We start from the raw sequence: 229,759 nt of genomic DNA on the forward strand, positions 1-229,759 counted from the left end.
GGCGGCTGCGGTCTTGGCCGGAGCCTTCTTGGCGGGAGCCTTGGTGGCAACCGTCTTCTTGGCTGCGGTCTTGGCCGGAGCCTTCTTGGCGGGAGCCTTGGTGGCAACCGTCTTCTTGGCTGCGGTCTTGGCCGGAGCCTTCTTGGCGGGAGCCTTCGCGGCAACCGTCTTCTTGGCTGCGGTCTTGGCCGGAGCCTTCTTGGCCGGAGCCTTCTTGGCTGCGGTCTTCTTGGCAGCAGCCTTCTTGGCTGCAGCCTTGGTGGCCGGTGCTGCTACGCCACGCTTGACTGCCGGGCCGGTGGCCGGAAGCTTCTGTCCACCAGCGATAACAGCCTTGAACTGCGCACCCGGACGGAAAGCCGGAACCGACGTCGGCTTGACCTTGACGGTCTCGCCCGTACGCGGGTTGCGTGCAACACGTGCTGCACGACGACGCTGCTCGAAGACTCCGAAGCCGGTGATGGTCACGCTCTCGCCACGGTGGACGGCGCGGACGATGGTGTCCACGACGTGCTCCACTGCGTCGGTCGCTGTGCGCCTGTCCGAACCCAGCTTTTCAGTCAGAACATCGATGAGCTCTGCCTTGTTCATTGAAATTCCTCCGCTAATTGTGGTCCACCGTCGGACCGACTGAGAACCACGGTAAACCTGATAACGGCAAGAGTCTATGTGCCACGCCAATTCTCATTCAACGTGACTGCGAAATGGTGACCTATTTCTCTTCCCGCGCGGAGTTGCGGATTTCGGTTCAGCCCTGCGAAATTCGGGCTGGAAGGGTAGTCGGTTTCCATGAAGGCCTTGACTTTTCGAACTCGGAAATCGCTTCTACCTGCCGCAATGTCAGTCCGATGTCGTCGAGACCCTCCAGCAGACGCCACCGTGTGTAGTCGTCAATATTGAACGGCACCACCGTAGTTCCGGCGCTCACGGTCCGATTCTCGAGATCTACTGTCAATTCCAGTCCGGGCTGCTCTTCGAGCAACTTCCAGAGCAATTCGACGTCGCTCTGCTCGACCTGTGCCGCTACGAGACCGGCTTTTCCGGCGTTCCCGCGGAAGATGTCGGCGAACCGGGAAGCGATGACGACCCGAAATCCGAAGTCGGAGAGAGCCCACACGGCATGCTCACGCGAAGAGCCCGTGCCGAAATCGGGACCGGCTACGAGGACACTTCCCTTGTCGTACGGAGCCAGATTGAGAATGAAGTTGGGGTCGGTGCGCCAGCCTGCAAACAGCCCGTCCTCGAATCCCGTGCGCGTCACCCGTTTCAGGTACACGGCAGGGATGATCTGATCGGTATCGACATTCGAGCGTCGCAGCGGGACGCCGATACCCTTGTGCGTGGTAAAGGATTCCATCGAAATTCTCCTCGAGATGGTAAGTGGGTCAGACCAGATCGGCCGGTGCCGAGAGCGTTCCGCGGACCGCAGTGGCAGCCGCGACGAGCGGGGAAACCAGATGGGTCCGACCGCCTTTACCCTGTCGGCCTTCGAAATTCCGGTTGGACGTCGATGCCGAACGCTCGCCGGGAGCAAGCTGGTCAGGGTTCATTCCCAAGCACATCGAGCAACCGGCCTGGCGCCATTCGGCCCCTGCCGCCGTGAAGATTTCACCGAGACCTTCACTTTCGGCTTGAGCACGCACCCGCATCGAGCCGGGAACGATGAGCATCCGAACGCCCTCTGCCACATGGCGACCCTCGAGCACCTCGGCCACCGCGCGCAGATCTTCGATGCGTCCGTTGGTGCACGAACCGACGAAGACGGTGTCGACAGCAACATCCCGAAGCGCCATGCCGGCGTCGAGACCCATGTAGGTGAGCGCCTTCTCGGCAGCCTGACGCTCGCTCTCGTCGACGATCAGTTCCGGATCGGGAACACGGTCACCGAGCGGTGCACCCTGTCCCGGATTGGTTCCCCACGTGACAAAAGGCGTCAATGCGCTTGCGTCGATGTGGACCTCGTTGTCGAATTCGGCGCCCTCGTCGGTCTTGAGCAACTCCCACGCGGCGACGGCTTCGTCCCACTCTGCGCCCGACGGTGCATGCGGACGGCCCTTGATGAACTCGTAAGTGATCTCGTCCGGTGCGATCATGCCCGCACGGGCTCCGGCCTCGATCGACATGTTGCAGATGGTCATACGAGCTTCCATCGACAGTTTGCGAATGGCCTCGCCGCGGTACTCCAGGACGTAGCCCTGGCCGCCGCCGGTGCCGATCTTGGCGATGACTGCCAGGATCAAGTCCTTGCTCGTGACGCCAGGAGGCAGCTCGCCGTCGACCGTGATCGCCATGGTCTTGAAGGGGCGCAACGACAATGTCTGCGTCGCCATCACGTGCTCGACCTCGCTGGTGCCGATTCCCATTGCGAGCGCACCGAATGCGCCGTGCGTCGACGTATGACTGTCGCCGCACACCACGGTGGTTCCCGGCTGAGTCAGGCCGAGCTGCGGTCCGACCACATGCACGATGCCCTGATCGAGATCGCCCATGCGGTGCAAGCGAACTCCGAACTCCTCGCAATTTCGGCGCAAGGTGTCGACCTGAGTCTTGGACACGGGATCGGCGATCGGCTTGTCGATGTCGATCGTCGGAACGTTGTGGTCCTCGGTGGCGATCGTCAGGTCGGGACGCCGCAACGGGCGTCCGGCCAAGCGAAGTCCGTCGAATGCCTGCGGGCTCGTCACTTCGTGAACGAGGTGGAGATCGATGTAGATGAGGTCGGGATCCTGCCCCTCCCCTTTCACGACAACGTGGTCGTCCCACACCTTCTCGGCGAGAGTGCGTGCTTTCTGTGCCATGTCTTCCACCTCTGTACGTAGCCTCGCGTCGGCGGACTACGGGCTGGCCCGCCGCGCGTGAAGTAGGTCCCCAGCCCTCGCAGCAGATGCAGGCTGCCCCTAGGAAATGCACTAGCCCTTCTGTAAATGCGCTAGTCCACCAGGAAATGCGCTATCATCCCACTATGCGAGAAACTGGTATCGACCTATGAGACAGCATAGCGGCATCGGCGTCCTGGACAAAGCAATGGGCGTTCTTCATGCAGTAGCTGAGGAACCGTGCAGCCTCACCGAACTCTGTGCACGAACCGGTTTGCCGCGCGCGACCGCCCATAGACTCGCCGTCGGTCTCGAAGTCCATCGACTCCTCACACGCGACTCGGATGGTCAGTGGTGCCCAGGGCCCGGACTCGCCGAACTCGCTGCCACCGCTAATGATCCACTCATTGCTGCGGCCGGACTCATCCTCCCCCGCCTTCGCGAAATCACCGGCGAAAGCGTCCAGCTGTACCGCCGGGAAGGCACCCAACGCATCTGCGTCGCGTCGATGGAACCGCCCACGGGCCTTCGCGACACAGTTCTCGTCGGGGCCAGGCTGCCGATGAATGCCGGTTCCGGCGCCAAGGTCCTTCTCGCATGGGCAGATCCACAAACCCAACGGACCGTTCTCGCCGATGCGTCGTTCGGCGAACGAGTGCTCCTCGAGGTTCGCCGGCGCGGCTGGGCACAGAGTGCAGCCGAACGTGAGCCGGGTGTCGCCAGCGTCGCGGCTCCTGTCCGAGACTCGGCAGGCGCTGTCATTGCCGCGATTTCGGTCTCCGGCCCCATCGATCGGATGGGTAGACGACCGGGAGCCCGCTGGGCGGCGGACCTTCTCGCAGCTGCCGAAGCGCTCCACAAGCGTCTGTAATTCGTGACACAGTAAGGCCTTCAGATCCTCGAGCACGTAGGAGTACGACGCGACCATGGCAGGAAAGCAGCGTAGTCAGATCACGATGACCGAGGCCGAAATTTCGAGCTTCGTCGAAAAGAGCCGTACGGCAACGATGGCGACGTTGAGCGCCGACGGAATGCCTCACCTGATCGCGATGTGGTTCGCGATAGTCGACGGCGAAATCTGGTTCGAAACCAAAGCCAAGTCGCAGAAGGCGGTCAATCTTCGCCGGGACACCCGTATGTCCGTCCTGATCGAAGACGGTCTGACGTACGACACGCTGCGAGGAGTCTCGATGGAGGGCACCGGAGTGATCGTCGAGGATCCGGGGGCTCTCTTTGCCGTGGGAATCAGTGTCTGGGAGCGATACACGGGCCCGTACACGGAGGATCTCCGCCCGGCCGTCGACGCGATGCTCCACAAGCGCGTCGCGGTACGGTTCGTTCCCGATCGAACTCGTTCGTGGGATCACCGCAAGCTCGGGATGCCTGCGATGCCTCTTTCCGGTTCTACTGCACCATCGCCGTAGACCCCGAGATTCGTGAAGCGAAATTCACGAGCTTTCGAATTCGGGCCGGCGTAGTTTCACCAACAGGCCCAACAACAAGGAGTGAGCATATGAGCGATCTCGACAGCAACACCCCGTCAGAACCCGAATCCCAATCGGAGGAAACCAAACGAAAGTTCCGTGAAGCCCTCGAACGGAAGAATCATCAGAACGCCAAATCGACCGACCATCGCGACGGACAGTCCAAGGTCCACAACACGCATGGCCCGGCCGATCACAAGCGAGAGTTCCGCCGTAAGAGCGGATAGCCGATCGCGGACAACAGAGTGAGATGACGATCACCCCCAGTCGAATTCGACTGGGGGTGATCGTTTTTCGCATCGCCGGAAACATTTCCCATACATACGAAAAGACCCTCCGATCAATGATCGGAGGGTCTTTCCCTTGTAGCCCCGACGGGATTCGAACCCGCGCTACCGCCTTGAGAGGGCGGCGTCCTAGGCCGCTAGACGACGGGGCCAGGACACGCTTTTAAACGTGGTATTCAGTCTTGCTCTTGGATGCTCAGCAAGCTTAGCTTGTCTGAGTCCGGCCACAAAATCGACCGGATTTCCGCTGGGGTACCAGGACTCGAACCTAGAATGGCGGTACCAGAAACCGCTGTGTTGCCAATTACACCATACCCCAAGGTCTTGCTCACCAGCCTTGCCCGATCCGCTTCGCTGTTGTGCTCGGCGGCTCGTCTCCGGCCGAAAAGAAGATTACCAGTACCCCTGCCCCAAATACCAAATCGTATGGTCACGGAAGGTTTTTGCTTCATTTTCGGCCGGAAGACAGTCCGATCTAGGCAGTTACCGCTGCCCTACCGGCGCGCAACCGAGCAATCGAGACCTCACGACCGAGCAATTCCATCGACTCGTACAGCGGAGGGCTGATGTGAGAGCCGGTGATCGCGACCCGAACCGGAGCGAAGGCCTTACGCGGTTTGAGCTCCAGATCCTCGATGAGGGCCTTCTTGAGTGCTTCCTCGATACGGGCCGCAGTCCACTCCGAGGTGGCCTCGAGCGCCGCAAGAGACGCGTCCAGAACCGGACCAGCGTCTTCCTTCAGGTTCTTTGCCGCCGCGGCCGGATCGAGAGCAAACGACGCCTCGTCGACGAACAGGAACTTCAGCAGATCCCACGCGTCGGACAGGACGACGATGCGCGTCTGCACGAGGTCCGCCGCAACAGTGAACGTGGCTTCATCGACGTCGGCGCTGATGCGGCCGTGCTCCACCAGGTACGACTTCAGGCGGGCCGCGAAGTCGGCCGGCTGGAGCAAGCGAATGTGCTCGGCATTGATCGCGTCGGCCTTTTTCTGGTCGAAGCGGGCAGGGTTGGAGTTGACCTTCGAAACGTCGAAGGCCGCAACCATCTCGTCGAGTGAGAAGACATCGTGATCGTCGGCAATGCTCCACCCGAGCAGAGCCAAGTAGTTCAGCAGTCCCTCGGGAATGAAGCCCCGATCGCGGTGAATGAAGAGGTTGGACTCGGGATCGCGCTTGGAAAGCTTCTTGTTGCCCTGACCCATCACGAAAGGCAGGTGCCCGAACGACGGTGTGAAATCGGCGACACCGATGCGGATCAAAGCCTCGTACAACGCGAGCTGACGCGGGGTCGAGGAAAGCAGGTCCTCACCGCGCAGTACGTGAGTGATCTTCATCAACGCGTCGTCGACGGGGTTGACCAGCGTGTACAGCGGAATACCGTTCCCGCGAGTCAACGCGAAGTCCGGAACGGTGCCTGCCTTGAACGTGGTCTCGCCGCGAACCAGGTCGTTCCACGTCAGGTCGTGATCGGGCATCCGGAGGCGGACGACCGGCTTGCGACCCTCGGCGACGTAGGCAGCGCGCTGCTCGTCGCTGAGGTCGCGATCGAAGTTGTCGTATCCGAGCTTCGGGTCGCGTCCGGCCGCCTTGTGTCGCGCTTCCACTTCTTCGTTGGTCGAATAGGACTCGTAGGCCTCGCCCGCGGCCAGCAACTTGGCAACGACGTCGAGATGCAGGTCGCGACGCTCGGACTGGCGATACGGTGCGTGCGGCCCACCGACCTCCGGGCCCTCGTCCCAATTGAGCCCCAACCAGCGGAGGGCGTCGAGGATGGCCTGGTAGGACTCTTCACTGTCGCGCTGCGCATCGGTGTCTTCGATACGGAACACGAACGTGCCGCCGTGGTGTCGTGCGAATGCCCAGTTGAACAAGGCGGTGCGCACCAAACCTACGTGCGGGGTTCCGGTGGGTGACGGACAGAAACGGACGCGTACTTCGCTGTTGGTCATGGCTCACTTGGCTCGGCGATGATGGATGGTCGTACTACAGGTTAGTCCCGCAGCGCTTCCTCCATCCCGCCGATCACTTACCCGGCAAGACGTTGATACGTGTCATGTCACCGTCGTAGTAGGCGAGTAGTCGCTTGTCCATGACCTTTCGCCACAGCGGCGGCACCCACGCGCACACGATCATGACCGCGTAACCCGCTGGAAGTTGCGGCGCTTCGGCCGCACTGCGCAGGCTCTGGTACCGCAGACGCGGATTCGCGTGATGGTCACTGTGACGCTGAAGTTGATAGAGGAACAGATTGCTGACGACGTGGTCGCTGTTCCAGCTGTCCTCGGGCGAGCAGCGAACGTACGAGCCGTCAGGCCGCTTCGCACGTAGCAAGCCGTAGTGCTCGAGATAGTTGGCGGTCTCGAGGAACGTGAATCCGGCAATCGCCTGAACGGCCAGCCACGGTGCGATTTCCCACCCGAACACCGCGATCAGGCTGCCGAACAGGACAACACTCATCGCCCACGCGTTCAGGATGTTGTTCCGATAGCTCCACGTCCGTCTGCCTTGACGCTGCAGGCGAGCGCTTTCGATCCGCCATCCCGAGCGCAGGCCGCCGATGACACTGCGCGGCAAGAAGAACCAGAAGTTTTCCTTGTATCGCGAACTGGCCGGATCCTCCGGCGTCGCGACACGGACGTGGTGACCATGGTTGTGCTCGACGTAGAAATGGCCGTAAAAGGACTGTGCCAGCGCTACTTTCGCGAGCCACTTCTCGAGCTTTTCGCTCTTGTGCCCCAATTCATGTGCCGCGTTGATCCCAACACCGGCAACCACGCCGGCAGTCATCGCGAGCGCGAACTTCTCCCCCGCCGCCATCGGCGCGTTCACCCAGCACCAGGCGACGAACACGAGACCGACATATTGGAGGGGAAGGAACAGATACGTGCACCAGCGGTAGAAACGATCCTCTTGCAATTCAGGGATCGCTTCGTCCGGTGGGCTGTTACCGTCCTCGCCCGCCAGTAGATCGATCAGGGGAATGACGATCACGATGAGCCAGGCCCCGATGGCCCAGAAGAGCCCGAGACTGAATTTGTCGACCAGGAACCACGCAGCGAACGGACTGAGGGGCACCAGCAAACCCAGTGGCCACAGGTAGCGCTTCTTGTCTCGCCACACCGGCCGCTGACCGTTCTGCGCTTGCCCTGCCGCTGTCCGGGAGCCTTCCGCGAAGGTCGTCATGTATCACCACGTTTCTGCGCAATCTACTCGATTGCCCCATCGGCTTCTCTCCAGTTATCGGTCACCCTACTGCTCAGCGTTACATTTCAGGGAATTTGGTCTGTTGTGAGCCGCGGCAGCAAACCGTGAGGCGAACTCTCCCAACCTGGCTAAATCAGACATAACGCCAGGAGTATCATGGGCGAAGCTTCGCCTGGCTCATGAAACCCGCAGGTCAGTCCCAGGGCCTGATTACCTCGAACCGGAAGGTAATCCCAATCGGCCATCCGGCGTTAGTTACCATCTTGCAACTTTTCTTTGACAGACACCTCTCGACTCACACCACGACGGAGGCCCCATCCGGTGGGGATGGGGCCTCCGTAGTCACATGACGGAACGAACCGGGTCAGATCAATTCTTGGCGGTCACCGGGTTCGTGAGCGTGCCGATCCCCGAGACCGTGACAGACACGGAATCGCCGTCGACGATCGGGCCGACTCCGGCGGGGGTGCCGGTGAGGATGACGTCGCCGGGCAGGAGGGTCATCACCGCCGAGATCCACTCGATGATCTTCGGAATGTCGTGAAGTAGGAAGGCGGTGCTGCTGTCCTGCTTGACCTGACCGTTCACCTCGGTCTTGATGTCGACGTCGGACGCATCGAGGCTGGTTTCGATCCACGGACCGAGCGGGCAGAAGGTGTCGTGGCCCTTCGCGCGTGTCCATTGCCCGTCGTGACGCTGATGATCTCGCGCCGATACGTCGTTGGCGATCGTGTAGCCAAGGACCACGCTCAACGCCTTCGCCGCGGGTACGTCTTTGCAAGGCTGACCGATGACCACCGCCAGTTCACCCTCGAAATGCACCTCGTTGGACGTCGGAGGCAAGACGATCGGGGCGCCCGGGCCGACGATGGACGTATTGGGCTTGAGGAAGATCACCGGATCAGCCGGCGCCTCGCCGCCCATCTCCGCGATGTGATCTGCATAATTCTTGCCGATACAGATCACCTTGCTGGCGAGAATCGGAGCCAGCAGACGAACATCGGCAAGCGGCCAACTACGGCCGGTAAAGGTGGGGTTCCCGAACGGGTGCTCCGCAATTTCCTTGGCGACGAGGGCATCCTCTTCACCTTCGATACTGACGAACGCAACACCATCGGGACTGGCAATTCGACCAAGACGCATACTGGCCAGTCTATCGGGGTGTCGGAAACGACTGACGCGCGCAAGCCGTAAGGCTTACGCGCGTCAGTCTCGTGAAAGAAATCCTTACAGCGCTGCGGTGATCCGGTCGCCGATCTCCGTCGTGGAGATGGGGCCTTCGCCGCGGGTAGCCAGGTCGGCAGCGACCACAGCCTCGACGCGAGCGGCGTCGTCCTCACGTCCGAGATGGCGAAGAAGTAGTGCGGCCGAGAGGATCGCGGCGGTGGGATCTGCGATTCCCTTGCCGGCGATGTCCGGAGCACTGCCGTGCACGGGCTCGAACATCGACGGGTTGGTACCGGACGCATCGATGTTTCCGCTTGCGGCCAAACCGATTCCACCGGTCACCGCACCGGCCAGGTCGGTGATGATGTCACCGAAGAGGTTGTCCGTCACTATGACGTCGAACCGCGACGGGTCGGTCACCATGTAGATGGTGGCAGCGTCGATGTGGCAGTACGCGGTCTCGACGTCCGGGTACTCGGCCCCGACTGTCTCGATCGCACGCGTCCAGATTGCGCCCGCGTTGGAGAGCACGTTGGTCTTGTGAATCAAGGTGAGGTGCTTGGAACGTGTCTGCGCCAACGCGAATGCATAACGAACAACACGCTCGGCGCCGAACCAGGTGTTGATCGACACCTCGGTCGCGATCTCGTGATCGGTGCCGACGCGAATGGCGCCACCGTTACCGGTGTACGGGCCCTCGGTGCCTTCACGAACCACGACGAAGTCGATCTCCGGCTGGGCGGCCAATGGCGACAGCGCACCCGGGTACAGCTGTGCGGGGCGAAGATTCACGTGATGATCGAGCTGGAAACGCATGTTCAGCAGCAGACCACGCTCGAGGATGCCGGGTGCGACGATCCGCGGATCACCGATGGCGCCCAACAGGATTGCGTCGTGCTGACGGATCTGGTCCAGCTCGTCCGCCGGGAGCAACTCGCCGGTGGCGTTGTAGCGACGGGCACCGAGATCGTATTCGGTGGTTTCCAGATCCGGAACCAACTTGCCGAGCACCTTGAGTGCTTCGGCTGTGACCTCGACACCGATTCCGTCGCCCGGAATGACCGCAAGCTTCATGGAGTCCTCATCTCAGTAGAACTGTGCGCCTTTATTAACCGCGGGCGGTTAATAAAGGCGCACAGCAAAAACAATCAGGAAAGGTCGACCTGGGCGACGCGAGCGTCGAGCTGCGAAACGATAGCCTCGACCTCGGCGTCTCCGACGACGCGATCGACGCGCAAGATGACCGTTGCGCCTTCGCCTTCGGCATCCTGGCTCAGTGCTGCGGCGAGGATGTCCACGCCCGCGTTACCGAGAACGGTGCCGAGGACACCGAGAACGCCCGGGCGATCGCTGTAGTGAACGACGATGTTGTGACCCTCGGCGCGCAGGTCGAAGCTGCGTCCGTTGATGTTGACGATCTTCTCGACCTGCTGCAGACCGGTGAGTGCGCCCGTGACCGACGTGACCGTGCCGTCCGCGGCAACTGCGCGAACCTCGACCGCGCTGCGGTGAGCAAGAGCCTCGGAGTGCTTCTCGACCGATACGGTGACGCCGCGCTGCTCGGCCAGTGCCGGAGCGTTGACGAACGTGACGGCCTCGTCGCTGCTGGCGGAGAACACGCCGCGCAGTGCGGCCAGGCCGAGGATGTCGACGGTTTCGGCAGACAGCTCGCCGGTGGCGACAACCTGCACGGTCTGCACGGCTTCGGGCGACAACGTCGCAGCGAGGAGACCGAGCTTGCGGACCAGCTCGAGCCACGGAGCAACTTCTTCTCCGACGGGGCCGCCGGAGACGTTGACAGCCTCGGGAACGAATTCGCCCGCCAGAGCGAGGAGAACACTCTTCGCCACGTCGATGCCTGCGCGGTCCTGAGCCTCGGACGTCGATGCTCCGAGGTGCGGGGTGACGACGACGTTGTCGAGCTCGAAGAGCTTGGAATCGGTGCACGGCTCGGTGCTGAACACGTCGAGACCGGCGCCGCGGACCTTGCCGGAGACCAGTGCGTCGTAGAGCGCGTCTTCGTCGATCAGACCACCGCGGGCGGCGTTGACGATGATGACGCCGTCCTTGGCCTTGGCGAGACGCTCGGCGTTGATCAGGCCGGCCGTTTCCTTGGTCTTGGGCAGGTGCACGGAGATGAAGTCGGCGCGCTCGACGAGCTCGTCGATGGTGACCAGTTCGATGCCGAGCTGCGCGGCGCGAGCTGCGGGCAAGTAGGGGTCGTACGCGATGATGGTGGTTTCGAACGCGGCGAGACGCTGCGCGAACAGCTGGCCGATGCGGCCGAGTCCGACAACGCCGACGGTCTTGCCGAGGATCTCGACGCCGTTGAACTTGCTTCGCTTCCAGGTGTTCTCACGCAGTGTCTTGTCTGCTGCGGGAATCTGGCGAGCGGTCGACATGAGCAGAGCAACTGCGTGCTCGGCTGCCGAGTGGATGTTGGAGGTCGGTGCATTGACGACCATCACGCCGCGCTCGGTGGCTGCGGGGATCTCGACGTTGTCCAGGCCGACACCGGCGCGGCCGATGATCTTCAGCTTGGTGCCTGCGGCCAGAACCTCGGCGTCGACGGTGGTGGCGGAACGGACGAGAATCGCGTCGGCCTCGGGTACCGCGGCGAGCAGCGCCGGGCGGTCGGGTCCGTCGACCCAACGCACCTCCACACCGTCACCGAGCGCCTCGACTGTGGACGGCGCGAGCTTGTCGGCGATCAGAACAACGGGACGGCCAGGCTGGCTCACGTGCAAACTCCCTGATTAGGTGGGTGTGAAGGTGGTTTAACCACCGATAGTTTAGTGCGCGCTCACTTCGAATCCACAACGCGGTAGGCGATACCACATAGTGGACACTTTCGCGGGCGAATTCTCGATGGAATATGAATCCGGACTCAGCCGGCCCGGAAAACGACTCCGGCCCAATGCCGCGCTGGTTCAACGTAATTGAACCGGCGCGACATCAGGCCAGTGGAGACGTGGAGCGTGAAACTGCGAATTACGCGGTTTCGGTGATCGGACGATCGACCCAGCTCATCAGGTCGCGCAGCTTCTTGCCGGTGACCTCGATGGGGTGCTCGGCGTTGGCCTTGCGCAGGCCTTCGAGCTCGGTGTTGCCGTTCTCGACGTTGGCAACCAGACGACGGGTGAACTCGCCGGACTGGATGTCGGCCAGGATCGCCTTCATGCGCTCCTTGGTGTCGGCGTCGATGACGCGCGGGCCGGAGAGGTATCCACCGAACTCAGCGGTGTCGGACACCGAGTAGTTCATGCGGGCGATGCCACCCTCGTACATGAGGTCGACGATGAGCTTGAGCTCGTGCAGAACCTCGAAGTACGCCATCTCGGGTGCGTAGCCGGCCTCGACCATGACCTCGAAACCGGTCTTGACCAGTTCTTCGGTGCCGCCGCAGAGCACAGCCTGCTCGCCGAAGAGGTCCGTCTCGGTCTCTTCCTTGAACGTGGTCTTGATGACGCCTGCGCGGGTTCCGCCGATGCCCTTGGCGTAGGACAGAGCGAGAGCCTGGCCTTCACCCTTGGGATCCTGGTCGATGGCGATGAGCGCGGGAACGCCCTTGCCGTCGACGAACTGACGACGCACCAGGTGGCCCGGCCCCTTGGGGGCAACCATGCCGACGGTGACGAACTCCGGAGCCTTGATCAGGTCGAAGTGAATGTTCAGGCCGTGACCGAAGAACAGCGCGTCGCCGTCCTTGAGGTTCGGCTCGATGTCGCCCTTGAAAATGCTGGCCTGAGCGGTGTCAGGTGCGAGCACCATGATGACGTCGGCCCACTCGGAAACCTCGGCCGGCGTACCGACTGTCAGGCCCTGCTCCTGCGCCTTTTCGCGGGACTTGGAGCCCTCCTTGAGGCCGATGCGCACATCGACGCCCGAGTCACGCAGGCTCAGCGAATGGGCGTGGCCCTGGCTTCCGTAGCCGATCACAGCAACCTTGCGGCCCTGAATGATCGACAGATCGGCATCGTCGTCGTAGAACATCTCGACTGCCACAGTTCTCAACCTCTCCTTGGATTTTTACGTGTCTAAAAGTACTAGCGGGTGGCCGTGATCGACTTCGGCCCTCGACCGACTGCCACGACCCCGGACTGAACGATCTCCCGGATACCGTACGGATCAAGCATCCGCAGCAGTGCATCCAGCTTGGACCGAGTACCGGTCGCCTCGATGGTGACGGACTCCGGGGAGACGTCGATCACCTTGGCGCGGAACAGGTTCACCGTTTCGATGACCTGCGTGCGCACGCTTGCATCTGCGCGCACCTTGATGAGCACGAGCTCGCGAGCGACGGATGCTTCACCGTCCTGCTCGACGATCTTGATGACGTTGATCAGCTTGTTGAGCTGCTTCGTCACCTGCTCGAGAGGGAACTCGTCGACCGTGACGACGATGGTCATACGTGAGATCTCGGGGATCTCGGTTCCGCCCACCGCAAGGGATTCGATGTTGAATCCGCGGCGGGAGAAAAGTGCGGAGACGCGGGCCAGCACGCCTGGCTTGTCCTCGACGAGAACACTGAGGGTGTGACTGGTGCTCACTTCTGATCCTCCCCTGTGCCCGCGGCGGGTCCGGCTTGCTCGCGTGACATGGCTTCGTGGATGACGGCGGGCTCGGCAACTGCCTCGTCGTCGTCGAACAGCGGCCGGATGCCCCGGGCCGCCATGATTTCGTCGTTGCTCGTTCCGGCAGCGACCATCGGCCACACCTGTGCGTCAGCGGTGACGATGAAGTCGATCACGACAGGCTTGTCGTTGATGGACTGCGCCTCACGGATCGCAGCTTCGACGTCTTCTTCACGCTCGACACGAATTCCGTGGCAGCCCAATGCTTCTGCGAGCTTGACGAAGTCCGGGATGCGGATGGCGCCGTGCGTTCCGAGGTTGGTGTTGGAGTAGCGCTCTTCGTAGAAGAGTGTCTGCCACTGACGCACCATGCCGAGGTTGCCGTTGTTGATGAGGGCAACCTTGATCGGGATACCTTCGAGTGCGCAGGTTGCGAGTTCCTGATTGGTCATCTGGAAGCAGCCGTCGCCGTCGATCGCCCACACCTCGGTGTCGGGCATGCCCATCTTGGCACCCATGGCTGCGGGAACCGCGTACCCCATGGTGCCGAGCCCGCCCGAGTTGAGCCACGTGCGCGGCTTCTCGTAACCGACGAACTGCGCGGCCCACATCTGGTGCTGGCCGACGCCAGCGCAGTAGATGGCATCCGGTCCGGCGAGCTTGCCGACGGTCTGGATGACGTACTCCGGGCTCAGCTGACCGTCGGTGGGACGGTCGTAGCTCAGCGGGTAGGTACGACGGATGTCGTTCAGGTACGCCCACCATTCCGAGAGTTCGAACGTGGTGCCCGTGGCCATGTCGGCACGGATAGCCTCGATGAGTTCGGTGATGACCTCTTTGCAGTCGCCCACGATCGGGACGTCGGCGTAGCGGTTCTTGCCGATCTCTGCCGGATCGATGTCGGCGTGGATGACCTTGGCGTCGGGCGCGAAGGAATTCAGCTGACCGGTGACGCGGTCGTCGAAACGCGCGCCGAGGGTGATCAGGAGATCGCTGCGCTGCAGAGCGGCGACTGCGGCAACGGTGCCGTGCATTCCCGGCATACCGCAGTTGAGGTCGTGGCTGTCCGGGAACGCGCCGCGGGCCATCAGCGTGGTGACAACGGGGATACCGGTCAGCTCTGCCAATTCGAGCAGCTCCGGCGAGGAGTCCGACTTGATGACGCCGCCACCGACGTACAGAACCGGCGACTTCGCGTCGGCGATCAGACGTGCAGCTTCACGAACCTGCTTGCCGTGCGGCTTGGTGACCGGGCGGTAGCCCGGCAGACGCATCTCCGGCGGCCACGAGAACGTGGTCTGCGACTGCAGGATGTCCTTGGGGATATCGACCAGGACGGCGCCGGGGCGACCGCTGGCCGCGAGGTAGAAGGCTTCGGCCATGATGCGCGGGATGTCGATCGCGTCGGTGATCAGGAAGTTGTGCTTGGTGACCGGCATCGTGATGCCTGAGATGTCGGCTTCCTGGAAGCCGTCGGTACCGATCAGCGAGCGCGCCACCTGTCCGGTGATCGCGACGATCGGAACGGAGTCCATCTGCGCGTCGGCCAGTGGCGTGACCAGGTTGGTCGCACCGGGACCCGAGGTAGCCATGCAGACGCCGACCTTGCCGGTCGCCTGGGCGTAACCGGTGGCAGCGTGGCCTGCACCCTGCTCGTGGCGCACGAGCACGTGGCGGACCTTGACCGAATCGAAGAGTGGGTCGTAAACCGGGAGCACGGCACCGCCGGGAATGCCGAATACCGTGTCGACCTCGAGCTCCTCGAGGGCTCGAACCACAGACTGCGCGCCGGTTACCCGCTCAGGCGGGAGCTGGCGACGGTTGGCCGTCTGGGTTGCGGCAGCCGCGGTTGTCGGGCTCGGTGTCCCTGACTTGCGCGGCGTGGGTTGAGGCCGTGCTGTTGGTGCGCTCACTGGGAAATCCTCTGATTCTGGCTCCGGGCAACAAAAAACCCCCGTCAGCATCTGCTGAGCGAGGGTGGCGCGTCGTTATCTGGTGAGTTGAAAAATCGACTCAGGCGACGACGCGCCGGCCGATTACGAGCAACTCATTCTGTTTCACGCACTCGACAGTAGAGGCGCTAGTCGCGAACGGCAAACTTGGTGAGTCGACCGTCCCAGAATCTGAGATACATCGGCTGCAATGCGAAGATGTAGAGGTGTCAACTTCGCAGCAGCCCGTGCCACCGGTTCAATCATCCCACACGCCGAAACCACTTCGGCACGTCATCCGCATTTCGCAGCTCGCTTACATGGCGTGCGCGTTCCTCCTGTTCGCGGTCAGCTTCCCGATCTTCGGGTGGCCCGTCGCCTTCAGCTGGTTGCTGATCCTTCCGATCATCGCCGTCTATCTCGTCGCGCGACTGCGCACCACCGTCAGCCCTGACGGCCTCGAGGTCCGCTCGACGTTCTCCAAGCGCACCCTCGCCTGGGACGACGTCAAGGGTTTCCGCTTCCCGAAGCGCAGCTGGGCGCGCGCGGAACTCACCGACGGAACCGAGGTGACCCTGCCTGCGGTCAGCTTCGTCAGGCTTCCCGAGATCGCGATCGCCAGCGGCGGCCGCATCACTGATCCCTATGCATCGGCGGCAGAAGCCTTCGCCGCCAAGGAAGCCGAAGAGGAAGAAGCAGCTGCAGAAGCGGAAGCAGAATCCGAGGTCGCCGAGAACTCACAGGACCAGCCCGAAGAGAAGCGCCCGTAACACGCGAGTAGCGTTGGAAGGCCCTCGCTTCTATTTGAGTGGACCAGCAACGATCACATAAGGAACACGCCCATGCCCCCGTTGAGGTCACGCACCACCACCATCGGACGTAATGCTGCCGGAGCCCGATCCCTGTGGCGCGCCACAGGAATGACGGATTCCGACTTCGGAAAGCCGATCGTCGCCGTAGCGAACTCGTACACCCAGTTCGTACCCGGACACGTGCATCTCAAGAACGTAGGCGAGATCGTTGCCGAGGCCATCAGTGCGGCCGGCGGCGTCGCTCGTGAGTTCCACACCATCGCAGTCGACGACGGCATCGCAATGGGCCACGGCGGAATGCTGTACTCGCTCCCGAGCCGCGAGATCATCGCCGACTCGGTCGAGTACATGGCAAACGCCCACACGGCCGACGCACTGGTGTGTATCTCCAACTGCGACAAGATCACTCCCGGCATGCTCAACGCCGCGATGCGTCTGAACATCCCGACCGTGTTCGTCTCCGGCGGTCCGATGGAAGCAGGCAAGGCAGTGGTCGTCGGCGGCGTGGCCCAAGCCCCCACCGATCTCATCACGGCGATCTCGGCCTCTGCCAACGATGCCGTGTCCGACGAAGGCCTCGACGAGGTCGAGCGCAGCGCGTGCCCGACATGCGGCTCGTGCTCGGGCATGTTCACCGCCAACTCCATGAACTGCCTGACCGAAGCCCTCGGCCTCGCATTGCCGGGCAACGGCTCCACGCTGGCAACTCACAAGGCTCGTCACGCACTCTTCTCTCGTGCGGGCACCACCGTGGTCGAGGCTGCCCTCAAGTACTACCGCGACGGCGACGAGTCGGTGCTGCCGCGCAACATCGCGACCCCGGCAGCGTTCCGCAACGCAATGGCTCTCGACGTCGCCATGGGCGGTTCCACCAACACCGTCCTGCACACGCTGGCTGCGGCGCAGGAAGGCGAGGTCGACTTCGACCTCGACACCATCGACGCGATCAGCCGCAAGGTGCCGTGCCTGTCCAAGGTCTCCCCCAACTCGGACTACCACATGGAGGACGTCCACCGCGCCGGCGGAATCCCCGCGCTGCTCGGTGAGCTTCGCCGCGGCGGACTCCTCGAAACCGATGTGTCCACCGTGCACACCAAGAGCTTCGACCAGTGGCTCGACGACTGGGACATCCGCTCCGGCAAGGCAACCGACGAGGCAATCGAGCTTTTCCACGCGGCTCCCGGCGGCGTGCGCACCATCGAACCGTTCTCCACGGACAACCGTTGGTCTGCTCTCGACACCGATGCGGCCGGCGGCTGCATCCGCGACGTCGAGAACGCCTACACCGTCGAAGGCGGCTTGGTTGTCCTGCGCGGCAACATCGCACTCGACGGCGCAATCCTCAAGACGGCCGGCATCGACGAGGAACTGTTCTCCTTCCAGGGCCCGGCGCTCGTCGTCGAATCTCAGGAAGAAGCCGTCTCGGTCATCTTGCAGAAGAAGATCAAGGCCGGCGACGTTCTCGTCGTGCGTTACGAAGGCCCCAAGGGTGGCCCCGGTATGCAGGAAATGCTGCACCCCACTGCCTTCCTCAAGGGCGCAGGCCTCGGCAAGGAATGCGCACTGATCACCGACGGTCGTTTCTCGGGCGGAACCTCCGGACTGTCCATCGGTCACATCTCCCCCGAGGCTGCCGCAGGCGGAGTCATCGGACTCGTCCAGAACGGCGATCAGGTCCGCATCGACGTCGCCTCGCGCACGCTCGAGATCCTGGTCGACGACGACGTCCTCGCCGAGCGACGCGCGAAGATGGAGGCCTCCGAGCGCCCGTGGCAGCCGGTCGATCGTCAGCGCACCGTGACGACAGCCCTACGCGCCTACGCCGCTCTGGCAACGTCCGCCGACAAGGGAGCGGTTCGCTACGTTCCGTAAGTTCTGCCACGAACGGACACAAGATCCCCGGCCGCTTTTCGGCCGGGGATCTTTTCTGTCAGCGTGCGAGATGAATCGGGATCAGATTCGCGCCAGTTCCTCCGGAAAATCTTCCTCCGGTGTTGTACGAGCATGCACCACAAACCAATCCGATCATCCCGTCGGTTTGGTACGCATCGTCGGCAGCACCTTCGACAACCACGCCGACACGTAGGAACTTGCGCATAGCGACCTGAGCCGGCGCAGCGTCCAGGGACTTCTTTCACACGAGAACGGATGAAAGGTCAGCGCCCATACGGAATTCCGCGACATCGCACATCCGGTCGAGTTCGGAAGCGTCGAGAGGCGTCGGAGTACCACCACCGAACGCCACTGCGCCGTAGTGGGTTCAGTGGCCTGTCAGCCGTCTTGCGCGGATACACATATACATAATTCTGGTACGGACGTACCGCAACTATGAGACTCATTGACCGCAAGACCGACCGACAGGTACCGAATAGTCGGCCGACACGCGGAACACGAACGGAACGATATGAGCTATCAGACATTTCAGACTGAATCGCGCGTCCGGCTCGTGAGCGAATTCACTTGGACGTAGGGTTCCAGACACCAGCTGATCAATTCAGATACATGAGGGGGGATGACTTCCAGTCAGGTGATCATTTCGGTCAGTTCGAGCGAGCTGACTTGCACACGGCGCTCACCAGTGGTTCCCTCATCAGGTCGCTGAGACGCACATCACAACGACGACAGTCAGCCACCGCCCGCCACCCACAAGGTCGACGGGAAACAACCAAGGAGCAATACATGCCCGGAGTCGGCATATGGCGCACCAAATCCGTCGAGCAATCGATCGCGGACACCGACGAGCCTGAGACAAAGCTCAAGAAGGAACTGACCGCGAAGGACCTCACGGTATTCGGAGTCGCCGTCGTCATCGGCGCAGGCATCTTCACGCTGACTGCTCGAACCGCAGGCAATGTCGCAGGACCCTCGATTTCACTGGCATTCGTTCTCGCTGCGATCGCCTGTGGCCTTGCCGCGCTGTGTTATGCGGAGTTCGCCTCCACCGTTCCAGTCGCAGGCAGCGCATACACGTTCTCCTACGCGACGTTCGGTGAGTTCGCAGCCTGGATCATCGGCTGGGACCTCATCCTCGAGTTTGCTCTCGCCTCCGCCGTCGTCGGCAAGGGTTGGTCGCTGTACCTCGGCAACGTCATCGGGGCGAGCGGCAGCACCACCGCCCACATCGGGTCGATCAGCTTCGACTGGGGCGCACTGCTCATCATCGGCGCGATCACCCTGATTCTCGCGATCGGCACCAAGGTTTCCTCGCGAGTCTCCGCGATCATTACCGCGATCAAGATCGCAGTAGTCCTGCTCGTCATCGTCGTGGGCGCGTTCTACATCAAGAAGGAGAACTACTCTCCCTTCATCCCGCCGTCCGAAGGATCCGAGAGCTCTGCAAGCGGAATCCATCAGACCTTGTTCTCCTGGCTGACCGGTGCAGGCGGAAGTAGCTACGGCGCCTACGGATTGCTCGCCGCAGCCAGCCTCGTGTTCTTTGCCTTCATCGGCTTCGATGTCGTCGCCACCACGGCCGAGGAAACCAAGAACCCGCAGAAGTCGTTGCCACGCGGAATCTTCGGCTCGCTCGCCATCGTCACCGTTCTCTACGTTGCCGTCACACTCGTCCTGACCGGCATGGTCAAGTACACCGAACTCAAGGACGGCAGTCCTCTGGTCGGCGATTCCAGCGCCACCCTCGCAACCGCATTCGAGGCCAACGGAATCGGTTGGGCACAAACCGCCATCAACTTCGGTGGCCTGGCCGGCCTCACGACAGTTGTCATGGTCATGATGCTCGGCCAGACCCGCGTCCTCTTCGCAATGTCCCGTGACGGCCTCATGCCGCGCAGCCTGGCCAAGACCAACGCCAAGGGCATCCCGATGCGCATCACGTTGATCGTCGGTGGCATCGTCGCCGTCCTGGCAGCCTTCTTCCCGATGGGCACGCTCGAAGAGATGGTCAACATCGGAACGCTGTTCGCATTCGTCCTGGTTTGTGTCGGTGTCATCGTCCTACGCCGCACCCGCCCCGACCTGCCGCGCGGATTCCGCGTCCCACTGGTGCCCTTCGTGCCGATCGTCGCCGTGCTCGCCTGCGGTTGGCTGATGCTCAACCTCTCGGTCGAGACCTGGATCCGGTTCCTCGTCTGGATGGCCATCGGTGTGCTCGTGTACTTCGCCTACGGTCACCGCAAGTCGGTCCTCGGTCGCAAGCTCAAGGACGGAACAGCCATCCCGTCCGCGAACGCCGACCCGGTACTCGTCAAGGACTGATCCTTCACAGACGAACCGCCGCTCTCCGATTCGGAGAGCGGCGGTTCGTTTGTTCGACGGCGCGAGTTTCAGATGAGCGGATTGGCACCGTTCAGGAAGATCCAAGTGCAGACGCCGGCAGCGATGCCGAGGATCAAGACCACGAGCGATCCGACGAACGGGCGGGTTGCCCAGCCACGACGACCGTCGAGCGAAATACGGCCGGGACCCGTCAAAATGATGACGCCCGCACAGATTCCGAGCAGCATTTCGTACTCGGTACCGGCCGGGGCGAAGTACTCCAGTCCAGGTGCGCTCGCCTGACGCAGCGCCCACGCATTGATCATCACGGCCAGAACCGATGCTGCCGCAACGGGAGTCAGCAACCCCAGGAGCAGGAGGGCGCCACCTGCGACCTCACCGACGGCGCCGAGGATCGCCATCCACTTCGCCTGCTGGAACCCGGCATCCGCCAGCATCGTCTCGAAACCGCCCAGACCCGGCCCGTTCCAGATACCGGTCAACTTCTGCAGACCGTGCACCAGTGCTGTTCCGCCGACGGCCAAACGCAGTGCAAGCAAACCGAGGTCGAGAGTGCCTCGGCCCCGCGGAGTCTCGGTGGTCCCTGCCACGGCTTCGGCGGTGGGGACGGCGGTGATCGGAGCGTCGTACGCCGTTTCTCGCTCGAGAGCCACTGTCGGCTGATCCGCGCCCGGCGCTCGGTATGTCGGTATCTGTTCGGTCAGCGAGTTGGCGTTCGTGGAACCGAAATCGAGATCGTCGTCGGTCCGCGGCAACGGATTCTTGACGCTCACCGTCGGAAATTGTTCGGTGGGCGAGTCATACGGACTGGACACGTTGCCCGTCGGCTTGTCCGCATCCGACAACTCGCTGGGATCTTTTCGCTCGTCAGTCACGTAGGTGAGCCTATGGCCGATTCACGAACTCGACGGGGAACCTTGGTCCGGCGTGGCGGCATCTGCCGTGGGTTACGTAACGTCTTGGGCATGACTACGGGTAGGCATGCAGCGCTGGGCGCACTGGCTCTGGTGCTCGGGACATCGTTGCTCGCAGGTTGCGCGGACTTCGACGAATCGACTGCCTCGCCGTTCACACCCGAACCGACCAACCAGGCAAGCGCCGAAGTGCAGCCGGAGAACCCACCGCCGTCGACCACGCCGCCGGCGCCGCGGACCGGCCCCCTCGGGCCGTGTCAGGACGCCGACACCGCCGTGATCGCAACCTGTCTCGACACCACCGGCGGCCTCGTCACACTCCCGGACGGAAACTCCGGACTGGTGGCCGAACGGCGAACCGGCCGAATCATGCAGGTAGCCCCCAACACGACACCGGTCGAGGTTGCCAAAATCGACGTCGACGGCAGCGGCGACGGCGGACTGCTCGACATCGCCCTCTCCCCCACATTTGTCGAAGACAACCTGATCTATGCCTACGTCACCACCGGAACCGACAACCGGGTGGTCCGCATTGCTCCCGGTGACACCGCCAAGGAGGTCCTCGGTGGAATCCCACGCGGTGCAAGCGGCAACGGCGGATCACTCGAGTTCGCGGCCCCGGACCAGCTCATGGTCCTGACAGGCGATACCGGCAACCCTGCGGTTGCTCAGGATCCCGGCTCGTTGGCGGGGAAACTGTTGCGAGTCCGATCGTTGACGCCAAACGCTGCGCCGCCTCGCCCGGAAGTTGTTCTGTCCGGAATCGGTAACGGCGGCGGCGTGTGTGTCGATCCAGGCATCGCGACCTGGGTCACCGACCGAACCACTCTCGAAGATCGCCTCCAACGCGTCGGCTCCGACGGCACAGTGACGTCGCCCGCTTGGACCTGGCCCGACCGGCCCGGCGTCGGGGGGTGCATTGCGGCGCAGGGAGTGGTAGCTGTCGCGTTGGGGGCCGGCAAAGCGATCTCCGCATTGGCCGCTGACCCCGGAACGGGAGCGATCACCACCGCGCCGTCGGCAGTGGCGAAAGACACGTACGGCCAACTGGGCGGTTTGGCGCTCGGATCCGACGGTTTGATGTGGGCGAGCACGATCAACAAGACCGCGGGCGAGCCGGGGCCGAACGACGACAAGGTGGTCAAGATCCCGATGCCGAGTGGCAGCGGCGGGATCGACTGAGCCGCGATCGCCGAAGCGCCATGTCTGTTCGGTCACGGATCCCGTGACCGAACATGCACAGATGCGTACTCTTTTGTTAGCGGGGCTAAACACCCCGCATGTGCCAGGAGCGGTTGGCCAACCACGACAAAGGAGTCGGTATGAAGGCAATCCAGTACACGAGAATCGGCGCGGAACCCGAACTCACGGAGATTCCCAAACCCGAGCCCGGTCCAGGTGAAGTGCTCCTGGAAGTCACCGCTGCCGGCGTCTGCCACTCGGACGACTTCATCATGAGCCTGCCCGAAGAGCAGTACACCTACGGCCTTCCGCTCACGCTCGGCCACGAAGGCGCAGGCAAGGTCGCCGCCGTCGGCGAGGGTGTCGAAGGTCTCGACATCGGAACCAATGTCGTCGTCTACGGGCCTTGGGGTTGCGGCAACTGTTGGCACTGCTCACAAGGACTCGAGAACTATTGCTCTCGCGCCCAAGAACTCGGAATCAATCCTCCCGGTCTCGGTGCACCCGGCGCGTTGGCCGAGTTCATGATCGTCGATTCTCCTCGCCACCTTGTCCCGATCGGTGACCTCGACCCGGTCAAGACGGTGCCGCTGACCGACGCCGGTCTGACGCCGTATCACGCGATCAAGCGTTCTCTGCCGAAACTTCGCGGAGGCTCGTTCGCGGTTGTCATTGGTACCGGCGGTCTCGGCCACGTCGCTATTCAGCTCCTCCGTCACCTCTCGGCGGCAACGGTCATCGCTTTGGACGTGAGCGCGGACAAGCTCGAACTGGCAACCAAGGTAGGCGCTCACGAAGTGGTTCTGTCCGACAAGGACGCGGCCGAGAACGTCCGCAAGATCACTGGAAGTCAAGGCGCCGCACTGGTTCTCGACTTCGTCGGCTACCAGCCCACCATCGACACCGCGATGGCTGTCGCCGGCGTCGGATCAGACGTCACGATCGTCGGGATCGGGGACGGCCAGGCCCACGCCAAAGTCGGGTTCTTCCAAAGTCCTTACGAGGCTTCGGTGACAGTTCCGTATTGGGGTGCCCGCAACGAGTTGATCGAATTGATCGACCTCGCCCACGCCGGCATCTTCGACATCGCGGTGGAGACCTTCAGTCTCGACAACGGTGCCGAAGCGTATCGACGACTGGCTGCCGGAACGCTCAGCGGCCGTGCGGTTGTGGTCCCTGGTCTGTAGACCGACAGCGGCAAAACGACAGCGGAAAAACACTGATGCCCGGCCGAATTCGATTCGGCCGGGCATCAGTGTCAGAAATTCAGTGTGCGCTAGCTGCACGCCTCGATGACAAGTTCCTTCACACGAGCCGCGTCTGCCTGTCCTCGGGTGGCCTTCATGACGTCGCCGACGATCTTTCCGGCGGCCTGGACCTTGCCACTGCGGATCTTGTCCGCGATGTCAGGGTTGGCCGCGAGTGCTTCGTCGACGGCTGCCTTGAGCTTGGTTTCGTCACGTTCGACGACCAGCTCCGGGTGGGCCGCGACAACCTGCTCCGGGTCACCCTCGCCGTCGAGGACGTGATCGACGACCTGGCGAGCGACCTTGTTGTTGAGCTTGCCGCTGTCGATGAGAGCTACGACCTGCGCAACCTGCGCCGGGGTGATCGGCAGAGCGCCGAGTTCGACGCCGCGGGTGTTGGCCTGCTGCGACAGGTAGGACAGCCACCAGGAGCGCGCTGCCTCGGGCGAAGCACCGGCCTCGGTGGTCGCAATCACCAGATCGATGGCGCCGGCGTTGACGAGGTCACGCATGACCTCGTCGGAGATTCCCCAGTCCTTCTGGATCCGCGCGCGGCGAATCCAGGGAAGCTCCGGCAAGGTGCCGCGCAGTTCTTCGACCCACTCGGCGCTCGGAGCAACAGGCTCGAGATCCGGTTCCGGGAAGTAGCGGTAATCCTCGGCCGTTTCCTTGCGGCGTCCGGCGGCCGTGGTGCCGTCGGCTTCCTGGAAGTGGCGGGTCTCCTGGATGACCTCGCCGCCGGCGTCGAGAACTGCTGCCTGACGGCGCATTTCGTAGCGAACTGCGACCTCGACGCTCTTGAGGGAGTTGACGTTCTTGGTCTCGGTACGCGTTCCGAGTTCCTTGGCGCCGATCGGCATCAGCGAGATGTTGGCGTCGCAGCGCATCGATCCCTGATCCATCCGCACGTCCGAGACGTCGAGTGATTTGAGCAGATCACGAAGCGCAGTCACGTAGGCGCGGGCAACCTCGGGTGCGCGCTCACCGGCACCGTGGATGGTCTTGGTGACGATCTCCACCAGCGGCACACCCGCACGGTTGTAGTCGAGCAGTGAGTGGCTCGCACCGTGGATACGGCCGGTAGCGCCACCGACGTGGAGGGACTTACCGGTGTCCTCCTCCATGTGTGCGCGCTCGATGTCGACACGCCACGTCGTCCCGTCGTCGAGGATCACGTCGAGGTATCCCTCGGTTGCGATCGGCTCGTCGTACTGGGAAATCTGGTAGTTCTTCGGCTGATCCGGGTAGAAGTAGTTCTTGCGTGCGAATCGGCCCCAAGGCGTGATGGAGCAGTTGAGCGCAAGGCCGATCCGGATCGCGGACTCGACAGCGGCGGCGTTCACCACTGGCAACGAACCGGGCATGCCCAGACAGACCGGGCACACCTGGGTATTGGGTTCGGCACCGAACTCGGTGGGGCACGGGCAGAACATCTTGGTCGCGGTGCCGAGTTCTACGTGCACCTCCATACCCATCACAGGCTCGTACTTGGTCAGTACTTCGTCGTAATCGAGGATGTCGGGCGCATCGACAGCAGTCATGGTGATCAGTTTATGCGTCTGCGGCTCAGCCGAAGAATGCGGCTGCCTCCTCGTAGCGCTCCTTGGGCACCGTCTTGAGTTTGCGGGTCGCCTCGGCGAGCGGAACGAGGTCGATGGACGTTCCGTGCAACGCGACCATCTGACCGAAATCTCCGCGGTGAGCTGCATCGGTGGCATGAACGCCGAAGCGAGTGGCGAGGATGCGGTCGTGCGGCGTCGGGGTGCCACCGCGCTGAATGTGCCCGAGGACGGTGGTGCGAACTTCCTTGCCGATCCGGCGCTCGATCTCGTTTCCGAGCTGCTGCGCGACACCGGTGAAGATCTTGTGGCCGAACTCGTCGATGCCACCTTCGCGCAGAGTCATCGACGCGGGATCGGGCATCGCACCTTCAGCCACGACGCAGATGAAGTGGGAGTCGCCACGCTGGAAGCGCTTCTTGACCATCGCGCACACCTCGTCGACGTCGAACGGCTGTTCCGGAACCAGAGTCAGGTGTGCCCCCGACGCCAGTCCGGCTTGCAGCGCGATCCAGCCCGCGTGCCGGCCCATCACCTCGACGAGCATGACGCGCTGATGCGATTCAGCCGTGGTGTGGAGTCTGTCGATGGCGTCGGTGGCGACAGCCAAGGCGGTGTCGAAACCGAAAGTCACGTCAGTGCAATCGATGTCGTTGTCGATCGTCTTGGGCACACCGATCACGGGTACGCCGCTCTCGGAAAGCCAACTGGCCGCGGTGAGTGTGCCTTCGCCGCCGATCGGGATCAGGACGTCGATCCCGTTGTCGTCGAGGGTCTGCTTGATCTGATCGAGGCCCGCACGGAGTTTGTCGGGGTTCACGCGAGCGGTGCCGAGGATCGTGCCGCCGCGGGTGAGGATGCGGTTGATGCGGTCATCGGAGTCGAGCGGGACCTTGCGGTCCTCGAGCAATCCTCGCCAGCCGTCCCGGAATCCAACCACGGTACTGCCGTAACGACCGGCCGACGTACGTACGACGGCGCGGATGACCGCGTTCAAGCCCGGGCAGTCGCCGCCGCCCGTGAGGATTCCGATTCGCATAGTGCAGCACCTCTCGTGACCGGATTGTGGATCTTGGTGTCCATCTTCCCCCAGTCACCGTATTGCCGCAGGATAGCGGCGTTGCCGAGCCGCAACGCCGCGCCGCACGGGACCCCTAACCCGGCGTGACGAGCCCGCTTTCGTACGCCAACACGACTGCCTGGGCGCGATCGCGCAGATCGAGCTTGGACAGCACCTTCCCGACATGGGTCTTGACGGTCTGCTCGGCGACGAACAGCCGCTCGGCAATCTCGACGTTGGACAATCCGCGGGCGATCAGTTCGAGGACCTCGCGCTCACGCGGGGTCAGCGCATCGAGCGCTGCGGGCCGTGCGCGCGGTGCGGCCCGCCGGCTGGTCACATCGGCAATCAGGCGACGCGTCACCGTCGGCGCCAGCAAGGCCTGCCCTTCGGCGACGACGCGTACCGCCCGAATCAGTTCCTCAGCCGGTGCGTCCTTGAGCATGAACCCGCTCGCTCCGACGCTCAGGGCCTCGTAGACGTAGTCGTCGATGTCGAAAGTGGTGAGCATGAGGACTCGCACCGGCGGTTCCCATCCTGCGGACAGAATCTGGCGGGCAGCGTCGAGTCCGTTCATCTCGGGCATGCGAACATCCATCAACACCACGTCCGGACGCAATCGCGCGACCTCGGCGACGGCGATCTTGCCGTCCGGCGCATCGCCGATCACGCTGATGTCTGGCTGGGCGGAGAGTAGGGCTCCGAACCCTTGTCGAACCATCGCCTGGTCGTCTGCGATGAATACTGTGATGGGCACTCGGACAGCCTAGGCGGGCATCGACGGCAACTCGGCCCGGACCTCGAACCCTCCGTCCTCGCGCCGGTTTGCCAACAGCATGCCGCCCACCGCCGAAGCCCGCTCACGCATTCCGCGTATTCCATTGCCACCAGTGGTTTCCGACGCCGAGTGCTGATTGCCACCCAATGGCGAAGGCCCGTTGTTCACGAGCGCGCTCACCGATTGCGGGCCGAACGCCACGGCGACCTCGATGGGTCCGCCTGGTGAATGCCTGGCCGCATTGGTAATCGACTCCTGAATGATCCGGTAGAGCGCAAGGCCCGTGGATTCCGAGACCGACGCTCGATCTCCGTCGACTCGCCACGACACCGGAAGTCCCGCACGGGTACTGCCGAGCAGCAGTTCGTCCAACTGATCGACGCCCGGTTGCGGGGCCGTCACCACGGAGTCACCGTCGCTGCGCAGCACTCCGAGGAGACCACGAATCTCGTTGAGCGCTGCTCGCCCTGTCTCACTTATCGATTCGAATTCGGTCCGGATCTCGGGAGTGACCGCATCGAGTCGGTACGGCGCACTCTGCGCTTGCACGACCACCATCGACATGTGGTGGGCCACGATGTCGTGCAAGTCCCGGGCGATCCGCGCCTTCTCCTCGAGGATCGTGCGCCGTGTGCGTTCGAGTTCACTGACTTCCTCCTGCTTGGCCAACTGACGGCGCGAGAGAACCAACCAGCGGATCAGCAGGCAGAAGACCACCAGGGCGCTCAGCCCGACGGCCCAACCGGCTCCGTCGCTTCCCGGAGCGTTGCCGAGGAAAAGCAGCACCGTGGCGATCCAGGCGACGCCGACAACCTGAATGGGCGCCCGCAGACTCACCGCGGCGAGCAACGACATCAGCACGATGATGTGGACGACCTGCCACGGGTAGTCGTAACCAGTCGTGTTGTCGAACACCAACGGGATGATCAGTGCCGACACCGCCGACACCGCCCACCCCAATGGAGCGTTGATCCGGATCAGGACAAACGGAAAGGCGGCCAACGCGGCGACGAACGGCATGATCGGTGGCGAAACATGATGCGTCAGTTGCAGTGTCGGCCAGGCAATCGAATAGAGGATCAGAGTGATCACTACGATGACGATGTTCCAGAACTGACCGCGGGCCACGAAACTGGTTGCCCGGCGCACCTTCTCCGAATGTACGACCGCCCCGTCGAGGCCGGACAGCACCGACCCGGCAGTGGTGTATGTCGGCGCGGGCACACCCGGTGCGCCTCTGTTCTTCCTTCGGACCTTGATCACCCGTCAAGCCTATGAAGGCGAACCCGGAAAGTCCTCATACTGCAGAGTGAGATCCCCCTACCTCCGAGGTATCACAGGGGAGGGAATTCTCACCCGATCGCACGTCGGAGAACCCCTCTCCAGAGCGATGACCGCCAGGATTGTCCGTTCATAGCGTGAACGGCATGCGGATCACACGAGTGAAAGACCTCTCTCGAAGCGCCGGCACCTGGGCTGCCCTGGCGCTTGCGGCAACGGCAGCGATCACCGTCACTGCCGGAGCGAGCGGAGCCGAGCCGCCGCGCACCGAGAATTCGAACGCATCCAGGGCGATCGCCACTGTGACTACCGCGGATGCCTCTGATGCTGCGACCACCATCCCGTCGGATTTCGCCGCATTTGCCGGCTACACGCCTACCGTCGTCGACGGATACCTCGCCAACCCCCACGGCGACTGCTCGTCACCGATTCCGCTTCCCGACGAATTCGACTCGGCCTGCAAAGCACACGATCTCGGGTACGACCTACTCCGCTACGCGCATTCGCACGGAACGGAACTGGGGCCGTGGGCCCGCCAGGTCCTCGACGGTCAGCTCGACGAGCGAATGCATGCGGCCTGTGAAGACCGCACGTCCTTTCTCTCACGTGGGTATTGCTTCGCGATGGCCGATGTCGCCGTCACAGCGGTGAACGGAAACTCTTGGCGCCAAAGCTATCTGACTCCGGTCGCGGAATCGGGGTTCGGTTACGGCACGGCCGGAGTTCTGGCAGTTTCCGCCCTCGGCTTCACCCTGATGCGATCGCGGCGCCTCGATCCGTCGAACGAGTTCTCCTTCTCCCCGAAAGCGATTGCAGCATGAGCGTTCTGAATGCGTCACGGACCCCCGTCCTCGCCCGAGTCGGGGCGCTCGCACTCCCCCGGGTGTCCGCGAGCGTCGCCGTGGCAGCGATGTCCGCCGTCTCACTTGCCCCTGGACTGCTGCCGAGATCAGCCGTACTCCAAGGGGTGTTCAGCGGTCTGCTCGTCGCGATCGGACTACTGGCGATGTGGGCGTTCTCCGCGGTAGCCCGTCGGCTCGTCCCCGACCGGGTCAAGGCCCGATTCGACGAACGTCATTGGCGCATCACCGCGTTCGGGTTGTCGACTGCCGGCACCGCAGTTGCGATGTTCGCCGCCGCCGGTTGGCAGAACTCGCTGCGAGCAGCGATGGGCGCACCGCCTGCCGGGCTGATCCACTGGGTGGAGGCGGGGTGCATTGCCTCGCTGACCGCCCTTGCACTCTGGGGCCTCGGGGTCGGACTTTCGAAGGCGCTGCGGTGGATGGGTTTCGCGCGGAGCGTGGGCGCACTGGTCATGGGAGTCCTCGGCGTGCAGTTGGTCGTCGGTCCCGCCGTCTGGAACGGTCTCGCCGATTCGTTCGACAAGTCCAACGCGTACATCGACACCGCTCTGACACAGCCACTTTCGACCTCCGCGACAGGCAGCTCCGAATCGCTCATCTCGTGGACCTCGATGGGCGCGGAGGGACGCAAGTTCGTTGCTGCAGGCGAAGACTCGGTGCGCGTCTACGCCGGTGTGGATTCCGCACCCGATGCCGCATCGCGTGCCGCTCTCGCCGTGAGTGAGCTCGATCGCGTCGGCGGCTTCGCCCGCAACAGCGTCGTGGTGGCCGTTCCGACCGGCTCGGGCTGGATCGACACCCACGCAGTCGACGGTATCGAGCAACGGTTCGGCGGAGACGTCGCGATAGTCGGACAGCAATACTCCGACGCACCCAGTTGGGCGACATTCCTGTTCAGCCGCGACGACGCCGAAGAATCAGCCACCGCCCTGTTCACAGCTGTCGGAAGCCACATTGCCGCGATGCCTGCCGAAGAGCGACCGGACCTGTTCCTCTACGGACAGAGCCTCGGCGCCGTCGGCGGCAGCGCCGCACTGACCGAGGCTCTGTCCGAGAGCAGTGCCACCGTCCCGTGCGACGTGTTGTGGGCCGGTCCCCCGGCCGGCGCGACACGAACGGACGGCGCAACCGTCCTCGCGAACACGTCCGACCCGGTGGTGTGGTGGTCCCCCGCCCTCGCGACGCAGAAGCCGGATCTGAGCCGTGCCGTGCAGGACGGCCCGATCCCGCAGTGGATCCCGGGCGTCACGTTCTTGCAGACCACCGTCGACATGCTCGGTTCGCTCGGTGTACCCGCCGGTCACGGCCACCGCTACGGAACCGATCAGGGGACAGCTTTGGGGACTTGCTCCTGAAACTGCTGTGCGCCTTTATTAACCGCGGGGGGTTAATAAAGGCGCACAGCAAACAGGTCAGACTGCAGTTGCAATCGGGCCGCGAGCAGCTTCGTAGGCGGCACCGACACGGTAGAGGCGCTCGTCAGCCATGGCGGGCGCCATGATCTGCAAGCCCACCGGCAGGTTGTCGTCCGCGGACAGACCCGATGGCACCGACATCGCGCAGTGTCCGGCCAGGTTGGTCGGCAGCGTGCACAGGTCGGAGAGGTACATGGCCAACGGATCGCCGACCTTCTCCCCCAACTTCCACGGCGTGAACGGGCTGGTCGGCGAGACCAGTACGTCTACCTTCTCGTAGGCCTTGTCGAAATCGCGTGCGATGAGGGTACGAACCTTGAGCGCCGAACCGTAGTAGGCGTCGTAGTAGCCCGAGGACAGTGCGTAGGTACCGATCATGATGCGGCGCTTGACCTCCGGGCCGAAACCGGCGGCGCGGGTTGCCGCCATGACCTGGTCGGCACTCATGTTGCCTTCGTCGACGCGCAGTCCGTAGCGCATGGCGTCGAAGCGGGCCAGGTTGGACGAGACCTCACTGGGCAGCACCAGGTAGTACGACGCGAGCGCGTGCTCGAAGCTCGGGCACGAAACCTCGACAACTTCGGCGCCCAAAGCCTTGAGTTGCTCGACAGCAGCGTCGAAGGAAGCGATGACGCCGGGCTGGTAGCTGTCGGAGTGAAGTTCCTTGACCACACCGACCTTGACGCCGCGCAGGTCCCCGGCTGCACCCTCACGTGCCGCAGCGACCACCGGACGCACGGGGGCGTCGATGGACGTGGAGTCACGCGGATCGTGTCCGGCGATGACCTCGTGCAGCAGAGCGGTGTCGAGCACGGTGCGACCACAGGGGCCACCCTGATCGAGCGAGGAGGCGCACGCGACGAGCCCGAAGCGCGAGACAGTTCCGTACGTCGGCTTGGTTCCGACCGTCGCGGTGACCGCAGCGGGCTGACGGATCGAACCGCCGGTGTCGGTGCCGATGGCCAACGGGGCCTGACGGGACGCGAGCGCTGCAGCGCTACCACCACCGGATCCGCCGGGGATGCGGGTGACATCCCACGGGTTACGCGTCGGACCGAATGCGGAGTTCTCCGTGGAGGAGCCCATCGCAAATTCGTCGAGGTTCGTCTTGCCGAGGATCGGGATGCCCGCAGCGCGAAGCTTGCTCGTCAGGGTCGCGTCGTACGGCGAAACCCAGCCTTCGAGAATCTTCGACGCACAGGTGGTCGGCATGTCCGTCGTGGTGAAGATGTCCTTCAACGCAATCGGAACTCCGGCGAGTGCCGAAGCGGGTTCGTTTCCGCCTGCGAGCGAGTTGTCCACTGCTGCGGCGGCTTCGAGAGCCTGTTCACCGGCAACGTGCAGGAAGGCGTGGTACTCGGTGTCGACGGCAGCGATGCGGTCGAGATGCGCCTGCGTGACCTCTACCGAGGACACCTCACGCGAGTGGATCTTGCCGGCCAGCTCAGCGGCGTCCAGCGTGGTCAGATCGGTCATTCGCCCTCTCCAAGGATCTGCGGAACCGCAAAGCGATCCTGTTCGACTGCGGGTGCTCCGGACAATGCCTGCTCGGGGGTCAACCCGGGCACGATCACGTCGGGGCGCGTCACGTTGGTGACGGCATTGGGGTTCGCCATGGGCGGGACGTCGTCGGCCGCAACCTCGGTGACCACCTTGACGTGGTTGAGAATCGAATCCAACTGACCGGCGAACTCGTCGAGTTCGGCATCGGACAGGGCGAGTCTGGACAGCCGCGCGAGGTGCGCGACCTCGTCACGGGAGATGGCAGGCACCGCGGGGCCCCTTTCGGAAGAGGACGTGAACATTGCCGGTCCAGCCTAGTTCCTCGCCGCGACAGACCTGTAAGCACGCCTGCTGTGTCGACCGGTACGCACGCCTACTGTGTCCACCGCCACGTCGAATCCACCTCGTGTTTCGCTCGTGTGACAAGCATGTGCACCCGGTGTGACCCCGCCGCGGCGCCCACCAACGCGTGCTGAGCAAGTGCAAAGATGGGTGTGGCCCGGGTCGACGTGATCCGGGCGAGAACCGATCAGCGAAAGGCACGCACGTGTCGTACCTGCTTCGCGTCCAACTGCCCGACCGACCCGGCAGCCTCGGCGCGCTCGCCGTAGCTCTCGGATCCGTGGGCGCAGACATCCTCTCCCTCGACGTCGTGGAGCGAGGCGACGGTTTTGCCATCGACGACCTCGTGGTCGACGTCGAACCGGGCGCACTGCCCGACACCTTGATCACCGCTGCCGAGCATCTGCCCGACGTGCTGGTCGATTCGATCCGCCCCTACGCCGGGATTCTCGACACCCATCGTGAGCTCGAACTCATCGATTCCGTTGCGACAGCCCGAAACGATCGACTACAGGTCCTCGTCGACGGCGCGCCGCGTGTACTGCGAGTCGGCTGGTGCGTCGTCGCGGACATCGGCAAGCACGGTGCGTACCGCGTCGTCGGTAGCGCCGGCGCGCCGGAAACCCATGCCACCGACATTCCGTGGATGCCACTGGACAAGCCCACCGCCCTCGACGGCGAGGCCGACTGGGTTCCGGACGTCTGGCGAGAGATGAACACCAGCCTCGCTGCCGCACCGCTCGGCTCCGGCAATCGCGTCCTCATGCTCGGTCGTCCCGGAGGACCCGAATTTCGCCCTTCGGAGATAGCCCGCCTCGGCTATCTCGCCGGAATCGTCGCGACAGTGCTGGGCTGACCAGGCTGGGTAATCAGGCCAGACCGCGAACCATGACCGTCAGCTCCATACCGCGAATCGGCTCCCACGCGCGCTCGGGATCGGGGACGAACCCGTTGCGGTCGTAGATGCGACGAGCATCGACCATCTCGGGCTGCGTCGAGATGACCACCGAGTGATCGCCTCGGTCGTAGGCTTCGGCGATCACTGCGCGAACCAATGCGGTTCCGGCGCCCGATCCCCGAGCCTGCGGCGAGACCGCGAGCATGCGGAACTCGAGTTCGCCCTTCTGCGCAACATCCGCGAAGGGCGTGCCGGGTTCGGCGATCGTCAAAGAACCCACGACCTCTTCGCCGAGAACGGCAACCAGCACCCGCCCCTGCTCCACCCGAGTTGCGGTGTCTCGCAGGCGCTCCGCGTACGGCGATCCGCCGGCGACAAATCCGCCACCCACGTACGACTGCACAGTCAGTTCCCCGACGGTCTCGAACTCAGCCGGTAGAACTTCACGAATCTCGATCATGGCGTCACTATCGCACCCAGCACACCAATCTCAGAAATCGGACAAAGTCACTCTGATTCGTCCAAATCGGTGGGAGCAACCGCATCCGGGCCATCTTCGAGCAACCGCCGGAAGCCGTCTTCGTCGAGCACCGGCACACCCAATTCGACTGCCTTGTCATGCTTGGAACCGGGCGCTTCACCGACGACGACAAACGCAGTCTTCTTCGAGACCGACCCAGCCGCCTTACCGCCGCGCACCAAAATCGCTTCCTTCGCCTGATCTCGCGAGTACGTCTCGAGCGAACCGGTGACGACGATCGAGAGACCCTCGAGATTGCGCGGAATCGAGTCGTCTCGCTCGTCCTCCATACGCACTCCGGCCGAAGCCCACTTGTCGACGATCTGCTGGTGCCAGTCGACGGAGAACCACTCCACGACAGCGGCGGCGATTGTGGATCCGACACCGTCGACTGCAGCCAACTCGTCGACCGACGCTTCCCGAATACGTTGCAGCGAACCGAATTCGCCGGCCAACGCCCTCGCGGCAGTGGGGCCGACGTGCCGAATCGACAGTGCCACAAGCACTCTCCACAGCGGCTTGTCCTTGGCCGAATCCAGGTTGGCCAGCAAGCGTTTTCCGTTGGCAGACAGTGCTCCCGCATTGGTGCGGAAGATGGGAACCTCGATCAGTTTCTCGGCGTCGAGTGAAAAGAGATCGCCCTCGTCACCGATGACCTTCGCCTCCAGCAGCCCGGTCGCGGCCTCGTAACCGAGCACCTCGATGTCGAATGCTCCGCGCCCCGAGACGTGGAACACGCGCTCGCGCAACTGCGCCGGGCAGTACTGCTGATTAGGGCATCGCACGTCGACGTCGCCCTCTTTCGCGGGTGCCAACAACGTGCCGCACTCGGGGCAATGCGTCGGCATGACGAACTCGCGCTCGGTACCGTCACGCACGTCTGCCACGGGTCCGAGGACCTCGGGAATCACATCTCCGGCCTTACGCAACACCACGGTGTCGCCGATCAGCACACCCTTGCGCTTGACCTCGGATCCGTTGTGCAGCGTGGCCAAGGACACAGTGGAACCCGCTACCGTGACGGGTTCCATGTACGCGAACGGCGTCACGCGACCCGTGCGGCCGACACTGACCCGGATGTCGAGGAGCTTGGTCGTGACCTCTTCCGGCGGGTACTTGTATGCGATCGCCCACCGCGGTGCGCGAGACGTGGTGCCCAGACGTCGATGCAACGACATCTCGTCGACCTTGACCACCAACCCGTCGATCTCGTGCTCGACGTCGTGGCGATGTTCTCCCCAGTACTTCATCTTTTCGACCACGGCGTCGTCGCCGACCACCCGCGAGGTGTGCGTGGACACCGGCAGCCCCCAGGCGGAGAGGGCCACGTAGGCGTCGTACTGCGAAGCCGGCTCGAAACCTTCCATGCGCCCGAACCCGTGGCAGATCATGCCGAGGCGACGACGCGCGGTGACGGCAGGATTCTTCTGACGCAGGGAGCCCGCCGCAGAGTTGCGCGGATTGGCGAACGGCGCCTTACCCTCCTCCACGAGGGAGGCATTGAGTGCCGCGAAGTCCTCGAGGCGGAAGAACACCTCTCCTCGCACCTCGAGCAAGGTTGGAATCGGGAATTCGTCCGTGGCGGTGAGCCGCTCCGGGATGTCGTTGATCGTCAGGGCATTGAGAGTGACCAACTCGCCCGTACGACCGTCGCCGCGGGTTGCCGCACGCACGAGTTTGCCGTTCTCGTAGACGAGATTGAGCGCGACACCGTCGATTTTCACTTCGCAGAGATAGTGCAGTTCCGGCCCGGTTTCCTGCTCTACCTTGGCGATCCATCCGCGGAGTTCGGACTCGTCGAAGACGTTGTCGAGGCTGAGCATCCGCTCGAGGTGATCGACGGACGTGAAGTCCGTCGCGAATCCGCCGCCGACGAGTTGCGTCGGAGAGTCGGGAGTTCGCAGATCCGGGTACTGCTCTTCGAGAGCATTGAGCTGCCCGAGCAATGTGTCGAATGCACCGTCCGAAATGACGGGCGCGTCACGAACGTAGTAGCGGAACTGATGCTGGCGTACCTCTTCGGCCAGCTCCGTCCACTGCTCGCGCGCCTCGTTGGGCGCTGGCTGCATTGCATCCGCGGTATCAGTCACAGCTAGAAGATTATCGGTTCACACCGACACACCACACGACTCCACGTCAGAACGCAACACATCAGAACGCAACACATCAGAACGCCGACGGATCGTCCACCAATGCCTTGCCGACGTCTGTGCACAGCCGAAGGGCGGCTCGACTCCACTCGAGGCTCGCACCCGCAAGACCACAGCTTGGGGTTACCGCGACCTGGTTCTGCAGGAGTTCACGCGAGAATCCGAGACGATCGATCAGGGTGACGGCGGGCATCGCGCACTCTTTCCACGTCACCGGCTTTTCCGGCGGGGCGGAAGGAACCAGACCGAGCGCCAATTCCTTGCCGGCGTCGAACAACTGGCCGATGCCGTCCAGATCACGTGAGCCGATGAGCGACATGTCGAAGCTCACGCCGAACGCCTGGCTTCGCCTCAGCAGATCCCACGGCATGTCGGCGCCGCAACTGTGGACGATTGTGGGCAATCCGCAACCGCTGATCGTCGAGTCGAGAACGGCGAGCGCCTCGGGTTCCGGCAGAGCCGGAACGCTCTCCATCTTGGTGCGCCCGGGTAGTGAACCGGCCAGCACTGCCGCGATCTGCGGCTCGTCCAATTGGATCACCACTCGGGCACCGGTACGACGAGTGACCTCGGCGGCGTGGCGCGCGAGCCCCTCACCAAGTGATTCGGCGATGTCCCGGAGTGCCCCACGGTCGACGAGAACTCGCGAACCGTTTGCAACCTCGATCTCGGCGCCGAGTGTCAGCGGGCCGGCAGCTTGAAGCTTGATCACGTGGTCTCCGCCGACCAGACGGGCCGATTCCCAGGCTTCCTCGAGTGCGTCGAGATCCTGATTCAGGAAGTCCTCGGCTCGCTTCGCGACGTTGCCCCGCCGAGGCACGACGCGATAGGCGCGGGTCGAGGCGTCGAGGTTGATGTCGACCAGAATCGCGCCTGCTCGGCCGACCATGTCAGCGCCGAGACCGCGGCTCGGCAACTCCACCAGGTGTGGGAAACCGCCCAGTTCACCAAGGATGGTTGCGGCGCTTTCGCGGGCGTCCGTGCCCGGCCAGGATCCGATTCCGGTGACGAGGCCACCGATGGAAACCTGCTGTGTCACAGTGCGTTCGGCTCGGATTCGGTGCCGGAGATGGTGCCACTGCCGAGAACCTGGTCGCCCAGTTCGCTGTCGGGGCGATACAGCACGACGGCCTGGCCCTTCGCGACGCCGGTCAGTGGTTCGCGCAACGAAATGGAGATGCCGCCGCCCGAAGTACCGTCGTCGACGGCCTCGGCGACGGCCTGCGCCAGTCCGCCGTGCGCACGAACCTGCACCATGCACTCGACGGGGCCTTCCGGCGCCTGGCCCGAGGTCCAGATCGCGCGCTGGGCCGAGATGGCCCAGACGTCGAGATTCTTGGCCGAACCGACTCGCACCGTTCCGGTTTCGGGCTCGATCGCGGTCACGTACCGCGGACGGCCGTCACCTGCGGGACCTTCGACGCCGAGCCCCTTGCGCTGTCCGATCGTGAAGCCGTGTACGCCGTCGTGTGCAGCGAGGACCTCACCCGAATCGGCGTCGACGACGCTTCCGGGACGAACGCCGATGCGCGCACCCAGGAATGCTCGGGTATCGCCGGTCGGGATGAAGCAGATGTCATGGCTGTCAGGCTTGTTCGCCACAGCCAGACCGCGCTCGGCGGCTTCCTCGCGGATCTGTTCTTTCGGTGTGTCACCGATCGGGAACATCGCGCGCGAAAGCTGATCAGCCGTCAGCACACCGAGGACATACGACTGATCCTTGTCCGCGTCGACCGCCCGGCGCAGGACGCCGCCTTCGAGGCGCGCGTAGTGACCGGTCGCCACGGCATCGAAGCCGAGAGCGACCGCACGGTCGGCCAGTGCGGTGAACTTGATCTTCTCGTTGCACCGCAGGCACGGATTGGGGGTCTCACCCGCTGCGTACGACGCCACGAAGTCGTCGATCACGTCTTCCTTGAAGCGATCGGCGAAATCCCAGACGTAGAAGGGTATTCCGAGGACGTCGGCAGCGCGCCTGGCGTCGCCGGCATCTTCCTTCGAACAGCATCCACGCGAACCCGTCCGCAATGCACCCGGCGCCGTGGACAGCGCAAGATGAACGCCGACGACGTCATGTCCGGCGGCAACAGCGCGGGCGGCGGCGACAGCGGAGTCGACACCTCCGCTCATGGCTGCGAGTACTCGCATCAGCGATCCCCTCCACGCGAACCGGCACCGGCAAGACCGGCGGCCCGAGCGCGCTCTACTACTTGTGGAAGCGCAGCGATCAGCGCGTCCACATCGGTGACACTCGACGTATGTCCGAGCGAAAATCTCAGTGAGCCACGCGCGACGGGCGATTCGACGCCCATCGCGATCAAGACATGGCTGGCTCTGGCCACACCGGCGGTGCAAGCCGAACCGGTGGAACATTCGATACCGGCTGCGTCGAGCAGCATCAGCAACGAATCGCCCTCGCAGCCGGGGAAGGTGAAGTGCGCGTTACCGGGAAGCCGATCGGATCCGGTCGGGCCGTTGAGCACCGACTCGGGAAGAATCTCCAGGACTCCGTCGATCAAACGGTCACGCAACTGCGCCAATTCCCTTGTGCTGGAATCGAAGTTCTCGACGTTTGCGCGCAGCGCCGCAGCCATCCCGACAACGCCCGCAGTATCCGGAGTGCCCGAACGCAGATCACGTTCGTGTCCGCCGCCGTGAAGGAGCGGCACACACGGAACCTGGCGTCCGAGCAGCAGTGCGCCGACGCCGTGCGGACCACCGAACTTGTGCGCCGCGATGCTCAGCGCGGACAACTTGCTCGCCGCGAAATCGACCGGCAATTGCGCAACGGCCTGAACCGCGTCGCTGTGCATCGGAATCTCGAACTCAGCCGAAATCTCCGCCAACTCCACGATCGGCATGATGGAGCCGACCTCGTTGTTGGCCCACATCACCGTCACGAGTGCTACCTCGTCGGCGTGGACGGAAAGCTCGTCGCGCAAGGTCTGCGGGTCGACGACACCGTTCTCGTCGACCGGCAACCACGTCACGCGCGCGCCCTCGTGCTGCTCGAGCCACTCGACGGCGTCGAGCACCGCATGATGCTCGACGGAGCTGGCCAGGATGCGAGTGCGTCGCGGATCGGCGTCACGGCGAGCCCAGTAGATGCCCTTGACCGCGAGATTGTCGCTCTCGGTTCCGCCGGAGGTGAAGATGACCTCCGAAGGCCGCGCACCCAGGCTGGCAGCGATCGATTCCCGCGACTCCTCGACGCGGCGCCGGGCCGCACGGCCGGAACCGTGCAGCGAGGACGCGTTGCCCACGGTTTTGAAGGTATCGGTCATCGCCTCGATAGCGGCTGCCGACATCGGAGTCGTGGCGGCATGATCGAGGTACACCGGAAATCCGGCGTGGGCACTGTGTGCAGGCAGAGTCATGGCTTGACAAGGATAGCCCAGCACGAGAGTTCGCCCAGCCTCGCTCAGCAGGCTAAGCGGTCATTGCCGGGGAGGTATCGATTTGTCCCACGGCTTGTGTCACGAGTTCCGGTGCGGGGTCGAAGATGTCGTGAGCTGCCAAATCGATGGTTTCGACGCCACGTACGGCTCTCTCGCATCGCTGCGCGAGGTCGACTCGACACTCCCCTGCCTCCTCGAGCGGAGCCAGCCTGACCTTCACCTCGACGTTCTTCTGACGCAGGATCCGACGGATGGACTGACCGATAGTTTCGGTGCCGACAAAGCACGGTCCGGTGCACAGGGAACCGTCGGCGTTCTCGTAGCGGATCGCCATCGGCTGAACCGGGCATTCGGCGTCGACGGCAGCTTGGAACATCGCCGGGCGAAAACCTCCGTACGCCCGCCCGCACCAGGTCGTTCCCTCGGGAAACACCATTACGCGGACACCACGCTGAAGTCGTTCGCGAACGACGTCGACGGTTCCGGGAAGTTCACGCAGTCGGGCGCGATCGATGGGCACTACGCGCATCCGGCGCGCGAGACCACCGAGCACTGCCCAGTCGAGCAGGTCGGCACGGGCGACGAAGTTGGCCGGGGCAACGGCACTCGCGACGAGGACGTCGGTCCACGACACGTGACCGGCGACAACCATCACGCCCGCCGGTTCGGCGCGCCCCAACCGCTGATCGTCGACCGTGAGCTTCATTCCCAGACAACGCAGCAACGCGCGCGAGTATCCGCGTTGCATCTCCGTACGCCAGGTGCGCGGGAGCAGCCAGCCGGCCGAGAGCACCGGCGCAGTCACCAGTGCGGCGCCGACCATGATCCCGCGGGCCATCACGGTGATACTCGACACACCGGGTGCGTCCGTAGGTAGGCACCCGTCGCCGCAGGGGCTCGTCGGCACCCAGTACGGCACCGTCGCGGTCATCAGCCGATCCCCGATTCGTGTGCGGCGGCCGCCGATCGCAGCCGTTCCAGATAGCGCTTGTTGGCGGAGTGAAGGCCTTGCAGCGCAACAAAATCGGCCACACCGAACTCAGGATCGTGAGCAGGTTCCCCGCAGATCATCGCGCCCATCCGCAAGTAGCCACGGAGCAACGGCGGCATCGTCACGCGTTCCGGTGAGGCAATCTCGTCGAGCGTCAGACCGCCGAGGACCACCGAGTTTCGTGGCGTCACCCGCCGCGACTCAGGGCTGGCGTGTTTGTTCATCACGAAGTCACGGACGCCGCGGACATCGGCGCCGGCAATTGAATCGGGGCTCGGCAAGATGGGCACGGAGACGCAGCCCATCACCCACTCGTATCCGGTCAGTTCGAGGTAGTGCAGAATGCCCGACCACATCAGGCTCAGGACGGATCCGGTGCGGTGCGCGGGATCGACGCACGCGCGACCCATTTCGACGATCCTGTTCGCCACCGGATCGAGCGCGGAGATGTCGAATTCGGTTGCGGTGTAATACCCACCTGCCGCCGCAGCGGAATCCGGCGGCAGCATTCGGTAGCAGCCGACGTACTCCTCGGTGATGTTGTCACGAACGAGTAGATGATCACAGAATTCGTCGAAGCCGTCGGCGTCGAGTTCGAAGACCCCGGCCGACGCCGGGAGGGAGAAGCCTGGCTCGGAGGCGAACACTCGGTATCGAAGGCGCTGCGCTGCGACACGATGCTCGCGGTCGGAGGAGACGATCAGGGAATATCTCGGCTGGGCGACCTCACGGCCGAGATTGTCACTCGCGGAGCGAAGGACTGACGTAATTGTCATGCGCAAGGTTTATCGAGCGCGAACGGCGTCTCGGTATCGACGAAGTGACATGCCGATGCAGGCCGGGTGAATAAAGCACTGTGCGCCTTTATCAACCGCGGGGGGTTGATAAAGGCGCACAGCAGTTTGTGCTTTTTAGCCCTTGTGGGACTTCACAGCTTCGGTGAGCTGCGGTGCGACGTTGAACAGGTCGCCCACGATGCCGAAGTCGGCGATCTCGAAGATGGGTGCCTCTTCGTCCTTGTTGACCGCGACGATGGTCTTGGACGTCTGCATGCCGGCGCGGTGCTGGATGGCACCGGAAATGCCGAGCGCGATGTACAGCTGCGGGGAGACCGTCTTACCGGTCTGACCGACCTGGAACTGTCCGGGGTAGTAACCCGAGTCCACAGCGGCACGCGAAGCACCGACTGCAGCACCGAGGGAATCGGCCAGCTCTTCGACGACGGAGAACTTGTCCGCGCTGCCGACGCCACGTCCACCGGAGACGACAACCGACGCCTCGGTGAGCTCGGGGCGGTCGCCGCCGACAATGGGCTCACGCGAGGTGACCTTGACGGCACTCTCGTCCTGAGCCGGAACCTCGACGGTGATCTGCTCGCCTGCGCCGGCCTGCGGAGCAGCCTCGACTGCACCCGGACGAACCGAGTAGACGGGAACGTCGCCGTTGGCCTTGGCTTCGACGGTGAACGCGCCACCGAAGATGGAGTGGACGCCGGTGCCGTCAGCCTTGATCTCGATGACGTCGGTCAGCAGTCCGGAGCCCAGACGTGCGGCCAGACGACCGGCAACCTCTTTGCCCTCGGTGCCGGCTGCGGTGATGACTGCTGCCGGGCTGGTGGACTCGACCAGAGCGGCGAGAACGTCGACCTTGGGGGTGACGAGGTAGCCGTCGATGTCGTCGGACTCGGCGACGTAGATCTTCTCGGCTCCGGCTGCTGCCAGAGCGTCGGCGAGCTTTGCTGCGGTGCCCGCGGGGCCGGCGACAACTGCCGACGGCTCACCGAGTGCGCGTGCAGCGGTGATGAGTTCGGTGCTGACCTTCTTCAGCGCACCCTCTGCGTGCTCTACGAGCACAAGTACTTCTGCCATGACTTAACTCTCCCTGAGTTCTTCTGCTGGATGTCTAGAAGGGCGCGATCAGATGACCTTGTTGCTGACGAGGTAAGCGGCAATCTTGGTGCCACCGTCTCCCTCGTCGGCGATGCGCTCACCAGCGGTACGGGGGGGCTTCGGGGTGGAGGACGTCACGGTGGTGCCGGCGTTGGCAACTCCGACGGTCTCCGGGTCGACTCCGAGGTCGGCCAGCGTGTAAACGAGAACTTCCTTCTTCTTCGCGGCCATGATGCCCTTGAAGGACGGGAAGCGCGGCTCGTTGATCTTCTCGGTGACCGAGACGATCGCGGGCAGCGAAGCCTCGAGGCCGAAGACGCCCTCGTCGGTCTCGCGCTCACCGGTGATCTTGCCGTCGGCGACGACGACCTTGCGCAGCTGCGTGAGCTGCGGGATGCCCAGGTACTCGGCGATGATGGCCGGAACAGCGCCGACGCGGCCGTCGGTGGCCTCGTTGCCGGCGATGATCAGGTCGGCAGGCTCGTCGTTCTCGAAGGTGATCTGTCCGAGAGCAGCAGCGAGCGTCCATGCGGTCTGGATCGCGTCGGAGCCGTGCAGTGCCGGGTCGTTGATGTGGACGGCCTTGTCGGCGCCCATCGACAGAGCCTTGCGGATAGCGTCGGTGGCGCGGTCGGGACCTGCGGACAGCACCGTTACCTCACCGCCCTGAGCTTCCTTGATCAGGAGTGCTTCTTCGACGGAGCGCTCGTTGATCTCGTCGAGGACTGCGTCAGCGGCTTCACGGTCAAGCGTGTAGTCGCCGTCGGTCAGCTTGCGCTCGGACCATGTGTCGGGGACCTGCTTGATCAAAACAACGATATTCGTCATGGGTCTTCGTCGACCTCCTGTGTGTAATTCACCTGATAAATCGTCTGTGGTGCTCGCGCAGTCCGAGCGTCCGAAAAGAGAGTCCGACAGGTCTCCCCACGGGCGAATTTCTCGGCTCACGTCGGCTGTGCGTTAGATTACCCCACGTTAAGTTACCGGTGGGTAACTTAACGTGGAACCTCGTCCACCATAACGGCACGAACAGGAATTGACAGCAGTGATCTGGACCACGGCGAACACGTTCTACTCGGATGGCACTAATCTCGCACGGGTGAGTGAAACGAGTGTCAGCAACCACGAGGACGCACCCCTGCCCTTGACGGGCGAACGAACCGTGCCAGGAATCCCCGAGGAGAACTACTGGTTCCGACGCCACGAAGTGGTGTACCGCGCACTTCTGGAGCGCTGCACGGACCGCCGAGTCCTCGAGGCCGGATCCGGAGAAGGCTACGGCGCCAACATGATTGCGGACATCGCAACGAAGGTTACCGGCCTCGACTACGACATCTCCGCGGTCGAACACGTCCGCGCGCGCTACCCCCGCGTCGAGATGCTCCACGGCAACCTCGCCGAGCTTCCACTGGCCGACAACTCGGTTGACGTCGTCGTCAATTTTCAGGTGATCGAGCACCTGTGGGATCAGGGTCAGTTCCTGCGCGAGTGCTTCCGAGTTCTCGCTCCCGGCGGTGAACTTCTGATCAGTACCCCCAACCGGATCACGTTCTCCCCCGGCCGCGACACGCCGCTCAACCCTTTCCACACTCGTGAGCTCAACGCCGCCGAAATGACCGAATTGCTCGAAGACGCCGGATTCCGCGTTCAGTTGATGACCGGCGTCCACCACGGTTCACGCCTGAAGGAACTCGACGCCAAGCACGGCGGATCATTCATCAACGCGCAGATCGACCGCGCGTTGGCCGGTGAGCCCTGGCCCGAAGATCTCACCCGCGACGTCGAGGGCATCACCGTCGACGACTTCAGCATCAGCGAACCCGACATCGACGACAGCCTCGACCTCGTCGCTATCGCCGTGAAAGACAGCGCTGCGAAGGAAACTGCCGTGAAGGAATCCGGCGAGTGAGTAACGCAACACCCGTCACCGAACCGGGGATGTTCGCCCTGGTTCTGCACTCCCATCTGCCGTGGCTCGCCAACCACGGCAGATGGCCCGTCGGCGAGGAATGGATCTACCAGTCCTGGGCTGCGTCGTACATTCCGCTCGCCGCCGCGCTACGACGACTGGCCGACGAGGGCCGATCGCACCTGCTGACGCTGGGAATCACGCCGGTGCTCGCGGCCCAGTTGGACGATCCCCACTGCCTCGCCGGTATGCATCACTGGCTCGGCAACTGGCAGATCCGTGCACACGAGGCCGCCGGCATGCCGGACGCAGCGCACCGCGAACTCGGAGCGCGCGAACACCGAGCGTCCGCAGCGGCTCTCGAAGATTTCGAGACTCATTGGCAGCACGGCGCCTCACCCGTGTTCCGCGACCTCATCGACCGCGAGGCCTTCGAGCTTCTCGGCGGGCCGCTGGCCCACCCGTTCCAACCGCTGCTCGACCCTCGCTTGCGTGCGTTCTCCCTCCGCGAAGGTCTCGCCGACGCGCATGCCCGGTGGAACCACACTCCGACCGGGATCTGGGGGCCCGAGTGCGGGTACACCCCGGGCATGGAGCGCGGGTACGCCGAAGCGGGCGTCACCCACTTCATGGTCGACGGTCCCGCCTTGCGCGGCGACACGTCCCTCGGTCGCCCGGTTCGAGAATCCGACGTGGTTGCCTTCGGCCGCGACCTGCAGGTCAGCTACCGCGTCTGGTCCCCGAAATCCGGATATCCGGGTCACGCTGCTTACCGCGATTTCCACACCTACGACCACGAGACGGGCCTCAAGCCGTCGCGGGTCACCGGACGGACCGTCGACTCCGCCGACAAGTTGCCGTACGACCCCGAACTCGCCGCCGCCGCCGTCGACAAGCACGTCGCCGACTTCGTCGAAACCGTTCGGGCGCGTCTGCGCAGTGAATCCACCCGCATCGGCCGCGACGCCCTCGTGGTCGCAGCATTCGACACCGAACTGTTCGGGCACTGGTGGCACGAAGGCCCGCAGTGGCTCGAGAAGCTCCTGCGCGCGCTTCCGGAAGCCGGAATTCGCGTCGGCACCCTCGCCGACGCCAAGGAATCGGGATACGTGGGCGAACCCGTTCAGCTCGAGGATTCGTCCTGGGGATCGGGCAAGGACTGGCGCGTATGGGCCGGCGATCAGGTGTCCGACCTCGTGCAACTGAACTCCGAGGTGGTCGATACCGCCCTCACCACCGTGGACAAGTCTCGCGGCCGCGACAACGCACCCGGCCGACCGGAACTGCGAAACCGGGTCAACGATCAGGTCCTTCGCGAGACACTGATGACAGTTTCGAGCGATTGGGCATTCATGGTGAGCAAGGATTCGGCCGCGGGGTACGCCCGCGAACGCGCACACAAGCACGCCCACGCGACCCGGGAAATCTCCGAAGCGCTCGTTTCCGGCCGCGATGCCGTGGCCGAGCGGCTGGCCGAAGGCTGGAATCACGCCGACGGATTGTTCCCGGGGCTGGATGCTCGCCGTCTGCCTGACACAGAACTGGTGAACGGGAGCGCGTCGTGAAGATTCTCATCGTCTCGTGGGAGTACCCACCGGTCGTTGTCGGCGGCCTCGGCCGACACGTCCACCATCTCGCCACCGAGCTTGCGGCTGCAGGCCACGAAGTCGTGGTTCTCTCGCGCCGCCCCTCCGGCACCGATGCGTCGACGCACCCGACGGTCACGCACATCTCCGAAGGCGTACTGGTCGTCGCAGTGGCCGAGGACCCGGCACACTTCGTCTTCGGCGAGGACATGCTCGCGTGGACCCTCGCGATGGGTCACGCGATGGTCCGTGCCGGGATGGCGCTGCACAAGCCAGGAGTGGGCGAGGGCTGGCAACCGGACGTCGTGCACGCACACGACTGGCTGGTCGCACATCCGGCGATCGCCTTGGCCGAATTCTATGACGTCCCACTGGTTTCCACCCTTCACGCCACCGAGGCGGGTCGCCACAGCGGTTGGATCTCCGGACGCATCAACCGCCAGGTCCACTCGGTCGAGTGGTGGCTGGCAAACGAATCCGACTCTCTCATAACCTGTTCGGCGTCCATGCAGGAAGAAGTGACCGAACTCTACGGTCCGACGCTGCCGCCGATCACTGTCATCCGCAACGGAATCGACGTGACCACGTGGAACTTTCGCGAACGTGGCCCGCGGTCAGGGCCGCCGAAACTCCTCTTCGTCGGCCGCCTGGAATACGAGAAGGGTGTGCAGGACGCTATCGCGGCACTCCCCCGAATCCGTCGTAGCCACCCCGGCACGACCCTCGCGATCGCGGGCGAAGGCACCCAGTTCACCTGGCTCTACCAACAGGCGCGCACACATCGCGTCGCGCGGGCAGTGGACTTTCTCGGCAACCTCGATCACACGGAACTGCTCAGCTGGCTGCACGGAGCGGACGCCATCGTCCTGCCGTCGCGCTACGAGCCGTTCGGGATCATCGCCCTCGAAGCGGCGGCAGCCGGCACGCCGCTGATCACGTCCACCGCAGGCGGACTGGGCGAAGCGGTAGTCGACGGGGTGACCGGGATGTCGTTCCAACCGGGTGACATCGCCGGGCTCACCTCGGCGGTCCGCGAGGTTCTCGACGATCCCGCCGGGGCGCAGGAACGGGCAGTGGCCGCCCGGGCACGCCTGACGTCGGACTTCGACTGGCATCAGGTCGCCGAGGAGACTGCTCACGTCTACGCGGGCGCAAAGCGTCGGGTGCGGCAGCCGTTGGCGCGGCCGCAGATTCCCGAGCGGCCGCTCCCTGGTCGCTGAAGAGCTGACCTCAGCGGGTCGGGAGGGGCGCGGTGAAGCGAGAACTCGCATCCCCGAGCAGATGGCCCGGTGGCAACATCCGGCCACACAACACCAGCAACAAGTCCTGCGCCGCTCCGTGAACCTCGGCGCCGGCACCGTACGTCCAGTCTCGGTCGTCGGCGCGCAACCGAGCGCCGTCGAGGTCAGTTCCGAAATACTTCACGGTTTTGGGCGAGAGTCCGCTGAGCACACGAGTGAGCCGGTCTTCGGGCACCACGTAGTCGTCGCCGAGTGCCACGCGAATGTCCTGACCGTGGATCACGTCGTGTGAGAGTGCACCCTCGAAGCCACCGCCCGGCGGCTTCCACGGGTGTGCGACGTTGTCGCGAAGCGAGGCAAGCAGTTGTTGCTCACCGACTTCCGACGCGTCGGCGAGCGCTCGCCGATTCGACATCTTGGTGAAGTTTCCGCGTGACTTGACCATTTCCACGACGAATCGCGGCGCCGAGTATCGGTAGGGCATGGTGATGTGCGCGATCACTTCGCGGACCCGCCACCCGTCGCACAGGGTCGGCGCGTTCCACTGCTCCTCGCTCAGGCCTTCGAGAAATCCCACCAGTTCGCGGCGCTGCGCCACGACCCATTCGGGTGTCTGTTCGCTCATGTCGGCACTCCTTTCACCGGCGCAGACTTTCGGCGCCGATACCGATACAGACCGGTGGCGGCGCCGAAAGTAATCGCTGGTTCTGCCAAAAAGTGAGCTACGACGTCGACGACGCGTCGGCAGCGTCCGCAGCAGCCTTCTTGCGTGCGATGTCCTCGAGTGCCGCGATGTACTTTGCACGATCGGCAGCGCCGGCTTCCCAATCGGACTTGCGGTTCTTGACCGCCTTCGCGGGCGAGCCGACCGCGATGCTGTAGTCCGGGATGTCTCCCTTGACGACGGCGTGCGCCCCGAGGACACAACCGCGTCCGACGCGGGTATTTCGCAGCACGGTGACCTTCGCTGCCACCCAGGTGTCCGGGCCGATACGGACGGGGCCCTTGACGATGCCCTGGTCCTTGATCGGTGTGTTGATGTCGTCCATGCGGTGGTCGAAGTCGCAGATGTAGCACCAGTCGGCTACGAGCGTCGACGCACCGATTTCGATGTCGAGGTAGGTGTTGACGACGTTGTCCTTGCCGAAGACGACCTTGTCGCCGATGCGCAGCGAACCTTCGTGGCAACGGATCGCGTTGCCGTCGCCGATGTGTACCCAGCGCCCGATCTCGAGGCGGGACAGGTCGGGGGTCGAATGGATTTCGACGTTCTTGCCGAGGAACACCATGCCGCGCAGGATCACGTGCGGGTTGGCCATCTTGAACTTGGCGAGACGGTAGTACCGCACCAGATACCAGGGTGTGTACGCCTTGTTCGCCAGAACCCATTTGAGGGAATCGACCGTCAAGAACTTGGCCTGATCGCTGTCGCCTCGGCGTGATCCCCGCCATCGAGTGCGCAACGGTGCGCCCCACATGCTCGTCATGAGTGTTCAGCCTACGTGGGGCCGACTCACCGACCCTCGGGGTGTGCCCCGTCACGTCGCCCCGGTCGGGATAGTCTCTGGTCCGGGCTTGTGCAGTTACCGAGGGCTCTTGATCAAGTGAAGGCAGGGAGATTGTGATGCGGCGGGTCCTACGGTCGTCCGTGATGGTGTCGACGGCGATCGCTGCGGCCCTGATCGCCGGTTGCGGCAGTGACGACGGACGGGTGGACCGGTACGCGTCGGCGGGTTGGCCGGCCATGCATGCCGACGCCCGCAACAGCGACACGAGCCCGGTCACCGGATCACGCGATGTCGAGTTCGCATGGTCACGCCCTCTCGGCGGTCCGGTTGCCGCGTACGCCTCGGTGGCCGCGAACGGCCAGAGCTTCGTCACCGCCCGCACCGAGAACGGCTGCAATCTCTTCTCGTTCCAGATGGATACGGGTCGCAAGAAGTGGTGCGCTCGACTCAACGACGGAGTAGTCGCGTCCACGCCCATCGTCGACACGGCCACCAATGTCTACGTCGGTGAGAGCGGCGCGATGATGTCCTTCACCGAGACTGGTCAATTGCGTTGGCGCACGCTCGTTGTGGGCACTCCTCTCTCGTCGCAGTTCACCGGCGACGGAAACCTGTTGTTCATCACCCAATTGGGTCAGATCAACGTGCTCGACCCGCAGACCGGCGCCAAAGTGGTTCCGTCGTTCGACCTGATCCCGCCGCCGTCGATCGACCAGGGCGCAAATGCAGAACTCATTCCCGACAACAAGGGTTTGAACGAGTGCTTCCTCGGCACGTCCGGCTGCCCGGTGGCCAATACGCCGGCAGTGGACCTGGGCACCGGCAAGTTCTACTTCACCTTCTACGGACCCAGTTCTCGGGCAGCCGATCTGGTCGCCATGAAGTACACGGGCGGCGACAATCCGTCCATCACCCGCGAGTGGTCCACCGACGCGCTTCCCGGTGGAACGGCGTCGAGCCCGGACCTGTCGAAGGACGGCAAGACCGTGTACGCCACCGACAACAACGGATCTCTCTGGGCAGTGAACGCCGAAACCGGTGACACCAGGTGGAGTTACGACATCGGCTTCAACTCGGCCGGTAGTGCCTCGACGTCCGACGACGGTTTGATCATTCCCGCCGGCGGCGACAAGGGCCACCTCCTTGCCGTGCGCGACGAGGGAGATCACGCCGAACTGGCCTGGGAACGTAAAGACCTTCTGCAACTGGGTGTTCCGGCGCAGACCGCCGGCAACACCGGATACACCGTCGTCCGTGAGGGTGAGAACGGACTGAGCCTGATCACCTTCGACACCGAAACCGGTGAGACGGTGGATCAGGACACGTTGCCGGGAGCAGTCGGCTTCACCGTCGGCACCTCGATCGGCCCCAAGGGCGAAGTGTTGACGCCCAGCGCAATCGGTGAGCTGTTCGTCTTCAAGTGAGCTAGCGGGAAGCCTCACAGATGAAGGCCGACGCCGATCGTCCGATCCGCACGATCACGACGCTCAGTGCACGCGAGCCCTTGAGCTTGAGCCGTGGACGCAGCACTGCCGGGTCCACGTCGACTCCTCGCACCAAAATTTCGGCCACACCGCAGTCCCGCTTGGACAGTGTCTGTTTGAGCAGTTTCTCCGAGTACTTGATCTGCTCGAGGATCCGGAATCCGCGAACTCCCTCAGGGACGCTGTCACCGGTCAGATAAGCGATGCGTGGATCGAGCTGCCAGAGGCCGTGTCTGGCCGCGTAGTGGCGCACGAGGCCTGCGCGCACTACCGCTCCGTCCGGGTCGATGATCCACTCCCCCGGAGCTTGCTCCGGAATCACGTCGTCCTCGGCGTCGGTGATCGCCCACCCGCTCCCGTCGGAGCGAAGCACCGAAGCTCGACGCGTGACGCCGGACTCGGCCAGTCCCGTCGACCACAGGCATGCTTCCTTGACGCCGCCGTCGAGCGAGACGACCTCGACTTCCCCGTCCCAGCCCAGATTGTCGAAATCGAGTCCGGGAGCACACTTCACCGCGAGATCACGGCCGGAGTACGCCTCGACGAGGTCCGGTAGCGGCGGCATCAACGCTGCCGGATCGTGAGTGCGGCGACCGCCCGATCGCCGGGCGGGGTCCGCCAGTACGACGGTGTCGCGTGTCGTCGGGCGGAGCGCGTCGGCCCGCAACAACGCTGCGCTCGGCACATTGCGCTGTGCCATCGCCAGGCGAACGGAATCGATGTCGCTGCCGATCACGCGATGCGCAACTCCGGTCAAGGCATGCAGTTCGGCGCCGATTGAGCACGTCACGTCGTGGACGTCGCGCCCGATCAGACGCTGCGCGCGGTGCGCCGCCACAACACCGGGAGTGGCCTGCTGCATCGCGTCGTCCGTGAACAACCACTGATCACTGCCGGGCAGTTTCGAAGCGGCCTTGCGTCGAAGCAGGACGGTGTCCACGAGCGCAGGCATGTGATCACCGAAACGCGTACGCGCCCGGCCGATGTCGGCCAGACGCGTACGCGTGGACAGTTCGAGCTGATCCACCTCGGCCAAGGCAGCTACGCCGGAATCACTTCCGAGATAGTCGACGTCGCCGAGGGTGAAGTCATAACCCAATTCAGTTGCCGGGCTTCACGCCGGTGATCATGACGTTGTAGAAGAATCCGCGAGGAACGACGTGGCGGAGCACCTTCTCGTCGACCCAGCTGAGCGTCTTCCAACCACCGAAAGCGAAACGTCCCCAGCCCCAACCGAGCTTCTCCGGCGGAACAGCTGCTTCGAAGGTACGGACCGGCCATCCGAGAAGCGCCGCGGCGAATTCCTCGGTGGCAGCGTGGACCTGATCGGCTCCCGCGGACTTCGCCATGTTCTCGAGGTCGGTGGGGTCGAACGTGTGGATGTCGACGACTGCTTCGAGCGCTGCTGCGCGAGAGGACTCGTCGAGCTCTTCCTGCGGGCGACGCCAATCTGCCAGGAACGGCAGCTTGGTCACGCGCGTGGTTGCTTCCCACGTCGCGCGGCCGAGCCAGCGGGCGTAGAAGTTACCGACAGTCGTGGGCTCACCGGCGAAGACGAAACGGCCGCCGGGCTTGAGGACACGAAGGACCTCGCGCAGCGACTTCTCGACGTCGGGAATGTGGTGCAGCACGGCGTGGCCGACGACCAGGTCGAAGGTGTTGTCCTCGTACGGAATGGTCTCGGCATCGGCAACACGGCCGTCGACCGGAAGGCCGAGGCTTTCTGCATTGCGCAGTGCGACCTTGACCATGCCGGGCGAGAGGTCGGTGACCGAACCGGTCTTGGCGACTCCACCCTGCATCAGGTTCAGGAGGAAGAATCCGGTGCCGCAACCCAGTTCGAGGGCGCGCTCGTACGGGAGCGGCTGATCGCCCGCGACGGCGTCGAAACGACCACGTGCGTAGTCGATGCAGCGCTCGTCGTACGAGATGGACCACTTGTCGTCGTAGGTTTCGGCTTCCCAGTCGTGGTAGAGCACCTGGGCGAGCTTGGTGTCCTTACGAGCGGCCTCGACCTCTTCGGCCGTGGCGTGCGGCCGCGGCGCGGGGTCGACTACCGAGGTGTCGGTAGCGGCGGGCGGCGTGACGGTTGCGTCGTCATTCGGGCTGGCTGTCATGGCGGCTATCCTACTCGCTGGTAAGAGATGAACAAGTTCTAGTTTAGGGGAGCCTACTCGCCCGTGAACTCGGCCTTGCCCGGACCGTTGGCGATGAACGACTCCATGCCGATCGCCTGATCCTTGGTCGCGAACAATCCGGCGAACAGATGCTGCTCGATCTTGAGCCCGGATTCCAGGTCGGTGTTCAGACCCTCGTCGATGGCTGCCTTGGCAGCAGCCAACGCACGTGACGCTCCCCCGACGAACTGCGAGGCCCACGTGCGAGCGGCGGTGTACACGTCGTCGGGAGCGACGACCTCGTCGACCAAACCGATGGCCAACGCCTCGTCAGCCCCGACGAAACGGCCGGTGAAGACCAGATCCTTGGCCTTGGCCGGTCCGATCAGACGAGCCATGCGCTGCGTTCCGCCACCACCGGGAATGATTCCGAGCAGAATCTCCGGAACTCCGAGCTTGGCGTTGTCTCCGACGATCCGGCGATCGGCCGAGAGTGCAACTTCGAGTCCGCCACCGAGTGCGTATCCGGTGATCGCGGCAACGGTCGGCTTCGGGATGGACGCCACGGCGCCGAGCCCGGCCTGCATGCCACCGATGGCGTCACGGATCTGGCCGTAATCCATCTCGGCCATTTCCTTGACGTCGGCACCTGCTGCGAAGACTTTCTCGCCGCCGTAGACGATGACGGCCTTGACTGCCTTGTCGACGGTCGCAGCATGTGCGGCAGCAGCCAACTCGTCCTGGACCTGACGGTTCAGAGCGTTCATGGGCGGGCGCGCCAGACGGATGGTGCCGATGCCTTCGGAAACCTCGAGAGTCACAAATTCAGCCATGATCGAGAGGTTACTTTGCCGCCTTGACCGACCACGGATGCGGCCCGGCGACGTAGTAACCGTCCTGATTCGGGAACTCGACGCGCAGAGTCTCCTCGTCGGTGATCAACGTAGGCAGGATGACGGGAATCTCCGGCTCGGCTGCGAGTATCTCCGCCACCGAGCTGAACTTGGCCAATTCGGTCAGCTGACTCCACGTCGGCGGCAACAGGATGCTGCCACCCTCCCGCCAATGCGCCAGCGCGTCCCGCGGGCTCTGCCAACGCACCTCGGCGGCCTCGGAGGTGACCCCGTCCGCGATCTGTCCGGTCGGTGACGCTGCGACGAAAAAGCGCGTGTCGTAGCGGCGGGTCTCGCCCACCGGCGTGATCCAGTTCGCCCACGGCCGCAGCAGATCCGTTCGCAGGACCAGGTTCTCCTTCTTCAGGAAATCGCTGAACGACAGCTCGTGCTTTTCGAGAGCAACGCGGTCCTGGGCGTAGCCGGCCGTGTCCGCGACGACGGTGTCCCCGGTCGGTCCGGCGAGCAGAACGCCGCACTCCTCGAACGTTTCCCGCACCGCAGCCAAGACGAGAGCCTTCGCCCGAGCCACATCCGTGCTGAACCGCTCGGCCCACCACTCGACCGACGGTCCGGCCCACTCGACCTCTGCCGTCGCATCGGACTTGTCGACGCCTCCGCCGGGGAAGACCGTCATGCCCCCGGCAAACGCCATCCCCTGTACTCGTTGAAGCAGGAAGATCTCGATCCCGGATTCGGCATCGCGCACCAAGATGACGGTCGACGCATCCTTGGGCTCGGGGACAGCGTTTGCATTCTCGTTAGCCATGCTTCGCGAACCTACGCGATCTGTGATCTGGAACGCATTTCAGGTCCCACTGAAGCTCACGCGCGATGAGCTCCTGACGGCCTTGCGCGGCGCGCGAAGTATCGGCCGTCCGCCTTGTCGAGGCTGATGGACTGGCTGAATGCCGCGCTCAGATTTTCGGCGGTGATGACGTCGTCCAGAAGGCCCTGAGAGACGACCTCACCTTCCTTGAGAAGGAGTGCGTGAGTGAATCCCGGCGGGATCTCCTCGACGTGATGGGTGATCAGAACGGTAGCCGGGGCGTCCGGATCGGCAGCCAGTTCGGCGAGTCTGGCCACAAGTTCCTCACGTCCACCGAGATCGAGCCCGGCGGCGGGCTCGTCCAGGAGAAGAAGTTCGGGATCGGTCATCAAGGCTCGCGCGATGAGGACGCGCTTGCGCTCGCCTTCGGAAAGCGTCCCGTACGTGCGATCCGCCAGGTGCTCGGCGCCGAGGCTTTCGAGCATCTCCACAGCGCGCGAGGTGTCCATGGATTCGTACTCCTCGCGCCACCGACCGAGAACGGCGTAGCCCGCCGACACGACTAGGTCGCTGACCTTCTCGTCGCCGGGCACGCGGTTCGCCAACGACGACGAGGACAAACCGATTCGCGGGCGCAACTCGTTGACGTCGACCTTGCCGAGAACTTCGCCGAGGAGGTGGGCAGAACCACTGGTCGGGAAAGTCTCACCGGCCGCGATGCGCAGCAGCGAGGTCTTGCCGGCACCGTTGGGTCCGAGCACCACCCATCGCTCGTCCAGCTCCACTTTCCAGGTGACGGGCCCCACCAGAGTGGACCCTCCCCGACGGATGAGTACGTTGTCGAAATCGATGAGCAGATCTGGATCAGGTAGCGGCACCCGAACATCTTCCCGCACATTCTCCGGCCGTTCACGGCAGGATCATCTTGCGTGTCGCCTCTCATCGAAACTCGCACCCCGACGCCCGGGTCTCCGTTCCCACTCGGCGCCAACATCGTGGACTCCGGAACCCAGTTCGCGGTCCACGCACCAGCTGCGTCGAGCGTCCAGATCTGCCTGATCGACCAGGACGGAAACGAAGATCGCGTCGAACTCCGGCAACACACGTACGGAATCTGGCACGGGATCATCGCCGGGATCGGTGCGGGGCAGCGATACGGAATTCGGGCAAGCGGCCCGTGGAATCCGCGCGCCGGACTGAGACTGAACCCACACAAGCTGCTCATCGATCCGTGGGCGTGCCGCATCGAGGGGGAACTCGGTGACCACCGTGCCCTCCTGTCGTACGCCGACGATCCTTTCGGCGACCCGTCTACCCTCGACTCGCTCGGCCACGTGCCGCTGTCCGTGGTGACTCCCGGCCTCGTGCCCGCCGGAGCCCGCCTCGAGACGCCGTGGGAGGAAAGCGTGATCTACGAACTGCATGTGGGCGCGTACACCGCCAGTCATCCAGGAGTACCCGCCGCCCACCGCGGAACGTACCTCGGCCTGACGGCACCGGCCGTGATCGATCACCTCGTCTCACTCGGCGTCACCGCCGTGGAACTGCTTCCCGTACAGGCGTTTCTGACCGAACAGAGCGTCCGCGAGCGAGGGATGCGCAACCACTGGGGATACTCGACGGCGTCGTACTTCGCCCCGCATCCCGGATACGCGGCAACTCCGGGCGGCGAAGTCACCGAGTTCCGGATCATGGTCGACGCACTACACGCGGCAGGCATCGAGGTCATCCTCGACGTCGTCTACAACCACACCTGCGAGCAGAGTGTCGACGGAATCAGCGTCAGCTGGCGAGGTTTGGACGGCCCCGGCTACTACCTTCTCGACGGCGACGGCCGCGACATCGACCTGACCGGGTGCGGCAACACGGTCGACGCCTGCTCCCCCATCGCCGTCCGCATGATCACCGACAGCCTCCGCTACTGGGCCACCGAAATGGGTGTCGACGGCTTCCGATTCGATCTCGCGAGCGCGTTGGGTAGGCCGCGCGGCGGCGGCTTCGACCAGCGGGCGTCCATCTTGTCGGCCATCTCCTCCGATCCGGTACTGACCCGGTGCAAGCTCATCGCCGAACCGTGGGATGCCACTGCCGACGGTTACCAGGTCGGAAACTTCGGACTCCAATGGTCGGAATGGAACGACAAGTACCGCAGCACCATTCGCCTGTTCTGGAACGGCGGCTCCAGCGTCCGGAAGGTCGCGTCGCGCCTCGCCGGGTCCGAGGACATCTTTGCCGGCAGCGGCCGTCGCCCATGGGCGTCGATCAACTTCGTCACAGCGCACGACGGGTTCACCGCCGCCGATCTGGTCGCGTACAACCACAAGCACAACGAAGCCAACGGTGAAGACAATCGTGACGGCGCCGATCACAACGATTCGTTCAACCACGGAATCGAAGGCCCGAGCACCGATCCCGAGATTCAGGACGCCAGGGCACGTCATGTACGGGCGCTACTGGCCACGCTCGTGCTGTCGACAGGCACACCGATGCTCACCGCCGGAGACGAGTTCGGCCACAGTCTCGGCGGAAACAACAACGCGTATTGTGTTCCCACACTTGCCTCCCCAGCCGATTCGTGGGCCCTGGACTGGACGGCGGCCGATCAGTCGTTGGTGCAGTTCGTCTCCCGAGCGTTCGGATTACGCCGAGCGGCACCGGCCTTGCGTCAGCCCGAATTCTTCGAAGGCAGAAGAAGACTGGAGCACCCGGACCTCGTCTGGTTCGACGCTGCCGGCGTCGAGTTCGACGACACCGCATGGTACGACGAGAGTCACCGAACGCTGCAGGCCTGGATCGACGGAGCCGACGTTCGGTCTCACACTCGGACCGGGCGCCCACTCGGTGACGACAGTTGGCTCCTGATCCTGCATTCCGGTGGACCGGTTCAGGTCACCGTCGGCACTCCGGAATGGTTCGACGGCACATTGACTGCATCGTTCGATTCGGCGTCACCGACCGGCGAACCCGCCTCCACGGCCGAAGTTCCCGTCGGCACGGAGATCTCATTGACCGGACCCACGGTCTTGGCCTTACGTTCCGTGACACGTCCGCCGGTAACCGCTGCTGTCATGGAATCCGGCAGCACCTTGATCAGTAATTGAATGGTCGGCCCGATCCCGAAGGCGTACAACACTGTTCCGACGCCAACCGTTCCACCGAGGAGCCATCCGGTAGCGAGGACCGCGATTTCGATGCTGGTACGCACGAGCCTGACCGACAAGCCGGTGCGCGCCACCAGTCCTGTCATCAACCCGTCGCGGGGACCCGGCCCCATGCCTGCCCCGATGTAGAGAACGCTGGCCAGTCCGTTGAGGAGGATTCCCGCGACCATGATCGCGGCGCGAACTGGCATGGAATCAAAGACCGGCAAGAAGGCCAGTGAAGTATCCACCGAGATTGCAATGACCACGACATTGGCGACCGTGCCGAACCCTGGCCGCTGACGGATCGGAATCCAGAGCAGCAGTACCACCGCACCGGTAATCGCAGTGATCACGCCGAAACTCAGCGAAACATGCTCGGCCACGCCCTGATGGAACACATCCCAGGGGTCCAGTCCGAGGCCGGCTGTGATCATCATGGCCATCGAGAAGCCGTACAACCACAGACCAACGAACAGCGAGGCGAATCTCCGTATCAACACTCGACCATCTTGAAGGCCACTGGACTGTTCATCCATAGCCAAGTTGTCGATACTGGACTGGTCGGTTAGGTCTCTACGGAACCGCGATGACTGTCATGGAGCCTGGTGCCACTTCCGTGAAGCCCGCATCACGAACCGCCACAGCCTCCGACCGCTTCAATCGGTCTACTGCCTCGGCCCACTGTTTCGGACTTGCGTCGCGTACCGAGCAGCGAAAGTCGTTCTGCGCCCATGCCCAGCACTGTTTCTCGGACATGGCCGCTGCCAACAACATCGAGGCATGCCCTACCTGTGCCGACGCCTTGCCTACCGTCATCTCGAGCTCCGAGTCGATCCACAGCACCGGAAGACCGGGCTCGGGCTGGCCAGGCTCGTCGTGCTCCAGGTCGGTGCCACCGATCTGCAACTTCTTGATTCGCGGGTCCAGTTCTCCGACCGGCCCGGGAACCAGAGCCCGCGCCTGGGCGCCATCCACGTCGACGGTGATTCCCGGTACCTCTTGCGCGGCGAGCCACTGGGCTCCACGCGCTCGGCGAGACACTTTCCGGATCCGGGCACCCACCCACGCCGAATAGTCCTCGTGCCACGGGCCGGGCTCCCCGTCTTCGGTGAACCCGACGCGTTCGTCCAGGCACAGCGCCACTGCCGCCGTTGCGGCAGCCTCGAGCAGTGCAGTGCGCTTCGGCGGGTCTGCCTTCGGGATGTGGAGAATGATCGGCATCGCCAACACCAGTGCCGGATCCGCGGGATCGTCTCGCCCACCGTACCCAGCGGCCAACACCGCGTGGCGCTCGCGCCAGCGAGAATCGGGATCGGAACTGACTGCTGGATCGGAACTCATGGAATCGGTACGCGTCGTACGCCACCGTCGACGGCGTCCGCAGCCTCGACCTCGTCGCGGGTCACACCGAGAATGAACAGCACAGCATCGAGGAAGGGATGCGACAAAGCCGCGTCCGCGACCTCCCGCAACGCGGGCTTGGCGTTGAACGCCACACCCAGTCCCGCGGCGTTGAGCATGTCGATGTCGTTGGCACCGTCACCGACGGCGACAGTCTGTTCCATCGGCACACCGACCTGATCGGCGAACTTGCGCAGCGCAACGGCCTTCGCGGCGCGGTCGACGATTTCACCGATCACACGTCCGGTCAGCTTGCCGTCGACGATCTCGAGGGTGTTGGCGTGCACGAAGTCCAGTTCGAGTTCGTGTGCGAGGCCTTCGATGACCTGGCGGAAACCGCCGGACACCACGCCGCAGTGGAATCCGAGGCGGCGCAGGGTGCGAATCGTGGTGCGCGCCCCCGGCGTCAGTTCGATGCTCTCTGCCACCTCGTCGATGACGGACGCGTCGAGACCGGCGAGTGTCGCCACACGCTGGTGCAGTGATTCGGTGAAGTCGATCTCGCCGCGCATCGCAGCTTCGGTGACGGCGCGGACCTCGTCCTCGACGCCGGCCTTCGCGGCGAGCATCTCGATGACCTCGCCCTGAACGAGCGTCGAGTCCACGTCGAACACGATCAGACGCTTGGCCCGGCGAGCCAGTCCTGCGCGCTCGACTGCGATGTCGACGTTTTCGAGAGCGGCGACCTCGGCGAGTCCGGTACGCAGCTTCGCGTCGCCGTCGACAGTATCGGCTGCGCTGACGCTGAGTTCGAGGCCGGTGACCGGATAGTCGGCGACACCACGGATGGAGTCGATATTGGCGCCCTGCTTCGCGAGTTCGCGTGCTACCGAGCGCATTGCGCGGGCATTGACGGGGCTGCCGAGAACAACGACCGCGTGAGTGGACACTGCAGGTCGACCTGGATCGGCACCGATTTCGATGTCGACGTTCATTCCGACCGTCGCCATCGCCTGTTCGAGCTCTTCCTGAAGGGCTTCGGGATCGTTCGGGCAGGCCACCATGACGCCGAGTGTCAGTCGACCTCGAATCACCACCTGCTCCACGTCGAGCAGACGCACATCGTGCCGCGACAGTGCCGCGAACAGTACCGAGGTGACGCCAGGGCGGTCCGGCCCGGTCACAGTCACCAGAACAGTGGTGTCAGAGGCACCCACCGAAAACTCCGATCGTTTCTTCGTTCGCGTCTTGATCGTCACTATTGTGCCAAGCGAAAGGCCCCACCCGTTACTCGGGCGGGGCCTTCGCTGATTACTTCAGTGTGTTACTTCGCTCAGGAGCGGCTGTCGGTGCCGGGGTCGCCTTCGTCCCCGACTGTGAGCGGCTCGTGACGAGCATCTTCGAGCACGGTGCTGGCGTTCTTCCCACCGTGACCGGGGCCGACGTGCGCTTCTGCGCGCATTCGCTCCACCATGTGCGGGTAGTGCAGCTCGAAGGCCGGACGCTCGCTGCGGATGCGCGGCAACTCGGTGAAGTTGTGACGCGGCGGCGGGCAGGTTGTCGCCCACTCCAGCGAGTTTCCGTAGCCCCACGGATCGTCGACGGTGACCACTTCGCCGTAGCGGTAACTCTTGAAGACGTTCCAGATGAACGGGAGCGTCGAGGCACCGAGTACGAACGCGAAGATCGTGGACACCGAGTTCAGAACCGTGAACCCGTCCGAGGGCAGGTAGTCGGCGTAACGACGCGGCATACCTTCGGCACCGAGCCAGTGCTGGACGAGGAACGTGCCGTGGAAGCCGACGAACGTGGTCCAGAAGTGCCACTTGCCGAGGCGCTCGTCCATCATGCGGCCGGTCATCTTCGGGAACCAGAAGTAGATACCGGCGTACGTGGCGAACACGACCGTACCGAAGACCACGTAGTGGAAGTGGGCGACGACGAAGTAGCTGTCCGTGACGTGGAAGTCGAGCGGCGGGCTCGCGAGGATGACGCCCGACAGACCACCGAAGAGGAAGGTGATCAGGAAGCCGATCGAGAACAGCATCGGCGATTCGAAGGTCAATTGCCCCTTCCACATCGTGCCGATCCAGTTGAAGATCTTCACACCTGTCGGCACGGCGATCAGGAACGTCATGAACGAGAAGTAGGGCAGGAGAACAGCGCCGGTCGCGTACATGTGGTGAGCCCACACTGCGATCGACAGAGCGGCGATGGCCAACGTTGCGTACACCAGGCCGCTGTAGCCGAAGATCGGCTTACGGCTGAAGACCGGGAAGATCTCCGAGACGATGCCGAAGAACGGCAGCGCGATGATGTACACCTCGGGGTGACCGAAGAACCAGAACAGGTGCTGCCACAGCAGCACACCGCCCGTTGCCGGGTCGAAGATGTGTCCACCGAGATGGCGGTCGACGAACAGGCCCATGAATGCAGCGGTCAGCAGCGGGAACGCCAGCAGGATCAGGATGCTGGTGATGAAGATGTTCCAGGTGAAGATCGGCATGCGGAACATGGTCATACCGGGTGCGCGCAGGCAAATCACGGTGGTGACCATGTTGACGCCACCGAGGATGGTGCCGAGGCCGGCGACAGCCAGACCCAAGACCCACAGGTCGGCGCCGACGCCGGGGCTGTGCAGCGCGCTGGTCAGCGGCGTGTATGCCGTCCAACCGAAGTCTGCTGCGCCACCGGGCGTGACGAATCCGGCCGTCGTGATGATCGCGCCGAACAGGTACAGCCAGTAGCTGAACGCGTTCAGACGCGGGAACGCGACGTCGGGTGCACCGATCTGGAGCGGAAGAATGTAGTTCGCGAAGCCGAAGACGATCGGGGTCGCGTACAGCAGCAGCATGATCGTGCCGTGCATGGTGAACAGCTGGTTGAACTGTTCGTTGGAAAGGAACTGCATGCCGGGTACAGCAAGTTCGGCACGCATCATCAGTGCCATGAGGCCACCGATGAGGAAGAAGGCGATGGAAGTCGCCAAGTACATGATTCCGAGCACCTTGGGATCGGTGGTCGTGATCATCTTGAAAATGAATGAGCCCTTGGGTCCCTGCCGCGGCGGGTAAGGCCTGGCCGGCGCTATCGTGGGGACTGGCTGGGGCGCTACGGCAGTCACTGATCCTCCTGAATGTGCCTTTGGTCGCTCCGCAGACTCCGTCAAAGAGCCCTTGGTTGCGCCCGCAGGGTCCGTCGCCCGGGCTGCGGACAACGGCTTCTGGCTTGCGCTCATCGAATCGTAGACCGTGACTCCGAGGCACCGCGACCCGGTCCTACTCTGCGTCGTACTCGAGCATCCGTTTTTCACGGCACCGAACGAACGACCTGCGGTTTATGTTCCCCCGGGAGTCCGAACCCACTTCCGAATCGGCGTGTCGTGCGCGTCGAAGAATTCGGTCGGTGTCCGTTTTCGGCCAACTCCTCCACTGATAAGGTCACCCTCGCCTAACTCACCTCAGGAGTATTCAGTGAAATTCTTTCCCCGCCGCGCCGCGCTGGTAGCCGTCGCAGCCTCGATCGCCTTGGTCGTTCCAGCCTGCTCGAGTAACGACGAGCCCGCTGCAACCACCACCTCGACCGAGTCGGGCGCATTCCCCCGCACCGTCGAGCACTTCCGCGGAAGCACCGAAATCCCGGCCGCACCCCAGCGGATCGTCGCGCTCGACAACAGCTTCACCGACGCCGTCCTTCTCCTCGAATCCCCGCTCGTCGGCTACGTCGACTACCGCGAGCCCGGTCTGCCCGACTACCTCGGATCCTCGCGGGAGGAATTCGCCGCGGACGCCGTCTCGGTCGGCACGGTCAGCAGTGCAAGCCTCGAGAAGATCGCCGCACTGCAGCCGGACCTCATCATCTCCGCCGAGGTCCGCGACGGGAAGAACTACGAACAACTGTCCGCAATCGCACCCACCGTCTTCACTCAGACGACCGGCCCGACGTGGAAGGACAACATCCGCCTGGTCGGTCAAGCGCTGGGCAAGGAGTCACTGGCCGAGGCGAAGATCACCGAGTACGAAACCCGCGCAGCCATCGTCGGCAAGGAAATCAACGAGAAGGCGAACAACCCGGTCATCTCGGTAGTCCGATTCGCCGGTGAACCGACGGCACGCCTCTACCGCACCACCTCGTTCAGCGGCATCGTCCTCCAGGACGCCGGATTGAAGCGCCCGGACAACCAGGGACCTGACCCCGCCGATGCCGGAAACATCATGATGAAGATCAGCCCCGAGCTGATCAACGAAGCCGACGCGGACGTCATCTTCATCAGCACCTGGCAGGACGCCGAGGGCAAGAGCGCCGAAGCTGCGAAGCCGTTCCTCGAGAGCCCGCTGTGGCAGACCCTTCGAGGACGCAAGGTCGACGTGGACGATTCACGTTGGATGTCGCCGGTCAGCATCCAGGGCGCCCACATGATCCTCGACGACCTCTCGGACACGTTCGAGGTGGACAAGCAGAACAGCTGAGTCGAACAGCTAACCTGAACGGCGCCCGCTCACACAGGAAGCCGTCGACTTGTCTGTTCTCTCACGTACGTCCGTTCTCTCACGCACGTCCGCCCGCACGTCCATTCGTCGTGTCTCGATCCTGGGGATCGCCGCCACGATGCTCGTCCTCGGTGGTTGCTCGTCCGACTCGTCGGACGATCCCGCGAGCACCATCGTCCGGACCACTACGTCGATCGCCGGTGCCGGCGTGATGGGCATCGAACGCGACACCGCCACCGCGTGCCCGACGCCGACGCAAGCCGACCCGGGAGCGGGCCCCGGGGTGAAGCGTCGAGTCGTACACACTGCGGGTGAAACCGAGGTTCCTTCCGATCCCCAACGGATCGTGGTCCTCGACAGCGTCTCGATGGACGCCGTGTGCGCCCTCGGTCTGTGGGAGCGGGTAGTGGGCGCCGCGACCGGTGTCGACTCGCCTCAACCGTCGTACCTCGGTTTCGGCATCTCGGAGATTCCGAGCGTCGGCCCCGTGAGCGCACCCGACGTCAACGCCGTGAAGGCCGCCGCGCCGGACTTGATCCTCGGGTCCAGTCCGGCGTCCGACGGTTTGTACGGGCAACTCGACGCCATCGCCCCCACCGTGTTCGCCGGCGCGGATCCCGTGTACTGGAAAGCGCAGTTCGCCCTCGCCGGCCAGGCACTTGGCCGTTCGTCCGCGGCTGCGACGGAGCTGGACCGCTACCAGCAGGACGTCGTGCAACTCGGCGACGCATTGAATGCATCACAGACGCAGGCATCAGTGGTTCGGTTCGGTTCGAAGGACCTGCAGATCGAGGGTCCCGCATCCTTCGCCGGACAGATCCTCAGCGACGTCGGCGTCCGGCGCCCACCGGCGCAGCGATTGACCGATGCGACCACAGCACCGATTCCGGCCGACGATCTCAGCGCCGCCGAAGGTGACTTGATCTACGTACTCTTCGACGGGCCGAACGGCCGTACCTACGGCACCGAGATCATGAAGAGCGACCAGTGGCAGGACCTCGCCGCCGCCACCGACCGGCGTGTGTTCGTCGCTGAAGACGAAATCTGGAACGGAAACGGGATGACTGCCGCCCGTGCCGTATTGGCGGACTTGAAGGGAACCTTGAACGGATATGCGAGCTGACTGGAACGAACCGCTACTCCCACATTCGAGGCGGCTCGCCACAACTGTGACGGTCGGGTTCTGATCATGCCGATCCCGGAATTCATTGTCGCTTTGCGCGAGAAGGTCGGTCATGCGCCGCTCTGGCTGTCCGGCGTGAGCGTCGTGATCCGCGACGACGACGGCCGGGTCCTGCTCACCCGCCGCGCCGACAACGGTCAGTGGGCCGTCGTGTCCGGCGTTCTCGAGCCCGGAGAGGAACCGTCGGCGGCGGCGGTGCGGGAGGCGAAGGAAGAAACCGGCGTCGACGCCGAATTGATTCGGATCACGAGTGTCGATGTCACAGAACCCATTACGTACCCCAATGGTGACGTGACCCAGTACCTCGACGTCTGCTTCCTGGCCAGGTGGACCGGCGGAGATGCACACGTGGCGGACGACGAAAACCTCGAGGTCGCGTGGTTCGCGCCGAGCGAATTGCCTTCGGACATGACGGAAACCTCGCGTCTGCGCCTCGCAAAAGCATTGCTGGACAAGCCGGAAGCGTGGTTTCTGCGCTGACCCACTCCCCCATCGACGACCGAAGCCCGATTCCCGCGTGTGCAGGAGTCGGGCTTCGGTATATAGGTCGCTCTAGAAATCCCGAGCGGGTCGCTCTAGAAATCCCAGTCGTCGTCTTCGGTGTTGACGGCTTTGCCGATGACGTAGGAGCTTCCCGAGCCGGAGAAGAAGTCGTGATTCTCGTCCGCATTCGGTGAAAGTGCCGACAGGATAGCCGGATTGACGTCCGTCTCGTCCTTCGGGAAGAGGCCTTCGTAGCCGAGATTGTTGAGCGCCTTGTTGGCGTTGTAGCGCAGGAACTTCTTGACATCCTCGGTCAGGCCGACGCCGTCGTAGAGGTCCTGCGTGTAGTCGACCTCGTTCTCGTAGAGCTCGAAGAGCAGCTCGAACGTGTAGTTCTTGAGCTCTTCACGCTCGGCCTCGGTGAGCTGTTCGAGGCCCTTCTGGTACTTGTAGCCGATGTAGTACCCGTGCACGGCCTCGTCGCGGATGATGAGGCGGATGAGGTCTGCGGTGTTGGTGAGCTTGGCTCGCGAGGACCAGTACATCGGCAGGTAGAAGCCGGAGTAGAAGAGGAAGCTCTCGAGGAGCGTCGAGGCGACCTTGCGCTTGAGCGGCGACTCGCCGTTGTAGTAGTCGAGAACGATCTGCGCCTTGCGCTGCAGGTTGGGGTTCTCCTCCGACCAGCGGAACGCGTCGTCGATGTCCGGGGTGGAGCACAGCGTCGAGAAGATCGAGCTGTAACTCTTCGCGTGCACCGATTCCATGAAGGCGATGTTGGTGTACACCGCTTCTTCGTGGGGAGTGATCGCGTCCGGGATGAGGCTGACGGCGCCGACCGTTCCCTGGATGGTGTCGAGCAGCGTCAGGCCCGTGAAGACGCGCATGGTGAGCTGCTGCTCCTGCGCGGTCAGCGTTCCCCAGGACGGGATGTCGTTGGAGACCGGCACCTTTTCGGGCAGCCAGAAATTGCTGACGAGGCGATCCCATACCTCGGCGTCCTTCTCGTCCTGGACGCGATTCCAGTTGATGGCGGAAACGCGACTGACCAGCTTGACCATAATTCCTACCTAGCGAGAGAGATACTGCCGAATGTTGGCTTGCCTGAACACTACCCGTTGTGTCGGGTCCGCGATGCCAACACAACAACATGTGTCGCACGCGCCCCTCCACGAGTACAAAAAATGTGATATCAATTAAATATCACTTACCGATGGAAAGCGAGTCCCGCATGACCAGCACACCCACCGTGGCCGAGAAACCGACCGGAGTCGCCACCACAACGATCGCCGAACGCCCAGGCTGGGACCTGTCCGGCAGCTGGATGCTCCTCGGCGGCGTACTTCTCTTCCTGGCCGGAATCGCGCTGTCCGTCGTTGGCGGAGTTCTGGGACTCTTCGCCCTGATTCCGGTCGGTGTGGTGCTGTTCATCGCGTCACTCCCCCTGCTGATGGGCCTGACCTTGGTGCAACCGAATCAAGCCCGAGTCCTTCAACTCCTGGGAAGCTCGTACAGCGGCACCCTGCGCACGCCGGGCCTGCGATGGACAAATCCGCTGACGGTCCGTCGATCGATCTCTACGCGTATCCGAAACCACGAGACCGGTCAGGCGAAAGTGAACGACGCCGACGGAAATCCCATCGAGATCTCGGCGGTGGTCGTCTGGCAAGTTGCCGACACAGCGCTCGCCTCATTCCAGGTGGACGACTACGAGGAGTTCGTCTCGGTGCAGACCGAGGCGGCAGTCCGCCATATCGCCGGCAGCTACCCGTACGACGCCGAAGGCCGAGTCTCGTTGCGCGAGAACGCCGATATCATCACCACCACCTTGTCGGAGGAGGTTCACGCCCGCGTGCGTGCGGCGGGTGTCGAAGTTATCGAGACACGCATCAACAGGCTCTCGTATGCACCCGAGATCGCCAGCGCAATGCTTCGGCGCCAGCAAGCGGGTGCAGTGATCGCCGCCCGCAAGCAAATCGTCGAAGGCGCGGTGTCCATGGTCGACATGGCACTCAAGCAGCTCGAGGAAAAGCACGTCGTCGAACTCGACGAGGAACGCAAGGCCACAATGATCAGTAACCTTCTGGTCGTGCTGTGCGGCGACCGCGACGCACAACCGGTGCTGAACACCGGTTCGCTCTACCAGTAAAGGAAAGGCCACATGGCCACGGATCCAGCTCCGAGATCGGAGCGTAAGAAGATCCTGCTTCGGTTGGACCCAGCGGTGCACGACGCGCTTGCCCGCTGGGCCGCCGACGATCTCCGAAGTACCAACGCCCAGATCGAGTTTCTCCTTCGGCGCGCACTCACCGAGCACGGTCGAATGCCGAAGAATGCCGGCAAGATGCACGGTCCAGGCCGTCCGCCGGCCTGATACCCCTGTGCGCCTTTTCGGTAGTAACCACTACCCGAAAAGGCGCACGGGGCAGAGCCCTTTACAGCATGCAGGAAACGCAGCCCTCGACCTCGGTGCCTTCGAGTGCCATCTGACGCAGACGGATGTAGTACAGCGTCTTGATGCCCTTACGCCACGCGTAGATCTGCGCCTTGTTGATGTCGCGTGTGGTGGCGGTGTCCTTGAAGAACAGCGTCAGCGACAGGCCCTGGTCGACGTGTTGCGTTGCGGCAGCATAGGTGTCGACGATCTTCTCGTACCCGATTTCGTAGGCATCCTGGTAGTACTCCAGGTTGTCGTTGGTCAGGTAGGGCGCCGGGTAGTAGACGCGACCGATCTTGCCTTCCTTGCGGATCTCGATCTTCGACGCCACCGGGTGGATAGAGCTGGTGGAGTAGTTGATGTACGAGATCGAGCCGGTCGGCGGGACGGCCTGAAGGTTCTGGTTGTAGATACCGTGCTTCTGAACCGAAGCCTTCAGCTCACGCCAGTCGTCCTGGGTGGGGATGTGCAGCTTCGCATCGGCGAAGAGTCCGCGAACCTTGTCGGTTGCAGGCTCCCAGACCTGGTCGGTGTACTTGTCGAAGAATTCACCCGAGGCGTACTTCGACTCCGGGAAACCCTTGAAGTACGAGCCGCGCTCGATGGCGATCTTGTTCGACGCACGCAGTGCGTGGAACAGCACGGTGTAGAAGTAGATGTTCGTGAAGTCGATGCCTTCTTCGCTGCCGTAGAAGATCCGCTCACGAGCGAGGTATCCGTGCAGGTTCATCTGACCGAGGCCGATGGCGTGAGAGTCGTTGTTGCCCTGCTCGATCGACGGCACCGAGTAGATGTGTGTCTGGTCGGACACTGCCGTCAATCCGCGGATCGACACTTCGATGGTCTTCGCGAAGTCGGGCGAGTCCATGGTCTTCGCGATGTTCAGCGAACCCAGGTTGCAGGAGATGTCCTTGCCGACCTTCGAGTAGGACAGGTCGTCGTTGAACAGCGAAGGCGTCGAAACCTGCAGGATCTCCGAGCACAGGTTCGAGTGAGTGATCTTGCCTTCGATCGGGTTTGCCCGGTTCACCGTGTCCTCGAACATGATGTAGGGGTAGCCCGATTCGAACTGCAATTCGGCGACGGTCTGGAAGAACTCGCGAGCCTTGATCTTGGACTTGCGAATTCGCTTGTCGTCGACCATCTCGTAGTACTTCTCGGAGACGTTGATGTCGGAGAACGGAACTCCGTAGATGCGCTCGACGTCGTACGGCGAGAACAGGTACATGTCCTCGTTCTTCTTCGCCAGTTCGAAAGTGATGTCCGGGATCACGACGCCGAGAGAGAGCGTCTTGATGCGGATCTTCTCGTCGGCGTTCTCACGCTTGGTGTCGAGGAAGCGGTAGATGTCGGGGTGGTGCGCATGCAGGTACACGGCGCCGGCGCCCTGACGCGCACCCAACTGGTTGGCGTAGGAGAACGAGTCCTCGAGAAGCTTCATGATCGGGATGACACCCGAACTCTGGTTCTCGATCTTCTTGATCGGTGCGCCGTGCTCACGAACATTGGTGAGCAGCAAGGCAACTCCGCCACCACGCTTGGACAGCTGCAGTGCCGAGTTGATGGAGCGACCGATGGACTCCATGTTGTCTTCGATACGAAGCAGGAAGCAGGACACGGGCTCGCCGCGCTGCTTCTTGCCCGAGTTCAGGAACGTCGGGGTGGCGGGCTGGAAGCGTCCGGCGATGATCTCGTCGACGAGTTCGACGGCCAGGTCTTCGTTGCCTGCGGCCAGGGTGAGCGCAACCATGCAGACACGATCTTCGAAACGCTCGAGGTAGCGCTTACCGTCGAAGGTCTTGAGCGTGTAGGAGGTGTAGTACTTGAATGCACCCAGGAACGTCGGGAAGCGGAACTTCTTGGCGTACGCGTGATCGATCAGGAACTTCACGAAAGTACGTGAGTACTGATCGAGAACCTCGGGCTCGTAATAGTTTTCCTCGACGAGGTAGTCCAGCTTCTCGTCGAGGTTGTGGAAGAACACGGTGTTCTGGTTGACATGCTGCAAGAAGTACTGACGGGCTGCAGCGACATCCATCTCGAACTGGATCTCACCGTTGGCGCCGTACAGGTTGAGCATGGCATTGAGTGCGTGGTAGTCGAGACCGTTGGTGGAATCGCCGCCGCGTGCATCACGCTCTACGCTTCCTGCCGCGATCGTGTCAGTGATGGTTGGCGCCACTGCCCGTGCTCCTTCTCTGTTTCGAGATGATTCCAGAACTCCCCCAAGCCTTCTCGTACTCGGTCGACATCCTCGGCAGTGCCCATGAGTTCGAACCGGTACAGAAAAGGAACGTGGCATTTCTGGGAAATGATGTTTCCTGCATAGCAAAAGGACTCACCGAAATTGGTGTTTCCCGCCGCGATCACTGCTCTGATCAACGACCTGTTGTGTGGATTGTTCAAAAAACGAATGACCGGCTTCGGCACATAACTGGTGTCGCGCCCTGTCACGGTGACCCCGCCACCATAGGTGGGCAGAATCAGCACATAGGGCTCGTTTACACGAAATGAGCCGTCACGGTCATGGATAGGTATACGTGTCGCAGGCAGGCCGAGACGTTGAACGAATCGGTGGGTGTTCTCCGACACGCTGGAAAAATAGACCAGCGAAGTCATCGGTTGTCACCATTTTCTTGTACGGTGCCCGGAACTACTCAGATGTGTCGGCGGAGGTGTCCACCGCCGACACTGCGGCGCTTCAAGCAGCGACGGTCAGGGTCTTGATGCGATCGGGACGGAAACCCGACCAGTGATCTTCACCGGCAACCACGATGGGCGCCTGGAGGTACCCGAGAGCCATGACGTAGTCGCGGGCTTCGGCATCCTCGGTGATGTCGATGATGTTGTATTCGAGACCGGCCTTGTCGAGGGCGCGGTAGGTGGCATTGCACTGAACGCAAGCGGGCTTGGTGTAGACGGTGATGCTCATGAGAGTCCCTCTTTCGCTTAGCCAACAAAGGCCGATGTAGTGATGTTCAGCACCGATTCGACCGATTGCCGGAGTCTCGCTCGAGGCGTTCCGCGTTGTGGTCTCTCAGTGCTCAAGACACTACACCTAGTGGCCGACAGAAACACATAACGCGAGATGTTGTGAGTCACATCGTTGAAATTCCCAGGTAGCCCCAGTTCAGCGCACACATCTTCCGGCGCGTCGGCGTGTCGCCCGTCACATTTCGGCCGCAGGCCCGACAGCATCTGAAAACCACTACTCGGACCTACCATGAGCGTCGTGGAAACACCCCCGAAGGACGAAGCTCCGCGCCACCAGGCAACCGTGACGAGAACGCAGCAGGTGACACCTAAGATGCGCAGAATCACCTTCGGCGGTGCGGGCCTGAGCGACTTCGAGACGAGCGGGAGCCCCGACGAACGGGTGCTCGTCAGATTCCCCCTCGACCCCCCTCACGCCCGTAGTTACACGGTCCGGCGCTGGCAGCCCTCGAAGAACGAACTGGAGATCGACTTCGTTCTCCACGGCCACGGCGGAGCTGCGCTCTGGGCCGAGAATGCGCAACCGGGCGAGACCGTCCATCTTTCGACTGCGAGCGGGTGGTTCAAGCCGCCGGCAGAGTGCGACTGGCTGCTACTCGTCGCCGATCACGCCGCACTGCCTGCGATCGGGCGGATCTTGGAAGAAGCACCCGACGGTCTACCGATCCACGTCATTGCACAGGTGCCCGCGCCGAGCGAACAGCAGACGTTCACGACGCGCGCCGCCGCTAACTACCGATGGATCGACGAAGCAGACTCACTGCTCGCCGAATTGGCTGCCATTCCCCTGCCTCCCGGCGAGGGCTACATCTGGTGCGCAGTCGAGGCCGCGACCGCCAGACGCATCCGCGCCCATCTGCGTCGAACATGGGAAATCCCGGCACCCCGCATGCACGTGATGGGTTACTGGCGGAAGGACAAGGCGAACTGGGAGCGTCGGTACGCCGTCGTCGCCGACCGTATCGATGCCGCGATGGGCGAAGCGATGATGGCCGGCAAGGATTTCGAGTCGGTTCGCGACGCCGTCGACGACGCGATGGAACGCGAAGGGCTTTAGCGCATATGGGCGTGACTCGCATACGAGTGAGGGCCATACCTTCCGGCATGGCCCTCACTCGTGAAACGGATTACGCGTTGACGAGCTGCTTGCTGGCGTCGACGAGGTCGGAGACGACCTTGGAGACCTGAGCGAGCACCTCTGCGTTCTCACGCGGGTGCAGCTCACCGAACAGTGCGCCGGTTCCACCGATGCTCAGTGCGGTGTCCTCGACGACCTTGCCGCCGGCGATGCGGACTGCCTTGGTGGTGTCTTCGTGTGCCCACTTGGCGCCGTTACCGCTGGGCGAAGCGCTGATGACTGCGACAGCCTTGTCCTTGACTGCACCGACACCGTACGGACGCGAGATCCAGTCGATGGCGTTCTTCAGAACAGCGGGGATGGTGCCGTTGTATTCGGGGGTGACGAGCAGGAACGCGTCAGCGTCGCTCGCAGCGGCGCGCAGTGCGTCGACAGCGGGAATGGAAGCACCCTCGACGTCGATGTCTTCGTTGTAGAAGGGGACGTCGGCGAGGCCTTCGAAGACCGTCAGCGTTGCACCCTCGGGTGCGGCGGACACAGCCGTCTCGGCAAGCTGGCGATTGACGGATCCGGCGCGCAGGCTGCCGACGAGAACGAGAACATTGGTCTGTGACATAACGAGATTCCTTCGAGAGTGGTGCGGTTGGTGGCTCCGGTTGAAAGTTATATCAACTAAACGGACCGCGGTCCACTTACATTCCCCGGCCCTGTAACCTGATCCCGTGAGCGCAATCCCCCTCCCCCAGATCGGCGCCGTACCCGTCGAGCGCGGTGACGCAGCACGTAACCGCGTACTTCTGCTCGACGCCGCAGCCCTCCTCGTCGCCGAGCGAGGTGTCGACGCGGTCACGATGGATGCCGTCGCGTGCCGGGCCGGTGTGGGCAAGGGCACAGTTTTTCGGCGCTTCGGCAATCGATCGGGACTGATGCAGGCACTGCTCGATCACACCGAGCGAGAACTGCAGCAGGCATTCATGTTCGGCCCCCCACCGTTGGGTCCTGGCGCGCCGCCGATCGAGCGCCTCATCGCGTTCGGACGAGCCCGGATCGCCATGGTGGAAGTACAGGGCGAAGTCCTCCGAGCGGCGGAAAACGCTCCTGAATACCGCTTCGGCGGTCCGGCCCGGGCGCTCGGCATCGCTCACGTCATCGGACTTCTTCGAGGAGCCGGTGTCGAGGGCGACCTCGATCTGCTCGCTTCAGCACTGTTGGCACCGCTCGAAGCGTCGCTTGTCCTTCATCAGGTGCGCGATCTCGGGATGACCACCGAGCGCCTGGCCGCCGGCTGGGAAGACCTTGCCCGGCGCGTTACTCGATGTTGACTCCCCAGATCCGTCCCACCACTTAATGTGAGCCCATGCGCATCGCAGCTGCCGTCATCGGCCTCCTGACCATCGCCGCGGTAAGCGGTTGCTCCGCGTCGTCCGACTCCCCCGAGGACAAGACGGACCCCTCCGGCCGCGTCTTCATCTCGACCTCCGTCGACGGAACACAAATTCCCGGCGGCGGCCCGCTGACTCTCGATTTCAGCCAAGCGGGTCGAGTGTCCGCGAGCGCCGGATGCAACACGGCAAACGGCTCGATCGAGTTCACCGAAGGCAAGCTGACCACCGGCACCATGGCGTCGACCATGATGGGCTGCCCTCCCGGCATCGCCGAATCCGACGCCTGGACAACAACATTGCTGACCTCCGCGCCGACGTGGAGCCTCGACGGCGACACCCTCACCCTGACATCGGACGACGCCACAGTGACTCTGCAGGACAAGAAGATCGTCACGCCGGATCGACCTCTGCAGGGCACGACGTGGACCGTCACGTCACTCATCAGTCCCGATGCGATCAGTACGAGCCTGGCTCTGGAGACGTCAGCTCCCGAACTCACGATTGCCGCAGACGGTTCGGTCAGCGGAACCACCGGATGCAATCGCATGACCGGAAGCGCCCAGGTATCCGACACCACAGTCACGTTCACGCCGATGGCAACCACGCGAATGGCCTGCCCCGAGGAGAACATGGACATCGAGCGTCAGATCCTGGCGGTACTCGACGGTGAAGTGAGCTACACCGTCGACGCCGACACGCTGACCCTGCGCAAGCCCGACAACACCGGATTGATACTGACTGCGCAGGCTTGACCAGACGCTGCAGGCTCGATCAGACGTTGTCGAGCAGCCAGCGCCCCAATTCGCGGGCGCTGGCATCGATCATCGCGGGCCAGTCCAAGGCCGAGTCGTCCGCGTGATCGCTGACATGTTTGACGAGGCGGCAGGTAGCACCCGCAGCCTGCGCGGCGAATGCGATGGCAAACCCCTCCATGTCGACCAGATCGGCTCGCTGAGCGAGAGCGTCCCGGGTCGCAGTGTCGGCGATAAATGCGTCGCCGGTCGCCAACACCGAGTCGTCACCGCCGGCGAGTACCAAACGGTCCGCGACGTCGTGCCCCAGCGCTCGGATCGCGGTGCTGCTGATGTCGTGATTGATGACAACCCCGGGAACATAGAGGCCACCGTGGTGCGCGTGCAGCGCACCGGCGGTCCCGATGTTGACGACCAGCGGCAGATTCTCCCGCTCGTACCGCGCGAGAGCAGAGGCGACTGCTGTTGCAGCACTGACCTTTCCAATCCCCGTGATCAGCAGTTCGTATCCTTGCGGCACGTATGCCGCTTCCGACTTCGTCGCACTGACCACCAGAACGTTGTTCGCACTCATGTGCGCGACCGTACCGCCCCGGATACGGTGGCACTGCACGCGCCTGCTCACATCGCTAGAGTCCATTCATGGCCACACTGCGTGAAAGCATCATCGAAGAACTCGGCACAAAGCCGACAATCGACGCCGCAGCGGAGGTTCGCGCGCGAGTCCAGTTCCTGAAGGACTACGTGCGCTCGACCCCCGCCAAAGGGTTCGTTCTGGGAATCAGCGGCGGTCAGGACAGCACGCTCGCCGGAGCCCTCGCCCAACGCGCGGTCGCTGAACTTCGTGAAGAAGGCCACGAGGCCGAGTTCGTCGCCGTTCGACTCCCCTATGGCGCGCAGGCCGACGAATCCGATGCTCAGATCGCACTCGGCTTCATCAAGCCGGACCGCTCTCTCACGGTCAACGTCAAGCCTGGCGCCGACGCCACAGCCCGTGAGGCCTCCGAGGCGTTGGGGAACGGCGAACTACGCGACTTCGTCCGTGGCAACATCAAGGCGCGCGAACGAATGGTCATTCAATATGCGATTGCCGGTCAGCTCGGCTACTTGGTGATCGGTACCGACCACGCCGCAGAAGCGATTACCGGCTTCTTCACGAAATTCGGTGACGGCGGCGTCGACATCACGCCGCTCACCGGCCTGAGCAAACGTCAGGGCGCTGCGCTACTGCAGGAATTGCGCGCACCCGAGAGCACGTGGCGCAAGGTGCCGACCGCCGACCTCGAGGACGACCGACCCGCGCTGCCCGACGAAGTTGCCCTCGGCGTCACGTACTCACAGATAGACGACTACCTCGAAGGAAAGGACGTTTCCTCCGAGGTAGCCGAAAAGCTCGAGAAGATGTTCGCCAACACTCGTCACAAGCGCACGGTGCCGGTCACACCCCTGGATGACTGGTGGAAGTAACTCTTACCAGCGACTAGCTACCGAACAGGCTGCCGAAGACGTCGCCCAGCGAACCCGTTCCCGAAGCCGGATCCTTCTTCGCGAAGTTGGTGGTGCATCCGTTGAACTGCACCGCATCGACCAGCGTCGAGGTGGCAGCGGAACCGGTCCCGACACTGACGCCGTAGTGGTCGACTACCGCTTTCGGGTTCGCGGCGACGATGTCAGCCAAAGGCACTGACACGCGGTCCGTGGCGCCGTCGATGTTCTGAGTGCTCCACCACACGCCCTTCTGGAGATCCGCGTGAACGCCGCCGTCAGCCGTCGGCGTCGCGTCCGGTCCCGGGACCCACACCAAGGTGGTGAATCCGTTCTCGAACTTTCCGCCGGTGGTTCCGGTGAGGCGGAGCTGGAACGCCGCAGTCGGCGTGGCGGCGCGCTCGGCAAAGCCGATCGCCTTGCTGACTGCGTCGGACAGCTTGATACCGCCGGCCGAATGGTAGGAAACCGAACGATCGCCGGTACCGTCGACGGCCAGCTTCAGTGAACCGTCCTTGTCGAGAACGTTGTCGGCCGAGTACCACGCGGTCTGATCCTTCTCGTCGGTGAACGGGATGCCCCACCCGTTCGGCGTCGCTTCGGTGGACAGGGTCGAGCACGAGGCTTCCGGCGCAGAAGAGCCGAGAGAACCGGTGGACGGAAGCGCAGTAGCAATTGCCGGAGCGGTGAGTGCAGCTGCCCCGAGGAGCGCTACGACGACTCCGACACGGCGCGTGGAATTAATCGACATTGAAATACCTTTCACATATCCCGAGTGGAATTGCGCCAAAATTAACACATGTCGACAATTACCAACAGCGAAGGTATTTCTTTTGTCATCCAAACAGATGACAATTCACCTGGGCAATTAGAAGTGCATTTACTCCCCCAAAAGTAGGAGAAACTAAACAAAACGACCAATGCTGGACAATTGACCAACAATGGAGAAAACGGAGATAGATGCCACTTGAGCTGGAGTGATCAAGATATAAATATTTGGACCGGGAAACCGAAAAAGGACCATACGTCGGCAGCCCACAAATAGCTACGCCTGCAATTCTCGGACTAGCCTCCAGCGAAAGGCGGAAGAATATCGACAGCGCTACCGGAGGCTCGAGAGACGTCGCGGGTCAACTCGTCACCGACGAGGAAAGCCGAGACCGACAGCACTCGCTCCATCTCCGGTCCGTATCGCCCGACCAAAACCGCCACCAACTCGGCAAGTGTGTTGTCGGGCGAAATGGCGACTACCTCGCTACGGCAACCGGATACATCCGCTGCAGCAGCAAAGTAACGAACCGAGATCGAATGCGGATCAGCCACCGATCGCTCCCATACTTCTTTCGGGCGGAACGAAGTCCGCGGCGTCGATGCCGTGCCCTGCCCATTTGTTCCACATCGCACCGCGCCACAAATCCGCAAGTTCGTCGTCACTTGCTCCCGATCTGAGCGCCGCGCGCAGATCAACTTCACGGTCACTGAACAAACATGACCGAATTGTTCCCTCTGCTGTCATTCGCGTCCGATCGCAATCACTGCAGAACGAGCGCGTCACCGAAGCGATGATCCCCACCGTCATTTCATTTCCGTTGACACGCCATTCTTCAGCAGGAGCCGACGGGTCTTCGCGACCGATTGCGGCCAATTCGAAACGGTCACTCAATACCGACAGCAATTCAGCCGCAGTCACCATGTTCTCGCGCGCCCAAGCATGGTCTGCATCGAGAGGCATCTGTTCGATGAACCGCAATTCGACTCCGGCGTCGAGGCACCACTGTAAAAGGTCCGCCGCGCCGTGGAGCGTTTCGCGCATGAGAACGGCATTTACCTTGAGCGGCGCAAGGCCAGCCACCGCGGCCGCTCGGATTCCCGCGAGAACCGAAGGCAACCTGTCTCGCCGCGTCAATTCCGCGAAGTGCGCGCGATCAACCGAATCCAGGGAAACATTGACGCGGGTCAAACCAGCTGCAGCCAGCTTTGCGGCACGATGTTCGAGCCCAACGGCGTTGGTGGTCATGGCAAGTGGAATTCCTGGCACGCGCGCGGCGCACCCAGCGATGATCTTTTCGAGGTCACTACGCATCAGCGGTTCGCCGCCGGTGAACCTCACCTCGCGAATACCGACTCGTTCGACACCGATTCCGACTACTCGAACGATCTCGTCGGCACTCAGAAGGTCTTCCGCAGCGATGGCCGGCAAGCCTTCCTCCGGCATGCAATACGTGCAACGAAGTGAACACTTCTCGGTGATCGAGACTCGCAGATCTCTGGCAACACGCCCGAACCTGTCGACCAGGAGATCCGTCTCGGGACGACCGGCGAGGGAGGCAGCGTCAAACCGCACGGTGGGAATTCCCATCGAGACCACTGTCATCACTTCACCAACTTCCGTATTGCTCCAGTATGACCGAAAGCCGTACTCCGTGTGTCGGACGGACCACACCGCCTAGGATCAAAACATGTCGAGGTTGTCGAGGTTACTGTCATGAGCGCGCGTTCGGTCGAGGAACACGCTGCGCACATCTCCGGATTGCTCACCGGCCTGCACACCCTCTCTCCGTCGGCGGTTCCGACGGCAGAAGCGTTGGGGCGCATAACTTGCTCGGATATCGCATCGCCGGTGGACCTGCCCCTCTTCCGCAACTCACAGATGGACGGATATGCGGTCGATGCTGCTTCTGTGGCCTCGGTTCCGACCACACTGACGGTTCGAGGCGTGATCGCCGCTGGAAGCGGAAAACCACCGAAACACCTTCCAGGATCGGCATTTCGCATCATGACCGGTGCGCCGCTCCCCGAGGGTGCCGACGCCGTCGTTCCCGTCGAGGACACCACGGGCGTCACCGAACACGTGGTCACCATCGAACGGGGCAGGTCTGTAGGCGAATTCGTTCGCGAACGTGGCAGTGACATCACTGCCGGAATGCTACTGGTCACGGCCGGAACACACTTGGAACCTCGCCATATCGCCGCGCTGAGTGCTGTGGGCCTGGCCTCGCTCGACACGTACACGAAGCCACGGGCCGCGATAATTACGACGGGCGCCGAACTGAAAAGTGCCGGAACAACTCTCGAACCCGGCGAGATCTACGATTCCAACGGCCCAGCTTTGGCAACATTGGCCGAAGCCAACGGCGCCGATGTCGTCTCCGTCGCCCGAAGCAGCGACGACCCCGCCGAGTTCCGCGAATTACTCTCGTACGCAACCTCGGTCGCCGATCTGGTTTTCACCTCCGGTGGGGTGTCCATGGGCGACTTCGAGGTGGTGAAGGAAACTCTCACCCCTCTGGGTGCACACTTCGGCCACGTCGCAATGCAACCTGGTGGCCCGCAAGGCACTGCAGTCGTGAACGAAGTGCCGGTCCTGAGTTTCCCGGGCAACCCGGTCAGCACGATGGTCTCGTTCGAGGTCTTCGCCCGCGGCGAACTGCGCCGGGCCGCGGGTCTGCCCGAGATCCCGCGCGAACGGCTGCCACTTACTGCACCGCTGCGTTCGGTGGATGGCAAGCGCCAGTTCCTGCGCGCGCGTAGAACTGCGGACGGTATCGAACTCGTGGCCGGACCCGGCTCGCACCTCGTTGCAGCAATGGCGTGGGCCGACGTCCTGATCGACGTCCCCGCTGCCGTGACCGAACTCGGAGCGGGCGATCTCGTCGATGTCCTCCCGCTCTCGACTTCCTCGTTTTGATTCACTCGATCTGATTCAAAGGACACTCATGACCGAATTGACACACGTCGACAGCGAAGGCCGAGCGCGCATGGTCGACGTCAGCGCCAAGGCCGAGACGATGCGCATCGCCGTCGCTGCCGGTGAACTCGTCACGACCGCCGAGGTAGTTCGCCTCGTCCGCGCCGACGGCATGCCCAAGGCCGATGTCCTCACCACCGCGCGCATTGCCGGAATCGCCGGTGCAAAAAAGACGTCAGAGCTGATCCCGTTGTGTCATCAGCTCGCGCTTTCGTCGGTCAAGGTGGAATTCGGGTTCACCGAAACCTCGATCACCGTCGAAGCGACGGCAAAGACTCGCGGACAGACCGGCGTCGAGATGGAAGCACTCACCGCCGTCGCGGTAGCCGGCCTGACCTTGCACGACATGGTCAAAGCGGTCGATCCCGGAGCCACCATGAACGGTGTTCGCCTGCTCACCAAAGACGGTGGTAAACACGGACATTGGACCCGCGACACTCAGAACTCACAGACATCTCCGGCGCACGCCTTCGCCTCGCCACGGTCCGCAACCGTCCTCGTCGCTTCCACCGGCGGTGCCAACGGAACCAGACCCGACACCACCGGACCGACGATCGCAGCCTGGCTACGCGAGCGGGACTTCGAGGTGCGTGGACCGCTTGTGTACGCCGACGCAGACATCGCGGCAGGCATCGCTGACGCCAAGGAGGGCTCCCCGTCGCTTGTCATCAGCACCGGCGGCACCGGTGCTTCCCCCACGGATGCAACGCCGGAAGCTACCCGGGCAGTCTTGACCCGTGAGTTGCCCGGGGTCGCAGAAGCGATCCGAACCAAGGGCCTCGAGAAGACCCCGCACGCGTCACTGAGCCGTGGTGTGGCAGGTCTCACAGGTACGACGGTCATCGTCAATCTTCCGGGTTCTCCCGGTGGAGTGAAGGACGGTCTCGCCGTCCTCGAACCCATCATCGATCACCTGCTCGCGCAGGTCGCAGGCGGAGGAGCACACGATGAGTGAGCTACTGGCTCGGATCTCCGAGCAACCGATTCACGCAGACACCGTCGACGCCGCCGTTGCCGGTCCGAAGAACGGCGCTGTTGTGGTGTTCACGGGAACGGTGCGCAATCACGATGGAGGTCAAGCAGTTTCAGCGTTGGAGTACCAGGCACACCCGGACGCGGAACGCTTTCTCGAGACGTGCTGCCAAGAGGTTGCAGCCTCGACCGGCCTGCCGGTTGCCGCGATCCATCGCGTCGGCCACCTCGAGATCGGTGACCTCGCACTGGTCGCCGCCGTCGCCGCCCCGCATCGAGCGGAGGCGTTCGCCGCGTGCGCCGAACTGGTGGAGCGCATCAAGCACGAGGTACCGATCTGGAAGCGGCAACACTTCGCAAACGGCGTCTCCGAATGGGTCGGGTTGTAGGTCGAACGCTCCGAGAAGGTAGAGTTGCGATCACTAGGTGCCTGAAATCGGGCATCCAGCGTCGTAGAACGCAAATTTTCTTGCTGAGTGCTCAATGCACCCGCTCTTCTTACGGCGAAGAAGCCTGCCGACCGGCAGCGCCGCCACCACTGTGCTTGATTGTTCGACCGGTTAATTCCCGTGTCGGCATCCGGGCACGAACACGTGCCCGAAAGGCTCTGAATACACTTGTCTGACATCTCTACGCCCGCTACCACCTTCGCAGCCCTCGGTGTGCGCGCACCGCTGGTGAAAGCTCTCGAAGACGGCGGAATCACTTCTCCGTTCCCGATCCAGATCGACACCCTCCCCGACACTCTTTCGGGGCGCGACGTACTGGGCCGCGGAAAGACCGGAAGCGGCAAGACCCTCGCGTTCTCCATCCCCATGGTCTCCCGCCTCGCCGGCGAACTGTCCGGGGGCAAGCGTCGTCCGGGTCGACCGCTCGGCCTGGTGCTCGCACCGACGCGTGAGCTCGCCACCCAGATCACCGCAACCCTCGAACCGTTGGCCGCCGCATACGACTTGCGCGTGACCACCATCTTCGGTGGCGTCTCGCAGCACCGCCAGGTTCAGGCTCTCAAGGCCGGAGTCGACATCGTCGTCGCCTGCCCCGGTCGCCTCGAAGACCTCATGAAGCAGAAATTCGTCAGCCTCGACGCCGTCGAGATCACCGTGCTCGACGAGGCCGACCACATGGCCGACCTCGGCTTCCTGCCCGTCGTCACCCGCATCCTCTCGTCCACCCCGCAGGACGGGCAGCGCCTTCTGTTCTCGGCAACGCTGGACAACGGCGTCGACAAGCTCGTCAAGCGTTTCCTCAAGAACGAGGTCATGCATTCGGTCGACGAGGCCAACTCCCCCGTCGCAGCGATGACGCACCACGTGTTCGACGTCGACGGCGTCGAAGCCAAGAAGGCTCTGGTCGAGAAGCTCGCTTCCGGTACCGGTCGTCGCATCCTGTTCATGCGCACCAAGCACCAGGCACGCAAGTTGGCTCGCCAGCTCACCGAGTCGGGCATCCCATCAGTGGACCTGCACGGCAACCTCTCTCAGGCCGCTCGCGACCGTAACCTGGCGGCATTCTCCGCCGGTGAAGCGCGCGTCCTCGTCGCCACCGACGTCGCAGCGCGCGGCGTCCACGTCGACGACGTCGAGTTGGTCGTCCACGTCGATCCGCCGGCCGAGCACAAGGCGTACCTGCACCGCAGTGGTCGCACCGCTCGCGCAGGCAGCGCCGGCGACGTGGTCACCGTGGTTCTGCCCGAGCAGCGTAAGGATCTCGCGATCCTCATGCGTAAGGCAGCCATCAAGGTGACCCCGGTTCGTTCGACTGCCAACTCCGAGCACGTCGTCAAGTTGGTCGGCGACATCGCACCGCACGTCACGCCGGCTCCGAAGGCTCCGGCCCAGCCGAACGGTGGACGCGGACAGCGTCCCGCCGGCCAGGGTGGACGCGGCGGCGCAGCACGTTCGGGTCAGGCTCGCTCCGGACAGGGCGGTCAGTCACGCGGTGCTCGCACCGGCGGAGTTGCCCGTCAGGAACATGCAGGCGGCGGCGCTCGCCGTCCCCGCACCGGCGGCGGCGCTCGCACCGCAGGCTCCACCGGGGGCCGTCCCGCGCGCTAGGCCACCCGGTACAACTCAATAGGTTTCGTAGTGGACAGCGTCGGCCAATGGCCGGCGCTGTCGCCATCCGAAGCGCTCGAGATCCGGAACCTGTTGAAACTCAGTCACCTTCCCGACGCACAGCCACGCAATGGGGCGTACGGGCGACGGAATGCCCATGAGTTCGGTGAGGTACTTCTCGTCGTAGAACGAAACCCAGCCGATGCCGATCTCCTCGGCCACTGCGGCGAGCCACAAATTCTGAATGGCGAGTACCGCCGAGAACAGTCCGGTGTCGTCGACGGTATGACGGCCGAGGATGTTCGGGCCACCGCGTGACGGGTCGTAAGTGACGACGATGCCGGTACCGCTCTCGGCGATTCCCTCGATCTTGATGGGGTCGAACGTCGATCGGCGATCCTCGGGCAAAGACTGCGCGAACTTCAGCCGGGCATCGGCGACGTGTGCCGCGAAGGTATTGAGCGTCTCCGGATTACGAACGACGACAAAATCCCACGGTTGCGTGTTTCCCACGCTCGGCGCGCGATGGGCGGCGTCGAGAATGCGCATCAGAGTTTCGTCGGGGATGACCTCTCCCGAGAACTCGGCGCGAACGTCTCGCCGTCGCCGAATCGCTTCGTACACGGATACATCTGATTCACTCACGCCCCGACGGTATAGCGGTGCAATCCCAGCATGGCGTCGGGGTGCGGTTCGACCGTTTCCTCGCGCACGCAGGCGCGGAGTGCGCTGCCGACCACTCCCGAATCCATCCCGGTACCGATCACAACCAGTTGCGTGGTTCGAGGTTCGCCCGACTTCCACCGCAGCGGCGTGATCCGAACATGATCACCCACCGATTGGATCTCGAATTTTCCTGTGTAACCCGGAATCTCGAAGTTCACGAATCCTTTGATGCGGTACACCCCCGGCGGTTGATTCTCGAGGAAATGCGTCAGAGCCCTGGCATCGAGTGGCATCTCCGACGTGAAATCAACCGATTCGTAGCGGTGGTGCAGGTGATCGTGGTGACACGAGCCGTCCTCGTGATCGTCGTCGTGCCCCTCGCGCAAGAGCTCGTCGAGGCTCAGTTGATCGCCCGGAGCGGGAGGGGTCACCTCACCGGAATCGAACAGCAGAGCAGGGTCTATCCGTGAATGCGCCGTCTCCACTATCGGCGCTCGCGGATTCAACTCGCGAATTCCGGCCGTGAATCTCTCGCGCTCGCAGACCGGAACGCTGTCGATCTTGTTGACTACCACCAGGTCTGCCAGGCGGACATGTTGATCGAGCTCGGGATGTTCGCGGCGAACGGTGGAGAAATTGGCTCCGTCGACCAGGACCACCAGGCCGCCGTAGACGACAGACGGGTTCTCACTTCCGAGGACGAGTCGAATCATGTTCCGCGGCTCAGCAAGCCCGCTCGCCTCGATGACGATGACGTCGATCCCGGATTGCCGGTGCGCCAACTTGTTCAGCATCTCGTCCATGTCCGAGACGTCGACAGCGCAGCACAAACAGCCGTTACTGAGAGACACCATCGAATCGACCTGACCGGCGACCATCATCGAGTCGATGTTGACGGAGCCGAAGTCGTTGACGATCACGCCGATGCGTACACCGTCGTTGTTGCGCAGAAGATGGTTGAGCAGCGTCGTCTTTCCCGAGCCGAGAAAGCCTGCGACGACTATTACGGGAATCTGCTTCTTCGCCACCACGCAACCTTCCGAAACCACACGTACCGATCAGTGATCGTAGTGGAGTGTGGCTCCGGAAGGTTCACGCTGACAGCAGACTAACACTGTGCAGAGCGGACGGATGTCCGACGTGCCCTCGGTGGTCGGTGACGTCAAGATCGTGCACGCGTTGTATCCACGGGATTCGGCGACCCGGCGGATCTCACTCCAGCCGGCCGCGTCGACAATCGGGGACCGTGAGAGCACGAACCCGGAAAGCCTGAGTGGATCGCCCACCAGTGCCCACGAATAATCGTCGGCGATATACGTGACGATGTAGTTGGGCGGACCGTCCAAACTCTCCTGCGAGGGCACCCCGGGGAAGCTCACATGCAACTGGGCACCCGTTGCTGGATCGGTAACTCGGGCATTCCCGACGATCTCGTTGGCTTGGCCGGTCCACGTCGTACACGTGTTCTTCACGCTCACGTTCGACGAATCGACGATCCCGTAACTCGCCCGGGTGTCCTTCGCGCACGCGAGGTTGAAGGGCTGAGGAATCGCCGCCACCTGGTTCCATTCCCCTACGTAGCGCGCGGCGTCCAGGTTCGCCACCGGCTGCAGAGGTTCCCAGAGTGGGCTCGCCTGCGCGGTTCCCGAAAACAGCGTCGCTGCGGCGCACACTCCCGCAATCGCAATCGCACTTCGCCCCGACCACTTCATGTCATTGCTCCTCGTCTGTACAACGCTCGATCGGCATTGGTTCCTCAAGGTATTCGGAGCTGACGGACTGGAGGATGGGGACGTATGTAAAACTACTTTCGGTTTGTTATGGACCTACTTCACAAACCTTATGTAGTCTTTGCTCAAAGATAGCTGAAAGTCGGACGGAGCTACTGTGATGAAGGTTGTCGACTTAGGTCTCGAGCGCACTCGCTATGCAGTCATCGACGAGACGATCGAGTCGAGGTGGCGCCGAGTCACCTCGATGCAGCACGACGCCGTTGCCGTCGTGACTCCGCGCGACCGGATCACTTTCGCCGAACTCGAACTCCGGACCGATGCATTGGTCCGCGAACTTCGCCTACGTGGGTCACACGGGGCTCGCCCGGTTGCGGTTGATCTCGAACCAACCGCCGAGTCGGTGCCCGCCATCCTCGCTACTCTGATTTCCGGTCGACCTTTGGTCATGATCGACCCACAACTCCCCGAGGCCCGGCGAGCGCACATCATGAGCGCCTCGGGCGCCGTCGCGCTGCAGTCGATCCTCGACGAATCGGCCGCAACCGGCTTCCGTTTCGACAACGCCCTGGAACCATCGAGTTCCGACCCTGCCATGATCGCGTTCACATCAGGGACCAGTGGAGCGCCCAAGGGAGTCGTGTTGAGCCACTCCATGTGCCTGAACAAAGCCGACGAACTTGCCGCAGCAATCGACCTGCGCCCCGACGATCACATCGGAAACCTGTTGCCCGTCAGTTTCGGAGCCGGAATCACGGCCCTGATCATGGGACTGATGAACGGCGTCACGGTCTTCTGCTGGGATCCACGCGTCGACGGAGTTTCGGGAATCGACGACTGGCTGATCGAGAATTCGATCACGACCGCGCACTGCGCGCCGTCATTCCTGCGGGCGTGGTCAAGCCTCGAATCCGATGAAGCACCGGATAATTCGCTCGGATCGCTGCGGGTCGTCGTGACGTACGGGGAAGCAGTTCACGGCGAGGACTACGCGCGCCATCGAAGTCACGGCTTCGCTCGCGCCACGTACGTCAACTGGCTGGCCACCACCGAGACCGGTGTCGTCGCGTACAACGCGTTCCCACCACATTCCGAACTACCCGTCGGAGTGGTACCGGCCGGACGTGCTCGCGACGGCAAGGACGTACAGATCGTCGATGTGAACGGCGTGCCTCTCCCCGACGGAGAGATCGGCGAGATACAGATTGTCTCGAGCGATCTTGCCGATGGATACCACGGTGACCCGGATCGCACTGCGGCACGATTCACGCGCCTCGGCGACGGAGTGAGCATCTACCGGACCGGTGACCGGGGCCGTATCGACGAACGCGGCGAACTACAACTGCGGGGACGCGTCGACGACGCCGTCAAGATTCGGGGCTATTTGGTAGAGCCGATGGAAGTCGAGGCGCATATTCGTCGAATTCCCGGCGTCGCCGATGTTTTCGTGGCTGTCGTCCTCGAGAACGATCGACCGGAGATTGTCGCCTACGTGGTCCTGACCAAAGCCGTGATGGCACGGTCGGGCGCCGAGATGCGGCGTGAATTGGCGACATATCTGCCGGCCTGGATGCTCCCCCGACATTTTGTTCTGATGCCAGCGTTGCCCCGCAACGAAAGAGGAAAGGTCGATCGAACAGCGCTGCCCTCCGTCGAGGTGCGGTCCACTCCACCGACTCTCGCCGGGCCCGCCGAATTGTGGTTGTCCTCGATCTGGGAGTCGATTCTCGGTATCGACTCCATCGACCGTGAGGACGACTTCTTCGAACTCGGTGGCGATTCGCTTGCTTCAACCGAAGTGGTGGCAAAGATTCACGACATGTTCCGGATCCGGATCACAGCGGCGGAGTTCGCGGCCGCCAGCACCGTCAAAGACCTTGCAGCGCTGTTGGATCGGTGCAGAATCGATCCCGATGATCGTGTCTGTCACAACACGATGGTTCCGCTGAAGCTCGAAGGGTCCGGGCGACCGCTGTTCATCATGAACGGAGCGGGGTGCCCATCGACGACGCTGTCCACCTTGTCGAAAGCGCTTCACACCGATCGGCCGGTTTACGCACTTCAGCCACATGGCTTCGAATCTCGCGGACTACCCGACCGGTCAGTGAAAGCAAGCGCCCGCCGTTTCATATTCGAAATCAAGAAGATTCAGCCCACCGGGCCATACCTCCTCGCCGGTTACTCGTACGGCGGCTACGTGGCGCTGGAGATGGCGTCACAGCTGTCCGAGTCCGGTGACACTGTCGAGCACGTCACCGTTCTCGACACCAGAATCTCCACCGAGACTGCCGCACGACTGGCCGGTCGAGCGGGCATCAGCTTGGATCCGTCGATCGTCGATCTCGCACCACAACCATCCACCAATATTCGATGGAAGCCGACCAGGCGCACCGTCGCGGCGATGTGGATCCGCACGCTCTTCGCCGGCATTCTGCAGTACCCACCGGCCACCCAGTGGACGGTGTTCCTCTACATCGGCGGCCAGGCGCTCCGGAAGCATCGGATGCGAACGTGCGCCGCGCCTGTCACGGTGATCCGTGGAGCCACCAACAACCGTGGACGTGAGATCTGGTCACTCATCGCCACGGGCTCCCTCGAATTCGACGACGTCGACGCGTGTCACGAAGACGTCGTCCGTCAACCGTACGTCCGCAAGACTGCGGCGATCATCGACCGAATCTGCGATCGAGCGTGACCAACTGCGGCTCACGTCCAGCTGTAGAAGAGAGAGCGGCGCGACGCGGAACCTTCGAGTCGATGCAGGATCGTTTCGGCCGCATGGACTCCCAAGGGGATCGCGGCCTGACAACTCATCCTCAGTGAGAGATCACCGACTGCGACCGCATCACCCGCACCAAAGATGTTGGGGTGGGACGAGCATTCCAGTCCATCGTCGACCTTCAGACGACCGAGATCGTCGACCGGGAGGCTACTTCGGCGCGCCAGATCGGGGACCCCGAATTCGGTCGCGAGAATCGTGCAATCGGTCTCCACCCGTACACCTCCCGCTAGCTCGCAGGACGAACCGTCGATCCGAGTCACCCGGGATTCGGTGACAATATCAACCCCAAGGTCGGTCAATGTTCTGAGAATTGCCGATCGAGCACGCTCTGACAGATCCGGGGCCAAGATTCCTCCGGTCACCAAAGTGATTCGGCTGCTTCGCTGCTCAGCCAATTCTGCGGCAGTCTCGATTCCGGTGAGACCGCCGCCGACAACGCAGACCGCAGCCTTCTCGTCGAGAGTCGCCAGCCTGGACGAGAGGCGGACCGCGTCCTCGAATTCGGCGACGCCGAACCCGTGCTCGTCCGCTCCGGCGATCGTGCTGGGTAACTGCCTACTTCCGACTGCGTAGACCAAGTAGTCGTAGTCGAGCACGCTGCCGTCGTCGAGGGTGAGCCTGCCGAGCGCCGCCTCGATCGTCGTCACCTCTCCGAAGACTCGGTGTGCCGCACGCGGTAGCGCCCTGTCGAACGAGACCGTCGCGTCGTAGCCAGCCGCAATCATCTGATGGAGCCGCTTCGCTGCCATGACGCCCGCATATCCTGCCCCGATTATCACCACGTGTGCACTCATGGTTCTCCGTTCCGCCAACGGTCCCCATGCTGAGAATGCACGGGATGATCAGGCCTCATCGCGGACGTTATTGAACATTGACGCCCTGGCGTTATGGCGGTCGACACATCTAGGCAGAACTGTGCTGCATGCAATAGAGACTCGAAAAACACAGGGTCGACAACACAACACTGGCTCGAAAACAACAAATGCTCTGCACCGGTTGGTGCAGAGCATTTGTTCGGGTGGAGCTAAGGGGACTCGAACCCCTGACCCCCACACTGCCAGTGTGGTGCGCTACCAGCTGCGCCATAGCCCCGTATTCAATTCACTCTAACAGTCGAACTCGAAGCGGCTTTACTGCTTTCCGCTTGCTGGAAGAAAGTTACACCACTTGACTCCTGGGCAACAAATCGCCTGGTCAGAGCGAAGCGGCCGCTCCTCGTCCGAGCGGCCGCTTCAACTCAGGAGGAGAGCTTGGAAACCCAGTCGCTACTGCCCGTGTCAACGATCTTGCCGTTCGCCACTACCGTGGGCGTCCCGTTCGACCCGACATCCTTGAGCGCCTGGCTGGCGGCTGCAGCATTGGCCGCGGCTGCTTCGACGTTGGTACCGGAAGAGATGCAGGTTGCCACGTCCTCGGATGCGCCCGCATCACGAGCGATCTGGGCGAGGTCGTCGTTGGTGTGATCGCTGCTGCCGCCCTCGGCAGGCTGCGTGTCGGTCGCGAAAAGCTTGTTGTGGAATGCGGAGTACGCGATCGCGTCACCACCCTGAGCGACGCAGAGCAGAGCGGCGCCGGCCCGTGTGGAGTAGTCACCGCTGCCCGACGCCCGGTTGAGGAAGTTCAGCATGTGGTACCGCACGGCGACGTCACCGTTGTCGACGGCGGCCGCGAGAGCCTGGCCACTGAGGTGCTCGAGAGCAGCGCAGGCCGGGCACAGCGGATCCTCGAAGAGATCAATGGTCGTCGCGGCGGAGGGCTTGCCGAGCAGCACCACTCCGTTGTCCTGCACCGTGACGGCAACTTCGGAACTCTGCACGGAGCCGTAGCCGTCGTTCTGGGGCTTGTTCTTGCTGTTCGTCCACAAGACACCGCCGATGACGAGGGCCGCGATCACGAGCACCGCGAGGCCACCGATGATGTAGGTGGAGCGGCTCGAGACCGGTTCCGGCGAGTATTTGTTCTTGCTGCTCTTGGTGCTCACGCTGATGCAGTCCTTCGTGCGTCGAAACGATTTACCGATTGCTTACCTTGCCACTGAAGACTGAGTATCCACTGAGAACGCCGCGCGTGATCCGGGCCCCAATGCGAGCGGCGAACGCGGGAACACGAGCAGCCAGACGGCAAGTGCCAAGAAGCCGAGGTCCCGGAGAATCTCCTTCAAATAGTCCCAAGCGCCGACGTCGGCTGCACCTCCGCCGCCGAAACATCCGCAGTCGATGGACAATCCCCTGGCCCACACCGAAATGATCACCGCAATGAGAACCGTGAGGATGACCACCGAGACCGCAGCGGATACTCGCACCGCCAGCCCGACGAGGATCAGCAGGCCCAGCACTATTTCGACCAGGGGAAGAGCCGTCGCCACCGGACCTACCAGCGACTCGGGCAACAGTTGATAGGCGCGCACCGCGATCTTCGTCTGCACGGGATCAAAGAACTTGAGTCCCCCGGAAATCAGCCAAACGGCCGCCAAACCCAATCGGGCCACAAGACTCACGATGCGAATTGCCACCCGATCGAGAGTACAGAATGCCCGGTCAGTCCAGGTTTGTCCGCGCAGGAGTATCCGTTAGCACCGTCACATCAGTCAGATCTTCGACGACGGATTCGACGGGCTTCGTTCGCGACGGAACGAACAACCAACCCGTCGCCGACACGACTACTACGGCTCCCATCACCGCGAAGGCCGCCGAGTACGACACATGCTGGGCGATCAGTCCGGCACAAATCGGCGCCACTACCCCACCGATGTCGGACATCATCTGGAATACCGCCAGAACGGGTCCGCCTCGGGCCGTCGATCCGACAACATCGGCAACCGCGGCCTGCTGGGCCGGACTCATGAGCCCGGAGCCGACACCGGTCACTGCGGCGATGGCGAAGAACACCACAAGGTTGTCGGTGAATCCCATTGCGATGGTTCCCAGACCGCAGATGAGCAGACCGCTCACGACAAAGGGCTTGCGTCCGAAGCGGTCCGAGAGTCGTCCGGACACGATCAACACCAACGCGTTTCCGACGGCAAAGATCGTGAGAGCGTAGGCCGCTATCGACGGGTCTCGGTCGAGGAACTCCACGACGAACAGAGGGACCATGGCAACGCGAACTCCGAAGATCACCCCGCCGAAGGCGAGGTTCGATCCGAGCGCTGCCCGGTACACCGGCGACTGGAGCCCTTCTGTGAGAGTCATCGACTTCACATCGACAGCCTTGTCCGGTGACGCCAGGTGAGATCCACGCAGGCTCACGAAGACAACGAGCGCGGCGATCACCAGCGCAACTGCGTAGATGATGAACGGCATCCGCAGACCGAACTGCAACAGCGCACCGCCGACCAGCGGGCCGCCGATCGATCCCATGAGAAAGCTTGTCGCGTACAGCCCCGAGACGCGGCCGCGACTGTCCGGCGGTGACATGCGAATGATCAGCCCGAGAGCCGACACCGTGAACATCGTCGACCCGATACCGCCCAACGACCGGAACAGCAGAAGTTGCCAGTACTCCCCGGCGAAAGCGCACGCACCGGTCGAGACCGCGACGATCAAAAGGCCGACGATGTAGACCGGGCGCTCACCGAGTTTCTGTACCAAAGAGCCGCTCATCGGCGCGAACACCAATCGCATGAAAGCGAAAGACGAGATCACGATCGTGGCGGCGGTGACCGATACGTCGAAGCTGCGCGCGAACTGAGGTAGAGCCGGAGCGACCAACCCGAATCCGAGGGCGATGACGAAGCTGGCGGCGACCAGTACCCAAATTTCCTGTGGCAGCTTGGCTGCACGAGTTTTCATGTCGCCCGGAATTCTAGCCGGGCGACACGAGCGGTCCGCGAGCTAGTTCGCCTTCAAGACGCCGGACACCAAGTCCTTGGCCGCTGCCTGAACCTGAGCCAGATGATCGGCGCCCTTCATCGACTCTGCATAAATCTTGTACACGTCCTCCGTGCCGGACGGCCTCGCTGCAAACCACGCGTTCTCTGTCGTCACCTTGAGACCACCGATCGCCGCGCCGTTTCCGGGCGCCGCGGTCAGTGTCGCCGTGATCGGTTCACCCGCCAGTTCGGTCGCACTCACCTGATCGGGAGACAGTTTTGCCAAGACTGCCTTCTGTGCGCGTGTCGCGGGCGCATCGATCCGCGCGTACGCCGGGCTCCCGAACTTTTCGGCCAACGCGTCGTAATGCGCTGACGGAGACTTTCCCGTCACCGCGGTGATTTCCGACGCGAGCAACGCAAGGATGATGCCGTCCTTGTCCGTCGTCCAGACGGAACCGTCGTGGCGGAGGAAGGATGCACCGGCGCTTTCCTCGCCCCCGAATCCCACCGACCCGTCGAGCAGACCGGGAACGAACCACTTGAAACCGACTGGAACCTCGAGCAGTTCGCGGCCCACACTGCTGACCACGCGGTCGATCATCGAGGAACTCACGAGCGTCTTGCCCACCTTGGTGTCTGCGCGCCACCCTGGCCGGTTCGCGAAGAGATACTCGATGGCAACGGCGAGATAGTGATTCGGGTTCATCAACCCGCCGTCGGGTGTGACGATGCCATGGCGGTCGGAGTCTGCATCGTTTCCGGTCGCGATGTCGTAGCGATCCCGAATTCCGATCAGCGACGCCATCGCGTCGGGCGACGAGCAGTCCATGCGGATCTTGCCGTCAGTGTCGAGCGTCATGAATCGCCAGGTCGGATCGACGAGCGGATTCACCACTTCGAGGTCGAGTCGATGAGTTTCGGCAATCGCGCCCCAGTAGTCGACGCTTGCCCCGCCGAGGGGATCTGCACCGATCCTGATTCCGGCATCGCGGATTGCATCGAGGTTGAGGACAGAGGGGAGGTCTTCGACGTAGTACCGGAGGAAGTCGTAGCGTTCGACGCGGTCCAGCGCCTGCGCCGCCGTGACACGCCGTACCCCGGAAAGCCCCTTGCGCAGTAGCTCGTTCGCTCGATCGGCGATAACCGATGTCGCATCCGTATCCGCGGGTCCGCCGTGTGGCGGGTTGTATTTGAAGCCGCCGTCACGCGGCGGATTGTGTGAAGGCGTCACGACGATGCCGTCGGCCTTTGCCTCCGGTCCCGTCGAGTTGTACCGCAAGATCGCGTGGCTGACCGCCGGGGTGGGCGTGTAGGCATCGCGTGAATCGACGAGGACGACGACGTCGTTGGCGACCAGGACCTCCAAGGCCGACAGCCAGGCAGGCTCCGAGAGCGCATGTGTATCGCGGCCGATGAACAGAGGTCCGTCGATGCCCTGCGAGGCGCGGTACTCGACGATCGCCTGGGTTGTCGCCAGGATGTGAGCTTCGTTGAACGCCGCGTCGAGACTGGAACCGCGATGTCCTGAAGTGCCGAAAAGTACCTGCTGCATCGGGTTCTCGGGATCCGGGGTGCGCGTGTAATACGCGGTGACCAGATGAGGAACGTCGATCAGATCCTCTGGCAGAGCCACTTGTCCTGCTCGTTCGTGCGCCACGAATCCCCCTCGGCCCGGTGGTCGACCACTGTGTCGACGCGACTGTGGACAATTGTCTACCCTGGCCGCGTGGCGTGCACGCTCGACGCCGGATCGGTCAATCCGTGATCTGGATTCCCAACCACGCAGCGGACAGTCCGACGATCAAACTGACGACGATGTAGATCAGCGAGAGGGCCGTCTGGCGCCTCTCGACCATCCCGACATTTTCGTTCGCAAAGGTCGAGTAGGTGGACAAGCCACCGCAGAATCCGGTCGCCAGAAGTGCAGCCATCTCGGTGGAAAGAGCTGCCCCGGTGAACAATCCAAGGAGGAAGCAGCCGATCACGTTGGCGGCGAACGTCGCAGCCGGGAATCCCTTGTACGCGGGCACATACCGCGCCAACAGGTACCGGCCACTCGCACCAGCGCCGCCGCCGAGTGCCACCAGGAGAACTGTCATGCCGACGCTCCGTCCCGCGCGCGGATCCAGCGTTCACCGAGCCCTTTGCCCAGTGCAGCGGCGAGGATCGCGGGAATCAGTGTCCCGAGTACATAGAGAATCGATCGCCACGGACTCTCCGTCACGGCGTGAACCGCGAAGGACGAGAAAGTGGTGAAGCCGCCACAGAACCCGGTGCCGAGAAAGAGGTACCCAACCTTGTTGTGGACGAGCAGGGCCGCGAGAACACCGAGAACGAACGAGCCGACGACGTTGATGACCAGCGTCGTCCAGATGTGGGGAAAGAGCTCCCCCAGCCCGTATCGACTCAGTGCCCCCAGTGCTCCGCCGACGGCAACCGCTCCCACCGCACCCGGCAGCTTCAGATCACCCATGCTCTCGCCTCACCCGAAAGAGCCTACGTCCCGGATCGGGCTTTCGGCGGGCGCGGAATGAAGTAACTTGTCCGCTGCTGATACTCGCGATAACCCGGACGCTGTTCCATATGTCGCTCGAGCAACCGCGCACCGGTGGCGAAGACCAGGAAGTACGTCATGGCGATCGGCGAGAGGACAGTCACCACTCCCGGCCACACGGACGCCGAGACGAGGAAGATCCCCCACCAGACGCATGCGTCGCCGAAATAGTTGGGATGCCGCGTCCACGCCCACAAGCCTTGATCCATGATGTGGCCACGGCTACCCGGATCGGATTTGAATTCCTCCATCTGCCGGTCGCCGACCGTCTCGAACGTGACGCCGACAATCCACAGCACGATTCCGAGCACAACAAGAAGCCCGAAGCTACCGTTCGATACTGCTGCGACCTGGATAGGCAGGGAGACGAACCACAACGAAATCCCCTGCGTGAGATAAATCTTGCGGATCGCATACAGCGTTCGATTACCCGTCGCTCGTCCGAGCATTTCTTCGTACCGCGGGTCTTCACCCTTGCCGCGGGATCTGATCGCCATGTGCGTCGCCAACCGCAGACCCCAGATCGCCACCAGCGCAAGCATCAGCAACCGGCGCCAGAGGTCGCCGGTTCCAACTACCGCGGACACGAGCGCGATCAGAACGAAGCCGGCGCCCCACGACACGTCGACAACATTGTGCCGCCCGATCCGTACACCGATGGTGGCTGTCACTGCCATTCCGACGGCGATCGCCAACAGGCTCGTGAGCGTGACCACTCCGAATGCGCCCCAGTCGAATCCGTTCATCGCCGCGACACCCACTGCGGCCGGACCGATTCCATATCCGATCGACCATCACCGTGCGGCCGGACCGACAGAATCTGATCGACGCCCATCCTGCCGTCCCGAAATGCCATTCCTCCGCCGACGAGGTAGAGACGCCACACCCGAGCGACTTCGACACCCACGAGATCCACGACGCGATCCCAGTTCGATTCGAAGGTCTCGATCCACGCGTCGACGGTCCGCACGTAGTGCTCACGCAGGGCGTGCACGTCCCGGACTTCGAGTCCACCCTCCTCGATCATCGCAACAGTGCGACCGACCGGCCGCATGTACATGTCCGGCGCGATGAACGACTCGATGAACGGACCTCCCCCGGGGTGCGCACCGGTGCGTGACATCTGCTGAATCAGCACACGGCCACCGGCAATAACGTTGTCGTGGAGCGCTTTCACGTATGTCGGATAGTTGTCCTCACCGACGTGCTCACCCATCTCGATCGACGCGACCGCATCGAAGGGACCGTCTGGAATCTCACGATAATCTTGGAGCCGGATCTCGACCCAGTCTTCCAAACCGAGTGCGCGGATCTTCGCGTCGACAAAAGCCTTCTGCTCCGCCGAGATCGTGATGCCGACAACCCGAGCGCCGTACTCACGCGCTGCATGCAGGCTCAGCGAGCCCCAACCACAGCCGACATCGAGGAACCGTAGGCCTCGCGCCCGATCGAGACCGACCTTGCGGCACACCAGATCCAGCTTGTCTGTCTGTGAGTCTTCGAGCGTGTATTCCGGCGCATCGGAAGTCCAATAGCCCGAGGAGTACGCCATGTTCTGATCGAGGATCAGTTGGTAGAAATCGTTCGACAAATCGTAGTGGTGCCCGATCGCTTCGCGGTCGCGGGCGAGACTGTGCAAGCGGCCCTTCACCTGAGCCTGCGACGACGGTGGAGCCAAAGGTCTCCCGAAAGCACCGAAGGATCGCGCAGCCTTGACCGCGGCCAGGACGAGAGACGGGGTCGGGGTGATCGACCCGAACCCCCGCTCGGCAGAGACCTTCCACACGTGTGTGAGCGCATCACCGAGATCGCCTTCGACGTCGAGTTCACCGAGAACATATGCCTGCGCCGCTCCCAACTCGCCGGGATTCCAGAGCAAGCGTCGCAGCACATTCGGGCTGTAGAGCGTCACTTTCGGAGCATCTTCCGGACCTGCTGTGCTGCCGTCCCAGGCAGTCAATCTCACCGGAAGTTCGCCGCCGACAAGTGGACTGAGGATGTCCGAGAGACGGCCCGCAACGCCGGTACCTTGTGCCGTTCGATCCATCGTGGCGGTCATCGCTGATTCCTCCGATCGAGAACAATTTGCTGGACGTCGAGATATCCCGAGCGAAACCCCGCCTCGGAGTAGCAGAGATAGAAATGCCACATGCGCGCGAACACTGCGTCGAACCCGAGCGCGGACGCTTCGTCGGTGCGAGCACTGAAACGCTCGTCCCACAGCCGCAACGTCTGCGCGTAGTGATCGCCCATCGACATCCGCTCACGCACCCGAAGGGTTGTCATGCGTTCGGTGACGTCCTCTATCGCCCGCACCGACGGGAGAAATCCGCCGGGGAAGATGTACTTGTGCACCCAGGTGTAGGTGTTGCGGGTCGCGAGCATCCGATCATGCGGCATCGTGATGGCTTGGATCGCCGCGCGCCCACCCGGCGCCAGCAGGGCGTCGATCGTCTGGAAGTAACTTCCCCAGTACTGGTGGCCGACAGCCTCGATCATCTCGACCGACACGACGGCGTCGTACTCCCCCTGCACTTGCCGATAGTCGAGAAGGTCGACCTGAACGCGATCGGCCAGTCCCGCAGCGCTTATCCGCTTCGCCGCCAATTCCTGCTGTTCGACCGACAGTGTCACTGAGCGCACCGTTGCTCCGCGCTCGGCTGCTCGGATCGCCAATTCTCCCCAGCCTGTGCCGATTTCGAGTACTCGCGAACCGGGACCGACACCCGCACCGTCCAGCAGGCGATCGATCTTCCGATGCTGAGCCGCTGCGAACGCGTCCCACGACGGGGTAGCTCCCACCGACAGATCCTCGAAGAGAGCACTGGAATACGTCATGGTGTCGTCGAGGAACAGTTCGAACATCTCGTTCGAGAGGTCGTAGTGCCGGGAGATGTTCGAGCGCGTGTTCTGCGTCGAATTCCGCTCACTGCGAGGCTGCTTCGGAATGTAGAGGCCTCGTAGCCGCTGCAGGAAGTCGGGAATCAGCGTCGCCACCCGGGAGGCGAAGACTTCCAGGACCGCGGTGAGGTCGGAGGCTTCCCAATCGCCCGCCATGTACGACTCGCCGAATCCGATCAACCCACTGTCGCCCACACGAGCAGCGAAGTCGTCTGGACGGTGGATGACCATCAACGGCGAATCCGGACTACCTCCACCGGAGAACTCACCGTTGGGCATCTGAACGCGCAGCGGCAAGCGCGCGACCGCCTTGTGGAACAGAGCGCGGGCAACCGGCGACGCAACCCTCACTTTGAAACCGCTGGGCACCGTGGCAACGCCCGGCCACCGCTCGGATTCGATCGTGTGAGCGGAAGGTTCGGTGCCGAGAGTGGTCGTGGTCATTGCACTGCCTCCTGCGGGTGATGTTGCGGTCGGGGAACGATAGGTAAGCGCCTGGCCCACAGCCGGATTCCTTGAAATCTGATCTGCGCGGCGACTCGGAGCGGAGCCAGCGGGATGGAGAGCGCACTGCGGACGATCTCGCGCGTCGTCGCCGGCACACAACGACCGGACACCGTGGCTACGAATGGCGCCTTGCCGTCACGGGCCAGAACTATCGAGAGCGCGAGCGCGGTGTCGGGTAGCGGTAATCGCATCCGGTACTCGCCGTCCAGATCGTTGAACGGAGACACGTAGAACTCTTTGGACGTGCGAGCCCCGCCGCGTTCGTCGGTTTCGAGCAGGTAGCAATGCCGCTCGCCGTAGGTGTTGTGAACCTCGGCAACGACGCACCGCTGACTGCCGTCGTCGTTCAGACACCAGAACACACTCAGTGGGTTGAACACATGCCCGAGAACACGTGCGTTCGCAAGCATGAGGATGCGGCCGCCGGCGAACTCCAATCCGTTAGTTGCCAGAAAAGACTCGACGTTGGCACGAATCGATCGGGTGGGGTCGCCGAGGTGATCTCCGGCGTCGAACTTCGCCAAGGATCGCAGTGCCTTCGGGAGCTCGGGCAGATCGTCGACGTCGACGAGCCAGCTGTAGCTTCGGTACTCGAACTCGTTGTGCAACGGCTCCGTTCGTACGTGTCGGATGCTCGTATGAACGATGGACGGCGTGATGGGTGCAGTCACGGCCACCGACCTCCGACGCGTTCGGCGGCACGCAGGCCAGACAGTGCACCGTCCTCGTGGAAACCCCATCCGTGGTACGCACCGGCAAACGCGAGCACGTCCGAGTCCAACTCGGGAAGCCGCGCTTGAGCGGCGACGGAGGTGGGTGTGTACTGCGGATGCTCGTAGGTCATCTGATCGATCACCGAGTCCGGGGACACCATTTCGTCTCCCCCCAACGTCACCAGGTAGCGCCGACCGGTCTCCGGCAGCCGCTGCAACCTCGTCATGTCGTAGCTGACCAGAACGTGATCCGGCTTCGCGTTGCATTCAGGGATGTAGTAGTTCCACGACGCGCGCGCATTGGTGTTGCCGGGCAGCACATTTTCGTCGGTGTGAAGTTGGGTGTGGTTGACGGAGTACGGCATTGCGCCGAGGACCTGGGATTCGGCAGGCGTCGGATCCGCCAAAATCTTCAGTGCTTGCTGCGGATGCGTTGCGACCACAACTGCGTCGAAGGTCTGGATCTGGTCGTCGCCGTCACGAATGTCGACGCGATCGTCGAACCGGTGGACGGCGCGAACTGGCGTGTTCAGGCGGATATCCCCGATACTTTTGGCGACGAGACGAACGTATTCGCCCGATCCACCGGTGACTGTTCGCCAGGTCGGCGATCCAGTGACGCTCAGCATTCCGTGGTGATCGAGGAACGAGAACAGGTACCGCGCGGGATACTTCAGCGCCGAGCCGGGATCACACGACCAGACTGCCGACACGAGCGGAGTCATGAAGTGAGCGGTGAAGTAGTCGGAGAACCGGCCGCTGCGCAGAAACACTCCCAGTGTCTGGTCGGGTGCCGACGGATCCGTGTTGTCGAGCAGGGCGCGGGCACGGCGATGGAAGCGCTTGACCTCCATCAACATGGACAGAAAGCTGCCGTTGACAAGGAGCCCCGGCGTCGGGAGAACGCCGCGCAACCCTTGGCCCCCCGAGTACTCGAGCCCGCAACCCCCACACCTGACCGACATACTCATATCGGATTCCTGCGTAGGCACATCGAGTTCTGCGAACAATCGCAACAATGTCGGATAGGTGCGATCGTTGTGGACGATGAACCCCGTGTCGATGGCGAGGCTTCGCCCTTCCGGGTCGGTGACCGAATGGGTGTCCGCGTGCCCGCCGAGCCGTGAATCCGCTTCGTAGAGGGTGACGTCACTGTCCTTACTGAGCACCCACGCCGCTGTCAGACCTGCGACACCACTACCGACGACGGCCACCTTGCGCTTGTCGGAACTCATCGTCGTTCTCCCATCTTTGTTGCGGCTACCCCGCGACTCATTCCTGCGATTGCATCCGCGACGAGGCGATGCCAGGTCGCCGCCCGACGGAGCATGAAGTGGCCTGCGCCGTCGATGCCGATCCATTCAGCGCTCTTACCCGACTTCTGCAGTTCGTCAACTTTCCGACGAGACGCTGCCGAGTCGGTCCACGAGTCGGCCGTGCCGTGGAGCACAACCAGTGGTGTGTCCGAACGCAGATTCACCGACGTTCCATCGGGCCACCACGGCGCCAGCGCAACCACACCGACCACCGCCGGATCGCCACACAGTTCGGCGGCGACCCGTCCGCCCATCGAGTGGCCCAGCAAAATCACCCGAGCTTGTGCATTACGTTTCGTTATCGCGTCGAGTGCGGCTCGAGCGTCAGCGACCGGACTGCGCTCGGCACCGTTCCAACCACGCACCCGATAGCGAGCCTGCACCGCTCTCACACCGGAGCGGCGAAGCTGAGCGGTGAACGGGCGCATCCGAAGGTTGGACAGATGCCAGGCGCGAGCCGGGCGATGGCTCGAGACCTTTCCTCCAGGCAGCACGAGCACCACCAGGTGCTGGTCACCGTCCTGCTGTTGCCGTCGGTTGGGCGTCATGCATGGCATTCGGAGCCGAAAACCATTTGGATGGGGTTCGTAGAATTTCTTTTGTGAATCGTGAAGCACTCGTCGGTGACGTCCTCGACGCCATGGACGCCAACTTGGTTTCCCATGCCTGCCACCTGCATGAACACTTGCCGACTGCATCGGTCACGGTCACTGCGGACGTTGTCGTCGCAGACAGCGGCCTCGCCGACGACACTTTCAACATCATCGCTCGTGCTCGCTTCGCCGTACCTGCCGACGGGCCCGAAGATCGGCGACTGATCGACATCCTCGCCTCGATTCGGGCAACCGGACGTCCGTTCTCCTGGTGGACCGGACCCCGCGATAATCCCTCTGACCTCGGGGCTCGCCTGTCCGCCCTCGGCTGCGTGCGCTCCGAGGAAGAACGAGCGATGACGGCGGACCTTGACGTCGTCCCTCATCCGACGCCTGTCCCAGAACTCTCCGTTCATCGGGTGACTACTCGTACCCAGCTCGCCGACTACGCCGCCGTGATGGCCGCCAACTGGTCGCCGCCCTCAGCCGCAGTAATTGGATTCTTCGAAGACACCGCTGATGCCGCCCTCGATGAGCGTTCGCGGAGTTCGTTTGTCGTGGGGTACGCGAACTCCCAGCCTGTCGCCGGAGCCGAGGTCCACTTTGCCGCCGGCGTCGCCGGCCTGTATGGCGTCGTCACACTCGAAACGGCTCGCCGACGCGGATTCGGCTCGGCGGTCACCCTTGTCGCACTCGACATCGCCCGCGAGCGAGGTGCCCGAACAGCAGTACTTCAGGCGTCCAGCGACGGCGCACAGCTCTATCGAAACCTCGGCTTCAAGGATGTCGGCACCTACACCGAGTACTCGATCGGAAGCAGTTAGACGTCCCCGCGGGGACGCTTTCACCCCGTATCCGTGAAGGTGTCGGCACCCACATCTATCATCGAACGTACATTCGAAATGATGTCGGACGCGAGCCGGGGGGCAACCATGAACGCAGCATTAACCGAGAACGCACCACCGATCGATGAAGATACGCAGGGTTCCAACCGAGACGACGTGGATCAGCTCGGCTCGGAAATCTGCGCCCTCGCCGGCCAGATCGCCGCGGCCACGGCTCGATTCCTTGCCCTCCTGTCGAAATTCGACGAAGACCGCGGATGGACCGGTCCGGGACTGCACTCGTGCGCCCACTGGTTGTCGTGGAAGTGCGGAATGAGCCTGCACACCGGCCGTGAATACGTTCGCGTCGCCAAAGCGCTCCGACCTTTGCCCGAGATGCGGAAGGCCTTCGAGCAAGGCCGCCTGTCCTACTCGAAGGTTCGCGCCCTCACCCGGGTCACCACGCCTTCCAACGAAAAGCAGATGGTTCGGTTCGGATGTGAGGCGCCCGCAGCCCAGATCGATCGTCTCGCCGCAGGTCTGCGTAAAGCAACCGACAACGAATCCGGCAAAACCAAAGCGGTCGAACATCTTCAGGTCCGCTGGCATTGGGACCCGGATACGGGCGAATTTGTCATCAAAGGACGCCTGCCTGCACAGGACGGCGCCCGAATCCTCGCAGCGTTAGCTGTGGCGGAACGTGAACGCACCCGAATCGCCGCCGTCCGCCCCGTCGACGAGAAGGCCGCAAAGAACCCGGTCGGAAATATCGGGCCAGGTCTCGTCGCGATGGCAGAGCTCGCCACCGCCTCAGTCACGGACCGCACGACCAAGGCCGCCGCGAACGAAGTTGTGTTCTTCCACGAAGCGAACACCGTCCGAGTGCCGAGCGGACCCGCATTGCCTCAAAATGCCGCTGAGGAAGTGCTCTGCAACGCCAAGCTTCGCCTGGGTACGACCAAGGAAGGATGCGTTCTGAATCTAGGTCGGCGGACTCGCGTCGTCAGCGCTAAACAAATGTTGGCATTGAACTACCGCGACGGATGCTGCCGCACACCAGGATGCGGACGGACCCGCTTCCTGCACGCACATCACGTGAAATTCTGGGGACGCGGCGGCAATACGGACTTGGACAATTTGATCATGCTTTGCGGTACCTGCCACCGCGCGCTGCACGACGGCAAGTTCACGATCTCTGCACTCGGCGAGCAGAAGTTCGAGTTCCACTACGCCAATGGAGACGTCATCGACCCAGCACCGCCAACAGAGGGGTTCGCCGATGACCTATTGCGCGGAGACGTACCCGACGACGCGATCGTGCCGGCGTGGAGCGGGGAGCCCCTCCACCTCGATCACGCGGTCAGCGTCATCCTCGACGGCTGGGCCGCGTGAGCAAACATTGGTCTAGTCCAATCTGAATCCGTCGTGAACAATCGGACAACCCTCGCATTCAGGTAGTGCAATTGGTCTAGTCCTATCGCAATATCTTGAGCGTGACCAAGAAAATCGCACGCACCTCAGCCGCTATCACACTCCTCCTCGCCGGCGCTGTTGCTGCCGGAACTGCAACTGCTGCAGCAATTCCCGGATCGTCCGACCTCAATCCGTCGGCCGCCGAGAAGACAGTTGTCATCGGCCTTGACGGCACCATGCTCAGCCACATCAAGACCGCCGACGCTCCCCGTCTCCAGAAGCTGATCGCCGAAGGAACCAGCGGAGAATCTTCCATCCTCGGCCACACCACCATCTCCGGACCGTCGTGGTCGACCATCCTGACCGGAGTCTGGGACACCAAGCACGGTGTCAAGGACAACACGTACGCAGGCGCCCGCTTCGACCTCTACCCGAGCGTGTTCACACGGTTGGAAACAGCACAGCCCTCTCTGCTCACCGAGTCGATCTCCACCTGGGGCGGCATCGACAACATCGCATCCAGCGGCACGCCGAAAGCCGACGTTGTCGTCACCACTGCCGATGCAGGTTCCGGAGCGGCCACCGATGCTGCGACCGCTGACGCCGTCGCCCGCGACATCACCGACAAGGGACCTGACCTGATCTTCACCCAACTCGATCAGGTGGACGGCGCGGGGCACAGCGGCGGCACCAACGGCGCTGCGTACGAAGAGTCCATTGCCTCGGTCGACGCTCAGGTGGGCAAGATTGTCGATGCCGTTGATCAACGCGCAGCGAAGACCGGTGAGAAGTGGACGGTTCTGGTCACTGCGGATCACGGCCACAAGCCTGCTGGAGGGCACGGCGGCCAGACGCCGGCGGAAGCAACGACATTCGTCGTTGCACGCGGTGCGGGATACGCGGCCGGCAAGACCACCGACGCGTACACGATCGCCGACATCACGCCGACCATCCTCCAAAGCCTGGGCGTTGCATTGCCTGCCGATCTGGACGGAAAGCCGCTGGCCAAGGAAGCTCCCGGCTTCGTCGGCTCGGTCGACCTGGGATTCTTCGGCTCCTGATCGCAAGAAGTCCCGGGCGCTCAGCAGAGTGCCGCAGCAAGACCGCAAAAAGGTCGGGCCGGAGAGCGTGTGCTTCTCCGTGTGCAGTCCGCTAAGTCTCTACTTGGATCTCCCAGTCTCGCGAACAAGCCAGGATGACGATCCCAGTCACTGTTTGATGTCCCATTCGACTCCGTGACCGAGCCGAACAGTAAAGCCCTCTAGCTGATGCCAGGAACCGGGTCGAGGGCAACCCCGGGCTGACAGACACGCTTCGCTACTTAGGCAGCGAGAGCGTAGTCGCGCTGATTGGAATCGGCGCTTATAGGTTTGCAGCGACGCTTACGGTGGTCTCTTGCCTGCACCGACACGCTTCCCCTAACTCAACACACGCAGTCGAAACCGTTCAGCCCCGTGTGTGCCCCGCGTCTTTCGTGGGGCTATTCACTATAACGCGCCGAAGTTCGGAAGTCATACCAATTAATCGGCGGCACTTTCCGTGTCCTTCGCCGCAGCTGATTCCCTGATAGCTGCGGTCTCACGCTCTGCAGCACCGGTGATGTTGGTGATCATCCCCTGGAAGACAACTCCGTGGAAAGGCAGGATCGAGTACCAGTACGCCCGGCCGGCGAGCCCGCGAGGGAAGAAGACCGCACGCTGATCGAGATGCGAACCCACCGGCCGTCCATCCGCACCCGCCGGACCTTCCGACACTCGCAACTCCAACCATGCTCCGCCCGGGACCTTCATCTCGGCGCGCAACCGGAGCAACTTGCCTCGATCGATTTCTTCGACCCGCCAGAAGTCCAGGGCTTCACCGGTGTTGAGCCGACGTGGATCCCGCCTACCCCGGCGCAGTCCGACCCCGCCGACCGCGCGGTCCATCCACCCCCGGATGGCCCACGCCAAAGGGAATGAATACCAACCATTCTCGCCGCCGATCGACTCGACGACCGACCAGAGGGTTTTCGGATCCGCAGCACAGTCACGTTCGCGGTGGTCTACGTAAACTGCCTCCCCTGCCCAGTCCGGGTCGGACGGAAGAGGATCGGACGGCGCTCCCGCGATCGTCGCACCGGACCACGCCGTCTCCACCTCACCGGTCTCGATCTTGCGAAGCGCCAAACGCACAGCTTCCCGGTACGGTGTGAGGCCACCGGCCGGAGGCGGGATGAAGTCGTCGATGTCGTGGTTGTGCATCACCGCGTCGTTCTGCAGTGATTCGATCAGTGGCATCGCCAAGCCCCGCGGGATCGGCGTGACCAATCCCACCCAGTGACCTGCCAGACGCGGGGTGAGGACGGGCAAGACGAGGATGCGTCGGCGTACCAATCCTGCGACGTCGGCGTAGGTGTTCATCATCTCGCCGTACTGCATGACATCTGGCCCACCGATGTCGAAGGCGCGGTTGACCTCCGGCGTTGTCGCCGCGGCTGCGATCAAATAGTGGAGTACGTCACGCACCGCGATCGGCTGAATGTTGTTGTGCACCCACTTGGGTGTGGTCATCACCGGAAGCCGATTGGTCAAGTGGCGCACCATTTCGAAGGACGCCGAACCCGATCCGATCACCACCCCAGCTTGAAATACAACTGTCGGAACCTCGGAGTCGAGGAGGATCCGACCGACTTCGAGCCGAGACTGCAAGTGAGTCGACAACTCTCGGTCGGACGGATGAAGCCCGCCCAGGTAGACGATCCGGCGCACCCCCGCATCGCGAGCAGCGGCGGCGACGTTCTCCGCGCTTCGCTTGTCGATATCCGAGAACGACCCTCCACCGCCCATGGCGTGAACGAGGTAGTAGACCACGTCGATATCGTCGAAAACACCTGAGAGGGAGGCACTGTCGGTCAGATCCCCACGCTTGATCTCCACCGAATCATGCCAGGGCACATCTCGCAGTTTCTCCGGGCTGCGCACCACCACTCGAACGCGATGGCCCTCTTCGACCAGACGAGGGGCAAGACGTCCGCCGATGTATCCGGTCGCACCCGTGATCAACACTCTCACTGCGTCCATCACCCCACGCTACGCACAATTCAACTGCGAAGCGCGAGTGCAACCTCGAGGTCGTCGTTGGTCAACATCATGTTGATCCCCGCTCCAGCCTTCGCCCCGGCGGCTGCGGCCATGATGACCTGGGCACCCGGGTCGACGACGTTGCCCGCAGCGAACACGCCGGGCACGCTCGTCGCCCCCATCATGTCGACTGTGACGAAATCGCCCATCATCGTCTCAGCGCGCTGCGCGCCGAATGCGCGCAAGATCGCATCGTTGGGGTCCATCGTGAGAGCGCCACCGACAAAGACCGCCGAACGCGCGACCACAGTGCCGTCGGCCAACCGCACGCCCACCAACCGATCATCCTCGACGACGGGACCAGCGATCTCACCCTCGACGATCGAAATATCGCGAGCTGCAAGCTTTTCCCGATCTTCGGAACTCAGTTCGGTGATTCGATGGAGGAAGAGAACTACGTCGTCGGACCACTGGCGAACCATGAGGGCCTGGTGCATCGCAAATTCCGCGCTCTTGGCGATGACACCAAGCGGCTGATCGCGCACGCTGTACCCGTGGCAGTACGGGCAGTGCAACACGTCGCGGCCCCAACGCTCGCCGAAGACTTCGAGTTCGACCGGCAGGCGGTCCGTCAGACCCGTTGCAACGAGGACCTTGCGCACCTGAATCTTGCTGCCGTCAGCCAGTTCTACCGAGAACTTCTCGCCGTCCCGTGTCACGGAGACAACGGTGCCGTCATGGAACTCGCCGCCGAATTTGCGGACCTCACCTCGGCCGATGGTCAACAATTCGGCGGGGTTCATGCCGTCGCGGGAGAGGAATCCGTTCATGTGATCGGCGGCCGCGTTCCGTGGTGATCCGTTGTCGAAGACGATCACGGACCTGCGTGCCTGACCAAGGATGAGTGCGGCGTTCAGCCCTGCCGCGCCGGCTCCGATTACTGCTACGTCGAATGAGTTCTGCGTCATGAATCCAGAATGACAAGAGATCGCGTTCTTGACAAACACTGTTGCCACTTTGGCAAAATAGATCCATGACCGAAACATCGTTCGAAGCCGTTCTAGCCGGCATCGGCCCTCGCCTACGTGCGTTGCGCCAGCAGTCCGACATGACCCTGGCCGACCTGTCGGAGACCACCGACATCAGCGTCAGCACACTCTCGAGACTCGAATCCGGTACTCGCCGAGCCAACTTGGAGTTGCTGCTGCCGATCGCCAAGGCACACGGCGTCCCGTTGGACGACCTGGTGAACAGCAAGATCAAGGACCCCCGCGTTCGAGAAGAACCTCGAACGGTCGGATGCATGACGGTCATTCCGCTGACCAGTCAGCCCGGCAACCTCCAGGCCTACAAGATGATCATCTCCCCCACCGACGACGATCGCGAACCGGGATCCCACGAGGGCTACGAGTGGGTCTACGTTCTGTCCGGGCGCATCCGACTCCAACTCGGCGACCGGGATTTCATCATGGGGGCAGGTGAGGCCGCCGAGTTCGACACCCACATTCCGCACCGCATCAGCGCTGCCGACAGCCGACCTGCGGAGGCGATCAGTCTCTTCGGGAAACAGGGCGAGCGTGTTCACCTACGCGCAGCGCCGGCCGACAGACGCGGCTGAAACACTAGGACTGAAAACGCTGGAACTCGAAAGAATCTAGGCGCCCGCGACGGCAATCATGCCGACTGCCGCCAGCGCCAACAGCATTCCCGCTTGTTGCACGCGGCTTACCCGCTCGCCCAGCATCACCATGGCGAGCAGAACCGTCGCAGCCGGATACAGCGAACCGATCACGCTGACCAGTGAGAGCATTCCGCCTTGGAAGGCGTAGATCATCGTCCCGTTCGCGACGACGTCGAGGACGCTGACGTACACCGCGAGTTTGAGTGGCTCGCCTCGTGGGAGAACGAAGTGACCGGCCGCCAGCGCGACCAACCACACCACGACGGTCGCGGCGCCGCGAGATACGGCCAACGCCCACAGCCCGCTGCCCTCGCCGATCTGGTGAAGTGCGATGAACGAGAGAGCAAATGCGCCACCGCTTCCGACGGTCAGAAGCGCCACTTGCCTGGTGAAGCGGAGAGTGATTCCGCCGGCGACCTCACCCGCGGTGTCGTCAGGCGACTCGCGGCTGACCAGGACGACGGCGACCAGCGCGACGGCAATACCCAGGTACGCGATCAACCCCGGCCGCTCACCGAATGCGAATCCGACGAGGACCGGAATACCCGCCACCAGAACAGCTGTCAGCGGCGAGACCACCGACATGGGGCCAGTTGCCAGCGCGAGATAGAACCACCACACCGCCAGACCACTCGTGACGCCCGCGATCGCGCCCCAGATCAAACCGTTCAGCGTCAGCGTCCCGGAAACGAAAGGTGCTGCGATCAGAACGATGACGAGCGAGAGCGGATACGAGACGATCACCACACGCAGTGCGGCAACTCGTCGTGATGCAACTCCCCCGACGAAGTCGCTGACTCCGTAGGCAACTGCCGCCACGAGGGCAAGCAGGATGGAGGTCAGCGCATGCCCTTGATACGACGACCGAGCTCGCGGGTCACCTCGCGCTCGGCGGTCCGCTTGGCCATGTCCTGGCGCTTGTCGTAGTCCTGCTTACCCTTTGCCAGCGCGAGTTCGACCTTGACCTTGCCGTCGTTGAAGTACATCGACAGCGGAACCAGTGTCTGGTTTCCCTCGCGGGTCTTGCCGACGAGGTGCTCGATCTCACGCTTGTGCAGCAGGAGCTTTCGGGTGCGGCGCGGAGAGTGGTTGTTCCACGTGCCTTGCGTGTACTCCGGAATGTGCAACGAGCGCAACCACACTTCGCCGTTGTCCACGGTGGCGAACGCATCGACGAGCGACGCCTTGCCTTCACGCAGACTCTTGACCTCGGTCCCGACGAGCGCGATACCGGCCTCGTAGGTGTCGATGATCGTGTAGTTGTGGCGTGCTTTGCGATTGGTCGCAATGACCTTGCGGCCCTTTTCCTTCACTGTCCGGGCCTCTCAGTCCGCTGTCTTGCTGTCGAATGGTTCTTGCTGTTCCAGCATAGAAGCTCGTGCAAACCGATTATTCGCGGACGTACAGACGCAGTGTGACGTACGCCGTCACCGCGGCCATTCCGACGCCGGCAAGCACGAGGATCGGCGAGACGAACAGCACGTCACTGTTGGAGATCCGCGCCACGATGTTGGCTTCGTAGACATCGGACAGGACCCCGTCGATGAAGACGTTCTTCGCCGTGAACAGTCCGGCAATGGCGAGCACCGCACCGATCAAGGCCGCCACGACGGCTTCGAGAAGGAACGGAAGCTGGGTGTACCACCGCGTCGCGCCGACCAACCGCATGATGTTGACCTCGGTACGACGCGTGAACGCGGCGATCTGGACCATGTTGGCGATCAGCAGGATGGCCGCGATCGCCTGGACGATCGCGATCGCGAACGCTGCGTTGCGCACTCCACCGAGCACGCTGAACAGTCGGTCCACCAACTCGCGCTGATTGAGCACACTCTCGACGCCGGGCCTCGAACCGAAGGTGTCGTTGATGACGCCGAACCGCTCCGGGTCACTGAGCTTGACCTTGAACGACGCCGGGAAGCTGTCCGGGCTCACCAGCGCTGCCAGCTCGGGCTGGTCCTTGAACACGCGCTCGGTGGCATCCTTCACGGCGTCTTCGCGGTTGAGGTACTGAACCGCGACGACGGACGGAGTCTGCTCGAGTTCCTTGCGCAACGAACTGCAGATCTCCTGCTCGCAACCGGGATCAGCCGAAGAGATGTCGTCGGTCAGGAAGATCTGCACCTCGACGCGTTCGAGGAAGATCTGCTGGGTCTTGCCTGCCATCTGCACGACCAGCAGACCACCGCCGAAGAGACCGAGGGAGATTGCCGTCGTCAAGATCATGGCGATGGTCATCGTGATGTTGCGGCGTAGGCCGGTCAGGACTTCGCTGAAAATAAAGCTGGCGCGCATCGGGGAATCCGATTCCTTTTCGAGAGGCCGGTTGTTTCACGACAACCGGTGGGCGTACGGGACGTGTGGTCGTAGTCGGCGCTACCTGCCGACGCCGTACACACCCCGCGCTTCGTCTCTGGTCACCTTGCCGAGATCGAGTTCGATGACGCGTCGACGCATGGAGTCGACGATGTGGTGATCGTGGGTCGCCATCACGACGGTGGTGCCTGTGCGGTTGATCCGCTCGAGCAGCAGCATGATGTCCTGGCTCGTTTCGGGGTCCAGGTTGCCGGTGGGCTCGTCGGCGAGCAGCACGAGCGGGCGGTTCACGAATGCGCGGGCGATGGCGACGCGCTGCTGCTCACCGCCGGAGAGTTCGGTGGGCAGTCGATCGGCTTTGCCGGCCAGACCGACCATGTCGAGGACCTCGGGCACAGTGCGCGCGATGACGTTGCGGGGCTTGCCGATGACTTCCAACGCAAAGGCGACGTTCTCGGACACCGTCTTCTGCTGAAGCAAGCGGAAGTCCTGGAAAACACAGCCCATGCTCTGGCGAAGCTTCGGCACGCGGCGGGCCGCCAACTTGTTGACGTGGAAATCCGCGACCTCGATGTCACCGGACGTGGGCGACTCCATCTTGAGCAGCAACCGCATGAACGTCGACTTGCCAGAGCCGGAGGGGCCGATGAGGAAGACGAACTCCCCCTTCTCCACCTCCACGCTGACTTTGTCGAGCGCCGGCCTGGTGGAGGCCTTGTAGGACTTCGACACATTCTTCATGCTGATCACAACTAGCCAGTCTAGCCGTTATCTAACGGTGACCTTGGCGCCACGCGCGAGCACCCTCGTCCTTATCCGGTACCGGTGGTCGCAGGTGACTGTGGCACCGACGTCGGTGCCTGCATTGCCGCACCAGGTTGCGGGACGGTCGTCGTCGCAGGAGTCGTCGGCACCGTGGTCGCGGACTGTTCGGCGTTTCCCGGAGCAGGCGCAGGACCAGAAGTCGGCGTCGGAGAACCGGAGCTGCCCGTACTCGATTCCGAGGACGGAGCCTCGGAGGTGGTCGTCTGCTCGGTCGAGGACGGCACGGGGGTCGTCGTCGACGGTTTGACCGATGGAGCGATGTACGGCTCGGTGACGGACGTGTCGACGCTGGGCGGCGGAGTTGCTGCCGTTTCCTCCGGATTGAGGTACGTGTGCAGCAGATACGTGAGGATCCAGGCGACCACGAGAATGAACGTCGAGGTGCGCATCCGGCCACCGAAGATCCGTGACGGAAGCCAGTCCAGGTGAATCAGGCGGTCGAGTCCGCGGCGCGGTTCCTGATCGGTCATTCGCTCGCCTCCTCGGTCCGTGCGGTGTGCAGATCTGGTGACACCGTGATCCCCTGACGTCGCAGTGCTGCGGCGACGCGGACACGAAGTGCTCGCCCGACCTGGAATTGTTTGCCAGGCAGCGTGCGCGCAACCATCCGCACATTGACCTGATCGACCTCGAGGCTTTCGACGCCCATGACAGTGGGCTCGTCGAGCAGCAGTTTCTTGAGTCCACGGTCAGCCATCGCGTCGACTCCGACCTGACGAAGTACCTCGTTGACCCGGGTGAGGTCGGCAGTCGCCGGAACCGGAACGTCGATGACGGCGCGTGCCCAGTCCTTGGACAGGTTGGTCGCTTTCACGATCTGGCCGTTGGGAACGGTGATGACCTCGCCGTCGGAGTTTCTCATCCGCGTCACGCGCAGGGTCACGTCCTCGATGACACCTTCGGCGTCGTCGGAGGAGCCGGTGATTGCAAGCCGGACGGTGTCACCGAAGCCGTACTGGCGTTCGGTGATGATGAAGAAACCGGCAAGAATGTCCTGCACGACGCGCTGTGCACCGAAACCGAGCGCCGCACCGAGAACAGTTGCCGGCGCCACGAGACTGCCGATCGGCAAATTCAGTTGATCGAGAACCTTCAGCGTCGCGATCACGTAGATGAACGTGATGACCACCCAGGTGATGACCTGCGCGACCGAGTGGCGATGCTTGGTCGCCTCGGAGCGAACCAGCGCATCGCCCAACTGATAGTTGGAGTCGATCTGGTCGGTGACCTTGTTGCCGCCCCAACTGACCAACCGGGCGAGAATCATCGCGCCGAGCACGGTCATGAGGACGGACAAACCGGTGGTTTGAAGCCAATCGAGCAGGTTCTGCCCAGGTCGAAGTAAAGTCATCGTGCCTTTCGGTATCCGAACGCTATGCGGACTGGTTCTCGCTCATGCGCCAGCGGATGCCGGCCTCGAGGAACCCGTCGATGTCGCCGTCGAGCACTGCCGACGGGTTGTTGACCTCGTACTCGGTACGCAGGTCCTTGACCATCTGGTACGGATGCAGAACGTAGGAACGCATCTGGTTGCCCCACGAGCTGCCGCTGTCGCCCTTGAGCGCATCCATCTCGGCGCGCTCTTCCTGACGCTTGACCGCGAGCAGCTTTGCCTGCAGGACGCGCATCGCCGACACCTTGTTCTGGAGCTGCGACTTCTCGTTCTGACAGGTGACGACGATTCCCGTCGGGATGTGTGTGAGTCGAACGGCGGAGTCAGTGGTGTTCACGGACTGACCACCCGGACCGGACGAGCGGTAGACGTCGACGCGGATGTCGTTCTCGTTGATCTCGATGTGGTCGGTCGTCTCGACGACCGGCAGTACCTCGACCTCGGCGAACGACGTCTGGCGACGCCCCTGGTTGTCGAACGGGCTGATTCGGACGAGCCGGTGGGTGCCCATCTCGACGGACAGCGTTCCGTAGGTGTACGGGCCCTTGATCGCGAACGTCGCGCTCTTGAGTCCGGCTTCTTCGGCGTACGACGTGTCGTAGACCTCGACGCCGTAGTCGTGCTTCTCCGCCCAGCGGATGTACATACGCATGAGCATCTCGGCCCAGTCGGCGGCGTCGATACCGCCGGCGCCGGAGCGGATGTTGATGAGTGCGTCGCGCTCGTCGTACTCACCCGACAGCATGGTCTTGACTTCCATCGCCGCGATGTCGTCACGCAGGCTCGCCCGCTCGGCGTCGGCATCGGCCACCGCATCGGGGCCTTCGTCTTCTGCCAGTTCGTAGAGGATCGGCATCTCGTCGAGCCGCTCGCGCAGGGCAACGATGCGGCGAAGCTCCGCCTGGGCGTGGGAGAGCTGGCTGGTGACCTGCTGGGCGTGTTCCTGGTCGTTCCACAGACCGGGGTCGGCCGCCTGGTGCTCGAGCTCGTCGATGCGTCGGCGCAGCTCCTCGACGTCCACAACCGATTCGCAGGTGCGAAGGGTGGTGTCGAGGGCGTTCAGGTCTGCAATTACGTCGGGATGCACGGTTCTCAAGGCTACCGGGTGCCGACCTGGGCTCTGCTGTGCGTCACCCTGTCCGCTCCCCCGTGCGTCACCTATTGGGATCACCGCGACTGGAAGCCTTGCCAACCAGGGTCCGAGGGAACCTACTGGAGTGATGACTGTCACCGACGAATACCTGCAGAACAACGCCGCCTACGCCGAGCAGTTCACCGGTCCGCTCCCCCTCCCACCCAGCAAGCACGTTGCCGTTCTCGCCTGCATGGACGCCCGCATCGACGTCTATCGGGTGCTGGGGATCCAGGAAGGTGAATCGCACGTCATCCGCAATGCGGGTGGAGTCGTCACCGACGACGAGATCCGATCCCTCGCCATCAGCCAGCGTCTGCTGGGAACTACCGAGATCATCCTCATCCACCACACCGACTGCGGAATGCTGACGTTCACCGACGACGACTTCAAGCGATCCATCCAGGACGAGATCGGCATCAAACCAAACTGGGCTGCCGAATCGTTCCCCGACATCGACGAGGACGTCCGTCAGTCGTTGAAGCGCATCGAGAACAGTCCGTTCGTCACCGCGACGACCTCCCTACGCGGATTCGTCTTCGACGTCGCCACCGGAAAGCTGAACGAAGTCCTCCCGGTTTGAGCCGGTAGGTTGTGTACCCGTGACCGATCGCGCATCCGACCTCGCACTAGCCCTCCGTATCGCCGACGAGGCTGACGCGATCACTCGCGCCCGCTTCGGTGCGCTCGATCTTCGAGTCGACGACAAGCCGGACCTCACCCCTGTCTCGGACGCCGACCTCGCTGTCGAGCGTGCAGTGCGCGCGACACTCGGTGAGCACCGACCGGAGGATTCCGTACTGGGCGAAGAATTCGGCGGCGACGCAGTCTTCGAGGGCAGGCAGTGGGTGGTCGACCCCATCGACGGGACCAAGAACTTCGTCCGCAACGTACCGGTGTGGGCCACGCTGATCAGCTTGCTCGAGGACGGCGTCCCCGTTATCGGCGTCGTGAGCGCACCCGCCCTGAATCGGCGATGGTGGGCTGCAACAGGTTTGGGCGCACATACGTCCTTCGGGGACAGTGATGCGCGGGCGATCCAGGTATCCGCCGTCGATCGCAGCGAGTCAGCGAGCCTGAGCTTCTCGAGCCTCTCGGGGTGGAAGGACCGCGGAATTCGCGATCAGTTCGTCGAACTCACCGACCACGTATGGCGCGTGCGCGGTTACGGGGACTTCTTCTCTTACTGCCTCGTGGCCGAAGGCGCCGTCGACATTGCTGCCGAACCCGAGGTTTCCCTGTGGGATCTGGCAGCGCTGGACGTATTGGTCCGTGAGGCCGGCGGCGCGTTCACCGATCTGGACGGCGGCGCAGGTCCGCACGGCGGCAGCGCGGTCGCCACCAACGGACTGCTGCACGAAGACGTTCTGGCCCGCCTGCGGTAACCACCCGGATACCAGAACATCCCACCCGCCGCAAGGGTCCGAGGGAGGAGTTCCGACAGGCCCGTCGGCAGGATTCGGCACGACATCTCGGCCCGTTGACTGGAAGTAGTTGATCACGCACTACTTCCAGGAGAACGATGAACCGGATTTCCAGGCGCACGATTCTGTTCGGTCTGGCCGCAGCGCCCCTCGGGCTCGCGGTGGGCTGCGGCGCCGACCCGGCAGCGAAGAGCGCCACGTTGGCGGTGGCCGGAACTTCGCGTCCGCTACCGATTCCGCCGCTTGCCGAATCCACCGTCGACGACGCTGGTGTTCGCCACTTCACACTCCGTGCCGGTGCCGGAACCACCGAGATCGTCGCGGGAAAACTCACCGACACTTGGGGTTTCAACGGATCCATTCTGGGGCCCACCGTCCGCGCCGAGCGCGGAGAATCTGTCGCATTCACGATCGACAACACACTGGCAGAGCCCACGACCGTCCATTGGCACGGCATGCATCTGCCCGCCAGATACGACGGTGGCCCGCACCAGACCATCGAAGCCGGCGGACGCTGTGAACCGGCGTGGACGATCGGCCAGCCGGCGTCGACGCTCTGGTATCACCCACACCCGCACGGATCCACCGAACGGCACGTGCAGCGCGGTCTCGCCGGACTGTTCCTGATCGACGATGCCGACACGCGGGCGCTGGACATCCCCAAAACCTATGGTGTCGACGATGTTCCGCTGATAATCCAGGATCGTCGATTCCTCGCCGACGGCAGCTTCGACGAATCAGATCCGACCGACATCGGCCTGCTCGGCGACACGATCGTCACCAACGGCATCTCCGACGCCTACCTCGACGTCACCACCGGAGTCGTCCGGTTGCGCATCCTGAACGGCTCTTCCGGCCGTCTCTACAACCTGGGGTTCCCCGACGACCGCACGTTCGATCTGATTGCCACCGACGGCGGACTGCTCGAATCACCGATTGCGATCAAGCGGATTCAGCTCAGCCCCGGCGAACGAGCCGAGATCGTGGTTCGCGTCGACCCCGGTGCGACGACCACACTGGTGTCGTTCCCGATCGAGGACGGCGGTGGCGTGAGTTCCTCCGACGCCGAGAACCTCGGCATGAACGACCGCTTCGACATCATCGAGCTGCGGGGGGTTGCCAGCCGTGCGTCACGGTCGACTCTCCCGGCGCAGTTGGCCGTACTGCCGCGTCTCGATCCGTCGAAGGCAAGCGTTTCCCGAACCTTCGATCTGCAGTGGTACATGATCAACGGGCAACGAATGGACATGAACCGCATCGACTTCGAGGCCGAGGTCGGCGCGACCGAGGTGTGGACGATCACCAACAAGGACAACTGGCCACACAATTTCCATGTCCACGACGTACAGTTCCAGATCCTCGACGTCGACGGTCGCACTCCCCCGCCACACTTGCGCGGACTCAAGGACACCGTCTACACACCGCCGGGCGGCAGGGTTCGCGTCGCACTGCAGTGGTCCGAGTACACCGATCCCACGTTCCCGTACATGTTCCACTGCCACCTGCTGATGCACGAGAACCAAGGGATGATGGGCCAATTCCTCGTCCTCGAGCCGGGACAGAAGGCGGCTCCGATGCAGATGGACATGCCGATGGACATGCCGATGCCTGGTTCGCACTCCGGTCACTGAGAGTTCTGCAAGTGGTACACAGCGAGGCGAACCCGATTGTCGCAACCGGTCTTCGACATCAGGTTCGCCACGTGTGTCTTCACCGTGGTCACACCCAGATGCAGCGTGTCCGCGATCTCCTGATTGCTCTTCCCTTCTGCCACCAGTGCGAGGACCTGCGATTCGCGATCGGTCAGCGGAACCCTCTCTGTCACCGCAGTGTCTGCGACACCACCGATCACCGCTCGATCCACAACGCGGCGGAGAAGTTCCGGAGTGAACACCATCTCGCCCTCGGCGATCCGCCGAATGGCGCCGAGCAGCTCGGCGGGTTCGGTGTCCTTGACGAAGAACCCCGAAGCCCCCGCGGCGAGGGCGGGATACAGATGATCGTCGTCGTCGAAGGTGGTCAGCACGAGAATGCGTGCTCTTCGACCGGCCTTGACGATCTGCTGCGTGGCACCGATCCCGTCCAGCCCGGGCATTCTCAAGTCCATCAGAATCACGTCGGGATCCAATTCGGCAGCGAGTGCCACCGCCTCGACGCCGTTCGACGCCTCACCGGCCACGGCCATGTCCTCGGCTGCCGCGCACAGCATCCGCAAACCGGCGCGCACCAGTCGCTGGTCGTCGACGATCAGCACGCTGATCACGAGACACCGCCCGAGACAACCAGTGGAATACTCACGTGCACTTCCCATTTCCCGTCACTGTTCGTGCCGGCGGTCATCTCGCCGCCGACCAACTCCGCGCGCTCCTGCATTCCCACCAGGCCATGACCTGCATTCCGGGGCGATCCCTCGACGTCGTTGACAACCCTGACATGGACCCGGTTGTCATCGCGACCGACCGAGACCGATACCAGCCCCTTCTTGTCGCCATGCTTCATGACGTTGGTCAGTGATTCCTGAATCACCCGCAACAGCGTCAGCCTGCCGATCGCATCGAGATCGGCTGCGCCTGACTCGGCATTCCCCTGCGTGTCGAAGACCGACTGCACCTCGAAACCCGCCGCACGCACACGATCTATCGCCGCCCCGATTTCCGCGTCGACGGCATCCGGCTCGACCAGAGCGACCTCACCGAGCGAAGGATCACGAAGTGCGACCAGAAGCCGACGGATATCGGCCAACGCATCCGACGCCGTCGCACGCACATCCGCGAGGACCTCACGCACGGCCTCATCCTGGGGCGCCAAGACATGTTGAGCCACGCCGATTCTCAGGACGATCGATGCCATGTGGTGTGCAACCAGGTCGTGCAGTTCGCGGGCGAGCGCACTGCGCTCCGCAGCGCGGGTCTGCGCAAGATTGTTCGCGGCCAATTCACGCTGCGAGCGCAGATACAGTCCGAGCAGCAGTGGCAACCCCACGTACGCAAGCACTTTCACAGCCGTGGTGACCGAGAAGATGGCTTCGTGAGATTCGAACCAGATCCCCGCGAGCACCGAACCGCACCATCCTGCTGCCGATACGGCAACCATTTCTCTGCGCTCGGCCCGCATCGTGACGTCGACGACGGCGACAGCCCCGAGATACGGAACAAGTTCGGACAGCCCCCAGGCGTCGGCGACGAACATCGGAACGGCGAGCGCCGAGATGGCCAGGGAAGCGAAGACCGGCCATCGACGGCCGGCGACGAAGGCGAGCGCCGACAGCATCGACAGCATCCAGTAGGTGACGGGAACTCGATACTCCCCCGGATACGTGCTGGCGATCAACAGGCACGGGACCACCACCAACGGCGCGTAGCGCATATATCGCTGTATCCGATCTGGCACCTCTGTCCGGCTCACCCCTCGAGCCTATGACGCGCATCATTTCGCGGTTTCTCGACAACAGACCTTACTGATGAGTAAGATAAAAATCGTCCAACGCCCCAACACCGAGAAACAGCTGGTGATCATGACCAAGCAAGACAGTGTTGCCCCCGACAAGAGCGCTCAGCGCAGCGAATCGGGCGCGCAGCGCGGCGGCGCCAAGGGTGCGCCCCGCGACACGTCCGCCGTCGGCCTGAACCCGATCAAACGCGACGCCATGGGCGCAGCCATGCGTGTGCTTACCAAGATCACCGGTTCGGAACTGGCCGAGAAGTTCAATCTGCGTCAGACCATCGATCGCGTGACCTACGAGGGCACCAAGACGGGCTTCAAAACCCTGGGTGCCGCCACTCGAGGGTTCCAGAAGGTCTCGGGCAACGGTGCACCCAAGCGCCTGCCCGACAACCCGAGCAAGAACGCCGACTACTTCGATCTCACCCCGGACGACGACCAGAAGATGATCGTCGAGACGGTGCGTGAGTTCGCGGCCGAAATCCTGCGTCCCGCGGCCTACGACGCCGACGGCGCGGCTCAGGCCCCCGCCGATCTCTCCAAGCGCGCGGCCGAGCTCGGTATCACGCTGATCAACGTTCCCGAAGAACTCGACGGAGCAGCCGCCGATCGCGGCGCAGTCACCAATTCTCTTGTCGCCGAGGCACTTGCGCACGGAGACATGGGACTTGCACTTCCGATCCTCGCACCGAGCGGTGTTGCAGTTGCACTGACGCAGTGGGGCACCGACGCGCAGCAGAAGACCTACCTTCCGGCCTTCACCGGCGAGCAGGTCCCCGGCGCAGCAGTGGTGGTCAACGAACCACGCGCACTGTTCGATCCGTTTGCCCTGCAGACCAAGGCAGTGCGCTCCCCCAGCGGCTACAAGCTCAACGGCGTCAAGAGCTTGGTGCCCGCCGCGGCTACGTCCGAACTCTTCGTCATCGCCGCGGAACTCGACGGCAAGCCGTCCTTCTTCATCGTCGAATCCGACACCAAGGGACTCGTCGTCGAAGCAGATCCCAGCATGGGTCTGCGCGCCGCCGGCCTGGGTCGCCTGATCCTCACCGACGTCGCTGTGTCGGAGTCCGCGCTGCTCGGCGACGGTGACGCCGAGCTGCGCAAGGCCGAATACGCCGACGCGATTCGCCTGGCTCGCCTCGGTTGGGCGTCCATGGCCGTCGGCACCAGCCAGGCAGTTCTCGACTACGTGATTCCGTACGTCAACGAGCGCGAAGCGTTCGGCGAGCCGATCAGCCACCGCCAGGCGGTTGCCTTCATGGTCGCCAACATCGGCATCGAACTCGACGGACTGCGTCTGGTCACGCTTCGCGGCGCTTCACGCGCCGAGCAGGGCTTGTCCTTCGCTCGCGAATCCGCTCTGGCCCGGAAGCTGGCTTCCGAGAAGGGCATGCAGATCGGCCTCGACGGTGTGCAACTCCTCGGTGGACACGGGTTCACCAAGGAACACCCGGTCGAGCGCTGGTACCGCGACCTCCGTGCCATCGGCGTTGCCGAGGGCATCGTCCTCATCTGACGCCGCTGAACTTCCAGGAGAACCACGATGATCAACCTCGAACTTCCCAAGAAGCTCAAAGCATCAGCGAACCAGGCACATCAGGTCGCGGCGCAGATCTTCCGACCCATTTCACGTAAGTACGATCTCGCTGAGCACGAGTATCCCGTCGAGCTCGACACCATGGCCGCCATGGTCGAAGGCCTCTCCGATTCCGGTGGAGACATCGGCGGTGCCAGCGGCGGACGGTCCGACGCGAGCGCCAAGGGTGGCAACGCCAACGGCGGCAACATGTCTGCGCTCCTCAACTCGCTCGAAACATCTTGGGGCGACGTCGGACTCATGCTCTCGATCCCCTACCAGGGGCTCGGCAACGCCGCGATTGCCGCAGTGTCCACCGACGAACAGCTCGAACGTTTCGGCAAGGTGTGGGCCTCGATGGCCATCACCGAACCGAGCTTCGGTTCCGACTCCGCCGCAGTGACCACCACCGCCGTTCTCGACGGCGACGAGTGGGTTCTCAACGGCGAGAAGATCTTCGTCACCGCCGGTGAGCGTTCGACGCACATCGTCGTGTGGGCGTCGGTCGACAAGTCGAAGGGCCGAGCGGCCATCAAGTCGTTCGTCGTTCCGCGTGACGCACCGGGCCTGAGCGTTGCTCGCCTCGAGCACAAGCTGGGCATCAAGGCCTCCGACACCGCAGTACTCCTGCTCCAGGATTGCCGCATTCCCGCGGACAACATCCTCGGCAGCCCGGAGGTCAACGTCGAGCAGGGCTTTGCCGGCGTCATGCAGACGTTCGACAACACCCGGCCCCTCGTTGCAGCCATGGCCGTCGGCGTCGGACGCGCGGCTCTCGAAGAACTGCGCGGCATCCTGACCGAAGCCGGTGTCGAGATCTCCTACGACACACCGGTCTACAACCAGCATGCAGCTGCAGCCGAGTTCATCCGTTTGGAAGCCGACTGGGAGGCCGCGTACCTGCTGTCTCTGCGCGCGGCGTGGATGGCGGACAACAAGAAGCCGAACTCGCTCGAAGCGTCCATGTCCAAGGCGAAGGCCGGCCGCACCGGCACCGACGTGACGCTCAAGGCAGTCGAGTTGGCCGGAACTTACGGCTACTCGCAGCGCCCGTTGCTCGAGAAGTGGGGCCGCGACTCGAAGATTCTCGACATCTTCGAGGGCACCCAGCAGATCCAGCAGCTGATCGTCGCACGCCGCCTGCTCGGAAAGTCGTCCGCCGAACTGAAGTGACGGTCGACCTGAAGTGACGGTCGCACTGAAGTGACGGTCGCACAGACCCGATCCCGAAACACTCCGCCCCGCCACCTTTCGAGGTGGCGGGGCGGAGTGCTCGGTTGCCATCGTGAAACTTCACCACCGAAACCTGATTGCCCATTAGTGTGTAATCAGTCCTACAACGACGCTCGGAAGAGGTTCACGTATGCCCGGATTGGTCACCAAGGTCACTGACACCATCGGCGCGGCGGGGGTCATGTTCCGAGCCGGACTCGTCCCGTTCCCTCGCCTCGATCGCGGGCTCAAATCCATTGCAGCCGTGGACAAGTACGGACCCTTTGCCGGGCCGGTCCATGCACACGCCGAGAACGGCTACGACGCGGTGGCGATCATCGACGAGCGCGGACCCATCACCTATGCCGAGCTAGAGCGTCAGAGCAACGCGTTGGTCCGGGCGTGGCAGGCCGACGGCATCACGTCCGACTCCGTCATGGGTGCGATGTGCCGTAACCATCGAGGCTTGGTCCTGACCATGCTGGCGGCAGCGAAGAACGGAACGAAGCTCGTTCTCATGAACACGGGCTTCGCTCGGCCCCAACTCGTGGACGTCGCAGCGCGTGAGAAGGTGGTCGCCTTCGTCTACGACGACGAGTTCGCTGACATCGCCGATGCCTTGCCGGACGACGTCGTCGTCTATCGTTCCTGGCCAGAGGGCACGGCCGCGGACGGTTCCACGGCAGCTACTCTCGACGAGGCCATCGCCGGACGCACCACGTCGTCGGTGCCGGCACCCGAGAAGAACGGTGGCTTCGTCCTCCTCACCAGCGGCACAACGGGAACTCCCAAGGGTGCGCCGCGTGGCCACACCTCCCCTCTCGCGTCGGCGCAGTTCCTCGACCGCGTGCCGTTGCGCCGCGGACAGACCATGATGATGGCGGCCCCTGCCTTCCACGGAACCGGCGTTTCGCAGTTCGCTCTCGCGTTGGCGCTCGGCCAGACCGTCGTCATGCATCGAAAGTTCGACCCGGAGAACACGATCAAACTTGTCGCACAATACAAGTGCGACAGTCTGGTCGTGGTCCCGACGATGCTCACTCGCATCATCGACCTCGGTCCCGACGTGCTGTCCAAGTACGACACGTCGAACCTGAAGATCATCTTCTCGGCAGGTTCGTCACTCTCACCCGATCTGTGCAAGCGAGTCACGGCCTCGTTCGGCTACGTCCTCTACAACCTGTACGGATCCACCGAGGTCGCGGTGGCAACAGTCGCGACTCCCGAGGATCTGACCATTGCGCCGGGAACCGCGGGCCGCGCGCCGGTGACCTGTCACGTCGAACTGTTCGACGAGAACAACAAGAAGATCACCACCCCACACACGATCGGCAGAATCTTCGTCGCCAGCGGGCTGAGCTTCGAGGGATACACCGACGGGCGTGACAAGGAACGTATCGACGGACTTCTCTCGACCGGCGACGTCGGACACTTCGACGCCAACGGCCTCCTCTTCGTCGACGGCCGCGACGACGACATGATCGTCTCCGGTGGCGAGAACGTCTACCCGCTCGAAGTCGAGAACCTGCTCGCCGATCGAGAGGACGTCTTGGAAGCGGCAGTCATCGGAGTCGAGGACGCCGACTTCGGGCACCGCCTGCGAGCGTTTGTCGTCGTGGCCCACGGCGCCGACCAGAACTCCGACGAGCTGAAGGATCACGTCCGGTCGAATCTCGCGCGCTACAAGGTTCCCCGCGAGATCGTCTTCATCGACGAACTTCCCCGCAACGCCACCGGAAAGCTGTTGCGCCGCGTCCTGATCGAGATGGAGATCAGCGAAGACTGAGCACAGTCACAAAGCGCTGAGCGTCCGGATCAATTCCGCCTCGTCGACGCGAGTGGAGTGCCCCTCGCGGAGCACGACCTCGCCCGCAACCAACACCGTGTCCACGATCTGACGACTGCCCGTCGTGAGAATGGACGCGCCCGGATCTCGCACCGGGAGGCAACCGAAGTCGCGTTCGAACCGAATCATGGTGAGGTCGGCGGGATCGCCCACGGAGATCCCGCCAGACCTGGCCGGCAGACCGAGTGCTGCGTTCGCACCGCCGGATGCGATGTCGATCATGGCTTCGAAGCCGAGCAGGTCGGCGCGGCCACGCGCGGCTCGCTGCACGTAGGCGCCGGTGCGCAGCGTCTCGAGCATGTCCTGAGTATCGTTGCTGGCTGCGCCGTCCACACCCAACCCCACCGCGATCCCCGCGTCGAGGAAACTCGGGACGGGCGCGATTCCGCTACCGAGGCGCATGTTGCTGACGGGGTTGTACGACACTCCGACGCCGCGCTCCGCCAGCACCTTCTGACCACGGTCGTCGAGTTCGACGCAGTGGACCGCCAGCACCCGGTCCCACAAGAACCCATGGGAATCGAGGTAGTCGACCGCGTTCATGCCCGCGTGTTCGGTACACATCGTGTTGTCGGTCTGCGTCTCGAGCAGGTGAATCGAGACCGTCAGGTCGCGAGCCTGCGCGAACTCACGCACTTCCGACATCCCGTCCGGGGTCAGCGAACGCGGGTTCGGTACCGCGACTGCCACGTCAATGCGGGAACCGGCGACGTCGCGCATCATCTGATCCGTATGTGCGAGAACATCTCCGAGTGGTTGCATGAGCCGCGGATCGAAGCCCCACTTCCTCGTCTTGTCCGCCCGGTCTGCGGTTCCGCGTCCCAGCACCGCACGAATCCCGGTGTCGTGCAACGCCCGGATCACAGCGTCGTGAACCTCGCTGGACGGGTGCGGCCACATGTGTTCGACCAGGGTCGTCGTACCGCTGCGCAATGCCTCCAGCGAGGCTGCGACAGTGGCCGTGTATGCGCGCTCCGGCGTGATCTGAACCGACTCTTCTGCGACCGCGAGTAGCCATTCGAGAAGCGGTGTCCCTTCGGCGATCCCACGCATCAGTGACTGCTGAACGTGAGTATGGGTGTTGACGAACCCAGGGATCAGATACGCCCCCGATCCGTCCACACTTCCAGGTGTGGCGGTGCCGGTCGACTTCTCGATCGATTCGACCACCCCATTCGAGACGACGACGTCGCGGCCGGTCAGCCATTGCCCGCCGCTGTACAACGTCACGTCCCGGATGATCGCGTCGGTCATGTTCTTGGGCGCGGTAGTCATCGCCAGTTCTCCTGAAAGTGTGTGACGGAACGGATACGGATCAACGCGCGAAGTTCGCGCGTACTCGCTGGTCGATGTAGTCCTCGGCAGTGATCGGCGGGTATTTGCCCGCCGGCCCCTCGATGGTCACGTCGCGGTTCGCCTGAGCGAAGAACGCGAGGCTGTAGCGGGCTCCCCGATAGTCGGTGACTCCGGGACTCTTGACCCGGTGGAAGTTCGACGGCAGGACATCATCACTCCATCTCATCAGCATGTCGCCGATGTTGCAGGTGATCGCTTCCTCGGCCGGCACCACCGACGTCCATTCCTGGGTGTCCATCTCCTTGCCCGGGCACAGTTGCAACCCGCCCTGACCGTCACGCTGGAAAAGCAATGTCAGGCAATCGAAATCGGTGTGCGCTCCGGCACGCCACATCCCTTCGACATCTGCGTCGGCGGCAAGGGGGAAGTAGTGGAGCAGTCGCAGTGTGCTCTGGTAGGTGGCCACCGACGGGTCATGTGCCCTGGTGAAGAAGTCTCGTTCGAATCCCAGCTTCTCGGCGAAGCACGACAACAGGTCCATCGCAATGCCCCAGCACTTGGCTTCGAAGTCCAGGATCGTTTCGCGGAATCCACCCAATTCGACTGCAGTGGGCCACAGATCACCCATATGCGGGCGGGTCACCTGGTAGGACTCTTTCTGATCAGGTGTTCCGATGGACGGACGCACCTGCGTCATGCTCTCCCAGCCGGAGTTGAAACCCTTCTTGAGCGGSTACTGCGCTTTGACCTCAGTGGGCAGTGCAAAGAATCGCTCGGCCGCCGCGAAAGCCTCGCGGACCTGGTCCAGATCGATTCCGTGATTGACGATTTGGAAGAATCCGATGTCGGTCGCTGCCGACCACAACTCCACGGCGATCTCGCTGCGCCGGTTCTCGAAATCCGAGAGATCGATTCTTCGGACCTCGCGGTCGGTGGTCTCCGTGCCCAGGCCACCCATGCGGGTCTCGCGGTTGAGTTCTGTCATGTCGTACGTCATTTGCTGTGAGCTCCTTCAGCGGATTCCGATGGACCGATCGGTGAATTTGTCGGTGTAGATCTCTTCAGCAGTCAATGACTGCGGTATCGCCGCACCCCCGGCGTTGAGAATGGGCTTCAGTTCTTCGACGGTGTGAGCGACTCGCGTCATGTCGAACGTGCCGACGGATCCGTCTGCCTCGTTCGCGATCAGGCCTTTCTCTTTCAGGAGCTGGGCACTGAACGCTGCTTCACCCTCGGTGTAGGGAGAGAACGACACGTCCTGCGAGACGACGTCGACAATGGCAGCATTCGCCGTATCCGGCGCAGTGATGTAGTCCGCGGTGGCCTGCTGAATGATCGGAACCAGCTTGCTCAAACACGGCGAGAGTGTCTCGACCTTGTCGGCACGAACGGAAACATTGGACGCGTAGATGTCGAAACCCGAATCTTTCAGCAGGTCATAGGAAACCGGCTTGTCCCACGCCGGCGTCTCCTTCTCGTACGTGTACGGTTCCGAATTCGCGAATCCTTGCTGAGCGATGGTCGGGTCACCGACAAATCGCGAGGGAGCTCCGTCGTAGCTCGTGTCGAGCTGAGACTGCTTCAGTAGTCCTTTCGCCACGAGCCACTGCGGAAAGAGTTGCTCCTTGGAAACGACGACACTCGCGTCGGACTTGCCGATATCGGCAACACTCGTCCAGTCCGAATGAGACTCTTTGTCCCACATGAGGATTGCCGGGCTGTATTTGAGCAATGGCGTGACGGCCACAACGGGCTGACTTGCCGCTGCCGCGATCACCTGATCCCCGTGCACCAAGCCGAGAGTGATGGAATCGTCGACGTACATCTGGGAGCTGACGGATTGGAACCCGATTGCCGGTCCCCCGGCCCGCAAGGTCAGGTCGACTCCGGTGTCCTTCCCTCCGGCGACAAGAGTCCCACTGACGGACTTGTCGTCGGTGTCGACCGAATAGCCGGGACCGAGCATCTCGAAGAGCGCTCCCATATCCGACTGTGGCTGCCATTGGAGTTGAACCACAACGTTTTCCGGACAGAGACCCGCAAGGTTCTGCGCCTCGGCAGCTCGTTCGAGAGATTCGGCTTTCGCCGTCTCAGCCTCACTGGAGCTGCACGCAGTCAATCCGATGGCTGCACACATGGCCAGTGCCGCGCCCGCCGCTCCCACACTTCTGCGATTGGAATGCACCTTGCGATTTGAATACACAGCGTCTCCTTCGTGAAAACAATTGGGATGTGGGCGAACCAAGAAGGGTGATCCGATGAGCACACTCTGCAGCACGTGGATTACATGCAATCGCCTCGTTGTTTCCATCAGGTAACGCGCGCCAGGATTCTCGCTTCACCTGCAATGTCACCTCACATTTACATTCAGCAATCTAAGCGACATACATGCAATTCAAGATAGTTCCTACATCTTGAAGAACTTTTGCATGCATTACCGAACCGGAGGCTCAGATGGAACTCGCGAACACGATGCAGGATGCCGACGCTCGCAAGCTCACCGCGCCGATGCAGATGGTCTTTTCCGATGTCGTCAAGAAGTTCGATACCGGCACTGTCGCGCTGGACGGCATCGATCTGGACGTGGAGCGAGGAGACTTCGTCGCCGTGGTCGGACCCTCAGGCTGTGGCAAGTCGACTTTGTTGCGCATGGCGGCCGGCCTCGAGCGACCGACCAGTGGTGCGGTTGCCCTCGACACCGAATCAGTTGGCTTCATCTTCCAGGAGCCGACTCTCCTCCCCTGGCGAACCGTGCAGGCCAACGTCGAATTATCGGCTGAACTCGGTGGCGGCGACAAAGCAGCGCGAAAGTTGCGCGCCGACGAGGCAATCCGCGCAGTCGGCCTTGCGGACTTTGCGAAACAACTGCCCAATGCGTTGTCAGGCGGAATGAAGATGCGTGTCTCGTTGGCGCGTGCGCTCACCCTCGCACCCGCTGTGATGCTGCTCGACGAACCTTTTGGTGCGCTCGACGAGATGACACGACTGGAGATGCAGGTAGAGCTCCAAAGGCTCTACACCGACAAAGGGTTCACCTCGATGTTCATCACGCACTCGGTATCCGAGGCCGTGTACCTCGCAAACAAGGTGGTCGTCATGACCGCCAGGCCTGGACGAATACATTCGGTCGTGGACATCGATTTCCCGTACCCGCGTAGCCCGGAACTGCGCTACGACGCCCGATACACCGAACACGTCGCCGAGATCTCGGCCAGCCTCCATGGGAGCTCACGATGACCGAAGTCCTTGCAGTACAACAGGGCACCACCGTACGCAATACCGCCGTTCGTACTGATTCTGCGACCACGGCGCAAGCACAGGCACAGTCCGGACGGCCCTCTCGAATGAGAGCGCTCGGCACCTTCCTGCTCTATCCGCTGCTCTCGCTTGCCGGCGCGGTCGCAGCGTGGTCGATCGTCAGCTACCTCGTTCTCTCCCCGGAACGTCGATTTCTCCTTCCGCCGCCGAGTCAAGTACTGACGAAGTCGCTACTCGACTGGAAACACCTCTCTCCCATGCTCGAAGCCCTCGCAGTGACGGCACAGGTTGCGCTGGTCGGCTTCGTCGTCGCGGTGGCAGTCGGCGTCGGAACCGGCGTGCTGATGAGCCAGGCCAAGTGGATCGAGCGGATCGTCTATCCATATGCCGTTGTGCTGCAGGTCATTCCCATCCTCGCCATCGTCCCCCTCATCGGGCTCTGGTTCGGCTACGGCATGACCGCGCGCACCCTGGTTTGCGTTCTCATCGCAGCCTTCCCGATCATCACCAACACACACTTCGGGTTGCAATCGGTCGATCGCGGACTGCACGAACTCTTCACCCTCGGCCGCGCCTCGCGTTGGGATCGACTGGTGAAACTCGAACTGCGAGCGGCAATGCCGGCCATTCTCACCGGCATCCGCACCGCCTCCGGCCTTGTTGTCGTCGGTGCCATCATCGGCGACATGTTCTTCGCCAAAGGACAACCCGGGATCGGGACCCTGCTCGACGTCTACCGAAGCCGCCTTCAGTCCGAGGATCTGATCGCCGCGATCGTGATCGCGTCGGTGTTCGGCGTCCTCGTCTTCTCTGCCTTTGGATTCCTCTCACGTGTGCTCGTCGGTAAGTGGCACACGTCCGGCCGCAAGGACTTTAAATGACCCACGAAATTCCCGCCTTCGAAATCCCTACGATCGATATCAGCCCGTACCTCACCGGCGAGGCATCGGCTGCAAACGCCACCAACAGCACTGCCTGTGCGGAAGTGGCAGCTCAACTCGATCGCGCGTGCCGGGAGGTCGGATTCATACAGATTGTCGGACACAGCATTCCACGATCGGCGACCGACGGACTGGCCGACGCTCTCGACGAGTTCTTTGCTCTCCCACTGACGGTGAAGAACAACTATCGCCGTCCCTCGTCCGAGAACCGTGGCTACTCGCCACCGAAGTCGGAATCACTCAGCATGAGCCTGGGCGTCGCCGCTGCGAACCAGATGAACGATTTCTACGAAGCAATAGTTGTGGGCACAGAGGTGAGCGACTATCCGGGCGTCGACCTACCCGAGTCCAGCTACGCTGCCAACACTTGGCCTGAGGCCGCGCCCGGATTCCGACCGGCAATCGAAGAGTATTTCCGTCATGCCCAGGGCTTGGCACGAATCCTGATGTGCGCCTTTACCGACGCCCTCGGATTGCCGCCCGAGTACTTCGATTCGATGCTCGACCATTCGATCGACGCGATGAAGATGAACAACTACGCACTGCCTGAGGGCGAGATCCGCATCTCCGGCGACATGACGGGAATGGGCGCTCACACCGACTTCGGAATCTTGACCATCCTGTGGGCAGATCAAGTTCCGGGCCTTCAAGTTCTGAGTGCCGATGGCGTATGGCACGACGTCCAACCTGCCGACGGCGCACTCTTGATCAACCTCGGCGACGCAATGGCACGCTGGACGAACGACCGATGGCGCTCGACAGTGCACCGCGTCGACCCACCTATCGTCGATGGTCAGATCATCCGACGTCGCTCTGCCGCATTCTTTTTCGACGGAAACTACGACGCCGTCATCGAAGCACTGCCAGGGACTCTCGAACCGGGCGAGGTGGGATACCCGCCGATCACGATCGCCGAGAACATCGCGGCCAAAGTGGCTGGACTGAAAGGCGCGACGGCGCCCGAGGTCGACAGTCGCAGCGCTGACCGGGTGCGCGCCGCCGGATAGCGCTCCCGGGTACCGTCGATATCGTGCAGGATCGAAGTGAGGACAAGATGACCACCACTGAACGAGCTTTGCTCACCGAGTCCGTGCACGAGACGCTTCGAGAACTGATCTTTTCGGGAGAGCTGGCGCCGGGGACACCACTGAGTGTTCCCGCGCTGGCGAGCAAGCTCAATGTCAGTCGAACGCCGGTCCGCGAGGCCGTGCAGCAGTTGATCTACGAGGGCATCGCGGTCCACACCCGAAATGCGGGTGCAAAAGTCGATTCGCTGGACGCAGAGTCTCTGCGCGCGGTCTTCGAGGTGCGTGAGGTACTCGACGGTCTCGCGGCGTTCAACGCGACGGCCAATGCCACGCATGAAACCGTGTCACAGCTGAACAAGATGGTGCAGGTGCAACGCGAACTTCTCGAGAGCCCGCCGGATCAGCGTCGCGATTCGACGCTGGACCTCGAGTTCCACACCTTGATTCGTGAGACTGCATGCAATCACCCGCTCAGTGAAGCCCTACATCGTCTCGACGGACAGTCACATCTCTACCGTTCGGACATGTGGAGCCTCGAGCTCAATCGGCGGATCGCCGTCACCGAGCACGCTCGTATAGTCGCGGCCATCGAATCGGGTGACGCCTTGGGGGCCAGAACTGCCGCGAGCGCACACGTAGCCGGGCTACTCGTCCGAACAACCCGGACCTGAAGCTTTACCGAAATGACGGGAACAACGTGTCAGGCCAGGTGATGTCGCCGTCGTTCTCGTCCACGAACGTACCGACACAGTCGCGCCCCAAAGCGCTGATCGCTCCCGAGATGACCTCTGGATGCTCGAGCTCGGTGAGATGGTCTGCTCCGGTTCCGGCCCCGGGAACGCCATCGACGTACACCCGGCACTGGCCCCCGTCCAACCGACCGTCCGCCCACTCGCCCGAACTCTGCACCACCGAATAGTAGGCAGATCCAGGAGTGTCCTCACCGGCATTGAGCTTGGCGAGAACTGCGGAGAACATGCAGGTGTCGTAACCGTCGGCAGGGCCTTGTACGCAGCCACCGGGGCTACCGTACTGAGGAGCACCGATGGCAACGAATGAATCCACTACTTCGGAGCCACCGAGGAACTTCGCGTAGTACCGGGAGCTCAGTCCACCCGCACTGTGCGCGATCACCCCGACGGAGTCAGCGCCGGCAGCGTAGGAGCGAATCGAATCGGCAATCAGCTCGGCGTCGGCCGCAATCATCTTGCCGAGAACGCCAGAGCGGTGGTCACCAGCGAAGTAGTCACCGCCATCGCCAAAAGAATCTTCGAGAGTCGCACGTCGCCACCCTACGACGGCTGCGCACAAAAAAGGACCGCCGCACTGGAATCCAGTGCGGCGGTCCTTTTCTAGTAGCGGGGACAGGATTTGAACCTGCGACCTCTGGGTTATGAGCCCAGCGAGCTACCGAGCTGCTCCACCCCGCGATGCATTGACAAAGTTACACGAGCAGATGAACGGAACGCAAATCGCCTGCGCTGGAGCGAAATACACGCCTGAAAGTCAAAGAATCGGGTGACTGGGTTCACAAAATGCCCGTGAGCATCAACACATAACAAGCATGTAACGAACGTACCTCGAAACGGCATCGGAAAGGCTCTACCAGCACAAACACCGAAAATCCTGGATGGGAGAAGACCAGGTGGTCCGGAAAATCGCGAATCGACCCTCGTTCAGCGCTCCCGTACGGTCGGTCCCGGCCCGAATCAACCGGGCGAACGCCGACCCGCCGCTGCTCCACTCTGCCCCGCGGGATCGGAACCCCCGAAACCTTCGAGGGGCAGAGACACGGAGAGACAAGCGCCCGGGAAAGTCAGCATCATCGCCGACCCGCAGGCCCGCCGATGTCAGCAAGCGCGGAGAGGATTTACCCCGACATGACGTACACCAGCATCAGCAAGCGTGCATTCGGCACATTGGCAGTAGCCGGCGCACTTGTCGCAGTGCCCCTCACCATGAGCACCGGCACCGCTTCCGCAGCCACCCACAACTGGGACGGCGTCGCACAGTGCGAGAGCGGTGGCGACTGGAACATCAACACCGGAAACGGCTACTACGGCGGCCTGCAGTTCTCGCAGAGCACCTGGACCGCCAACGGTGGCACCGGCTCGCCCGCCAACGCTTCCAAGGAAGAGCAGATCCGCGTCGCCGAGAACACCCTGCAGAGCCAGGGCCCCGGCGCATGGCCCGTCTGCGGCCAGCGTCTGACCGTCGCAAGCGAGCCGGCAGTCGAAGAGGCTCCCGCCGCAGCACCGGCTCCCGTCGCCGAGGCACCCGCAGTTGCTCCCGCCGTCGAAATCCCGGCCGAGCTCAAGCCCGCCGCACAGCAGGCTTACGACACCGCTCGTGACCTCGCCGGCCAGTACGGATTCGCCGCACAGTTCCAGCAGCTCTCCGATGCCAACGCACCGATCGTTGCAGCACTGCGCTGATTCAGCTCATACAGCTTCACCTGAGCACACAAGCTCTGTTGCGCCGACTTCAATGCCGCCATTGCCGAATTGACCTCGGCCAGCGCCTTCGTGACGTCATCCGAAGAAGCCGGCGGGGCCGGTGCCGTCGGCGTTGTCGGCGTTTCCGGTTGCGCTCCGGTATCCGGATCGGGTGCCGGCTGGGTGACAGTCGCTGCCGAACCTGCGCCCGGCCAAATCTGACTGATCGCCTCGGAGACGGTCGGTGCATAGCCGATCCGAATGCCGTTGGTGTCGCTGAAGCTCACCAGTACACGCGCCAACTGAGGGAACGCGTTCTGCGAGTTTCGCTGCGAGTACAAAGGCTCGACATAGAGGATTCCACCCTCGGCAATCGGCAGAGTCAGCAAGTTTCCGTACTGAATCTTGTTCGACTGCTTGAGCAGTGACACTTCCGAAGCAACACGCGAATCCGACGTCATCGCAGACTGAGCCTGCTGTGGACCCTGAGTCTGCGTATCGGTCGGCAACTGCAGCACCGTGAACTTGCCGTAGTTCTCCTTGTCGTTCGCCACCGAGATGTAGGCCGACAGCAACTCACGACTGAACCCGACCATCGGACTGGTCAGACGGAAATCCGCCTTCGCGGTGTCCTTGTCGCCCACCAGCACGTAGTACGGCGGCTGGTTGGCCGACGTGTCGATCGTCGGATCACTCGGAACCGACCAGAACGCGTTGTTGGTGAAGAACTCACTCGGATCGTCGACGTGGTACTTCGCCAGCATCTCTCGCTGAACCTTGAACATGTCTTCCGGGTAGCGGAAGTGCGCCTGCAGGTCGTCCGAGATTTCGCTCTTCGGCTTCACCGTGTTCGGGAAGACCCCCATCCACGCCTTCAGAACCGGATCCTGCTCGTCGACCTGGTACAGCGTGACCGTGCCGTCGTAGGCGTCGACCGTGGCCTTCACGGAGTTGCGGATGTAGGAGAACTCCTGGCGCGGAATGAGGCGCCCGGTCGTCTGGTCGATACTGTCCTCGACCAACCCGTCGAGCGAACTGCGCTGCGCGTACGGGTAGTCCTGGGCGGTGGTGTAACCGTCGATGATCCACTGCATCTTGCCGTCGACCACTGCCGGGTAGGCAGCGCCGTCGGTCGTCAGCCAAGGCGCGACCTCCTCGACCCTTTCCTTCGGATCACGCTTGAAGATGATCTTGGAGTTCGAGCCGATTGCACTCGAGAACAAGATGTTGCGCTCGGTGTACTTCGCCGCGAAGGCAAGACGGTTGAACCAGTTGCCGATCGAGACACCACCCGAACCGGTGTAGGTGTACTTCGAGGTGTCGGTGTCGTACTCACGAGGTCCCTCGCCGTCGACGGAACCGACAATCGAGTAATCGGCGTCCGACTGGCTGATCACCTCGCCGTAGTACGACCGAGGATTGTCTACCTTGAGGTTCTCGTTCTCGGGCGTGGTCGTCAGGTCGCTGACCGAGTAGATCGGGTAACCACCGGTGTTGTTCTGACTGTCGCCCTGCACGGCCGTGACTTCGTTCGCCTGGGCCGCGACGAAGCCGTTGCCATGCGTGTAGACCGTGTGCTTGTTGATCCAGTCCGTCTGGTTCCCGGAAAGGTTGTTCGGCGACAGCTCACGCGCTGCGACAACGAAGTCGCGCAGCTGGCCGTCCTGTTCGTAGCGGTCGACGTTGAGCGTCTGCGGGAACCCGTAGAAGTTCTTGAGCTGACGCTGAGCGGTGAACGTCGGCGACAGAATGGTCGGATCCAACAGTCGGGTGTTCGCGATCGTGGTCCGGTCGGCCGGAACGTCCTGGGGCTGCTTGGTGCCAACTCCCGGATAGTCGACGTAGTCGACGTTTTCTTCCGTGATCCCGTACGCCTGACGGGTCGCTTCGATGTTTCGTTCGATGTACGTGCTCTCCTTCTGCGCCGCATTGGGCTTGACGGAGAACTGCTCGACGATCATCGGGTAGACCGCACCGACGAGCACCGACGAAAGAACCAAGAGAGCGACTGCCATGGCCGGTATCCGAAGATCCCGCGTGAAGATCGAGGCGAAGAACGCCAACGCACAGATGACCGCGATGGACAACAGAATGAGCTTCGCCGGCAGAACCGCATTGATGTCGGTGAAGCCCGGACCGGTGAACGTCGGTTCCTTACGACTACTCGACATCAACGAGTACCGATCGAACCAGTACGCCACCGCCTTGAGGAGCACGAAGGTGCCGGCGATGACAGCCAGTTGAATACGTGCGGCAGTCGTGAATGTCCCAGCGCGCCCGGCCAACTTGATCCCACCGAAAACGTAGTGGGTGACCAGGTTTGCCACGAAGGCAAGCAGAATCGAGACGAACAACCAATTCAGAACGAAGCGGTAGAACGGCAGATCGAACGTGTAGAAGCCGACGTCCAAGTTGAACTGAGGATCGGTGATGCCGAACGGCTGACCGTTGAGGAACAACTGGATGGTGACCCAGTTGGCCTGCGCGATGAGACCGGAGAGAATGCCGATCGCGACCGGAATGATCACGCCGAACAGACGAAGTCGCGACATGACGGTCGTGCGGTAGCGCGCGATCGGATCATTGGGTCCGGAGACCGGAACGAACACCGGACGTGCGCGGTACGCGAGAAGCATCGCGAGCCACACGATGGCTCCGACGACAATTCCGACCACGAGGAAGAGCACGAATCGCGTCAGCAGAACCTTGGTGAAGACACCGCGGTAGCCGACTTCTCCGAACCACAACCAGTCCGTGTACATGCCGATCAGTCGCGGCCCCACGAGCAGCAAGGCCGCCACTACGACAGCCACCACCAACAAGATTCGACTGCGTCTGGACAGAGAGGGTAAACCTGCGGGGGGCCGCATGCCCACGTGCCACGCTCCAAGATTTGGCGACGCCGTGGCGTCGCAACCGATTGCATCGATCACTGCGGCCACGCCCGAGTGGACTTGGCCGTTTCCGACCACTCTACGTAACAACGGTCACGGGTTGACAACACGGAGAGCAGGGAGCCGGACAGAAGGTGGGAGGATGAACGTGTGAGTGAAGAGAATATGAGCAGATCACCGAGTGCCCTCGCCCGGTGCGTTCATGAAGTTGTCGACCACATCGACGCCGAAGGCTGGGATCAACCGCCGAAGCTGTACGCGTTGGTGCCTACCGAAATGCTCGCCGCGGCCGAACCCGGACTGCTCGACCAACTCGCCGAGGGCGCCGAATACACACCGATCGAACAGGAATCGCTTCCCGAGGACATCATCGGCGGTTCACGGGCACTCGACGAGTTCCTGGCAACGACGCATTGGCCCGAGTCGGTGCAGGGTTGCATCCTGGTTCAGGAGATCGTCGTCCTGCCGCCCGAGGCGGAATCGGATCTCGATCACGCCACGGCGCCGGTATTGACCGATCAGCATGCTGCGGACGAGGTCGCGCGACTGACGGCCAACGCGCATCCCGATAGACGCGAGGCTCGACTGTTCGTCGGCGTGCTCCGTGACGGTCCTTCGCTGTCGCTTCTGCAGATGCGTCCCGACGAGGATGCGGATCCGTACGGCGACCTGGAACTGCTCACCTACGACGGTCTTGCACCTCACCTGGTTCACGCGTTGTACGCGACGCTCGACGAGGTCGAAGAAGACTGAAAGAAGAAGACTGACCGAGTCTGTCTTCGGCAAGGCAGGTTTCAGCAGCGGGGTGCGTCGCCGCCCGTGTTGAGGCTTTCGAGTGAGTCCACTGCGCCGGGCAGGTTGTCGACCTTGACGAGTCGAAGCCCGTCCGGCGCATTCTGTTTCGCCTCGTCACAGTTCTGGGCCGGCACGAGGAAGGTCTCAGCACCGGCTTCGGAGGCGGCGATCAACTTGTACCTGATACCGCCGATCGGACCGACCTCGCCGTCGGAGTCGATGGTGCCCGTTCCGGCCACGAACTTTCCGCCGTTGAGCTCCCCTGGAGTCAGCTTGTCCACCAAGGCCAGTGTGAACATCAGTCCGGCAGAAGGACCGCCGATGTCGGCAAGGTTGAACTGCACGGTGAAGGGAACGTCCGGGACCTCGTTGGGCGTGACGCCGAGGTAACCCGATTCGGGCTTGTTGGGCCGCGCCCCGACGGTGACCGGCACAACGGTCTCCACACCCTCGCGAAGGACGGTGACGTCGATCGCGGTGCCGGGCGCGATCGCACCGACCGTGTCCTGAACGCCGGTGATGGTGGTTACCGGAGTGTCGCCGATCTTGACCAGGACATCGCCTTCTTGCAGGGCACCCGCAGCGGGGCCGTCCGGGGTCACCTTCGAGACAGTGAGTGCCACCGGCTTGCCGAGAAAGTGCAGTGCAGCCAACTCGGCACTGTCCTCGGACTGCTGGAAGTCGGCGGTGTTGGCCTGCTGAATCTCTTCCTTCGACTTCTCAGGCGGATAGATCTCCGAGCGAGGGACGAGTCCGTTGCTGCCACTCGCCCACAGTCCGAACGCTTCGAAGACGTTGAGGCCGTCGCGAACCGACACCGTTGTCATGTTGAGGTTGCCGTCGGTGGGATCGACCTCGGTCCCCTGGATGTCGACGACGGGCTTACCGTCGACGTCGCCGAGGGTGTTGAAGGTGGGGCCAGGGCCGAGTGCGACATAAGGAACAGTGACCATTGTTCCGACGACTCCCAACACGACGATGGGTGCGAGTGCGGCCAAGAGCGTCACTATCCGTCGATTCACCTGATCCAGAGTAAAGCGCGAAGGCGCCGGAGCACCGATCGCACCGCCTGAGCGCCGTGCGTGTTCGCCGTCAGCGTGACTCGGAGGGCGACTCCGACCGCTCGAGCCTTGTACCGTTGAGGTATGAGCAATATGCCGTTCGGCTTCTCCAACTCCGACGACGATCCCGATCGCGACAAGAACGCGGCGGGTGGCAATCCGTTCGGGGGTGGTGACACGCCGTTCGGGTTCGGCGCGGGCGGTGAGGGATTCGATCCGGCTCAGCTCGGCCAGATGCTCACCCAGTTCGGTCAGATGCTGAGCGGGATGGGTTCGTCGATGGGCCAGGGCGGTACTTCCGGTCCGGTGAACTACGACATCGCCAAGAAGCTGGCACGCCAACAGATCGGATCGGTTACACCGATCACCGAGGGCAATGTCAAGGCGATCGCCGACGCCGCACATCTGGCCGAGATGTGGCTGGACGCCGCAACGACGCTTCCGGCCGGAGCGAGCCGCACTCTCGCCTGGACTCCGAACGACTGGCTCGACAACACGATCGACACGTGGAAGCGACTCTGTGATCCGGTGGCCGAGAAGGTGGCGGGCATGTGGGTCCAGGGACTTCCCGCCGAAGCACAGCAGATGGCGGGCCCGATGCTGGGCATGCTCGGCCAGATGGGTGGACTCGCGTTCGGCTCGCAATTGGGCCAGGCGCTCGGCCAACTGTCCACTGAGGTGCTCTCCTCCACCGACATCGGCTTGCCCCTCGGACCAGAGGGCACCGCGGCCCTTCTCCCCGCTGCGGTTCAGGCGTTCAGTGAGGGTCTCGAACAGCCGCATCAGGAAGTTCTGGTGTTCCTCGCCGCGCGGGAAGCAGCTCATCAGCGCCTTTACAGTCACGTTCCGTGGCTGCGACAGCGCGTTCTCGCCACAGTCGAGGAATACGCCCGCGGGATCACGATGGACTTCTCGGCGATGGAAGAATTTGCCAAGGACCTCGACCCGTCCGCTCTCACCGATCCGAGCAAGCTCGAAGCACTGATGCAGCAGGGCACGTTCGAGCCGCAGAACACCCCGGAGCAGAAAGCCGCTCTCGAACGGCTCGAGACTCTGCTCGCGCTGGTCGAGGGTTGGGTGGAGACGGTCGTCACCGCCGCACTCGGCGAGCGACTGCCTGGTGTTGCCGCGATGAGCGAGACGTTGCGGCGTCGCCGTGCCACCGGCGGCCCCGCCGAACAGACCTTTGCGACGCTGGTCGGACTCGAACTTCGTCCTCGCAAGGTCCGTGAAGCGGCCGGGTTGTGGCAGAAGCTCACCGCGGAAGCCGGTATGGACACTCGTGACGGCGTCTGGTCACATCCCGACCTCATGCCCGATTCGAGCGATCTCGACGCACCGGACGGATTTGTCGCCCGGGTCCTCGGCGGCGGCGAAGCCGGCAATTTCGACGACCCGATCGCCCAGCTCGAAGCCGTCGAGGCAAAAGAGCGTGCGGCCGAGGCAGCGATGGACAAGACCCGCGAGGACGACGAAGAGAAATAATTCCTTCTCGACACATTTTCGCAGTTCAGCCATGCTGACGTCCTGTGGATAACTGTCACTGACGCGGACTCGCCGACGGCCCGCCGTGCCAGCATCGAACGATGACCGGTGACACGCAAGACGACACCACACAGAACAGCACGTCACAGCGATCCGCGGGACCCCGATGGGACCCGCGGATCGCTGTTCTGTCGCGCCCGGACGGTCGGCTGCAGCTGGGATGGACACCCGGACGTGCCGTCCTGCTGACGCTGCCTGTCGGGGTCGATGCGCGCGCGGTGAAGTCGATCCTCCGCAAAATGGACGGCTCCAGATCCCGCGCGACCATCCTGTGGGAAGCATCGACGCGCGGGATTTCGACGTCGGTGACGGAGAAGTTGCTCGAGCAACTCACCGATTCCGGATTCGTCCACACTGCCGCCAGGAGGACCGTGTCCGTCCGGATCCACGGTGTCGGTCCACTCTCGGACGCCGTCGAGCGCGCCCTGGTCACCGGCGGGGTAAGCACGCGTCGCTCGCGCGGGTATCGCAACACCGACGTCGTGCGCACGTGGAACGAACAACTGGTGGTCCTGGCCGACGACGTTGTCACTGATCCTCGCCTGGTCAGCGATCTCGTTCGCTGCGGACTCCCCCACCTTTCAGTCCGCATCCGCGACGGCAACGGCGTGATCGGTCCTCTTGTCGTGCCGGGCCAGTCGAGTTGCCTGCGATGCGCCGACATCATCCGATCCGAACTCGACCCTCATTGGCTTCATCTGTCCGCGCAGCTACTCGGCAGCGCCGGCCACGCGGAATCGGCGATGATCCATGCAAGTGTCGCGCTGGCCCTGGCCGAGATCGACTCCGCATTATCCGAGACAGCGGCGACGCATGCGGCGAGTCTGTCGTCGACGCTCGAGATCGCGCTCCGTCCGTATCGGATCACAACCAGGCGCTGGCCTCGGCAAATATCTTGCAGTTGCCAATACCTGGCACCTGTTTCGGGCAAAGGACGCCCCAGTCAGACATGATGGTGTGGTGTCCGAGATCCCACGCAAGAGTTCTGCCCGTACTGCCAAACTCGCGAGCATCCCCCTGGGGATGGCCGGTCGCGCCGCCATGGGCTTCGGACGCAAGCTCGCCGGCGGCGACAAAGGCGAGATCGACGCGCAGTTGAGCGCGAAGGCCGCCGAGCAACTGTTCGCGGTGCTGGGCGAACTCAAGGGCGGCGCGATGAAGCTGGGCCAAGCGCTCAGCGTCATGGAGGCGGCGATTCCGGAGGAATTCGCGGAGCCGTACCGCGAGTCGCTGAACAAGCTCCAGGCCGCCGCCCCACCGCTGCCGACCAAGCAAGTACACAAGATGCTCGATCAGCAACTCGGAACCAAATGGCGCGACCGTTTCCAGTCGTTCGACGACGAACCGACCGCGTCGGCAAGCATTGGGCAGGTTCACCGTGCGGTCTGGGCGGACGGCCGCGACGTGGCCGTGAAAGTTCAGTACCCCGGCGCCGACGAAGCTCTACGCGCCGACCTCAAGACCTTGGGCAGATTTGCCGGTCTCTTCGGTTCTGTCATGCCCGGTGTCGATGTGCGCCCCGTGATCGAGGAGTTCACCGCGCGCACCGAGGAAGAACTCGACTATCGGATCGAGGCGAACAATCAGCGAGCTTTTGCAAAAGAATTCGACGGCGATCCCCAATTCGTGATCCCGCACGTCGTGGCGAGCGCGCCGAAAGTGGTCGTGACCGAATGGATGACGGCAACCCCGTTGACCAGAATCATCGAAAGTGGAACGCCGGAGCAGCGCAATGCTGCCGGTGCACTACTCGCCGAATTCCACTTCGCGTCTCCGGCCCGTGTCGGCTTGCTCCACTGCGACCCGCACCCCGGCAATTTCATGCTTCTCGAGGACGGCCGACTCGGCGTCATCGACTTCGGTGCGGCTGCGCCGTTCCCGAACGGACTGCCACGGGTTCTCGGCACGATGGTGCGCTTGGCTGTCGAGGAACAATTCGACGAATTGACGGAGTTGTTGCGCGCCAACGGTTTCGTGATTCCCGGACGCACGGTAACCGACAAGGAGATCGCGGATTACCTGCGACCCTTCACCGACCCGATCCAGACCGAGTCATTTCACTTCACTCGGTCGTGGCTGCAAAAGGCCGCCGGAACCGCCACTGACTTCAACAGTGCGCAGTTCCGAACGGCCCGTGCACTCAACCTTCCGGCCGAGTATTTGATGATCTTCCGAGTTCTTCTCGGTTCGGTCGGCATATGCGCCCAGTTGGACGCATATGCCCCGTACATGGAAATCCTGACTCGTTGGTTGCCAGGGTTCGCGGAGCCGGTTCTGGACGACACCGGCTCCGCCGAATAGGGCTCTCACGCGCACACGAGTTGCTTGCGTGGGCGCCCCCTCGGTCTCTTGCGCGCTATGACGGCCCCCTGATCGAGGATCTCGCCTCCCCACACCCCCCATGGCTCGGCGCGGTCGAGAGCCGCACTGAGACAACGGGAACGGATGGGGCACTGCGCGCACAGTGCCTTCGCCTGCTCGAGTTCGGCCGGAGCTTCGGCGAACCAGAGATCGGGGTTGGATGCCCGGCACGGCAGGTCGCGGCGGGTGGACGCGACCTCGATGAACGTGACTGCAGCCGAAGTGACGTCGGTGGAAGTTACTGCAGTGGTGGAGTTTTCGGATTCCACGCGGATTGTCTGGGCAGACAACTCGGTCTCCTAGTGCTCGGATGCGAAACTGTGTCGCACGATATGGGTTCGATGGGTGCGAACCTGAGCCGAGTCGGAAACCGGATAAAGAGGGGTATCCAACACAAAGGCCACGGTCCGCAGGGGCTGCGGGTCCGTGGCCGTAAGTGAACGGATGTGTCCTACCGAGAAATACCTCGATGGCTTAAGAACACGGACTCGACAGCTGCTTTCTTTGCTGCTGCTTGAGGGCGCAGGCGGAACGCATGCTGCGCCCATCCCGCTGCACGCGGCAGCATGGGGGCGGCAACAGCGAACTTTGCGCTTGCGCACGCTTCATACGAGATCAAGTTCGTCATTTTTTTGCCACCTCCATTTCGTGTCGGTCCGGATAGTTTCTGCGCACAGGTTGCCCCGTAACACTGAAAACCAGAGTAGAGAATTCGTCGAATCTGCACAACCTATTTTTGACCTGCGGTTATGTAACTCACCGTTGTCGATTCGGATGCATTTCAGATATCGAGTGTTGCCGCACGCAGTTCGCCGCGAATGACAGCTAGTACGTCTTCTCCGAAGTTGTCGAGTTTCTTCGGCCCGATTCCAGGGATCGAAACCAGTCCACGATTGTCCTGTGGTCGTTGTTCGGCAATAGCCATCAGTGTGTTGTCACTGAAGACGACATAGGCCGGAACTTTGAGTTCTCGGGACTTGTCCAGACGCCAGGCCTTGAGGTGCTCGAGCAATTCCAGGTCGACATTGGACGGGCATTTTTCGCAGCGCCCGAGCATTGTCGCCGACGTCCCGATCAACGGTTTGCCGCAGACGCGGCAGCGCGGACGCTTCTTGTTCCCCGACGACGGCGCGGCAACGCGCGAAGCCGGTGAGTCCTCGGGGATGAGCCCGTTGAGGAACCTCGACCGGCGACGGGACTTGCGTCCACCCTCATTGCGAGCCAATGCCCAAGACAGCTGCAGATGCTCGCGGGCGCGGGTAACCCCCACGTACAGAAGCCGACGCTCCTCCTCCACCGCGACGTCGTCGGCGCCCGAATTGGCGTCGCCGAGAACGTGTTGGATCGGCAGGGTGCCGTCGTTGAGGCCGACCAGGAACACCGCATCCCATTCGAGCCCCTTGGCCGCGTGAAGGGAAGCCAACGTCACGCCCTGCACGGTCGGTGGGTGCCGCGCCTCGGCTCGGGCTGTTAGCTCCTGTAGAAGCCCGGTGAGCGACAGTTCGGGTTCGTGGACGAGTTGTTCTTCGGTCAGCGCCACGAGAGCCGAGAGCGACGCCCAGCGCTCGCGGGCTTGCGTGCCCGAAGGTTCTTCGTTGGTCAGACCGAGTGGCGCGAGTACAGCGCGAACCAGTGAAACCAGCGCTTCGCCGTTGTCTGCGCCTTCGGGGAGGTCGTCTCGTCCGGCGGCCTGACGCAGTGCCGCCACTGCCTGACGGACCTCGGTGCGGGTGAAGAAGCCCTCTCCACCACGCACCTGGAACGGAATGCCGAGCTTGGTGAGTGCCTGCTCGTGCGCCTCCGACTGAGCATTGATCCGATACAGAACAGCGATCTCGGCCGCTGGAGTGCCTGCCGCGATCAGCCGTTTGATCGCCCGCGCAACGCCGAGCGCTTCGGCAGGCTCGTCGTCGAACTCCATGAACTCCGGCTCAGGCCCCGGAGCGCGTTGCCCGATCAACTGAAGACGCGTCCCGGCGATCCGTCCGCGCGCTGCACCGATCACGCGGTTCGCCAGCGACACGACCTCAGGGGTGGAGCGGTAGTCCCGTTCGAGCCGGACGACGGTCGCTTCGGGGAATTTCCGCGAGAAATCCAACAGATAGTTCGGGGTGGCGCCGGTGAAGGAGTAGATGGTCTGATTCGCATCGCCCACCACGGTCAGGTCGTCGCGGTCGCCGAGCCAGGCGTCGAGCACCCGCTGTTGCAGCGGGGTGACGTCCTGATACTCGTCGACCACGAAGCAGCGGTACCGCTCGCGGAACTCGTCGGCAACCGTCGAATGCTCTTCGAGCGCAGCCGCGGTGTGAAGTAGGAGATCGTCGAAATCGAGGAGCATTCCGTCCTGGCCACGTGCCTTCAGCTCTTCGTATGCCGCGTAGACCTGCGCAACCTTGGTGGCCTCGACCGGCGCCTCGCGACGAATCTTGGCTATCGCGCGTGGGTAGTCCTCGGGCGCGATCAGTGAGGCCTTGGACCACTCGATTTCGCTGGCGAGGTCGCGCACGCTTTCCGTACTGGTGGACAACCCGACACGAGCGGCGGCACTGCTGACAACCGCGAACTTCCGATCGAGCAGACGCCACGGCGTGTCACCGATCACCTGCGGCCAGAAGTACTTGAGTTGACGAAGAGCGGCGGCGTGGAAGGTGCGAGCCTGTACCTGCGGCCCACTTCCACCAACCCCCAGCTCACGAAGCCGTCCACGCATTTCGCCGGCCGCTCGCGCTGTGAATGTCACGGCAAGCACCTGGCCGGCGGAGACATGGCCGTCGGCAACCAGATGCGCGATCCGGCGGGTAATGGTGCGGGTTTTGCCTGTTCCAGCGCCCGCGAGGACACATACCGGGCCGCGTGGCGCGAGCACGGCGGCCGATTGTTCTGGATCCAGTCCGGTGTCCGCAGGCATGGGGACCATCATGGCAGGACGTTCCGACACGCCATTCGCCGCGCCCGACGGTATGTGGGCAAGAGAACACGGGCCGATACGGAACAACGCTCTCGGTCGTGGTGTTATATCGGCCGTGACTTCTACCGAAAATGCGCCTGCCCTGACCATCTACTCGACCACGTGGTGTGGCTACTGCCGCCGCCTCAAGACGCAGCTCAACGCGTCGGGGATCGAGTACACCGAGATCGACATCGAGAACGATCCGGCAGCAGCCGATTTCGTCGGCAGCGTCAACGGTGGAAATCACGTCGTTCCGACCGTGAAGTACGGCGACGGCAGCGTCGCGACCAACCCGTCGCTCAACCAGGTCAAGCAGGCCCTGGGTCTTTAGAGCCTTTCAGGCAGCTGTCTGACCCAGCACTTATTTGACCCAGCTCTCGAGCATTCCGCGAGCGATGGAGATCGAGCCGGGCAGCAGCAGTGGCGCGTCCGCTTCCGAACCCCAGTCGCCGAGTTCGAGAGCGGCACGCACCTCGTCCTTCGTGAACCAGGTGCCCTCGGCGATCTCGCCGTCCGCGAACAGAAGCGGAGCGGCGGGGTCGCCGATTGCGGCGAAGCCCAACATCACCGAGCGAGGGAACGGCCAAGGCTGGCTCCCGAGGTATCGAACGCTGTGCACGTCGATGCCGACTTCTTCCTTGATCTCGCGGACAACGCACGTTTCGAGCGACTCCCCGGCCTCGACGAATCCCGCGAGAATCGAGAAACGTCGCTGCGGCCAGGTCGGCTGACGAGCGAGTAGAACTCGATCGCCGCCGTCGTGCACCAGGCAGATGACCGCCGGATCCGTTCGGGGAAACTCCTCGTGGCCGGTGGACGTGGAAATGCGTGACCAGCCGGACATGGTGGGTTCACTCGGCGCGCCGTCGATAGCGCTGAATCCGGCACTGTCGTGCCAGTTGAGAATCGCGACGGCACCGGTCAACAATCCGGCGTCCGCGTCGTCGAGTGTTCCGCCGAGCATGCGCAACTCGGACAACGTGCCCGCCAGCAGCGACACCCGCACCGCCCAGACGTGGCGATTCTCCCGAATTCCCAGGAACACTGCACCGCGCACCGGTTCCGGACCCAGTTCGGTTGCCTCGGCGAAGACCAACTGACCTTCCGGCGAGACTTTGACCTGACCCCGTGAATTCACACGGAGGAGCAGCGCGTCCGCCCAACCCGCGGTCAGTGCGGCGGCATCCGACCGCAATTCCTCGGCGCGGCCGACGCTCGAGCGTGAGAGCAGCGGTGTTTCGGTCAGCTGGAAGTCGTTCACGCTCACGACATTACTGCGCGCACGAAGCTCGGCAGCACTCAGTTCGTGACGCGGCGGATGTAGAGCAGGCGATCGTTCTCCTCGACGGCGTCCACCTCGGGCGAACCGACGCGAACCAGACGGCCGTCGCGAACTACCCCGAGCACGATGTCGGAGAGATGACGCGGAGAGCCGCCGACCTCGTCACGTTCGACTGCGCGCTCGGCGATCGCGAATCCGGCTTCCGGGGTCAGAAGGTCTTCGATCATCTCCACGACAGTCGGCGTTGTGGTCGCGATGCCGAGGAGTCGACCTGCCGTCTCCGAGGACACGACCACCGAGTCTGCGCCGGACTGACGCAGAAGATGCGCGTTGTCGGCTTCACGGATGGCTGCGGCGATCTTGGCTTTCGGCGCGATTTCGCGGGCTGTCAGTGTCACGAGCACTGCGGTGTCGTCACGATTCGTGGCCACGATGATCGACGACGCATTCTGCGCACCTGCCAACCGAAGTACGTCCGATTTCGTCGCCGAACCGAACACCGTCACCAGGCCCTTGCTCGCCGCGGAGTCGAGGACTGTCTGATCGGTATCGACGACCACGATCTCCGACGCCGGTACACCGTCACCGAGCATTGCTTCGATTGCCGTCCGCCCCTTGGTCCCGTATCCGACGACGACGGTGTGATTACGCACGTGCTGCCTCCAACGCTGAATTTTGAACGCCTGACGCGAACTCTCGGTCAGAGCTGAAAGTGTGGTTCCGACCAACACGATCAAGAAGAAGATTCGAAGTGGCGTGATCAACAGGACGTTGACCAGGCGCGCCGACGGAGTGAACGGAGTGATATCGCCGTAGCCGGTGGTCGAGAGCGAAACCGTCGCATAGTAGATGCAGTCGAGCAGCGACAGCTCGTTGTCCTGTGCGTCTCGGTATCCGGCGCGATCGATGTAGACGATCAACACGGCGGCGCCGAGAGCACCCAATGCGATGAGAACTCGCTTGTAGATGGCCCGCGCCGGACTGGTCTGTAGCTGGGGAATGCGCAGCACCCCGACAAGGGCGAAGTCAGGCTGATCGGTCAATGCTTCCGACCTGGTCAAACGCGCCCGGAGCTTACCGGCCATACATCGACTCTCTCACTCGAACTTACGAAATACCTACACGGACATCGGCAGGCAGCGTAACCCTCGAAGATCGACTTCGGAACTCGGGCGCCGAATAGCGCGCGGGTCGTGGCGCCGGTAGTGGCAAGAAGGTCCACCGTGAGGCAGGCTGGGCAAATGCCTTTCACCGGTTCGACGTCCACTCCCAGCCAAGCGGCCGCTCTTCGTTTGTCGGCCCTCCTTCTCGGCGCCGGCACCATGCATTTTGCAGCGCCCTCGTTCTTCGACAGCACCGTTCCCCGCCAGCTTCCCGGACAGGCCCGCACCTACACCCAGGTGTCCGGCGTCGCGGAACTGGCGATCGGCGCTGCCTTGGCCGTGCCGAAGACCCGCAAGCTCGGCGCGGGCCTTGCCGCCGCGCTCTTTGTTGCCGTGTTCCCCGCCAACATCCAGATGGCGATCGACTGGTGCCGAAGCCCGAAGACGTCCACACCGCAGAAGATCGGTTCGATCGCACGTCTCCCCCTGCAGGTCCCGCTGGTGACCGAAGCACTCAAGGCTCGTCGAAACGCAAGCTAATCTTGCGCGCCTGCCGTTCGGATGAGGCGAGCGAGAGCCTCACCGTCCGGCAGGTTCTCGGGTGCGATGGTGCGACCCGATCGAACGTAGTGAAACGCCGCCCGCACCTTGTCGGCCGGAAACTGTTCGTTGCGCCCCGCCGAACGAGCTCTGGCTGACATCAATTCGGCCCAGGCCACCCGATACGCGGCCAACTGCATCACAACAGCGTCCTCGTTGGCGGCCGACGGTTCGGCACCGGTCTTCCAGTCGATCACCGTCCATCCGCCGTCGGGATCGGCGAACACAGCGTCGATCCGACCGCGCAAAACCGTTCCGGCAATGGATGTTTCGAAAGGAACTTCCACTTCGATCGGGCTGCGGTTGGCCCACGGGGACCGCAAGAACGCATCCTGAAGTTTCACCAGGTCGGTCTCGGGACCCGCGCCGGTATCCGCGGCGCCGGGTAGCTCGTCGAGATCCAACAGCCGAGTCGCACCGAACCTTCGCTCGATCCAGGCGTGAAAAGCGGTTCCGCGACGAGCCAACGGGTTGGGCGGATACGGCAGCGGACGACGTAGGCGAGCCGCCAGTTCGTCCGGATCTGCCTTGAGGTCGACGAGCTGAGTCACCGAAAGCTGCGCCGGGAGAATCACTTCGGCACGCGCGTTTGCGCGGGCCTCGCGCTCGGCCAGGAGAACGTCGACGTCCGAGGCCCAGTTCTCCGGATCGTCCTCCGGTTCTTCCGCCTCTTCGCTGTCTTGCGGCAGCGATGCGAGTGCGGACAGGACGCTCGCGGCTCCGGCCTCGACGGCGCCGCGCCGCGCACCCAGCGGATCCGGCGGCCACTGCGCCGTACGGGGAGTGGCGGCCAACGGGTTCTCGGTGTCGGGTTCCGGTGCAGGCGCCCATTCCTCCACGACGCCGATCGCACCGCGTGAGTCTTCCTCATCGGCATCGTTGTCGGCCGTGACCATCTGATGCAGCTCGTCCAGGAACTCCGAAGGCCCCTTCGGTTCCGCACCGGATTCCGCCCAGTGATGCGCCGAGATGAACAGCGCCCGTTCGGTTCTGGTCAGCGCGACGTAGAACAACCGCCGGTCCTCGTCCAGTCGACGGTTGGACAAGGCCTTCTTGTGCGCCGTTATCGCGTTCTCGAGGTCCTTGCGGTTGTAGAGCTCCTCGAGGTCGAGCACCGGAACTCCGTCGGCCGAATCCGCGTCGACCGCCCGGTCACCACGCAACGACGGTGGCAGTTCGGCGAGCGCCCCGAGCCACGATCCGGACGCGGTGGACGAGGGGAACACCCCGTCGCTGACATGCGGGATCGCCACTACTTCCCATTCGAGCCCCTTCGCCGAGTGCACGGTCAGGATCTGGACCCGATCCGGCGCCACCTCCACTTCGCCTGGCGTGAGGCCCTTTTCGATCTGTTCGGCTGCCGCGAAGAAAGCCAGCATCCCGGTCAGATTGGCAGTTGGACGCGTCGCGTAGTTGGCGACAACGTCGGCGAATGCGTCGAGATGCTCGCGGCCCGCGGTCCCGACGACGCCGACTCGGGTCCGCGCGCCCGCCTCGATTCCGATCCCGAGCACCCGCTCGACCTCCGCCACCAATTCGGTGAGCGGCTGGCCGATACGTTCGCGCAACGACGCCAACTCTGCCGCTATCGCGTTGATGCGTGTGTACCCGAGAGCCGAATAGCGTTCTGCCGGGCCTGGATCGGAGATCGAGTCGACCAATCCTGCTTGCTCGGCGTTCTCCCCGGGCAGCGCATCGTGGACCGCCGAGGTAAGCGCCTCGGCGTCGGTGACCGCACCCGCCGTTCCGTATCCCGCGGAGATGGCAAGTTCGCGGGAGCGTTGAGAGAGTGCGGCGAGATCCTTCGCGCCGATCTGCCATCGCGCGCCGGTGAGCAGCCGAACGGCAGCGCTTCCTGCAAGCGGATCGGCGACCACCCGGAGCATGGCGATCACGTCCGCAACCTCGGGTGTGTGCAGGAGCCCACCGAGTCCGACCACTTCGACCGGCAGACCTTTGGACCGCAAGGCCTCGGCCAGCGGAGCGGCATCGGCGTTCCTGCGGATCAACACCGCTGCCGTGGGCGTCGGGCGGTCTTCGGCACGTGCCGCCTCGTATTCTCCGGCGATCTTCTCCGCCACCCACTGACGTTCCTGTTCGACGTCGCCCAGCAACGCCAGTCGAACGTCTCCGGCGACGGCTCCCGGCCGCGCACGAAGGGTGCTGACCGCCACACCGCGTCGACGCAACGGTGCCGACGACAGGTTTGCCAGTTCGAGAGCCTCCGGCGGGTTACGCCAACTGGTGAGCAGTTCGAGCGTCGGAGCCGGCTTTCCGTTGGCAAGCGGGAAATCGGTTGCGAACCGTGGCAGGTTGGCCGCCGACGCGCCGCGCCAACCGTAGATCGACTGCATCGGATCGCCGACGGCCGTCAGTGCCAAGCGGCCGTCGGCTCCCCCACCGAACAACGAGGACAACAACACTCGCTGAGCGTGACCAGTGTCCTGGTACTCGTCGAGAAGAACTACCCGAAAGCGCTCACGCTCGGTCTGCCCGACCTCGGGATGCTCGGCGGCGACCCGGGCAGACAGCGACATCTGGCTGCCGAAATCCAATGCGCCTTCACGCCGCAGCGTCTCACCCAGCCGGGCGACGAGAGGCAACAGTTCGATGCGCTTATGTTGCACATCAAGGTAATTCAACAACTCCTTGCTCGGTCCACCCCGCTGTTTCGGGCCGGCGGGCAGAGTGTGAATCAGCTTGTCCAGCTCGGTGTGTGCCTCGAGCAACTGCTCGGGATCGACCAGGTGCTCCGCCAACTGACCGGCAAGGGCCAGAACGGTCTCGGTGATCGAACCCGGATTCTTGTCGGTGTCCAGATCACTGTCCCAGCCGCTCACGACGCGGTGCGCAACCTGCCACAGTTCGGTCTCGGACAACAACGTCGCCGAGGGTTCGATGGGCAACAGCAGTCCATGTTCGGAGAGCAACCGTCCCGCGTAAGCATGGTAGGTACTGACTTCGGGTTCGCCGGCCAGAATCCGGGAACGCACTCCGCCGGTCGGGTCGAGTGCCCGCAGAACGTCCGAACCCGCCAGCCGCGCCAACCGCTTGCGGATTCGCGACGTGAGTTGTTGCGCCGCTTTGCGCGTGAAGGTCAGGCCGAGAACCGCCTCGGGATCGACGAAGCCGTTGGCAACCAGCCACACGACGCGAGCAGCCATCGTCTCGGTCTTTCCGGCACCGGCGCCGGCGACCACCAATGTCGGACCGAGCGGTGCGGCGATCACTGCTGCCTGCTCGGGCGTCGGAGGGTGCTGACCGAGCGCGACCGCCAGGTCGACAGGGTCGATCTTCGGTCGGCGTGCCTTCTGCGTCGCGGCAGCCACTTAGTTACTCACCTGTCGTCCCTCGTCGTGTGCCGGGCAACTCGAACGCACCGGGCAATGTCTACATCCGTCGTTGACCCTGGCCAGGTACTGCGGTCCTTGGGTCGCTGCGGCAGCGTTGTGAATGACGTCTCGCCACATCTCGACGGCTTCGGCCGTCAGCGGCGGCTGAACTCGCTGCGCCGCACCGTCCTTCTTGTTGGACTTGGCCACGAATACCAGGCGTGCACCGCCGGGTTGTGTGGCCGGTTCGCCGGCAATCGCACCTTCGGCCGCTGCGACCTGGTACGCCGCCAACTGCGCATGAGATTGCGCGGCCTCGTTGCTGACGGGGTTTCGCGCAGTCTTGACGTCGACAACCACTGGACGACCTTCGGTGTCGCGCTCGAGCCGGTCGATCCGGCCACGTAGCTTGACCGCAGGCGCTCCTTCTTCGCGCGGTTCGAGGACCCCCTCGACCGCGACCTCGACGCCGACTTCGGTCAGCTCACCGCGAGTTGCGTTCATCCAGGCCGTGAACGTCGCCAGCATCTCCCGAGTTCGATTGAGTTCACGGCGCGAGTACCACTGCGATCCCAGATCGATGGATTCCCAGGCATTTTCGAGTGCCTTCTCGACCTGATCCGGTGGAATCCGGCCGGCCAGTGCCTGCACCAAGGTATGGACCAGCGTACCGGCGATCGCATGAGTGTTGTCTCCGTCGCTGCCACCGTGACGCTCGAACACCCATCGGAGAGGACATGTTTCGAGAAGCTCGATGGTGGACGGGGACAGTGAAACCGGTCCGTCCTCGGGTTGCCACATGGGAGCAGCGGTACTCGGCTCGGCTGTGCCGTACCACTGATCCGGATGCGCGCCTCGTACTCCGGCCGCAGCCAGACGGGCCAACTGGCGAGCAGCCCGAGAATGCTTCTCGGGGTCGAAATGCGCGATGTCGGGATCACACACCACGCTGCGAAGCTGTGCGACCAGTGCAGGCAGCGACAGAACCCGGGTATCCCCGGTCTCGGGTGCAACGACGTCGAGATCGGAGGACGGGTCGTCCGAGTACGCGTCACCACGGATCAATTCGTCCACGAACCGCGAAGGCACCAAGTCGGTGTCCCCCGAAGCCGATTCGACTGCGGTGATCAGCAGACGGCGACGAGCACGGCTACAGGCGACCAGGAACAACCTGCGTTCTTCGGCCAGAAGCGGCGCGGTTCGCGAGAGTCGTTCGGCAGCCGAGTCACTGCCGTCGGAGACTCCGTTGACCAGGTCGATAAGAGCTTCGGTACGCAGTAGCGAGCCGCGTGCCCGCAAACTCGGCCAGAGCCCCTCCTGCACACCCGCCACCGCCACCACCGCCCATTCGCGCCCCGCCGCGGCGTGAGCGCTGACCACGGTGACGGCGTCGGGAGCGATGACCGATCGGCTCCGCGAGTCGGTCGGTATCTCCTGGCTGGTCAGGTAGTCGACAAAACCGGAGAGTTGCGAACGCGGCAGCCGGTCGACGTAGTTGGCAGCCGCGTCGAAGAGTGCGACTACGGCATCGAGGTCTCGATCGGCTTGTGAGCCGATCGGTCCGCCGCGCGCCGACGCGGCCGCCCACCGCCGTTCCAGCCCCGTCGCCTGCCAGGCCGCCCACAGAACTTCTTCGACCCCGAGACCACGCTCGAGAGGCACTCGGGCCTTGCGAAGGACCGACAGCACGCGATTGAGGGCCGCAGCTTCGACGTCTGTCAGCTTGCCCATCAGGCGCTTGGACTGCGCACGATCCTCGTCGATCAGAATGAGCCGCAACAACTCCGAGGAGTCCCGATCACTTCCCGATGCCAACTCGACCCGGCGCAGGCCACGACGCAACCGGCGCAGGGTGACCGGTTCGGCGCCGCCGATGGGACCGGCCATCAGGGCAAGCGCGTCGTCGCCGGTGAACTGATCGCCGCCGAGCGCCCGAAGGACCAGCAGCAGGCCGGACACTCCGTGTTGCCGCGCGAGCGGCAATTCGGTGGCAGCGGTCGTGACGGGCACCCCCGCCGCGAGCAGGGCTCGCCGGAGAGGGGCGAGAGTGCGCGGGACCGACCGCACGATGACGGCCATGTCGGACCACGCAATCCCGTCCAGCAGATGCGCTCGGCGCAAGGTATCTGCGACGACTGCCGCCTCTTTGGCCGTCGTACCGAGAACCCGCACCGACGCCCGTCCCGGATTCTCATCGGTGAGATCGGATGGAACCGCGATGCGATGAGCCAAGTTGCCGGGCAGCCGCGCAGCGATCTTGGCCGCGATCGACGCGACGTCGGCGTTGTTGCGATACGTGACGGGCAGAACGATCTGGCGCTCGTCTCCGCGCTCGGCCAGTCCGAGCAGGAACGCCGAATCCGCACCGCGGAATCCGAAGACGGACTGATCCGGATCACCGGCGATGACCGTGCCCACAGTTCCGGTTCCGATCAACCGAACCAGTTGCGCCGCCTGCGGATCCAGATGTTGTGCGTCGTCGACAAGGAGGTGCCGGATCCGAGCGCGCTCGGAGCGAAGCAATTCGGGATCGGTGGCGAACGCGGTCAAGGCCGCACCGATCAACTCGGCCGCGTCGAGTGCCGGCGCCGTCGCCTCCGGAGCCTCGACACCGACACTGCCGCGCAGCAGCACGCCTTGCTCGTAGGCCTCGGCGAACCGCCCGGCCGCCACCCACTCCGGACGGCCACGCTTCTTGCCGAGCTTGACCAGATCTTCGGGGCCGAGCCCGCGCTCGTTGGCTCGCAGCATCAGATCTCGAAGTTCGACGGCAAATCCGTTCAAACCCAATGCGGGTCGCAGGCGCTCCGGCCACCGGAGGGCGCCGTCTTCGATGTCTCCGCGCAACATCTCTCGGAGCACCGAGTCCTGCTCGGCGCCGGTGATCAGGCGTGGCGGCGCATTGCCGTGTGCTGCGGCTTGAAGCCGGAGAACGGCAAAGGCGTAGGAGTGAACGGTGCGTACCAGCGGCTCACGGGTTGCCTGCGGTCCGCGTTCCTGTTGGTACCCGAGCAACCCAGCGGTGATCTGCTCGCGGACCTGCGTCGCGGCTCGGCGTGACTGGGTGAGCACCAGGACCGATTCAGGATCTTCGCCACCCGAGATCTTCTGCACTGCCAGATCCACGAGAAGGGACGTCTTGCCGGTTCCGGGACTGCCGAGTACCTGCCAGGGATTCCAAGCCGCTGCCGAACCGAATGAAACAGGGCCGAACGCGAGCTGGAACGGATCCTCGGACGGCGGCGCGAAGAGCCGCGTCGTCCCTTCATCCCACGTTCGGGGTATCGGAGACGGCGCAGTTCGGTGCACCAACCGCGCCCGCGGAATGGTGACCTTGCTGCGTGTTGCCGTCTCACTCACCCAGGCATTCCACCAGAGCGCACCGACAACTCACACATCGCCTGCTTCCGGCATGATTGACCTCGTGTCTGCACTCCATACGTATCTCTACGGACCCGTCGGGGCGCCGGAGATCCTTTCGCTGCACGGTCTGACCGGTCACGGCCGCCGTTGGCAGTCGATGGCCGAGAACCAACTGCCCCAAGCGCGCTGGATCTCGCCCGATCTGCGTGGTCACGGACGCTCGACCTGGGCTCCCCCGTGGAACATCGAATCCCACGTGGAGAGCCTGCTCGAGACACTGGACGAACATGCAAACGGACCGGTGGTGATCGTCGCGCATTCGTTCGGCGGAATGCTGGCGCTTCACCTCGCGGCCACCGCGCCGGAACGCGTTCGTGGGCTTGTTCTGCTCGATCCAGCGATCGGCTTGGATCCGACTTTCATGCAGGAAGTGGCCGAACTCACAATCGGCTCACCGGATTACACCGATGCGGCCGAGGCGTACTCCGAGAAGATTCACGGCTCGTGGGGTGAGGTTCCCACCCAGGACCTCGACGTCGAGATGGCCGAGCACCTGATTCAACTGGGCAACGGGCGCGTCAACTGGCGCCTGTCCACGCCCGCGATCGTGACCGGGTGGGGCGAACTCGCTCGCCCGATCGTGCTGCCACCGCCTTCGATGCCGACCGTGCTGGTTCAAGCAATGAAAGTCCAGCCTCCGTACGTCACCGACGAGTTCCGGGCAGCGCTCACCGAGCACCTCGGTGAAAATCTGACCAGCGTCGAATTCGACTGTGACCACATGGTCCCCCACGTGCGGGCCGACGAAGTTGCCGCCCTCGTTCGCAGCATGCTCTGAAGGAACCGACATGGCAGCCACCACCGAAGAGCAGATCGAAGAGGTACGGCGACTCATCGCGTCGATTCCGGCCGGTTTCGTGGCGACGTACGGCGATATCGCTGATGCTGCAGGACTTTCCAGTGCTCGCACGGTCGGTTGGATCATGCGGACGGACTCTGCCGACCTGCCGTGGCATCGGGTTCTCGGCGCCTCCGGCAAACCGTCGGCGCACCTGGCTCATCGTCAGATCGCCAAGCTCGAACTCGAAGGGGTACCGATCAAGGAGGGTCGGATCGACCTGAAGAAGGCACGGTTTCACTTCTGATCCCGTGTCACCGGTCGTCCTCACCCCGGCGATGGGGCAGCATGGAGGCATGACCACCACGCCGCCGACTGCCGCCGTCATTTTGGCGGGTGGTCGCGGGACCAGAATGGGTGGTGTCGACAAACCTGGCCTTCTCGTACACGGTCGCAGACTCCTCGACATCGCGCTTTCAGCAACGTCGCATCTCGACGCCGTCGTCGTGGTCGGCCCGCATCGACCTGAACTTGATCCTGGAATCACCCAAACTCAGGAATCTCCGGCCGGAGCCGGCCCTGTCGAGGCGATCTGGGCCGGGTTGTCTGCGACCCGGTTACCCGATAACGCCGTGGTGGTGGTGCTGGCGTCCGACCTGCCGCACATCGAGGCCGAATCAGTCGACGCCTTGATCGCTGCCACGTCGACGGACAATCCGGTGACGTGTGCCGTGGACGAGAACAACCGAACCCAATTCCTGTTCTCCGCATGGACATTTCGCGAACTCCGGCAACGCCTGTCCACATTGCGGGAGAGTTCGGGGCTGGAGAACCAACCTATGAAAGCGATTGTCACCGAGCCGTTCTCGACACTGAGTGTCGCTGGTACGACCGACTGCGACACACCGGAAGACATCGATCGCGCGCGAAGCCATCCGCGGCTGACGGTCGATCAAGCCCGCGCCGCCGTCAGGAACTCGCTGACAGCATTGCCGCCGCACCGTGCCGATCTCGCCGACAGCCTCGGAGCAACGCTCGCGCAGCCTCTGGTCGCCCTGGGTGATCTTCCCAGGTCAGACGTTTCGGCGATGGACGGGTACGCGGTCTCCGGCGAGGGCCCCTGGCGAATCCGCACCGAGATCCGCATCGCGGGCGCCGACGGACAACTCGAACTCGGCGAAGGTGAAGCGATTCGCATTGCCACGGGAGCACACCTGCCCCTCGGCGCCACCTCGGTAATTCGTGACGAGTATCTGTCCGTCGACGAGCCATCTCGGATGGTACGGAGACTGCCGGATTCGCCGCACCGCAACGACGCTCGACCACGAGGGGAAGATTGGACCACCGGATTCACGATCGCCCCGACAGGTACCGCGGTGACTCCGGCGGTGATCTCCGCAGCTGCCAGCGGTGAAGTGTTCGACGCCCTCGTCCGTGGTCCGGTACGGGCACGCCTGATAGTCACCGGCGACGAGATCCGGCGGACCGGTCCACTGCGTGAAGGTCAGACTCGCGACTCCGTCGGCGGGATTCTCCCCTACCTACTGGAAAGCAACGGCGTACAGTGCGTGGCGAATTCGCACCTGCGAGACACTGCGGACAGTTTCGAGCGGGTGCTCGCAGACGGAGTCGACCAGGAAGCCGATCTACTCGTCGTCATCGGTGCGACGGGAGGCGGCGCTGCCGACGAAATGCGCAGTGCGCTCGATCGACTCGGCGCTCGCACGATCGTCGGGCGAGTCGCCTCGCGCCCCGGCGGATCTCAGATAACGGCCGTCCTGCCCGGTGGTCTGGTGGTTCTCGGCCTCCCCGGCAATCCGTATGCCGCCGTGACCACCCTGTTGACGATGCTGCCCACCGTCGTGGCCGCCTTGACCGGAAGCGACACGCCGCCGCCACTACTCGGCATCATCGAGAACGCCGCTGCGGTGAGTTCCGATGCGGTACGCCTGTTGCCGGTGACACAATCCGAAGACGGTCGCTGGCGCGCCGATCCGTCTGTACGTACCGCGCACCTTGCGGGGTTGATCGAACGCTCGGCGTTTGCACTCGTACCGGCACACTCCGACGACGGCGCCGTCGCCGAATTGGTCGTCCTCCCACGCTGATCGGGTCAGCGGTTTCGGCGCCTGCGCCGGCCGACGTCCGCCAGCACGATCACGCCGACCACGATCGCGAGCACCAGCGAATACACGCCCCACAGCACCAAGAACGGCAGCAGCCAGCCGGCATCAACGGTCTGACCGCGCGGTCCGACGCAGTACAGCGTGAAATTGGTGGACGTACCGTCGCCGTCGGTAAAGGAATCCGAGACGACCATCGCGCTCGATGTCGGTTCTTCACAGAAGATCGGCGCCAAGTGCGCGACCTGGCCGGGCCAGATCACCGAAGACAGCAGTGCGGCAAAGATTCCCACGACCACGATCACCGCTACCGAGATCAGTAACGGAGCGATTCGGCGCCTCACAGCGGCTGCACCAGAAAGGGAGTTCCGTCAGACTCGAAGACCACAAGTACTCGCGAGCGTGGGGATTCCACCATCACGGAGGCGTGTATCGACTCGGTGCGACTGACCGAGATCCCGGAGACTTCGCCGTCGTCGACTCCGCTGCTCGCCAGCGCGTCGTCGACCAACTTCTCGACATTCGCCAATGCCGGCACTTGATCCAGCGTGAACGATCGCGCATCGAGATCGTCGGTGACACTGACTTGCACGGGGATGGGCTCGCCGAGAATGACGCCGTCGAAAGAGAATCTGTCGAGCTGTGACGGCTTCCCGGGGTCACGAACGGTGACGCCGAGCGTCTCGATCGGGCTGATGTCGATGCTGGTCACCGATATCGCGTCGACGCCGTATCTATGTGCGAGGCTGTCGAACCCGCCTCGCACCAACTCCGACGTCATCCCACCGCCACGTTCGCGCATCTGGTTGTCGAAATCCATCCGATCGACGGCACCGATGCATCCGCTCAGACCCGTGGCCGTCAAGGCGATGGCTACCGTCCACAGCGCCGGCCGCACCTGCGAGGACGCCAATTTCATGAGCGGAGCGTACCGCGAGTGTCCGGTTCCATCTCGGTGACCTGCGCGTCGGACGAATTCCTGTCGGCGACTCGTGGGATCATCGCGCCATGAATCGTGTCGACGAAGGATTCGAACCGCCGGACGCATTGGTCGAGTGGTGCCGCTCCCGCACCTTTCCACTGCACGTCCTCGACGACGAAGCGACCGTCGACCTGGATTGGTGGAACGCGCACCTGAAGGACGCCGGCCACACCATCAGCCTGCGCGGGCGTGACCTCGACGGCAAAGTGATCACCGAAGGCCGAGCCATCGTTCAACGCAACGACCTTCGCCCGTCGAGCGACCTCGTTGTCGCCCAGCACGACGGCCTCGGACTGCTCTTTCTCTGCGCGGCCTGGCAAGGCTCGCACGAAAGCAGACGGTTCACGCGGCGGTTCCCCAACGTCTTCAATCCGCATCACCGCGAAGACGAGGATCCGCTGACCCAGATCACAGCCATTCTCGATCACTGTTCGAAAAACAAGTCAATGCCGGTCGTGCGACGCGACACCTGGTCCGGGTGGCCACTCACCCCCGGCGTGGGGGTATCACTCATGGCCGCTTTCATGTGGGCGGTGGGCGTACAGGACGAAGGCCGACGCGCTCAGATGATCGATCAGTACGGCGTCTCGACACTCATCCACGAGGGCTGGCTCGAGGATCCTTCCGTCACGGGCTTCACGACGCGTCGCTACCGCCGGTACTGCGAACTGCTCGACAGTTGGGCCTATGCCGCCGGCACCCAACCCGAGATCGTCGAGATGTGGTTGGTGAAACGGTGGAGTGCGCGGTTGGCCCAAGCACGCAACGACGTCAGCGCCCCCACCCTGTTCTAACTCTCAGAAAGGCCGTGTCTCAGAAAGGCCGTGTCTCAGAAAGGCCAGGCCGGGAGGGTCGGCAGCCCCACCCTCGTCGGCCTCCCGACCAACCAGGCCAAGGTCTCCGCATCCGACAGCGAAGGAACACGTACACCCGGGACCGCTGTCTCCAGTGCGCCCAACTGACGGGCGAGAGTGAATTCCACGAACTCGGCAGGCCAGTCGTGGCAGGTGTAGCCGATGTCGAGGTCCATCAGGTGAATCTCGATCTCGTTCCAGCGCAGGATCGGTAGATCGAATGCCGTCACAGGTTTGCGCCACGGCACCGGCGTGTCCAGTCGATCTGCCTGGATCTCGCACAACGCGTCGACCAGTCTCGTTCCCGAGAAGCGGTAGTCGAGAGCCAACAACTCAGCCGGGCGATCTGCACCTTCCTCGATTGCAGCATTGCGCGCGTCCGGTCCCCCGGGATACATCTCCCCCGATTCGCCGCCCTGCACTCCGGCAACAAATCTGCCCAGCGCGTCGGCGTTGCGCGACATGTGCGTCACGACGTGTCCCCGACTCCACCCGGGGAGCCCGGAGGGCTCCCGCGCCTGCTCTTCGGTCAGTCCGCCGATGAGAGCCTGTGCCTTGACGTCGGATTCACGAACTGCGGCGACCAGGTCGGCATACGTCGGCGTTACGGAGTGAGACGTCATGCAGCGATACTAGTTCCCTTCGCGCACTCTCATACCGATTCACGACAAGGTCCACCACTCCCGGATCGACGCCGAGTGGTTCGGTCACACCATCGGCTCCTGCAGCGTGCAATCTTTCGTGAAACAGTCCGTGTGCGAGGAGGTACGAGGCAACGAACACTCGCTTCGCGCCGCGAACGCGTGCTGCTGCAACAACATCGGCTACCTTCGGTTGCCCGGTCGCGATGTATCCGATGTCCACCCGGATCCCCGCCGCTTCGGCGAGCATCAGCGCGGCACGCTCGACGTCTCGCAGCGCCCGCGCATCGGAGGACCCGGCGGCAGCAAGCACTATCGCGTCGCCTGGACTCCACCCCGCTTCGGTCAAGCGTCGGAGCAGCACGCGCGCAAGCGCCGGATCGGGTCCGAGTGCGGGCGTCACAGTCACAGCCGAGTGCTCACTGATCGCCACTTCGCGTCGAACATCGGTGTGAACGTGGTAGCCGGACGCCAGGAAGGCCGGTACGAGAATCGCTCGCCCCGGAGTGTCCCGGAGGACTTCAGAAGGTGACGGACCGAGCACATCGACGAAGGCAACGCGCGTGCGTCCGACGCGCGTGCCGACGGCTTCGGCAAGGGCGGCAACCATTTCCACGCCACGTGGGCTACGCGTGCCGTGAGCTACCAGTACGAGTACATCGTCATCGCGTTGCATAGTCACCTGGATTCTGTACGTAGTCGCCGGGGTCGAGGGCAAGTCGATAGCCCCGCTTGACCACGGTCTGAACGGCTTTGGGCGCACCGAGGCACGCGCGCAATCGGGCGACGGCGGTCTCGACGGCATGGGTGTCGCCGCCGCCTCCGGGAAGAGAAGCCAGAAGTTCGTCGCGGGAGACGACTCGGCCGGGGCTGGCACCGAGAGTGCGGATCAACGACATCGCAGCCGGCGGCAATTGCTTCACTTCACCGTCCACGACGACGCAACCGCCGCGGATGCTGATTTCGTGTTCGCCGGCTTGAATCTTGTTGGCTCGCTGCGGGAGTTCGTCGACGATGTGTCGCGCGAGCGCCCCGAGACGTGCCCGCGCCGGGGCTGTGGTCGGTACATTCAAGGCTTCGAGCGGCGCCGAGGTGACCGGGCCGACGCACATTGCCGCCACCGGACCCCGCATCGCGTCGAGAATGTCGCCGAGATCCCCGGTCTTGTCGGCGCGCATCAACATCGACGCAACGGCCGGTGCACTGGTGAAGCTGACGGCGTCGATTCCAGCTGAAGCGATGGCGTCGATCATCCGGTCGAGCAGCGTCGGATCCTCCGGCGGTTCCCATCGATAGACAGGGACCGCGATGACCTCGGCGCCCGCGTCGCGCAGCACCTGACAGAAATCGGGAATCGGCTCCCATTCGGTAGTGGCGCCGTGCAGTTGAACGGCGATTCGTTTTCCCGAGACACCTTCTGCAAGAAGATGTTCGAGCACTTCGGCGGAAGACTCGGATGCCGGAGACCATTCTTCACGAAGGTCGGCCGCGCGGATTGCCCCTTTCGCCTTGGGTCCGCGCGCGAGCAGACGAGCCGAGCCCAACGCGGATCCGAGATTTTCCGCCTCACCCCACCCGTCGGCTGCTTCCAGCCAACCCCGGAATCCGATCCCGGTGGTGGCGACAACCACCTCGGGAGGATCCGAGATGATCTGCTGTGTCACCCTTTCGAGCTCGCGGTCGTCGGCGAGAGGGATGATCCGAATCGCCGGAGCGTGAACGACGTCCGCTCCCCGACGAGTCAGCAACGTCGCGAATTCCTCGGCGCGGCGCGAAGCGGTGATACCTACCGTGAATCCAGCCAACGGCATGTCGTCACTCACGAGACTGCATCGGCGACAGTCGAGCGAACGCCCTGCATCTGAAGGCTGTGTACCTGAACGACGCCGGCCCACACGCGAACTCCGTATACCGGCAGCGCGACCGCGGAGTCGTCCAGCGCTCGGCCGTCGACCAGCGAGAACGCCTGCTTGAGCAGCGGCGAGACCACGATCGGTTCACCGTCCCGGTCGCCGACGAGTCCGCGTGACATCACCGCGGCGCGGCCGTACGGATCGAAGTTGCTGACAGCCCGCAGTGTGCCGTCCTCTAGCAGGAACAGCGCCACCTGCTCGCCGCCGCGAAGAAGCACGGCGACCCCGCGTCCAGGGATCAGATGGCTCAGCGGGCAGGCCGACGTCCATTCGAGTCGATCCGAATCCAGCTTGGCGATCTGCGCATCGATGACACTCATCGAAGTCCTCCTGTCGATCCGGCGACAACGTCGCGCGGGTTCTTGTCTACGTTTCTACGGACCCCGTGTTTCCCACGGGTTACGCGACTATTACCGGCGCGTAGGGATGCTCGGCATACCCATCAGGACTGGAACCTTGCGCACTCCGGTCTCGTCGAACACAACCGTCGGGTCGGCTTCTTCCGGTGCATTCACAAATGAGACGAACCTCGACAGCTTCTCCGGATCACCCAGCACACCAGCCCATTCGTCCTGGTAGCCCTCGACGTGCTTGGCCATCAGAGCCTCGAGTTCTTCGCCGATTCCCAGGCTGTCTTCACAAATAACGGCCTTGAGGTGATCGAGTCCGCCTTCGAGTGATTCGACCCACGGCGCCGTGCGCTGGAGGCGATCGGCGGTGCGGATGTAGAACATGAGGTAGCGGTCGATGTACTTGACCAAGGTTGCGTCGTCGAGGCCTCCGGCAAGCAGTTGAGCGTGTTTGGGCGACTGTCCGCCGTTGCCGCCCACATACAGATTCCAACCGTTCTCCGTCGCGATGACGCCGACGTCCTTGCCACGCGCTTCGGCGCATTCACGAGCACATCCCGAGACGCCGAACTTGATCTTGTGCGGCGAACGCAGGCCGCGGTAGCGGTTCTCGAGGTCGACGGCCATTCCCACCGAGTCCTGAACGCCGTAGCGGCACCAGCTCGAACCGACGCAGCTCTTGACCGTCCGCAGGGACTTGCCGTACGCCTGACCCGATTCCATCCCGGCGTCGACGAGACGCTTCCAGATCGCGGGCAACTGTTCGACACGAGCCCCGAACAAGTCGATGCGCTGACCGCCGGTCACCTTCGTGTACAAGCCGAAGTCACGCGCCACCTCACCGATGACGATGAGCTGCTCACCCGTGACCTCGCCGCCAGGCATACGAGGTACCACGGAGTACGTACCGTTCTTCTGGATGTTCGCGAGGAAGTGATCGTTGGTGTCCTGCAACGACGCCTGCTGGCGGTGCAGGATGTGATCAGAGTCCGTCGATGCCAGAATCGAAGCGACTACGGGCTTGCAGATGTCGCAACCGGCGCCCTTGCCGTACTTGGCGATCAGCGCCGAGAAGGTTCTGGTCTGCGTCGACTGGACGATCTGGAACAACTCGGCCCGCGATTGAGCGAAGTGCTCGCACAGTGCCTTCGACATCACGACGCCGGAATCGGCCAGCAGCTGCTTCACAGTGGGAAGGCAACCGCCGCAGGTGGTTCCGGCGCTGGTGCACGCCTTCACCGAAGCAATGTCGCATGCGCCGGCCGCGATTGCACCGCAGATGGCTCCCTTGGTCACCGCGTTGCACGAGCACACCTCGGCGTCGTCGGGCAGCGAGCCTGCACCCGGCTTCTCCCCCGCAGGCGAGATCAATGTCGCCGGGTCACCGGGTAGTTCGCGACCGACCAGCGGGCGCAGCGACGCGTAGGCCGATGCGTCACCGACAAGAATGCCGCCGAGCAGGATCTTCGCGTCATCTGAGACCACGAGCTTCGCGTACGTCCCCTTGGACGCGTCGCTGAGGACAACTTCGAGAGCGCCCGGTGAGGTCGCCATCGCGTCACCGAAACTGGCGACGTCGACGCCCATGAGCTTGAGCTTGGTGGACATGTCGGCGCCCGGGAAATCCGCGGCCCCGCCGAGCAGACGATCGGCCACGATCTCGGCCGTCGTGTAACCGGGAGCAACCAGACCGTAGCAACGGCCTTCCACCGCAGCACATTCGCCGACGGCATAGATGTTCTCGTCCGAAGTCACACAGCCGAGGTCGGTCAGAATGCCGCCGCGCTCCCCCACTGCGATGCCGGCGTCGCGGGCCAGCTGATCACGCGGACGAACTCCGGCGGAGAAGACGAGCAGCGCAGCGTCGATGGTGGAGCCGTCGGAGAGTTCGACCACAATTCCGTTGTCGGCCTGCGAGATTCCCGCCGTCCCGACTCCGGTGTGAACGGTGAGACCGAGTTCGGTGACGAGGCGAGCGAGCAGTGCGCCGCCGCCCTCGTCGACCTGCATCGGCATCAATCGCGCATTGTGTTCGACGACGTGTGCCGTCATTCCCATGAGCGAGAGAGCATTTGCGGCCTCGAGTCCGAGAAGACCGCCGCCCACCACGACGCCGACAGCGCCAGGACCCGCCTTCTCGGCGGCGGCCCGGATACCGTCGAGGTCGTCGAGGGTGCGGTAGACAAAACATCCGTCGCCGTCGTGCCCCGGTACGGGAGGCACGAACGGATACGAACCGGTCGCCATCACCAGAGCGTCGTAGGAGATCGTCTCGCCGGTTGTCGTCGTGACCGTGCGTGCATCTTTGTCGATCGAGAGCGCGCCTTCCCCCACTCGGAGGTCGACCAGGCTGTCACCGACGTAATCGTTACCGGCCAGTGCCAATTCCTTGGGGTCCCACGCTCCGACGTACGAGGACAGCCCGACTCGGTCGTACGCTGCGTACTGCTCGTCGCAGAGTACGGTCACCGACCAGTTGTTCGCTTCGTCGCGCGAACGCAGTGCCTCGACGAATCGGTGTCCGACCATTCCGTGTCCGATGACAACAACCGACTTGCTCATGACGCCTACTTCCTGAGGTACGAGATAGTTCTGAGATTCCGCGGACCGCTCACGCCGTGACTGCGACTTTCGCCTCGTCGACGTCTGTGGTCAGCGTCGACGGCTTGCGCAGGAAGACGAACCAGGTGACTGCGATGCAGGCGATGTAGAAGGCCAGGAACACCCAGAAGGCCATGGTCGCCGACTTCGCGGGGCTGCTGTACGACGCGCGCAGCACCAGGTTGATGCCGACGCCGCCCAAACCGCCTACCGCACCGGCAAATCCGATGAGAGCACCGGAGATACTGCGCGACCACGTTGCCTTCTCGCTTCGATCCATGTGGTCGAAGCTCTGAGCCTTCGCCTCGAAGATCGCCGGGATCATCTTGTAAACGGATCCGTTTCCGATGCCGGAGAGCAGGAACAGGGCGATGAATCCGAGAACGAATGTCACCATGATTCCGGCGCTGGCGACGCCCGCGGTGTTGTCGTCCATCGTTCCGGCCGTCACGAGGATCGATGCAGCGAATGCCATGGCGACAAACGTCCACATGGTGATCTTGCCGCCGCCGATCCGGTCGGCCAGTTTGCCGCCGAGGGGCCGGGCGATCGAACCGAGGAGCGGACCGATGAAGGCGATCTGTGCTGCATGCAGCGCGGCCGCGGCCGGAGTGGCACCGCCGGCGAGGAAGTTGATCTGCAGAACCTGACCGAAGGCGAAGCTGAATCCGATGAAGGAACCGAACGTACCGATGTACAGGAAGCTGATCACCCACGACTCGGAGAACTTGAGTGCCTTGGCCATCGAGCGCAGGTCCGACTTCTGGTTGCCCAGGTTGTCCATGAACAGCGCGGCACCGACGGCAGCGGCCGCAATGAACACGAGATAGACAGCACACACGATCCACGGAGCACGGTTACCGACGGTGGCGATCACCAGCAGACCGATCAGCTGGATCATCGGCACACCGATGTTGCCGCCGCCGGCATTGAGACCGAGCGCCCACCCCTTGAGGCGTTGCGGGTAGAAGGCATTGATGTTGGTCATCGACGACGCGAAGTTGCCGCCGCCGATACCTGCAGTGGCCGCTACCAACATGAACGTGGTGTACGACGCACCCGGGTTCATCATCAGGTAGAGCGTGAGAAGTGTTGGTACGAAGAGGAACAGCGCACTCATGACGGTCCAGTTGCGACCACCGAACCGTGCGGTGGCAACCGTGTATGGAATGCGGAGGACCGACCCGACAAGTGTGGGCACTGCGACGAGGAAGAACTTTCCGGCCGCGTCGATGCCGTAGATATCCGTCGGCATGAACAACACCATCACGGACCAGATCGACCAGATCGAGAAGCCGACGTGTTCGGCTACCACTGACCAGATCAGGTTCCGCTTCGCGATGTCCTTGCCGCCGGATTCCCAGGCGTCGACGTCCTCTGCATCCCAATGCTCGATGTAATGACTCACCAGGGCCTCCTGAATATGTTGGAGACCCAAAGGTAGAAAACGGTTATTGCGCCGGTGCTGCGTGCGATGACCGCGAAGTCAATTGATCCTCACCCGGTAACAAGACCGGGTGTGAGCTAGTTTTTCGCAGGTGCGTGCCAGGAATCCTCGAGCATCCGAGGCTTGCATGCCTGATAGGCGCCCAGGAGCACCACGATCACCGCGACGACGAGCAGGCCGAACGGCGCAGCGTATCCACCGGACACGTCGTGGAAAACGCCGAACAGGAGCGGACCGAGGCAGGCAACGGAGTAGCCGATGCCCTGGGTGAAGCCGGACAGTGCCGAGGAACCGATGTGCGAACGAGTACGCAGGTTGATCAGCGTGAGCGACATCGGGAACGTGCTCGGACCGAGGCCCAGGACGACAACCCACACGACCGGCGCCGCCATCGGGGCAAAGTACAGCCCGCCCATGCCGACCAGGTAGCAGACGGCACACGCAATCACGACAGGGAAGGGATTGGCCATGCGGGCGCACAGGGTCGGCGCACCGAACGCCGCGACGAGCCCGATCACCGAGAACATTCCGACCATCGTTCCGCCGAACGCATCACTGGCTCCGGCGTCACGAAGGATCGAGGGAATCCACGTGAACATCGAATACGTGATCAGTGAGGTCATGCCGAACATGCCGGCCATCCCCCAGGCCACGGGAGAACGCCAGACCTGACCGCGTGGCTGTTCTGCCACTGCCGCAACCGAATCCGATGCATTCTCGACGGACCCGGCTTCGTTCGCGCGAGCCTTGCGCGAGCGAGCGAGGGTGATCAACCACGGCACGGCTGCGGCGAAGCCGAAGGCGGACCACCAGCCGATCGAGAACCTCCACCCGAAGGCGTCGGCAACCGGGACTGCGACGAACGCCGGAACGATGGTGCCGATCTGCACGGCCACGATGTAGACCGAACTCATGGTGGCGAGGCGATCCGAGAAGTACCGCTTGACCAACGGTGGGATCACGACATTGCCGATTCCCATGCCTGCCAGTGCCAGAGCCGAGAGGGCCAGCAACGACCATGTCTGAGACATCATGGCGCGCAACAGCATTCCGACGCCGGCCATGAGCATCGCGACGAGGGCCGTTCGCTCGAGCCCGATACGTTTCGCGATGGCGGGAGTGATGAGACCGAAGATGGCGAACATTGCGGTCGGAACCATGCCGAAGACACCGACGATCGAGGCGGAGAAGCCGATCTCGTCGCGAATCTCGGCCGCCAAGGGCGAGAACGAGGTCACCGCAAGTCGAAGTACGAGCGCAGACATCGCAATCGCAGCGAAGACGAGCACACGGCCTTGTATCAACGAGCGGGTTTCGGTTCTCTCCAGTTGAGCAGTCACCGGGAAATCATAGGATGACCGGACGAACTCGCACAAGCGCGGTAATCTAACGTCACATTCACACCACTTACCCGGACCCGAGGAAACAACCACGTGCAACCCGTTCGACGCGCAAGTCTCATCTCGCAGGTCACCGAACAACTCCGCAACGAGATCCGGAGCGGAACCTGGCCGATCGGTTCCAAAATCCCCACCGAACCGGAACTGTCGGAGCTGACCGGGACCGGTCGCAATACCGTGCGCGAGGCGGTCCAGGCGCTCGTTCACGCCGGAATGCTGGAACGTCGTCAGGGATCGGGCACCTACGTCGTTGCTGTCTCCGACCTCGGTGGCACTCTCGGCAACTACTTTGCCGGCGCCCACCAACGGGATGTACTCGAACTTCGGCGCGCACTCGACATCACCGCGGCCACCCTCGCCGCCGCACGGCGAACCGAAGACGACATCGCCGAACTGACGCGACTACTCGAGCTTCGCACCGCGTCATGGGAGGGTCAGAACATCGACGGTGCCACCACCGCGGACGTCGCCCTGCACCGAGCAATCGTCGCGGCCAGCCACAACGAGGTCTACCTGGAGTTCTACGACTCCCTGCTCCCGGTCATCGAGACCACGATCCAACAGCACATCGATGCAACCGGCGAAGGATTCCACTCGCAGCACGCGAACCTCGTCAACGCTGTCGTCGACGGGAACACCGTGGCGGCCTCGAACGCCGCACGCGATCTGTTCGAGGGCCTGGTCTCGGACTTCGGTACCGGCGCCCCGATCTAGAGCAGCAAGCGCACGATGTCGGAAGTACGGGCCAACCCCGGGAACGCGTCCGCCGTCGAGCGGGGATGCAGAACATGAACTGCCAAGCGGAACATCACCGCACGTAGAAGCATCTGCGGCCACTCGGGAAGGTCTTCCCACCGGCCGACCAGTGCCTCGTCGGCACCGCCCCACGAGATCGCGTCGACCACAGCGACGGCAGCGGCCCACGCAGCCGGTCGCCAATACGGCGTGATGTCGGTGATTCCGGGGGCCATACTGCCCGAGAACAGCACCGTCCCGAACAGATCGCCGTGCACGAGCTGGTCCGGGCTCTGCACCGGCTTCCGCAAAGTAGCGAGCCCGGCAATCAGTTCCAGACTTTTGCGACCGTCAGGAGTGGGCGTCTCGAGTTGCTCGACGCCCTTCGCGATCCTCAGCGGAACCGTTTCCCATGCCGCGCGATCAGCAGCGACGAATACGTCGACCTCGGCCCACGGCGGCACCGGCGGTTGTGCAAGGAAGCGCGGGCGCTCGAGCGAGGCCGTCGCCGCATGCAGTCGGCAGGACATCGAGACCACTTCGTCGTGACGTGGTTCCGGCGATCCGACGATGAATGTGTCGGCGCGCCAGCCCGAGACGACGTAACGACCGTCGGTCGAACGCACCGGTCGAGCCAGCCGAACGCCGTCGACTTCGAGGTTCTCTCGCACCTTCGCCGACCACGCTGCGCGGGCATGATCCGCGACTGCTGAAAGGACGACGTCTCCACACAGCCACCCGCCGTCCCAATCCGCACCGAGTGGGATGGGATCGACTTCACGGAGGCCGAAGGTGGAGCACACGTGCTGGGGAGGTTGGCCTGTGCTCACACCCCAACGCTACCGGTGCGCGGCGCCGCCTCCCGCGAGGCGCGCCTAGTAGACCGGCAGACTCGCATCCACCTGGTTCGCCCAGGCGATCGCGCCGCCTTGAACATGAACTGCGTCGGAGAAACCGGCGTTCTTGAGAAAGGCCAGTGCCTCGGCCGAACGAATGCCGGTTTTGCAGTACAGGACTATCTGCTTGTTCTGCGGCAACGTCGCCAGAGCTTCACCGGAAAGGATGCGGTCCTTCGGGATCAGCACCGCCCCCGGCAGATGCATGATGTCCCATTCAACCGGTTCTCGTACGTCTACCAGCTCGATCGATCGTCCCTCGCCGATCATGGCCTCCAGCTCCGGCGCCGTGATCGTCGAGCCGACAGCAGCAGCGCTCGCCTCTTCGGACACGACACCGCAGAACGCGTCGTAGTCGATCAGGGCGGTGACCGGCACGCGGGTCGGATCACGCTGAAGGCGGATCGTCCGGAACGTCATCGCAAGAGCGTCGTAGATCATCAGGCGCCCGAGAAGCGGTTCGCCGATCCCTGTGATGAGCTTGACCGCCTCGGTCGCCATGATCGAACCGACGGTCGCAGGCAGGACTCCGAGAACACCACCCTCGGCGCACGAGGGGACCATGCCGGGCGGCGGCGCCTCCGGGTAAAGATCGCGATAGTTCAGTCCCGCGCCGTCCGGGGCGTCTTCCCAGAAGACCGAGACCTGCCCTTCGAAGCGGTAGATCGAGCCCCACACGTACGGCTTTCCGGCGATGACGGCGGCATCGTTGACGAGGTACCGCGTCGCGAAGTTGTCCGTACCGTCCAGGATCAGGTCGTACTCCGAAAACAGTTCGACCGCGTTGGAGTTGTCCAGGCGGAATTCGTGCAACCGGACGTCGACGTGCTCGTTGATCTCGAGAATCGACTCCTTCGCGCTGACCGCCTTCGGGCGTCCGACGTCGGAGCGTCCGTGAATCACCTGACGCTGCAGGTTCGACATGTCGACCTCGTCGAACTCGACGATCCCGATGGTGCCCACTCCTGCGGCCGCGAGATAGAGCAGTGCAGGCGAACCCAATCCACCGGCGCCGATGAACAGGACTCGCGCATTCTTGAGCCGCTTCTGGCCGGTCATGCCTACGTTCGGGATGATCAGGTGCCGGCTGTATCTGGCAACTTCCTCCCGGCTCAACTCGGCTGCCGGCTCCACCAGTGGTGGCAATACGACGGGTGTTGCAGACACCGCGAAACACTCCTAGTTCAAGACGAGATCAGGGATTCTCGATCCGGTCACGCTCGGGGGTACGGCCACGGATTGAAGCGGCACGTGAGTCCGTTCATCGGAACGACGCCCTCGGGATCAAGCCTAGCGATGTCGTTGTTCGCGGTTCCGAAGGTCTGCTGCATCATGATCGGTGCGAGTCCGCCTTCGGTCTCGCACGGCTGATGAGCGGCGTATCCGATGGCATGGCCGACCTCGTGATTGATCTGATACTGCCGATACGAACCAATGTCACCCTGGAACGAAATGGCGCCTCGCACCCATCGCGGTTCGTTGAGCAGGACTCGGTCCATGCTCGGGTTGTAGCAGGATCCTTCGAGTTCGATCTCGTATCCGCAGCCTTCACGGATAGTCATCTGCGAGGTCAAGGAGATCCGGAAGTCCGGCTCGCCCGCGTCGACGCGCCGGAACGCGACCTTGGGATCATTGGTCCAACTCTTCGGATTTGCCAGCGTCTGATCGACCATGCGTCCGTACGATTCGTCACCGCCGAAACCGGTCGTGTCGACGCCGTCCTCGATCTCGACCGTGTACGTGAACTCGCGTTCGGTTCCCTGTCCGACCTTGCCCGTCGTACCCGGTACGACGTGCCACGTTCCGCCGCCCGCGACGGTGAACGGGCCACCGTCGGGGAGAGCGCCGGACGGTATCGACGACGCAAAGGTTCCGTCTCCGGCCGGCGGCGCACCGATGACGTCGGTTCCGTCGGTGCTGTGTGCGAGGTCGGCAGTGGCCGACGTCTTGCTCGCGGTGTCTGTGGCGTCCGGACGTACTGCATCGACGATCACGAGGATGGTGAGCACCACGAGAACCGGAATCGCGTAGGCCCGCCAACCGTAGGTCGAGACGAAGCGCCCGAGCTTGCTCTGCTTTCGCGCTGCCCGGTCGGGCCGCGGATTACGCGGGGTTCGGCCCACTTCTCGTTTGGTCGGATCCCATTGGGCACGCAAGGGCTGATGGGAGGAAATGCCGCGATAGTCGCGTTCGCCGTAGGCACGATCATCCGGCACCTCTGGCCGACGTTCGTCGCGGGGCGCTCCAGTTCCGCTACGCATTCGACGTTCCTCACGTTCAGGGTTCTGCGTAGTTCGTCCACGCATGCGCGGTCCCCCTGGGTCAGTCACGTCGTCCAGAATCTCACACACGGCAAGTCACTCGCCCGGGCTGACCGAAACATGCTGGTCCTGGCGTGTCATGGCAACCCGTCCTGTAACGAGAAAGACCGCTGGTCTCGCTCACCGAGGCACGCGCGACTCGCCCGGGCGACACACGGTATCGTTCATTCGGCTACGACCGGTGTGACGGAGGATACTGGCGGGTACGCACACGCGACTCGCGGATCCGCGCGCCGACCGAATTTACTTTTGCTCAGATTGGAAGCGACATGACAGAACTCGCGGATCGGACAGACTCCGATCGCGGTACAACGGCTGGCAAGCCTGCCGGAACACGTCGCAGCACCCGACTCCCCCGCGATGCGCGCCGCCTCCAGCTCCTCGCAGCTGCAAGTGAGGTATTCGTCGCGAACGGGTACCACTCGGCCGGCATGGACGAGATCGCCGAGTGTGCCGGTGTCAGCAAGCCAGTCCTGTACCAACACTTTCCAGGCAAGCTCGAACTGTATGTCGCAGTCCTGCAGAGTTACGTCGACAGCCTCATCTCGGGTGTACGCCAGGCCCTGCGATCGACGACGGACAACAAACAGCGTGTCCGCGCCGCAGTCCAGGCGTTCTTCGACTTCGTCGACAACGACTCGCAGGGCTTCCGCCTCGTGTTCGAGTCCGACATCATGGGCGAACCTCAGGTCCAGACACGCGTCGAACAAGCCACCGAAGCCTGCGTCGACGCCGTGTTCGACCTGGTCAGTCAGGATTCCGGACTCGATCCGTACCGCGCGCGCATTCTTGCCGTCGGTCTGGTCGGTGCCAGCCAGTTCACGGCGCGGTACTGGCTCGAAGCCGCGCGGCCGATCCCCAAGGAAGAGGCCGTGGAAATCACCGTGACACTGGCGTGGGGCGGTCTCTCACACGTGCCGCTGCAGGCCGAAACCAAGTAACCGGAACCCGAACGAGAATGGGCGGGCAGTCTCACGACGAACCGGCTCGCGGCCACCGAGGACAGCCGCGACCAGTGTCTCGACCTCGTCAGGGGTCTGTTCGCTGTTGACGATGAGCTCACGCGGGCTGTCGATTACACCGATCTTGACCTCCACGGTCAACCTCCGAACTGTTCGTGAATTACATCCGTTGTCGACGCAAGGCTAATGCAGCAGCGACCGCCCACGCTCCTCTGCACGCTGTGCCCAGAGCGAACAGGCACCTAGACGAGTCCGAGAATCGCCATCCGCTCGGCGTGCTTTGCCTGCATACCGTCGAACAACGCGACAACTCCGTTGAGGTCACCCGAGGCCGAGATCACCAGCTCCGTGAGGTCCTCACGCTGCGCCAGCACGAACTGCGCCTGCGTGATTGCTTCACCCAGAAGACGGCGTCCCCACAACATCAGCCGGTCCTTGGCGCGGGTGCTGGCCTCCACTGCTGCCTTCACCTCGAGCACCACGAACTCCGAGTGGCCCGTCTGGGACAGCACGTCCTCGACGATCTCGGCGACATCCGCCGGGAGGGAGTGCCCGATCTCGCGGTAGAAATCGGCAGCGATTCCGTCGCCGACGTACGCCTTCACGAGCGATTCCAGCCACGTCGACGGTGTCGTCGACGCGTGATAGTTGTCGAGAGCACGAACGAACGGGTCCATGACGGCAAAGATCTCGTGGCCACGTTCCGTCAGCGCCGTTTCCAGAGTCTCGAAGTGGTCCATCTCGGCGGCGGCCATGCTGGCGAACGCCACCTTGCCTCGCAGGTCCGGTGCCATTTGTGCGTCCTCCGCCAACCGGTAGAACGCCGAAATCTCGCCGTAGGCGAGAACGGAAAACAAATCGATCACGCCGGGGTGATCGGAAGCGACTCGGCCTCCGGTTCCAGCGTCCGTCGAAGCATCAAGATCGTGTGCGCCCATGACTACGAACTGTAGTGCTTCGACGGCCGACGCGACCGCCAAGGACCGCATGTCCGATTCGGTGATCTTCGACATGTCATCGCGAGGGGCGGACAACGTGCAGCTACAATGGTCTTGGGAGTTCGCCAGTTCCCCCGGCTCTTATGGTTAGCCGGGACGGCTGCTTTAGGTCAGCCGACACGACTGTGCTCACGCGGACCCCACCGATAATGTGCGCGCACCTGCATCGACGGTTGTTGCCCGCTTCGCCGAGATCTCCGGACGGTTCGAATTCGTCCGAGTGGAATTCAGTGCTGAGGCGTAGGCATGACCGAAGAAAAAGAGGGCATCGACATCGGCCGATTTACGGCCTGGCCCCTTACCTTGTGCGTGCGTACCGCCACGAGGAAAGGCTAGTCCCCTGAGCAAGATCACTGTCGACCACGAAGACGAAGCAACCGAGAACACCGTTTCCGTCCAGCTCGACGACACCCATGTACCCCCGAGCTTCGCCGAACTCGGTGTCCGCGACGAAATCGTCCGCGCACTGAACGAGATCGGCATCGAGCGCACATTCGCCATCCAGGAACTCACCCTTCCGTTGGCTCTCGCCGGTGACGACCTCATCGGTCAGGCCCGCACCGGAATGGGCAAGACCTTCGGTTTCGGCGTCCCGCTCCTGCATCGCATCGTCACCGCCGAGAACGGCACGGCTGTCCTCGACGGCACGCCTCGCGCTCTGATCATCGTTCCCACCCGCGAGCTGTGCATCCAGGTCGCTCGCGACCTGGAGAACGCCAGCAAGTACCTCCGAGTCGGCGACCGCGGTCTCCAGGTTCTGCCCATCTACGGCGGTCGGCCGTACGAGGCGCAGATCTCGGCACTGCAGAAGGGCGTCGACGTTGTCGTCGGCACCCCGGGTCGCCTGCTCGACCTCGCCAACCAGTCGCACCTGATCCTGGGCAAAGTGGGCGTTCTCGTCCTCGACGAGGCCGACGAAATGCTCGACCTCGGATTCCTCCCCGACATCGAACGCCTCATGGGCATGGTCCCCGACAAGCGTCAGACGATGCTCTTCTCCGCCACGATGCCCGGCCCGATCATCACCCTGGCTCGCACCTTCCTGACGCAGCCGACGCACATCCGCGCCGAGGAAGCCGAATCCTCCGCAGTGCACGACCGCACGAGCCAGCACATCTACCGTGCGCACGCTCTCGACAAGGCCGAGATGGTCGCCCGTGTTCTGCAGGCCGAAGGCCGCGGCGCGACGATGATCTTCACCCGCACCAAGCGCACAGCCCAGAAAGTCGCCGACGATCTCGCCGAGCGCGGCTTCTCCGTCGGTGCCGTCCACGGTGACCTCGGACAGATTGCCCGCGAGAAGGCCCTGAAGGGCTTCCGCAACGGCAAGGTCGACGTGCTGGTCGCCACCGACGTCGCCGCACGCGGCATCGACATCGACGATGTCACCCACGTCATCAACTACCAGTGCCCCGAGGACGAGAAGACCTACGTCCACCGCATCGGTCGCACCGGCCGCGCCGGACGCACCGGTATCGCCGTCACGCTGGTCGACTGGGACGACATTCCTCGCTGGCAGCTCATCGACAAGGCACTGAGCCTCGGAATCCCCGATCCGGTCGAGACGTACTCGAGCTCGCCGCACCTCTACGAAGAGCTGTCGATTCCGGCTGACGCCAAGGGCACTGTTCGCAGGGCCAAGGCCGCCCCTGAGAAGGCTGCAACCGACAAGGCAGCAACGGACAAAGCAGACGCGCCGAAGACGGCCGACGCCGACGGCAACGAAGAGAAGGCCGCGCCTCGTCGCAACCGGACTCGCCGCCGTACCCGCGCCGGTGCTTCGACCGACGCCGCGACGTCCACCACCGCCGGCGCCACCACAGCTCCCCCTTCGGCACCGGCGGCAACCGCTACCGAGAACTCGGACGAAGACGGAGCGGCCAAGCCGCGTCGCCGTCGGCGTCGTCGCCCCGCGGCTTCCGCGACGGCAGGCGCCGCAGAGTAAGCTGCCGATGTGCTGGCTCCCGAAAGGCGTACTCGCTCAGATGTGATCGGTGCGCTGGCAATCGCGCTGGCAGTAATCGTGGCGGTGACCGTGGTGTGGTTGCGCAGTGATGCGCGCGGAACCACCTCGGTCACCGCCGAATCTCCACTCCCACCTCTGTCGACGTCGGTGTTGTTACCCGACATCCTGAAGCAGACGTGGGAATCTCCCAGTGCCGACTCGACGGCACCCATCACCGTCGGAAATGCCGTCGTCACCGCCGACGGTTCCGACGTGATCGGCCGCGACCCGGCAACAGGCGAAGAAGTGTGGCGATACGCGCGCAACATTCCCCTGTGCGGTGCGATCGGTTCGTGGGATCGCGTCGTCAGCGTCTATCAGGACAATCGCGGTTGCTCTCAGGTCACGTCACTGGTCGCCGACACCGGCGCCCGAAAGGACCAGCGCAACAGTGACGCCGATTCCGCGGTCACTTTGTCGGCGGACGGCACCTATCTGATCTCACGCGGCAGTGAGCGAATGGAACTGTGGCGCTCGGACCTCGTCCGAACACTCGAGTACGGCCGGGTCGACGCGAAGGTCAATCCGAACAAGCAACCCCGCACCGGATGCACGCTGCTCGACGCTGCGTCGAGCGCCAACCGAGTCTCGGTACTCGAGCGTTGCCCGGGTGAAGCCTCCAACAGGTTGACTGTGATGAACCCCGCACCGAAGGACGCCCAGGAACCCGAAGAGTACGGATCCTCGATTCTCCTCGACTCCGAAGGCGCCCGCCTGCTGGCCGTGGCCGGCGAGAAGACGGCGGTCTACCTCCCTGCCGCCAACGGAACCGTCTCTCGCATCACCATTTTCGACGGAACCGGCAATCCGATCGTCGACTATCCGATCGAGGGAGCGGTGACCGAAGGGGCCCGCACCCACGCCGACAAAGCTTCGATCACCTGGTGGACCGGCTCGCAGACCGTCAACCTCCGCCTGAGCGATCTGGCTCCGACGTGGATAGTCAACGGAACGTCCGGGCCCGGAAGCATGGTCGCCGGTCAGATGCTCATCCCCGTTCCGGGCGGCATTGCAGCCGTCAGCCCGTCGGACGGAGCGGTGCAGCGCATGATCGCAGTCGACCGCGGTGAGACGACGACGCCGATCGTGCTCGCCAGTGCGGGCGAGACGATTCTGGAACAGCGCGGCGATACCTTGTTCGCGCTGCGCTAGAAGCTCTCGCCTTCCTCAGAGCGCCAGTTCCGGCGCGAAAGTCACGACTTCATTTCCAGCCCAATGCTTTACGAGATTGTCGGCGAGTTCTCGATAGGCATCCGCGCCCTTGTTCTTTCGCCCGGCAAGGACCGTCGCGCCGGAAGCAGAGGCCTCGGCGAACTTGACGGTCCGTGGAATCGGCGGCGCCAGAACGGCGAGGGAGTAGCGGTCACTGACGTCAGCGAGTACGTCGCGACTGTGCGTGGTTCGAGCGTCGTACAGAGTCGGAAGTGCGCCGAGCAGAACAAGATCCGGGTTGGTGATGGCTTGGACTTCACGAACCGTACGCAGCAGCTGTCCGACGCCGCGGTGTGCGAGGGTTTCGCATTGCAGTGGAACCAGAACCGACTGCGCCGCAGTCAATCCGTTGAGTGTGAGCACACCCAACGACGGTGGGCAGTCGATGATGATGACGTCGTAAGAACCCAGGAGCGGAGACAGCGCCCGCTTGAGCGCGAACTCTCGACCGGGTCGCATCAGGAGCAGCGCTTCGGCGCCCGCGAGATCGATGGTGGCCGGCAGGAGATCCATACCGTCGTCCGTTTTCAGCACGGCGTCGACCGCGTCGAGATCACCCGCAAGGACCTCGTTGACCGAACGCTCGAGGCGATCCGGGTTGTGTCCGAGCGAGAACGTCAGGCAGCCCTGCGGGTCGAGATCCACCACCAGAACTCGTTGTCCGAGCGCGGACAAAGCCGCACCGAGAGAAGCGACGGTAGTGGTTTTAGCCACGCCGCCCTTTTGATTCGCCACTGCGAGAACCGTCGTCACACGTAGATCCTTGCGCACTTCGCGCCAGGAGGCGAGCTACACACGCGAGGCAGCCTGCAATGATGGTCGACATGACCTCCCAGTCCGCCCCCTCGTCGATCCCCCTCGGTGCTCGCGTCGTACTCATGCGCCACGGTGAAACCGAGTGGGCACGCACCGGGAAACACACGGGCCGGACCGAGGTTCCGCTGACTCCGCTCGGCGAGATGCAGGCAACCGCGACCGGAAATCGCTTGCGAACCCTCGACCTCCGGAACCCCATGATTCTGACGAGTCCGCGGCTGCGCGCACAGTTGACGGGTGATCTCGCCGGCCTGCCGGAAGAGCGAACCTGGGATGCACTTTCCGAATGGGACTACGGCGACTACGAAGGCCTCACGACGCCCGAGATCCGCGCAACGGTGCCCGATTGGACCGTCTGGACACACCCGTGCCCGGGCGGCGAGCAGACCGATCAGATCCATGCCCGCACCGACATGGTGCTGTCGATGGTGCGTTCGCAGCTACCCGAGCGGGACGTGATCCTGATCGGGCACGGCCACTTCTCACGCGCGCTCATCGCCCGCTGGCTCGAGCTCCCGGTCACCGAAGGAAAGCGTTTCGCGTTGTTCCCGGGCGCTTACACGGTTCTCGGTTACGAGCACGGCGCCAGCCACCTCGTCCATCACAACGTGCCGCCGCTAGTGGAGGCTTGAGGCTTAAGATTCTCCCCATGATCCGACGCGCCACGCCCGCAGACGTCCAGCCGATCACCGACATGATCTACGAGTTGGCGGACTACCAGAAGGCCCTCGACGAGTGCACCGTGAAGGCGGAACAGATCGGCGAGGCATTGTTCGGGCCGGCCGCGACGGCCTTCGCGCACGTCGCTGTGAATTCGGCTGACGACGTCGTCGGCATGGCGCTGTGGTTCCGCAATTTCTCCACGTGGGACGGCGCCCACGGCATCTACCTCGAAGACCTGTACGTCAAGCCCAGCCAGCGCGGATCAGGCCACGGAAAGGCTCTTCTGGCCGCGCTCGCCAAGGAGTGCACCGACAACGACTACACCCGGCTGTCCTGGTCGGTGCTCAACTGGAACACGCCCTCGATCAAGTTCTACGAGTCACTCGGTGCCGACGCGAAGACGGAGTGGACCACGTATCGCCTGACCGGCACCCACCTCGGAGCTCTTGCCGCCGAAGCTGAGTAGGACTGAAGCAGGGTAGGCGTTCCGTCCTACTTGTCCCGCGGCTCTTCGGTCTCGTCCGGGTGTCCCTCTTCCGGCGACACCTCGTCTGCGTACGCTCCGTACTCCGCTGCCATCCATCGAGACGTCGGAGCCGAGAACAGGCAGCCCAGAGCGCCGAGAACGACGACACCCAGAACGATGCCGAGCGGCACCTGATGCGAATCGGTCAGGAGCGACCAGGCGACCGGCAGGAGCAGCAACTGCGCGACGACGGCGATTGCCCGGCCCCACCGGCGACCCGTCAGCAAGGCGATACCGGCTGCCAACACCGCGCCGCCGAGGATCGCGACCCAGGCGGCAAATCCGTATCCGTTGGTGATGCTCTGATCGTGGCCGGTCGCGCCGCGAATCACTGCGACGATCGCGAACCCGGCGGCAACCAGCCCTTGCAGCGTCACGAGGGCACCTGCCCATGTGACTGTCTTGGGCAGGGCGTTCGGACTGGCGGTATTCGGCACGAGGCCAGCCTAGAACACGACACCGGATAGGCTCATGCCCCGTGCGCGCACTGCTGATCGTCAACCCCAATGCCACCTCCACCACCGCTGCCGGTCGTGACCTGTTGGCACACGCCCTCGAGAGTCGGGTGCGACTTACTGTGGCGCACACCACACATCGGGGACACGCTGCCGAATTGGCGCGCGAAGCCCACGAAGACGGCTTCGGCTCGGTGATCGTCCACGGCGGCGACGGAACGGTCAACGAAGTGGTCAACGGACTGCTCGGGTCACCGCATCCCGCGTCGATGAAATCGGTTCCGGTCGGTCCGATCCCGACGATCGCTGTCGTCCCGGGAGGCTCGGCAAACGTTTTCGCGCGCTCACTCGGTATTGCCGCCGACCCGATCGACGCCACAAACCAACTCGTCGATCTACTCTCGGAACGAACGAGACGCCGAATCGGGCTCGCACACTGCGACAACCGTTGGTTCACGTTCAACGCCGGAATGGGCCTCGACGCCGATGTATGCGAGGCCGTCGACGCCAGCCGTAAGAACGGTGACGCCGCCACACCCGCCCGGTATGTCCGAACCGCAATCGCGGCGTTCTTCCGTGCCAAGCGAGCCGAGCCCGCCCTGACAGTCCACCTCCCCGATCAGGATCCCGTCTCCGGAGTCCACTACGCGTTCGTGTCGAACTCGAGCCCGTGGACATATCTGGAAGAGCGTCCCGTACACACCAATCCGGGAACAACCTTCGACAGTGGACTCGGCATCTTCGCTATGACGAGCACCAAAGTCCTACCGTCTCTGCGGGTTGTGCGACAGCTCCTCGCACGCGGCGCAGAACCGAAATCGAAGGTCCTTCTACGCACCGACGACGTCCCGACAATCACCATCGAATCGTCGCGACCGATCGGACTGCAGATGGACGGCGACTACATCGGACTTCGCGAAAAAGTCGAATTCACCTCGGTCCCGGATGCACTGGAAGTGTTCGCACCGATTCCGACGTGAGTCAGGCAACACGTTTGACCTGCAAAAACTCTGATGCCGAATAGTCGAAATCGGGTAAAATGCCGGTGACGCCCAGGTGGCCGTCAGGTGTGTCACAAATTAGTGAGTTGGCCCACGAACCCGTTCAAACCTATTGACATACCGCCAGTTCGTGAAAGCATTCACAAGTAACAGTGCGGAAACATTGATGACGCACACACAAACTCATTGGTACCAAATGGTGTGAATACACACCCAATTAAGGAGCGAAAAAAGATGGACTGGCGCCACAACGCAATCTGTCGCGACGAGGATCCCGAACTGTTCTTCCCGGTGGGAAACAGTGGACCGGCCCTCGCTCAGATCGCTGATGCCAAGGTTGTCTGCAACCGCTGCCCCGTCACCGCCGAGTGCCTGTCCTGGGCTCTCGAGTCCGGCCAGGATGCAGGCGTCTGGGGCGGAATGAGCGAAGACGAGCGTCGCGCACTCAAGCGTCGTAACGCACGTACCCGTGCACGCACTTCCGTCTAGGTAGAACCGAGACGTTCGACTCGCGGCGGAGAACAGCCCCTCCGCACAGTCGAAGACGACAGCCCGACACCACATGGTGTCGGGCTTTTTGTCTGCTCGAATCGCTAACGCTGCTCGAATCAGTAACGCGCAGTGCGTCTACCGAGCGGCACACGCAGAACCGCGTCGGTGCCGCCACCGCTTCCCGGGTGCAGTCCGAGCGAGCCACCGAGTTCGGCGCCCAACAAAGTCCGCACGATCTGGAGTCCGAGCCGATCGGACTTCTCGAGGTCGAAGTTCTCCGGCAGGCCGCGCCCGTTGTCGTGGATGATCACGTCCAACCAGCGCGCAGAACGCTCGGCGCTGAGTGTGACCGTGCCGGTCACTCCCGGATCGAAAGCGTGCTCGATCGCGTTCTGCACCAACTCCGTCAGCACCATGACCAGCGGGGTGGCGCGCTCGGCGGAGAACACTCCGAAACTGCCCTCACGCCGAATCGCCACCGGCACACCCACTCCCGCGACATCGGAGAGCATGGGAACCAACCGGTCGATCACCTCGTCGAGATCCACCTCTTCGTCCACCGACATCGACAAGGTGTCGTGAACGAGGGCGATGGACGTCACGCGCCTCACCGACTCTGTCAACGCCTGTCGCGCTTCGTCGTTGCCGGTTCGCCTGGCCTGTAGACGCAGAAGCGCCGCGACGGTTTGCAGGTTGTTCTTCACTCGATGGTGAATCTCGCGGATGGTTGCGTCCTTGCTCAGGAGAGCGCGATCACGACGCTTGACCTCGGTGACGTCGCGGACGACGACCGCCGCACCGACATGCCGGCCGCCCGGCTTGAGAACCAGGGCTCGCAGCAGAACGGTCGCCCCGCGCGCCTCGATCTCCATACGGCGACCGGGCTTGTCCGCCAACGTATCTCGGATGTATCCCGCAGCTTCCTGAGACTCGAACGGGTCGGTGACCAACGAACGGGTCAACGCCGCGAGGTCTTGGCCCACCAAATCCGAACTCAGACCCATCCGGTGATAGGCCGAGAGCGCGTTCGGGCTGGCATAGACGACGGTGCCTTCGGTATCGAGACGGATGAAGCCGTCGCCCGCACGTGGGCTCGAGTTCGTGTCGGAGCGCGATTCTCGGATCGGGAAGGTTCCGTCGCTGATCATCTGACACAGGTCTTCGGCGCAATCGAGATACGCGAGCTCGAGCGGACTCTGCGCTCGCTGGTGCGACAGGTTGGTGTCGCGGCTCAGAACCGCGATGACTCGCCCGTCCAGACGCACCGGAACGGCTTCCCGACGCGGCGGCATTCCTTCACGCCACGTCTCGTCTTCCCCGCGCACGACGCGGCCCTCGACGAGAGCGCGAAGAACCTGCGGGTGCTCGGACTCGGAAACGACCGTTCCGACCGCGTCCTCCGGAAAAGCCGTCGATGCCGTTGTCGGCCGGCAATGCGCGACGCAGATGACCGTCCCCTCGGATCGGTTCTTCTCCGATTCGGTGCCCACCCACAGGAGAACGTCGGCAAAGGAGAGGTCGGCGAGCAGTTGCCACTCCCCCACGACGCGCTGGAGATGGTCGACCGCCGCACCGGGAAGATCGGTGTGTTCGGCGAGGAGGTCACTGAGAGTGGACATCGTCCGGCTTAGGAGATCACGGCGATCAGATCGCCTTGCTGAATCACGTCGCCGACCTTGACGCCCACCGTCGTCACCGTTCCCGGAACCTCGGCCAGGACGGGAATCTCCATCTTCATGGATTCGAGGATGACCAGGGTGTCGCCGTCCGCAACGACGTCTCCCTCGCTCACGACGACCTGGTAGACCGTCGAAACCATCTCGGCGCGCACGTCTTCTGCCATCGTGAACCTCACTTCTGTCGGAACTGCACTCTGACCACGAAAATACGTCGACGGATCACTCGATCGACCTGCCAATGGAACCACACCGGCATCGGCGTGAAACAATGACGCGAAAGAAACAGAAGGGAGACCAATCATGGGTAAGCGTGGTCGTAAGAAGCGCAGCCGTAAGGGCAACGCCGCTAACCATGGCAAGCGTCCAAACGCCTGACATGTAGCGCAACAAAACGTCCGAGGGGCGGGGAAGCATTGCTTCCCACGATGGTCCGACGCAACTCGACGGTGAGCCGCTGACGCAGGCTTTCCGGCGCGTGGTCTCCACCGCACTTACGGTTGATCAGGCTCTTGACCTTCTCCTCGATCCCGTAGGCCTCGAGGCACGATCCACAATCGTCGATATGACGCTGCAGGCGAGCACGACTTGAATCGTCGCATTCACCGTCGAGCATCAACCAGACGTCGGCGATGACTGCCGAGCAGTCGAGCCTTTCGAATTCGTCCTGCTCACTCATCGTGTGACACCTTCCGTCTCGGTGGCTGCGACTGTGGCTGTGTCGACCGCGCCGTCCCGATTGAATCCCCGGTCTTTTGCGACATCGGCCAAAAGACCACGCAATTGCTTGCGACCACGGTGCAGTCGCGACATCACCGTTCCGATGGGTGTGCCCATGATCTCCGCGATCTCCTTGTACGGGAATCCTTCGACATCGGCGTAGTACACGGCCATACGGAATTCCTCGGGAAGCGACTGCAGCGCCGCCTTGATGTCATCGTCAGGCAACGCGTCGAGCGCCTCCACCTCGGCCGATCGCAGCCCCGTCGAGGTGTGCTCGGCGGTGGCAGCCAACTGCCAGTCGGTGATCTCGTCCGTCGGATACTGCGCGGGTTGGCGCTGCTTCTTGCGGTACGAGTTGATGTAGGTGTTCGTGAGAATCCGGTACAGCCAGGCTTTCAGGTTGGTACCGGCACGGAACGAACGGAAAGCGGTGTACGCCTTGACGTACGTCTCCTGCACGAGATCCTCGGCATCAGCCGGATTCCGCGTCATGCGCAGGGCAGCGCCGTACAACTGGTCGAGCAGCGGGAGCGCGTCGCGCTCGAACCGGGCAATCAACTCATCCGCAGTTTCGGGCGTTTCGGACACAGCGCCGTCGATAGGTTCAGTTACCCCTGACGGTTCGTCCTTGGGCCGGTCGTGTTCCAGCACTCTGATCCCTTCACTAGCCGTAGGGATCAAGGTTACCGCCAACTGAAGATCCGACCCACGGGCCGGTGGTGGCTCACACACAGCCAGCACGGTCGCTCCTTCGCTTCTCGGGACAAGTTTCATCAACTGGTACCAACACGGGAGTCTGCGACTCTGTTCCCGGCCTGGTCGGATGCACCTGTCGGCGATCCACATAGGGTGTTCCTCATGGCCGGAACAGCGACCCCTGCGACCGTACTTCTCGACAAGTCGAAGACACCGCACCGCGTTCACAGCTACGACCACGATCCTCGCGCCGAATCGTTCGGCGACGAGGCGGTCACTGCACTGGCCGAGTTGGTAGGAGTCGAGGCCGCACAGATCTTCAAGACCTTGGTCGTCAAACTCGACACCGGCAAGCTCGCCGTCGCGGTCCTGCCGGTCCCGAACAAGCTCTCGCTCAAAGCCGCAGCCGCTGCCCTCGGTGCAAGCAAAGCCGTCATGGCCGATCGCGCCGAAGCCGAGCGCTCGAGCGGCTACGTCTTCGGCGGTATCTCACCGCTCGGCCAACGCAAGAAACTGCCGACCGTGATCGATGCGTCGGCGCTCGACTGGGACCGCATTCTCTGCAGCGCCGGTCGACGCGGGCTCGAGATCGAGCTGGCTCCGACGGACCTCGCGCAGTTGAGTGGCGCGGTCACGGCGCAAATCACGGCGGGCTGAGTATCCGGTCGCTACGGTCTCACCATGCGACCACACCTGAAAACTCTTGCACTGACCGCTGCAGCGGCGGCTCTCACCGTCTCGCTGACGGCCTGCGGGAGTTCGGACAATGCCGCCAAGGAAGTCACGGTAGTCGGATCAGGGCAGGTCCGCGGGGCGCCGGACATCCTCAATGCCGACATCGGCATCGAGGTGGTTGCCCCGGATGTATCGGGAGCGGTCTCGGAGGCGAATGACAAGGCCCGTCAGATGATCGACGCGATAGTCGCCGCCGGTGTGGCCCCCGAGGACGTGCAGACAAGCGATCTGTCCGTCCAGCCGCAGTACGACGCCAGCGGCGGACCGTTCGTCGGCGGCAACGTGACCGGCTACCGGGCAACCAACTCGGTACGAATCGTCGTACGCGATCTCGACAAGGCCTCTTCTGTCCTGGACGCCGGCATCGCGGCGGGCGGAAACGCGGCACGGCTCGGCAACGTCGCCTTCGCCATCGACGACGACTCTCAGCTTCTGGCCGACGCTCGCACCCGGGCCTTCGAGGACGCGAAGAACCGTGCCGAGCAGTACGCGGATCTGTCCGGTACGTCGCTCGAGAACGTCGTGACCATCACCGAGGCACACGACACGAGCGGCGGTCAGACCATGCGCGCTCCCGACGCCTCGATGTCCGACATGGTTCTCGCCCCGGGAACCCAGCAGGTCTCGTTCGAGGTGACCGTTACCTGGGCTCTCGGCTGACCACTAGAGCAGGCTGATCTGCTCGCCGGCACGGTCGACGTCCGGCTCGATCAACTCGTGCCCGTTGTTCTTGACACTGTTGACCAGCGGCCGGACTCGATCGACGTCGATCCGCTCGAAGAGGTCCGGCACCGGTTCGAGCAGAGCCGAATCGACGGTGTTGTCGGGATCGAGCCACGCCTCCCAGCGGTCACGAGGCAGGGCGAGGGGCATGCGGTCGTGAACCTGCTCGAGGTGACCGAGAGAGTCGACTGTGACGATCGAGCAGCTCAGGACGGGGCTCGCGTTCTCGACCCTCGGGTCCCGCCAGGCAGACCACACGCCCGCCATGAACAGCCGTGATCCGTCGTCGGGGTGCATGTAGTAAGGAATCTTCGCTGCCTTTTTCCCGCCGGTGGCCTCGGTCTGCCACTCGTACCACCCGTCCATGGGGACCAGGCAACGCTTGAACTTGAAGGCGGTCCGAAACGCCGGCTTCTCCGCCAGCGAGTCGGCGCGGGCGTTGAACAGGACCGGGCCTTTGCCCAGTTCCTTGGTCCACGACGGCACCAATCCCCATCGCATCCGCCGAATCCTCTTGGTCGGATCGCTGTCGGGGTTTTCCCGATCGTGGCGTTCGACGACGGTCAACACCTCGGTCGTGGGGGCCACGTTGTAATCGGCTTCGACGGGCGCCGAGTGGTCCGTCTCGTCGAGCGCATCGAGTTCCACCGCCAGGGTGGCCGGGTCCGCTGTGGTCGCATACCTTCCGCACATGACACCCAGGGTGGCACGGTTTCGACCATTCCCCCACCGATGAGAGAAGATGGACCATGTGAGTCTGAGTCTGTGGAGCGCCCCGAGGGCCCAAGCACCCGTCGATGCAGTGGTGACGCTGCCCGGATCCAAGTCCATCACCAATCGAGCTCTGATTCTTGCCGCACTTGCGGATGGCCCGTCCACGATTACCGGTGCACTTCGCAGCCGTGACGCCGACCTGATGATCGCAGCTCTGCGTGACCTCGGCATCGGCGTCGAGGAAGCCGGCGATCCGACCACGCTTCGCATCACCCCTGGGCCCCTGCGCGGCGGCGAGGTCGACTGCGGCCTGGCCGGCACCGTGATGCGCTTCCTGCCGCCGCTCGCCGCGATGGCCGACGGCATCGTCCGCTTCGACGGCGACGAGCAAGCACGCACACGCCCCCTCGGCACCATCTTGGAGGCACTGCGCGGTCTCGGCGCTCGGATCGAGGGTGACGCACTCCCGTTCACCGTCACCGGAACCGGATCCCTACGCGGAGGAACGGTCACCATCGACGCATCCGGCTCGTCGCAGTTCGTCTCCGGTCTGCTGCTCTCGGCTGCCGCCTTCGAAGAAGGTGTCACCGTCCACCACGACGGCAAGCCCGTCCCGTCCATGCCACACATCGACATGACCGTCGAGATGCTCCGCCTAGCCGGAGTTTCCGTGACGACACCAGCCACGGGCGGAGACGCAGACACGTGGCGGGTGGCACCGGGGCCGGTGCGCGCCGTGGACTGGGCGATCGAACCCGATCTCTCCAACGCCACACCGTTCCTGGCCGCAGCCGCTGTTACCGGCGGAACCGTCAGCGTCCCGATGTGGCCGTCGTCGACGACGCAGCCCGGCGACGCGATCCGCGGGATCCTCGCCTCGATGGGCGCCGACGTCACTCTTGCCGACGGCGTGCTGACCGTTCGCGGCCCGGAGAAACTGCGCGGCATCGACATCGACCTCCACGACGTGGGAGAGCTGACCCCCACCGTCGCGGCCCTGGCTGCTCTCGCCGAGGGCACCTCGCATCTACGAGGTATTGCACACCTGCGCGGGCACGAGACCGACCGTCTGGCCGCGCTCGCCGACGAGATCAACAAGCTCGGCGGCTCGGTCACCGAAACCGACGACGGCCTGACGATCGTTCCCGCGGAACTCCATGGCGGACAATGGCTCTCGTATGCCGACCACCGCATGGCAACAGCCGGCGCCATCATCGGCCTGGTCGTCGACGGCGTCGACGTCGACGATGTCGGAACCACAGCCAAGACACTGCCCGACTTCGAGAACATGTGGATCGACATGCTCGAGAGTTCGCCGGCGACACCGAAGGCAAGCTTCTGAGTCCGCGGCAGTACGACGAGTCCGACGTCCGGGTACGTCCCGGCCGCGGATCCCGCCCCCGTACGAAGACTCGGCCCGAACATCTCTCGGCCGAATCGGGGATGGTGGTGTCGAAGGATCGTGGCCGTTGGGGTTGCGTCCTCGGCGGCGATCCCGACCGACTGATCGTCACGATGCGTGCCCGCGAACTTGGCCGAACCCCCATCGTCGTCGGCGATCAGGTGGACATCGTCGGCGATCTGTCCGGCAAAACCGACACCCTCGCCCGCATTGTCCGGGTCTCCGAGCGTTCAACGGTTCTGCGACGGACGGCCGACGACACCGATCCCTTCGAACGCATCGTCGTCGCGAACGCGGAGCAGTTGCTCATCGTCGTGGCACTCGCCGATCCCCCACCGCGCACCGGTTTTGTCGAGCGCGCACTGGTCGCCGCCTACGTGGGTGGCCTGACACCGATCGTCTGCCTGACCAAGAGCGACCTCGAACCACCCGAGGAATTCGCGAGCACTTTCGCCGACCTCGACATCCAAGTGGTCGTCGCCGGTCGCGACGATCCCCTGGACGAACTGACGCAGATCCTCGAGCACAAGTTGACCGCCCTGATCGGACATTCCGGCGTCGGAAAATCGACATTGGTCAATCGCCTTGTCCCCGATGCCAATCGAGCGGTCGGCATCGTATCCGGCGTCGGCAAGGGCCGGCACACATCGACGCAATCGGTGGCACTCCCCCTCGCCGGTGGCGGCTGGGTGATCGACACCCCGGGCATCCGTTCGTTCGGTCTGGCGCACATCTCGCCCGAGAACGTGGTGGCTGCATTCTCGGATCTCGCTGCGGCGATCGAGGATTGCCCGCGCGGATGCACGCACCTCGGGCCGCCGGCAGACCCCGAATGCAAGCTCGACCTGCTGGAGGGCAAATCCGCTCGACGCGTCGTCGCTGTGCGACAACTGCTGGAAGCGATCAAGTCCAACGATCAGTACTGAGCGACACCCCTTGGCTAGAACAGCAAAGCGGCCCGGCACCATGTCGAATGGTGTCGGGCCGCTTGTTGCGTCTGGTCAGCGCAGGCGGGAAATCAGCGCAGGCCGAGGAGGCTGCGCAGCTTTCCACTCTTGCGCTTACGTGCGATGGCGCTCTTGAGACCGTTACGACGCCCGGTCACGGGATCGACAGTCGACGTCAGTTCGCCGTCGAACATCCGCTCCGACGCCGTCTCGGGCGCATTGTCGACGGTGTCCTTGAGGTACTTGTTGGGCAGCGACAGCTTGGCGATGGTGCGCCAGGACTTGGCGTACTGCACGGCAAGTGGGCCCGTCGTGTACGGCAGGTCGTACTTGTCCGCGAGCTGACGCACCGTGACCGCGATGTCCTTGTAGCGGTTGCTGGGCAGATCGGGGAACAGGTGATGCTCGATCTGGTAGCTCAGGTTGCCCGTCATGAAGTCCATGAGCGCGCTGCCCTCGATGTTGGCGCTACCGAGCATCTGACGCAGGTACCACTGAGCCTGCGTTTCCTTGTCGATGTCTTCCTTGGTGAACTTCTCGGCACCGTCCGGGAAGTGACCGCAGAAGATGACCGCGTTGGTCCACACGTTCCGCAGGGTGTTGGCGGTGAAGTTGGCCGACAACGTGCTCTTCCACGCCGGGCCGGTGATGGCCGGGTAGATGACGTAGTCGCGCAGGACCTGCTTGCCGATCTTCTCGCCGACCTCGCGGAGCTTGCGCTGGGTCTCTTCCTTGTCGGCGCGGCCCTTGGCCACCTTGCCGAGCTCGAGGTGCTGTGCGGCGATGCCGTACTCGAAGAACAGCGCGAGCAGCGTGTTGTAGACCAGATTGCCGGCGTTGAAGGGCTTCCATCGCTGATCGCGGGTGACGCGCAGGAGTCCGTATCCGACGTCGTCGTCCATTCCGAGGACGTTGGTGTACTTGTGATGCAGGTAGTTGTGGGTCTGCTTCCAGTGCGCAGACGGGCCGGTGACGTCCCACTCCCACGAGGTGGAGTGGATCTCCGGGTCGTTCATCCAGTCCCACTGACCGTGCATCACGTTGTGCCCGAGTTCCATGTTCTCGATGATCTTCGAGAGCGTCAGCAGGCCAACTCCGGCGAGCCACGCCGGACGGCGACGGCTGGCGAAAAGCACTGCGCGGCCGCCGATTTCGAGTGAACGCTGCAGGCGAATGACGTTGCGCACGTAGCGCGCGTCCTTTTCGCCGCGCGACTCCTCGATGTCGCGACGAATCGCGTCGAGTTCGCGGCCGAGCGCCTCGATGTCGGCGTCCGTGAGATGTGCATATTCCTTGACATCTGCAATCGCCATGGAAAGCCTCCTAGCAGTGAGTTAGGCGCAAAGTAGTAAGTGCAGAACGATCATGACTTCGAATCGTTCAGATCAACTGCACCTACTGTAGCGTAACTTACGGCACCGTAGGTTAGGTTTTTCCCGATGTAACCTATATCACTTCCGGCGCTTCGGCATGCGAGAACGCGCCTGCGACTTGAGTGCGGTCAACAATCCGAGGCGCTTGCCGGTGACCGGATCGGTACGCAGGTCCTCGACCATCGCCATGGCTGCGTCCCGGAACCCTGAGTCGCGGAACCGTAGTTCCGAGGACGTTTCCGGAGCATTGTCCGAGGTCGCAGTCAGCCACTTGTCCGGCAAGGCCAGCTTGTGGATCGTGCGCAGCGCCAGGAGATACTGCTTGAAGAGCGAACCTGTGGTGTACGGGAGATCGAACTTCTCGCACAATGCACGCATCTTCACGGCAATTTCGGGGTAGCGGTTGCTCGGCAGATCAGGGAAGACGTGGTGCTCGATCTGGTAGCTCAAGTTGCCGCTCATGAGTCCCATGAGCTTGCCCGAATTGAAGTTCGCGCTACCGAGCATCTGGCGCAGGTACCACTCGTGACGAGTCTCCTGCTCGAATTCGGCAACGGTGAACTTCTCGGCGCCGTCCGGGAAGTGACCACAGAAGATGACGACGTACGCCCACAGGTTGCGCACGAGATTCGCGGTGGCATTGGCCGTCATGGTCGACTTCCACGCCGGCCCCGTCAGCGCGGGGAACAAGATGAAGTCCTTGCCCACCTGACGAAAGATCTTGCGCGCGAAGTCTTTGTTCGCCTGCGAGTTCAGTTGCCCCTTTTCCGCGCCCTCCAACTCGGCTGCCGCCGTGAGGTCGTGCAGCGCGATGCCCCACTCGAACGTGGCCGCCAAGATCACGTTGGCGATCGGCTGGAAGAGGTTGATCGGCTTCCACGGCTCGTCACGCGTCATACGCAGGATCCCGAAACCGAGGTCCTCGTCCATCCCGACGACGTTGGTGTACGTGTGGTGCTGGTAGTTGTGCGCACGCTTCCAGTGCTCGGAAGGACCGGTCTGATCCCACTCCCACGAAACGGAGTGAATCTCGGGATCGTTCATCCAGTCCCATTGCCCGTGCATGACGTTATGCCCGAGCTCCATGTTCTCGATGATCTTCGACAGGCTCAGCAGGGTCGTGCCGACCAGCCATGCCGGTCGGTACCGACTGCCGAACAGCGCGATACGCCCACCGAGCTCCAACGCCCGCTGGACGCGAATGACGCGACGAATGTAGCGGGCGTCCCGGATTCCACGAGAGTCTTCGATGTCTAGTCGAATCTGATCGAGTTCACGTCCGAGAGCTTCGACATCGGCCTCGGTGAGGTGCGAAAACTCTTTGATATCGGTGATGGCCACCGTGGTCCTCCGTGTGCCTAGAAGCTATGCGTCCAGCGTACAGTCGCCGGCGGCAGCGGAGATGCACGTCTGAATCCGCTCGCCCTCCGCGTGCTGTTTTCCCGAGCGTAGGTCGATTGCGTGGCCGGCGACGAGAGGCACGACACACGTCTGGCAGATGCCCATGCGGCAACCGAAGGGCATCAAGGCGCCGGACTGCTCGCCGGCTTCCAGAAGCGTCGTCGCGCCGTCGACGGTGATCGTCTTACCCGACTTCTCGAACGTGACCGTGCCGCCGTCCGCCGAGGCGTCGATGCGTGAAACCGCGAATCGCTCCATATGGAGTCGATCCTCGATGCCTTCCGCCTTCCAGACGTCTTCGAGCTCGTCGAGCAACGGAAGGGGTCCGCACGCCCAGGTGTGGCGCTCACGCCAGTCGGGGCAGACCGTGTCGAGAGAACTGAGTTTGAATTTTCCGTCGCGGCGAGTGAGCTGAACGTGACTCACGAAGTCCTCGTGCTCGGCGTGCAGTGCCGTGAGTTCGTCGGCGAACATCACGTCGGATTCCGTCGGCGCCGAGTGGATGTGCATGACGTCGGGCAATTGACCGCGCCGGTTCATCGTCCGCAACATGCCCATGACCGGAGTGATGCCACTGCCGGCGGTGATGAACAGGATCTTCTCCGGCGGCGGATCCGGCAACGCGAAGTTGCCCGAAGGCGTGGCCAGTCGAACGATGGTTCCCGACGGCACGGCCCCGCTGACGAGGTGGCTCGAGAGAAAGCCCTCTGGCATGGCCTTGACCGCGATGGAAATGCGCTTGTTCTCCCAGTTGGGAGGCGAAGTAAGTGAGTACGACCGCCAATGCCAGCGTCCGTCGATATGCAGACCGATGCCGATGTACTGCCCCGGCTGGTAGTTGAAGTCGAATCCCCAACCCGGCTTGATGACGATGGTCGCCGAATCCGTGGTCTCAGGCCGGACTTCGACGATCTGACCACGCAGCTCGCGGGCGGACCACAACGGATTTGCGAGGTGCAGATAGTCGTCGGGAAGCAATGGTGTGGTCAGCCGCGCCGCCGCACCACGAAGCAGATTGAGCTTCGACCGCGCTGCCGGAACTACCGACGCTGCCGGTGCCTCGATCCAGTCCTTCAGACCCATCAGACCTCCACCTCTCACCTTCCGAACCCACTGCCTACGGTACCGTAGGTTATCAGGTTACGGTACCGTAGGTTACTTCACGGTAAGCACATTCACAGCAGGTCGAGCAAGAACGGCAACTCCTGCGCGGCGTACCACGCCAACTCGTGGTCCTCCGCGTCGCCGAGCGTGAACTCGGCATCAGCATCGCCGAGATCCGCCGCGTCGACTATGCCAGCAGCGCGCTCGATGTCCGATTCTGCCTGTTGGAGGTCGACATGCACAGATGCAACCTGAGCCATCGTCAGAGGACCCGCCAATCGAACTACAGAATCGTCGAGATCGGGCCGCAACTTCACATCGGCATCGTCGACGTCGGCGGCAACGACAGCACGCCGGAAGGTGACGTCACCCTCGGTTCCGGCGATCAGGCGCAGCGACGCACGCGCAGCCTCACCCATGGCGACCTCGGCCAACTCGTCGTCATCGCCCGCCGCATACGACTCACGCAGAGTCGGGGTGACCGCAAAAGCCGTCCGGCTCATCGGGTCGAACTCCTGATCTGCGACCAACTTCTGCAAAATCTCGACCGTCGCCGGTACGTACACCCTCATGAGACCACCTTCATGCTCGTTCGTCACCGACTCGCATCCGTCAATTCCTCGAGTGACTCGAAGATCAGCGAACGAACGACGTCGACGTCCGACATCGCGTCACGGTCGGCATTCAAACCGTAGTAGACATTTCCGTCGTACGACGTCAGGGCGATGCTGAGTGTCTGATTCTTGAGCAGTGGCGACACCGGATACATCTCCAGCATCCGAGCCCCACCGAGGTAGAGCGGGAACTGTGGCCCTGGCGCATTGGTGATCATCAAGTTGAACATTCGCTGCGACAGACTACTGGCCGCACGGGAGCTCATCGCATGCAGCGTCGCCGGCGCAAACCCAGACATTCGCACCATCGTCTGCGCGGTGACCCGCCGACCCTGACGCGCGAATGCCTCCGTCGCATGCGCAACGTGAGAGAGCCGAACAACCGCGTTGGGTTCACCGACAGGCAGGTCGATGAGGAACGAGGAAACATGCCCCGGCGCCTGCGGATCGTCGACGTCGGGACTCTCGGGGCCGTCCGTGTACACCGACATGGGCACCATCGCCCGCACGATGGTCGCCTCGGTCACCGGCTCACCACGCGAGAGCAGCCAGTTCCGCATCGCACCTGCGATGACGGTGAGAATCACGTCATTGATCTCGCACCCGTACCGCGCGCGAATACGTCGATAGTCCTCGAGAGACGTCTTGGCCACCGCAAGGCGTCGATTGCGCGAGATGGTGGCGTTGAGCGGGCTCGACGGGGCCACCTGGGTCGCCGTTCGAACCACTTCCGCGAGTTTCCCGAGTGCACTCACAGCCTCGGTGACGGATGTGGTCACGTCGTTGAACGCTGCACGCGCCCGTGCGATCCCCTCCCCCGGGCTCGTCACGAGATCTGCCATTGCACTGACCAACAAGCTGGTATCGCTCGGCGGCCTGGCGGGCATCCACAATTCTTCGGGGCCTGGCGCTCGATTCTTCTCCGGATCGAAGATCACCTGACTGATCTCTGGAGCCGCCTCGCCGTCCACCAACGACGAATGAGACTTCGTGAAGATGGCAAATCTGTTTCTGGTCAGCCCCTCGACCAGGTACATCTCCCACAACGGCCTCGTGCTGTCGAGTGGTCTCGACGTCAGCCGCGCGATCAGATCCATCAGCTGTTCGTCGGAACCTGGTTTGGGCAGAGCCGATCGGCGTACGTGATAGGTGATGTCGAAATCCGAGTCGTCCACCCACACGGGGCGGGCCAGGCCGAACGCCACCTCACGCACTCGCTGGCGGTAACGCGGAACCGATCCGAGCCGCTCTTCGACCAGACGAAGCAATTCCTCGTGATCGATCCCGTTTCGCAGTTGCCGGAAGATCCCCAACGAGCCGACATGCATCGGCGTCGTCCCGGCTTCGAGGAAGTAGAAAGCAGCATCCTGAGTCGTCAGTCTGTTCACCATGGCTTCGTGTCCCCTCCTTCGCCGAGATCGAACAGAATCGACAACTCCTCGATGGTCGATTCGGAGCCGACGTGGTGGACCCCGACCATCCCGACCGCCACCGCCGCCCGGACGTTGATTTCGAGATCGTCCACGAAAACGAAGTCCTCCGGCTCGACGCCCAAACGACTCGCCGCCAACAGATAGATCTCGGCGTCGGGCTTCGCCATCTCGACATCACCGGACAAGATCACGTCGTCGACCAAGACCCCGTCTCCGAGATCCCGCAACCACTGAGCATTGGCACCGCCGGGATCGTTGCTGACGATTCCCGTCACGATTCCGCGGGCCTTCACCGCGCGCACGACCGCGCTCAAGCCGTCGAGATCCGATCCCGGACCGAACAGCACGCCACCGACATCCAACAGAAGTCCCCGCACGCCATCACCCTAAGTCGCGATGGTGATCACGGCGACATCTCGAGCGTTTCGTGTCATGCTTCTCACCATCGCTCGGGGGAGCGAAGTCCGAGACGACCATCTCGGACGCACGATCATCCGGGGGGGATGTCATGAAGCAGGACTGCACAATCATTCTCGAGCCGGCGCCACAATTCGAGCCTCACGCGCATACCGTCGCGCTTACGCAGCCGCAGTGCCGACCCGACCGAGCACAGTGCCGAACAGACCGAATGCTGCGGCGCCCACGAAAGTCGCCACACAACGGAACGTCGCCCAGTGCCGGTTTCACTCACGTGCTGGAACCGCAGTTGGCGGGTGCCGACATTTTCTGGAACCGATCACTTCGCCTGGTTCTCGAAACCGTCGACCGGCGACGAAATCCGCGGCAACTCAAGGGCGTATTGACGCCGTCCGTCCTGGAAGTAGTTGCGCGACTTTATACTTCGGAATTTTCGGCCCGGAAGCTGGGCGGCGCGGCCGTTCACCGCACCCACGTTCAAGCAGTGTCGAAGAGTACCGCCGAAGTCTGTGCGACGTACACACGAGGCACGCAGACATTTGCCGTCGCGGGTCGGATCGACCACACAGACGGAACAGGCTGGACGGTCACCGCACTACACGTGGTGTGACCGTCCAGCCTGCTGAGTACTAACTGCGCTGGTAGCTCAGCTGTACTGAACCTCAGCGCTTGCGCTTGGACTTCGGAGCTCGATTGCTCTTCGACTGCGTCCGTGCTGCTTCACGACGTTCGCGGCGCGAGGCGGCCCCGTCACCGGAGTCGGCGGCCGAGTCCCGCGTTGCCTTCGCCTTACCGTCCTCGTCCGGGCCGGTGTACGTCAATCGCGACGGACCTTCGTCGTCAAGTCCCTTGGCGCGCAACGCCGTCGGGGCAGCAGTTCCGGTTGTCCTGGCTGCGGCTTCCTGCGTCGGGAGCGGCTTGGGCGCCGTGGCGGACGCCGCAGCGGCCGAGCCGGCCGTGACGGAGATTCCGCTCGCGGGCTGCGCCGGAGCTGCCTCGACCTGCAGGTTGAAGAGGAATCCGACGGACTCTTCCTTCAATCCGTCGAGCATGCCGATGAACATGTCGTAACCCTCGCGCTGGTACTCGACCAGCGGATCGCGCTGGGCCATCGCACGCAGACCGATTCCCTCCTTGAGGTAATCCATCTCGTAGAGATGCTCACGCCACTTGCGGTCCAGGACCGAGAGGAAGACACGACGCTCGAGTTCACGCATACCGTTTTCGCCGGCGATCGCATCGATCTCGGCTTCGCGCTTCTTGTACGCCGCGTGGGCGTCTTCGAGCAAAGCGGTTCGCAGGTCGTCACGGCTCAGGTCACTGTTGATGCCTGCGCCGTCCTCCCCTGCCAACGTCTTGTGATCGATGCCGACCGGGTAGAGCGTCTTGAGCGCGGTCCACAGCTGCTCGAGATCCCAGTCCTCGACGTATCCCTCGGCGGTGGCACCGTCGACGTAGGCGGTGACCACGTCAGTGATCATCTGCTCGACCTGGCCCTCCATGTCCTCACCCTCGAGGATCTGGCGGCGCTCCTTGTAGATGACCGTTCGCTGCTGGTTCATGACCTCGTCGTACTTGAGGACATTCTTGCGAATTTCGAAGTTCTGCTGCTCGACCTGAGTCTGAGCGCTCTTGATGGCCTTCGAGACCATCTTGGCTTCGATCGGGACGTCGTCGGGAAGGTTGAGGCGCGTCATGATCGACTCGAGTGCCGAACCGTTGAAGCGGCGCATGAGCTCGTCACCGAGCGAAAGGTAGAACCGCGATTCGCCGGGATCACCCTGACGTCCGGAACGACCGCGCAACTGGTTGTCGATACGACGCGATTCGTGACGCTCGGTGCCCAGAACGTACAGGCCGCCTGCGTCGCGGACCTTCTCCGCGTCTGCCTTGACCTCAGCCTTGACCTCGTCCAGGACTGCGTCCCAGGCTGCTTCGTACTCGTCCGGCGTCGTGACCGGATCGAGGCCCTTCTTGCGCAGCGCGATGTCCGCGATGATGTCCGGGTTACCACCGAGAACGACGTCGGTACCGCGGCCGGCCATGTTGGTCGCGACGGTGACCGCACCGGAGCGACCGGCCTCGGCGATGATGGTCGCTTCCTTCTCGTGGAACTTCGCGTTGAGGACGTTGTGTGCAACGCCGCGCTTGGTGAACTGCTTGGACAGGTACTCCGAGCGCTCGACGCTGGTGGTACCGATCAGGACAGGCTGGCCGTTCTCGTGGCGCTCGACGACGTCGTCGACCACCGCGTCGAACTTGGCTTCCTCGGTCTTGTAGATGAGGTCGCCGTTGTCGACTCGGACCATCGGGCGGTTGGTCGGGATCGGGATCACACCGAGGGTGTAGGTCTGGTGAAGCTCGGCAGCTTCCGTCTCGGCGGTACCCGTCATGCCGGACAACTTGTCGTACAGACGGAAGTAGTTCTGCAGGGTGATGGTGGCGAGAGTCTGATTCTCCGCCTTGATCTCCACCTTCTCCTTGGCCTCGATCGCCTGGTGCATGCCCTCGTTGTAGCGGCGGCCGACCAGCACGCGGCCGGTGAACTCGTCGACGATGATGACCTCACCGTCGCGGACGATGTAGTCCTTGTCCTTGGTGTAGAGCTCCTTGGCCTTGATCGCGTTGTTCAAGTAGCTCACCAGCGGAGAATTCGCGGCTTCGTACAGGTTGTCGATACCGAGCTGGTCCTCGACCAGTTCGACGCCCGCCTCGTGCACACCGATGGTGCGCTTGCGGATGTCGACCTCGTAGTGGACGTCCTTCTTCAGCAGCGGCGCGATGCGAGCGAACTCGCTGTACCACTTGCTGGAGCCGTCGGCCGGGCCCGAGATGATGAGCGGGGTTCGGGCTTCGTCGATGAGGATCGAGTCGACCTCGTCGACGATGGCAAACGCGTGGCCACGCTGGACCAGGTCGTCCAGCGAATGCGTCATGTTGTCGCGCAGGTAGTCGAAGCCGAACTCGTTGTTGGTGCCGTACGTGATGTCGGCTGCGTAGGCGACGCGGCGCTCGGCCGGCGTCATACCCGAGAGAATCACACTGGTCTCGAGGCCGAGGGCGCGGTGAACGCGACCCATCCACTCGGAGTCACGCTTGGCGAGGTAGTCGTTGACCGTGACCACGTGGACGCCGTCGCCGGCGATCGCGTTGAGGTATGCCGGAAGAACACAGGTCAGGGTCTTGCCCTCACCGGTCTTCATCTCGGCGACGTTGCCGAAGTGCAGGGCCGCGCCGCCCATGATCTGCACGTGGAAGTGCTTCTGGTCGATCACGCGCCACGACGCCTCGCGGGCCACGGAGAATGCCTCGGGCAGCAACTCGTCGAGGGTTTCCCCGGCGGCGTAGCGCTCACGGAACTCGGTGGTCTTGGCTTTGAGTTGCTCGTCTGTCAGGCCTTCGACATCGGGCGACAGAGATTCCACATGCTCGGCGATGTGCTTGAGCCGCTTGACCATGCGACCTTCACCAACACGGAGCAGCTTCGATAGCGACAGCGACGGCACAGTCTTCTTCGTCCTCAATCTTCGGCGACAGGGGTCACACACTGAAAATCCGGCCGGGGTCCGAAAACTCCGGCCGGATTCCATGGTAGGCGCTACCGGCGGCGAGCGAGCAAACCCACCACCGATTGGGTCATGTCAGGCGGATCAATCCGTAGTCGAAAGCGTGACGACGGTAGACGACGGACGGCTTGTCCGACTCCTTGTCATGGAAGAGAAAGAAGTCGTGTCCGACCAGTTCCATCTCGTACAGAGCGTCGTCGATGGTCATCGGCTCGGCCGGGTGATCCTTCGTGCGGACCACGCGTCCCGGGCCGTCGTACTCGTCCGGCTCTTGGCCGTTCAGCGAAATGTCCGGTGTGACTCCGAGCGAGTCTGCGTCGACGAGGGAGGCGGTTGCCTCCGCGACGGACACCGGTCGCTTGTCGCCGTAATGGACCTTCTTGCGGTCCTTGGTTCGACGGAGGCGACTCTCGAGCTTGTCGATCACCGATTCGAAGGCGGCGTAGAAGCTGTCTGCGGACGCTTCGGCTCGGGCCACCGGGCCTTTACCTCGAGCGGTGATCTCGACGCGCTGGCAACTCTTGGCCTGTCGTCGGTTGCGTTCATGTTGGAGTTCCACGTCGAAGTGGAATATGGAGGGGTCGAAGTGTTCGAGTCGCGCCAGCTTTTCCGAAACGTAGATTCGGAAGTGATCGGGGATCTCGACATTTCGTCCCTTGACTACGACGTCGGATCTCGGAGCTGCGGCATTCTCGGAACGCTCGATGGTGGCGTCCTCGATGAAAAACGAGGCTTGCGAAGGGGTCGTCACTCGTACCTCCCAATTACGGCCCCGCCCCACGGTGGGCGGCGGCAAATTCTGCAAGTACCGAGAGGGGATCCGCCCGGCACCAGTATCGAAGTACCACCTCCTACCAGTATTTTCGGGTGTGCCGCCGACGCTAGTACGTAACGCGCGCGAGTGCCACTGTTCCAACGAAATTCATCTAAGCCCCTGCAAGAACAAGCACGAGAGTTGTCCGAATCCCACTGAGCGCGAGAGCCCGAACCGACTCTGCCGCAGTTGCTCCCGTGGTCAGGACGTCGTCGAGCAGGACGATGTCGCCGTCCCCGACAATCGAAGAGACTGCAGTGGTGTCGAGAGACACATGACCGTTCACATTGGTCACCCGGTCGGCCGCGGACAGTCCGACCGAGTCACGTACGCCTCGCGTCATCCGGAGAATCGGACAGACACGTACCGGACGCCCCTCGACAGAACCAACTTCTCGCTTTTCGCGCACACTCTCGGCTATCCGGCGAACCGGATCACCCCCGCGAGATCGCGCCGCTCGGGCGCGTGTGGGAGCCGGCACCAGCATGATCGGCGTACGACCCCCGCCGCCGACCTCGCCCCACCGTTCCAGAGTGCCCAATGCGCCGGCCACAGCGATCCCCAGAGGCGTCGCGAGGTCTCGACGACCCCGTTCCTTCATCTCGATCACACTGCGCCGCCTCGGGCCGTCGTAGCGGCCGAGTGCCCAGACCGGCACGCCCGGGTCTACGCGCGGACTCAGTTGAACCGGATGGTCACGCAGCAGTTTCGCGCACTCACCGCACCACAGCGTCCCCGTGCGGCCACACCCACCACACTCGCGTGGCAACAGCAGATCGAGCAATCCGGCACCGAATTTCTTGTCCCCCATGGCCGAATCATGAATCAGAGCACCGACATGCATCAGAGCACAGACATGCACCAGAGCACAGAGACGTCAGCCCGGTAGAACCGGAATCGCCTTCTGTCCGGTCAGCACAGTCACTTCACGCCAGCGTCGATCCCCGGCGGGGTCGTTGTTGTTCAGTTGGAACACCGCACGCGCGTCGGCGACGTACTCGGTGGTCGGCGACGCATCCACGGAGGTGACGGGAGCGGTCAGGTTTCCACTCGGCAGCGCGTCCATTCGTGAACCGTCTATGGCGACCTGGACGACCGGTATGTCGGCTCCACTGCGCGCGATCACGATGGTGTCGCTGTTGCTCCAGTCGAGTGAGAGCGCGGTACTGCCCAAGCCGGACGCCACCGCACGCGGACTCGTCAGGGCGTAGACCCCGCTGGGTGTGCGCACGACCACGGCCAGGTAGACCTTGCCGTCGATGATCATCGCGGCTCGCACGCCGTCGCGGGATAAACGTAATTCCGAGATCGTGGAACCGACCGACGTCAACGCCCCGACATCGACGTTGGTGACCGACACCCGACCGGTTCCTGGTTCGCGGACGACCCGAACGACGGTATTGCCGTTCACCGCCGCCCAGACCGCGTTGTTGTCCAGCTCCCACGAGGGTCGGGTGATGGCGCTGCCTTCGAGCACCGGAGCGGAACCATCGCCGTATGTACCGAGCGACAAGTCGAACCGGGTGGCTGGATCCGGCCGAGCCGTGTCTGCGACGGCTGCGACCAACTTGCCGTCCCGCGAGAGAGCAGCCGCCGTGAGGTTGCCCGCATTGCCCGCGAATCCGGGCACCGGAGTCGCCTCCTGCTCGCTGACGCTCACCAGTGAACCGTTGCGCAGTGCGTGCAGTCCGACGGTCGCACTCGTGGTGGCCAGCGGGTTGGTGGACGCGACGTCGGCGGTGGTCCAGCCTTCCGCATGAGCCGCGTCCAGCGGTTCGCCGTCGATCTCCAGAACGTACGGCCCCGCGACATCGGCATTGGCGAGCGTCCAGATGACTTGCGCTGCAAACAAACCGCGCGTCGCAGCATCCATCGGGTTGTCCAGACGGAAGTTGATGCGCACACCGCCGAGACCGACCCCGACCTGTCCCGGCTTCCCGTCGGCCTTGGTGATCGGACCGATCACCGACACGCCATTGCCGAGTTCGTTTCGTACAGCCGGCGCCAGCGCTGCCTTCGGTCCGTCGATCATCAGGCCGATCAGCTGAGCTGCCACCTGGTCCTGTCCGCCGGAGATCCAGCGAAGGTCGGGGACGACTGTCTGGCTGGTCGGGTCGAGGAAGAACAACGACTTCCGCTGATATGCGCCGAGGAACTGCGGGCGCTCCATGATCACACCGGGTGGCAGATCGCTGATACGCCATTCGCCATCGGTCAACGTCAGCGTCATCTTCGCTTCGAAGCTGCCCTCTTCGGGGACGTACAGCCCGCCGGGGTCGAGGCGACCGACCTTGTTCACACGAATCGTGTACACCGCTTCGGAACTGGTTCGCGACGCCGACAGGGTGTCGATCTTGTCGACGATGACGGCACTGGCCGCGTCGTCCCAGCGCGCCGAGGCGTCTTTGGTGAGGTACTGACGGGCTGCAGCATGCCGGTTGGACGGATCGGTACTCGCCTTGACGAAGTCACGTACCAGCAAGTCCGGCTCTCGCCCCGATGCCGGTGATTCGACGGAGGTTCCGGGCACGGCTGTTGCCAGAGTTCCGATTGCCTGCGGCGAGGAGGATTCCGGCAGACTCGCGCACGCGCCGGTCAGCAACAGCACGCTGAGCGTTGTTGCGAGAAGTGCCAGACGGCGGCGGGTTCCGATCATGATCGATCCCCACCGTTGGACTCGTTCCGCGAGTCCGATTCGCGCGGAGTCGGCAGGGACGACGTGACCTCGCCGACGGTATCGGCGACGATATCGGCTTCGCTCGGGGTGCGGACGAACTTTGTGGTCGTCGGCTTGAGAGGCAGTGGGCTCGACACGACTTTCTTGCCACGGGTGCGCGAGAGCGTCAGCCGGAAGCATGCGCCGACTCCCGGTTCGCCCCAGGCCTCGAGCTTGCCGTCGTGCAGATTCGCGTCCTCGACGCTGATCGCGAGGCCGAGTCCGGTGCCGCCACTGCGGCGCACGCGGGACGGGTCCGAGCGCCAGAACCGGTTGAAGACCAACTTCTCCTCGCCCGGACGCAACCCGACGCCACTGTCGCGGACGATGAAGGCGAGGGCATTGTCGTCGGCGCGAAGGCGAAGCAGAATCGGCTTCCCCTCACCGTGGTCGATGGCGTTGGCCAGGAGATTTCGCAGGATGCGTTCGACGCGGCGCGGATCGACATCTGCCATGACGGGCTCGTCCGGCATGTCCACGATCAGTTCGGTGCCGGATTCGCGGGCGAGATGGCGAACTGTGGAAACGGCCGCTCGCGCACACATACGCACGTCGAGTTGTTCGGATGCGAGTTCCGCGACACCGGCGTCGTGGCGGGAGATCTCGAGGAGGTCCGCCAGAAGCCCCTCGAACCTGTCCAGCTCGGCGACAAGCAGTTCCGACGACCGACGCAGCATCGGGTCGAGGTTCTCGCTGCCGTCGTAGATCAGGTCGGCGGCCATTCGGACCGTGGTCAGAGGTGTGCGGAGTTCATGGCTGACATCGGAGGTGAAGCGTTTCTGGAGACTACCGAACTCCTCCAACTGGGTGATCTGTTTGGACAGACTCTCGGCCATCTCGTTGAAGGACATGGCCAAACGCGCCATGTCGTCCTCGCCGCGGACCGGCATTCGTTCCTTGAGTCGGCCGTCTGCGAAACGCACCGCGATTCGTGAGGCCGATCGGATGGGAAGCACGACCTGCCTGGCAACCAACAGCGAAATCGCAGCCAGGAGCACCAGCAACACGGCTCCACCGATCAGCAGGGTGCTTCGAACAAGCGACAGACTCCGGTCTTCGCTTGCGAGCGGGAAGATCAGGTACAGCTCGAGTCCCGATATCGACGACGCGGTGGGGCTACCGATGATCAGCGCGGGACCGGAGTAACCGTTCGGGTTGGACACCGTCGCGAATTGGTAGCTGATCTGGCCGCGTTTGACGAACTCGCGCAGGTTGTCGGGGATTTGATCGACCGGTCCCGAACTCGTCGGCTGGCGCGGCCCGTCCCCGGGCACGATGAGCACCGGATCGAAGGTGCCGGCCGACCCGGAGGCCTGGCCCGAGGTCTGGTTTCGACGGCTCGTCAGTCCGGATGCAGCGCTTTCCAATTGAACGTTGAGCGCCGTCGAATCGTCGACACCCGCGAGTTGGTCTTCGACGATGCCGCGGGCACGTTCCATTTCTTCGGTCGCCGCGGTGATCTTCGTTTCCAACAGTCGATCGGTGATCTGGCTGGTCAGCACGACACCGAGAATGACGATGACGATCAAGGACAGCGTCAAAGTCGAGACGACCACTCGCAACTGGAGCGAGCGTCGCCACGTGTGCGCGAGGGTGTTGCTCATCGAGTGACACCACCGCAGAAATGGCGTCAGCCGTCGATTGAGACGACGACGCCACCTGGAAACTCCGCTCACGGCGGTCCGGCCTTGTAGCCGACCCCCCTGACCGTCAGAACCACTTCGGGATTCTCGGGATCAGTTTCGACCTTGGCGCGCAAACGCTGAACGTGCACGTTCACCAGACGGGTGTCGGCGGCGTGGCGGTATCCCCACACCTGCTCGAGGAGGACTTCACGGGTGAACACCTGGCGCGGTTTGCGCGCCAATGCGACCAGCAGGTCGAATTCGAGTGGTGTGAGCGAGATCTGCTCGCTGCCGCGGCTGACCTTGTGCGCCGGAACGTCGATCACGATGTCGGCGATGCTCAGCAGCTCGGCCGGTTCCTCTTCGGTGCGGCGCAGGCGAGCGCGAACTCGCGCCACCAACTCCTTCGGCTTGAACGGCTTCATGATGTAGTCGTCCGCACCGGATTCGAGGCCGAGCACGACGTCGACTGTGTCGGTCTTGGCCGTCAACATCACGATGGGCACACCGGAATCCGCACGCAGAACCCGGCATACGTCGATCCCGTTCATTCCGGGAAGCATGAGATCGAGCAGGACGAGATCGGGGCGCGTCTCACGCACTGCCGCGAGCGCCAGGGTTCCGTCGCCTACCACGTAGGGATCAAAACCCTCACCACGCAGCACGATCGTGAGCATCTCGGCGAGTGCCGTGTCGTCGTCGACAACCAGAATCCTTGGTTTCATATCCCTATCGTTGCATCTCGGAGCGATGAATCAGACCGTTACGAGGCCGTGCGGCGTGCCGCGTCTTTCCCTCTACTGTGCCGGAAAGTTCGAATCCCGGCTGCCAGGGTGACCGATCACGCGAAATCCGCGAGCCTGCGTGCCAGATCTGCCGGGTCCGTCTCCGGCCCCACGATCCACCAGGGTGAGGCCCAGTTCGTCGCTGCCAACTGCTTGTAGAGCTCACCGGTTCTGGCCTGCAGACCGCCGTCGCGCTCGTAGGCGTCGAGCTGACGCGACGCGTCCTGGGCCTCACGGGAGCGGGCGCGCTGCTCGGCCAGGGCTACCGGCACGTCGAGGTACAGCTGCAGATCGGGAGCGGGGAGAGCGAGTCGACCCAACTCCAATTCACGGATCCAGGCGACCATCTCGCCGTCCACGCCCTGATGCACGCGCGCCGCGTTGTAGGCAGCGTTGGAGGCAACGTAGCGGTCGAGGAGAACAATGTCGTTGGCGGACAACAGTTCCGAGATCCGATCCGCAGCACCGGCGCGGTCCAAGGCGAACAGGACTGCCATCGCGTTCACGGATTCAGCCAGGTCTCCGTGTGATCCTTTGAGCGCCTCGGCAGCAAGATCCGCGTGGATCGACTTTCCGTACCGCGGAAAATCCAGAGTCGCGATCGACGTGCCGCCGCGGCGGAGTTCGGTCTCCACTTTGCCGATCAACGTTCGCTTTCCAGCTCCGTCGAGGCCTTCCAATGCCACCAGTGTTCCCACGGCGGACAAGCCTATCCCCCGGCCTGCTTGCGCAGACCGGGGGACGGCGGGCACTACATTCTCAGCGACGAATCGCCGGGTCAGTAGCGGTAGTGCTCCGGCTTGTACGGGCCTTCGACGTCGACGCCGATGTACTCAGCCTGATCTTTCGTGAGCTTGGTCAGCGTGCCACCGAGTGCCTCGACGTGGATCTTGGCGACCTTCTCGTCGAGGTGCTTCGGGAGGCGGTAGACCTCGTTGTCGTACTCGTCCGGCTTCGTCCACAGTTCGATCTGTGCGATGACCTGGTTGGAGAAGCTGTTGCTCATCACGAACGACGGGTGGCCCGTCGCGTTGCCGAGGTTGAGCAGGCGGCCTTCGGACAGCACGATGATCGAGTGGCCGTCGGCGAAGGTGAACTCGTCGACCTGCGGCTTGATGTTGATCCGCGTGACGTCGCCGGACTTCTCGAGGCCTGCCATGTCGATCTCGTTGTCGAAGTGACCGATGTTGCCCAGGATGGCCTGGTGCTTCATGGCCTTCATGTGCTCGAACGTGATGATGTCCTTGTTACCGGTGGACGTGATCACGATGTCGGCCCAGCCGATGGCCTGCTCGACTGTCTTGACCTCGAAGCCGTCCATGAGCGCCTGAAGGGCGTTGATGGGGTCGACCTCGGTGACCGCGACGCGAGCGCCCTGGCCACGAAGTGCCTCGGCACAACCCTTGCCGACGTCTCCGTAACCACAGACCAGCGCAGCCTTGCCGCCGATCAGAACGTCGGTGCCGCGGTTGATGCCGTCGAGCAGCGAGTGGCGTGTGCCGTACTTGTTGTCGAACTTGCTCTTGGTGACCGAGTCGTTGACGTTGATCGCGGGGAACGTGAGTTCGCCGGCAGCGGCAACCTGGTACAGACGCAGAACGCCCGTGGTGGTCTCCTCGGTGACACCCTGGACGGACTCGGCGATCGCAGTCCACTTGCCCTTGTCAGCGGCGAGCGACTGACGCAGAAGCGCAAGGAAGACCTTGTACTCGTCGGAATCCTGGTCGTCGTCCGTCGGCGGCACGACGCCGGCCTTCTCGAACTGTGCGCCCTTGAGCACCAGCATGGTGGCGTCGCCGCCATCGTCGAGAATCATGTTGGCGGGCTCGCCCGGCCAGGTCAGCATCTGCTCCGCTGCCCACCAGTACTCTTCGAGGGTTTCACCCTTCCAGGCGAAAACCGGAACGCCCTTGGGCTCTTCCGGGGTGCCGTGCGGACCGACGACGATGGCGGCGGCAGCATGATCCTGCGTGGAGAAGATGTTGCACGAAGCCCAGCGGACCTCGGCGCCGAGCGCCGTCAGCGTCTCGATCAGAACCGCGGTCTGAATGGTCATGTGCAGCGAGCCGGAAACGCGAGCGCCCTTGAGCGGCAACACCTCTGCGTATTCGCGACGAAGCGCCATGAGGCCGGGCATCTCGTGCTCTGCCAGACGGATTTCCTTGCGACCGAACTCCGCGAGCGAAAGATCTGCAACTTTGAAGTCGATGCCGTTACGGCTCTCGGCCACGGGCGTTGTTGAAACTGAGGTCGTCATCTGCCTCTCCTGGTTGACGTGCAAACTATGCACAAGCCTATCGGTGTACCAGGCTATCGGTTAGACGCCCTCTCCCGCCCGCCCCTCTACTGCGCGACCCTCTCGCGCCACGTCGATGAATGGCCCGAGCAATGTGCCCAGATCCTCCGCCACCGAAACCTCGGACTCCGGCGGCATCGAAATGTAGCTGAGCCCGAGACGCGCAATCGCCCTGGCCAGAATCCCGGCATCGGCGGGTGACGCCTGAATCCACCCTCGCTGGAAGCTCTCCGCAAGCCGCGACGACGCGCGTTCGATGATGACCGCGCTGTCAGTGGTGATCAGGCGAAGAAGGTCCGGCTTGGCCTCACCGGTGAGCAGAGAGATCACCAACGGGTCGGTTGCGCTGGAGGCGAAAAACGATCCGAAGCCCGCCGTCAGTGCCTCGACTGCACGTCCGTCGTTCGCCACCATGGCCTCGTCCACCGCATCGACGAATCCGTCGGCAAGGCGAAGCGCGTATGCCTCGGCAAGCCCTTGCCTCGAACCGAACTCGTTGTAGAGCGTCTGACGACTCACACCGGCATGCTTGGCCAGAACTGTCAGCGTCACCTCGGACCAGTCACGCTCGGTCAACAACTCACGCATCGAATCGAGCACCGACGTACGCAGCAGCAGGCGCGACGCTTCTTTCTGCGGCAGACGAGTTGGCGTCGAAGTCATGGTGACGACACTACCGCCGCGCTCAGGTCCGTTCGACGCCGACGCAACTCACCGCCGCTCGACCTCCACCATGAAGAAGTCGCTCTTCGCCGCGCCGCAGTCCGGGCAACTCCAGTCTTCGGGAATGTCGTCCCAGCGAGTTCCCGGTTCGATACCGTCCTCCGGCCAGCCGACTGCCTCGTCGTACTCGAAGCCGCATTGCGCGCACTGATACAGCTTGTAGTCGTTCATGATTCACTCCCTGCCGTTGCCGGCATCGGCTCGAAGTCCAGCTTTTCCCTCACGCCGCAGTCCGGACAGCACCAGTCGTCCGGCACGGCATCCCACGGCGTGCCCGCCGGAAACCCTTCTCGTGGTGCACCCTTCGATTCGTCGTAGACGTATTCACACACCGGGCATCGATAGCTGCTCATCACGCTGCTCCGTACCGAGCAAGGATGCGATCACGCTTGGACGGCTGAACGTTGACGCGGGTGATGTCGCCGCCGCAGTGCGCAAGGACCTTGGGATCCATTACTTTTCGCCACAGCGGCGGAACGTAGGCGAGCATGATCATGCTCGCGTATCCACTGGGCAGGTTGGGTGCACCGTCCATGCTTCGAAGCGTCTGATAACGACGTGTCGGGTTCGCATGATGGTCACTGTGACGCTGGAGGTGATACAGGAAGATGTTGGTGCAGATGTGATCGCTGTTCCAACTGTGCTCCGGTGCGGCGCGCTCGTACCGCCCACTGTCCAGACGGCGACGCTTCAGTCCGTAATGTTCGAGGTAGTTGACGGTTTCGAGCAGGCAGAATCCGAAGACGGCCTGCAGCACCAGGAACGGCAGCACCGAGAGCCCGAAAACGGCGACGAGGACACCGAAGAGTACGACGGACATCAACCACGAATGCAGGACGTCGTTGCGAATTGTCCACGGCTTCTTACCCAGTCGATCGAGCCTGGCTTTCTCCAGGGACCACGACGAGCGCAGAGATCCCCACACACTGCGCGGCAGGAAGGTCCAGAAGCTCTCGCCGAAGCGAGAAGACGCCGGATCCTCGGGCGTGGCGACCCGCACGTGGTGTCCACGATTGTGCTCGATGTAGAAGTGGCCGTAAAACGACTGCGCCAGAGTGATCTTCGACAACCAGCGCTCGAGATCGTCCTTCTTGTGACCTAGTTCGTGTGCGGTGTTGATCCCGATTCCTGCGACGCAACCGATACTGATCGCCAGACCGATCTTGGAGATCAGCCCCAGTCCCCCGTCGATTCCGAGCCAGGACAGGTCGGTCGCCGACCAGAGATAGCAGGCCAGGACCAGGCTGGCCAATTGGAACGGTATGTAGATGTAGGTGCAGTACCGGTAGTACTTGTCGTTCTCGAGGCGCTCCATCACCTCGTCCGGCGGATTCTCGCCGTCCGGACCGAAGAAGATGTCGAGGATCGGGAGCAGGATGTAGACGAGCAACGGCCCGATCCACCACCACACCGGCGAGACCGCGTTCCACCCGAGACTGTTGAACAACGCGACCAATCCGACGGCAATGAAGACCGCCGTCGGCGGCACCAGGCCGAGCAGCCAAAGATATCTCTTCTTGTCACGCCACTGCTCGGGCGGGAGTGTCTGCCCGGACTGCGAGTTCACGTGCGTCGACACGGTCTACCTCCTCGATTCGAACCGACTCGACAACTGTGAGTCAGTTCACCCTGAGATAGACAGTACTACGCTATTTGTACAAGTGATAGACAAATCATAATCTTTGTACATTTACTCGATTTCGCCGCGTTCACGCTTCCCGATCAACGAATGCTGCCTGCTGTAGGCGAAGTAGATGACAACACCGAGGGCCATCCAGACCACGAACCTCATCCAGGTCTCCACCGACAGGTTGAACATCAACCAGAGACACGCGAGGACAGCCAGGATCGGGATCAGCGGGACCAGTGGCACCCTGAACCCGCGGGGTAGGTCCGGCCGCGTCCGACGAAGCACGAGAACCCCCAACGACACGAGAACAAACGCGAACAACGTGCCGATATTGACCATTTCCTCGAGGGTGCCGATCGGGAACACTCCGGCGAGCACCGCGACCACAACGCCGACCAAGATCGTGATCCGCACGGGAGTTCCGTGCTTGCCGGTCGGCGCCAGGCGTCGCGGCATCAGACCGTCGCGTGCCATCGCGAAGAGCACCCTGGTCTGCCCGAGCATCAGCACCATCACCACGGTCGTGAGACCGGCCAACGCGCCGAACGAGATGACGTTTTTCGCCCACGTGATGTCGTGGAAGGCGAATGCCGTTGCCAGGTTGGAAGTATCGCCCTCGAGTTCGGTGTACTTCACCATCCCGGTCAACACGAGTGTCACTGCCACGTACAGAACCGTGACGATCAAGAGCGAGCCCAGGATGCCGCGTGGCAACGCCTTCTGCGGCTCCTTCGCCTCCTCCGCAGTCGTGGCGACGACGTCGAAGCCGATGAACGCGAAGAACACCAGACTGGCTGCCGCGAGCAATCCGTACCACCCGAATGTGCTGCCACCGGCCCCGGTCACGTACGAGAACAACGACTGGTGGATGCCCTCTCCCGTCGAGCCCGGCTCCGACGGCGGAATGTACGGCGAGTAGTTGTCGGTGTCGATGTAGAACAGACCGACGATGATCACCAGCAACACCACCGCGACCTTGATCGCCGTGATCACCAGTGACACCCTCGAAGAGAGTTTTGTGCCGGTCGCGAGCAGGATCGTGATGACGGCGATCACCAGCACCGCACCCCAGTCGAACGAGATCGGCCCCAACTCGACGATCGGGCTGCGTGAACCCATCACTTCGCCGAGGTACAGCGACCAGCCTTTTGCCACCACCGAAGACGCCAAAGCGAATTCGAGGATGAGATCCCAGCCGATGATCCAGGCGACGAATTCACCGAACGTCGCGTACGAGAACGTGTACGCGCTACCGGCGACCGGGACCGTCGACGCGAACTCGGCGTAACACAGCGCTGCCAGTCCGCAGGCGATTGCCGCGATGACAAAAGCCAGGGAAACCGACGGCCCGGCGACGTTTCCCGCCGTCCGAGCCGTGAGTGTGAAGATGCCCGCACCGATGACCACTGCGACACCGAACACCGTGAGATCCCAGGAGTTCAGCTCTTTCCGGAGTTTGGTTTCCGGCTCGTCGGTGTCCTTGATGGACTGCTCGATCGATTTGGTTCGAAACAGCTTCGACCGTCCAGATCCGGCCTGCTCGTCCTTGACAGCCATTGCCGCCTCCTTGCTGGGGACCAGCAGGTCCCACCATGGGCAAGTAGAGAGATGGCATCAGCCTAAGCCCGCAGGCGTGGCTTTGTTCAGGGTTTGTCGGGAGCCTGCAGATCTGTTTCAGGACGATCTCCTGCGCTGAGACGATCCAGGTCCGGCTCGAGGTAGATCACCCGCGCCGCAGGCACTGCCGCGCGCACGCGAGACTCGGCCTCGTCGATCGCCGTCGCCACATCCGAGATCGTCGATCCGACCGGCACCGCAACCTTGGCAGCAACAAGGATCTCCTCGGGACCGAGGTACTGCGTCTTGCAATGAATGACGCGTTCGATACGAGTTCCGTCGACCAGTGCGTTGAGGATCAGTTCGGTCTCCACCGCCGTTGCGCCCTCACCGATCAGCAGCGACTGCATTTCGATGATCAGAATGACCGCGATGATGCCGAGCAGGACACCGATGCACAGAGTTCCGATGCCGTCGAAGACCGGATTTCCGGTCACCATCGTGAGGCCGACGCCGCCGAGCGCAAGGACGAGACCGATCAATGCGCCGGTGTCCTCGAGCAGCACAACCGGGAGTTCCGGGCTACGAGAGGTTCGGATGAAGTTCCACCACGACGCACTTCCCTTGAGCGGTCGTGATTCCTTCGCTGCGGTCCGGAAGCTGTAGCCCTCCAGGCAGATCGCGATGAACAGGATCGCGATTGCCACGAAAGCCGAATTGAGTTCTTCCGGATGCTGAATCTTGTGAATACCTTCGTAGATCGCGAACAGCGAACCGAGGGTGAAGAGCACCAGTGCAACGACGAACGAATAGAAGTACCGGTTGCGCCCGTAACCGAACGGGTGCAGTTGATCTGCCTCACGTTCTGCCTTCTTCTGCCCCAAGAGCAGCAACCCCTGATTGGACGTGTCGGCCACCGAGTGCACCGATTCGGCGAGCATCGACGACGATCCGGTGATCAAGAATCCGGCGAACTTGGCTACGGCAATTCCGGCATTGGCTCCGAGGGCCGCCAGAATCGCCTTCTTGCCACCATGAGCCGACACAATGTCTCCTCGCTATCGACCGAGATTCCTATCGACCGACCACTGCACTGAAAACCTGCGCAGTCGGGGTTCGTGTGGTCAGGTGTACTACGGGCTCGTCGGCAGCAATCCACGCGGCTCGGCCCCGATCGAGGTCGAGAGTGTCGGCACCGCACGTCGCAGTGACCGCGCCGTCGGTGCAGATCAGGATCCGCGGGCCGCCGGCTTCGACAACGAGGTCGGTGGCATTCGAGTCGAACTCCAGACGCGTCAAACGAAATTCGGGCGCAGGCGTGACGTACTCGTATCTGCCTGACCCTGACTGACCTGATCCTGACTGACCTGATCCTGACTGACCTGATCCTGACTGACCTGATCCTGGCGAAGGGGCCGGATCGAGCACTTCGATATCGGCCCCGACGAAGTCCAGAACCCTCAACAGTTCGGGCACGTCGACGTGTTTGGGCGTCAGCCCGCCGCGCAGCACGTTGTCGGAGTTGGCCATGATCTCGACCGCGAGTCCATGGAGATACGCGTGGAGATTTCCCGCAGCGAGAAACAGTCCTTGGCCGGGCTCGAGTGTGACGCGGTTGAGCAGTAGTGCCGCCAGAACGCCGGCGTCGCCGGGGTACGCCTCGCTCAATTCCAGCGCGGTGCGGATCTCGGTCACGAATTCGGCGTCGTGGTGCGCGACGTAGGTGATGCACCCGGCAAGCACGGCAGGGAGCAACGTCCCGAGCACCGTGGACGGCAGCGTGATCCATGTCGTGAACAACGCCCGGAGTCCGTCGGAATCGGGTTGGCCTTCGAGCAGACCGATGTACGGCTCCAACTCGTCGACGGCCAGAGCGCGCAGCAGTTTGACAGTCCGCGTCGGCTCGCGGAATCCGGCAAGCGCTTCGAATCTGCTCAGCGCGACAACGAGTTCGGGCTTGTGGCTGCCGTCCTTGTAGTTGCGAATCGGCGATTCCATGGGAACGCCGAGTGCGTTCTCACGACGAAAACCCTCGTCGGCTTGAACGGCGCTGGGATGCGCCTGAAGCGACAGCGGCTCTTCCGCCGCAAGCAACTTGAGCAGGAATGGGAGTCGCTCACCGAATGCCTCGAGGTTCTCACGGCCGAGTTCTCGCTCGGGTTCGCGGTGCAGAACCTCGAGCAACGACTCGCTGCCGGACTCGGTGATCACGCGCGCCGGGTCACCCGGGTGCGCGCCCAACCACAACTCCGCTTCGGGATGATTCGACGGGGTCGCAAGACCGCGTAGTTCGGCAATTGCCGTTCGCGAGCCCCACGCGTAAGAACGAAGTGCACCTTCGAGTTCACGCACTTACTTCGCACCGCCCGTCAACTGCACGTACGCCGCGGCCATGTCTACTCGAGACGCCAACACGAATACCTGCTCCATCTCCGATATCACCACGTTGGTCTGGTCCTCGTCTGCCGCCACCACCAGATCGGCGTCGGCCAGTGCGTCCATCCGGCGTCTCGCCTCCCCGCGCGTGGATTCGGTCGCGAAGACGAACGCCCGCGCCGGCGGGGTCGGCAGTGCGCCGTCCAGTTGCGGATCGTGAAAGAACGGGTCGTGGAACACCGAATCACGCGAAGCTGCGTCCGGCGCGAACAGAGCTCGTGCCGAACGAATCACCTCCGACATCTCGGCGGCAGCGGCATTCAGGCCAGAACTCATCAGCGAAACGCTCGAGAACTCTGCGAGTGCTGTTGTCACGGAACCACTCCCACACAGAACGACCCGCCGGCCGCTCATTCTGGTGGCCAACGACTTGGCCGGGTTGTGGAATACCTCGTTGGCCGGCCCGTCCCGCAGCGCCTCCGCATCAACGGCGTCGGCGATTCGACCGAGCACCGCCGAACGGTCCTCGATCGATCCCTTGCCCTCGATTTCGGCGGCAACCGCGAGGAAGACGGCGAGGAACCGCGTCATCGTGTGCCTCGGCGAGGCGTAGAGCCGCGGCGGCAACGACATGGTGCGCCCGGCCGCCACAGCCCGCATGGGCCCCTCGTCCGGAACGGCGACAACAACTTCGGCGCCACGGCGAACTGCACTGTCGACGGATTCGACCAGGCGCGGATCACCGGCATCGTCACCGGCAACGACGATCACGTCCAACGGTCCGGCCCACGACGGCGTCCGGTCGAGTACGAGGAGCGGACAACCGACCGAATCTCCGACGAGAGCAAGCGCGATCCTGGCTCCGTGCCGAGCGCCACCGGCACCGGCAATCAGCACGACGCTGCGCGGGCGCAGACCGGCCAGCCGAGAGATCACACCCTCGCCGACGGCCGATGCGGTGGCCCGAATCTGTGCGCCCCCCATGGCCACAGACCGCAGTAACCCTTCCGAATCGGCAGCCGACAAACCCTCGCTGTCGTCGAGGTCGAGAAGCGGCATCGGCGCTGTCATCTCACCGCACCCCCTTCTCCGTTAGCAGTTCCCGCACCATCCAGCATTCCAGCTCTACGCGGTCCGTGGTGGCAAAGCCCTCGTTCCCGAGGCAGTCGGCCCCGAGATAGTCCCCCAACTATCCCAGGGCTTCGCCTCACCGACAAACCGATCAGACTCGGATTCAAGCCCGGACGATCGCCAGAATTTCGTTCACCAATGCGTCGACATCGGCGGACGTGGGTGCTTCGACGTTGAGTCGCAGCAAAGGCTCGGTGTTGGACGCGCGCAAGTTGAACCAGGCATTTCCCTCGAGACTGACTGTGACACCGTCGAGGCGATCCACCGACTCGGTGCGGTCCGCGAATGCTGCCAGCACAGCGGCCGTGCGATCGGCCGCGTCGGCCACCGTGGAGTTGATCTCACCCGAGGCCGCGTAGCGGGTGTACTCCGCCATCAACTCGGAGAGCGGACGATCCTGCTCGCCCAGTGCGGCGAGTACGTGCAACGCCGCGAGCATGCCGGAGTCGGCGCCCCAGAAATCGCGGAAGTAGTAGTGAGCTGAGTGCTCGCCGCCGAAGACGGCACCGGTCTCGGCCATCTCCTGCTTGATGAACGAGTGGCCGACTCGGGTACGGATCGCGACGCCGCCGAGTTCTTCGACCAGTTCGGGCACTGCCCGCGACGTGATCAGATTGTGGATGATCGACGCGCCAGGTTCCTTCGCGAGTTCGCGCTTGGCGACAAGTGCCGTCACCGCGGACGGAGAGACGGGGTCGCCCTTCTCGTCGACGACGAAGCAACGGTCCGCGTCACCGTCGAAAGCCAAGCCGATGTCTGCTCCGGTCTCACGCACGTAGGCCTGCAGGTCGACGAGGTTGGCCGGATCGAGCGGATTGGCTTCGTGGTTGGGGAACGTGCCGTCGAGCTCGAAGTAGAGCGGGAGGACTTCGAGAGGCATCGGCCCGAATACGGCCGGCGCGGTATGGCCGCCCATGCCGTTTCCTGCATCGACTGCGACCTTCATCGGGCGCAACGCAGCCAGGTCGACCAATCCGCGGAGGTAGCTCGCGTATTCCTCGAGGACGTCCTTCGTGCTGGCGGTACCTGCCGGTCCGTCGTACGCGGGAACACCCGAGACGACCTCGGCGGAGATGACTGCCAGGCCGGTGTCCTGACCGACGGGCTTGGCGCCGGCCCGGCACATCTTGATGCCGTTGTACTTGGCCGGATTGTGGCTCGCCGTGAACATCGCGCCCGGGCAGTTCAGCAAACCGGATGCAAAGTAGAGCTCGTCGGTCGACGCCAATCCGATGTAGACGACGTCGAGTCCTTGAGCGAGCACGCCGTCACCGAAAGCAGAAGACAGTGTGGGCGACGATGCACGCATGTCGTAGCCGATCACAACCGTCGTGGCTGCGCCGGCCTCGTCACGGACCAGACGGGCGAACGACGCTCCCACGTCGCGGACAAAATCTTCGTCGATCTGCTCACCGACCACGCCGCGCACGTCGTACGCCTTGATGATTGCAGCAACCGACTCGGCTGTTCGCCCCACTGAAAACTCTCCTTGTGCATGCACCCTCACAGACGGGAACGTCCGGGCGCATGGCGTCCGGAGATTCGCAGTACTCGGGTGTGGAAGTACTCGGTCGAGCCTAGCGTCTGCGGCGACGAATCTCGCGTCAGTTGGATGGGTCGGGCAGTACGCGGAGGTGTCCACGACGCCCTGTACGGGCAGTACTCGGAGCCGCGGGACGTATGTCCTCATCTGCGTCGACGTTGGACTTGTTGCGATCTCCGAGACCGGCTTCACGTACAGCTTCGGCCAAAGCGGTCAGATCGTCTTCGTCGGGAGTGCTCGACGCGAATCCGCCTTCGTGGCGGACGAGTTCCCAGCCCTTGGGGGCGGTGATTCGAGAGCCGTGAGTGTCACACAAATCCCATGAATGGGGCTCGGCGACGGTTGCCAGCGGCCCGACAACCGCAGTGGAGTCCGAGTAGACATACGTAAGCGTCGCGACGGCGGGGTTCTTGCACCCGGGGCGGCAGCAGCGACGCAGAGATCTCACAGGTACGGAGCCTAGCCCTCCCCACGTCCGGAACCTACTCGGACACACCGAGCAGTTTCTTCTGTCGTAATCTGGGCGCCATGCCACAAGCTCGCCGCCGACGCTCGGTCACCACTCGTTCCATCGAGCGACACGGCCGTGGCCTGCGCGGACCACTACTTCCCCCGGAGGTGCCCGCCAGGCGTACCCGGGCCGAGAAGTTCGATCTCCTGGTGCTCGACGCCTTCTCGCCTGTCGACCTCGCGTGGCACGACCGGTTGACGAAACTCGACATCGCGGTGGACGAAGTTCCGAAGATTCACGCGCACGATCCGGAGTCCGTCACATGGCCGCCGGAGGTCATCGCAGACGGCCCGGTTCCACTGTCACGACTGATTCCGGCCGGAATCGACCGTCACGGAAATACGACTCGCGCAAGAATTGTGCTGTTTCGCCGCCCGTTGGAGCAGCGCGCGAAGGATCCGGAAGAACTCACGGATCTGGTGCACGACGTGTTGGTCCATCAAGTCGGCACGTATCTGGGCGTCGACCCACAGGTCATCGACCCCACACTGCCCGACGAGGACTGATACTGCCCGACGAGGACTGACGCACCGTCAGACGAAAAAACTGATGTCACACGAAGAAGTAAATCCACACGAAGAACAAAACAGTCGTTGCTTGACCTGCAATTCCCCGTTGCAGGTCAGACTTTCGAAGACCGCCCGTCAGCCCCGACGCTGACAGAACCGATTCAGCAGCAGATCAGATGATCCCCCGCTTGAGTCGCCGACGCTCGCGCTCGGACAACCCTCCCCAGATTCCGAACCGTTCGTCGTTCGCGAGCGCGTACTCGAGGCACTCGTCACGAACTTCACAACCGAGGCAGATCCGTTTTGCTTCCCTCGTCGATCCACCCTTTTCAGGGAAGAACGCTTCGGGATCGGTCTGCGCGCAGAGAGCACGCTCCTGCCACTGATCCTCGATGGTGTCGAACAATTCTTCGAAGCCGGTGACGAGACTCAGCACTGGCCGAGTACTCATACCGTCGAACTCACTGCTGCAGGCACCTTCTGCTGCGCCTGCTCGGGAATCGGTCTGCGGTTCGTCGCTTACTGTCATTGCGAGAGAACTGATCTCGACATTTTCATTGGGCATCGTTCCGCCTCCTCACCTGTAATAGCGCAGAATTTTCACTCCATCTTCAACCCCACCCCGTCGACCGTTCGAAACTGTGTTCGAAACCGGCCCCGCTGCAAGTGAACTCACAAGTAGCGGTTGGAATGACACATTTGAGATTACACACGTCCAGCGTGTCGCGGTCAAGCTAAACGAGATGAATCCATTAGTATTCCGGCCCCCAATTGACGGGACCTTCTGCCCGCCAGACACGACGACGCGCCGACCGCCTAGGCTCTGTTGTCGTGAACGTGACTGTATTGGTTGGCGGCGTCGGCGGGGCCCGTTTCCTTCAAGGTGTGCAAAATGCGCTCGGAATCGCCGGTGGTGAATCCCTCGAGAAATACGAAGGCCCACATCGCATCACGGCCGTCGTCAACGTCGGAGACGACGTCTGGATGCACGGTCTGCGCATCTGCCCCGATCTGGACACTTGTATGTACACACTCGGCGGCGGTATCGACACCGAACGCGGGTGGGGGCACGCCGGCGAAACCTGGAATGCGAAAGAAGAACTCGCGGCATACGGAGCGAAGCCGGACTGGTTCGGCCTCGGAGATCGCGATATCGCAACGCATTTGATTCGCAGCCAGATGCTCCGCACGGGATATCCGTTGTCCGCGATCACCGAAGCGTTGTGCAATCGCTGGAATCCGGGTGTCGCACTGCTTCCCGTGAGCGACGACCGCAGCGAAACACACGTTGTGATCACCGATCCGGAAGACGGTGAACAGAAGGCGATTCATTTCCAGGAGTGGTGGGTACGCCATCGAGCACAGGTGGAAACTCACAGCTTCGCTCACGTCGGCGCCGAGCAGGCCAAGCCCGCGCCAGGGGTGGTCGAGGCGATCGACGGTGCCGACATCGTGCTGATCGCACCGTCCAATCCCGTCGTGAGCGTCGGCGCGATCCTCGCGGTGCCCGGCATTCGCGGAGCCCTGCGGACCACCGCGGCCAAGGTTGTCGGCCTCTCCCCCGTCATCGGTGGAAAACCGTTGCGCGGCATGGCTGACGAGTGCCTCGAAGTGATCGGGGTCGAGACGACTTCCGAGGCGATCGGTCGCCACTACGGAGCTCGCTCGATCAACGGCATTCTCGACGGCTGGCTCGTCGACGAAGGTGACACGGCCGACATCGACGGGGTGGACGTGCGAAGCATCCCACTTTTGATGACGTCCCCCGAAGAGACCGCAAAAATGGTTCGAACGGCTTTCGAGATCGCCGGAGTCGAACTGTGACCGAGCCCGGAACCGAAGCAAGCCGCGACAGAAATCACTCCCCCGGCGATCACTCCCCCGGCGCCGCAATCGAAGTCATTCCCGTGCTCGGCCTTCCCGAGTTCCGGCCCGGAGACGACTTGGCCGCCGCTGTCGTCGACGCGACACCGTGGCTCGAGAACGGCGACGTCGTTGTCGTCACGAGCAAGGTGTTCTCAAAAGTCGAGGGTCGCATCGTTTCCTCGCCGACCGATCCGGAAGAGCGCGACGCAGCACGACGCCTCCTGGTGGATCAGGAAGCCGTCCGCGTCGTGGCCCGCAAGGGCCGCACTCTGATCACCGAGAACAAACTCGGCATCGTGCAGGCCGCATCGGGCATCGACGGCTCCAACGTCGACGGTGCCGAACTCGCCCTGCTCCCCGTGGATCCCGATGCGAGCGCAGCGGGGCTGCGTGCCCGAATTCTCGAGAGCACGGGCAAGTCCGTCGCCGTCGTCGTGACCGACACGATGGGTCGTGCGTGGCGCAACGGGCAGACCGATGCCGCGATCGGTTCCTCCGGCATTCCGGTCCTGCACGGCTACCTCGGGGCACAGGACAGCCAGGGCAACGATCTGATCGTCACCGAGATCGCGATCGCGGACGAGATCGCCGCTGCGGGCGATCTGGTCAAGGGCAAGCTCGGCGGCGTTCCCGTCGCCGTCGTGCGAGGACTCCGATTCGAGGACGACGGTTCGAGTGGCCAGGATCTGATCCGTCGCGGCCCGGACGATCTGTTCTGGCTGGGAACCGAGGAGGCTACGGCGATGGGCCGCGGCCAGGCGCTGCTGTTGCGTCGGTCGGTTCGGCAGTTCGCAGGTGATCCCGTCGACGCGGAGATCATTCGCAGCTCGATCGCCGAGGCACTCACCGCTCCAGCACCCCACCACACGAGGCCTGTTCGATTCGTGTGGCTGCGGACCGCGTCGGTCCGCACGTCGCTCCTCGAGCAGATGCGTGAGAAGTGGGCCGCCGATCTGCGTGCGGACGGTCGTAGCGACAAATCCGTCGACGCGCGGGTTGCCCGCGGAAACATCCTGTTCGATGCCCCCGAAGTCGTCATTCCCTTCTGCGTGCCCGACGGCGCACACAGTTATCCGGATGCCCGACGTACCGCGGCGGAGTCCACGATGTTCACCGTCGCTGCCGGCGCGGCAGTGCAGGGACTGCTGGTCTCGCTGGCCACACGCGGCGTGGGAAGCTGCTGGATCGGATCGACGATCTTCGCCGCCGACCTCGTACGCGAACAACTCGATCTCCCGGCCGATTGGCAGCCACTCGGCGCAGTCGCAATCGGGTACCCCCTCGAACCACTGACTCCGCGCACGGTCTCCGCCCCCGGGGACGCGTTGGTGGAGCTGTAGGTCATGTCAGCCGAATCGCTGCACGCCTCCGCCAAGGGCGTCCTGGAGGGCTGGTCGACGTCCTCCGAAGCGGACGAGTCACTGCGGCACACGATGCTCGCGTTCCTCGATTCGGCTCCGGACGGCTGCCTTCGTCGCCATGCCCCAGGACACATCACCGCGTCGTCTCTGGTTCTCGACGAGAGTGGCTGCCACGTCTTACTGACCCTGCATCCCAAGGTGGGCAGGTGGATTCAGCTCGGAGGTCACTGCGAGCCCGACGACGACACGGTAGTCGATGCGGCATTGCGGGAGGCTCGTGAGGAGTCCGGAATTCACGACGTTCGGATAGACGCGGACCTACTCTCCGCCCACACACATCCGATCACGTGCTCGCTCGGGGTCCCGACCAGACATCTCGATCTACGGTTTCTTGTTGTGGCGCCGGACAAATCACATATCGTCCGCAGCGCGGAGTCCACCGACCTCCGGTGGTGGCCGGTGGACGCGCTACCGCCGACTGCCGAGCGCGAGACCATCGACCACCTGGTAGCGCTCGCCCATCAGCGCAAGAATCAGGACTGAATCGGAGACAGCTCGGGTTGCTTGGCGCTCACGCCGTCGCCCGAAGATGTTCCCTTCACGCGCCGAGCTACCCACGGCACCAAGAACTCTCGCGCCCATTGACGATCCTCGCGACGAGTTTCCGCTTTCGTGAGAACCGGCGCAGGCCCGAGGTCGGGCGCGATCAATCCGTGTTCGACGCCCAGTACGTCGAGCACCCGCGTCGCCATGTTCTCGTGCCCGGCGGGCGACATGTGGAGGCGATCCCAGTCCCACATCCGTAGGTCCTGATATTCGGAGAATCGCCAGAAGTCGACGAGGGTCGCGCCGTGGCGGTCCGCTACCTCGCGAACAAGCTCGTTGTAAATCGCCAGGCGTCCGCGGAGCTTGCCGAAGAAGGCGGACCATCCGGTGTCGTATGCGGTGAACATGAGAACCTGCGCACCGGAAGCAGTGAGCTGGCCGATTGCCGAATCGTAGCGGGCGACCATCGCGTCGATGTCGAGCTTCGGACGCATCATGTCGTTTCCGCCGGCGTAGACGGTCACCAGATCGGGCTTCAACGCCAGAGCGGGTTCCAACTGCTCGTCGATGATCGGTCCGAGTAGGCGACCACGAATCGCCAGGTTGGCGTAGCGGAACTCGGGGTTGTTCACCGCCAGCTGCTCGGCCACTCGGTCTGCCCACCCGCGCAGACCGTTGGGGAATCGTTCGTCGGCGTCGCCGACGCCCTCGGTGAACGAGTCACCGAGGGCAACGTAACGGCTCGGAAGAGAAGTCATACCCGCCAGTATTCCAGTAGGTCAGCTAACGATCACACATCTGTGCTGAAGCGCACGCCACCGTCCGGCAGCGTCACCCCCGGCCACACACGTGCGCCGCGCAACAATTCGCACCGCGCACCGATGTCCGCGCCGTCTCCGATGACGGCGTCGCGGACCAGTGCTCGTGGTCCGATACGGACGCCGAATCCGAGGATCGATCGTTCGACTACCGCACCGGCTTCCACAACGGCGCCGTCGAAGAGAATCGCACCGTCAAGGCGCGCACCTGCGCCGACTTCTGCGCCACGGCCGACAACCGTGCCGCCGATCAGGACGGCGCCAGGCGCAATTCCCGCCCCGGGGTGAACGAGCGACTCGCCGCGTGGACCTTCGAGAGCCGGCGAAGGCGCGATGCCTCGCACCAGGTCGGCGGAACCGCGAACGAAGTCCTCGGGGGTTCCCATGTCACGCCAGTACGACGAGTCGACGTGGCCGAACACCCGCTTACCCTCGGCCAGGAGATTCGGGAACACCTCGCGCTCGACCGATACCGGTCGTCCCTCCGGGATCTGCTCGATGATCTCGCGCTTGAAGACGTAGCAGCCGGCGTTGATCTGATCCGTCGGCGGATCCTGGGTCTTCTCCAGGAAGGCCGAGACTCGTCCGTCCTCGTCGGTCGGAACACAACCGAATGCACGCGGGTCTCCCACACGAACCAGGTGAAGGGTCACGTCGGCGTCCGTCTTCTCGTGGGTCTCGAGAATGGCGTTCAGGTCGGTGCCACCGAGCACGTCACCGTTGAACACCATGACGTTGTCGCCGCACAACTTCGGGAGTACGTTGCGGATTCCGCCACCGGTGCCCAGCGGCTCGGTCTCGAAGACGTAGTCGATCTCGAGCCCCATCTTGGAGCCGTCGCCGAAGTAGTCCTCGAATACCTCTGCCTTGAAAGATGTTCCGAGCACCACGTGCTTGATACCGGCAGCCTCGATCCTGGCAAGCAGATGCGTCAGGAACGGAAGGCCGGCGGTCGGAAGCATCGGCTTGGGCGCCGACAGCGTCAACGGACGCAGCCGAGTGCCCTTGCCGCCTACCAGGATTACGGCGTCGGTCGGATTCGGATCGGACATCATTTTCCCCCGTGGTTCGAAACTGATGGGTTGTCGGTCGAGTCGTCGGTGCGAGCGCGCTCGCGTACAGCAGAAGCTACGGCGATCTTGGACCGCACGGCCAGGCCACCGCGCAAGGCAAGTCGCAGCGGAGCCTGCCACCAGTGCGGATGACGATCAGCCTGGAACTGGTAAGCGCTGCGATGATGGGCGGGCAGCATCAGTTCCGGATGCCGGCCTGCCGCATGGCCTTTGGCATGGGTCACGACAGCGGAGGGAACAAAGACGTTGAGCCACCCGGCTTTTCCGAGGCGATCACCGAAATCGACGTCCTCCATGTACATGAAGTATCGCGAGTCGAAGCCGGAGATGGCGTCGAAGGCATCACGTCGTACCAACAGGCACGACCCGGAAAGCCAACCGACGGAGCGCTCGGTGACGGCCTCGTTCTCCTGACGGTAACGAGCAGTCCACGGGTTCTTCGGCCACAGGGTGCCGAGCAACGCGTGCCCGACCCCCGAGGTGATGTCGGGCACCGTTCGTGCCGACGGATAGACACTTCCGTCCGGTTCGAGGACCTTCGGCCCCAGTGCACCGGCCCTTGGCCACCGATTTGCCGCAGCGACCAATTCGTCGAGTGAACCGGGTGCCCATTGGACGTCAGGATTGGAAATCACGACAAATTCGATCGACGAATCGATCTCCGCCACAGCCCGATTTATCGCTCCGCCGTAGCCGATGTTTCCCCCTGTACGAAGCAGACGAACATGCTCGTACTTGGCATCCGCCGCCTCCGGCGCACCATCGGTCGACCCGTTGTCGGCCATGATGACCTGGGGTTTTTCTGTCGTCGCCGCGGCGAGCGTGCTCAAGAAATTCTCGAGATGCTCGCCTGGGGAGTACGTCACCGTTACCACGGCCAGCTTGGGACTCACGCCGGTCAGCCTAGCCGCCCACGGGCACTGCCCCGAACAATGCTCACGCCAGAGCGGCGTGCAGAGCCTCTCGCCACGGACGCAGCGGCGTCATTCCCGCGGTAACCCACGCGCGCTCGGACAAAACCGAATATGCCGGGCGGGGCGCAGGGCGCACGAAGTCCGCGCTGCTGCACGGGCGCACCCGCGCCGGGTCTGCTCCGATCTCCTCGAACACCGCTCGCGCCAACTCGTACCAACTGGCTTGCCCGCCGTTGGTCAGGTGGAATGTCGACGCACCCGTGAAGTCCCGCAGCGCAAGTTCGACGATGCCGCCGGCCAGATCGACGCTGTACGTGGGTGACCCGATCTGGTCGTCCACGACGTTCACGAATTCTCGTTCGGCTTCGAGCCTGCGCATCGTGGCGACAAAATCCGTACCGACACCCGAATACACCCACGCGGTACGGACAACGGCCACGTCGGCCCCCGACTCTCGTACTGCGATCTCGCCGTCCAGCTTGGTTCGGCCGTATACCGTCGCGGGACCGGTCGGTGCATCGACGTCGTATGGCGCGCTCGCGTCGCCCGGAAAGACGTAGTCCGTCGAAACGTGGATCAACCGCGAACCGGCCCGCGCACACGCTCGCGCGAGATTCAGCGGTCCGATCTCGTTGACCGCCCTCGCTGCCTCCTGGTCGGTCTCGGCGGCGTCGACCGCCGTGTACGCAGCGCAGTTGATCAGCACCGCATCGGGCGAGACGAAGTCGTCGACCGCGCGGCTGTCTGTGATGTCGAGCTCGCGGGAACCGACGGCCGTCACAGTGTGACCCGCCGACGTTGCGAGAGCATCGATACGTGTCCCGAGCTGCCCTCGGGCGCCGGTGAGCAGGATATTCGTCACATGGTTGAGTCTGGCACGCCGCGTCGAGGTACCCGCGGCCGAGCATCGGACCAGTAACCTGAAGGGGTGTCCCACCAGCAACCGCAGCGCCGCGCGCGTCCACGACCTGCGCCGATTCGGACCAAGACGAGCCCGGCTCGCATAGCGGTCGCGGTGCTCTCCGTGCTCGTACTGCTGGTCACCGGGTTCGCATGGCGAGGTGTGGACTCGTTGAGAAACAGCCTTGCCACTGCAAGCGGACTCGGCCTCGGTGGGGGCAAGGACGGAGCCATCGACATTCTGATGGTGGGAACCGACAGTCGCACCGACGCACACGGCAACCCGCTTTCACAAAGCGAGCTCGACTCGTTGCGCGCTGGTGAGGAAGTTGCGTCCAACACCGACACCATCATCTTGATCCGCGTCCCCAACGACGGAAGTTCGGCAACCGCGATCTCGATTCCCCGAGACGCGTACGTCAACGTCCCCGGTATCGGTATGTCGAAGATCAACGCCGCGTTCGGTGCCACCAAGGAAACCGAGCGACTGAAGTTGGTCAACAACGGGTCGTCCGACAGCGACGCAGACAAGAAGTCGACGGAAGCCGGCCGGACCGCGCTCATCGGAGCGGTAGGAAATCTGACCGGCATCACCGTCGATCACTACGCCGAAGTCGGTCTACTCGGATTCGTCCTGCTGACCAACGCAGTGGGCGGAGTCGACGTCTGCCTCAACGCGCCAGTCGACGAACCGATGTCCGGAGCCAACTTCGCAGCCGGGAAACAGACACTCGACGGCGCCGACGCGCTGAGCTTCGTGCGACAACGACACGACCTTCCCCGCGGCGACCTGGACCGGATCGTGCGCCAGCAGGTGTTCATGGCGTCCCTCGTCAGTAAGGTACTGAGCGCAAAAACCCTCAGTGACCCGGGCAAGCTCAGTCAGTTGACCTCGGCCGTTCAGCGTTCCGTCGTCATCGACGACGACTGGGACATCATCGAATTCGCCAAGCAGTTGCAGAATCTGGCCGGCGGAAAGGTGCAATTCGAGACCATTCCCGTTCTCGACATCAACGGCATGACCGATTACGGCGAGTCCATCGTCAAGGTCGATCCCAAGGCCGTCAAGAAGTACATCGCCGGATTGGTCGGCGCCGACAGCGAGGACTCGGAGGAGACCTCCGAGGCACCGACCACCGTGAATGCATCCTCGATCACGGTCGACGTCGCTAATGCCAGTGACGTCGCGGGGTTGGCCAGCGGGGTTTCCGAGGCATTGAGTGCCCTCGGGTACAAGCAGGGACAGGTCGGCAACAACACCGGCTCCGACGTCTCCGAATCGACGGTGTTCGCAAAGTCCGCGGACGACGACGCTGCACTCGCGGTGGCCGAGGCACTCGGCGGTCTGACGGTCAAGGCGGATTCGTCATTGTCCTCGGGCAAGGTTCGGGTTGTCATTGCCGAGGACTACAGCGGACCGCAATCCGCGGACGCGGTATCCCCGTCCGAAGGCGCAGCGACCACGACTGAATCGGCGAGCACCACCGAGACCAGCCCCACCCCCGCACCGCCCGGTCCCCCGATCGATGCAGCCTCCAACGGTCCCCGCTGTGTTAACTGAACGGCTGCGTAAGCTGATTACGTGCCTTCGCCTGTAGACAACCTGACCGACGCCCTCCTCGGACCGATCCTGGCTGCCGACCCGGCCGGCCCTCGCGTGACCTACTACGACGACGCCACCGGCGAGCGCATCGAATTGTCTGCGAGCACTCTGGCCAACTGGGCGGCAAAGACAGCGAACATGGTTCGGGACGAGTTCGCCCTCGAGCCCGGCGGCAAAGTTGCCGTGCTGCTTCCCGCGCACTGGCAGAGCGTCGCCGTCTTGCTGGGTGTGTGGTGGGCAGGCGGTGAGGTCGTCCTCTCCCCCGACGCCGACGCCGAACTGGCTTTTGTCACTGCCGACCGCCTGGACGATGTTGCGGACGTACCGGAAGTAGCCGCACTCTCACTCGACGCGTTCGGCAAAGGTTTGAGCGATCTTCCGCTCGGCGTCGCCGACTACGCAACCTCCATACGTGTCCACGGCGACCAGTTCCGTAGCGCCGGAGCCGGTTCGGCGCTGGAAGGCCGGTCCGTAGCGGACACGATCGACGCCGCACGGGCATCGTCGAAGAACGTCGAATTGGCGTCGACGGATCGTGTCCTCTCCAGCCGCACGTGGGACACGGCAGACGAATTGATCGACGGGCTTCTGGCCGTTCTCGCCGCGGGCGCCTCACTCGTGCAGGTAGCCCACCCGGACGCGGAAGCTACCGCGCGCCGAGTGGGCACCGAAAAGGTCACGAAACAGTTCTGAACGCTAGCTCGCGAGAGCTGTCACCGGTGACACCAGCCCCGCCCTCCTAGCGGGGAGCAGTGACGCGATCACACCGCAGATTCCGCCGATCAACACGATGGCTACCAATTGCGCCCACGGCACTGCGCTGAGGGCGACGTCCTCGATCCCGAACACCGAGGCGGTACCGGCTACACCGAACACCATCCCGAACAGCACGCCGATCACCGATGCAACCCCTGCCACCAGCAGTGCTTCCCAGATCAACATGGCTCGAATTCCCTTCTTGGTCAGTCCGAGTGCGCGAAGCAGTCCGGATTCGCGGCGCCGTTCGAGAACCGACAGTGCCATGGTGTTTCCCACCCCGATCAGAGCGATCAACACCGCTACCGACAGCAACCCGGCAACCACCATGAGCATGGTGTCGAGGATCGAATCGAGCGCCGAGCGCATCTCGGTCATTCCTTGAACATCGCTGCCCGGAGCTTCCTGGCGTGCCAGTTCGGTGATGCGGTCGGTGGCAGCGAGCGCCTCTTCGTCGGTGTCCGTCCCCAACCTGACCCAGTAGGAATCGGTGGTCGGCGTGGTGGCCGCTGCACCCAGATCGCCTCGATCCAACAGCGCTGGTTGACCTTTCACACCCTCGACCACGCTGACGTTCACGGCACCGCGATCCCCACGCACCGTCGCCGTCTCACCCGCCGAGAGTTTGTATTCGGTCAGGTCAGCGGGCGAGAGCACCAACTGACCGGCCGCGGGTACCGAGATCTCGGTACGCAGAACATCTTTCACCCGAGCAGCGTCGACACCGAACCCGGTCAACGAACCGCGCCCGTCGATCGTCAGTTCGGCCTTGTCCAGACCGCTCACCGCGCCGACGCCGTTGACCGCGGCGATGTCTGTGCCCAACCCTGCGGGAAGCGGTGCCGAACCGGAACTGCTCACCATGACGTCGACGGGGAATTGACTGTCCATCGCCGCGGGTGCGGCTTCCTTGACCGTCGCGATTCCCACGACGAGCGTGCTCGTCAAGGCCACACCGATCAACAGGGCCGTGGCTGTCGCCGAGGTCCGGCGTGGGTTCCGACCGGCGTTGCCTGCTGCCAGGCTTCCCACCGGACCGATCAGTCTCGCCAGCACTCCGCCGGCGGCATTGATCAGCGCGGGCACGATTCGCCCGGACAGTGCTGCGATCCCCAGGAACGAAAAGAGTCCACCGGCAGTCGCCGCCGGCACCTGCTGATTCGTCACTCCCAGGACGGTCATCGCGATGCCCGCGAGCAGTATCACGACGCCCAGAACCCGGCGCACGACCGATACCTGAACGCTCTCGGGCTTGGACTCCATCGGCTGCAGTGCCGCGAGCGGGGAGAGCCTCGTTGCCGCCCGCCCGGGCGCAGATGCAGCGAGCATCGTCATCACGATGCCAACGGCAAGACCGACCAGCACGGTCACCGGGGTGACGCTCAGTGACGAAAGAGGCACCGGCACATCTGCGGCCGTTGCTACGCGACCGATCGCCCAGGCAAGTCCGACACCGAGTCCGACGCCGATCACCGAGGCGATCACGCCGACCGCAGCAGCTTCGCTGCGAATGCTCCGGCGAACCTGTTTGGCCGTGGCGCCGACGCATCGCAGCAACGCGAGTTCCTGAGTGCGCGCGGCGAGCAGAACGGCAAACGTGTTGGCGATCACCAGCGCGGCAACAACAACGGCGATGGCACCGAAGGCGAGCAACACCGTGCTGAGGATCTTGGTGCCACCCATGTATTCCGCAGCCGCGTTGTCGGTTGCTTCTTCTCCTGTCAACACGGTGGAGTCCGCGGGCAACGCGCTCGCGATCGAATCCACGAGTTGTTGCTGAGAGCGCGAACCGTCACCGGCGACACGGAACTCACGTTTGGCGCTGTCCCCGGCCCACGCGCTCACCTGCTCGGCGGTGGTGAATATCTTGATCCCGCCCAGTCGTTGCGCCGAACCGGAGAGATCGACCAGTCCGACCACCTGCGCGGTGGGCGCAGCGGCACCGACCGTCGAATCCCTTGCCGTGACAGTGATTCGGGCACCCGTCGGTATCCCGGAGTCCACGCTCACCAACACCTGCCCCAGACCGGCCGGAAGCGAACCCTCCGACAAGTTCTCCCAACGCAATTCGGGATTGTCGGCGATCGAGAGAGCATCCCCGTAGGACGCGCCCTTTGCCTCGGAGTCGACACGAACATACGTCGACACGTCGTCGGCGACTGCCGAGACGCCCGGCACCGCACTCAGCAGTGCTTCCGTCACGCCTGGACCGGAGGCGACGACATCCGTGGTTTCGTATTGCGTCGCAAGTGATTTACTCACACTCGCATCGACCGTCGAGCTCAATGTCAAAGTCGCGACGATGTATCCGACTGCGATCACCACGGCGAGTATCGAAGCCACATAGCGCCCGGCATGTGCCCGCGCCTGGGCAAAAGCCAGACCCCTCATCGCAGTGCACCCGAAACTGCAGGAACATCAGCCAGGTCGTCGGCACCGAGTGCTCGCATGGCACCGATCACCGAGTCGACGGTGGGATGGTCGATCTCTCCGGCAATACGCCCGTCTGCGATCAACACGACTCGGTCCGCATACGACGCCGCCACCGGATCGTGTGTCACCATGACAACCGTCTGACCGGTCTCCCGAACACTGGTGCGCAAGAGGCCCAGAACCTCGGTCCCGGAACGGGAATCCAAATTTCCCGTGGGCTCGTCGGCAAAAATCACGTCGGGCTGCGGCAGTAGTGCGCGGGCGACAGCTACACGCTGCTGCTGACCACCGGACAACTCGTGCGGCAGGTGGTCGAGGCGCTTCGACAGGCCCAGTTTCCCGATCACCTCGTCCATCCACTCGGGCGAGGGTTCACTACCCGCCAGCTTCATCGGCAGCAGCATGTTCTCCCGAGCAGTGAGCACCGGTAGCAGGTTGAACGCTTGGAAGACGAATCCGATTCGCTCGCGTCGAAGTTCGGTGAGTTCCGTGTCGCCGAGTTTCGTGACTTCGGTGTCGCCCAGGAAAACCTGTCCGCCCGAAACCGTGTCGAGCCCGGCCAGACAGTGCATGAGCGTCGACTTTCCGGAGCCGGACGGGCCCATGATCGCGGTGAACCGCTCACGACCGAAGTCCACGTCGACCCCGCCGAGCGCGTGAACCGTGGTCTCACCGGTGCCGTACACCTTGGTGACACCGCGGGCAGTGATCGCCGGCACTGCGGCTGGTTCCGTCGTGGTGTGCGCATGCATTTTTTGCCCTCCGTAAAGCTTCTCGCTATGACGGAATCGACGTTATTGCAGCGCAAGTGGTCTCCGCGTCGGAGCGCGGGGCGATCTTGGAGAGCCCGGTGTCATCCCGGGGTAGGACTGAACAGGGCTGCGCGTCAGCCCTCGGTGCCGAGGAGATCTGCGCGCCGGACAAGTCCGATCTGGAAGGCAAAGACGACGGCCTGCACACGATCACGTGAATGAGTCTTCGAAAGAACCCGTCCGACATGGGTTTTCACTGTCGTTTCGGAGACGTGGAATTTTGCGGCGATCTCCGAATTCGACAGCCCGTACGCCATGGCCTCGAGCACCTCGACCTCGCGCGGTGTCAGCTCTTCGGGCAACTGCGATTCGGGCGCCGAACCTTCCAGGAGAGGTCCGACGTGCTGAAGCAGTCGCCGAGTGGCCCGAGCTTCGATCACCGCGTCCCCGCGATGCACGGTGCGGATGGCGTCGAGCAACTGTTCCGGTGGCACGTCCTTGAGCAGGAAACCGCTGGCGCCCGCCCTGATTGCCGACATCACGTACTCGTCGTTGTCGAAGGTGGTGAGCACCACGACCTTCGGCGCATCGGGGTCGGCCAGGAGCCGACGGGTCGCCTCGATGCCGTCCATCTTCGGCATCTGGACATCCATCAGGACGACGTCGACATGACAGGCCGCCAACTCGGTCAATGCCTGCTGACCGTCCGAAGCCTCGACCACCACGGACAAATCCGGCTGCGAGTCGATGACCATTCGAAAACCTGCGCGGACCAGCTGCTGATCGTCGATCAGTGCCACTGCGATCGGAGCCACGTGTTCGTCCATGCCACTCACCTTAAGACCTTCAGACGTTTCAAGACCTACCCAGACGTTCGTTCATACGGCAGGACGGCCCGGACACTGTATCCGCCGCCTGATTTCGGCCCGGCGGTTACTTTGCCTCCGTGCAGCTTGGCTCGCTCGGCCATTCCGATCAGTCCCTGTCCGCCTGGTGACGATTCGACCAGCGCGGCGCTGCCGCCTCGTCCGTCGTCGGTGATGCCGAGAACGAGTTCGGTTTCAGCCCACGTCATCTCGACGCTCGCCTGTGCTCCTGGCCCCGCATGTTTGAGAACGTTCGTCAGCGATTCCTGGACGATGCGATACGCCGTCAACCCCGCACCCGCAGAGAGTTCGCGTGGTTCACCGGTCACACTGACGGCGATGTCGAGTCCGCTGCTGCGTAACTCGTGGAAGAGACTGTCGATATCGCCGGCGCCCGGGATCACCGAGAAATCCCGGGGCGTGTCCTCACGCAGGACGGACAGAAGCGATCGCATGTCGGTCAACGCTTGGCGACCGGTGGAGGCAATGGTTTCGAGCGCCTGAATTGCAGCCTGAGGATCCTTGGCCGCGCTGTAGCGTCCGCCGTCGGCCTGAGCGATGACAACGGTCAACGAATGCGCGACGATGTCGTGCATCTCGCGCGCAATCCTCGAGCGTTCGCTGATCGTCGCGATTTCCGCTTCCTGCGCACGCTCGAGTTCGAGCAACCGTGCGCGCTCGGTCAGACCTTCCAATTGTTTGGTGCGAACTCGACGCAAATCACCGAACGCCCAGACCGCGAGCATGAAGATCATGACGGCCACGGACTGCATGACCTGCGAAGACACCGGGATTCCGTCGTAGCCGAAGTATCGAACAGTTCCGGCAATCGAGCCGAGCAACGCGAGCACCAGGCCGGTGAGCGAACTCCACCGAGCGCCATAGGCGGCCAGCGCGTACAGGGAGATGGGCACGACAACGGCCGATGCGAGCAGTGTGTTGCCGATGAAGATCACGTGTAGAACTGCGAACCCTGCGATCACCATGCCGGAGAGTTCGGGGCGCGAGCGTCGCCATGCCAACGGAACGGTCATACCCAGCGAGACGAACACCGCCAGCGGACTCGCCTCGACCGCAACGACAACGCTGAACAGTGCGGCAACCGTCGCAATGCAGATGTCCACACCGCGAGCATGTTCCGCGCTCCAGCGGACGAAGCGTTCACTAGTCGGAAAACGAGCCATGCCGCCAAGAGTAGCTTTTACTGACGAGCTTTCACTCAGGTGCGGTAACCGCCGTCTTCGAGACCGGCCTCGATTTCGAATCGGTTCCGCGGACCGCGATGACGCAACTCCTCACGCAGGTACAGCAGCCCGAATACGATTCCGTACCTGGCCCATTGGTCCGCGTGAACTGCCTCGTGGCGAAGGACGGATCGAGTCGTGTTTCGCCGGGTGAGGTACACACCGCCGAGAGTTGTTCCGCCTCTGGCGAACCCGCCGCGCAGCCCGGAAGCGACAAAGATCCCGGACTCGTCGTCGAAGCGGATGTCCGCGCCGAGAATCCCGGCGTAGAACAGGGCGACGCGGGTGACGAATGCGGACTGCGCGCTGCCCCGACTCGCTCGGATCAGCGGCAGCCCACGCCGTGCACACACGAGAAGATCAGCCCAGCAGCTTCTCGCGAAGCGCCTTGTCCTTGTCGAGCACCATCGCCTCGAGGCTCTTCTGGAAAGCCACCATCCGCTGCTGCAGTGCGGGATCCGAAGCGCCGAGGATCCGAGCAGCCAACAGACCAGCGTTGCGAGCGCCGCCGATCGAGACCGTCGCCACCGGGACGCCGGCCGGCATCTGCACGATCGAGAGGAGTGAATCCATACCGTCGAGGTACTTGAGCGGCACCGGAACACCGATGACCGGCAACGGTGTAGCCGAGGCAACCATGCCCGGAAGATGCGCGGCGCCACCGGCACCGGCGATGATGACCTTGATTCCGCGGCCCGCGGCTTCCTTGGCGTAGTCGAGCATCCGCTGAGGCGTGCGATGCGCCGAGACGACACCGACCTCGAAGCGGATACCGAACTCGGCCAGAGCTTCGGCTGCAGCTTCCATGATCGGCCAATCCGAATCGCTGCCCATGATCAGGCCGACCTGCGCGCTCTCACTCACCGTGTACATCCCATCCGTCGGTCCAAACTGCATACGAAAGCCAATGTGCTGCGCGCTCGGCGCGTTCGCGAACTGCGGCAACGTAATTCGGATCGTCGATGGATCCGGCGCCGCCGACGATGTTGACGTGGCCGATCTTGCGATCCTTGCGCTCACCCTTGCCGTACAGGTGGATCTTCGCATCGGGCATCCGCGCGAAGAGGTGATGGACACGCTCGTCCATCGTCATCTCGGGCGCTTCCGGTGCACCCAGAACGTTTGCCATCACCGTGACC

217 protein-coding genes, 4 tRNA genes, 1 other RNA gene and 1 pseudogene (1 of these 223 cut by a window edge) are annotated in these 229,759 nt (G+C 63.3%); 75 read left to right on the plus strand and 148 right to left on the minus strand.

Translation table 11 applies throughout. The annotated features are described in order from the left end of the window. From AC1DVN_RS23880 to leuC, 3 genes are all read right to left on the minus strand, one after another. Positions 1 to 591 (minus strand): HU family DNA-binding protein (locus tag AC1DVN_RS23880; protein WP_477994288.1); only part of this gene is annotated, 591 nt, incomplete at its 3' end. Positions 592 to 748: 157 nt separating this feature from the next. Then, positions 749 to 1,357 carry a 3-isopropylmalate dehydratase small subunit gene (gene leuD, locus AC1DVN_RS23885; RefSeq protein ID WP_019747937.1) on the minus strand — a complete coding sequence of 203 codons (609 nt, stop codon included), beginning with the start codon at positions 1,355 to 1,357 and terminating at the stop codon, positions 749 to 751. Between the two features lie 28 nt (positions 1,358 to 1,385). Further along, complete coding sequence (gene leuC / locus AC1DVN_RS23890; protein WP_046378385.1) at positions 1,386 to 2,807, minus strand: 3-isopropylmalate dehydratase large subunit; 1,422 nt, start codon at positions 2,805 to 2,807, stop codon at positions 1,386 to 1,388. 178 nt (positions 2,808 to 2,985) lie between these two features. Between leuC and AC1DVN_RS23895 the strand changes: the two genes are divergently transcribed. The 3 genes from AC1DVN_RS23895 to AC1DVN_RS23905 all read left to right on the plus strand — a co-directional run bounded on the left by AC1DVN_RS23895 (position 2,986) and on the right by AC1DVN_RS23905 (position 4,527). Then, positions 2,986 to 3,687, plus strand: coding sequence for an IclR family transcriptional regulator (locus AC1DVN_RS23895; RefSeq protein ID WP_007729342.1), 702 nt, complete (start codon positions 2,986 to 2,988; stop codon positions 3,685 to 3,687). Between the two features lie 55 nt (positions 3,688 to 3,742). After that, the gene (locus tag AC1DVN_RS23900; protein ID WP_069145947.1) at positions 3,743 to 4,240 is read left to right on the plus strand and encodes a pyridoxamine 5'-phosphate oxidase family protein; all 498 of its coding nucleotides are present in this window, start codon (positions 3,743 to 3,745) and stop codon (positions 4,238 to 4,240) included. A gap of 89 nt (positions 4,241 to 4,329) precedes the next feature. After that, on the plus strand, positions 4,330 to 4,527 hold the full coding sequence (locus AC1DVN_RS23905) for a DUF5302 domain-containing protein (RefSeq protein ID WP_007729345.1): 198 nt from the start codon (positions 4,330 to 4,332) through the stop codon (positions 4,525 to 4,527). A 139-nt stretch (positions 4,528 to 4,666) separates the two neighbouring features. Here AC1DVN_RS23905 and AC1DVN_RS23910 read toward each other — a convergent pair. From AC1DVN_RS23910 to AC1DVN_RS23955, 10 genes are all read right to left on the minus strand, one after another. Then, a tRNA-Glu gene (locus AC1DVN_RS23910) sits at positions 4,667 to 4,739 on the minus strand. Between the two features lie 95 nt (positions 4,740 to 4,834). After that, positions 4,835 to 4,906 (minus strand) — tRNA-Gln (locus tag AC1DVN_RS23915). Between the two features lie 156 nt (positions 4,907 to 5,062). Further along, positions 5,063 to 6,538, minus strand: coding sequence for a glutamate--tRNA ligase (gene gltX, locus AC1DVN_RS23920; RefSeq protein ID WP_069145946.1), 1,476 nt, complete (start codon positions 6,536 to 6,538; stop codon positions 5,063 to 5,065). Positions 6,539 to 6,611: 73 nt separating this feature from the next. Continuing rightward, positions 6,612 to 7,772: an alkane 1-monooxygenase gene (locus AC1DVN_RS23925; protein ID WP_020969312.1), complete on the minus strand. Its 1,161-nt coding sequence runs from the start codon at positions 7,770 to 7,772 to the stop codon at positions 6,612 to 6,614. Positions 7,773 to 8,162: 390 nt separating this feature from the next. Then, positions 8,163 to 8,936 carry a fumarylacetoacetate hydrolase family protein gene (locus tag AC1DVN_RS23930; RefSeq protein WP_020969311.1) on the minus strand — a complete coding sequence of 258 codons (774 nt, stop codon included), beginning with the start codon at positions 8,934 to 8,936 and terminating at the stop codon, positions 8,163 to 8,165. Positions 8,937 to 9,020: 84 nt separating this feature from the next. Beyond that, positions 9,021 to 10,034, minus strand: a complete 1,014-nt coding sequence (locus AC1DVN_RS23935) for a 3-isopropylmalate dehydrogenase (RefSeq protein WP_020907259.1) — start codon at positions 10,032 to 10,034, stop codon at positions 9,021 to 9,023. Between the two features lie 74 nt (positions 10,035 to 10,108). Continuing rightward, the gene (gene serA, locus AC1DVN_RS23940) at positions 10,109 to 11,701 is read right to left on the minus strand and encodes a phosphoglycerate dehydrogenase (protein ID WP_003944758.1); all 1,593 of its coding nucleotides are present in this window, start codon (positions 11,699 to 11,701) and stop codon (positions 10,109 to 10,111) included. 250 nt (positions 11,702 to 11,951) lie between these two features. After that, entirely contained in the window at positions 11,952 to 12,953 is a 1,002-nt protein-coding gene (gene ilvC / locus AC1DVN_RS23945; RefSeq protein WP_029255107.1) for a ketol-acid reductoisomerase, read from the minus strand. A 53-nt stretch (positions 12,954 to 13,006) separates the two neighbouring features. Beyond that, entirely contained in the window at positions 13,007 to 13,510 is a 504-nt protein-coding gene (gene ilvN, locus AC1DVN_RS23950; RefSeq protein WP_003944718.1) for an acetolactate synthase small subunit, read from the minus strand. Further along, positions 13,507 to 15,447 carry an acetolactate synthase large subunit gene (locus tag AC1DVN_RS23955; RefSeq protein WP_019747929.1) on the minus strand — a complete coding sequence of 647 codons (1,941 nt, stop codon included), beginning with the start codon at positions 15,445 to 15,447 and terminating at the stop codon, positions 13,507 to 13,509. The genes ilvN and AC1DVN_RS23955 overlap by 4 nt, the downstream gene beginning before the upstream one ends. 266 nt (positions 15,448 to 15,713) lie before the next feature. Between AC1DVN_RS23955 and AC1DVN_RS23960 the strand changes: the two genes are divergently transcribed. From AC1DVN_RS23960 to AC1DVN_RS23970, 3 genes are all read left to right on the plus strand, one after another. Then, positions 15,714 to 16,235: a PH domain-containing protein gene (locus AC1DVN_RS23960; RefSeq protein WP_042951494.1), complete on the plus strand. Its 522-nt coding sequence runs from the start codon at positions 15,714 to 15,716 to the stop codon at positions 16,233 to 16,235. Between the two features lie 72 nt (positions 16,236 to 16,307). Beyond that, positions 16,308 to 18,149 (plus strand): dihydroxy-acid dehydratase, encoded by a 1,842-nt coding sequence (ilvD, locus tag AC1DVN_RS23965; RefSeq protein ID WP_019747927.1) that lies wholly within the window; start codon positions 16,308 to 16,310, stop codon positions 18,147 to 18,149. 807 nt (positions 18,150 to 18,956) lie between these two features. Further along, on the plus strand, positions 18,957 to 20,492 hold the full coding sequence (locus AC1DVN_RS23970; protein ID WP_019747924.1) for an amino acid permease: 1,536 nt from the start codon (positions 18,957 to 18,959) through the stop codon (positions 20,490 to 20,492). A 68-nt stretch (positions 20,493 to 20,560) separates the two neighbouring features. On the opposite strand, the gene AC1DVN_RS23975 is transcribed toward AC1DVN_RS23970, so the two are convergent. Beyond that, positions 20,561 to 21,388, minus strand: a complete 828-nt coding sequence (locus AC1DVN_RS23975) for a DoxX family protein (RefSeq protein ID WP_438473200.1) — start codon at positions 21,386 to 21,388, stop codon at positions 20,561 to 20,563. A gap of 90 nt (positions 21,389 to 21,478) precedes the next feature. On the opposite strand from AC1DVN_RS23975, the gene AC1DVN_RS23980 reads away from it, so the two are divergent. Together AC1DVN_RS23980 and AC1DVN_RS23985 are read left to right on the plus strand one after the other, a co-directional pair. Next, a complete protein-coding gene (locus AC1DVN_RS23980) occupies positions 21,479 to 22,609 on the plus strand; it encodes a PQQ-dependent sugar dehydrogenase (protein ID WP_029255105.1) in 1,131 nt (376 codons plus the stop codon). Positions 22,610 to 22,749: 140 nt separating this feature from the next. Beyond that, entirely contained in the window at positions 22,750 to 23,796 is a 1,047-nt protein-coding gene (locus tag AC1DVN_RS23985) for an NAD(P)-dependent alcohol dehydrogenase (RefSeq protein ID WP_019747921.1), read from the plus strand. 89 nt (positions 23,797 to 23,885) lie between these two features. Here the strand turns inward: AC1DVN_RS23985 and gatB are convergent, their stop codons facing one another. From gatB to AC1DVN_RS24005, 4 genes are all read right to left on the minus strand, one after another. After that, a complete protein-coding gene (gatB, locus tag AC1DVN_RS23990) occupies positions 23,886 to 25,397 on the minus strand; it encodes an Asp-tRNA(Asn)/Glu-tRNA(Gln) amidotransferase subunit GatB (protein WP_019747920.1) in 1,512 nt (503 codons plus the stop codon). Between the two features lie 25 nt (positions 25,398 to 25,422). Beyond that, entirely contained in the window at positions 25,423 to 26,454 is a 1,032-nt protein-coding gene (locus AC1DVN_RS23995; RefSeq protein ID WP_019747919.1) for an ATP-dependent 6-phosphofructokinase, read from the minus strand. Between the two features lie 115 nt (positions 26,455 to 26,569). Then, the gene (locus AC1DVN_RS24000) at positions 26,570 to 27,232 is read right to left on the minus strand and encodes a response regulator (RefSeq protein WP_007729374.1); all 663 of its coding nucleotides are present in this window, start codon (positions 27,230 to 27,232) and stop codon (positions 26,570 to 26,572) included. A gap of 9 nt (positions 27,233 to 27,241) precedes the next feature. Further along, positions 27,242 to 28,516 carry a sensor histidine kinase gene (locus tag AC1DVN_RS24005; RefSeq protein WP_047890156.1) on the minus strand — a complete coding sequence of 425 codons (1,275 nt, stop codon included), beginning with the start codon at positions 28,514 to 28,516 and terminating at the stop codon, positions 27,242 to 27,244. Between the two features lie 164 nt (positions 28,517 to 28,680). Between AC1DVN_RS24005 and AC1DVN_RS24010 the strand changes: the two genes are divergently transcribed. Both AC1DVN_RS24010 and AC1DVN_RS24015 read left to right on the plus strand, forming a co-directional pair. Next, positions 28,681 to 29,355, plus strand: a complete 675-nt coding sequence (locus AC1DVN_RS24010) for a hypothetical protein (RefSeq protein WP_029255103.1) — start codon at positions 28,681 to 28,683, stop codon at positions 29,353 to 29,355. Then, complete coding sequence (locus AC1DVN_RS24015) at positions 29,352 to 30,752, plus strand: alpha/beta-hydrolase family protein (RefSeq protein ID WP_408989210.1); 1,401 nt, start codon at positions 29,352 to 29,354, stop codon at positions 30,750 to 30,752. Before AC1DVN_RS24010 ends, AC1DVN_RS24015 begins: the two co-directional genes overlap by 4 nt. Positions 30,753 to 30,809: 57 nt before the next feature. On the opposite strand, the gene gatA is transcribed toward AC1DVN_RS24015, so the two are convergent. Both gatA and gatC read right to left on the minus strand, forming a co-directional pair. Beyond that, positions 30,810 to 32,288 (minus strand): Asp-tRNA(Asn)/Glu-tRNA(Gln) amidotransferase subunit GatA, encoded by a 1,479-nt coding sequence (gatA, locus tag AC1DVN_RS24020; protein WP_477994289.1) that lies wholly within the window; start codon positions 32,286 to 32,288, stop codon positions 30,810 to 30,812. Beyond that, the gene (gene gatC / locus AC1DVN_RS24025) at positions 32,285 to 32,584 is read right to left on the minus strand and encodes an Asp-tRNA(Asn)/Glu-tRNA(Gln) amidotransferase subunit GatC (protein ID WP_003944747.1); all 300 of its coding nucleotides are present in this window, start codon (positions 32,582 to 32,584) and stop codon (positions 32,285 to 32,287) included. The genes gatA and gatC overlap by 4 nt, the downstream gene beginning before the upstream one ends. Before the next feature lie 278 nt (positions 32,585 to 32,862). Between gatC and AC1DVN_RS24030 the strand changes: the two genes are divergently transcribed. Continuing rightward, positions 32,863 to 33,513: an ACT domain-containing protein gene (locus tag AC1DVN_RS24030; RefSeq protein ID WP_020969299.1), complete on the plus strand. Its 651-nt coding sequence runs from the start codon at positions 32,863 to 32,865 to the stop codon at positions 33,511 to 33,513. A gap of 13 nt (positions 33,514 to 33,526) precedes the next feature. On the opposite strand, the gene AC1DVN_RS24035 is transcribed toward AC1DVN_RS24030, so the two are convergent. The 9 genes from AC1DVN_RS24035 to AC1DVN_RS24075 all read right to left on the minus strand — a co-directional run bounded on the left by AC1DVN_RS24035 (position 33,527) and on the right by AC1DVN_RS24075 (position 43,331). Continuing rightward, on the minus strand, positions 33,527 to 34,015 hold the full coding sequence (locus tag AC1DVN_RS24035) for a GNAT family N-acetyltransferase (RefSeq protein ID WP_019747912.1): 489 nt from the start codon (positions 34,013 to 34,015) through the stop codon (positions 33,527 to 33,529). Positions 34,016 to 34,062: 47 nt separating this feature from the next. Further along, positions 34,063 to 36,144 (minus strand): NAD-dependent DNA ligase LigA, encoded by a 2,082-nt coding sequence (gene ligA, locus AC1DVN_RS24040; protein WP_477994317.1) that lies wholly within the window; start codon positions 36,142 to 36,144, stop codon positions 34,063 to 34,065. 97 nt (positions 36,145 to 36,241) lie between these two features. After that, on the minus strand, positions 36,242 to 37,264 hold the full coding sequence (locus AC1DVN_RS24045) for a uroporphyrinogen decarboxylase/cobalamine-independent methonine synthase family protein (RefSeq protein WP_021343883.1): 1,023 nt from the start codon (positions 37,262 to 37,264) through the stop codon (positions 36,242 to 36,244). Further along, positions 37,261 to 38,373 (minus strand): tRNA 2-thiouridine(34) synthase MnmA, encoded by a 1,113-nt coding sequence (gene mnmA, locus AC1DVN_RS24050; RefSeq protein WP_477846044.1) that lies wholly within the window; start codon positions 38,371 to 38,373, stop codon positions 37,261 to 37,263. The genes AC1DVN_RS24045 and mnmA overlap by 4 nt, the downstream gene beginning before the upstream one ends. After that, positions 38,373 to 39,602 (minus strand): cysteine desulfurase family protein, encoded by a 1,230-nt coding sequence (locus AC1DVN_RS24055; RefSeq protein ID WP_019747909.1) that lies wholly within the window; start codon positions 39,600 to 39,602, stop codon positions 38,373 to 38,375. Before AC1DVN_RS24055 ends, mnmA begins: the two co-directional genes overlap by 1 nt. A 52-nt stretch (positions 39,603 to 39,654) precedes the next feature. After that, positions 39,655 to 40,554: a lysophospholipid acyltransferase family protein gene (locus tag AC1DVN_RS24060; protein WP_047890161.1), complete on the minus strand. Its 900-nt coding sequence runs from the start codon at positions 40,552 to 40,554 to the stop codon at positions 39,655 to 39,657. Further along, on the minus strand, positions 40,554 to 41,390 hold the full coding sequence (locus AC1DVN_RS24065) for a GNAT family N-acetyltransferase (RefSeq protein WP_477846045.1): 837 nt from the start codon (positions 41,388 to 41,390) through the stop codon (positions 40,554 to 40,556). Before AC1DVN_RS24065 ends, AC1DVN_RS24060 begins: the two co-directional genes overlap by 1 nt. Before the next feature lie 135 nt (positions 41,391 to 41,525). Continuing rightward, entirely contained in the window at positions 41,526 to 42,482 is a 957-nt protein-coding gene (locus tag AC1DVN_RS24070) for an electron transfer flavoprotein subunit alpha/FixB family protein (RefSeq protein WP_003944698.1), read from the minus strand. Positions 42,483 to 42,530: 48 nt separating this feature from the next. Further along, positions 42,531 to 43,331 carry an electron transfer flavoprotein subunit beta/FixA family protein gene (locus tag AC1DVN_RS24075; protein WP_019747906.1) on the minus strand — a complete coding sequence of 267 codons (801 nt, stop codon included), beginning with the start codon at positions 43,329 to 43,331 and terminating at the stop codon, positions 42,531 to 42,533. A 271-nt stretch (positions 43,332 to 43,602) separates the two neighbouring features. Between AC1DVN_RS24075 and AC1DVN_RS24080 the strand changes: the two genes are divergently transcribed. The 3 genes from AC1DVN_RS24080 to AC1DVN_RS24090 are packed head-to-tail and all read left to right on the plus strand — an operon-like array spanning position 43,603 to position 47,218. Next, positions 43,603 to 44,412 carry a class I SAM-dependent methyltransferase gene (locus AC1DVN_RS24080; protein ID WP_477846046.1) on the plus strand — a complete coding sequence of 270 codons (810 nt, stop codon included), beginning with the start codon at positions 43,603 to 43,605 and terminating at the stop codon, positions 44,410 to 44,412. Positions 44,413 to 44,441: 29 nt separating this feature from the next. Further along, complete coding sequence (locus tag AC1DVN_RS24085) at positions 44,442 to 45,977, plus strand: 1,4-alpha-glucan branching protein domain-containing protein (protein ID WP_308372486.1); 1,536 nt, start codon at positions 44,442 to 44,444, stop codon at positions 45,975 to 45,977. Beyond that, a complete protein-coding gene (locus AC1DVN_RS24090; protein ID WP_020907242.1) occupies positions 45,974 to 47,218 on the plus strand; it encodes a glycosyltransferase family 4 protein in 1,245 nt (414 codons plus the stop codon). Before AC1DVN_RS24085 ends, AC1DVN_RS24090 begins: the two co-directional genes overlap by 4 nt. Before the next feature lie 10 nt (positions 47,219 to 47,228). Here AC1DVN_RS24090 and AC1DVN_RS24095 read toward each other — a convergent pair whose 3' ends face one another. Next, positions 47,229 to 47,864 (minus strand): maleylpyruvate isomerase family mycothiol-dependent enzyme, encoded by a 636-nt coding sequence (locus AC1DVN_RS24095; RefSeq protein ID WP_021333083.1) that lies wholly within the window; start codon positions 47,862 to 47,864, stop codon positions 47,229 to 47,231. A 97-nt stretch (positions 47,865 to 47,961) separates the two neighbouring features. Then, positions 47,962 to 48,726 carry an acyltransferase gene (locus AC1DVN_RS24100; protein ID WP_003944741.1) on the minus strand — a complete coding sequence of 255 codons (765 nt, stop codon included), beginning with the start codon at positions 48,724 to 48,726 and terminating at the stop codon, positions 47,962 to 47,964. A 137-nt stretch (positions 48,727 to 48,863) separates the two neighbouring features. On the opposite strand from AC1DVN_RS24100, the gene AC1DVN_RS24105 reads away from it, so the two are divergent. Further along, positions 48,864 to 50,171, plus strand: coding sequence for an outer membrane protein assembly factor BamB family protein (locus AC1DVN_RS24105; protein WP_029255097.1), 1,308 nt, complete (start codon positions 48,864 to 48,866; stop codon positions 50,169 to 50,171). Between the two features lies 1 nt (position 50,172). On the opposite strand, the gene AC1DVN_RS24110 is transcribed toward AC1DVN_RS24105, so the two are convergent. The 5 genes from AC1DVN_RS24110 to AC1DVN_RS24130 are packed head-to-tail and all read right to left on the minus strand — an operon-like array spanning position 50,173 to position 54,888. Continuing rightward, positions 50,173 to 51,330 carry a THUMP-like domain-containing protein gene (locus tag AC1DVN_RS24110; protein ID WP_080910887.1) on the minus strand — a complete coding sequence of 386 codons (1,158 nt, stop codon included), beginning with the start codon at positions 51,328 to 51,330 and terminating at the stop codon, positions 50,173 to 50,175. A 1-nt stretch (position 51,331) separates the two neighbouring features. Then, positions 51,332 to 52,348 (minus strand): class I SAM-dependent methyltransferase, encoded by a 1,017-nt coding sequence (locus AC1DVN_RS24115; RefSeq protein WP_003944733.1) that lies wholly within the window; start codon positions 52,346 to 52,348, stop codon positions 51,332 to 51,334. A gap of 53 nt (positions 52,349 to 52,401) precedes the next feature. Further along, a complete protein-coding gene (locus tag AC1DVN_RS24120; protein WP_338480716.1) occupies positions 52,402 to 53,181 on the minus strand; it encodes an enoyl-CoA hydratase/isomerase family protein in 780 nt (259 codons plus the stop codon). 10 nt (positions 53,182 to 53,191) lie between these two features. After that, positions 53,192 to 54,010, minus strand: a complete 819-nt coding sequence (locus AC1DVN_RS24125; protein ID WP_153212476.1) for an NUDIX hydrolase — start codon at positions 54,008 to 54,010, stop codon at positions 53,192 to 53,194. A gap of 56 nt (positions 54,011 to 54,066) precedes the next feature. Continuing rightward, on the minus strand, positions 54,067 to 54,888 hold the full coding sequence (locus tag AC1DVN_RS24130; RefSeq protein ID WP_003944728.1) for an ABC transporter ATP-binding protein: 822 nt from the start codon (positions 54,886 to 54,888) through the stop codon (positions 54,067 to 54,069). Positions 54,889 to 54,939: 51 nt separating this feature from the next. Here AC1DVN_RS24130 and glgX point away from each other — a divergent pair. Continuing rightward, a pseudogene (gene glgX / locus AC1DVN_RS24135) lies at positions 54,940 to 56,982 on the plus strand (glycogen debranching protein GlgX); the annotation flags it as partial. Here the strand turns inward: glgX and yczE are convergent. From yczE to ctaD, 4 genes are all read right to left on the minus strand, one after another. Beyond that, the gene (gene yczE, locus AC1DVN_RS24140; RefSeq protein ID WP_029255092.1) at positions 56,895 to 57,689 is read right to left on the minus strand and encodes a membrane protein YczE; all 795 of its coding nucleotides are present in this window, start codon (positions 57,687 to 57,689) and stop codon (positions 56,895 to 56,897) included. The pseudogene glgX and the gene yczE sit on opposite strands and share 88 nt — an antisense overlap. Before the next feature lie 37 nt (positions 57,690 to 57,726). Continuing rightward, positions 57,727 to 58,494: an aminoacyl-tRNA hydrolase gene (locus AC1DVN_RS24145; protein ID WP_046378372.1), complete on the minus strand. Its 768-nt coding sequence runs from the start codon at positions 58,492 to 58,494 to the stop codon at positions 57,727 to 57,729. Then, a complete protein-coding gene (gene serB / locus AC1DVN_RS24150) occupies positions 58,491 to 59,711 on the minus strand; it encodes a phosphoserine phosphatase SerB (RefSeq protein ID WP_020969288.1) in 1,221 nt (406 codons plus the stop codon). Before serB ends, AC1DVN_RS24145 begins: the two co-directional genes overlap by 4 nt. A gap of 116 nt (positions 59,712 to 59,827) precedes the next feature. Next, positions 59,828 to 61,618, minus strand: a complete 1,791-nt coding sequence (ctaD, locus tag AC1DVN_RS24155; protein ID WP_020907234.1) for an aa3-type cytochrome oxidase subunit I — start codon at positions 61,616 to 61,618, stop codon at positions 59,828 to 59,830. 349 nt (positions 61,619 to 61,967) lie between these two features. Here ctaD and AC1DVN_RS24160 point away from each other — a divergent pair, with 349 nt between their 5' ends. The 3 genes from AC1DVN_RS24160 (at position 61,968) to AC1DVN_RS24170 (ending at position 64,647) form a co-directional block, all read left to right on the plus strand. Beyond that, the gene (locus tag AC1DVN_RS24160; protein ID WP_097387516.1) at positions 61,968 to 62,963 is read left to right on the plus strand and encodes an ABC transporter substrate-binding protein; all 996 of its coding nucleotides are present in this window, start codon (positions 61,968 to 61,970) and stop codon (positions 62,961 to 62,963) included. A 49-nt stretch (positions 62,964 to 63,012) separates the two neighbouring features. Next, positions 63,013 to 64,107, plus strand: coding sequence for an iron-siderophore ABC transporter substrate-binding protein (locus AC1DVN_RS24165; RefSeq protein ID WP_214500023.1), 1,095 nt, complete (start codon positions 63,013 to 63,015; stop codon positions 64,105 to 64,107). Positions 64,108 to 64,173: 66 nt separating this feature from the next. Continuing rightward, positions 64,174 to 64,647, plus strand: coding sequence for an NUDIX hydrolase (locus AC1DVN_RS24170; RefSeq protein WP_019747889.1), 474 nt, complete (start codon positions 64,174 to 64,176; stop codon positions 64,645 to 64,647). A gap of 95 nt (positions 64,648 to 64,742) precedes the next feature. On the opposite strand, the gene nrdF is transcribed toward AC1DVN_RS24170, so the two are convergent. Continuing rightward, entirely contained in the window at positions 64,743 to 65,708 is a 966-nt protein-coding gene (gene nrdF / locus AC1DVN_RS24175) for a class 1b ribonucleoside-diphosphate reductase subunit beta (RefSeq protein ID WP_003944744.1), read from the minus strand. 170 nt (positions 65,709 to 65,878) lie between these two features. Here nrdF and AC1DVN_RS24180 point away from each other — a divergent pair, with 170 nt between their 5' ends. Both AC1DVN_RS24180 and AC1DVN_RS24185 read left to right on the plus strand, forming a co-directional pair. After that, positions 65,879 to 66,796 carry an SPFH domain-containing protein gene (locus AC1DVN_RS24180; protein WP_003944699.1) on the plus strand — a complete coding sequence of 306 codons (918 nt, stop codon included), beginning with the start codon at positions 65,879 to 65,881 and terminating at the stop codon, positions 66,794 to 66,796. A 12-nt stretch (positions 66,797 to 66,808) separates the two neighbouring features. Beyond that, on the plus strand, positions 66,809 to 67,021 hold the full coding sequence (locus tag AC1DVN_RS24185) for a type II toxin-antitoxin system antitoxin (protein ID WP_003944723.1): 213 nt from the start codon (positions 66,809 to 66,811) through the stop codon (positions 67,019 to 67,021). A gap of 61 nt (positions 67,022 to 67,082) precedes the next feature. On the opposite strand, the gene nrdE is transcribed toward AC1DVN_RS24185, so the two are convergent. From nrdE to nrdH, 3 genes are all read right to left on the minus strand, one after another. Continuing rightward, complete coding sequence (gene nrdE / locus AC1DVN_RS24190) at positions 67,083 to 69,266, minus strand: class 1b ribonucleoside-diphosphate reductase subunit alpha (RefSeq protein WP_029255087.1); 2,184 nt, start codon at positions 69,264 to 69,266, stop codon at positions 67,083 to 67,085. Continuing rightward, on the minus strand, positions 69,224 to 69,703 hold the full coding sequence (gene nrdI, locus AC1DVN_RS24195; protein ID WP_019747887.1) for a class Ib ribonucleoside-diphosphate reductase assembly flavoprotein NrdI: 480 nt from the start codon (positions 69,701 to 69,703) through the stop codon (positions 69,224 to 69,226). The genes nrdE and nrdI overlap by 43 nt, the downstream gene beginning before the upstream one ends. Before the next feature lie 82 nt (positions 69,704 to 69,785). Beyond that, the gene (gene nrdH / locus AC1DVN_RS24200; protein ID WP_019747886.1) at positions 69,786 to 70,016 is read right to left on the minus strand and encodes a glutaredoxin-like protein NrdH; all 231 of its coding nucleotides are present in this window, start codon (positions 70,014 to 70,016) and stop codon (positions 69,786 to 69,788) included. A gap of 291 nt (positions 70,017 to 70,307) precedes the next feature. On the opposite strand from nrdH, the gene AC1DVN_RS24205 reads away from it, so the two are divergent. Further along, positions 70,308 to 71,135 (plus strand): siderophore-interacting protein, encoded by an 828-nt coding sequence (locus tag AC1DVN_RS24205; RefSeq protein ID WP_477846047.1) that lies wholly within the window; start codon positions 70,308 to 70,310, stop codon positions 71,133 to 71,135. A gap of 70 nt (positions 71,136 to 71,205) precedes the next feature. Here the strand turns inward: AC1DVN_RS24205 and AC1DVN_RS24210 are convergent, their stop codons facing one another. Continuing rightward, positions 71,206 to 71,772 carry an NAD(P)H-dependent oxidoreductase gene (locus AC1DVN_RS24210; protein WP_019747884.1) on the minus strand — a complete coding sequence of 189 codons (567 nt, stop codon included), beginning with the start codon at positions 71,770 to 71,772 and terminating at the stop codon, positions 71,206 to 71,208. Positions 71,773 to 71,878: 106 nt separating this feature from the next. Between AC1DVN_RS24210 and AC1DVN_RS24215 the strand changes: the two genes are divergently transcribed. Together AC1DVN_RS24215 and AC1DVN_RS24220 are read left to right on the plus strand one after the other, a co-directional pair. After that, the gene (locus tag AC1DVN_RS24215) at positions 71,879 to 72,478 is read left to right on the plus strand and encodes a TetR/AcrR family transcriptional regulator (protein ID WP_019747883.1); all 600 of its coding nucleotides are present in this window, start codon (positions 71,879 to 71,881) and stop codon (positions 72,476 to 72,478) included. A 35-nt stretch (positions 72,479 to 72,513) separates the two neighbouring features. Then, positions 72,514 to 73,293, plus strand: a complete 780-nt coding sequence (locus tag AC1DVN_RS24220) for an META domain-containing protein (RefSeq protein ID WP_070796204.1) — start codon at positions 72,514 to 72,516, stop codon at positions 73,291 to 73,293. Positions 73,294 to 73,312: 19 nt separating this feature from the next. On the opposite strand, the gene AC1DVN_RS24225 is transcribed toward AC1DVN_RS24220, so the two are convergent. Beyond that, the gene (locus tag AC1DVN_RS24225; RefSeq protein ID WP_019747881.1) at positions 73,313 to 73,867 is read right to left on the minus strand and encodes a nucleosidase; all 555 of its coding nucleotides are present in this window, start codon (positions 73,865 to 73,867) and stop codon (positions 73,313 to 73,315) included. A 68-nt stretch (positions 73,868 to 73,935) separates the two neighbouring features. Between AC1DVN_RS24225 and nadE the strand changes: the two genes are divergently transcribed. Further along, positions 73,936 to 74,760, plus strand: a complete 825-nt coding sequence (gene nadE / locus AC1DVN_RS24230; protein WP_046378368.1) for an ammonia-dependent NAD(+) synthetase — start codon at positions 73,936 to 73,938, stop codon at positions 74,758 to 74,760. A gap of 13 nt (positions 74,761 to 74,773) precedes the next feature. On the opposite strand, the gene AC1DVN_RS24235 is transcribed toward nadE, so the two are convergent. From AC1DVN_RS24235 to moaA, 3 genes are all read right to left on the minus strand, one after another. Beyond that, complete coding sequence (locus AC1DVN_RS24235) at positions 74,774 to 75,529, minus strand: hypothetical protein (protein WP_477994290.1); 756 nt, start codon at positions 75,527 to 75,529, stop codon at positions 74,774 to 74,776. A gap of 314 nt (positions 75,530 to 75,843) precedes the next feature. Beyond that, on the minus strand, positions 75,844 to 76,101 hold the full coding sequence (locus AC1DVN_RS24240; protein WP_003944706.1) for a MoaD/ThiS family protein: 258 nt from the start codon (positions 76,099 to 76,101) through the stop codon (positions 75,844 to 75,846). After that, a complete protein-coding gene (moaA, locus tag AC1DVN_RS24245; protein ID WP_477994291.1) occupies positions 76,094 to 77,152 on the minus strand; it encodes a GTP 3',8-cyclase MoaA in 1,059 nt (352 codons plus the stop codon). The genes AC1DVN_RS24240 and moaA overlap by 8 nt, the downstream gene beginning before the upstream one ends. A gap of 111 nt (positions 77,153 to 77,263) precedes the next feature. On the opposite strand from moaA, the gene AC1DVN_RS24250 reads away from it, so the two are divergent. The 4 genes from AC1DVN_RS24250 to AC1DVN_RS24265 all read left to right on the plus strand — a co-directional run bounded on the left by AC1DVN_RS24250 (position 77,264) and on the right by AC1DVN_RS24265 (position 81,555). Continuing rightward, positions 77,264 to 78,466, plus strand: coding sequence for a molybdopterin molybdotransferase MoeA (locus AC1DVN_RS24250; RefSeq protein ID WP_477994292.1), 1,203 nt, complete (start codon positions 77,264 to 77,266; stop codon positions 78,464 to 78,466). A gap of 28 nt (positions 78,467 to 78,494) precedes the next feature. Then, positions 78,495 to 79,481, plus strand: a complete 987-nt coding sequence (moaCB, locus tag AC1DVN_RS24255) for a bifunctional molybdenum cofactor biosynthesis protein MoaC/MoaB (RefSeq protein WP_378667093.1) — start codon at positions 78,495 to 78,497, stop codon at positions 79,479 to 79,481. Continuing rightward, positions 79,474 to 79,887, plus strand: coding sequence for a molybdenum cofactor biosynthesis protein MoaE (locus tag AC1DVN_RS24260; RefSeq protein ID WP_003944730.1), 414 nt, complete (start codon positions 79,474 to 79,476; stop codon positions 79,885 to 79,887). The genes moaCB and AC1DVN_RS24260 overlap by 8 nt, the downstream gene beginning before the upstream one ends. A 228-nt stretch (positions 79,888 to 80,115) precedes the next feature. Continuing rightward, positions 80,116 to 81,555 (plus strand): DEAD/DEAH box helicase, encoded by a 1,440-nt coding sequence (locus tag AC1DVN_RS24265; protein WP_019747875.1) that lies wholly within the window; start codon positions 80,116 to 80,118, stop codon positions 81,553 to 81,555. 15 nt (positions 81,556 to 81,570) lie between these two features. Here AC1DVN_RS24265 and bluB read toward each other — a convergent pair whose 3' ends face one another. The 3 genes from bluB to AC1DVN_RS24280 are packed head-to-tail and all read right to left on the minus strand — an operon-like array spanning position 81,571 to position 83,933. Further along, a complete protein-coding gene (bluB, locus tag AC1DVN_RS24270) occupies positions 81,571 to 82,200 on the minus strand; it encodes a 5,6-dimethylbenzimidazole synthase (protein ID WP_019747874.1) in 630 nt (209 codons plus the stop codon). Beyond that, positions 82,197 to 83,249, minus strand: a complete 1,053-nt coding sequence (locus AC1DVN_RS24275) for a CobW family GTP-binding protein (RefSeq protein ID WP_477994293.1) — start codon at positions 83,247 to 83,249, stop codon at positions 82,197 to 82,199. Before AC1DVN_RS24275 ends, bluB begins: the two co-directional genes overlap by 4 nt. Before the next feature lie 30 nt (positions 83,250 to 83,279). After that, positions 83,280 to 83,933, minus strand: a complete 654-nt coding sequence (locus tag AC1DVN_RS24280) for a lipocalin family protein (RefSeq protein ID WP_477994294.1) — start codon at positions 83,931 to 83,933, stop codon at positions 83,280 to 83,282. 178 nt (positions 83,934 to 84,111) lie between these two features. On the opposite strand from AC1DVN_RS24280, the gene AC1DVN_RS24285 reads away from it, so the two are divergent. Continuing rightward, positions 84,112 to 86,646 carry an AMP-binding protein gene (locus tag AC1DVN_RS24285; RefSeq protein WP_477994295.1) on the plus strand — a complete coding sequence of 845 codons (2,535 nt, stop codon included), beginning with the start codon at positions 84,112 to 84,114 and terminating at the stop codon, positions 86,644 to 86,646. A gap of 11 nt (positions 86,647 to 86,657) precedes the next feature. On the opposite strand, the gene AC1DVN_RS24290 is transcribed toward AC1DVN_RS24285, so the two are convergent. The 14 genes from AC1DVN_RS24290 to AC1DVN_RS24355 form a co-directional block, all read right to left on the minus strand. Next, a complete protein-coding gene (locus tag AC1DVN_RS24290; protein WP_477994296.1) occupies positions 86,658 to 87,527 on the minus strand; it encodes an NAD(P)/FAD-dependent oxidoreductase in 870 nt (289 codons plus the stop codon). A gap of 225 nt (positions 87,528 to 87,752) precedes the next feature. Beyond that, positions 87,753 to 87,825, minus strand: a tRNA-Ala gene (locus tag AC1DVN_RS24295). Positions 87,826 to 87,970: 145 nt separating this feature from the next. After that, positions 87,971 to 88,714: a DsbA family protein gene (locus tag AC1DVN_RS24300; protein ID WP_007731305.1), complete on the minus strand. Its 744-nt coding sequence runs from the start codon at positions 88,712 to 88,714 to the stop codon at positions 87,971 to 87,973. A 42-nt stretch (positions 88,715 to 88,756) separates the two neighbouring features. After that, positions 88,757 to 89,245, minus strand: a complete 489-nt coding sequence (locus AC1DVN_RS24305; RefSeq protein WP_019747868.1) for a MauE/DoxX family redox-associated membrane protein — start codon at positions 89,243 to 89,245, stop codon at positions 88,757 to 88,759. A gap of 25 nt (positions 89,246 to 89,270) precedes the next feature. Beyond that, positions 89,271 to 90,524 carry an MFS transporter gene (locus tag AC1DVN_RS24310; protein ID WP_020969271.1) on the minus strand — a complete coding sequence of 418 codons (1,254 nt, stop codon included), beginning with the start codon at positions 90,522 to 90,524 and terminating at the stop codon, positions 89,271 to 89,273. Positions 90,525 to 90,566: 42 nt separating this feature from the next. Next, entirely contained in the window at positions 90,567 to 92,204 is a 1,638-nt protein-coding gene (gene pgm / locus AC1DVN_RS24315; RefSeq protein ID WP_021334357.1) for a phosphoglucomutase (alpha-D-glucose-1,6-bisphosphate-dependent), read from the minus strand. Between the two features lie 97 nt (positions 92,205 to 92,301). Then, positions 92,302 to 92,646, minus strand: coding sequence for a fluoride efflux transporter CrcB (gene crcB, locus AC1DVN_RS24320; RefSeq protein WP_019747865.1), 345 nt, complete (start codon positions 92,644 to 92,646; stop codon positions 92,302 to 92,304). After that, the gene (locus AC1DVN_RS24325) at positions 92,643 to 93,020 is read right to left on the minus strand and encodes a fluoride efflux transporter FluC (protein WP_019747864.1); all 378 of its coding nucleotides are present in this window, start codon (positions 93,018 to 93,020) and stop codon (positions 92,643 to 92,645) included. The genes crcB and AC1DVN_RS24325 overlap by 4 nt, the downstream gene beginning before the upstream one ends. 23 nt (positions 93,021 to 93,043) lie before the next feature. Then, positions 93,044 to 93,847, minus strand: a complete 804-nt coding sequence (locus AC1DVN_RS24330; protein ID WP_046379875.1) for a DUF1295 domain-containing protein — start codon at positions 93,845 to 93,847, stop codon at positions 93,044 to 93,046. Further along, positions 93,844 to 95,160: a class I SAM-dependent methyltransferase gene (locus AC1DVN_RS24335; RefSeq protein ID WP_477846049.1), complete on the minus strand. Its 1,317-nt coding sequence runs from the start codon at positions 95,158 to 95,160 to the stop codon at positions 93,844 to 93,846. The genes AC1DVN_RS24330 and AC1DVN_RS24335 overlap by 4 nt, the downstream gene beginning before the upstream one ends. After that, positions 95,157 to 96,446 carry an SAM-dependent methyltransferase gene (locus AC1DVN_RS24340; RefSeq protein ID WP_019747861.1) on the minus strand — a complete coding sequence of 430 codons (1,290 nt, stop codon included), beginning with the start codon at positions 96,444 to 96,446 and terminating at the stop codon, positions 95,157 to 95,159. The genes AC1DVN_RS24335 and AC1DVN_RS24340 overlap by 4 nt, the downstream gene beginning before the upstream one ends. Further along, positions 96,443 to 97,186: a DUF1365 domain-containing protein gene (locus tag AC1DVN_RS24345; RefSeq protein ID WP_024487210.1), complete on the minus strand. Its 744-nt coding sequence runs from the start codon at positions 97,184 to 97,186 to the stop codon at positions 96,443 to 96,445. Before AC1DVN_RS24345 ends, AC1DVN_RS24340 begins: the two co-directional genes overlap by 4 nt. Beyond that, positions 97,177 to 98,457 (minus strand): NAD(P)/FAD-dependent oxidoreductase, encoded by a 1,281-nt coding sequence (locus AC1DVN_RS24350; RefSeq protein WP_019747859.1) that lies wholly within the window; start codon positions 98,455 to 98,457, stop codon positions 97,177 to 97,179. Before AC1DVN_RS24350 ends, AC1DVN_RS24345 begins: the two co-directional genes overlap by 10 nt. Continuing rightward, the gene (locus tag AC1DVN_RS24355; protein ID WP_308372334.1) at positions 98,454 to 99,086 is read right to left on the minus strand and encodes an alpha/beta hydrolase; all 633 of its coding nucleotides are present in this window, start codon (positions 99,084 to 99,086) and stop codon (positions 98,454 to 98,456) included. Before AC1DVN_RS24355 ends, AC1DVN_RS24350 begins: the two co-directional genes overlap by 4 nt. 53 nt (positions 99,087 to 99,139) lie before the next feature. Between AC1DVN_RS24355 and AC1DVN_RS24360 the strand changes: the two genes are divergently transcribed. The 3 genes from AC1DVN_RS24360 to AC1DVN_RS24370 all read left to right on the plus strand — a co-directional run bounded on the left by AC1DVN_RS24360 (position 99,140) and on the right by AC1DVN_RS24370 (position 102,429). Further along, the gene (locus AC1DVN_RS24360) at positions 99,140 to 99,955 is read left to right on the plus strand and encodes a GNAT family N-acetyltransferase (protein WP_019747857.1); all 816 of its coding nucleotides are present in this window, start codon (positions 99,140 to 99,142) and stop codon (positions 99,953 to 99,955) included. Positions 99,956 to 100,063: 108 nt separating this feature from the next. Then, positions 100,064 to 101,347 (plus strand): HNH endonuclease signature motif containing protein, encoded by a 1,284-nt coding sequence (locus tag AC1DVN_RS24365; protein ID WP_477846050.1) that lies wholly within the window; start codon positions 100,064 to 100,066, stop codon positions 101,345 to 101,347. Positions 101,348 to 101,448: 101 nt separating this feature from the next. Next, positions 101,449 to 102,429 (plus strand): alkaline phosphatase family protein, encoded by a 981-nt coding sequence (locus tag AC1DVN_RS24370; protein ID WP_069145916.1) that lies wholly within the window; start codon positions 101,449 to 101,451, stop codon positions 102,427 to 102,429. Positions 102,430 to 102,479: 50 nt separating this feature from the next. On the opposite strand, the gene ssrA is transcribed toward AC1DVN_RS24370, so the two are convergent. The 3 genes from ssrA to AC1DVN_RS24385 all read right to left on the minus strand — a co-directional run bounded on the left by ssrA (position 102,480) and on the right by AC1DVN_RS24385 (position 105,395). Further along, positions 102,480 to 102,822: a transfer-messenger RNA gene (gene ssrA, locus AC1DVN_RS24375) on the minus strand. A 66-nt stretch (positions 102,823 to 102,888) separates the two neighbouring features. Beyond that, positions 102,889 to 104,427, minus strand: coding sequence for an SDR family oxidoreductase (locus tag AC1DVN_RS24380; protein ID WP_020969261.1), 1,539 nt, complete (start codon positions 104,425 to 104,427; stop codon positions 102,889 to 102,891). Between the two features lie 20 nt (positions 104,428 to 104,447). Then, a complete protein-coding gene (locus AC1DVN_RS24385) occupies positions 104,448 to 105,395 on the minus strand; it encodes an NAD(P)/FAD-dependent oxidoreductase (protein ID WP_031332072.1) in 948 nt (315 codons plus the stop codon). A gap of 65 nt (positions 105,396 to 105,460) precedes the next feature. Between AC1DVN_RS24385 and AC1DVN_RS24390 the strand changes: the two genes are divergently transcribed. Next, positions 105,461 to 106,045 (plus strand): helix-turn-helix domain-containing protein, encoded by a 585-nt coding sequence (locus AC1DVN_RS24390; protein WP_020907208.1) that lies wholly within the window; start codon positions 105,461 to 105,463, stop codon positions 106,043 to 106,045. A gap of 36 nt (positions 106,046 to 106,081) precedes the next feature. On the opposite strand, the gene AC1DVN_RS24395 is transcribed toward AC1DVN_RS24390, so the two are convergent. From AC1DVN_RS24395 to prfB, 7 genes are all read right to left on the minus strand, one after another. Continuing rightward, a complete protein-coding gene (locus tag AC1DVN_RS24395; protein WP_075832889.1) occupies positions 106,082 to 106,939 on the minus strand; it encodes a DMT family transporter in 858 nt (285 codons plus the stop codon). Between the two features lie 8 nt (positions 106,940 to 106,947). Continuing rightward, entirely contained in the window at positions 106,948 to 107,421 is a 474-nt protein-coding gene (smpB, locus tag AC1DVN_RS24400; RefSeq protein ID WP_003942330.1) for an SsrA-binding protein SmpB, read from the minus strand. A gap of 76 nt (positions 107,422 to 107,497) precedes the next feature. Then, entirely contained in the window at positions 107,498 to 108,403 is a 906-nt protein-coding gene (gene ftsX / locus AC1DVN_RS24405; protein ID WP_003942367.1) for a permease-like cell division protein FtsX, read from the minus strand. Positions 108,404 to 108,484: 81 nt separating this feature from the next. Beyond that, on the minus strand, positions 108,485 to 109,165 hold the full coding sequence (gene ftsE / locus AC1DVN_RS24410) for a cell division ATP-binding protein FtsE (protein WP_020969258.1): 681 nt from the start codon (positions 109,163 to 109,165) through the stop codon (positions 108,485 to 108,487). 71 nt (positions 109,166 to 109,236) lie between these two features. Beyond that, the gene (locus AC1DVN_RS24415; protein WP_046378360.1) at positions 109,237 to 109,719 is read right to left on the minus strand and encodes an Rv3103c transmembrane domain-containing protein; all 483 of its coding nucleotides are present in this window, start codon (positions 109,717 to 109,719) and stop codon (positions 109,237 to 109,239) included. Next, positions 109,716 to 110,600, minus strand: a complete 885-nt coding sequence (locus tag AC1DVN_RS24420) for a mechanosensitive ion channel family protein (protein ID WP_019747849.1) — start codon at positions 110,598 to 110,600, stop codon at positions 109,716 to 109,718. The genes AC1DVN_RS24415 and AC1DVN_RS24420 overlap by 4 nt, the downstream gene beginning before the upstream one ends. A 22-nt stretch (positions 110,601 to 110,622) precedes the next feature. Further along, positions 110,623 to 111,729 (minus strand): peptide chain release factor 2, encoded by a 1,107-nt coding sequence (prfB, locus tag AC1DVN_RS24425; protein WP_003942364.1) that lies wholly within the window; start codon positions 111,727 to 111,729, stop codon positions 110,623 to 110,625. A gap of 133 nt (positions 111,730 to 111,862) precedes the next feature. Here prfB and AC1DVN_RS24430 point away from each other — a divergent pair, with 133 nt between their 5' ends. From AC1DVN_RS24430 to AC1DVN_RS24440, 3 genes are all read left to right on the plus strand, one after another. Further along, positions 111,863 to 112,357: a beta-class carbonic anhydrase gene (locus AC1DVN_RS24430; RefSeq protein WP_019747848.1), complete on the plus strand. Its 495-nt coding sequence runs from the start codon at positions 111,863 to 111,865 to the stop codon at positions 112,355 to 112,357. Positions 112,358 to 112,376: 19 nt separating this feature from the next. After that, positions 112,377 to 113,159, plus strand: coding sequence for a histidinol-phosphatase (gene hisN / locus AC1DVN_RS24435; RefSeq protein WP_019747847.1), 783 nt, complete (start codon positions 112,377 to 112,379; stop codon positions 113,157 to 113,159). Positions 113,160 to 113,296: 137 nt separating this feature from the next. Beyond that, positions 113,297 to 114,829 (plus strand): multicopper oxidase family protein, encoded by a 1,533-nt coding sequence (locus AC1DVN_RS24440; RefSeq protein ID WP_477994297.1) that lies wholly within the window; start codon positions 113,297 to 113,299, stop codon positions 114,827 to 114,829. On the opposite strand, the gene AC1DVN_RS24445 is transcribed toward AC1DVN_RS24440, so the two are convergent. Both AC1DVN_RS24445 and AC1DVN_RS24450 read right to left on the minus strand, forming a co-directional pair. Continuing rightward, positions 114,823 to 115,461: a response regulator gene (locus AC1DVN_RS24445; RefSeq protein ID WP_477994298.1), complete on the minus strand. Its 639-nt coding sequence runs from the start codon at positions 115,459 to 115,461 to the stop codon at positions 114,823 to 114,825. The genes AC1DVN_RS24440 and AC1DVN_RS24445 overlap by 7 nt on opposite strands. After that, on the minus strand, positions 115,458 to 116,564 hold the full coding sequence (locus AC1DVN_RS24450) for a sensor histidine kinase (RefSeq protein WP_477994318.1): 1,107 nt from the start codon (positions 116,562 to 116,564) through the stop codon (positions 115,458 to 115,460). The genes AC1DVN_RS24445 and AC1DVN_RS24450 overlap by 4 nt, the downstream gene beginning before the upstream one ends. Positions 116,565 to 116,706: 142 nt before the next feature. Here AC1DVN_RS24450 and AC1DVN_RS24455 point away from each other — a divergent pair, with 142 nt between their 5' ends. The 3 genes from AC1DVN_RS24455 (at position 116,707) to AC1DVN_RS24465 (ending at position 121,213) form a co-directional block, all read left to right on the plus strand. Further along, positions 116,707 to 118,155 (plus strand): acyl-CoA dehydrogenase family protein, encoded by a 1,449-nt coding sequence (locus tag AC1DVN_RS24455; protein WP_477994319.1) that lies wholly within the window; start codon positions 116,707 to 116,709, stop codon positions 118,153 to 118,155. A gap of 27 nt (positions 118,156 to 118,182) precedes the next feature. Then, positions 118,183 to 119,388, plus strand: coding sequence for an acyl-CoA dehydrogenase family protein (locus AC1DVN_RS24460; RefSeq protein WP_003942363.1), 1,206 nt, complete (start codon positions 118,183 to 118,185; stop codon positions 119,386 to 119,388). Positions 119,389 to 119,578: 190 nt separating this feature from the next. Further along, complete coding sequence (locus AC1DVN_RS24465) at positions 119,579 to 121,213, plus strand: acyl-CoA synthetase (protein WP_003942348.1); 1,635 nt, start codon at positions 119,579 to 119,581, stop codon at positions 121,211 to 121,213. Between the two features lie 6 nt (positions 121,214 to 121,219). Here AC1DVN_RS24465 and AC1DVN_RS24470 read toward each other — a convergent pair whose 3' ends face one another. Genes AC1DVN_RS24470 through AC1DVN_RS24480 form a run of 3 tightly spaced genes read right to left on the minus strand, consistent with a single transcriptional unit; the run spans position 121,220 to position 124,772 of the window. After that, positions 121,220 to 122,548, minus strand: coding sequence for an amidohydrolase family protein (locus tag AC1DVN_RS24470; protein ID WP_477994299.1), 1,329 nt, complete (start codon positions 122,546 to 122,548; stop codon positions 121,220 to 121,222). Positions 122,549 to 122,588: 40 nt separating this feature from the next. Further along, entirely contained in the window at positions 122,589 to 123,566 is a 978-nt protein-coding gene (locus AC1DVN_RS24475) for an isopenicillin N synthase family dioxygenase (RefSeq protein ID WP_477994300.1), read from the minus strand. Between the two features lie 15 nt (positions 123,567 to 123,581). After that, positions 123,582 to 124,772, minus strand: coding sequence for a nitrate ABC transporter substrate-binding protein (locus tag AC1DVN_RS24480; RefSeq protein WP_477994301.1), 1,191 nt, complete (start codon positions 124,770 to 124,772; stop codon positions 123,582 to 123,584). Between the two features lie 251 nt (positions 124,773 to 125,023). Here AC1DVN_RS24480 and AC1DVN_RS24485 point away from each other — a divergent pair, with 251 nt between their 5' ends. From AC1DVN_RS24485 to AC1DVN_RS24500, 4 genes are read left to right on the plus strand one after another with little or no spacing between them, the layout of a single operon-like run. Continuing rightward, positions 125,024 to 125,806 (plus strand): ABC transporter ATP-binding protein, encoded by a 783-nt coding sequence (locus tag AC1DVN_RS24485; protein WP_019747838.1) that lies wholly within the window; start codon positions 125,024 to 125,026, stop codon positions 125,804 to 125,806. Beyond that, positions 125,803 to 126,708: an ABC transporter permease gene (locus AC1DVN_RS24490; RefSeq protein ID WP_020969249.1), complete on the plus strand. Its 906-nt coding sequence runs from the start codon at positions 125,803 to 125,805 to the stop codon at positions 126,706 to 126,708. Before AC1DVN_RS24485 ends, AC1DVN_RS24490 begins: the two co-directional genes overlap by 4 nt. Next, positions 126,705 to 127,775 (plus strand): isopenicillin N synthase family dioxygenase, encoded by a 1,071-nt coding sequence (locus AC1DVN_RS24495; RefSeq protein WP_021334329.1) that lies wholly within the window; start codon positions 126,705 to 126,707, stop codon positions 127,773 to 127,775. The genes AC1DVN_RS24490 and AC1DVN_RS24495 overlap by 4 nt, the downstream gene beginning before the upstream one ends. A gap of 47 nt (positions 127,776 to 127,822) precedes the next feature. After that, positions 127,823 to 128,467, plus strand: a complete 645-nt coding sequence (locus AC1DVN_RS24500; protein ID WP_020907137.1) for a GntR family transcriptional regulator — start codon at positions 127,823 to 127,825, stop codon at positions 128,465 to 128,467. Between the two features lie 4 nt (positions 128,468 to 128,471). Here the strand turns inward: AC1DVN_RS24500 and AC1DVN_RS24505 are convergent, their stop codons facing one another. Both AC1DVN_RS24505 and AC1DVN_RS24510 read right to left on the minus strand, forming a co-directional pair. Next, entirely contained in the window at positions 128,472 to 129,002 is a 531-nt protein-coding gene (locus AC1DVN_RS24505; RefSeq protein ID WP_477994302.1) for an esterase/lipase family protein, read from the minus strand. A gap of 150 nt (positions 129,003 to 129,152) precedes the next feature. Beyond that, positions 129,153 to 129,226, minus strand: a tRNA-Met gene (locus tag AC1DVN_RS24510). A gap of 450 nt (positions 129,227 to 129,676) precedes the next feature. On the opposite strand from AC1DVN_RS24510, the gene AC1DVN_RS24515 reads away from it, so the two are divergent. After that, positions 129,677 to 130,231, plus strand: a complete 555-nt coding sequence (locus AC1DVN_RS24515) for a transglycosylase family protein (RefSeq protein ID WP_019747833.1) — start codon at positions 129,677 to 129,679, stop codon at positions 130,229 to 130,231. Here AC1DVN_RS24515 and AC1DVN_RS24520 read toward each other — a convergent pair. Then, positions 130,132 to 133,101: a UPF0182 family protein gene (locus AC1DVN_RS24520; protein WP_477994320.1), complete on the minus strand. Its 2,970-nt coding sequence runs from the start codon at positions 133,099 to 133,101 to the stop codon at positions 130,132 to 130,134. The two genes, AC1DVN_RS24515 and AC1DVN_RS24520, sit on opposite strands and share 100 nt — an antisense overlap. 174 nt (positions 133,102 to 133,275) lie before the next feature. Between AC1DVN_RS24520 and AC1DVN_RS24525 the strand changes: the two genes are divergently transcribed. Continuing rightward, complete coding sequence (locus AC1DVN_RS24525; protein ID WP_019747831.1) at positions 133,276 to 133,878, plus strand: PPA1309 family protein; 603 nt, start codon at positions 133,276 to 133,278, stop codon at positions 133,876 to 133,878. 41 nt (positions 133,879 to 133,919) lie between these two features. On the opposite strand, the gene AC1DVN_RS24530 is transcribed toward AC1DVN_RS24525, so the two are convergent. Further along, on the minus strand, positions 133,920 to 134,942 hold the full coding sequence (locus AC1DVN_RS24530; RefSeq protein ID WP_042951437.1) for a YlbL family protein: 1,023 nt from the start codon (positions 134,940 to 134,942) through the stop codon (positions 133,920 to 133,922). 123 nt (positions 134,943 to 135,065) lie between these two features. Between AC1DVN_RS24530 and AC1DVN_RS24535 the strand changes: the two genes are divergently transcribed. From AC1DVN_RS24535 to AC1DVN_RS24545, 3 genes are all read left to right on the plus strand, one after another. Further along, positions 135,066 to 136,466 (plus strand): zinc-dependent metalloprotease, encoded by a 1,401-nt coding sequence (locus AC1DVN_RS24535; protein ID WP_024487215.1) that lies wholly within the window; start codon positions 135,066 to 135,068, stop codon positions 136,464 to 136,466. A 101-nt stretch (positions 136,467 to 136,567) separates the two neighbouring features. Further along, positions 136,568 to 137,479 carry a hypothetical protein gene (locus AC1DVN_RS24540; protein ID WP_053062054.1) on the plus strand — a complete coding sequence of 304 codons (912 nt, stop codon included), beginning with the start codon at positions 136,568 to 136,570 and terminating at the stop codon, positions 137,477 to 137,479. Positions 137,480 to 137,483: 4 nt separating this feature from the next. Beyond that, entirely contained in the window at positions 137,484 to 138,827 is a 1,344-nt protein-coding gene (locus tag AC1DVN_RS24545) for an ABC1 kinase family protein (protein WP_020907132.1), read from the plus strand. 5 nt (positions 138,828 to 138,832) lie between these two features. On the opposite strand, the gene AC1DVN_RS24550 is transcribed toward AC1DVN_RS24545, so the two are convergent. Further along, complete coding sequence (locus tag AC1DVN_RS24550) at positions 138,833 to 139,156, minus strand: WhiB family transcriptional regulator (protein WP_003942321.1); 324 nt, start codon at positions 139,154 to 139,156, stop codon at positions 138,833 to 138,835. 512 nt (positions 139,157 to 139,668) lie between these two features. Then, entirely contained in the window at positions 139,669 to 141,807 is a 2,139-nt protein-coding gene (locus AC1DVN_RS24555; protein WP_042951442.1) for an ATP-dependent DNA helicase UvrD2, read from the minus strand. 103 nt (positions 141,808 to 141,910) lie between these two features. On the opposite strand from AC1DVN_RS24555, the gene AC1DVN_RS24560 reads away from it, so the two are divergent. Continuing rightward, the gene (locus tag AC1DVN_RS24560) at positions 141,911 to 142,168 is read left to right on the plus strand and encodes a mycoredoxin (protein ID WP_003942350.1); all 258 of its coding nucleotides are present in this window, start codon (positions 141,911 to 141,913) and stop codon (positions 142,166 to 142,168) included. A 30-nt stretch (positions 142,169 to 142,198) separates the two neighbouring features. On the opposite strand, the gene nudC is transcribed toward AC1DVN_RS24560, so the two are convergent. Together nudC and AC1DVN_RS24570 are read right to left on the minus strand one after the other, a co-directional pair. Then, positions 142,199 to 143,098, minus strand: a complete 900-nt coding sequence (gene nudC, locus AC1DVN_RS24565; protein ID WP_029537943.1) for an NAD(+) diphosphatase — start codon at positions 143,096 to 143,098, stop codon at positions 142,199 to 142,201. Between the two features lie 38 nt (positions 143,099 to 143,136). Continuing rightward, entirely contained in the window at positions 143,137 to 144,204 is a 1,068-nt protein-coding gene (locus tag AC1DVN_RS24570; RefSeq protein WP_003942296.1) for a potassium channel family protein, read from the minus strand. A gap of 156 nt (positions 144,205 to 144,360) precedes the next feature. On the opposite strand from AC1DVN_RS24570, the gene AC1DVN_RS24575 reads away from it, so the two are divergent. Further along, on the plus strand, positions 144,361 to 144,762 hold the full coding sequence (locus AC1DVN_RS24575; protein ID WP_019747824.1) for a DoxX family protein: 402 nt from the start codon (positions 144,361 to 144,363) through the stop codon (positions 144,760 to 144,762). On the opposite strand, the gene AC1DVN_RS24580 is transcribed toward AC1DVN_RS24575, so the two are convergent. Then, on the minus strand, positions 144,759 to 148,151 hold the full coding sequence (locus AC1DVN_RS24580) for an ATP-dependent helicase (RefSeq protein ID WP_060938626.1): 3,393 nt from the start codon (positions 148,149 to 148,151) through the stop codon (positions 144,759 to 144,761). The two genes, AC1DVN_RS24575 and AC1DVN_RS24580, sit on opposite strands and share 4 nt — an antisense overlap. Further along, a complete protein-coding gene (locus AC1DVN_RS24585; RefSeq protein WP_477994303.1) occupies positions 148,152 to 151,514 on the minus strand; it encodes an ATP-dependent helicase in 3,363 nt (1,120 codons plus the stop codon). It abuts the gene before it with no gap. A gap of 52 nt (positions 151,515 to 151,566) precedes the next feature. Here AC1DVN_RS24585 and AC1DVN_RS24590 point away from each other — a divergent pair, with 52 nt between their 5' ends. From AC1DVN_RS24590 to AC1DVN_RS24600, 3 genes are read left to right on the plus strand one after another with little or no spacing between them, the layout of a single operon-like run. Beyond that, a complete protein-coding gene (locus AC1DVN_RS24590; RefSeq protein WP_031333161.1) occupies positions 151,567 to 152,355 on the plus strand; it encodes an alpha/beta hydrolase in 789 nt (262 codons plus the stop codon). Positions 152,356 to 152,365: 10 nt separating this feature from the next. Further along, positions 152,366 to 152,662 (plus strand): MGMT family protein, encoded by a 297-nt coding sequence (locus tag AC1DVN_RS24595; protein WP_019747820.1) that lies wholly within the window; start codon positions 152,366 to 152,368, stop codon positions 152,660 to 152,662. Positions 152,663 to 152,711: 49 nt separating this feature from the next. Next, positions 152,712 to 154,463, plus strand: coding sequence for an NTP transferase domain-containing protein (locus tag AC1DVN_RS24600; RefSeq protein WP_477994304.1), 1,752 nt, complete (start codon positions 152,712 to 152,714; stop codon positions 154,461 to 154,463). Positions 154,464 to 154,468: 5 nt separating this feature from the next. On the opposite strand, the gene AC1DVN_RS24605 is transcribed toward AC1DVN_RS24600, so the two are convergent. Together AC1DVN_RS24605 and AC1DVN_RS24610 are read right to left on the minus strand one after the other, a co-directional pair. After that, positions 154,469 to 154,822, minus strand: a complete 354-nt coding sequence (locus tag AC1DVN_RS24605; protein WP_378667157.1) for a hypothetical protein — start codon at positions 154,820 to 154,822, stop codon at positions 154,469 to 154,471. Beyond that, complete coding sequence (locus tag AC1DVN_RS24610) at positions 154,819 to 155,397, minus strand: hypothetical protein (RefSeq protein WP_477994305.1); 579 nt, start codon at positions 155,395 to 155,397, stop codon at positions 154,819 to 154,821. Before AC1DVN_RS24610 ends, AC1DVN_RS24605 begins: the two co-directional genes overlap by 4 nt. 89 nt (positions 155,398 to 155,486) lie before the next feature. On the opposite strand from AC1DVN_RS24610, the gene AC1DVN_RS24615 reads away from it, so the two are divergent. Further along, positions 155,487 to 156,254 carry an 8-oxoguanine DNA glycosylase OGG fold protein gene (locus tag AC1DVN_RS24615; RefSeq protein ID WP_003942311.1) on the plus strand — a complete coding sequence of 256 codons (768 nt, stop codon included), beginning with the start codon at positions 155,487 to 155,489 and terminating at the stop codon, positions 156,252 to 156,254. Between the two features lie 35 nt (positions 156,255 to 156,289). Here AC1DVN_RS24615 and AC1DVN_RS24620 read toward each other — a convergent pair whose 3' ends face one another. The 7 genes from AC1DVN_RS24620 to AC1DVN_RS24650 all read right to left on the minus strand — a co-directional run bounded on the left by AC1DVN_RS24620 (position 156,290) and on the right by AC1DVN_RS24650 (position 164,606). Next, on the minus strand, positions 156,290 to 156,937 hold the full coding sequence (locus AC1DVN_RS24620; protein WP_020907123.1) for a maleylpyruvate isomerase family mycothiol-dependent enzyme: 648 nt from the start codon (positions 156,935 to 156,937) through the stop codon (positions 156,290 to 156,292). Beyond that, positions 156,882 to 157,631, minus strand: coding sequence for a sirohydrochlorin chelatase (locus tag AC1DVN_RS24625; RefSeq protein ID WP_046378346.1), 750 nt, complete (start codon positions 157,629 to 157,631; stop codon positions 156,882 to 156,884). Before AC1DVN_RS24625 ends, AC1DVN_RS24620 begins: the two co-directional genes overlap by 56 nt. Then, a complete protein-coding gene (locus tag AC1DVN_RS24630; RefSeq protein ID WP_019747814.1) occupies positions 157,618 to 158,778 on the minus strand; it encodes a uroporphyrinogen-III synthase in 1,161 nt (386 codons plus the stop codon). The genes AC1DVN_RS24625 and AC1DVN_RS24630 overlap by 14 nt, the downstream gene beginning before the upstream one ends. Further along, positions 158,775 to 159,188 carry a nitrite reductase small subunit NirD gene (gene nirD / locus AC1DVN_RS24635; RefSeq protein WP_019747813.1) on the minus strand — a complete coding sequence of 138 codons (414 nt, stop codon included), beginning with the start codon at positions 159,186 to 159,188 and terminating at the stop codon, positions 158,775 to 158,777. The genes AC1DVN_RS24630 and nirD overlap by 4 nt, the downstream gene beginning before the upstream one ends. Positions 159,189 to 159,278: 90 nt before the next feature. Continuing rightward, positions 159,279 to 161,780, minus strand: a complete 2,502-nt coding sequence (nirB, locus tag AC1DVN_RS24640) for a nitrite reductase large subunit NirB (protein WP_477994306.1) — start codon at positions 161,778 to 161,780, stop codon at positions 159,279 to 159,281. A 49-nt stretch (positions 161,781 to 161,829) separates the two neighbouring features. Further along, positions 161,830 to 163,230, minus strand: coding sequence for an MFS transporter (locus tag AC1DVN_RS24645; RefSeq protein ID WP_085989607.1), 1,401 nt, complete (start codon positions 163,228 to 163,230; stop codon positions 161,830 to 161,832). 113 nt (positions 163,231 to 163,343) lie between these two features. Beyond that, a complete protein-coding gene (locus AC1DVN_RS24650) occupies positions 163,344 to 164,606 on the minus strand; it encodes an MFS transporter (protein ID WP_019747810.1) in 1,263 nt (420 codons plus the stop codon). A gap of 93 nt (positions 164,607 to 164,699) precedes the next feature. Between AC1DVN_RS24650 and AC1DVN_RS24655 the strand changes: the two genes are divergently transcribed. Then, positions 164,700 to 165,380 carry a FadR/GntR family transcriptional regulator gene (locus tag AC1DVN_RS24655; protein WP_019747809.1) on the plus strand — a complete coding sequence of 227 codons (681 nt, stop codon included), beginning with the start codon at positions 164,700 to 164,702 and terminating at the stop codon, positions 165,378 to 165,380. On the opposite strand, the gene AC1DVN_RS24660 is transcribed toward AC1DVN_RS24655, so the two are convergent. The 3 genes from AC1DVN_RS24660 to AC1DVN_RS24670 are packed head-to-tail and all read right to left on the minus strand — an operon-like array spanning position 165,377 to position 168,558. After that, positions 165,377 to 166,231, minus strand: a complete 855-nt coding sequence (locus AC1DVN_RS24660) for a TIGR02569 family protein (protein WP_007731227.1) — start codon at positions 166,229 to 166,231, stop codon at positions 165,377 to 165,379. The two genes, AC1DVN_RS24655 and AC1DVN_RS24660, sit on opposite strands and share 4 nt — an antisense overlap. Before the next feature lie 45 nt (positions 166,232 to 166,276). Next, entirely contained in the window at positions 166,277 to 167,464 is a 1,188-nt protein-coding gene (gene moeZ, locus AC1DVN_RS24665; RefSeq protein ID WP_019747808.1) for an adenylyltransferase/sulfurtransferase MoeZ, read from the minus strand. Between the two features lie 47 nt (positions 167,465 to 167,511). Further along, positions 167,512 to 168,558: a DUF3152 domain-containing protein gene (locus AC1DVN_RS24670; protein WP_153212496.1), complete on the minus strand. Its 1,047-nt coding sequence runs from the start codon at positions 168,556 to 168,558 to the stop codon at positions 167,512 to 167,514. A 329-nt stretch (positions 168,559 to 168,887) separates the two neighbouring features. On the opposite strand from AC1DVN_RS24670, the gene AC1DVN_RS24675 reads away from it, so the two are divergent. After that, positions 168,888 to 169,559, plus strand: coding sequence for an HTH-type transcriptional activator FasR (locus tag AC1DVN_RS24675; RefSeq protein WP_003942309.1), 672 nt, complete (start codon positions 168,888 to 168,890; stop codon positions 169,557 to 169,559). On the opposite strand, the gene AC1DVN_RS24680 is transcribed toward AC1DVN_RS24675, so the two are convergent. Both AC1DVN_RS24680 and AC1DVN_RS24685 read right to left on the minus strand, forming a co-directional pair. After that, positions 169,527 to 169,715 carry a DUF3107 family protein gene (locus tag AC1DVN_RS24680; RefSeq protein WP_477994307.1) on the minus strand — a complete coding sequence of 63 codons (189 nt, stop codon included), beginning with the start codon at positions 169,713 to 169,715 and terminating at the stop codon, positions 169,527 to 169,529. The genes AC1DVN_RS24675 and AC1DVN_RS24680 overlap by 33 nt on opposite strands. Before the next feature lie 107 nt (positions 169,716 to 169,822). Continuing rightward, on the minus strand, positions 169,823 to 170,518 hold the full coding sequence (locus AC1DVN_RS24685; protein ID WP_477994321.1) for a ferritin-like fold-containing protein: 696 nt from the start codon (positions 170,516 to 170,518) through the stop codon (positions 169,823 to 169,825). Positions 170,519 to 170,918: 400 nt separating this feature from the next. Between AC1DVN_RS24685 and AC1DVN_RS24690 the strand changes: the two genes are divergently transcribed. Further along, positions 170,919 to 172,523 (plus strand): DEAD/DEAH box helicase, encoded by a 1,605-nt coding sequence (locus tag AC1DVN_RS24690; protein WP_030244557.1) that lies wholly within the window; start codon positions 170,919 to 170,921, stop codon positions 172,521 to 172,523. A gap of 9 nt (positions 172,524 to 172,532) precedes the next feature. Further along, positions 172,533 to 173,735, plus strand: coding sequence for an Rv3212 family protein (locus AC1DVN_RS24695; RefSeq protein ID WP_459114600.1), 1,203 nt, complete (start codon positions 172,533 to 172,535; stop codon positions 173,733 to 173,735). Between the two features lie 15 nt (positions 173,736 to 173,750). On the opposite strand, the gene AC1DVN_RS24700 is transcribed toward AC1DVN_RS24695, so the two are convergent. Beyond that, on the minus strand, positions 173,751 to 174,548 hold the full coding sequence (locus AC1DVN_RS24700) for a ParA family protein (RefSeq protein WP_003940948.1): 798 nt from the start codon (positions 174,546 to 174,548) through the stop codon (positions 173,751 to 173,753). Between the two features lie 71 nt (positions 174,549 to 174,619). Here AC1DVN_RS24700 and AC1DVN_RS24705 point away from each other — a divergent pair, with 71 nt between their 5' ends. Both AC1DVN_RS24705 and AC1DVN_RS24710 read left to right on the plus strand, forming a co-directional pair. After that, on the plus strand, positions 174,620 to 175,243 hold the full coding sequence (locus tag AC1DVN_RS24705) for an acid phosphatase (RefSeq protein ID WP_019747801.1): 624 nt from the start codon (positions 174,620 to 174,622) through the stop codon (positions 175,241 to 175,243). Positions 175,244 to 175,260: 17 nt separating this feature from the next. Further along, complete coding sequence (locus AC1DVN_RS24710) at positions 175,261 to 175,740, plus strand: GNAT family N-acetyltransferase (RefSeq protein WP_003940724.1); 480 nt, start codon at positions 175,261 to 175,263, stop codon at positions 175,738 to 175,740. A 26-nt stretch (positions 175,741 to 175,766) separates the two neighbouring features. Here the strand turns inward: AC1DVN_RS24710 and AC1DVN_RS24715 are convergent, their stop codons facing one another. Further along, positions 175,767 to 176,237, minus strand: coding sequence for a hypothetical protein (locus AC1DVN_RS24715; RefSeq protein ID WP_070386890.1), 471 nt, complete (start codon positions 176,235 to 176,237; stop codon positions 175,767 to 175,769). Positions 176,238 to 176,278: 41 nt separating this feature from the next. On the opposite strand from AC1DVN_RS24715, the gene AC1DVN_RS24720 reads away from it, so the two are divergent. Continuing rightward, positions 176,279 to 177,235 carry a diacylglycerol/lipid kinase family protein gene (locus AC1DVN_RS24720; RefSeq protein WP_019747798.1) on the plus strand — a complete coding sequence of 319 codons (957 nt, stop codon included), beginning with the start codon at positions 176,279 to 176,281 and terminating at the stop codon, positions 177,233 to 177,235. A gap of 255 nt (positions 177,236 to 177,490) precedes the next feature. Then, complete coding sequence (locus AC1DVN_RS24725; protein WP_003940950.1) at positions 177,491 to 177,745, plus strand: WhiB family transcriptional regulator; 255 nt, start codon at positions 177,491 to 177,493, stop codon at positions 177,743 to 177,745. A 119-nt stretch (positions 177,746 to 177,864) separates the two neighbouring features. Here the strand turns inward: AC1DVN_RS24725 and AC1DVN_RS24730 are convergent, their stop codons facing one another. Both AC1DVN_RS24730 and AC1DVN_RS24735 read right to left on the minus strand, forming a co-directional pair. Next, positions 177,865 to 179,367, minus strand: a complete 1,503-nt coding sequence (locus AC1DVN_RS24730; protein WP_019747797.1) for a sensor histidine kinase — start codon at positions 179,365 to 179,367, stop codon at positions 177,865 to 177,867. 8 nt (positions 179,368 to 179,375) lie between these two features. Beyond that, on the minus strand, positions 179,376 to 179,591 hold the full coding sequence (locus tag AC1DVN_RS24735) for a biotin/lipoyl-binding carrier protein (RefSeq protein WP_007731208.1): 216 nt from the start codon (positions 179,589 to 179,591) through the stop codon (positions 179,376 to 179,378). Positions 179,592 to 179,727: 136 nt separating this feature from the next. Here AC1DVN_RS24735 and AC1DVN_RS24740 point away from each other — a divergent pair, with 136 nt between their 5' ends. Next, positions 179,728 to 179,802, plus strand: coding sequence for a 50S ribosomal protein bL37 (locus AC1DVN_RS24740; RefSeq protein WP_022597109.1), 75 nt, complete (start codon positions 179,728 to 179,730; stop codon positions 179,800 to 179,802). Here AC1DVN_RS24740 and rsrA read toward each other — a convergent pair. Further along, positions 179,774 to 180,103: a mycothiol system anti-sigma-R factor gene (gene rsrA / locus AC1DVN_RS24745; protein WP_477994308.1), complete on the minus strand. Its 330-nt coding sequence runs from the start codon at positions 180,101 to 180,103 to the stop codon at positions 179,774 to 179,776. The genes AC1DVN_RS24740 and rsrA overlap by 29 nt on opposite strands. Continuing rightward, positions 180,100 to 180,798, minus strand: a complete 699-nt coding sequence (locus AC1DVN_RS24750; RefSeq protein ID WP_019747795.1) for a sigma-70 family RNA polymerase sigma factor — start codon at positions 180,796 to 180,798, stop codon at positions 180,100 to 180,102. The genes rsrA and AC1DVN_RS24750 overlap by 4 nt, the downstream gene beginning before the upstream one ends. 207 nt (positions 180,799 to 181,005) lie before the next feature. Here AC1DVN_RS24750 and ybaK point away from each other — a divergent pair, with 207 nt between their 5' ends. Both ybaK and AC1DVN_RS24760 read left to right on the plus strand, forming a co-directional pair. Beyond that, positions 181,006 to 181,500 (plus strand): Cys-tRNA(Pro) deacylase, encoded by a 495-nt coding sequence (ybaK, locus tag AC1DVN_RS24755; protein ID WP_019747794.1) that lies wholly within the window; start codon positions 181,006 to 181,008, stop codon positions 181,498 to 181,500. A 24-nt stretch (positions 181,501 to 181,524) separates the two neighbouring features. After that, entirely contained in the window at positions 181,525 to 182,238 is a 714-nt protein-coding gene (locus AC1DVN_RS24760) for an SIMPL domain-containing protein (protein WP_021332569.1), read from the plus strand. A gap of 3 nt (positions 182,239 to 182,241) precedes the next feature. Here AC1DVN_RS24760 and AC1DVN_RS24765 read toward each other — a convergent pair whose 3' ends face one another. Further along, complete coding sequence (locus AC1DVN_RS24765; RefSeq protein WP_020969226.1) at positions 182,242 to 182,994, minus strand: SOS response-associated peptidase; 753 nt, start codon at positions 182,992 to 182,994, stop codon at positions 182,242 to 182,244. A 49-nt stretch (positions 182,995 to 183,043) separates the two neighbouring features. On the opposite strand from AC1DVN_RS24765, the gene aroA reads away from it, so the two are divergent. Next, positions 183,044 to 184,357, plus strand: a complete 1,314-nt coding sequence (aroA, locus tag AC1DVN_RS24770) for a 3-phosphoshikimate 1-carboxyvinyltransferase (protein ID WP_092763696.1) — start codon at positions 183,044 to 183,046, stop codon at positions 184,355 to 184,357. Continuing rightward, the gene (rsgA, locus tag AC1DVN_RS24775) at positions 184,306 to 185,343 is read left to right on the plus strand and encodes a ribosome small subunit-dependent GTPase A (RefSeq protein ID WP_007731200.1); all 1,038 of its coding nucleotides are present in this window, start codon (positions 184,306 to 184,308) and stop codon (positions 185,341 to 185,343) included. The genes aroA and rsgA overlap by 52 nt, the downstream gene beginning before the upstream one ends. A 92-nt stretch (positions 185,344 to 185,435) precedes the next feature. On the opposite strand, the gene AC1DVN_RS24780 is transcribed toward rsgA, so the two are convergent. The 6 genes from AC1DVN_RS24780 to AC1DVN_RS24805 all read right to left on the minus strand — a co-directional run bounded on the left by AC1DVN_RS24780 (position 185,436) and on the right by AC1DVN_RS24805 (position 191,666). Continuing rightward, the gene (locus AC1DVN_RS24780) at positions 185,436 to 186,677 is read right to left on the minus strand and encodes a fatty acid desaturase family protein (protein ID WP_019747790.1); all 1,242 of its coding nucleotides are present in this window, start codon (positions 186,675 to 186,677) and stop codon (positions 185,436 to 185,438) included. Positions 186,678 to 186,815: 138 nt separating this feature from the next. Then, on the minus strand, positions 186,816 to 188,078 hold the full coding sequence (locus AC1DVN_RS24785) for a fatty acid desaturase family protein (protein WP_020907111.1): 1,263 nt from the start codon (positions 188,076 to 188,078) through the stop codon (positions 186,816 to 186,818). Positions 188,079 to 188,102: 24 nt separating this feature from the next. After that, the gene (locus tag AC1DVN_RS24790; RefSeq protein WP_003940928.1) at positions 188,103 to 189,221 is read right to left on the minus strand and encodes a ferredoxin reductase; all 1,119 of its coding nucleotides are present in this window, start codon (positions 189,219 to 189,221) and stop codon (positions 188,103 to 188,105) included. 92 nt (positions 189,222 to 189,313) lie between these two features. Beyond that, a complete protein-coding gene (locus AC1DVN_RS24795; protein ID WP_031330962.1) occupies positions 189,314 to 189,814 on the minus strand; it encodes a DUF6912 family protein in 501 nt (166 codons plus the stop codon). Positions 189,815 to 189,837: 23 nt separating this feature from the next. Next, a complete protein-coding gene (locus AC1DVN_RS24800; protein WP_003940935.1) occupies positions 189,838 to 191,247 on the minus strand; it encodes a WS/DGAT/MGAT family O-acyltransferase in 1,410 nt (469 codons plus the stop codon). Continuing rightward, positions 191,241 to 191,666 carry an HAD-IA family hydrolase gene (locus AC1DVN_RS24805; RefSeq protein WP_020969221.1) on the minus strand — a complete coding sequence of 142 codons (426 nt, stop codon included), beginning with the start codon at positions 191,664 to 191,666 and terminating at the stop codon, positions 191,241 to 191,243. The genes AC1DVN_RS24800 and AC1DVN_RS24805 overlap by 7 nt, the downstream gene beginning before the upstream one ends. Before the next feature lie 314 nt (positions 191,667 to 191,980). Here AC1DVN_RS24805 and AC1DVN_RS24810 point away from each other — a divergent pair, with 314 nt between their 5' ends. Next, on the plus strand, positions 191,981 to 192,316 hold the full coding sequence (locus AC1DVN_RS24810) for an Rv3235 family protein (RefSeq protein ID WP_243617116.1): 336 nt from the start codon (positions 191,981 to 191,983) through the stop codon (positions 192,314 to 192,316). Positions 192,317 to 192,368: 52 nt separating this feature from the next. Here AC1DVN_RS24810 and secA read toward each other — a convergent pair whose 3' ends face one another. The 18 genes from secA to AC1DVN_RS24900 form a co-directional block, all read right to left on the minus strand. Then, on the minus strand, positions 192,369 to 195,212 hold the full coding sequence (gene secA / locus AC1DVN_RS24815; protein WP_019747784.1) for a preprotein translocase subunit SecA: 2,844 nt from the start codon (positions 195,210 to 195,212) through the stop codon (positions 192,369 to 192,371). Between the two features lie 130 nt (positions 195,213 to 195,342). After that, positions 195,343 to 196,023: a ribosome hibernation-promoting factor, HPF/YfiA family gene (gene hpf / locus AC1DVN_RS24820; RefSeq protein WP_003940893.1), complete on the minus strand. Its 681-nt coding sequence runs from the start codon at positions 196,021 to 196,023 to the stop codon at positions 195,343 to 195,345. A 175-nt stretch (positions 196,024 to 196,198) separates the two neighbouring features. Further along, positions 196,199 to 196,930: a ComF family protein gene (locus tag AC1DVN_RS24825; RefSeq protein ID WP_021332565.1), complete on the minus strand. Its 732-nt coding sequence runs from the start codon at positions 196,928 to 196,930 to the stop codon at positions 196,199 to 196,201. A 33-nt stretch (positions 196,931 to 196,963) separates the two neighbouring features. Then, positions 196,964 to 198,742 (minus strand): MtrAB system accessory lipoprotein LpqB, encoded by a 1,779-nt coding sequence (lpqB, locus tag AC1DVN_RS24830; protein ID WP_020907106.1) that lies wholly within the window; start codon positions 198,740 to 198,742, stop codon positions 196,964 to 196,966. Beyond that, positions 198,739 to 200,478: an MtrAB system histidine kinase MtrB gene (gene mtrB, locus AC1DVN_RS24835; protein ID WP_477994309.1), complete on the minus strand. Its 1,740-nt coding sequence runs from the start codon at positions 200,476 to 200,478 to the stop codon at positions 198,739 to 198,741. The genes lpqB and mtrB overlap by 4 nt, the downstream gene beginning before the upstream one ends. Further along, positions 200,475 to 201,152 (minus strand): MtrAB system response regulator MtrA, encoded by a 678-nt coding sequence (mtrA, locus tag AC1DVN_RS24840; protein ID WP_003941013.1) that lies wholly within the window; start codon positions 201,150 to 201,152, stop codon positions 200,475 to 200,477. Before mtrA ends, mtrB begins: the two co-directional genes overlap by 4 nt. Before the next feature lie 116 nt (positions 201,153 to 201,268). Continuing rightward, complete coding sequence (locus tag AC1DVN_RS24845) at positions 201,269 to 201,910, minus strand: dTMP kinase (protein ID WP_020907105.1); 642 nt, start codon at positions 201,908 to 201,910, stop codon at positions 201,269 to 201,271. 80 nt (positions 201,911 to 201,990) lie between these two features. After that, the gene (gene ahcY, locus AC1DVN_RS24850) at positions 201,991 to 203,469 is read right to left on the minus strand and encodes an adenosylhomocysteinase (RefSeq protein ID WP_021332564.1); all 1,479 of its coding nucleotides are present in this window, start codon (positions 203,467 to 203,469) and stop codon (positions 201,991 to 201,993) included. Between the two features lie 60 nt (positions 203,470 to 203,529). Then, positions 203,530 to 204,171 carry a TetR/AcrR family transcriptional regulator gene (locus AC1DVN_RS24855; protein ID WP_021332563.1) on the minus strand — a complete coding sequence of 214 codons (642 nt, stop codon included), beginning with the start codon at positions 204,169 to 204,171 and terminating at the stop codon, positions 203,530 to 203,532. A gap of 48 nt (positions 204,172 to 204,219) precedes the next feature. After that, a complete protein-coding gene (locus AC1DVN_RS24860) occupies positions 204,220 to 204,402 on the minus strand; it encodes a rubredoxin (protein WP_003940894.1) in 183 nt (60 codons plus the stop codon). After that, positions 204,399 to 204,584: a rubredoxin gene (locus AC1DVN_RS24865; protein ID WP_003940827.1), complete on the minus strand. Its 186-nt coding sequence runs from the start codon at positions 204,582 to 204,584 to the stop codon at positions 204,399 to 204,401. The genes AC1DVN_RS24860 and AC1DVN_RS24865 overlap by 4 nt, the downstream gene beginning before the upstream one ends. Further along, complete coding sequence (locus tag AC1DVN_RS24870) at positions 204,584 to 205,810, minus strand: alkane 1-monooxygenase (protein ID WP_477994310.1); 1,227 nt, start codon at positions 205,808 to 205,810, stop codon at positions 204,584 to 204,586. Before AC1DVN_RS24870 ends, AC1DVN_RS24865 begins: the two co-directional genes overlap by 1 nt. Positions 205,811 to 205,921: 111 nt before the next feature. Then, the gene (locus tag AC1DVN_RS24875; RefSeq protein ID WP_019747776.1) at positions 205,922 to 207,418 is read right to left on the minus strand and encodes an amino acid permease; all 1,497 of its coding nucleotides are present in this window, start codon (positions 207,416 to 207,418) and stop codon (positions 205,922 to 205,924) included. Between the two features lie 86 nt (positions 207,419 to 207,504). After that, positions 207,505 to 208,464 carry a cation diffusion facilitator family transporter gene (locus AC1DVN_RS24880; protein ID WP_021332561.1) on the minus strand — a complete coding sequence of 320 codons (960 nt, stop codon included), beginning with the start codon at positions 208,462 to 208,464 and terminating at the stop codon, positions 207,505 to 207,507. A 28-nt stretch (positions 208,465 to 208,492) separates the two neighbouring features. Next, entirely contained in the window at positions 208,493 to 209,770 is a 1,278-nt protein-coding gene (manA, locus tag AC1DVN_RS24885; RefSeq protein WP_021332560.1) for a mannose-6-phosphate isomerase, class I, read from the minus strand. After that, entirely contained in the window at positions 209,771 to 210,865 is a 1,095-nt protein-coding gene (locus AC1DVN_RS24890) for a hypothetical protein (protein ID WP_021332559.1), read from the minus strand. It lies immediately after the preceding gene. A gap of 163 nt (positions 210,866 to 211,028) precedes the next feature. Beyond that, positions 211,029 to 212,402: a phosphomannomutase/phosphoglucomutase gene (locus AC1DVN_RS24895; RefSeq protein WP_019747772.1), complete on the minus strand. Its 1,374-nt coding sequence runs from the start codon at positions 212,400 to 212,402 to the stop codon at positions 211,029 to 211,031. A gap of 127 nt (positions 212,403 to 212,529) precedes the next feature. Continuing rightward, positions 212,530 to 212,916 (minus strand): DUF3499 domain-containing protein, encoded by a 387-nt coding sequence (locus tag AC1DVN_RS24900; RefSeq protein ID WP_020969213.1) that lies wholly within the window; start codon positions 212,914 to 212,916, stop codon positions 212,530 to 212,532. Between the two features lie 80 nt (positions 212,917 to 212,996). Between AC1DVN_RS24900 and AC1DVN_RS24905 the strand changes: the two genes are divergently transcribed. Continuing rightward, a complete protein-coding gene (locus AC1DVN_RS24905) occupies positions 212,997 to 213,485 on the plus strand; it encodes a metallopeptidase family protein (protein ID WP_003940797.1) in 489 nt (162 codons plus the stop codon). A gap of 175 nt (positions 213,486 to 213,660) precedes the next feature. Here AC1DVN_RS24905 and AC1DVN_RS24910 read toward each other — a convergent pair whose 3' ends face one another. Continuing rightward, positions 213,661 to 213,939 carry a WhiB family transcriptional regulator gene (locus AC1DVN_RS24910; RefSeq protein ID WP_020907098.1) on the minus strand — a complete coding sequence of 93 codons (279 nt, stop codon included), beginning with the start codon at positions 213,937 to 213,939 and terminating at the stop codon, positions 213,661 to 213,663. Positions 213,940 to 214,319: 380 nt separating this feature from the next. Between AC1DVN_RS24910 and cofD the strand changes: the two genes are divergently transcribed. From cofD to AC1DVN_RS24925, 3 genes are read left to right on the plus strand one after another with little or no spacing between them, the layout of a single operon-like run. Continuing rightward, positions 214,320 to 215,312 (plus strand): 2-phospho-L-lactate transferase, encoded by a 993-nt coding sequence (gene cofD, locus AC1DVN_RS24915; RefSeq protein ID WP_003940958.1) that lies wholly within the window; start codon positions 214,320 to 214,322, stop codon positions 215,310 to 215,312. Further along, positions 215,309 to 216,694 carry a coenzyme F420-0:L-glutamate ligase gene (locus tag AC1DVN_RS24920; protein WP_472796159.1) on the plus strand — a complete coding sequence of 462 codons (1,386 nt, stop codon included), beginning with the start codon at positions 215,309 to 215,311 and terminating at the stop codon, positions 216,692 to 216,694. Before cofD ends, AC1DVN_RS24920 begins: the two co-directional genes overlap by 4 nt. Before the next feature lie 3 nt (positions 216,695 to 216,697). Continuing rightward, complete coding sequence (locus tag AC1DVN_RS24925; protein ID WP_477994311.1) at positions 216,698 to 217,258, plus strand: NUDIX hydrolase; 561 nt, start codon at positions 216,698 to 216,700, stop codon at positions 217,256 to 217,258. Here the strand turns inward: AC1DVN_RS24925 and AC1DVN_RS24930 are convergent. The 4 genes from AC1DVN_RS24930 to rfbD are packed head-to-tail and all read right to left on the minus strand — an operon-like array spanning position 217,249 to position 220,928. Then, positions 217,249 to 218,019 (minus strand): SGNH/GDSL hydrolase family protein, encoded by a 771-nt coding sequence (locus AC1DVN_RS24930; protein ID WP_338480569.1) that lies wholly within the window; start codon positions 218,017 to 218,019, stop codon positions 217,249 to 217,251. The genes AC1DVN_RS24925 and AC1DVN_RS24930 overlap by 10 nt on opposite strands. 32 nt (positions 218,020 to 218,051) lie before the next feature. Beyond that, positions 218,052 to 219,134, minus strand: coding sequence for a mannose-1-phosphate guanylyltransferase (manB, locus tag AC1DVN_RS24935; RefSeq protein WP_477994312.1), 1,083 nt, complete (start codon positions 219,132 to 219,134; stop codon positions 218,052 to 218,054). After that, positions 219,131 to 220,045, minus strand: coding sequence for a glycosyltransferase family 2 protein (locus AC1DVN_RS24940; RefSeq protein WP_477994313.1), 915 nt, complete (start codon positions 220,043 to 220,045; stop codon positions 219,131 to 219,133). The genes manB and AC1DVN_RS24940 overlap by 4 nt, the downstream gene beginning before the upstream one ends. A gap of 43 nt (positions 220,046 to 220,088) precedes the next feature. Beyond that, positions 220,089 to 220,928, minus strand: a complete 840-nt coding sequence (gene rfbD / locus AC1DVN_RS24945) for a dTDP-4-dehydrorhamnose reductase (RefSeq protein WP_355332482.1) — start codon at positions 220,926 to 220,928, stop codon at positions 220,089 to 220,091. A 66-nt stretch (positions 220,929 to 220,994) separates the two neighbouring features. Here rfbD and AC1DVN_RS24950 point away from each other — a divergent pair, with 66 nt between their 5' ends. Then, positions 220,995 to 222,527 (plus strand): LCP family protein, encoded by a 1,533-nt coding sequence (locus AC1DVN_RS24950; RefSeq protein WP_020907091.1) that lies wholly within the window; start codon positions 220,995 to 220,997, stop codon positions 222,525 to 222,527. A gap of 21 nt (positions 222,528 to 222,548) precedes the next feature. Then, positions 222,549 to 223,262, plus strand: coding sequence for a TIGR03089 family protein (locus AC1DVN_RS24955; protein ID WP_019747762.1), 714 nt, complete (start codon positions 222,549 to 222,551; stop codon positions 223,260 to 223,262). Between the two features lie 3 nt (positions 223,263 to 223,265). On the opposite strand, the gene AC1DVN_RS24960 is transcribed toward AC1DVN_RS24955, so the two are convergent. The 7 genes from AC1DVN_RS24960 to AC1DVN_RS24990 form a co-directional block, all read right to left on the minus strand. Next, on the minus strand, positions 223,266 to 225,716 hold the full coding sequence (locus tag AC1DVN_RS24960) for an ABC transporter permease (RefSeq protein ID WP_080909739.1): 2,451 nt from the start codon (positions 225,714 to 225,716) through the stop codon (positions 223,266 to 223,268). Beyond that, the gene (locus AC1DVN_RS24965; protein ID WP_019747760.1) at positions 225,713 to 226,510 is read right to left on the minus strand and encodes an ABC transporter ATP-binding protein; all 798 of its coding nucleotides are present in this window, start codon (positions 226,508 to 226,510) and stop codon (positions 225,713 to 225,715) included. The genes AC1DVN_RS24960 and AC1DVN_RS24965 overlap by 4 nt, the downstream gene beginning before the upstream one ends. A 134-nt stretch (positions 226,511 to 226,644) precedes the next feature. Beyond that, positions 226,645 to 227,337, minus strand: a complete 693-nt coding sequence (locus AC1DVN_RS24970; protein ID WP_021332552.1) for a response regulator — start codon at positions 227,335 to 227,337, stop codon at positions 226,645 to 226,647. Between the two features lie 35 nt (positions 227,338 to 227,372). Continuing rightward, on the minus strand, positions 227,373 to 228,560 hold the full coding sequence (locus AC1DVN_RS24975) for a sensor histidine kinase (RefSeq protein ID WP_019747758.1): 1,188 nt from the start codon (positions 228,558 to 228,560) through the stop codon (positions 227,373 to 227,375). A 35-nt stretch (positions 228,561 to 228,595) separates the two neighbouring features. After that, entirely contained in the window at positions 228,596 to 228,973 is a 378-nt protein-coding gene (locus AC1DVN_RS24980; RefSeq protein WP_020907086.1) for a hypothetical protein, read from the minus strand. A 7-nt stretch (positions 228,974 to 228,980) separates the two neighbouring features. After that, positions 228,981 to 229,493, minus strand: a complete 513-nt coding sequence (purE, locus tag AC1DVN_RS24985) for a 5-(carboxyamino)imidazole ribonucleotide mutase (protein ID WP_080909738.1) — start codon at positions 229,491 to 229,493, stop codon at positions 228,981 to 228,983. Beyond that, positions 229,477 to 229,759, minus strand: the 3' portion of a protein-coding gene (locus AC1DVN_RS24990; RefSeq protein WP_438473318.1) for a 5-(carboxyamino)imidazole ribonucleotide synthase. 917 nt of this gene lie beyond the right edge of the window; only the last 283 of its 1,200 coding nucleotides appear in the window; the start codon falls outside the window, past its right edge; it ends in the stop codon at positions 229,477 to 229,479. The genes purE and AC1DVN_RS24990 overlap by 17 nt, the downstream gene beginning before the upstream one ends.

The sequence above is a fragment of the Rhodococcus sp. P4_E4 genome (assembly GCF_056401575.1).

What these genes read in the sequence shown, in the direction of transcription:
- leuD (WP_019747937.1), bottom strand. Translation starts at nt 1,357, where the DNA reads ATGGAATCCTTTACCACGCACAAGGGTATCGGCGTCCCGCTGCGACGC.
- AC1DVN_RS23895 (WP_007729342.1), top strand. Translation starts at nt 2,986, where the DNA reads ATGAGACAGCATAGCGGCATCGGCGTCCTGGACAAAGCAATGGGCGTT.
- AC1DVN_RS23900 (WP_069145947.1), top strand. Translation starts at nt 3,743, where the DNA reads ATGGCAGGAAAGCAGCGTAGTCAGATCACGATGACCGAGGCCGAAATT.
- AC1DVN_RS23905 (WP_007729345.1), top strand. Translation starts at nt 4,330, where the DNA reads ATGAGCGATCTCGACAGCAACACCCCGTCAGAACCCGAATCCCAATCG.
- gltX (WP_069145946.1), bottom strand. Translation starts at nt 6,538, where the DNA reads ATGACCAACAGCGAAGTACGCGTCCGTTTCTGTCCGTCACCCACCGGA.
- AC1DVN_RS23925 (WP_020969312.1), bottom strand. Translation starts at nt 7,772, where the DNA reads ATGACGACCTTCGCGGAAGGCTCCCGGACAGCGGCAGGGCAAGCGCAG.
- AC1DVN_RS23930 (WP_020969311.1), bottom strand. Translation starts at nt 8,936, where the DNA reads ATGCGTCTTGGTCGAATTGCCAGTCCCGATGGTGTTGCGTTCGTCAGT.
- AC1DVN_RS23935 (WP_020907259.1), bottom strand. Translation starts at nt 10,034, where the DNA reads ATGAAGCTTGCGGTCATTCCGGGCGACGGAATCGGTGTCGAGGTCACA.
- ilvC (WP_029255107.1), bottom strand. Translation starts at nt 12,953, where the DNA reads ATGTTCTACGACGACGATGCCGATCTGTCGATCATTCAGGGCCGCAAG.
- ilvD (WP_019747927.1), top strand. Translation starts at nt 16,308, where the DNA reads ATGCCCCCGTTGAGGTCACGCACCACCACCATCGGACGTAATGCTGCC.
- AC1DVN_RS23970 (WP_019747924.1), top strand. Translation starts at nt 18,957, where the DNA reads ATGCCCGGAGTCGGCATATGGCGCACCAAATCCGTCGAGCAATCGATC.
- AC1DVN_RS23980 (WP_029255105.1), top strand. Translation starts at nt 21,479, where the DNA reads ATGACTACGGGTAGGCATGCAGCGCTGGGCGCACTGGCTCTGGTGCTC.
- AC1DVN_RS23985 (WP_019747921.1), top strand. Translation starts at nt 22,750, where the DNA reads ATGAAGGCAATCCAGTACACGAGAATCGGCGCGGAACCCGAACTCACG.
- gatB (WP_019747920.1), bottom strand. Translation starts at nt 25,397, where the DNA reads ATGACTGCTGTCGATGCGCCCGACATCCTCGATTACGACGAAGTACTG.
- AC1DVN_RS23995 (WP_019747919.1), bottom strand. Translation starts at nt 26,454, where the DNA reads ATGCGAATCGGAATCCTCACGGGCGGCGGCGACTGCCCGGGCTTGAAC.
- AC1DVN_RS24010 (WP_029255103.1), top strand. Translation starts at nt 28,681, where the DNA reads ATGCGGATCACACGAGTGAAAGACCTCTCTCGAAGCGCCGGCACCTGG.
- AC1DVN_RS24015 (WP_408989210.1), top strand. Translation starts at nt 29,352, where the DNA reads ATGAGCGTTCTGAATGCGTCACGGACCCCCGTCCTCGCCCGAGTCGGG.
- gatA (WP_477994289.1), bottom strand. Translation starts at nt 32,288, where the DNA reads ATGACCGATCTGACCACGCTGGACGCCGCTGAGCTGGCCGGCAAGATC.
- AC1DVN_RS24035 (WP_019747912.1), bottom strand. Translation starts at nt 34,015, where the DNA reads ATGATCGAGATTCGTGAAGTTCTACCGGCTGAGTTCGAGACCGTCGGG.
- ligA (WP_477994317.1), bottom strand. Translation starts at nt 36,144, where the DNA reads ATGCAGCCAGCGCCCAACGAGGCGCGCGAGCAGTGGACGGAGCTGGCC.
- mnmA (WP_477846044.1), bottom strand. Translation starts at nt 38,373, where the DNA reads ATGCGAGTACTCGCAGCCATGAGCGGAGGTGTCGACTCCGCTGTCGCC.
- AC1DVN_RS24055 (WP_019747909.1), bottom strand. Translation starts at nt 39,602, where the DNA reads ATGACTCTGCCTGCACACAGTGCCCACGCCGGATTTCCGGTGTACCTC.
- AC1DVN_RS24060 (WP_047890161.1), bottom strand. Translation starts at nt 40,554, where the DNA reads ATGACCGCGACGGTGCCGTACTGGGTGCCGACGAGCCCCTGCGGCGAC.
- AC1DVN_RS24065 (WP_477846045.1), bottom strand. Translation starts at nt 41,390, where the DNA reads ATGACAATTACGTCAGTCCTTCGCTCCGCGAGTGACAATCTCGGCCGT.
- AC1DVN_RS24070 (WP_003944698.1), bottom strand. Translation starts at nt 42,482, where the DNA reads ATGGCAGAAGTACTTGTGCTCGTAGAGCACGCAGAGGGTGCGCTGAAG.
- AC1DVN_RS24075 (WP_019747906.1), bottom strand. Translation starts at nt 43,331, where the DNA reads ATGACGAATATCGTTGTTTTGATCAAGCAGGTCCCCGACACATGGTCC.
- AC1DVN_RS24085 (WP_308372486.1), top strand. Translation starts at nt 44,442, where the DNA reads ATGTTCGCCCTGGTTCTGCACTCCCATCTGCCGTGGCTCGCCAACCAC.
- AC1DVN_RS24095 (WP_021333083.1), bottom strand. Translation starts at nt 47,864, where the DNA reads ATGAGCGAACAGACACCCGAATGGGTCGTGGCGCAGCGCCGCGAACTG.
- AC1DVN_RS24100 (WP_003944741.1), bottom strand. Translation starts at nt 48,726, where the DNA reads ATGACGAGCATGTGGGGCGCACCGTTGCGCACTCGATGGCGGGGATCA.
- AC1DVN_RS24105 (WP_029255097.1), top strand. Translation starts at nt 48,864, where the DNA reads ATGCGGCGGGTCCTACGGTCGTCCGTGATGGTGTCGACGGCGATCGCT.
- AC1DVN_RS24115 (WP_003944733.1), bottom strand. Translation starts at nt 52,348, where the DNA reads ATGACAGCCAGCCCGAATGACGACGCAACCGTCACGCCGCCCGCCGCT.
- AC1DVN_RS24120 (WP_338480716.1), bottom strand. Translation starts at nt 53,181, where the DNA reads ATGGCTGAATTTGTGACTCTCGAGGTTTCCGAAGGCATCGGCACCATC.
- AC1DVN_RS24125 (WP_153212476.1), bottom strand. Translation starts at nt 54,010, where the DNA reads ATGGCTAACGAGAATGCAAACGCTGTCCCCGAGCCCAAGGATGCGTCG.
- yczE (WP_029255092.1), bottom strand. Translation starts at nt 57,689, where the DNA reads ATGGATGAACAGTCCAGTGGCCTTCAAGATGGTCGAGTGTTGATACGG.
- AC1DVN_RS24145 (WP_046378372.1), bottom strand. Translation starts at nt 58,494, where the DNA reads ATGAGTTCCGATCCAGCAGTCAGTTCCGATCCCGATTCTCGCTGGCGC.
- AC1DVN_RS24170 (WP_019747889.1), top strand. Translation starts at nt 64,174, where the DNA reads ATGCCGATCCCGGAATTCATTGTCGCTTTGCGCGAGAAGGTCGGTCAT.
- nrdF (WP_003944744.1), bottom strand. Translation starts at nt 65,708, where the DNA reads ATGGTCAAGCTGGTCAGTCGCGTTTCCGCCATCAACTGGAATCGCGTC.
- AC1DVN_RS24180 (WP_003944699.1), top strand. Translation starts at nt 65,879, where the DNA reads ATGACCAGCACACCCACCGTGGCCGAGAAACCGACCGGAGTCGCCACC.
- AC1DVN_RS24185 (WP_003944723.1), top strand. Translation starts at nt 66,809, where the DNA reads ATGGCCACGGATCCAGCTCCGAGATCGGAGCGTAAGAAGATCCTGCTT.
- nrdI (WP_019747887.1), bottom strand. Translation starts at nt 69,703, where the DNA reads ATGACTTCGCTGGTCTATTTTTCCAGCGTGTCGGAGAACACCCACCGA.
- nrdH (WP_019747886.1), bottom strand. Translation starts at nt 70,016, where the DNA reads ATGAGCATCACCGTCTACACCAAGCCCGCTTGCGTTCAGTGCAATGCC.
- AC1DVN_RS24205 (WP_477846047.1), top strand. Translation starts at nt 70,308, where the DNA reads ATGAGCGTCGTGGAAACACCCCCGAAGGACGAAGCTCCGCGCCACCAG.
- AC1DVN_RS24210 (WP_019747884.1), bottom strand. Translation starts at nt 71,772, where the DNA reads ATGTCACAGACCAATGTTCTCGTTCTCGTCGGCAGCCTGCGCGCCGGA.
- AC1DVN_RS24220 (WP_070796204.1), top strand. Translation starts at nt 72,514, where the DNA reads ATGCGCATCGCAGCTGCCGTCATCGGCCTCCTGACCATCGCCGCGGTA.
- AC1DVN_RS24225 (WP_019747881.1), bottom strand. Translation starts at nt 73,867, where the DNA reads ATGAGTGCGAACAACGTTCTGGTGGTCAGTGCGACGAAGTCGGAAGCG.
- nadE (WP_046378368.1), top strand. Translation starts at nt 73,936, where the DNA reads ATGGCCACACTGCGTGAAAGCATCATCGAAGAACTCGGCACAAAGCCG.
- AC1DVN_RS24235 (WP_477994290.1), bottom strand. Translation starts at nt 75,529, where the DNA reads ATGTCGATTAATTCCACGCGCCGTGTCGGAGTCGTCGTAGCGCTCCTC.
- moaA (WP_477994291.1), bottom strand. Translation starts at nt 77,152, where the DNA reads ATGACAGTGGTCTCGATGGGAATTCCCACCGTGCGGTTTGACGCTGCC.
- AC1DVN_RS24250 (WP_477994292.1), top strand. Translation starts at nt 77,264, where the DNA reads ATGAGCGCGCGTTCGGTCGAGGAACACGCTGCGCACATCTCCGGATTG.
- moaCB (WP_378667093.1), top strand. Translation starts at nt 78,495, where the DNA reads ATGACCGAATTGACACACGTCGACAGCGAAGGCCGAGCGCGCATGGTC.
- AC1DVN_RS24260 (WP_003944730.1), top strand. Translation starts at nt 79,474, where the DNA reads ATGAGTGAGCTACTGGCTCGGATCTCCGAGCAACCGATTCACGCAGAC.
- AC1DVN_RS24280 (WP_477994294.1), bottom strand. Translation starts at nt 83,933, where the DNA reads ATGAAGTGGTCGGGGCGAAGTGCGATTGCGATTGCGGGAGTGTGCGCC.
- AC1DVN_RS24285 (WP_477994295.1), top strand. Translation starts at nt 84,112, where the DNA reads ATGAAGGTTGTCGACTTAGGTCTCGAGCGCACTCGCTATGCAGTCATC.
- AC1DVN_RS24290 (WP_477994296.1), bottom strand. Translation starts at nt 87,527, where the DNA reads ATGAGTGCACACGTGGTGATAATCGGGGCAGGATATGCGGGCGTCATG.
- AC1DVN_RS24310 (WP_020969271.1), bottom strand. Translation starts at nt 90,524, where the DNA reads ATGAAAACTCGTGCAGCCAAGCTGCCACAGGAAATTTGGGTACTGGTC.
- crcB (WP_019747865.1), bottom strand. Translation starts at nt 92,646, where the DNA reads ATGACAGTTCTCCTGGTGGCACTCGGCGGCGGCGCTGGTGCGAGTGGC.
- AC1DVN_RS24325 (WP_019747864.1), bottom strand. Translation starts at nt 93,020, where the DNA reads ATGGGTGATCTGAAGCTGCCGGGTGCGGTGGGAGCGGTTGCCGTCGGC.
- AC1DVN_RS24330 (WP_046379875.1), bottom strand. Translation starts at nt 93,847, where the DNA reads ATGAACGGATTCGACTGGGGCGCATTCGGAGTGGTCACGCTCACGAGC.
- AC1DVN_RS24335 (WP_477846049.1), bottom strand. Translation starts at nt 95,160, where the DNA reads ATGACCGCCACGATGGATCGAACGGCACAAGGTACCGGCGTTGCGGGC.
- AC1DVN_RS24340 (WP_019747861.1), bottom strand. Translation starts at nt 96,446, where the DNA reads ATGACCACGACCACTCTCGGCACCGAACCTTCCGCTCACACGATCGAA.
- AC1DVN_RS24350 (WP_019747859.1), bottom strand. Translation starts at nt 98,457, where the DNA reads ATGAGTTCCGACAAGCGCAAGGTGGCCGTCGTCGGTAGTGGTGTCGCA.
- AC1DVN_RS24355 (WP_308372334.1), bottom strand. Translation starts at nt 99,086, where the DNA reads ATGACGCCCAACCGACGGCAACAGCAGGACGGTGACCAGCACCTGGTG.
- AC1DVN_RS24365 (WP_477846050.1), top strand. Translation starts at nt 100,064, where the DNA reads ATGAACGCAGCATTAACCGAGAACGCACCACCGATCGATGAAGATACG.
- AC1DVN_RS24380 (WP_020969261.1), bottom strand. Translation starts at nt 104,427, where the DNA reads ATGGACGCAGTGAGAGTGTTGATCACGGGTGCGACCGGATACATCGGC.
- AC1DVN_RS24385 (WP_031332072.1), bottom strand. Translation starts at nt 105,395, where the DNA reads ATGACGCAGAACTCATTCGACGTAGCAGTAATCGGAGCCGGCGCGGCA.
- AC1DVN_RS24390 (WP_020907208.1), top strand. Translation starts at nt 105,461, where the DNA reads ATGACCGAAACATCGTTCGAAGCCGTTCTAGCCGGCATCGGCCCTCGC.
- ftsX (WP_003942367.1), bottom strand. Translation starts at nt 108,403, where the DNA reads ATGCGCGCCAGCTTTATTTTCAGCGAAGTCCTGACCGGCCTACGCCGC.
- ftsE (WP_020969258.1), bottom strand. Translation starts at nt 109,165, where the DNA reads ATGAAGAATGTGTCGAAGTCCTACAAGGCCTCCACCAGGCCGGCGCTC.
- AC1DVN_RS24415 (WP_046378360.1), bottom strand. Translation starts at nt 109,719, where the DNA reads ATGACCGATCAGGAACCGCGCCGCGGACTCGACCGCCTGATTCACCTG.
- AC1DVN_RS24420 (WP_019747849.1), bottom strand. Translation starts at nt 110,600, where the DNA reads ATGACTTTACTTCGACCTGGGCAGAACCTGCTCGATTGGCTTCAAACC.
- AC1DVN_RS24430 (WP_019747848.1), top strand. Translation starts at nt 111,863, where the DNA reads ATGACTGTCACCGACGAATACCTGCAGAACAACGCCGCCTACGCCGAG.
- AC1DVN_RS24440 (WP_477994297.1), top strand. Translation starts at nt 113,297, where the DNA reads ATGAACCGGATTTCCAGGCGCACGATTCTGTTCGGTCTGGCCGCAGCG.
- AC1DVN_RS24450 (WP_477994318.1), bottom strand. Translation starts at nt 116,564, where the DNA reads ATGCGCTACGCGCCGTTGGTGGTGGTCCCGTGCCTGTTGATCGCCAGC.
- AC1DVN_RS24460 (WP_003942363.1), top strand. Translation starts at nt 118,183, where the DNA reads ATGATCAACCTCGAACTTCCCAAGAAGCTCAAAGCATCAGCGAACCAG.
- AC1DVN_RS24465 (WP_003942348.1), top strand. Translation starts at nt 119,579, where the DNA reads ATGCCCGGATTGGTCACCAAGGTCACTGACACCATCGGCGCGGCGGGG.
- AC1DVN_RS24470 (WP_477994299.1), bottom strand. Translation starts at nt 122,548, where the DNA reads ATGACTACCGCGCCCAAGAACATGACCGACGCGATCATCCGGGACGTG.
- AC1DVN_RS24485 (WP_019747838.1), top strand. Translation starts at nt 125,024, where the DNA reads ATGGAACTCGCGAACACGATGCAGGATGCCGACGCTCGCAAGCTCACC.
- AC1DVN_RS24490 (WP_020969249.1), top strand. Translation starts at nt 125,803, where the DNA reads ATGACCGAAGTCCTTGCAGTACAACAGGGCACCACCGTACGCAATACC.
- AC1DVN_RS24495 (WP_021334329.1), top strand. Translation starts at nt 126,705, where the DNA reads ATGACCCACGAAATTCCCGCCTTCGAAATCCCTACGATCGATATCAGC.
- AC1DVN_RS24500 (WP_020907137.1), top strand. Translation starts at nt 127,823, where the DNA reads ATGACCACCACTGAACGAGCTTTGCTCACCGAGTCCGTGCACGAGACG.
- AC1DVN_RS24505 (WP_477994302.1), bottom strand. Translation starts at nt 129,002, where the DNA reads ATGATTGCGGCCGACGCCGAGCTGATTGCCGATTCGATTCGCTCCTAC.
- AC1DVN_RS24515 (WP_019747833.1), top strand. Translation starts at nt 129,677, where the DNA reads ATGACGTACACCAGCATCAGCAAGCGTGCATTCGGCACATTGGCAGTA.
- AC1DVN_RS24520 (WP_477994320.1), bottom strand. Translation starts at nt 133,101, where the DNA reads ATGCGGCCCCCCGCAGGTTTACCCTCTCTGTCCAGACGCAGTCGAATC.
- AC1DVN_RS24535 (WP_024487215.1), top strand. Translation starts at nt 135,066, where the DNA reads ATGAGCAATATGCCGTTCGGCTTCTCCAACTCCGACGACGATCCCGAT.
- AC1DVN_RS24540 (WP_053062054.1), top strand. Translation starts at nt 136,568, where the DNA reads ATGACCGGTGACACGCAAGACGACACCACACAGAACAGCACGTCACAG.
- AC1DVN_RS24555 (WP_042951442.1), bottom strand. Translation starts at nt 141,807, where the DNA reads ATGATGGTCCCCATGCCTGCGGACACCGGACTGGATCCAGAACAATCG.
- AC1DVN_RS24570 (WP_003942296.1), bottom strand. Translation starts at nt 144,204, where the DNA reads ATGGCCGGTAAGCTCCGGGCGCGTTTGACCAGGTCGGAAGCATTGACC.
- AC1DVN_RS24575 (WP_019747824.1), top strand. Translation starts at nt 144,361, where the DNA reads ATGCCTTTCACCGGTTCGACGTCCACTCCCAGCCAAGCGGCCGCTCTT.
- AC1DVN_RS24590 (WP_031333161.1), top strand. Translation starts at nt 151,567, where the DNA reads ATGATTGACCTCGTGTCTGCACTCCATACGTATCTCTACGGACCCGTC.
- AC1DVN_RS24595 (WP_019747820.1), top strand. Translation starts at nt 152,366, where the DNA reads ATGGCAGCCACCACCGAAGAGCAGATCGAAGAGGTACGGCGACTCATC.
- AC1DVN_RS24600 (WP_477994304.1), top strand. Translation starts at nt 152,712, where the DNA reads ATGACCACCACGCCGCCGACTGCCGCCGTCATTTTGGCGGGTGGTCGC.
- AC1DVN_RS24610 (WP_477994305.1), bottom strand. Translation starts at nt 155,397, where the DNA reads ATGAAATTGGCGTCCTCGCAGGTGCGGCCGGCGCTGTGGACGGTAGCC.
- AC1DVN_RS24615 (WP_003942311.1), top strand. Translation starts at nt 155,487, where the DNA reads ATGAATCGTGTCGACGAAGGATTCGAACCGCCGGACGCATTGGTCGAG.
- AC1DVN_RS24620 (WP_020907123.1), bottom strand. Translation starts at nt 156,937, where the DNA reads ATGACGTCTCACTCCGTAACGCCGACGTATGCCGACCTGGTCGCCGCA.
- AC1DVN_RS24625 (WP_046378346.1), bottom strand. Translation starts at nt 157,631, where the DNA reads ATGCAACGCGATGACGATGTACTCGTACTGGTAGCTCACGGCACGCGT.
- nirD (WP_019747813.1), bottom strand. Translation starts at nt 159,188, where the DNA reads ATGAGTGTCATCGATGCGCAGATCGCCAAGCTGGATTCGGATCGACTC.
- nirB (WP_477994306.1), bottom strand. Translation starts at nt 161,780, where the DNA reads ATGAGCAAGTCGGTTGTTGTCATCGGACACGGAATGGTCGGACACCGA.
- AC1DVN_RS24670 (WP_153212496.1), bottom strand. Translation starts at nt 168,558, where the DNA reads ATGCGTAGCGGAACTGGAGCGCCCCGCGACGAACGTCGGCCAGAGGTG.
- AC1DVN_RS24675 (WP_003942309.1), top strand. Translation starts at nt 168,888, where the DNA reads ATGACAGAACTCGCGGATCGGACAGACTCCGATCGCGGTACAACGGCT.
- AC1DVN_RS24685 (WP_477994321.1), bottom strand. Translation starts at nt 170,518, where the DNA reads ATGGGCGCACACGATCTTGATGCTTCGACGGACGCTGGAACCGGAGGC.
- AC1DVN_RS24705 (WP_019747801.1), top strand. Translation starts at nt 174,620, where the DNA reads ATGACCTCCCAGTCCGCCCCCTCGTCGATCCCCCTCGGTGCTCGCGTC.
- AC1DVN_RS24710 (WP_003940724.1), top strand. Translation starts at nt 175,261, where the DNA reads ATGATCCGACGCGCCACGCCCGCAGACGTCCAGCCGATCACCGACATG.
- AC1DVN_RS24725 (WP_003940950.1), top strand. Translation starts at nt 177,491, where the DNA reads ATGGACTGGCGCCACAACGCAATCTGTCGCGACGAGGATCCCGAACTG.
- AC1DVN_RS24730 (WP_019747797.1), bottom strand. Translation starts at nt 179,367, where the DNA reads ATGTCCACTCTCAGTGACCTCCTCGCCGAACACACCGATCTTCCCGGT.
- AC1DVN_RS24735 (WP_007731208.1), bottom strand. Translation starts at nt 179,591, where the DNA reads ATGGCAGAAGACGTGCGCGCCGAGATGGTTTCGACGGTCTACCAGGTC.
- rsrA (WP_477994308.1), bottom strand. Translation starts at nt 180,103, where the DNA reads ATGAGTGAGCAGGACGAATTCGAAAGGCTCGACTGCTCGGCAGTCATC.
- ybaK (WP_019747794.1), top strand. Translation starts at nt 181,006, where the DNA reads ATGGCCGGAACAGCGACCCCTGCGACCGTACTTCTCGACAAGTCGAAG.
- AC1DVN_RS24760 (WP_021332569.1), top strand. Translation starts at nt 181,525, where the DNA reads ATGCGACCACACCTGAAAACTCTTGCACTGACCGCTGCAGCGGCGGCT.
- AC1DVN_RS24765 (WP_020969226.1), bottom strand. Translation starts at nt 182,994, where the DNA reads ATGTGCGGAAGGTATGCGACCACAGCGGACCCGGCCACCCTGGCGGTG.
- aroA (WP_092763696.1), top strand. Translation starts at nt 183,044, where the DNA reads ATGGACCATGTGAGTCTGAGTCTGTGGAGCGCCCCGAGGGCCCAAGCA.
- AC1DVN_RS24780 (WP_019747790.1), bottom strand. Translation starts at nt 186,677, where the DNA reads ATGGCGATTGCAGATGTCAAGGAATATGCACATCTCACGGACGCCGAC.
- AC1DVN_RS24790 (WP_003940928.1), bottom strand. Translation starts at nt 189,221, where the DNA reads ATGGGTCTGAAGGACTGGATCGAGGCACCGGCAGCGTCGGTAGTTCCG.
- AC1DVN_RS24795 (WP_031330962.1), bottom strand. Translation starts at nt 189,814, where the DNA reads ATGAGGGTGTACGTACCGGCGACGGTCGAGATTTTGCAGAAGTTGGTC.
- AC1DVN_RS24800 (WP_003940935.1), bottom strand. Translation starts at nt 191,247, where the DNA reads ATGGTGAACAGACTGACGACTCAGGATGCTGCTTTCTACTTCCTCGAA.
- AC1DVN_RS24825 (WP_021332565.1), bottom strand. Translation starts at nt 196,930, where the DNA reads ATGCATGTCGGTGCTCTGATTCATGATTCGGCCATGGGGGACAAGAAA.
- lpqB (WP_020907106.1), bottom strand. Translation starts at nt 198,742, where the DNA reads ATGATCGGAACCCGCCGCCGTCTGGCACTTCTCGCAACAACGCTCAGC.
- mtrA (WP_003941013.1), bottom strand. Translation starts at nt 201,152, where the DNA reads ATGAAACCAAGGATTCTGGTTGTCGACGACGACACGGCACTCGCCGAG.
- ahcY (WP_021332564.1), bottom strand. Translation starts at nt 203,469, where the DNA reads ATGACGACCTCAGTTTCAACAACGCCCGTGGCCGAGAGCCGTAACGGC.
- AC1DVN_RS24855 (WP_021332563.1), bottom strand. Translation starts at nt 204,171, where the DNA reads ATGACTTCGACGCCAACTCGTCTGCCGCAGAAAGAAGCGTCGCGCCTG.
- AC1DVN_RS24860 (WP_003940894.1), bottom strand. Translation starts at nt 204,402, where the DNA reads ATGAACGACTACAAGCTGTATCAGTGCGCGCAATGCGGCTTCGAGTAC.
- AC1DVN_RS24865 (WP_003940827.1), bottom strand. Translation starts at nt 204,584, where the DNA reads ATGAGCAGCTATCGATGCCCGGTGTGTGAATACGTCTACGACGAATCG.
- AC1DVN_RS24875 (WP_019747776.1), bottom strand. Translation starts at nt 207,418, where the DNA reads ATGGCTGTCAAGGACGAGCAGGCCGGATCTGGACGGTCGAAGCTGTTT.
- AC1DVN_RS24890 (WP_021332559.1), bottom strand. Translation starts at nt 210,865, where the DNA reads ATGACAGCGCCGATGCCGCTTCTCGACCTCGACGACAGCGAGGGTTTG.
- AC1DVN_RS24905 (WP_003940797.1), top strand. Translation starts at nt 212,997, where the DNA reads ATGCCACAAGCTCGCCGCCGACGCTCGGTCACCACTCGTTCCATCGAG.
- AC1DVN_RS24910 (WP_020907098.1), bottom strand. Translation starts at nt 213,939, where the DNA reads ATGAGTACTCGGCCAGTGCTGAGTCTCGTCACCGGCTTCGAAGAATTG.
- AC1DVN_RS24925 (WP_477994311.1), top strand. Translation starts at nt 216,698, where the DNA reads ATGTCAGCCGAATCGCTGCACGCCTCCGCCAAGGGCGTCCTGGAGGGC.
- AC1DVN_RS24930 (WP_338480569.1), bottom strand. Translation starts at nt 218,019, where the DNA reads ATGACTTCTCTTCCGAGCCGTTACGTTGCCCTCGGTGACTCGTTCACC.
- manB (WP_477994312.1), bottom strand. Translation starts at nt 219,134, where the DNA reads ATGATGTCCGATCCGAATCCGACCGACGCCGTAATCCTGGTAGGCGGC.
- AC1DVN_RS24960 (WP_080909739.1), bottom strand. Translation starts at nt 225,716, where the DNA reads ATGAGGGGTCTGGCTTTTGCCCAGGCGCGGGCACATGCCGGGCGCTAT.
- AC1DVN_RS24965 (WP_019747760.1), bottom strand. Translation starts at nt 226,510, where the DNA reads ATGCATGCGCACACCACGACGGAACCAGCCGCAGTGCCGGCGATCACT.
- AC1DVN_RS24970 (WP_021332552.1), bottom strand. Translation starts at nt 227,337, where the DNA reads ATGGACGAACACGTGGCTCCGATCGCAGTGGCACTGATCGACGATCAG.
- AC1DVN_RS24975 (WP_019747758.1), bottom strand. Translation starts at nt 228,560, where the DNA reads ATGGCTCGTTTTCCGACTAGTGAACGCTTCGTCCGCTGGAGCGCGGAA.
- purE (WP_080909738.1), bottom strand. Translation starts at nt 229,493, where the DNA reads ATGTACACGGTGAGTGAGAGCGCGCAGGTCGGCCTGATCATGGGCAGC.